Origin of the sequence: Nocardioides sp. Soil774 (assembly GCF_001428125.1) — a bacterium.
GTDB lineage: Bacteria > Actinomycetota > Actinomycetes > Propionibacteriales > Nocardioidaceae > Nocardioides.
Window position 1 is genome coordinate 109,879 of sequence record NZ_LMSM01000006.1, and the last position, 224,874, is coordinate 334,752.

The following is a 224,874-nucleotide window of genomic DNA, read 5'->3' on the forward strand; positions in this document are numbered from 1 at the left end:
TCGAGCCGCTTGAGCAGGCGCGAGAGGGTGCCGACGTCGAGCTCGAGCACCCGGCCGAGCTCGGTCACCGAGAGCGGTTCGCGGCCCCAGAGGGCGAGCATCACGAGGTATTGCGGGTGGGTGAGCCCCATCGGCTCGAGAACCGGGCGGTAGACCGAGATGACCGTGCGCGAGGCCACGGCGAGCGCGAAGCAGACCTGGCGCTCCAGTGCGAGCGGGTCGTCGGTTGGGCCCGTGCGCGGCATTCCGTTAGCCTAACAACTGTTGTCACAGCAACGAATCCCTGGAGGGACAGCATGGCAAGCAGCGTTCCGGCGCGACGGACCGAGAAGGGCCGCGGCCACCTGCTGGACCTGGACGCACCCCGTCGGGTCGTCCAGGACCCGGAGAAGGACGCCCGCGACCTCGCCCGCGTGCAGAGGTGGGTCATGTCGACACTGGCGGTGACGACGATCCTGCACCTCGTCGTCGGCCTCGTGGTCGCGGCCGTCATGCTCGACGGGCCGCCGAGCTCGCGTGCCGGCCTGGCTGTGATCGCGGGCGTCTTCGGCGCGATGGCCGTCGCCACCGGGCTGGCCATCCACGGCAAGCGGATCGTCTCGCCGTGGCTCCTGCTGGGGGTCGTCCCGACCCTCGTCGGGCTCTACCTCGCCTTCGGCTGAGGCGCTACCGCGGCGACTTGTCAGGCTCTTCCTGAGGTTGTCAGGCCGTGCACGGGCCGACAAGCTCAGTGATCCCCGGTCAGCCGGGGATCACTGAAGAGGCGCAGACTCAGGCGGGCTCGGCCACCAGGCCCAGCTCCGCGACCGAGGCGAGCGCCTCGTTGCGGGGCACCACACGCACGGTGTAGCCGAAGGGGCCCGACAGCCGCAGCGGGACGGCGGCGTCGAAGCGGTGGCGGTTGCCGTCGTAGGACTCCCCCACCAGCATCGGCGTGGCCGAGGTCGAGGTCAGCACGTCGTCGGAGCCGATCCGCCCGTGCACGACCTGCACCTCGACGTCGTCGGGCGAGAGCGACCCGAGGGCCACCCACGCGCGCACGGCGAGCGTCGCGCCGACCTCGGCCTGGTCGCCCACGCCCTCGGAGTCGACGTGCTCGACGCGTACGCCGTGCCACGCCGCGCGGACGGTCTGCTTCCACTCCGACAGCGAGCGGGCGCCGGCGTAGTCGGAGTTGAGCGAGCGCGCTGTGTGCGCGGCCGGGGCGTAGAGCTCACGGACGTAGTCGCGCACCTGACGGGTCGCCAGCACCTTGGGGCCGAGCGACTTGAGGGTGTGGCGCACCATCTCGAGCCAGCGCGGCGGCACGCCCTCGTCGTTGGTCTCGTAGAAGCGCGGCACGACCTCGCCCTCGAGGAGGTCGTAGAGCGCGTGGGCCTCGAGGTCGTCACGGCGGTCGGTGTCGTCGATGCCGTCGGCCGACGGGATCGCCCAGCCGTTGTTGCCGTCGTACCACTCGTCCCACCAGCCGTCGAGGATGGAGAGGTTGAGGCCGCCGTTGAGCGCGGCCTTCATACCCGAGGTGCCGCAGGCCTCGTAGGGACGCAGCGGGTTGTTGAGCCACACGTCGCAGCCGGGGTAGAGCGGCTGCGCCATCGCGATGTCGTAGTTGGGCAGGAAGGCGATGCGGTGCCGGATCTCGGGGTCGTCGGCGAAGCGCACCATCTCCTGGATGAGCCGCTTGCCGGTCTCGTCGGCCGGGTGCGCCTTGCCGGCGATGACCAGCTGGATCGGGCGCTCGGGGTCGAGCAGCAGCTTCTTGAGCCGCGCGGGGTCGCGCAGCATCAGCGTCAGGCGCTTGTAGGTCGGCACGCGTCGCGCGAAGCCGATGGTCAGCACGTCGGGGTCGAGCGCGGTGTCGATCCAGGTGGTCTCGGCCGGCGCGAAGCCGCGCTTGGCCGCCGAGCGGCGCATCCGGTCGCGGGCGTCGTCGATGAAGCGCGTGCGCAGCGTGCGCTTGAGGTCCCAGATCTCGCGGTCGCCGATCTGGTCCACCATCGGCCACAGGGCGTCGGTGTCGTCGCCGTCGATGTCGGCGCCGCGGCTCGCGGCGAGCTCGATGACCTCGCGGGCGATCCAGGTGGGGCCGTGGACGCCGTTGGTGATCGAGGTGATCGGCACCTCGGCCTCGTCGAAGGCCGGCCACAAGCCGTTGAACATGCCGCGCGAGACGTGGCCGTGCAGCTCGGAGACGCCGTTGGCGCGCTGCGCGAGGCGGAAGCCCATCACGGCCATGTTGAACACGCCGGCGTCGCCGCCCTCGTAGTCCTCCGCGCCGAGGGCGAGCACGCGCTCGACCGGCACGCCGGGCGTCGGCGAGCTGCCGCCGAAGTACTGCGAGACCAGCTCGCGCGGGAAGCGGTCGATGCCCGCGGGCACCGGCGTGTGGGTGGTGAAGACCGTGCCGGCGCGCGAGACCTCGAGCGCGGTGTCGAAGTCGAGGTGCGGTCCGTCCTCGGCGACGGTGAGCTCGCGGATCCGCTCGATGCCGAGGAAGCCGGCGTGGCCCTCGTTGGCGTGGAAGACCTCGGGGGCCGGGGCCCCGGTGATGCGCGACCACACCCGCAGCGCGCGTACGCCGCCGATGCCGAGGAGCAGCTCCTGGCGCAGCCGGTGCTCGGAGTTGCCGCCGTAGAGGCGGTCGGTCACGTCGCGGTAGTGGGCGCTGTTCTCCTCGATGTCGGTGTCGAGCAGGAGCAGCGGCACCCGGCCGACGTGGGCGACGAGGATGCGGGCCACCAGGTCCGGGCCGTCCGGCAGGGCCAGGGAGACGATGGCTCGTGAGCCGTCGGCCTCGCGGAGCACCGTCAGCGGCAGCTCGTCGGGGTCGAGGACCGGATAGCTCTCCTGCTGCCAGCCGTCGCGGTCGAGCGCCTGCTTGAAGTAGCCGTGGCGGTAGAACAGGCCGACGCCCACCAGCGGGATGCCGAGGTCGGACGACGCCTTGAGGTGGTCACCGGCGAGGATGCCGAGGCCGCCGGAGTACTGCGGCAGCACCGACGTGATGCCGAACTCGGAGGAGAAGTAGGCGATGGCACGGGGCGCGTCGTCGCCGGCCTTGCGGGCATACCAGCGGTCCTCGGACAGGTAGCGCTGGAGGTCGGCGTGGGCCGCGTCGAGGCGGGCGCGGAACTCCTGGTCGCCGCTCAGCTCGTCGAGCCGCTCGCGACCGACGGCGCCGAGCAGGCGCACGGGGTCGCACTTGACCTGGCGCCAGAGCGCGGGGTCGATCGAGGAGAACACGTCCTGCGTGGGTGGGTGCCACGACCAGCGCAGGTTGCCCGCGAGGACGGACAGGGCGCCGAGGGGCTCGGGCAGGACAGGACGGACGGTGAATCGTCGGAACGCTCGCACGGTCCAGCACGCTAGGGCATTTCTTGGATCGATCCAAGAACCTGAGGTCAACGTCTGCATAACTCACCAGTAGCCAGCGGCGTTGTTGCGGCATGACCTCGCCCCGCCCCCGCCTCGGCCGCACCTCGCTCGCGGCCGCGACGCTCCTCGCGATCTCCGCCCTCACCGCCGTCGCCGGCCCCGCCACCGCCGAGCGCTCCGCGTCGGCCGAGCAGGCGGTCGCCCCCGGCGCCACCCCGGCCGACGTGCGCACCCTCGGCGACCCCGTCGCCGGCCCGCGCGACGTCGACACCCGCGGCACCGCCCTCCCGACGGCGCTGCAGCGCCAGGCGGTCGACGCGCTCGGCGACGTCACCGCCCGGTGGAACCAGCTCGGCACCCCGGCGTCCCTGCTCCCCGCCGACGGGTCCCTCGGCGCCGCACCCGGCGCCCCTGTCGACGGCGCGCGCGCCTGGCTCCGTGACCACGCAGCGCTGTTCGGCACCGATGCTGCCGGCATCGACTCGCTCGAGCTGGTCTCCGCCCAGCCGCTGGCGCGCTCCGGGGCGCGTGCGGTGCTCCTCCGCCAGGACTTCGACGGCGTCGCGCCGGCGCTCGGCGGGCTGGTGACCGTCGGCGTCGCCGACGGGCAGGTCGCCTACGTCTCCTCCTCCCTTGCCCGTACGACGACGAGCGTGCTGCCCGCGGCCGTGCTGACGCCGCTGCAGGGATGGCTCGAGGCCGCGAAGGACCTCTCCGTGGGCGTGCCCGTCGACCAGGTCGCGTCGATCACGAGGACCGTCAGCGGCGGCTGGACCCGGCTCACCGTGCCGGGCTTCGCCCAGGAGCAGCAGGTGCGCCTGCGCGCCCTGCCCATGGCCGACGGCACGGTGCGTCCGGTGCTCGAGGCCAACGTGGTCGACGTCGCCGGCGCCGGCGCGCTGGCGTTCACCAGCCTGGTCGACGCGGTCACCGGCGAGGTGCTCGCCCGCCACAACCAGGTCGACAACTTCGCCTACAACGACGTGTTCACGGGCAGCGTCACCCCGACCGAGTGTGGCCCGAAGCACGCGTTCGACCTGACCGACGACCTCACCCGCTCGATCACGGCCGGCGCGACCGGCGTGCCCGCCGACGACTTCGTCGTGAAGATCTTCAAGGGCGACTCGCTGCTCGCGACGGGCGACAACGCGACCAACCCCGAGGTGGCGACGTACTCCTCGGCCTCGATGCCGGCCGGCACCTACTCCGCCCAGGTCTGCCCGTTCGACGCCGCGTCCGTGGTGGTCGGGCAGTACACCCTGGCCGTCACCACGAGCGACGCCGCCGCGCCGGGCACCGGCGACCTGACCGGCAACCCGATGTGGCGCTACTTCACCGCCAACCCGACCCTCGACTCCCCTGACGAGGTCCCGACCAACTCGGTCGTCGGCTGCTGGCGCCTGGTCGACCCCGCCTGCACCACCCCGCCCGGCGAGCTGCGCACCATCGCCTCCTTCGGCCCGTGGGACACCGTCGGCGCGCTCTCGACCTTCACCACCGTGGGCAACAACGCCAACACGCACGAGGCGTGGGCAAGCCCGCTGACCCCGGGCGGCACGGCGCAGGCGCCGGTCTCGGCGACCCGCGCCTACACCAAGGACTTCGAGGACCGCTGGAACAACAGCCGCTGCGACACCTCCGAGCTCGTCCCCGGCGGCAACGACATCGAGGCCTCGGTCGGAAACCTCTTCGTCGCCCACAACCGGATGCACGACTTCTCCTACTACCTCGGCTTCACCGAGGAGAACTACAACCTGCAGCTCGACAACGGCAGCCGCGGCGGTGCCGCGGGCGACCAGGAGGTCGGCAACGCGCAGGCCGGTGCCGTCAGCGGCGGCAGCCCGACGTTCCAGGGCCGTGACAACGCCAACCAGATCGCGCTGCAGGACGGCGTGCCCGGCATCACCAACCAGTACCTCTTCGAGCCTATCGCCGGCGCGTTCTACGCCCCCTGCACCGACGGCGGCCTCGACATGGGCATCGTCGGCCACGAGTACACCCACGCCATCAGCAACCGCATGATCGGCGGCCCCGACGAGGGCATCAGCTCCGAGCAGGGCGGCGCGATGGGCGAGTCGTGGGGCGACCTGGTCGCCGGCGAGTACCAGTTCGCCCACGGCTACAGCAACGGCGGCAACGTGTGGGCCGTCGGCGCCTACGCGACCGGCAACACCGAGACCGCCATCCGCGACTACTCCATCGACGACAACCCGCTGAACTACTCCGACTACGGCTTCGACACCACCGGCCCCGAGGTCCACGCCGACGGCGAGATCTGGAACGGCACGATGTGGGAGGTCCGCCAGGCACTCGTCGAGAAGTACGACGCCCAGTACCCCTACGCCGACAAGGCCCTGCAGCTGCAGTGTGCAGACGCGACGGCCACCCGCACGCCGCGCGCCGTCGAGACCTGCCCGGGCAACCGGCGTTGGGTGCAGCTGGTCTTCGACGCCTTCCTGCTCCAGCAGGGCGCGACGTCCATGCTGGACGCGCGTGACGCCATGATCGCCGCCGACCAGATGCGCTTCGGCGGCGCCGACACCGACGTGCTGTGGGCGGCGTTCGCCCGCCGCGGGATGGGTGCGGACGCAGCCGTCGTCGACGCCGACGACCCCGAGCCCACTCCGAGCTTCGCGACCCCGACCGGGCCGACGTCGCGGATCACCTTCGACACCACCGGTGCCGCGAAGATCTACGTCGGTGACTACGAGGCCCGGGTCACGCCGGTCGCCGACACCGACCCGGAGACCGCGCTGGGCGACAGCGCGAGCTTCACCCCCGGCACCTACGACATGGTGGCCGTCTCCCCCGACCGCGGCGCCACCCGGTGGACGATGACCGTGCTCGCGGACGGCGCAGCGCGCACCGAGACCCTCGGCGACGTGGTCAACCTCGCCAGCTCCCCAGCCGGCGCGAGCGTCATCGGCTCGACCGCGGGCTCGCTCAACCCCGAGGCCCTCATCGACGGCACCGAGGCGACCAACTGGGGCGGGGTGACCGCGACGCAGGTGGACGAGTCGCACCCGTCGGTGTCGGTCGACCTGGCCGGCGAGGTCAGCACCGTGCGGCGGGTCCAGGTGAGCGCGTACCTCACTCCGGCACCGCCGTCGGCGACCGACGTCCCGCTCGCGCAGGACGACCCCGACTCGGGCTCGCGCTTCACCGCCCTGCGCCAGTTCGCGCTGGAGGCGTGCACGGCCGCCTGCGAGACGGCGGACGCCACCTGGACGCGCTTCTACACCTCGCCCGCCGACGCGTTCCCGAGCGTCCTGCCGCGCCCGGTCGCGCCGACGCTCAACCTGCGCGAGTTCGACGTGCCCGACACCGAGGCCGCCGCCGTGCGCCTGGTGACGCTGGAGAACCAGTGCACCGGCCAGCAGGCGTACGCCAGTCAGCAGACGGCCAGCACCACCGTCCTCACCGACTGCAAGGAGGGCTCGGACCGGGGCACCATCGTGCACGCCGCCGAGCTCCAGGTCTTCGGCGACGACGCGACCCTGCCGACGCAGCCCACCGCGCCCGGCACGCCGGGCACGCCGCCCGGCACCGGCACCCCGCCCGGCACGGGCACCCCGCCCGCCACCGGCCCGGACGCGGGCACGCCCGCGCGCACCCGGACCCGCATGATCGTCAAGCGGGCCTACCAGACGTCGCGGAAGCCGGCCCCCGTGCTGTTCCTCACGGTGCGCTCGGCCGTCGAGCAGGAAGCGGGCAGGTTCGTGGTGAGCATCGACGGCCGCACCTGGAGGTCCGTCAGCACGAACGACGGCACCGCCCGGGTCAGGGTGCCGAAGAAGGCGCTCCACCGGGGCCGGAACACCGTGCGAGTGCGATTCGTGCCGCGCGACCGAGAGGCTCTCGCGCCCTCGCGGACGCGCCTGCGGGTGATCACGGTGGCCGCGGGCTCCTGACCCTGCGGCACCCGCAGCACCGGCCGCGGCCGGGCCGTCCCAAGGGGTGGCCTCGGCCGCGGTCGGCTTGCATGCGGGTGTCGGGTCCGAAAGTGTGGGGGCCATGGTTGGACGCATACCCGTGATGGATGTATCCCCCGTCGTCGACCTCGGTCGGCAGTCGGCGAAGGCGACTGTCGGCGAGCCGATGCCGGTCCGCGCGACCGTGTTCCGCGAAGGGCACGACCAGCTCGCGGCGGAGGTCGTCGCGATCGATCCGTCCGGGAGGCGTCGTGATCCCGTTCGGATGCGACCCGAGGGAGTCGAGCCCAACCGGTACCTCGCCCACGTCACCCCCGACGTCGCCGGCGAGTGGACCTTCGAGGTCCACTCCTGGTCCGACCCCGTGGCCACCTGGCAGCACGACGGCGGGATCAAGATCCCGGCCGGCGTCGACGTGGAGCTCATGTTCACCGAGGCGCGGCTGCTGCTCGAGCGCGTCGCGGGCGGCAGGGGCACCGACACGCTCGACCCGGCCGCGGCGGCGCTCGTCAGGGGCGCCATCGCCGCTGCGAGCGACCAGACGCGGCCGGTGGGCGCGCGGCTCGCCGCACTGCAGGACCCCGACCTCGACGCCGTGCTGCTCGCCCACCCGCTGCGCGAGCTCACGACCGTGACGGGGCCGTTCCGGTTCCGCGCCGACCGCGAGCGGGCGCTCTTCGGCAGCTGGTACGAGTTCTTCCCCCGCTCCGAGGGCGCCACGCGCGACGCGAAGACCGGGAAGATCACCTCCGGCACCTTCCGCACCGCAGCCAAGCGGCTCGACCGCGTCGCCGAGATGGGCTTCGACGTGGTCTACCTCCCGCCGATCCACCCGATCGGCGAGCTGAACCGCAAGGGCCCCAACAACACCCTGACCCCCGGGCCCGACGACACCGGCTCGCCGTGGGCGATCGGCAGCAAGGACGGCGGCCACGACGCCATCCACCCCGAGCTCGGCACCTTCGCCGACTTCGACGCCTTCGTGGCGCGCGCCGGCGAGCTGGGCCTGGAGGTCGCCCTCGACCTCGCCCTCCAGGCAGCGCCGGACCACCCCTGGGTCACCACGCACCCGCAGTTCTTCACCACCCGCGCCGACGGCACCATCGCGTACGCCGAGAACCCGCCGAAGAAGTACCAGGACATCTACCCGATCAACTTCGACAACGACCCCGCGGGGATCTGCCGCGAGGTGCTGCGCATCGTCAAGCTCTGGATCTCCCACGGCGTGCGGATCTTCCGGGTCGACAACCCGCACACCAAGCCCCTGGCCTTCTGGGAGTGGCTGCTGGCCGAGGTGCGACGCACCGACCCCGACGTGCTGTTCCTCTCCGAGGCGTTCACCAAGCCCGCGATGATGCACGGGCTGGGCTCCATCGGCTACCACCAGAGCTACACCTACTTCACCTGGCGCACCGGCAAGCGGGAGATCGAGGACTACCTCGTCGAGGTGTCCTCGGAGTCCGACCACCTGATGCGGCCGAACTTCTTCGTCAACACCCCGGACATCCTCCACGCCTACCTGCAGTACGGCGGCCCGGCGGCGTTCAAGGTGCGCGCCGCCCTAGCGGCGACCGGATCACCGAGCTGGGGCGTCTACGCCGGCTACGAGCTCTTCGAGCACGTCGCGGTCAAGCCCGGCTCGGAGGAGTACCTCGACTCGGAGAAGTTCCAGATCCGCATCCGCGACTGGGAGCGGCACGACGCGGAGGGCACCACGCTGGCGCCCTACCTCACCCGGCTCAACGAGATCCGGCGCGCGCACCCCGCGCTCCGGCTCCTGCGCAACGTGACGATCCACTCCAGCGACGACGACCACGTGCTCGTCTTCTCCAAGAAGCACGATCTCCCCGACGGCACCAGCGACGTCGTCATCACGGTCATCAACCTCGACCCGCACGGCACCCGGGAGACGATGGTCCACCTCGACATGCCCGCGCTGGGGATGGAGTGGCACGACTCGTTAGTCGCCCACGACGAGATCACGGGCGAGGACTGGAGCTGGGCCGCGCACAACTACGTCCGGCTCGATCCCGGCCACGAACCCGCCCACATCATCAGCGCGAGGAGGACCCGTTGACCCAGCACCCCACGTCAGCGCAGATGCCGACGGAGGCCGGAGCGGCCACCGCGGTGCTCAACGCCGAGCCCGAGTGGTTCCGCACGGCGGTCTTCTACGAGGTGCTGGTCCGCTCGTTCCGCGACTCCAACGGCGACGGCACGGGCGACTTCAAGGGCCTGATCGAGAAGCTCGACTACCTCGAGTGGCTCGGTGTCGACTGCCTGTGGATCCCGCCGTTCTTCACCTCGCCGCTGCGCGACGGCGGCTACGACGTCGCCGACTACAACAACATCCTCCCCGAGTGCGGCACCGTGGAGGACTTCCACGAGTTCCTCGACGCCTGCCACCAGCGCGGCATCCGCGTGATCATCGACTTCGTCATGAACCACACCAGCGACGCGCACCCGTGGTTCCAGGCCAGCCGCAGCGACCCCGAGGGTCCCTACGGCGACTTCTACGTCTGGTCCGACACCGATGAGCTCTACCAGGACGCGCGGGTCATCTTCGTCGACACCGAGCCGTCCAACTGGACCTGGGACCCGGTGCGCCAGCAGTACTTCTGGCACCGCTTCTTCCACCACCAGCCCGACCTGAACTTCGACAACCCCAAGGTCCACGACGCCATGCTGGAGGCGATGGCGTTCTGGCTCGACATGGGCCTCGACGGCTTCCGGCTCGACGCGGTGCCCTACCTCTACGAGCGCCCCGGCACCAACGGCGAGAACCTGCCCGAGACGCACGAGTTCCTCAAGAAGTGCCGCCGCTTCGTCGACGAGAACTACCCCGGTCGCGTGCTGCTCTGCGAGGCCAACCAGTGGCCCGCCGACGTCGTGGAGTACTTCGGTCCCGAGCAGACCGAGGACGGCAGCTGGATCGGCACCGAGTGCCACATGGCGTTCCACTTCCCGGTGATGCCGCGCATCTTCATGGCCGTGCGCCGTGAGTCGCGCTTCCCGATCTCGGAGATCCTCGAGCAGACGCCGGCGATCCCCGACGGCTGCCAATGGGGCATCTTCCTGCGCAACCACGACGAGCTCACCCTCGAGATGGTCACCGACGAGGACCGCGACTACATGTGGTCCGAGTACGCCCACGACCCGCGGATGAAGGCCAACATCGGCATCAGGCGCCGTCTCGCGCCGCTGCTCGACAACGACGTCAACCGCATGGAGCTCTTCACCGCGCTCCTGCTGTCGCTGCCCGGCTCCCCCGTCCTCTACTACGGCGACGAGATCGGGATGGGCGACAACATCTGGCTCGGCGACCGCGACGGCGTCCGTACGCCGATGCAGTGGACGCCCGACCGCAACGCGGGCTTCTCCTCGGCCACGCCCGGCAAGCTCCACCTGCCGGCGGTCCAGGACCCGATCTACGGCTACCAGTCGGTCAACGTCGAGGCGCAGCTGGAGAACACCTCCTCGCTGCTGCACTGGACGCGCCGGCTCGTGCACACGCGCCGCCGTCACCCGGCGTTCGGCCTGGGCGACTTCGTCGACCTCGGCGGTTCCAACCCGAGCGTGCTCTCCTACGTCCGCGAGCACTCCCCCGACGGAGCGGGCCCCGAGGGACGCGACGTCATCCTGTGCGTCAACAACCTCTCGCGCTTCCCGCAGCCCGTCGAGCTCGACCTGCGCCACTGGGAGGGCATGGTGCCCGTCGAGCTGCTCGGCGGCGTGCCGTTCCCCGCGATCGGCGAGCTGCCCTACCTGTTGACGCTGGGCGGCTACGGGTTCCTGTGGCTGCGCCTGACCGACCCGAACCCGGGGGTGGAGCAGTGAGCACGAACGACGGCCATGACAACAGGGACCACGCCCTGACCGCCTGGATCGGCGAGGCGCGCTGGTTCGGCGGCAAGGGACGCGAGTGGAGGCTCGCGGGCCTGCGCCGCGTCGGCGAGCTGCCCGAGGCCCCACCGGGCCTCCACGTGTCGATCGAGCTCGCCGAGGTGGCGTACGCCGCTGGCCAGGGTGACGCGAGCGAGCTGTACCAGCTGCCGCTGGCGTTCTACGCCGAGCCGCAGGAGCGGCTCGCCCACGCCCACGTCGGCGAGTGGGACGACGGGGAGTTCGGGCACGCCCACGTCTACGACGCGCTGCACGACCGCGAGTCGATGGGGCTGTGGCTGCGTGCCTTCGCGGCACCACCGTCGAGCACCGACCGTGGGCAGCTCGACTTCCACCGCCTCGGCGACCACGAGCTCGACCTCGACGCCCACTCGACGCTGTTCTCCGGCGAGCAGTCCAACTCCTCGGTCGCCTTCGGCGAGGACGCGCTGATGAAGGTGTTCCGCAAGGTCACGCCAGGCGTCAACCCCGACGTCGCGATCCACCAGGTCCTCACCGAGGCGGGCTCGACGCACGTCGCGTCGCTCTACGGCTGGCTCGACCTGGTCGACGAGCAGACCGACACCACGATCCAGCTGGCCATGCTCCAGCAGTTCCTCCGCACCGCGAGCGACGGGTGGGACCTGGCGCTGGCCAGCGTGCGCAACCTCCTCGCCGAGGCCGACCTGCACGCCGACGAGGTGGGTGGCGACTTCGCCGGCGAGGCCGCGCGGCTCGGCGTGGCGCTGGCCGAGGTCCACGCCGACCTCGCCGAGCACTTCCCGGTCGAGGAGCGCGACGCCGCTGCCCTGGCCGGCCTGGCCGGGGCCATGGAGGGCCGGCTCGCCGCGGCGCTCGAGGTGGTGCCCGACCTCGCGCCGCACGAGGCCGGCCTGCGGGCGACGTACGCCCGGCTGCGCGAGCTCGACCGTGTCGAGGTGCAGCAGGTCCACGGCGACCTCCACCTCGGGCAGACCCTGCGCACCGCGCGGGGATGGAAGATCGTGGACTTCGAGGGCGAGCCGGCCAAGCCGCTCGCCGAGCGGCTCGAGCCCGACTCGGCGTGGCGCGACGTGGCGGGCATGATCCGCTCCTTCGACTACGCCCCGCGCGTGGTCGCCCTCACCAGCGGCGACTACGACGCCAGCGAGGCCGACCAACGCACCTACCGGGCCGCCGAGTGGTCGGCGCGCAACCGTGCCGCCTTCCTCGAGGCCTACACCGCCCAGCGGGGCGACGCCCTCGAGGGGGCCGGGCAGACCCTGCTCGAGGCATACCTGGCCGACAAGACGGTCTACGAAGCGGTCTACGAGGCCCGCAACCGACCGGGATGGCTGTCCATCCCGCTGGCAGCGCTGGAGGAGACGACATGAACGAGACGACCGACACGCACGCACCCGGTGAGCTCGACCTGCACCTGATCGGTGAGGGCCGCCACGAGGAGCTCTGGACCGTCCTCGGCGCCCAGGTCACCGACACCGGCACCTCGTTCCGCGTCTGGGCCCCCAACGCCCTCGAGGTCCAGGTGGCCGGGCAGTGGGCCGGCTGGGACGGCTCGCAGCACCCGATGACGCGCCTCGACGGGTCCGGCGTGTGGCACGTCCACGTCGAGGGAGCCGGCGTCGGCTCGCAGTACAAGTACCGCCTGCGCGGCGCCGACGGACAGTGGGGCGACCGCGCCGACCCGATGGCGCAGTACGCCGAGAAGCCGCCGAGCTCGGCCTCGGTGGTCTGGAAGTCCCAGCACCAGTGGAACGACGACGCGTGGCTGGAGAAGCGACGCACCGGCCAGCCGGTCGACGAGGCCATGTCGACCTACGAGGTGCACCTCGCCTCGTGGCGCAAGCACTACTCCGGCGAGCTCTACTCGTGGGACGAGATCGCCGACGCGCTCGTGCCCTACGTCGCCGACCTCGGCTTCACGCACGTGGAGTTCATGCCGGTCATGCAGCACCCGTTCGGCGGCTCGTGGGGCTACCACGTCACCTCCTACTTCGCCGCGGACGCTCGCTTCGGCGACCCTGACGGCCTCAAGCGGCTGATCGACCGGCTGCACCAGGCCGGCGTCGGCGTGATCCTCGACTGGGTGCCCGGGCACTTCGCCACCGACGAGTGGGCCCTGGCCAGGTTCGACGGCACCCCCCTCTACGAGGACCCCAACCCGCAGCGCGGGTGGCACAAGGAGTGGGGCTCCCACATCTTCAACTTCGGGCGCAACGAGGTGCGCAACTTCCTCTACGCCAACGCGGTCTTCTGGCTCGAGGAGTTCCACGCCGACGGCCTGCGGGTCGACGGCGTCGCCTCGATGCTCTACCTCGACTACGCCCGCGAGCACGGCGAGTGGTCGCCCAACAAGCACGGTGGCCGGGAGAACCTGGAGGCCGTTCAGTTCCTCCAGGAGATGAACGCCACCGTCTACAAGCGCGTGCCCGGCATCGTCACCATCGCCGAGGAGTCCACCGCGTGGCCGGGCGTCACCGGCCCGACGAGCGACGGCGGGCTGGGCTTCGGCTTCAAGTGGAACATGGGCTGGATGCACGACTCGCTCAACTACGTCGCCAAGGACCCGCTCTACCGCAGCCACCACCACGGCCAAATGACGTTCTCCCTCGTCTACGCCTACGCGGAGAACTACGTCCTGCCGATCAGCCACGACGAGGTCGTCCACGGCAAGGGCTCGCTGCTGCGCAAGATGCCCGGCGACCGCTGGCAGCAGCTGGCCAACCTGCGCGCCTACCTCGCCTACATGTGGGCTCACCCGGGCAAGCCGCTGCTCTTCATGGGTTGCGAGTTCGGCCAGGAGTCGGAGTGGGCCGAGAGCCGCGAGCTCGACTGGTGGCTGCTCGAGCACCCCGAGCACTCCGGCGTGCACGCGATGGTGCGCGACATGAACGCCACCTACGCCGCCAGCGGCGCGCTGTGGGGCCGCGACAACGACCCGTCCGGCTTTTCGTGGATCGACGCCAACGACGCGGGCCGCAACACGTTCTCCTTCGTGCGCAGCGCCCCGGGCCACCCCGACCTCGTCTGCGTGACCAACTTCGCCGGCACCCCGCACGAGGGCTACCGGCTCGGGCTGCCGTCCGACGGGCGCTGGGACGAGGTGCTCAACACCGACGCCGAGACCTACCTCGGCTCGGGGGTGGGCAACCTCGGCGTGATCACGGCGACCAAGGGCGATCACCACGGGCAGCCGGCGTACGCCGACATCGTGGTCCCGCCGCTGGCCACGGTCTGGTTCCGCAAGGCCTGAGGAGCCTCGACCGCCGGCCCCCGGAGCGAGCGCTCCAGGGGCCGGCGGCCTGCATCGTCGTGCCCGACGCCGCGCGTCAGGTGAGGTGGATCATCTCGATCATGCCCATCAAGGCGTGCGGCATGCCGCCCATCTTCGGATCGGGCATGAAGCAGAGCACGACGTACTGACCGGGCGGCAGGTCGTAGTCCACGGTCATGGATCGACGCTGCGAGATGACGTCGGCCTGCATGGATCCAGGCATGAACCACGGGGGCGGCCCCTGCGTCTCCGGGCCCTGGAACGTGGCAAGCACCTCCTGCACCGTGGTGCCCTCCTTCACGCGCTGCAGCTCGACGAAGTGGAGGACCTTCGTGGTGGCGGCGTTCTTGAACAAGAACGTGCCCTTGGCGGGCATGGTCGAGCTTCCGCGCCAGCCCGGTCCGTCGGCAGCGACGATCCGGCCGTCGACGTGCGGGGCCCGGCTCCTCCGCCTCGCCCCGACGACGAACTCCGCCGGCTTAGACGGCCCCTTCTCGCCGAAGGTGAAGGCGAAGTACTTCCCGGGGTGGGGGAAGACGATGGTGCCGGTCCCCCCGGGAGCCAGTCCACCGATGGCGTCGGTCTTGGCATAGATCCGCTTGATGGCCGTCGCCTTGTTCTTGACGAAGCCGGCCACGAGGTCGTGGGAGAACGACGTCCAGGAGTACCCGCGGCGGAGCGTCCCGAACGACACGGTGGTGTCACCCTTGCCCGTGACCACGAGCTCGGCGCGACCCGCGTGCAGGCCGTCGACCCCGGTGAGCCTCACCCCTGTGCGTGTGATGTGGGCAGTGATGGTGGGCACGGCCGCACGCGAGTGCTGCACAGGCCGTGGGTTGGCTGTCGCGGTCACCGAGGGTGCCGCGACGAGCGCCGTCGTGCACAGCACGGCCACAGCCGCGTGCACGAGCATCTTGATCCGCATGTGGTGCCTCCGTAACTGGGTGGTGCCAGGTCGGCGACCGCCGGCCACTTCTCGACGAACGCACCCTTGCACCACTCCTCGTCAGTGGTTCTGCTGATGTCCAGACCACCCGACTTTTGGGGATGCCGGACGGGTGCGGGAGACAGATACTTCACGCGTGGGGGGCACGGTCAGGCAGCGATCGGTCATCGGGCTCGCAGTCGCGGCCTGGTGTGCCGCAGCGCTCGTCGCCTACGACGTGACCCCGCTGACGATCGTTGCCGGCACCAGTTCGCCAGCGGCACGTGCAGAGGCTGCATCAGGCGGGACGTCGGCCACGATCGTGATCAACCGCGGGGACGCGAGCAAGTCGTACTCCACACCCCTGGTGACCGTGTCCGGTGATGGCACCCTCAGCGTCACGAACCTCGACGTCTACGACCACACCGTCACGTCCATCGCGCTGGCAGGCGACGGCACTCCCTTGTTCGACGTCAAGGTCCTGCACGGCACCACGGTGGCCATCCCGGCGGTCGACGGCCTCGCCTCCGGCAGCTACGACTTCTACTGTCGCTTCCACCCCAACATGCGCGGCACCCTCGTGGTCGACCGGAGCGGTGGGGGCACTGCGCCCGAACCGGTGGCGTTCGACCAACCCCTCGTGATTCCCTCCGTGCTCAGCGGCCCGCACGTCCGGTTGCGCATGCGCGAGGCCGGCGTACGCATCCTCCCGACGGGACCGCTCACGCGCATGTGGACCTTCGGTGGCACCTGGCCCGGACCCACGATCACACGCCCGGCGGGCAGGGCCACCAGTGTCACGTTCGTCAACGCCCTGCCCAAACGAGCGGGGTCCATGACGGTGCACCTGCACGGCGACCACCACGATCCCGTGGACGACGGCCAGCCGACCCAGTTCCTCATCCCCCGCGGCGCGGCGCGGACCTACTACTACCCGCTGACCTACGGCGGGAATCCCGAGCCCAGCTCGTTCTTCTGGTACCACGACCACCGCATGGACCACACCGCGCGCAACAACTGGCGTGGCCTGCAGGGCATGTTCCTCGTCTCGGACGCCGCCGACCGCAGGCTCCACCTTCCTACCGGGGTGCGCGACGTCCCCCTGATGGTGGCCGACCGCTCCTTCGGCAACCACAACCGGCTCGCCAACCCCTTCGCCACAGCGCCCGCGATGGTGCATCACGGAGGTCAGATGTTCTTCGTCGGACCGAGCGCCCCGCCCAACGACGCCACCACCGGGACCCACGTGCTGGTGAACGGCCGTTTCCTCCCCCACCTCGACGTGACCGCCACCCGTTACCGGTTGCGACTCCTCAACGCATCGAGCGCCTCCGCCTACGCCTTCGCGCTGTCCGACGGCCGACCCCTCATCCAGATCGGCACCGGCAACGGCCTCCTCCCCCGTCCCGTCGCCCGGGAGCAGATCCTGCTCGGTCCGGCGCAGCGCGCGGACGTCCTGGTCGACTTCCACGGCGAGGAGGGCACCGCAGTGACGCTGAGGTCGGTGCCCCGCTCGGACGGATCCGCCGGGACCGGTACCCGGATCGCCCCCCTGATGGAGTTCCGGGTCAACGGCGCGGCGACCGACGACTCGGTGCTTCCGACGAAGCTGCCTGCTCCCGAGCTCGTCGAGCCCCCACGCCGGGTGAGCAAGACCTGGACCTTCGACCTGACCGGGACTCCAGCGACGGGCAGCGCGTGGACGATCAACGGCCGACCGTTCGATCCACACCGCGTCGACTACGAGGTCCCGCTGGGCGTCACGCAGAGGTGGCGACTGCGCAACACGAGCGAGGTGACCCACTACGTCCACATCCACGCCGGCCAGTGGCGCACCCTGCTCCGCGACGGCAAGGCACCTCCTCCCTGGGAGCGGGGCCTCGAGGACACCTGGCGCCTCGACCCGGGAGAAGTCGTGGAGGTGGCCACCCGCTTCACCGACTACACCGGCCCCTTCATGATCCACTGCCACATGCTCGACCACGAGGACCACGGGATGATGGCCCGCTTCGACGTCGTGCGCTGACGCGAGCCCCGCCACGCACCGCCTCGCTAGGGTGAGGACGTGCCAGACGACCAGCCGACACTGACCGACGGCGTGGTGACGCTCCGCCCGTGGCGCGACGACGACGTGGCCGAGGCGGTCGCCGGGCACGACGAGGAGATGGCCCGCTGGTTCGGCTGGGACGCCGCCGACGTGAGCGAGGAGCGGCACCGCGCGGCCATCTCGGCGTGGCGCCGGCGCTACGCCGCGGGCGAGCAGGCCTCGTTCGTCGTCGAGCACGACGGCCGGCTGGCCGGCAGCGTCGAGCTGACCCGCGAGGGCAGCGTCGGCGCGAGCCTGTCCTGGACGCTCTACGCCGGCCACCGCGGCCGCGGCCTCGCCGCCCGCGCGGTCCGCGTGCTCGTCGACTGGGCCCTCGCCGAGGTCGGCCAGGGCGGGCTGGGGCTGCAGCGCGTGGAGGCGCGCGTCGACGCCGACAACGCGCGCTCGCTGCGGGTCGCCACCCGCGCGGGGCTGCACCGCGAGGGCGTGCAGCGCGTCGTGCCCGGGATGGGCGAGCGCCCCTCAGCGACGGCGTACGTCGTCCTGTCGCGGCTCTCGACCGACCCGCCGCTCAGCGAGCCGGAGAGCTTCCGCGCCCTCCTCAACTCCTTCCTCCCCCGCAAGCGCGCCATCTCGCAGATGCTCGTGCGCGACCCCGAGGGTCGTGTGCTGCTGTGCCAGCTCACCTACAAGCGCGACTGGGACCTCCCCGGAGGGGTGGTCGAGGTCGGGGAGTCGCCGCGGCTCGCTGTCGAGCGGGAGGTCGAGGAGGAGCTCGGTCTCGCACTCGCGCCCGGCGACCTGCTGCTCACCGACTGGCTCCCCACCTGGGGCGGCTGGGACGACGCCGTCTGCCTGGTCTTCGACGGCGGCACCCACCCGTCCTCGCTGCTCGACACCGTGGTGAAGCAGGAGCGTGAGATCCGCGACGCGCGCTTCTGCACCCTCGAGGAGGTCGACGATCTCGCCGCCGACTTCACCGCGCGCCGCATCCGCGCGGCCGTCACCGGCGAAGGGACGTATACGGAGTCCGGTCGCTGAGGCAGGATGCCTCCCATGGCTTGGGTCTACGAATTCTCACAGGGCAGCAAGGACCAGAAGGACCTCCTCGGGGGCAAGGGGGCGAACCTCGCCGAGATGACCAACCTGGGCCTGCCGGTCCCACCCGGGTTCACCATCTCGACCGAGACCTGCCGCGCCTACCTCGCGCAGTCCGACGACGACGCGAGCGGTGCGGGCGGTGAGCCCGAGGGCCTGGCCGAGGAGGTGACCGAGCACCTCGCCCGCCTGGAGGAGGCGATGGGCAAGAAGCTCGGCGACGCCGACAACCCGCTCCTGGTCTCGGTGCGGTCCGGGGCGAAGTTCTCGATGCCGGGCATGATGGAGACCGTCCTCAACGTCGGCCTCAACGACACCTCCGTGGGCGGCCTCGCGGCTCGCAGCGAGTCCGAGCGCTTCGCCCTCGACTCCTACCGCCGCCTGCTGCAGATGTTCGGCGGCACGGTGCTCCACGTCGACTCCGAGCTGTTCGCCGAGGCGCTCGACGCCGCCAAGGACGCCAAGGGCACCCAGTCCGACCTCGACCTCGACGCCGACGACCTGCGCGGGCTCGTCGACAGCTTCAAGGCGATCATCAAGGAGCAGACCGGGCACGACTTCCCGCAGGACCCCCGTGAGCAGCTCGACCTCGCCATCCGGGCGGTCTTCGACTCCTGGAACACCGACCGGGCCCGGCTCTACCGCCGCCAGGAGCGGATCCCGGAGGACCTGGGCACCGCCGTCAACGTCCAGGCCATGGTCTTCGGCAACTTCGGCATGGACTCCGGCTCCGGCGTCGCCTTCACCCGCGACCCGGCCAGCGGCGAGCAGGGCGTCTACGGCGACTACCTGCAGAACGCGCAGGGCGAGGACGTCGTCGCCGGCATCCGCAACACCGTGTCGCTCGCCGACATGGCCGACATCGACCAGTCGTCCTACGACGACCTGATGCAGATCATGACGCGCCTCGAGCGGCACTACCGCGACATGTGCGACATCGAGTTCACCGTGGAGCGCGGCAAGCTCTGGATGCTCCAGACCCGCGTCGGCAAGCGCACCCCCGAGGCGGCGTTCCGCATCGCGGTCCACATGGTCGACGAGGGCCTGATCCAGATGGACGAGGCGGTGCTGCGCGTGACCGGCGACCAGCTCGCCCAGCTGATGTTCCCGCGCTTCGACGAGACGTCCGAGCGCACGCTGCTGGCCACCGGCATGAACGCCTCCCCCGGCGCCGCGGTCGGGAAGGCCGTCTTCGACTCCGACACCGCCGTCGAGTGGACCGAGCGCGGCGAGGACGTGATCCTCGTGCGCAAGGAGACCAACCCCGACGACCTGCGCGGCATGGTCGCCGCACGCGGCATCCTCACCAGTCGCGGCGGCAAGACCTCGCACGCCGCGGTCGTCGCCCGCGGCATGGGCGTCACGTGCGTGTGCGGCGCGGAGTCCCTCGACGTCGACACCCGCGGCAAGCAGTTCACCGTGCGCGGCGGGGAGACGGTGCGCGAGGGAGACGTCATCTCGATCGACGGCACGACCGGCGAGGTCTTCGCAGGCGCGGTGCCGGTCTCCGACTCCGTGGTCGTACGCCACTTCGAGGGCGAGAAGCTCGACGACGACCTGGCCCTGGCCGTGTCGCGGATCATGGCCCACGCCGACGGTGCGCGTCGCCTGCGCGTGCGCACCAACGCCGACACCCCTGAGGACGCCGCCCGCGCACGGCGCTTCGGCGCCCAGGGCATCGGGCTGTGCCGCACCGAGCACATGTTCCTCGGCGAGCGCCGCGAGCTGGTGGAGAAGCTCATCGTGGCCGAGGGCGAGGCCGGCCAGGACGAGGCGCTGGCGGCGCTCCTGCCGCTCCAGCGCCAGGACTTCACCGAGATCCTGGAGGCGATGGACGGCCTGCCGGTGACGATCCGGCTGCTCGACCCGCCGCTGCACGAGTTCCTCCCCGACCTCACCGACCTCAGCGTGCAGGTCGCGCTGGCCGAGGAGCGCGGCGAGAGCGACGAGCGCGCCACGACCCTGCTCACCCACGTGCGGCGCCTGCACGAGCAGAACCCGATGCTCGGCCTGCGCGGCGTACGCCTCGGCATCCAGATCCCGGGCCTGTTCCGCATGCAGGCACGCGCCATCGCGGAGGCCGCGGCCGACCGGATGGAGGTGCACGGCACCCCGCGCGCGGAGATCATGGTGCCGCTGGTGGCCAGCGTGCGCGAGCTGCAGATCGTGCGAGCCCAGCTCGAGCACGAGATCGCCGAGGTCCAGGAGTCGCGCGGCGTCAAGCTCGACATCTCGATCGGCACCATGATCGAGCTCCCGCGCGCGGCCTTCCTCGCCGACCGCATCGCCAAGGCCGCCGACTTCTTCTCCTTCGGCACCAACGACCTCACGCAGATGGCGTGGGGCTTCTCGCGCGACGACGTCGAGGCGTCCTTCTTCTCGCGCTACTTCGAGCACGGCATCTTCGACGTCTCGCCGTTCGAGTCGCTCGACCAGCTCGGCGTCGGCGGCATGGTGGAGATGGGCACGAAGAAGGGTCGCAAGACCCGCTCCGACCTCAAGGTCGGCGTGTGCGGCGAGCACGGCGGCGACCCGCTGTCGGTGCACTTCTTCCACCGCGTGGGGCTGGACTACGTGTCCTGCTCGCCGTTCCGCGTGCCGGTCGCCCGGCTCGAGGCCGGGCGCGCGGTGCTGGAGAAGCGCGCCTCGACCAGCTGATCGCTCAGAACAGCGCAGAGGCCAGGTTGCGACGGCCCGCCAGCACGCGCGGGTCGTCGTTGCCGACCGCCGCGAACAGCCCCAGCAGGTGGTCGCGCGCCCGCGAGCGCTCCGGGTCGGCCGTGCGGGCGACGAGGTTGACCAGGCGGGTGAACGCGTCCTCGACGTGCCCACCGAGCATGTCGAGGTCGGCGACCATCGTCTGGGCGTCCACGTCGTCGGGGGCGTCGGCCGCCGCGGCGCGCGCCTGCGCGAGGTCGACACCCTGCGTGCGCTGCATGACCTGGGCGATCGCCAGGCCGCCTGCGGCCTCGACGTCGGCAGGGTTGGCGTCGACCAGCTTCTGGTACTCCGCGACCGCGGTGTCGATGTCGCCGGCGGCGAGCGCGTCCTGCGCGGGCGCGTAGCGCGGGTCGACGACCTCCTCCTCGCCCTCGGTCGCGGGCGCTGCGCCGGAGCGGGGCTGGTGGCGCCCGGTGATGCCCTGGGCGGTGAGCTGCTGGCCGACCTGGGTCAGCGCCGTGCGCAGCTCCTCGATCGGCAGGGGGTCCTGCAGCAGCGGCATGGGGCGGCCGTCGACGACGGCGACCACCAGCGGGATCGAGGGGATCTGCATGGCCTGGGCGATCTGCGGGGCGGCGTCGATGTCGACCCGCCCGAGCAGGAAGCGGCCCTCGTGCTCCCCCACCACGGTGGCGAGGTCGTCGGCGAGCTGACCGCTCTCGGGCATCCGGGTGCGCGAGTAGAACACCAAGAGCACCGGAGCCGTCATCGACTGCTCGAGCAGTCCCTGGAAGCTCTGCTCGTCGACCTGCACGCTGTACGACGACGCCGCGCCGCCGGGCACGTCGGTCGGACGGGCGGGGGCGCCGGGCTGCGGGGCGGGCTTGCCCAGTCCGGAGAGGTCGATGGCACCGGGGCGGCTGAACGGCTGCTGCGTCATGACGACAATCCTAGGGATGCACGCCATCTCTGCGTGCACGGGTCGGTAGCCTCGCAGCATGGGATCGCGGCAAGCCGCCGTGCTGGCGCGGCACCGGCACAACGTCGCCCTGCTGGGCCGCTTCGCGCTCGTGGGAGCGAGCGGGGTGGTCGTCAACCTGCTCACGCTGGTCGTCCTGCGCCGCGTCGGCCCGCACTTCGAGGACGCCGTGGTGCCCCTCGGCTCGTCGGGGTTCAACCTGCGCTGGTACCACGTCTACTCCACCGTGGCCTTCCTGGTGGCCAACCTGACCAACTTCCAGCTGAACCGGAGCTGGACCTTCCGCAGCAGCAGGGCCCGCGGCTGGTGGCGGGAGTACTGGCCCTTCGTCGTGGTGGGCCTGGGCGCGCAGGTCGTGGGCCTGGCGCTGCTCACCCTGTTCCTGCACCCGCACTCGCCCGTGGGCCTGCCGCGCGACCTGCTCGACGACTCGTCCGGCCTGCGCAGCCGGCTCTACTGGGCCCAGCTGATCGTGATCGTGCTGGTGACCCCGCTGTCCTTCGTGCTCAACAAGCTGTGGACCTTCGCCGCCGTGCGGACCGGCCGCCCGGACCTCGCCGACCCCCTCCGCGAGGAGGAAGTGATCGGTGGGACCGATGGGGTCCCGGGCGCCTGACCTCGCCTGTCGGGCCCACCCTTTCGCATGGTACAAACTCCCGACGTCCAAGGGAGGACCACCGCGCCATGACGACATCGGGGTCGTACGACTTCACCGGCTACCAGGTCCTCGTCGTCGGCGGCACCCGCGGCGAGGGCCACACGATCGCCTCCTCGTTCGCCGCCTGCGGCGCCTCGGTGACGGTGACCGGCACGATGATGCTGCGCTCGCTCTACGACTCCGACCTCTCCGCCTTCGACTACGAGTCGGTCAACCTCGCTCGCCAGGACTCGATCGACCACCTCGCCGCGACGGTCGAGCACATCGACGTCCTCGTGCTGGCCGCCGGCTGCAACCTGCCCTACGGCCTGCCGCCGGATGAGCACGCGTTCATCGCCGAGGCGGCCAGGTCGGGTCTGCTCGGGCCCACGTTCCTCACCCGCCGCCTGCGGCTCAAGCTGGGCCAGAGCCCCGCCCTCTCCGGGGGCTGCGTGGTCAACACCGGCGCCGTACGCGCGTGGCTGGAGCTCTCGCGCACCCCCGAGGCCGCACAGGCAGAGCTGGTCGAGCTCACCGCGCGGGCCGCGGACAACTGGGCCGGGCTGGGCGTCCGGGTCAACTCGGTGGTGCCGCCCACCCCTCCGTCCCTCCCCCGCCAGTTCGCGCCGCGGGCAGCGAGCACCGGCGGGAGCCGCGTGGCCGGCGGCACCCTCGTGCGCTCCCAGCCGTCGGGTGTCGCCGAAGCGGTGGCCGACTCGGTGCTGTTCCTGGCCAGCAGCGCGGCGTCGCGCATCACCGGGCACACCCTCCGGCTCAGCTGAGCCCACCCCAGTCCAGCTCAACCCACGGTCACGAGCTCGCGCTCGCGCTCGGTCTCCTCGACACCTTCCCCGGACTGCTCCCGCGCAGCCAGCCGCTCGGCCAGCGCCGCGCCCTCGACGTCGAGGTTGGGCAGCAGCCGGTCGAGCCAGCGCGGCAGCCACCACGCCCGGTCGCCGAGCAGGGAGAGCACCGCGGGGGTGAACGTCATCCGCACCAGGAAGGCGTCGAGGAGCACCCCGACCGCGAGGCCGAAGCCGATCGAGCGGGCCATCGTCATCTCGGCGTAGATGAAGCCGGAGAACACCGAGACCATGATCAGCGCGGCCGCAGCGACCACGCGAGCGCCCGAGCTGAAGCCCTCGCGCACCGCGGTGCGGGCGTCGCGGCCGTGCACGTAGGCCTCGTGCATGCCCGAGACGAGGAACATCTGGTAGTCCATCGCCAGGCCGAACAGGATGCCGATCAGCAGGGTGGGCATGAAGCTGAAGACCGCCGACGGGTCGTGCACGTCGAACAGCGAGCCGAGCCAGCCCCACTGGTAGACCGCAACGATCGCTCCGAAGCTCGCGCCGACCGACAGCAGGAAGCCGGCCGTGGCCACCAGCGGCACCAGGATCGAGCGGAACACCACCGCCAGGAGCACGAGCGAGAGGCCGATCACCATGGCGAGGTAGAGGGGCAGTGCCCCGGCCAGTCGCTCGGAGACCTCGATGTTGGCCACCGTGGCACCGGTGAGCCCGAGCTCGACGTCGTCGCCGAGGAGGTCGCGACCGGTCGGGTTCGCGTCACCGATGAGGCCGTGGAGGTGCAGCCAGCTGGTCTCGCGCAGGCTGTCGCCCGCGGCCAGGCGGCGGAGGCCCTCGACCAGCTCGAGCGTCGACTCCGCCGACGGTCCCTCGGCCGGCACGACCTGGAAGGCGATCGTGCGACGGTCCTCGCTCGTGCCGATCGGGAGCACCGAGACCCGGTCGTCGACCGCGAGCACGGCCCGCGCGATGCGCGCCTGCTCCGCCACGAGGTCGTCCTGCGCCACCGGGGACCCGTAGTCGGCCGAGAGCAGCAGTGGGCCGTTGGCACCGGGGCCGAAGCTCGTCGCCACCCGCTCGTAGGCCCGGTAGGCGGTGGAGTCCTGGGGCTCCGACGAACCGTCGGGCAGCCCGAGCCGCATCGACAGCGCGGGGACGGCCAGCACCACCATGACGAGGGTGACCAGTGCTGCGGCGGCGCGCGGGCGCCGAGTGACCAGGCCGACCCAGCGCTGCGGCCAGGGCGCCCGCGGTGCGGTCGCCGACGACGTACGCCGACGACGCGGCGCGGCGCGGCGACCGACCAGCGAGAGCAGGGCGGGGGTCAGCGTCAGCGACACCATCACCGTCACCGCGACGGTGGACGCGGCGAGCAGGCCCATCTGCAGCAGGGTCGGGATGCCGGAGACCGCGAGCGCGGCGAGCGCGATCACGACCGTGGTGCCTGCCACCACGACCGCCGATCCGGCGGTCCCGGTGGCCAGCGCGATGCTGGCCCGGACCTGGTCGCGGTCCAGGTCGACGCCGCCGTCGACGAGGTCGCCCAGCTGGCGCCGGTGACGGTTGACGATGAACAGGGCGTAGTCGATGCCCACCGCCAGCCCCAGCATCATCCCGAGGACGGGAGCCATCTGCTGCAGCGAGATCCAGTGCGTCGTGGCCAGCCCCGTCGCGAGGCTGACGCCGACCCCGACCAGGGCGATCGCGAGGGGCAGCCCGGCCAGCACGAGCGAGCCGAGCATGACCAGCAGCACCACGCCTGCGACGGCGACGCCGACGACCTCGCCGATGCCGCCGACCTCACGGCTCATCGTCAGCTCCTGGCCGTAGTCGGCCTCGACGCCCGCATCCGACAACGACGCACCGGTCTCGGGGACCCGTTCGAGGACTGCGGGGTCGAGCTGCTGGGTGTCGGTGTCGAAGCGCACCTGCACCAGCGCGGTGGTGCGGTCGTCACTGACGAACGACACCCCCGAACCGGCAGCGCGCAGCGCGCCGGCGGTGCGCACCTCGTCCCAGCCGTCGTCCAGGCGCTGCTCGGCACGGGCCAGGCGCGCGCGACCCTCGGCGACCTGCTGCTCGACCTCGGGCGTCGCGGCGTCCGGGTTCTCGGCGAGGAAGGCCTCGAGGCCGGCGAGGCGGGCACGTCCGGCGTCGTGGTCGTCCTGCCCGTCGCGCAGGCGCCGCTCGGCGCGGGCCAGCCTGCGGTCCGAGCCGTCGAGGCGGGACTGCAGGGCGAACGGGTCGACCACCGCGGTCACGTGGGGAAGCTGCTCCCACTCCTCGATCGTGTCGCGCAGGGCCGAGCACTGCTCTGCGGTGAATCCGTCGGCGCTGTGCACGACGACCGTGCCGGTGCCGCCGGCGACCTCGGGGATCACCTCGCCGAGGTGGTCGAGCACCCGGCCGAACTCGCTGTCGGGGATCTCGAACTCGTTGCTGAGCGGGCGCGACAGCGTCGTGGCGCCACCGACGGCGGCGGCGACGACGACGAGCCAGGCGAGCAGCACGGCGATCGGGCGGCGGGCGGCGAGGGCACCGAGGCGGTGCAGGAGGGTGGCCATGTCTCAGGACTCCAAGGAGGTGTCGGCGGTGCCAGGGGTGGCAGGACTGGGCGCGGGGTGCGCGGCGGACTCGTCGAAGCCCGCGAAGAGGTGGTCGAGGCCGCGACGGATCCAGGCCCGGTGGAGCTCGGCGGCACGGGCGTCGTCGTCGGTGGCGCTCACCACGAGCCGCGTGACCGCGCAGAGCACGCCGTACGCCGCGGCGGCGAGGCTGGTGACGTAGAGCTCGTCGGCGTCCTCGCCGAGGCGTCGTCGCAGCCCCTCCTCGAGCGCCATCCGTTGCCGGTCGTCGAGCTCGAGGAGGAATCGGCGAGTCGCGGCCGAGCGTCCGGCCGCGCGCTCGAGGGCACGCGCCTGGGTGAAGACCGGGGAGTCGATGAGCTCCTCGAGCACCACGAGCGCGGACGTGCGCAGCGGCTCGTCGGCAGGGCGCGCGACGATCGCGTCGATCATGTCGGACGTGGCGGACTCCATCGTCGCGGTGAGGACGTCCTCGACGCGCGCGAAGTAGTTGAACAGCGTGCGACGCGACACCCCGGCGACCTCGGCGATCCGGTCGGCGGTCAACGCGTCGAGGCCGTGCTCGCCGACGATCGACACGGCGGCGGCACAGAGTGCCTCACGGGTCTGGTTCTTGCGGTGCGCGCGGGTTCCGGACGACATGTCTTGCACCGTAGTGCAAGTTTGCACCACGGTGCAAGTTCGCGCGCTCCACCGACCGGCCACCACTTCTTGGTCGGAAATGCCACGCGATCGCGACAGCGCCGGTTACGGTCCATCCACTCTGTTGCAACAAGAGATCCACAAGGTCTGGCTGCCGTCTCGGGCTCCGACGCCGTCCTCTCGTTCCGACCAAGGACGTGCCCCGTGACTGCTGAACTCATCTCCTCGCCCTCCTCGACCCGTCGTGCCCGGTGGTCGGGGCGTGCCTCTCAGCACCGACGTCGCCAGGTGGGTGCGGACGCCGCCTCCGAGGCGCAGGTGGAGGCGCTCTGGTCCTCCCTCGTCGAGGTGCTGCGGGCGATGGACGACCCCTCCTGCGCTGTGCTGTGCACCGCGACCGGCACGCCCGTGGCGGCCTACGGGCTCCCGAAGCCTGAGGTGCCGCGGGTCTCACGCGCGGCCGGCACCGCCTTCGCGACGCACAGCCGCCACGACGCCGGCCCCTCGGCCGAGGTCGAGACGGTCGAGCTCACCACCGGGCGCGCGCACACGGTGATCGCCTCCGTGCCCGGCGCCGGCGCCGACCACCTGCTCGCGGTGACCGCCGAGGGCGTCAGCCCGCCGCTGCTGGAGGCCTGGACCCGCCGCGCTGCGGAGGACCTCGGCGAGGCCCTCTCAGGCCCCGTCGGCGACTAGCGCGTCCGCGGCGGCGTACGGGTCCAGCTCGCCCGCCACCACGCGGGCGGCGAGGGCCTCGAGGTCCGCGCCCCCACCTGCGCTCCCCCACCGCTCGCGCAGCGCCGCGAGCGCGATGGCCTCGACCTCGCGTCGCGCCCGCTCCGTACGACGTCGCGCCAGCTCGCCCGACTCCTCGAGCCAGACGAGGTGGCGATCGACCTCCGCCAGCAGCTCGTCGATGCCCGTCCCGGTGCTGGCGACGGTCTGGAGGACGGGCGGTCGCCAGTCGCCCTCGCGACGATCGGCCATCGCGAGCATCGAGCGCAGCTCGCGCCGGGTGCGGTCGGCACCCTCGCGGTCAGCCTTGTTGACGGCATAGATGTCACCGACCTCGAGGATGCCCGCCTTGGCCGCCTGGATCCCGTCACCCATGCCGGGCGCCAGCAGCACCAGCGTGGTGTCGGCGAGCCCGGCGACCTCCACCTCGCTCTGCCCGACACCGACCGTCTCGACGACGACGACGTCGCACCCGGCTGCGTCGAGGACCCGCACCGCCTGCGGGGTGGACCACGCCAGGCCGCCGAGGTGGCCGCGCGCACCCATCGAGCGGATGTAGACGTCGCGGTCGAGGGCGTGGTCGCCCATCCGCACCCGGTCGCCGAGCAGCGCGCCGCCGGAGAACGGGGACGAGGGGTCGACGGCGAGCACCCCGACCCGCTTGCCGGCGCGCCGCATCCCGGCGACGAGGGCGTTGGTCGAGGTGGACTTGCCGACGCCCGGCGCCCCGGTGACGCCCACGACGTGGGCCCGGGTCGGGTGTGCGCTGAGTGCCGCCATGACCTCCCGCAGCACCGGGGAGGCGTCCTCGACCAGGGTGATCAGGCGCGCGACCGAGGCGGGGTCGCCCTCCCGTGCCCGCGAGACGAGCTCGGGGACCGCGGGGGCGCCCCTCCTCGAGCGGGGCAGCGTCACGCGAGCGGTCAGCTCGCCGGCACGCGGATGATCAGGGCGTCGCCCTGCCCGCCGCCGCCGCACAGGGCCGCGGCACCGGTGCCGCCGCCGCGGCGCTGGAGCTCCAGCGCGAGGTGCAGCACGATGCGGGCGCCGGACATGCCGACCGGGTGGCCCAGGGCGATCGCCCCGCCGTTGACGTTGACCTTGTCCTGGTCGACGCCGAGCTGGCGGGCCGACTCGATGCCCACCGCGGCGAAGGCCTCGTTGAGCTCGAAGAGGTCGATGTCGGAGACGGCGATGCCCTCCTTCTCGGCCGCCTTCGTGATGGCGTTGGCCGGCTGCAGCTGCAGCGAGGAGTCGGGGCCGGCGACCTGGCCGGACGCGCCGATCTCGGCGAGCCAGGTCAGGCCGAGCTCCTCCGCCTTGGCCTTGCTCATCACGACGACGGCGCACGCGCCGTCGGAGATCTGCGAGGCGGAGCCCGCGGTGATGCTGCCGTCCTTGGCGACCGGGCGCAGGCCCGAGAGCGACTCCACGGTGGTGTCCCCGCGGATGCCCTCGTCCTCGGCGACGGTGATGTCGCCCTTGCGGCTCGCGATCGTGACGGGGACGACCTCGTCGTCGAAGACGCCGTTCTTCCAGGCGAGCGCCGCACGCTGGTGCGACTGCGCTGCGAAGGCGTCCTGCTCCTCGCGGGTGAGGTTGGCGCCCGCGGCGTTGCAGCCGTCGGTGAGGTTGATCATCGCCTGGTGCGTGAACTGGTCGTAGAGGGCGTCGTAGGCCATCGAGTCGACCAGCGCGGTGTCGCCGTACTTGAAGCCCTCGCGGCTCTTCGGCAGCAGGTGCGGGGCCTGGGTCATCGACTCCATGCCGCCGGCGACGACGATCTCGTGCTCACCGGCGCGGATGAGCTGGTCGGCCATCGCGATGGCGTTGAGGCCCGAGAGGCACACCTTGTTGATGGTGATCGACGGGACGGACATCGGGATCCCGCCCTTGACCGCGGCCTGGCGGGCGGTGATCTGGCCGGCGCCGGCCTGGATGACCTGGCCCATGATCACGTAGTCGACCTGCTCGCCGGTGACCCCGGCCTTCTCCAGCGCGCCGGCGATGGCCACGCCGCCGAGGTCGGCCGCGGACTGGTCCTTGAGGCCGCCGAGCAGGCGGCCGATCGGGGTGCGAGCCCCGGCAACGATCACGGAACCGGTCATGAGTCTTCCTCCAGGCGTTGCGAGTCGGCGCGGCAGCTGCCGCTGCTTCGGACGATACCCACCGCGCCCGTGGCTCCGGGAGGGGGTGAGCGGGCATTCACCATGAGGCACACGTCACACCCCCTCGCGCACCACCGCCGCGAAGTGCACGATGTGCTCCATGAGCGCTGACCAGCCCGGAACCGGCCTGCCCGACGACGTCCAGCACCTCTTCACCGCCATCGACCACGTGGGCATCGCGGTGCCCGACCTCGACGCGGCGATGGCCTTCTACCGCGACGCCTACGGGATGCAGGTGCTCCACGAGGAGGTCAACGAGGAGCAGGGTGTGCGCGAGGCGATGGTCGGCGTCGGCGACTCCGGCTCCTGCATCCAGCTGCTCGCGCCGCTGACACCGGAGTCCACCATCGCCAAGTTCCTCGACCGCAACGGCCAGGGGATCCAGCAGCTCGCCTTCCGTGTCGACGACGTGGAGCACGTGGCCGACGTGCTGCGCGCCCGCGGCCTGCGGCTGCTCTATGACGCCCCGCGCCGCGGCACCTCGGACAGCCGCGTCAACTTCATCCATCCCAAGGACGCCGGTGGCGTGCTGGTCGAGCTCGTGGAGCCGGCCGCCCACGCCCACTGAGCGACGTATCTCACAGGACTGCCCACGCGAGGTTACTCGCCGGTATCTTCACCCTCGATCGTCACACCGATGCCTCACACACCGTGAATTCAGGAGACACCCGTGCACCACATCCTCGAAGCCATCCAGTCCGGCGAGGCCACGTCCGAGGACTTCGCCAGCCTCGAGCTCCCGGAGTCCTACCGCGCCGCCTTCGTGAAGAAGGACGAGGTCGACATGTTCGAGGGGGTGGCGTCGAAGGACAAGGACCCGCGCAAGTCCATCCACGTCGACGAGGTCCCTCTGCCCGAGCTCGGCCCCGGTGAGGCCTTCGTGGCCGTGATGGCCAGCGCCATCAACTACAACACCGTGTGGACCTCGATCTTCGAGCCGGTCTCCACCTTCGGCTTCCTCGAGCGCTACGGCCGCAACTCCGAGCTGACCAAGCGCCACGACCTGCCCTACCACGTGGTCGGCTCCGACCTCTCCGGCGTCGTGCTCGCCGTGGGCGCCGGCGTGACCAAGTGGAAGCCCGGCGACCGCGTCGTGGCCCACTGCCTCTCGGTCGAGCTCGAGGGCCCCGACGGCCACAACGACACGATGCTCGACACCGAGCAGCGCATCTGGGGCTTCGAGACCAACTTCGGCGGCCTGGCCGACGTCGCGATGGTCAAGGCCAACCAGCTCATGCCCAAGTCCGAGCACCTCACCTGGGAGGAGGCCGCCTCGCCGGGCCTGGTCAACTGCACGGCGTACCGCCAGCTGGTGAGCAAGAACGGCGGCGACATGAAGCAGGGCGACAACGTCCTGATCTGGGGCGCCTCCGGTGGCCTCGGCGGCTTCGCGACGCAGTACGCCCTCAACGGCGGCGCGACCCCCGTGTGCGTGGTCTCCAACGAGGAGAAGGCCGCCATCGCCCGGAGCATGGGCGCGGAGCTGATCATCAACCGCTCCGAGGAGGGCTACAAGTTCTGGAACGACGAGAACACCCGGCAGGACCCGAAGGAGTGGAAGCGCTTCGGCGCCCGCATCCGTGAGCTCACCGGCGGCGAGGACATCGACATCGTCTTCGAGCACCCCGGCCGCGAGACCTTCGGCGCCTCGGTGTTCGTCACCCGCAAGGGCGGCACCATCACGACGTGCGCCTCGACGTCGGGCTACATGCACGAGTACGACAACCGCTACCTGTGGATGAACCTCAAGCGCATCATCTCCAGCCACTTCGCCAACTACCGCGAGTCGTGGGAGGCCAACCGCCTCATCGCCAAGGGCAAGATCCACCCGACCCTGTCGAAGACCTACACCCTCGACGAGGTCGGCCAGGCCTCCCTCGACGTCCACAAGAACGCCCACCAGGGCAAGGTCGGCGTGCTGTGCCTCTCTCCCGAGGAGGGCCTCGGCGTCCTCGACCACGAGATGCGGGCCGAGCACGAGGACGCGATCAACCGCTTCCGCGGGGTCTGAGTCACCCCTTCGGGCACCTTCTGGCAGCAGGGCCGACATTGGTCACACCCCGGTTCGCGGATCCCCCGCGAGCCGGGGTGTGAACTTGTCCGGGCATCAGCGAGACTGGCACCCGCGACGAGGAGGACCGAGTCGCGCGCACGAGCCACAGCAACGAGAGAGGTGCCTCGACCATGAGCTCCGACAAGGGCCTGTCCATCTTCGACGAGCCGGAGTCCGCCGACGACGCGGCCGAGGAGACCCAGGTGCTCCCGGTCACGGCCAAGGACGCACCGGAGGTCGACACCAGCACCATGCCGGCCGCTCCGCCCGCAGCCGCTGCGGAGAAGGCCGACGACACGCCGGCGGAGACCACCCGTCGCTCCCCCGTGGTCCCGCCGCCGGCCGCCTCGACGCCAGCCGCTCCGGCGACACCCGCGACCCCGGCCACCCCCGCCACCCCGGCCACCCCCGCCACCCCGGCGGCACCCGCCGCGGCAGCCCCTGCCGCCCGGCCCGCGCCGGCCGCGCCCGTCCCGGCATCGACCAGCAGCGCGCCGCTGCCGCTCGTGCGCCGCGGCGGCTACGACAAGGCTGCCGTCGACCAGCGCGTGGGGCAGCTGCAGACGGAGAAGTCCGGGCTCGCCACCAGCCTGGCGAGCAGCGAGCAGCGCGTCATCGATCTCGAGTCCGAGCTCGAGCGCATGCGTGCCGAGCTGGCCGAGAACGCCAACCCGACCTACGCCGGGCTCGGCGGTCGGGCCTCGTCCATGCTCAAGATGGCCGAGGACGAGGCTGCCGACGTACGCCGTGCCGGGCACCGTGACGCGGAGGACATCCGCAAGCAGGCCGAGCGCGACGCCACGAGCATCCGCGCCGACGCCGCCCGCGAGGCCGACGACATGCGCCTGGTCCAGCTCAAGGAGCTCGACGAGATGCGCGCGCGGCTCACCGCCGACGCCGAGACCGAGCGCAGCCTGGCCAAGGCCGAGGCCGAGGACCTCCTCGCCGCCGCGCGCCGCGAGGCCGACCAGCTGCGCCTGGCCGCTCAGCAGGAGACCAACGAGATGCGGGTCACTGCGACGCGCGAGTCCGAGCAGGCACGTGCGGCTGCCGACCGCGAGGTGCAGGAGGCCCGCCGCACGCTCGCGGTCGAGAAGGAGCGGCTGGCCCGCGAGGCTGCCGAGCACCACAGCAACGCCACCGCCGAGACCCAGCGACTCGTCGCCGAGGCCGAGGCGCGCGCCACGGCTGCGGAGCAGCGGGCGCGCGAGGCGACCGCGCAGGCCAACGCCCACCGCCAGCAGGCGCAGGCCGAGGCCGAGGGCCTGCTCACCCGCGCCCGCCGCGAGGCCGAGCAGGTCGTCGCCTCCGCCCGCACCCAGGCCGACTCCATCGGTGCCACCCGGGTCGCCGAGGCCGAGCGCGAGCTCGCCAACATCCAGGCCGAGGTCGAGCGGGTGGCCAAGCGCCGCGACGCCATCACGGCCCAGCTCGGTGCCCTGCGCGACGTCGTCGCCGGCTTCGGCGAGGACGAGTCCTGAGCTGGCGCGCCCGGCTCCGGGAGGCCGTCGCCCCCCGCGATGCCGGAACCGAGACCGCCAACGGCTCCGAGGCGCCGGTCGACCTGACCGACGTCGGGGACGTGGTGGAGAAGGTCAGTGACGACGCCGACCGCGCCGAGGCGGCCGCCGAGTCCGCCGAGGACTCGGCACGCTCCGCGGCCGAGATCGCGGCGCAGATCGACGACGGGGTCGACCTGGTGGTCGACGAGGCGGCACCCGCGCCCTACGCCGGGGTGGCTCCCGCCACGACCCCGCCGCTGCTCCTGCGCCACTCCCCGTTCAAGATCGGCTTCTTCGGTGCCCTCGGCGCCCTCGTCGCGATCTTCCTGTCCCAGCAACTGCTCAGCATCTCCTCGATCCTGGTGCTGCTGGTGATGGCGATGTTCCTGGCCATCGGGCTCAACCCGGTGGTGGAGTTCTTCATGCGCCGCGGGGTCCGTCGCGGCCTGTCGGTCCTCCTCGTGCTGGTCGTGGTGCTCAGCGTCCTGGCGCTCTTCGTCGTGGCGATCGCGCCGGTGATCAGCGAGCAGATCGCCGCCATCACCAAGAACGCACCCGGATGGCTCGACGACCTCCAGGCCAACTCGCAGGTGCAGAAGCTCGACGAGCAGTACGACGTCATCGCCAAGGCGCGTGACTACATCCAGAACGGCGACTTCGGCCAGAAGGTCTTCGGCGGCGCGCTCGGCGTCGGCCTGCGGGTCCTCTCGGCGCTCACCAACAGCCTCATCGTGCTCGTGCTGATGATCTACTTCCTCGCCTCGCTGCCGAGCATCAAGCACGCGGCGTACTCCCTGGCACCCGCCTCGCGCCGCCCGCGCGTGAGCGACCTCGGTGACCGGATCATCCGCTCGACGGGTGCCTACGTCGCCGGCGCGTTCCTCGTCTCGGTCTGCGCGGGCATCAGCACGCTGGTGTTCTCGTTCATCGTCGGCCTCGGCCAGTACGCCTTCGCGCTGGGCTTCGTCGTGGGTCTGTTCTCCCTGATCCCGATCGTCGGCGCATTCGTGTCGGGGGCGCTGATGACCCTGCTGGCCCTGACGGTGTCACCGACCGTCGCGCTGGTGGCGCTGGTCTACTACATCTCCTACCAGCAGCTGGAGTCCTACCTGATCTACCCGCGGATCATGAAGAAGTCGGTCGACATCCCGGGCTCGGTCACCGTGGTGGCCGCGCTCGTCGGCGGCTCGTTGATGGGCATCGTCGGCGCGCTGCTGGCCGTCCCGGTCGCCGCGGCGCTGCTGCTGCTGCACCGCGAGGTCTTCCTCAGGCGCCAGGACGCCCACTGACGGATGCCGGCTCCCCCGCGGGGCCGGCGTCCGCGGGCAGCGGCTCCACCAGCAGCGGCGTACGCCCCTCGCCGAGCTTGACCACCACCACGCCGGCCAGCACGAGCAGGCCGCCGGCGAGCTGGACCGGCCGCGGCAGCTCGCCGAGCAGCGCCCAGGCGAAGACGACGGAGGCCAGCACCTCGCCGAGCGCGACGAACGACGCCAGCCGACTGCCGAGGCGACGCCCGGCCGCGATGCCGGTGACGTAGGCGAAGGCCGCGGTGACCAGGCCCAGGGTCAGCACGGGCACCCACCACGCCACCGCGCGGCCGTCGTAGACGGCGTCGGCGGACGAGGCGTCGAAGGGCAGCAGCCCGCTGACGCCGGCCACCAGCAGCACGGCACCCGCGACCAGGAGGCCACCGGCGGCCAGGGTGATGCCCGGGAGGCCGTTGTCCTCGTCGGCGGAGATGACGAAGTAGGTCGCGGCGCCGACCATCGCGCCGAGGGCCCACAGCACGCCGACCGTGCTGAGCTCGGCGCCCGAGACGACGTCGAGCACGAGCACGAGCCCGGCGGCCGCGATCGCCGCGCCCAGCACCGTCAGCGCCGACGGTCGGTGACCGTGGCGCAGCCACAGCCAGACGACGACGGCGACCGGCGCGGTGTACTCCAGCAGCAGCGCGACACTCACCTGCAGGTGGGAGACGGCGTAGAAGTAGCACAGCTGTGCGCCGGCCACGGCCGCGACGCCGTAGACCGCGATCAGCGCTGCGTTGTCGCGCACCAGGTGCCACCGCCCGCGCACCGCGAGCGCCCCGGGGACGACCAGCACCGCCGATGCGACGGCGATCCGCAGGGCCACCGTGGCCCCGGCGCTCCAGCCGGTGTCGAGCAGCCCGCGCGCCAGCACGCCCGACATCCCGAAGGACGCCGCGGACGCCACCGCCAGCGCGAGTCCCGTAGTGGTGCGCGAGCGCGCGGTGTCATGGGTCAAAGCCGTCACGGACATGACGCTAGGCGGGCCTCGTGTAATGTGTCAACATGCTTTTCACCGATGACACGGACGCGGCGCTGCAGGCGGCCGTCGCCCTGGTCAACTCCTCGGACGAGCCCGGTGACCCGCTCGGGTCGGTGAAGGACCTGTCCGCCTTCCTGGCCGCCTGGGCCTACACCGGCCGGCACGACGCGACCGCCGACGAGCTCGACTCCCTGCGCCACCTGCGACCGGCCCTGAAGGAGCTGCTGCTGGCCGATCGCGACGAGGCTGCGGCGATCGTCAACGGCATGCTCGCCCGCGCGCGGGCCCTCCCCCAGCTGCAGCGCCACGATCAGTGGGACTGGCACCTCCACGCCGTGGACCCCGACCGGCCGCTCGACGAGCGGGTCGTCGTCGAGACCGCGATGGCGATGGTCGACGTGATCCGTGCCGACGAGATGTCGCGGCTCGACCGGTGCGCCGCGGACGACTGCGACGACGTGGTGCTCGACCTCTCGCGCAACCGCTCGCGCCGCTACTGCTCGACCACCTGCGGCAACCGTGAGGCCGTGGCGGCCTACCGCGCGCGGCGCAAGGCCTGAGCCGAGCCTCCGCCTGCCCCGGGCACGCCCGTCAGGGCAGGAAGCGGCGCAGCACCTCGAGGAAGACCTCGGGCTGCTCGGAGTGCACCCAGTGCCCGGCGCCCTTGACCAGCACGCGGCGGTTGCGCGGGAAGCGACGATCCATCTCGGCGGCGTGCTCGTCGGAGATGTAGTCGGAGTCGGCGCCGCCGACCCACAGCACCGGGCCGTCGTACGACGCCTCCCCCAGCTGCTCGGCCGGCCAGCCGGTCAGGCCGTCCATCGACTCGCCGAGCAGCTCGAGGTTGAGCTGCCAGTGCCACCCGTCGTCGGTGCGGCGCAGGTTCTGCAGGAGGAAGCTGCGCACGACGGAGCTGGGGACCGCCTCGCGCAGCGCCTCCTCGGCCTCGGCGCGCGAGCCGAGGGCGGACAGGTCGAGCGAGCGCATGGTCTCGATGTAGCCGACGAACTCGCGACCGCTGGGGTAGGCCACCGGCGCCACGTCGACGACCGCCAGGCGCTCGACGAGCCCGGGGTGGCGCAGCGCCACGCACATGGCGATCTTGCCGCCCATCGAGTGGCCCACCAGCGCCACCGGCTCCTCGCCGAGCTCGGCGGCCACGAGGTCGGCCAGCGCGACGTAGTCGAAGGACTCCGTCCATGGCGACCGCCCGTGGTTGGGCATGTCGAGCAGGGTGACGCGGTGCTCGGTGCTGAGCGCCTTCGCGACCTGGGTCCAGTTGCGTCCCTGCCCGAAGAGTCCGTGGCAGAAGACGACGCGCGGGCCGGTCCGGCCGAGCTCGGTGCGGTGCAGGCTCACCGCACCAGTCTCCCCCATGCCGGCGCGGCGGCAGTCCTCAGGTGGCGACGAGCGAGCCGTCCCCGGTCGTGTGGACCAGGCCGTCGCTGGCGGCCAGCGCGAGGGCACGCTCGAAGCGGCCCTCCTCCCACCAGGCGCCGCCGACGACCTCGCGCAGGTTGTCGGGCGAGGTGGGCCCGTGGGCCTCGAGGGCGCGCACGATCTGCCCCATCTCGTGGAACACCTGCCGGTCACGGTGCCCCTCGGTGGTGGGCTTGGGCGGTGGCATCGGGCTCATGGCTCGACTCCTCTCGACGGTGGTCGGCTGCGGACGGGGCGTGCGGGCGTCAGGCGTGCGCCGGCTGGTCCTCGGCGGTGAGCGGCTGGGCGATGTCCTCCAGCGACTGCCCCTCGGCCTTGACGCCGAGGAAGATCTCCACGATGCCGCCGGCGACCATCAGCGCGGCGCCGAGGAAGTAGCCCGGCGCGATGCCGGTGATCGAGTCGGCGCCGTCGATGAGGCGGCCGAAGAGCAGCGGTCCGGTGATGCCGCCGACGGCGGTGCCGATGGCGTAGAAGAACGCGATGCACAGCGCGCGCGTCTCCATCGGGAAGATCTCCGAGGCGGTGAGGTAGGCAGCGCTCGCCCCGGCGGAGGCGAAGAAGAAGATGATCGCGCCGAAGAGCGTGAGGGTGACCGCCGACAGGCTGCCCAGCATCGTCCCGGCGATCGCGAGCAGGACGCCGGAGAGGATGTAGGTGCCCGCGATCATCTTGACGCGCCCCACGCTGTCGAAGAGCGGGCTCAGCACGAGCGCGCCGATGAAGTTGCTGGCGGCGAAGACCGCCAGGTACCACCCGGTCTGCTTCACGTCGAGGAACGTGGTCAGGGTGTCGCCGTAGGTGAAGAAGAACGCGTTGTAGAGGAACGCCTGGCCCACGAAGAGCGAGAAGCAGAGGATCGTGCGGCGGGGATAGAGGGTGAAGACCGTCTTGGCGATCAGCGGAAGGCTGATCGTCTTGCGCTGGCGGATGGTGATCGTCTCGTCGACGTCGTGCAGCTGCTTGCCGCTCTCCTCCGACACCGTGCGCTCGATGTCGCGCACGATGCGCTCGGCCTCCTCCTCGCGCTCGTGGATGAACAGCCAGCGCGGGCTCTCCGGCACGTGCCGACGCACCACGAGGATGCCGACGGCCAGGATCGCACCGAGCCCGAAGGCAGCACGCCAGCCCCAGCTCGGGTCGACGATGTTGGGGTCGAGCAGCGGGATCGTGAGCAGCGAGCCGAGCGCGGCGCCGACCCAGAAGGAGCCGTTGATCGCGACGTCGACGCGACCGCGGTACTTCGCCGGGATCAGCTCGTCGATCGCGGAGTTGATCGCGGCGTACTCGCCCCCGATGCCCATCCCGGTGAGGAAGCGGCACGCGAAGTACCACGCCGGGTTCATCGAGAACGCCGTGAGGACGGTGGCGACGGTGTAGACGCCGAGGGTCAGCAGGAACAGCTTCTTGCGGCCGAAGCGGTCGGTGAGCTGGCCGAAGAACAGCGCACCGATGCAGGCACCGGCGACGTACATCGCGCCGGCCATGCCGACGTCGGAGCTGGAGAGGCCCAGCCCGGTGTCGCTGGGCTTCAGCGCCGCCGACATCGAGCCGACGATCGTGACCTCGAGCCCGTCGAGGATCCACACCGTGCCCAGCCCGATGACGACCAGCCAGTGCCAGCGCGCCCACGGGAGGCGGTCCATGCGTGCAGGGATGTCAGTGGTGATCGTGCCCGTCTCGACTCCAGCCATTCCCCGGACGCTAGACCTGCGTCAGGAAGGCCTGCACACCCCTGGGGGCGAGCGGTGCGGACTGCTCACCCGATCGGGTCGGCTCAGAAGTCGAAGCCGTCGAACAGGTCGCCGATGCCGTCCCCGATGCCGCCGAACATGTCGCCGATGCCCTCGCCGATCGCACCGATGCCCTCGCCCAGGCCGTCGAAGCCCCCGCCGAACAGCATCCCCATGAACATCCAGTCCATCGGACCGAACGCGCCGAAGTAGCCCGCGGCGTAGGGCTGGTAGGCGCGACCGCCCTGCCAGTAGGGCACCCGGCGGGAGCCGACCATCACCTTGCGGATGTCGGGCTCGGCCCCGGCTCGCACGCGCTCGACGTCGAGGGCACAGGCGGGCACGTCGCGCGACGCACCGCCCGGCGGCACCCAGGGCACGTCGGCGACCGACAGCCCGTGGCGCGGGTCGAAGAAGCACGGCGGCCGTCGCTGGGGCAGCGGCTCGCCCGCCACCCGGGCACGCACGCACGCCATCGCGTAACGGCCGTCCTCGAGGATCTCGGTCACGTGGCGTACGTCGTCGGCGCGGGTGAGCGCGGCGGCGGCCGTCTTGGCGGACTCGTAGGCGTCGAGGGCCCGCTGGTAGTCGGCGTTGGCGCCCGGGTCGAGCTGCTGTCCAGCGAGGTCGATGTCGAGGTCCTGGAGCTCCACGCCGAGCGCGGTCACGTCCTCCTCGGCGAGCCGCTTGACCGGCGCGACCTCGGCCTCGGCGCGGGCGAGCTCGCGCTCCTTGCTCGACCGGCCCGCACCGACGGCGACCGCCGTCAGCACACCCAGGACGACCAGCACGAGCACGAGTTCCATGGCGCCCAGCCTACGCAGAACCTGCAAGAGCAGGCCGCCCATCGACCCCCGACGATGTGCGACCTGCTCCGACATGTGGCCTCCGGGCGGCGGGACCATCCCCTCGTGCGGTCCCGTCGCCGATCGGCGTAGGAGAACACTCTCGTGGCCCGGTGCGCCGCGGCATCCGTAGTCCTACGTAACTCTGGTGCGCGCCGGGTGCACGGAGGCGATAGATTCGGGCGTGTGCTCTCACCGTGCCTCGGACGCGACGACGTCAGGCGCGCGCTCGACGAGGCACTCGAGGGGTCGCGCTGGGTGACCGTCGTCGGTCCGCCCGGCTGCGGGAAGACGCTCCTCGTGCGCCACGCGGCGGCGGACAGCGACTGCGTCTGGGTCGACGCGCGGACCCTGCGCAGCCTCGACGAGCTCCTCCTCGCGGCGCTGGGCAGCCTCGACGCCGAGACCGCGCCGGGCGACTCGCTGCCCGGAGCGCTGACGCGCGCGATCGACGGCCGCGACCGGCTGCTGGTGCTCGACGGGCTCGACCTCGACGCCACGGCCGCCGGACCGGTGCTCCAGTCGATGCTGGAGGGCACCACGGACGCCCGCGTCGTGGTGACCGCCCACACCACGGCCGGCGAGGTCCACGAGTCCGTCGTACGCGTCGGGCCGCTGCCGGTGCCCCACGTGCGGGCGCCGCTGGAGGGCCCGGCCGTCGACCTGTTCCTGCAGCGCATCCGAGCCGCCGGCGGGCAGCAGGTCGACCTCGTCAAGCAGGCCCACGAGGTCCACCGGCTCCTCAGCGCGACCGGCGGCCTCCCCCTGCTCATCGAGCAGGTGGCCGTCCAGTCGGCGCTGGTCGGGCTCAGCAACGCGATGTCCACCGTCAGCCTCGACCAGGCCGTCGACTCCGCGCACGACATGCTCGACGAGGCGAGCGCCACGGCGCTGCGCCGCATCGGCCTCCTCGACTTCCCGGTCGGCCTGGGCGTGCTGTCGCACGTCCTCGGCTCGTCCGCCCCCGAGGCCGCCGAGCTCGCGGGCAACCTGGTGCGCCGCAGCCTGCTCGAGGTGGACCCGCGCGGCCACTTCGACATGCTCTCCCCGATCCGGGGCCGGGCCCGCACCCTCGCGCGACCCGACGACGCGACCGCCGTGGAGGCAGGACTGCTCCGCTGGGCGCAGGGACTCGCCCCCGACCACGACAACTTCGGCGCGGCCGACGCCGAGTGGCTCGACGACCTGCCGGCGATGCGCCATGCCGTGCTGAGCGCCTGCGCCAGGCCGGAGACCCGTGCGGAGGGCTACTCCGTGGCCAACCGCATCTACTCCTCCCTCTACACCTCCATGCGCGCGCGGGACGCGGTCGAGATCCTCGAGGGGGCCCTCAGCAGTGGCGACGGTCCGCCCGAGCTCGGGGCGCAGGTGGCCCGGCGCGCCGGGATCGCGGCCTCGGAGATGCGCGGCTCCTACGACGGCCTCTGGCTGCTCGACCGGGCCGACGAGCACGCCTCGTCGGCTCCCCGGCCCGCGGAGCAGCTCGCCAAGACCGCCTCCATCCGCGCCGAGATGCACCTCGACGCAGGCGAGATGCAGCTCGCCGAGGCCGAGGCCAGGCGGGCGCTGGAGCTCGACCCCGACGGATCCATCTGCCGGCAGGCCACGCGGACCCTCGCCGACGTCTACGTCTCCCAGGGCCGCTTCGCGGAGGCCACCCAGGCGGTCGGCGACGCCATGCTGGGGCGTACGTCGCGCGACGAGCGCTGGATCGACCTCTCGGCCCGCACCCTCCTGGCGCGCATCGCGCTCGAGCAGGGCCGCATCGCCGAGGCGGTCGCCGCTGCGCGCGCCGTGGTGCGGGAGGCACGTCAGCTCGCCGAGGACCGGGTCGGCCTGCTGGCCGAGACGCTGCTGCGCGGCATCGACCCGACGTGGGAGCCCACCGACGTGGCGCGCGAGACCCTGCCGTGGGCCGTACGCCTCCCGGTGCTCGCCCAGGACGGCCGCGACCTGCTGGTGCGCGGGGAGGTCCGCCAGGCGGCGGGGCTCGCCGCCGACGTCGTCGCCCTCGCCGACTCCGCCCGGCTGGGCCGTGACGGCGTCGAGGCACGCCTGCTGCTCGGGCGCGCCCTGGTGCGCCTCGGTGACCTCGACCAGGCCACCACCACCTACCTCTCGGCGCTCGACAGCTGCCACACCATGCAGCTGCCGCTGCGGGCCGCCGACGTGCTCGACGGTCTCGCGGGCGTGGCCAGCGCCCACGACCTCCCGGAGGCGCACCTGCTGGCCGCGGCGGCCTTCGCGCTGCGCACGCCCCGGCTCGCGGTCCGCTGGGGCTACTCCGCCGACTACGACGTCGTGCCCGCGCCGCGCGCGCCGGCCGAGTGGATCTCCGGCGACGACCTGTCCGCGGAGGCCGTCCCGCTCATCACCGCGGTCTTCACCCGGGGCACCCCGAGCGCACCGTCGGTGCTCGACGCGCTGACCCCCGCGGAGCGGCAGGTGGCCGACCGGGTCGCCCACGGCCTGACGAGCCGCCAGATCGCGGAGGAGCTCTTCGTCTCCCCCCGCACGGTCGACGCCCACCTGACCCACATCTACCGCAAGCTCGACATCAACACGCGCGCACGGCTGGCCGCGCTGGTGGTCGACAGCCGCTGACGCCCGGGTGGTGCGACGCCCGCTGTCGGTGGGTTGCGCGACGATGAGGGGATGAGCCGAACGATCCAGGTGACCTTCGACGCCCACGACCCCGAGGCGCTCTCACGCTTCTGGGCCGCTGCGATGGGCTACGTCAACCCGCCCCCGCCCGGGCGCGAGCTCGCACCGGGGCAGGACCCCTTCGAGGCGTGGCACGCCTTCCTCGCCGAGGTGGGGGTGCCGGAGTCGGAGTGGAACTCGGCCTCCGCCGCCCAGGACCCCGACGGAGACGGCCCGCGCCTGTTCTTCCAGCGGGTGCCCGAGGACAAGCGCGCCAAGAACCGTGTGCACCTCGACCTGCGGGCTGCGCCCGGGCTCGAGGGCGAGGAGCGGATGGCCGCGCTCGAGGCGGAGTGCGAGCGACTCGTGGCCCTCGGTGCCACCCGCGTGGAGCGGCACGAGCCGGCCCCGCCGATGACCGGTGGGCACATCGTCATGACCGACCCCGAGGGCAACGAGTTCTGCCTCGATTGACCAGTGCTACAACACGTGTCATGGACACACCCGTGAGCGAGCACTTCGACGTCGACGGCGGCCGCATCCACGCCCTTGCCTGGGGCTCGGGCCCCCGGGTGGCAGCCGCGCTGCACGGCATCACCGCCAACGCCATGTCGTGGGCCGCGGTCGCGCGCCACCTCCCGGACGACTGGAGGCTGGTCGCGCTCGACATGCGCGGTCGCGGGCACTCCCGCGACCTCCCGGGGCCCTTCGGCATCGACGACCTCGCGCGCGACGCCCGCGACGTCGTGACGGCGACGGGGGCGGAGGTGCTGGCCGGTCACTCGTTGGGCGCCTACGTCGCCGTCGGGGTCGACCACATGTTCCCCGACACCGTCGGCCGCCTCCTCCTCGTGGACGGCGGCCTCGCGCTCCCCACACCGCCCGGCGTGGACGCCGACGTGGTGCTCGACGCCGTGGTGGGCCCGATGCTCGAGCGGTTGCGGGCGACCTACGCCGACGACGACGCCTACGTCGACTTCTTCCGCGCGCACCCGGCCATGGGGCCCTACTGGTCGGACGACTTCGACGCCTACGCCCGCTACGACGCCATCTCCACCCCGGACGGCGTGCGGGCTCGCGCCCACGAGGACGCCGTACGGACCTCCGGACGCGAGCTGGTCCTGCGCTCGGACGAGATCGCTGCAGCCGTGGCGTCGCTGTCGGTCGCGACCGACCTCCTGGTGGCCCCGCGGGGCATGCTCGACCAACCCGGCGGCATGCTCCCGGAGGAGACGGTGGACGCCGCTGCGGCTGCGTCCCCGCGGCTGACGGTCACCCGGGTGGCCGACGCCAACCACTACACGGTGCTGGTCGGGGACGACGCGGCACGCCAGGTGGCTGCCGCGCTGGTCGGTCAGCGGCTGCTGTAGTCGCGGAACCCGCGGCCGGCCTTGCGACCGAGGTAGCCCGCGGTCACCAGGTGCTCGAGCAGCGGCGCGGGCGAGAAGCCCGGCTCGCGGAACTCGAGGTAGAGCTCCTTCTGGATCGCCAGCGAGACGTCGTTGCCGACCACGTCGAGGAGCTCGAACGGGCCCATCGGCAGGGCACAGCCCTGCTTCATCGCGGTGTCGATGTCGTCGGCCGTCGCGTAGTGCGCCTCGAGCATCTTCACCGCGTCGTTGAGGTAGGGGAAGAGCAGCGCGTTCACGATGAAGCCCGCGCGGTCCCCGCACTTCACCGCGACCTTGCCGACCTCGTCGCACAGCGCCAGCACGGACTCGGTGACCGCCTCGTCGGTCGCGACGGTGGAGACGACCTCGACCAGCTTCATGATCGCCGCCGGGTTGAAGAAGTGCATGCCGATGACGTCCTGCGGACGCTTGGTCACCTTGGCCATCGAGATGATCGGCAGCGAGGAGGTCGTGGTCGCCAGGATCGCGCCGGGCTTGCAGATCTCGTCGAGGTTCTCGAACAGCGTGGTCTTGATGGCCAGGTCCTCCGCGATCGCCTCCACGACGATGTCGACGTCCTTGAGGTCGTCGAGCGAGGTGGTGCCGCGGACCCGGCCGAGCACCTCGCCCTTCTGCTCCTCGGTGGCCCGTCCGCGCTGGATCTGCTTGTCGAAGTTCTTGGTGATGGTCGCGACGACGCCGTCAACCTTGTCCTGCCCGCGGCCGGTGAAGAGCACGTCGTAGCCGGCCTTGGCGAAGACCTCGACGATGCCGGACGCCATCGTGCCGGTGCCCACGACGCCGACGAGCTTGATGTCGTGGCGCAGCTGGGGCTTGTCGTCGGCGCTGGGGGTCTGCGGGTCGGCGACGACGACGGGCGAGTCGGGCGCCTCGTAGGTGTAGAAGCCGCGTCCCGACTTGCGTCCGAGGAGCCCGGCGGTGACGTACTGCTTGAGGATCGGCGCCGGTGCGTGCAGCCGGTCGCGCCCCTGCTTGTACATCGTGTCGAGGATCTCGTAGGCGGTGTCGAGGCCGATCAGGTCCAGCAGCGCCAGCGGACCCATCGGGTAGCCGCAGCCGAAGCGCATGGCGGCGTCGATGTCCTCGCGGGAGGCGTACTTGCCCTCGTACATCGAGACGGCGTGGTTGAGGTAGCCGAAGAGGAGCGTGTTGGCGATGAAGCCGGCCTTGTCGCCGCACACGACGGGGTTCTTCCCGAGGCTGCGCAGCAGCTCCTGCACGTCGGCGAGCACGTCGGGCTCGGTGACGACCGTGCGGATGATCTCGACCAGGTTCTGCACCGGGGCGGGGTTGAAGAAGTGGACGCCGACCACGCGACCGGGCTTGGAGTTGGCCGTGGAGATCTCGGTGACGCTGAGCGAGGAGGTGTTGGTGGCCAGCACAGCATCGGGGCGGACGATGTCGTCCAGGGTCCGGAAGATCGACTTCTTGACCTCCAGCGACTCCACGACCGCCTCGACGACGAGGTCGGCGACCGCGAGGTCGCTCATCTGCGTGGTGAGCGTGATCCGGCCGAGCAGCTCGTCGGCCTGTGCCTGGGTCATCTTCTCGCGCTTGACCGCGCGGCCCGTCGAGTGCTCGAGGTGCTCGCGACCGCGCTGCACACCCGCGTCGTTCTGCTCCACGCCGATCACGGTGTAGCCGTTGCGGGCGAACACCTCGGCGATGCCGGCGCCCATCGTGCCGAGGCCGATCACGCCGACGGTCGAGAACTCGCGGGTAGCGGTGTCAGTCATGCCCGCATGCTCCCACGTCGTGGCGCCCCTCCGGGTGTGGGAACCGTCACGCTCCCGCAGGGGCGGAGGGGCGTACGACGACCACCTCGTCGCCGGGTCGCACCTGGCCTGGACGCACCACCTTGGCGCACAACCCGCGCAGCCTCCGCGGCTTGCCCACGGGCCCGTTGACGAACGCCAACGCGTCCTTGCCGAAGCGCGCGATGAACTTGCCGCAGCCGTTGTGCGGCTGGTCGGTCACCACCACGACCGCGCCGTCGGGGCCGCCGATGTGGAGCTCGGTCCAGGCGGGCAGGTGGTCGTGGGACAGGTCGAGGTCGAGCAGCATCTGGTCACCGGCCAGCGGCTCACGCTCGGGATCCTGGGCGAGGAACTCGACGAGGCGGTGGCTCATGATGTTGAGCTGCATGTCGGGGTGCGCCGAGCCGTCCGGCGTACGACGACTGCCGCGCGCGGCCCACGAGTCCCCCACCAGGCCCTCGTCGAGGTCGAGGTGTCCGACCTCGAGGACCTCGCGGTGCCCCGGCGACGGCCGCCTGACGACCGCGCGCAGCGTGCCGACCTCGCGGGGCGCGGCGTCGAGCGACGGGAGGAAGGCAGCGAGGTCCTCGGTGGTGCGGTGGCGGCGCAGCACGCGTCGCTGCAGGACCCTGCCCGCGTCGTCGCGCATCGCGGCCAGCGGCCCCGGGAGCGGCTCGTCGGCCGGGATGTCGGTGAAGCCGAGCGCGGCGTGGGCCCGCGCCTCGGCGCCGGCGTAGGGGTGCGCGGTGACCTGCCCGTGGCCCTTGGCCGCGAGGCGCTCGCAGGCCGCGTCCACCAAGGCCCGGGCGATGCTGCCGTCGAGGTCCACGCCCGCGTGCAGCCGCGCGAGGTGGGCGTGCCCGTCGAGCAGGTCGATGCGGACGTGTCCGAGGGCGGGGTCGCCGGCCACCATCGTGAGGCCGGGGCCGTGGGCCTCGTCCTCGATGCCGAGGTGCACCAGGTCGCGCTGTCGCGCGGGGCGTACTGCGTGGTCGGTCACGGGGTCACTGTAGATTCGCCCGTCGTGAGGATCGTCGTCGCACGCTGCCAGGTGGACTACGCGGGACGGCTCTCGGCCCACCTGCCGCTCGCCACGCGAGTCCTGATGCTCAAGTCGGACGGGTCGGTGCTGATCCACTCCGACGGCGGGTCCTACAAGCCGCTCAACTGGATGTCGCCGCCCTGCACGGTGCGCGAGGGCACCTCGGAGGACGGGCGTCCCGAGTGGCTGGTCACGGCCACCAAGACCGATGACACCCTGCGGATCCTCATCGACGAGGTCCTCCACGACACCTCGCACGACCTCGGCGTCGACCCCGGGCTGCAGAAGGACGGAGTGGAGAAGCACCTCCAGGAGCTCCTCGCCGAGCACCCGGCCACCCTGGCCGAGGGCCTCACCCTCGTGCGTCGCGAGTTCATGACGGCCATCGGCCCGGTCGACCTGATGTGCCGCGACGCCGACGGCCTGTCGGTGGCGGTGGAGATCAAGCGGCGCGGCGAGATCGACGGCGTCGAGCAGCTCACCCGCTACCTCGAGCTGCTCAACCGCGACCCGATGCTCACCACCAGGGGTCCGGTCCGCGGCATCTACGCCGCGCAGGAGATCAAGCCGCAGGCCCGCGTGCTCGCCACCGACCGCGGCATCACCTGCGCCCTCGTCGACTACGACGCGCTGCGCGGCATGGACGACGCGGAGCACCGCCTCTTCTAGGACCCGGCGCGCTCGCGCGAGCGGCGCAGCACCTCGACGAGCAGGTTCGCGTAGCCGCGCGCGTCGTCGATGGCGCGGTGGGTGTGGGGCACGTCGCCGAACCACTCCCGCGGCAGGTCGTGCACGGAGAACGTCGCCGGGTCGCCCCCGACCAGCCCGCACGCCAGGCTCTTGAGGCACAGCCCGGCGCCGTGGAAGAGCCGGTCGTCGACGTAGAGGCCCTCGCAGAGGGCGTACGACGTGAAGCGGCGCAGGTAGTGGTCGACGTAGGTGCCGTCGAAGCCCAGCGGAGAGGCGACGAGCTCGCGCTCCTGGCCCAGGCTCTTGACCCACGCGACGAAGTCGGCCATCACCTCCGGCACCGGGCGCGGGTCGGTCGTGGCGGCCGCGAGCACCTCGGGCGGCTGGCTGGCGAACCACGCCCACACCTGCGGGTCGGGCTGCGCACCGGGCAGGCCGGCGAGCACCGCCTCGAACTCCCCCACCTGCTCGCCGGTCGCGGTCACCGCGACGGAGGCCAGGGAGAGCATCGAGTTGGCGCCGGGGACGAACCCGTCGACCTCGATGTCGGTGACGACGTAGACCCGCTCGGACCTGCTCGACCCTGTCATGGCGTTACCCTCGCACGGTGACCTCGTCGCCCTCCGAGCGCATCTTCCACATCGCCACCGAGTCCGACTGGCGGCGCACCCTGGAGACCGGCACCTACACCACCTCGACGATGGGCCGCTCGCTGGCGGACGAGGGCTTCATCCACGCCAGTCGCCGCGACCAGGTGGCGGGCGTCTTCGAGCGCTACTACCGCGGTCTCGGTGAGCGCCTGGTGCTGCTGACCGTCGACCCGGCGCGGCTCACCGACGCCGAGGTCGTCGTCGAGCCGGTCGGCGACGACACCTATCCCCACGTCTACGGCCCGATCAACCGCAGTGCGGTCGTCGACGCCGCGCCGCTGGACCGCCGCGGACGCAGCGAGACGATGATGTCGCTGTGGGTCAAGGGCATGGCCGCACGCATGGGGATCGCGCTGGCCGTGATGGCGGTGGTCGCCGTCGTGGTCGTGGTGGCCCAGCAGCTCAGCTGAGCGCGCGTCCCGCCCACGAGCGGGCGACCCAGCCGTCGGCGTCGCCCTCGAGCGCGACCACGTCGCCGTTGGCGAGCGGCAGGTCGCGGGAGTGGCTCAGCGCGAGGTTGCGCGCCAGTGCCGACAGCGCCATGCACATCACTCCCCCGTGGCTGATCACGAGCACGGACTCCCCGCGGTGGGCGTCGGCGATCTCGTCGAGGACCGCCGCGTAGCGCCCGGCGACCTCCTCCCCGCTCTCGCCGCCGGGGATGCGCGCGGACAGGTCACCGCCGAGCCAGGCGGCGAAGGTCTCCGCGAACGGATCGGGCTCGCCCGTCGTGCCGGCGGCGTGGCCGACGCCGAACTCCCGCAGCCCCTCGCGCACGACGACGTCGACGCCGAGCACGCCTGCCGCGATCTCGGCCGTCTGCACGGCGCGCGCCAGGTCGCTCGACCACACCCGGGCGACGCGCTCGGGGGCGATGCGATCGGCAAGGTGTCGCGCCTGCAGCCGCCCGGTCGGGCTCAACCATCCCCCGGCGTCGCTCAGCAGCTCGCTCTCGTAGACGGCCTCGCCGTGGCGGGCGACGAACACCCGCGCGGCGCACTGGAGGTCACTCATCGGCCAGGCCCACCACATCGGCGGCGCAGCCCCACGACAGGGTCACGCCCGCGCCACCGTGGCCGTAGCAGTGGACGACGTCGCCCGTCCGCTCCAGTCGGACGGAGGGCCGGGCAGGGCGCAGCCCCACCTTGTGGCGCAGCACGCGTGCGCCCGCGAGCTCTGGCACCAGCGCCGTCGCGCGCCGCAGCACGTCCTCGGCGGTGGCCGGGTCGGGGGTGCGGCTCCACTCGCCCTGCTCCTCGGTCCCGCCGACCACCACCTCGTGCCTGCGGGGAACGACGTACGTCGGTCCGGCCGAGTCCAGGGTCCATCGGTCCAGGCCCACCTGCTCGACCACGACGACCTGGCCGCGGACCGGCACGACCGTCAGGTCCGCGCCGAAGTGGCGCGCGCCGAGACCGGTGGCGTCGACCACGAGCGTGCCGTCGTCGGGAAGCGCCGAGAGGTTCATCCGCGTGAGGGTGCCGCCGAGCTCCGCCACCCTGCCGGCGAGCCACCGCAGGTGGACGGGCATGTCGACGACCGGGCTGACGAAGGTCCAGCCGTCGGCGTAGCCGGAGGGCAGCGCCGTCTCGCGATCGAGGGACGGCACGGCCGAGCGCCACCACGGGTCGGGCGTCGGCGCGCGCAGCACCTCGGTCCCGGTGAGCATCCGCACGCCGGTGCCCTCGGTGCGTGACAGCTCCTCGAACACGCCGTACGACGTCGCGGCCCAGGCGGTGACGCAGTCGTGCGGCAGCGCCAGGTAGGGATACCAGAGCGCCGCAGCCACCGCGGAGGTCGTCTCCAGCGGCAGGTCGCGGGCCACCACGTCGACCCGGTGCCCGGCCTCGAGCAGGCGCACCGCGCTCGTCAGGCCGACGACACCGGCCCCGACCACGATCACCCGTCGCCGGGCGGAGGGTCCAGTGGATGCCATGCAGGCGAGTGTGCCAGCCGTGGGCCCGCGCGTCAGTCCAGGCCGTTGGCCGTGCGGATCACGTCGACGATGCCGTCCATGATCTCGGTGAGCCCGTAGTCCTTCGGCGTGTAGACGGCCGCCACCCCGAGCTCGCGGAGCCTGCGCCCGTCGGAGTCGGGGATGATGCCGCCGACGATGACGGGGACGTCGTCGAGCCCGGCCTCGCGCAGGCCGTCGAGCACGTCGGGCACCAGCTCCATGTGGGAGCCCGACAGGATCGACAGGCCGATGCAGTGGACGTCCTCGGCCACGGCCGCCGCGACGATCTGCTGGGGCGTGAGCCGGATGCCCTGGTAGATCACCTCGAAGCCGGCGTCGCGCGCCCGCACGGCGACCTGCTCGGCGCCGTTGGAGTGGCCGTCGAGCCCGGGCTTGCCCACCAGGAGCCGCAGCCGGCCGCCCAGCTCCTCACCGGTGGCGGCGACCCGCTGGCGCACGGCCGCGAGCTCGGCGCCCGCCTCGGCCGTCGTCGCTCCGGTGACGCCCGTCGGGCCTCGGTACTCGCCGAAGACCTCGCGGAGGGTCGCGGCCCACTCACCGGTGGTGGCGCCGGCCCGGGCCGCAGCCAGGGTCGGGGCCATCAGGTTGGCGTCGGTCTTCGCCGCGGCAGCCAGGGCAGCAAGCGCCTCGGCGACCTCGTCCTCGTCGCGTCCGGCCTTCCACGCCTCCACGCTCGCCCGAGCCGTCTTCTCGGCCTCGGGATCGGCGGCCATGATCGCGCCGTCGAGGTCGGCGGTCAGGGGCGAGGGCTCCGTGGACTCGAACTTGTTGACGCCGACGATGACCTCCTCGCCGGACTCGATGCGCGCGCGGCGCGCGGCGTGGGAGGACACCAGCTCGGACTTCATGTAGTCGACGGCGGCGATCGCTCCGCCCATGTCCTGCACGCGGTCGATCTCGGCCCGGGCGCCCTCGACCAGCTCGGCGACCTTCGCCTCGATGACGTGCGAGCCGTCGAAGATGTCGTCGTACTCCAGCAGGTCGGACTCGAAGGCCAGCACCTGCTGCAGGCGCAGCGACCACTGCTGGTCCCACGGCCGCGGCAGGCCGAGCGCCTCGTTCCACGCCGGCAGCTGGAGCGCGCGGGCGCGAGCGTCCTTGGAGAGGGTGACGCCCAGCATCTCGAGCACGATGCGCTGCACGTTGTTCTCCGGCTGCGCCTCGGTCAGTCCGAGCGAGTTCACCTGCACGCCGTAGCGGAAGCGGCGCATCTTCGGGTCCTGCACGCCGTAGCGCTCGCGGGTGATCTCGTCCCACAGCTGCACGAACGCGCGCATCTTGCAGGTCTCCTCGACGAAGCGGACACCTGCGTTGACGAAGAACGAGATGCGCCCGACGACCGTCTCGAAGTCGTCGTCGGAGACCTGCCCGGCCTGCTTCACCTCGTCGAGCACGGCGATCGCGGTGCTCAGCGCGTAGGCGAGCTCCTGCACGGGCGTGGCGCCGGCCTCCTGCAGGTGGTAGCTGCAGATGTTGATCGGGTTCCACTTCGGGATCTGGTGGACGGTGTAGGCGATCATGTCGGCGATCAGCCGCATCGAGGCCTCGGGCGGGAAGGCGTACGTCCCGCGCGAGAGGTATTCCTTGATGATGTCGTTCTGGGTGGTGCCGGCGAGCTGGGCAGCCACCTCCTCGGGAGAGGAGTCGGGGTTCTGCTCCTCGGCCACCACCTGGTACATCGCGAGCATCCACATCGCGACGGCGTTGATGGTCATCGAGGTGTTCATCTCGGTGAGCGGGATGTCGGCGAAGAGCTTGCGCATCTCACCCAGGTGGGGCACAGGCACGCCGACCTTGCCGACCTCGCCCCGGCTCAGCGGGCTGTCGGGGTCGTAGCCGGTCTGGGTCGGCAGGTCGAACGCGACGCTCAGTCCGGTCTGCCCCTTGGCCAGGTTGGTGCGGTAGAGCGCGTTGGACGCCTCGGCGGTGGAGTGGCCGGCGTACGTGCGCATCACCCAGGGCCGGTCCTTGACCGGACGCTCCGATTCGCTCATGGCGACAGGGTAGGACCCCGGTTACTCCTCAGTCACCGCCCTCGACGTGTGACTGATGCCTCACGCAGTCGCGGCCGCGCGCTCGACCTCGATGGCGTGGGCCAACCGGGTCAGGTGCGCCATGCGCCTCACGGCGGTGCCGGGGTTGCGCACGGTGAGGTGGTGGCCCGAGAGCCAGGCGTGCCGGGTCGCCACCGCGAGCAGGCGCAGGGCGGTGGCATCGATGGTGGTGACCTCGCTCATGTCGACCACGACGTCGGTGTCGCCGTCCTCGAGGCAGGCGTAGATCGCGGCGCGGACCTCCCACGTGCTGCGCACGTCGAAGGCGCCGTGCAGCACGAGCACGGTTCCGTCCCAGGTGATGTCCATCGGGACCCCCTCCTCGACGTCCCCCGACGCCTCTGCGTGACCAGTGTCACTCCTATGACGTCGTTCTACCCCCTCGGGTTGCATCCACGCCTCACCTTTTGCGGCGAGTCTCCACAGGGAGCCCCAGTAGGCTCCGCGGCATGGTCAACCTGACGCGCATCTACACCCGCACCGGCGACGCCGGACGCACCCGGCTCGGCGACATGAGCGAGACCACGAAGACCGACACCCGCCTCGAGGCCTACGCCTGCGTCGACGAGGGCAACGCCCACATCGGGGTCGCCCTGGCCCACGGCGGGCTCGAGGACGACGTCGTCGCGGTGCTCACCCACGTGCAGAACGACCTGTTCGACGTCGGCGCCGACTTCTGCACGCCGGTCGTCGCCGACCCTGAGTACCCGCCGCTGCGGATCGAGCAGGACTACGTCGACCGGCTCGAGGCGTGGTGCGACCACTACAACGAGTCGCTGCCCGCGCTCCGCTCCTTCATCCTCAACGGCGGGAGCGTGGCCGCCGCGCACCTCCACGTCGCGCGCACCGTCGTACGCCGTGCGGAGCGGGCCGGCTGGGCCGCCTGGGCCGAGCACGAGGAGACGATGAACATCCTCGCGATCACCTACCTCAACCGGCTCTCCGACCTCCTCTTCATCCTCGCCCGCCACGCCAACCGCGAGAACGGCGACGTCCTGTGGGTGCCGGGCGGCGAGCGTACGAGCTAGCGCCGCTCGCGCGCTGACGGCACCACCAGCGCGGCGGGCATCAGCAGGACGGCAACGACGAGCAACGCCTTGAGGGTGCCGACCTCGTCGCCCACGAAGCCGAGGAACGGCGGGCCGGCCAGGAAGGCGGCGTAGCCGATCGTCGACACCACGCTGACCCGGGCGGCGGCGCGCCTCGGGTCGTCGGCCGCCGCGCTCATCCCGACCGGGAACCCCAGCGAGGCGCCGACGCCCCACAGGACGATGCCGAGGACCACGAGCGCGGCCGCGTCGGCGAAGACGATCAGCAGCACGCCCGCTGCGGCGAGCACCATCGTCCCCCACAGCACGACCACCCGGCCGAAGCGGTCGATCAGCCCGGTGCCGACGAAGCGTCCGGCGGTCATCGCGAGCACGAACACCGCGAAACCGGCCACGCCCACCGCGTGGGAGACGTCGTGGCCGTCGACGAGCGCGACCGCGAGCCAGTCGTTGGCGGTGCCCTCGGTCATCGCCAGGGCGAGGACCATGACGCCGATCAGCAGGGTGCGCGGCTCGAGCCAGGCGCGGGCCGCGGACGTCCGCTCCTCCTCGTGCGTCTCGGCGACGGGCAGGAAGGCCAGCGACGAGCGCCAGACGAGCGCCAGCGAGACCGCGACGACGACGCCGAGGTGGACGAGCGCCGGCACGTCGAACTCGATCAGCAGCACCCCGAGGAGCGCCCCCACCACCGTTCCTCCGCTGAAGCCGGCGTGGAAGCGTGGCATGATCGCCCGGCCGAGCCCGCGCTCGACCTCGGCGCCCTCGACGTTCATCGCCACGTCCCACACGCCGATGCCGAGGCCGTAGACGAAGAGCCCGGCGACGGTGACGGCGAGCTCGTGGCCCAGGCCCAGCGCGGCGGCCAGCATGCCGACGGTGGCGGCGACGGCTCCCAGGCGCACGACCCGCACGGTGCCGAAGGCGTTGATGGCAGCGCCCGTGGTCGGGAGCGCCAGCACCGATCCCACCGCGATCGACAGCAGGACCAGGCCGAGCTGGCCGTTGGAGAGCCCGAAGCTCGAGCGGGTCTCCGGGATCCTCGAGACCCAGCTGGAGAAGACGAGCCCGTTGAGGAAGAACGTCAGCGCGACGGCGTTGCGGGCGGCGGTCAGCGTGGGCACGGGCAGCTCCTGGCGACGAGCCGGGCCCGCGCGCGAATCGTTTCGATCGAATCGATTCGATGCTACCCTCTCCCCCGTGCCAGGTCCAACCCGCGCCACCACGCTCGCCGACGTCGCGGCCGCGGCGGGGGTGTCGCTCTCCACGGCCTCCCTCGCCTTCTCGGGCAACAAGCCGGTGTCCGCCTCGACGCGCGAGCGCGTGCTCGCTGCGGCTGCCGCGCTCGGCTACGCCGGCCCCAACCCCCTGGCCAGCAACCTGCGTCGCGGACGCAGCGGCGTCGTCGGGATCGCCGTGGGGCAGCTGAGCACGGCGTTCCGCGACCCGGCCGCGCTCCCCATGCTCGACGCGATCTCCCAGGTGCTGGGCGCGGCCGGCCTTGGTCTGCTGCTCATGGGCGACGACGACGAGCACGCCCGCCTGCCGATCGACGCGGCCATCTACGACATCTGCGGGCGCGACAGCTGGGCGGCCTACGACGACCTGGTCGCGCGCGACGTGCCGGTCGTGGTGGTCGAGGGACCGACGTGGCCCGGGGCGACGTACGTCGACATCGAGCACCGCCGCGGGGCGAAGGCCCTGGCCAAGCACCTCCACGACCTCGGGCACCGCCGCGTGGCGACCGTGACCCTCGCGGCCTCCCACGCCCAGCGCGAGCGCGAGGCCGGGCTCCGCGACGTCTTCCCCGACGCCCACGTCGTGGGCGCGTGCGCGAGCGACCTGGGCGCCGCGCAGGCACTCGCCGCCGACTACCTCGCCGGGGATCCGGGGGTGAGCGCCGTGGTGTGCCAGAGCGACGTCCAGGCCGCCGGCGTGGTCCTCGAGGCCCGTCGCCGGGGGCTCCGGGTGCCCGGGGACCTCAGCGTCGCCGGGTTCGACGGCGTGGCCACGCCGTGGCTGGACCTCGAGCTCACGACGGTGGTGCAGCCGCTGGCGGACAAGGGGCGCGCCACGGCCGAGGCCGTGCTCGGTCGCATCGCGGGGGCCGACGTGGCGGACGTGCTGCTCCCGGTGCGGCTGCGCGTCGGTGACTCGACCGGCCCTGCCTGAGCCTGCCTGCCGGCGCAGGACCGCCGGCACCGCTCAGCGGCGGTTCCAGTCCGTGCCGGGAGGGCCGGACTCCAGCCACGACTGGAAACCGGTGAGCGAGGCTTCGCTCATCGCGATCTCCAGCGGCTCGCCGTCGTAGTGGCACGAGGCCACCACGTGGCCGTCGTAGAGCGACATCTCCTCGGGCCCCGCGGGCGCACGGCGCCCGGAGTAGTCGAGCAGGTCACGGGCCCAGACCCGCTTGGGCCGCGGGGACAGCGAGAAGATCCGGAACCACTCCAGCGACTGCCCGGAGTAGCGCCCGATCCCGAGCAGCCAGCCGCGCCCCGGGTGCTCGGTGCGCACGCGATAGCTGAGCTCGAAGGTGCCTCCGTGACGGGCCAGGAGCCGGCGCCGGACGATGAGCGAGATGCCGTAGAGCAGGGCGAGGAGGAGGACCAGCCCGACGAGGTCGAGCACCAGCTCCCAGACCGGCATCCACACCTCCACGAAGCAGTGAGCGCACGAACCCGGCGGTTCGTGCGCTCACCCTAGCGCTCGTGCGAGGAGGCTCCGTCAGGAGGCCCGCTCCGCGGCACGGATGCGTGCCTCGGCTCGGCGTACGGCCTCCTGCGCGGCGTCGTCGTTCTCGCCCGACTCCTTGGCCCGCTCGAGGTCCTGGCGTGCCTTCTCCAGGTCGATCTCGTGCGACATCTCGGCCCGCTCGGACAGGATCGAGACCCGGTTGTCGGCGACCGAGAGGAACCCGGCGTCGACGGCGGCGATCCACGTCTCGCCCTCCACCGTCTGCACGTCGACCACTCCCTCGATGATCGAGGAGAGCAGTGGCGCGTGGTTGGGCAGGATGCCGACGTCGCCCTCGGTGGTGCGGGCGATGACCATCGTGGCCTGGCCCGACCAGACGAGCCGGTCGGCAGCGACCAGCTCGACCTGAAGGACCTTGTCCGCGGCCAGGTCGGCCATCAGAGGCTCTTCTGGATCTCGGCCCACTTCTGCTCGACGTCGTCCAGACCGCCGCACATGAAGAAGGCCTGCTCGGCCACGTGGTCGTACTCGCCGTCGGCGATCTTGTTGAACGCCTCGATGGTGTCGGCCACGGGGACCGTCGAGCCCTCGATGCCGGTGAACTGCTTGGCGACGTAGGTGTTCTGCGACAGGAAGCGCTGGATGCGGCGCGCCCGCGACACGATGATGCGGTCCTCCTCGGACAGCTCGTCGACGCCGAGGATCGCGATGATGTCCTGCAGCTCCTTGTTGCGCTGGAGGATCTGCTTGACGCGGACCGCACACCGGTAGTGGTCGTCGCCGATGTACTGCGGGTCGAGGATCCGCGAGGTCGACGTCAGCGGGTCCACGGCCGGGTAGATGCCGAGCGAGGCGATCTCGCGCGACAGCTCGGTCGTGGCGTCCAGGTGGGCGAACGTCGTGGCCGGGGCCGGGTCGGTGTAGTCGTCGGCGGGGACGTAGATCGCCTGCAGCGACGTGATCGAGTGACCACGCGTCGAGGTGATGCGCTCCTGCAGCTGACCCATCTCGTCGGCGAGGTTGGGCTGGTAGCCCACCGCGGACGGCATGCGGCCGAGCAGCGTGGAGACCTCGGAGCCGGCCTGGGTGAAGCGGAAGATGTTGTCGATGAAGAGCAGCACGTCCTGCTTCTGCACGTCGCGGAAGTACTCCGCCATCGTGAGGGCGGACAGGGCGACCCGCAGGCGCGTGCCCGGCGGCTCGTCCATCTGGCCGAAGACGAGGGCGGTCTGGCCGAGGACGCCGGCCTCCTCCATCTCGACGATGAGGTCGTTGCCCTCGCGGGTGCGCTCGCCGACACCGGCGAACACCGACACACCACCGTGGTCCTTCGCGACGCGCGCGATCATCTCCTGGATGAGCACGGTCTTGCCGACGCCGGCACCACCGAACAGGCCGATCTTGCCGCCCTGGACGTAGGGGGTGAGGAGGTCGATGACCTTGATGCCGGTCTCGAACATCTGGGTCTTGGACTCCAGCTGGTCGAAGGCCGGCGCCTTGCGGTGGATGCCCCAGCGCTCGGCGGGCTCGAAGACCTCGCCCTCGGCGAGGTTGAGGACGTCGCCGGTGGTGTTGAAGACGTGACCGAGGGTCGCGTCGCCGACGGGCACGGTGATCGACTCACCGGTGTCGTGGACCTGGCCGCCGCGGACCAGTCCGTCGGTGGGCTTCATCGAGATGGCGCGGACCATGCCGTCACCGATGTGCTGGGCGACCTCGAGGATGATCGAGTGGGTCTCCCCGCTCAGCTCGAACTCGCACGTGAGCGCGTTGTAGAGCGGCGGCATCGAGTCGGACGGGAACTCGATGTCCACGACCGGGCCGATGACGCGGGCGATGCGGCCCACGCCGCCGGCGGAGGCAGTCGCCGCGGACTCGTTGATGGTGGCAGTCATATCTCATTCACTCCCGGCTTGTGCGTCGGCGAGCGCGTTGACGCCTCCGACGATCTCGCTGATCTCTTGGGTAATGCCAGCCTGGCGGGCCTGGTTGGCGATGCGCTTGTACTTCTTGATGAGCTCGTCGGCGTTGTCGGTCGCGGCCTTCATCGCCTTCTGGCGAGCCGCCAGCTCCGAGGCCGCAGCCTGGAGCAGGGCGAAGAAGATCCGGCTCTGGACGTAGCGCGGCAGCAACGAGTCGAGCACGTCGCTCGGCGAGGGCTCGAACTCGTAGAGCGGCAGCAGGTCGTCCTTCTCCGGCGCCTCGGTGCCCTCGACGACCTCCAGCGGGAGGAGTCGTACGGCGGTGGGCTCCTGCGACAGCATCGACCGGAACCGCGTGTAGACCACGTGCACCTCGTCGACACCACCGTCGCCCTCCTCGGCGAGGAAGGTCTCGATGAGCGTGGCGCCGATCTCGGCTGCCACGTCGTAGGTCGGCTGGTCGGAGAAGCCCGTCCACGACCGCACCACGGCACGCTGGCGGAACTTGAAGTAGGCCTCGCCCTTGCGACCGGAGGTGTAGAGGTCGACGGCCTTGCCCTCGCCCTTGAGCTTCTCGACGAGCCGCTCGGCCTCCTTGAGCACGCTCGAGGAGTAGGCGCCGGCCAGACCACGGTCGGAGGTGACGATCAGGACCGCCGCCTTCTTGGGGTCCTCCGGCTCCACGGTGAGGGCGTGGTCGACGTTGGAGAACGTCGCCACGGCCGACACCGCACGGGTGAGCTCGCGGGCGTAGGGCGCGGCGGCCTGGGCCCGCTGCTGCGCCTTGATGATGCGGGACGCAGCGATGAGCTCCATGGCACGCGTGATCTTCTTCATCGACTCCGTCGACTTGATCCGCGCGCGGTACTCGCGTACCGAGAGAGCCATCGTCTCAGCCCCGCTTCTGCTTGACGATCTGCTCCTGCTCGACGTCCTCGTCCTCGAGAGCGACGTGCTCCTCCTTGCCGGCCTTGATGCTCTGGCCGTCGGAGGTCTCGAACTGGTCGAGGAAGGAGTCGTAGGCCTGGGCCAGCTGGTCCTCGGTGGAGTCCTCGAACTTCGAGGTCTCGCGGATGCCGGCGAGGATGCCCTCGTGGCTGCGGCGCAGGTAGTCGAGGAACTCGTTCTCGAAGCGCAGCACGTCGTCGGTCGGGACCTTGTCGAGGCGACCCGACGTGCCGGTCCACAGGGAGACGGTCATCTCCTCGACCGGGTACGGCGAGTACTGCGGCTGCTTGAGCAGGGCCATCAGGCGCTGGCCCCGGTCGAGCTGCTGGCGCGAGGCGGCGTCGAGGTCGGAGGCGAACATGGCGAACGCCTCCATGGCGCGGAACTGCGCCAGGTCGACCTTGAGCGAGCCGGTGACGGCCTTCATGGCCTTCGTCATCGCCGAGCCACCCACGCGCGAGACCGAGACACCCACGTCGATCGCCGGGCGCTGGTTGGCCGCGAACAGGTCGGACTGGAGGAAGATCTGGCCGTCGGTGATCGAGATGACGTTGGTCGGGATGAACGCCGAGACGTCGTTGGCCTTGGTCTCGATGATCGGCAGGCCCGTCATCGAGCCCTTGCCCATCTCGTCGGACAGCTTCGCGCAACGCTCGAGCAGCCGGCTGTGCAGGTAGAACACGTCGCCGGGGTAGGCCTCGCGACCCGGCGGGCGACGCAGCAGCAGCGACACGGCACGGTAGGCCTCGGCCTGCTTGGTCAGGTCGTCGAAGACGATCAGGACGTGCTTGCCGGCGTACATCCAGTGCTGGCCGATGGCCGAGCCGGTGTAGGGGGCGAGGTACTTGAAGCCGGCGGAGTCGGACGCCGGCGAGGCCACGATGGTCGTGTACTCCAGGGCGCCGGCCTCCTCGAGGGCACCACGCACGGAGGCGATGGTCGAGCCCTTCTGGCCGATGGCGACGTAGATGCAGCGCACCTGCTTGTCCGGGTCGCCGGACTCCCAGTTGGCCTTCTGGTTGATGATCGTGTCGATCGCGATCGTGGTCTTGCCGGTCGCGCGATCACCGATGATGAGCTGGCGCTGGCCGCGGCCGATGGGCGTCAGCGCGTCGATGGCCTTGATGCCGGTCGCGAGCGGCTCGTGCACGGACTTGCGCACCATCACGCCGGGAGCCTGGAGCTCGAGCGCACGGCGCTCGTCGGAGGCGATGTCGCCCAGGCCGTCGATCGGGTTGCCGAGCGGGTCGACGACGCGGCCGAGGTAGTTCTCGCCCACGGGCACCGAGAGGATCTCGCCCGTGCGACGCACGACCTGGCCCTCCTCGATCTTGTCGAAGTCACCCAGGACCACGACACCGACCTCGCGGGTGTCGAGGTTGAGCGCGATGCCGAGCGTGCCGTCCTCGAACTCGAGCAGCTCGTTGGCCATGACCGAGGGCAGGCCGCTCACGCGGGCGATGCCGTCGGCGGCCTCGGCCACCGTGCCGACCTCTTCCTTGGCCGTCGAGTCGGGCTTGTAGTCCGACACGAAGCGCTGAAGCGCGTCCCGGATCTCGTCCGGACGGATGGACAGCTCCGTCATTTCATCTCACCTGTTCTCTGCCTGTGCATGAATGTTGTGGTGCTCGAAAAGTGTGTGGTGCGGGACCGGCGTCAGCCGGCGAGCCTGCGCGCGGCGTCGTCGAGCCGGCTGGACACGGTGCCGTCGATGACGTCGTCACCGATCTCCACCCTGATCCCGCCGATGACGTCGGGGTCGACGATGACGTTGAGGTGCACGTCACGACCGTAGGTGCGCGCCAGCACACCCGCCAGGCGCTCGCGGTCGGGTGCGGCGAGGGGACGCGCGACGCGTACGGTCGCCACCCCCTGGCCGCGGACCTCGGCCGCGACCTTCTGGTAGGCGGCCAGTGCGACCGACACCGTGCGGTGGCTGCCCGACAGCGACTGCTGCACGAGGGCCACCGTGGCGGGGAGCACCTTGTCGCCGAGCAGGCCCGTGACGAGATCCGCCTTGTCGCCCCGGCTGCGAGCCGGGTCGGACAGGGCGTCGCGCAGCCCGGGGTTCGACTGCACGAGGCGACCCACCGCGAAGACCTCGTCCTCGAGGCGACCGGCGTCACCGCCGGCGGATCGCACCGTCGCCACGACGCCGAGCTGCTCGAGGGCGTCGCCCAGGTCGCGGCCCGCCGTCCACCGGTGCGAGACCGCAGCGGTGACGACGGCGAGTGCCTCGGGCGAGACCTTGCCGGCGAGCACTCCGCGGAGCAGCTCGGCCTTGGCCTCGCCCGGGATCGACACGTCGGTCGCGACCCGGCGCAGGCCCGGCTCGGAGCGGATCAGGTCCGCCGTCCCGAACAGGTCCTGGCCCACCCGACCCAGGTCGCCGGTGCCCGGGAGCACTGCGGCGGCCGCGGCGTAGGCGTCTGCGGACGCGCCTCGCATCATCAGTTGACACTCCCCGGGGTGGTGCCGTTGTCGGCACCGACCGTCTGGGCCTCGAGGTCGGCGAGGAAACGCTCGACGACGCGGCTCTGGCGAGCCTCGTCCTCCAGGCTCTCGCCGACGATGCGACCGGCGAGGCCGGTCGCGAGCGAGCCGACCTCGGCACGGAGCGAGGTGACCGCCTGCTGGCGCTCGGCCTCGATCTGCGCCTTGCCGTGCTCGACGATGCGGGTGGACTCGGCCTGGGCCGTCTCCCGCATCTCGGCGACGATCTGGGCGCCCTGCTCACGCGCCTCCTCGCGGATGCGCGCGGCCTCGTGCCGGGCGTCGGCGAGCTGCTTCTCGAGCTCGGCGAGCTTGGCGTCGGCCTCGGCCTGCTTGGACTCGGCCGCGGCGATGCCACCCTCGATCGCCTGGGTGCGCTCGGCGAAGGTCTGCTCGAAGCGCGGGGCCACGAACTTCCAGATGAGGAAGAGCAGCAGGCCGAAGACGACGAGCGACAGGGCGAACTCGACAGGCACGAAGCCGAGCGGGTTCTCCGGGGCGTGGCCGCCCTCGGTGGGCTCGGTTCCCTCCGCGAGGAAGATCAGATTCTGCATGGCAGTCCTAGGTCAGAGAGGGCGTGTACGTCAGCTGAGGACGAACGCGAGGGCGATACCGATGATCGCGAGGGCCTCGGCCAGGGCGAAGCCCAGGATGGCGATCGACTGCAGGCGGCCCTGGGCCTCGGGCTGACGGGCGACGCCGGAGATGTAGGCCGCGAAGATCAGGCCGATACCGATACCGGGGCCGATGGCCGCCAGACCGTAGCCGACCATGTTGAGCGAGCCGTTGAGAGTGCCGTCCACGGCAATTTCCTTTCGGTTGGTGCTACTTCAAGTGGGGTTGAGCTAGGGATGGAGCAGATCGTGGGGTGGTGCGACCCGGGGGCTCAGTGCTCGTCGGCGAGAGCGCCCGAGATGTACATGGCGTTGAGCAGGGTGAAGACGTAGGCCTGGAGGAACTGGACCAGGAGCTCGAGGAACGAGATCGCGATGGCCAGGACCCACGCCAGCGGGCCGGCGACGTAGCCGACGCCGCCGTACTCGAGCAGGAACAGGCCGCCGGTCGAGAACAGGATCAGCAGCAGGTGGCCCGCGAACATGTTGGCGAACAGACGCAGTGCCAGCGTGACCGGGCGGACCAGGATGTTGGAGAAGAACTCGAGCGGGACCAGGAGCGGGTACATGAAGGGGCTCACGCCCGAGGGCACGCTCTGCAGCTTGAGGTAGCCCAGGAGGCCGTGCTTCTTGATGCCGACCGCGTTGTAGATGACCCAGCTCAGACCCGCGAGCGCGTAGGCCATCGAGGCGCGCGAGAACGTGGGGAACTGGATCGCCGGGATCGAGGCGAAGGCGTTGTTGATGAGGATGAAGAAGAAGAGGGTCACCAGGTAGGGCACGAACTTGATGAAGTCGTGGCTGCCGATGATGTCGCGGCCGATCGAGTTGCGGACCATGCCGTAGGCGCTCTCGCCGGCGAACTGCAGGCGGCCCGGCACGAGGGTGGCGCGGCGGAACGCGGCGTAGAAGAACACGAACACGACGAGGGCACCGAGCACGAGCTGGACCATCGGCTTGGTGACCGCGAGGCCGCCGAGGTGGAACAGGGGGACCTCGGAGAAGTCGAAGCTGTTGGGTCCGGGCGAGACGAATTCGCCGCCGGACTCAGCCATGTTGATGCCGAACATCGAGTCAATCTCCTCGGTGCTTGTCTTCGTGAGCACTTGCCTTGTTGAACCGTGCGTATGTCATGTAGATCCCGAAGCCGGCACCCACGAGGATGCCGATCGCCACGAGGAAGGTCGTTCCGATCCACCGATCGAGTGCCCAGCCAGCGATTCCGTAGAACGCCACACCGGAGACGATGTAGCCGAAGGCGTGCCAGGGGTCGCCCTTGGGGGAATCGTCGGATGGGGCCGTCGGGGGAAGCTGTCGAGCCATCGCGCCCCGCACACTAGCAGCGGATTCGGTCATCGCTCACCCCCGGGGTGAGGCTCCGGCCGGTCCGCGGCGGGGACCGCGTCACGGGTCTCGAAGGCCGGGATCCGCTGGCGCGTGGCGGCGACCAGCTGGCCCACCACCCACAGGGCCGTGACGGCGATGACGCCCGCCGCGAACCATCCGCGCGACAGCGTCGCGGCGTCGAACACCGCGTCGATCGTGCCGACACAGACGGCGAGCGCGAGCAGCTGGAGCACGTAGGTCATCAGCGCCACGAGCAGCGAGGCGGACGGCAGCACCCGTGCGACCGCGCTCACCGAGGCGACGCCGAGCGCGAAGACGACCAGCGTCAGCACGCCTCCCGAGGCTGCTCCGAGGATCGCAGGGCGACCCTCGACCACAGTGGCGACGACGGTCAGCACGACCACTGCGCCTGCACCGGCCGCAAGGGCCCCCAGCAGCGGGGACGACCCTCTGCGGGTCGTGTGCGTCGACGCGGTCGTCATGGTGGCGGCCTGTCCGTGGGGGTCGGTCTGGGTGCTCGTGAAAACTATCACAAAGTCCTCCGTGCCTCCGCATCAGCGTCCCGCGACGCCCTCCCCCGACCCGTCGGCCGGCTGGCTGACCGGCTGGTCCACCGGCTGGTCCTCGGGCTCCTCCCCCGGCTCCCCCGCCTCCTCGAGGCGGCCCTCGACGAGGGCGTTCTCGGGCAGTCCGGTGTCACCGAGGCCCGTCTTCGGAGGTCGGTGGAGCTTGGGCAGCACGAACGTCATGGTGACCGTGAGCGCCAGCATGGACCCCAGGCTCCACCACACCCACGGATCGTCGAAGAGGCTCACGATCACGGCACCGGTCGCCAGGGTGAACGCCCAGAGCCACATGATGAGGACCGCACGGCGCTGGGAGTGGCCGATCTCGAGGAGCCGGTGGTGGAGGTGCTGCTTGTCGGCACTCATCGGCGAGCGACCCGCCCGCGTCCGGCGTACGACGGCGAGCACGAGGTCGACCATCGGCACCATCAGCAGCGAGATCGGCAGCAGCACGGGCAGCACGGTCACGAAGAGGCTGTTGCCCTCGGTGTTGGGCATGCCGAAGAACTGCCCCGTCAGCGTGAGGGCGCTCGCGGAGAGCACCAGCCCGATCAGCATCGACCCGGAGTCGCCCATGAACAGCCGGGCGGGGTGGAAGTTGTGGGGGAGGAAGCCGGCGCAGGCACCGGCCAGCGCAGCGCTGAGCAGGGCCCCGGTGGTGGCCAGGGTGAGGTTGTTCTGGTCGGAGAGCATGTAGCAGTAGAGGAAGAACGCGGACGCGCCGATGCCGACGATCCCGGCCGCGAGCCCGTCGAGCCCGTCGACGAAGTTGACCGCGTTCATCGTGCCGATGACCACGACGAGGGTCAGCAGCGCGCCCTGGGCGTCGTCGAGGGCGAACTGGGTGCCGTCCGCGCTCGGGAAGTAGTAGAACCGCACGCCCATGACCACGAGCAGGCCGGCCGCGAGCACCTGTCCCCCGAGCTTGGTGAGCGCGTCGAGGTCGAAGATGTCGTCGATCACCCCGACCGCGCACACCAGCGCTCCGGCCAGGAGCACGACGCCGGCGTCCTTGAAGACGAAGCCCTCGCTGCGCAGGCCCAGGAACGGCAGCTCGCGTGCGACCAGGTAGGCCGCGGAGAGGCCGCCGAGCATCGCCAGCCCCCCGAGGTAGGGGATCGGCTCGGCGTGGACGTCACGGTCGCGCACGGCGGCCACCGCACCGGTGCGCAGGGCGATCTCGCGCGCGATGACGGTGAGCAGGTAGGTCACCGACAGGGCGACCAGGAAGACGAGGAGGTACTCCCGCACGCCTCAGGCCTCGTCCGCGAGCACGACGCCGTGCTCCTCGAGCACGGCGTTGAGCGCGTCGAGCGAGAGGGCACCCAGGCGCAGGACCCGGCCCTGGGGGACCGTGACGTCGATGATCGTGGAGGCCTCGCCGCCGGGCGAGGTGCCGCCGTCGACGATGACCGCGACGGACTCGCCCAGCATCTCCTGGGCGGCCCCGGCGTCGGTGGCGGCAGGCCGGCCGGTGGTGTTGGCGGAGCTGACCGCGAGCGGCCCGGTGCGCTCCAGGACGGCGAGCGCCACCTCGTCGTCGGGCATGCGCACCGCGACGGTGCCCCGGGTCTCCCCCAGGTCCCACATGAGCGAGGCCTGCTGGCGGCACACGAGGGTCAGCGGACCGGGCCAGAACTCCTCCACGAGGGCGCGGGCCCACGGGGGCACGCCCTCGGCGAGCGCGTCCAGCGTGGTGGCCGCGGACACCAGCACGGGCGGCGGCATCTCGCGACCACGCCCCTTGGCGTCGAGCAGTGCCTGCACGGCCTCGTGCGAGAACGCGTCCGCGGCGATGCCGTAGACGGTGTCGGTGGGGATCACCACCAGCTGCCCACGTCGTACGGCGGCAGCCGCGGCGCTGACCGCGGTCTCCCGCTCCTCCTCCGTCGAGGTCTCGAACCTGTCCACGGCGCTCATCGTGCCAGCCGGGCGGTCACGTAGCGCGCCCGACCCGCGAGGTCACGGTGGTCGACCACGTCGGTCCAGCGGCCGGTGGCGGCGAAGAGCGCCGGCGCCGACTCGCCCTGGACGTCGGCGTGCTCGGCCCCCACCGCTCCCCCGGGCCGCAGCAGCAGGGCTGCGCGACGCTCGAGGACGCGCATCGCGTCGAGGCCGTCCTGGCCGGAGAAGAGGGCGAGGTGCGGGTCGTGGTCGCGCGCCTCGGCGGCGACCGACTCCCAGGCCTCGAGCGGGATGTAGGGCGGGTTGCACACCACCACGTCGACGCTGCCGCGCAGGTCGTCGCACGCGGTGGCGAGGTCGCCGTGGCGCAGGTCGACCCCGCTGCCGGCGAGGTTGCGCTCGGCCCAGGCCAGCGCACCCTCGTCGAGCTCGACCGCGTGGACCTGCGCGCCCGGCACCTCGTCGGCGACGGCCTTGGCGATGGCGCCCGATCCCGTGCAGAGGTCGACGACCACGGGCGACGGCACGAGCGCGGCCTGCTCGATCGCCCAGCCCGCGAGCAGCTCGGTCTCGGGACGGGGCACGAAGACCCCGGGACCGACGGCGAGCTCGACGTGGCGGAAGGCGGCGGTGCCGGTCAGGTGCTGCAGCGGCTCGCGGGCCGCGCGGCGCGCCACCAGGGCGTCGTACGCCGTGCGCTGGGCGTCGTCGAGGTCGTCCACCAGCGGGAGCCGGCCCAGGCCGACCCCGAGCACGTGGGCGAGCAGGAGGTCGGCGTCGCGCTCGGGCGAGGCGACCCCGGCGTCACGCAGCGCGGACGCGGCGCCCCGCCGGGCGGCGCTGGCGCGCACTCAGGACTCCAGTGCGGCGAGCCGGACCGCGAGGTCGGCCTCGACGCAAGAGTCGAGCACCGGCTGCAGGTCGCCGTCGAGCACCTGGTCGAGGTTGTAGGACTTGTATCCGGTGCGGTGGTCGGAGATGCGGTTCTCGGGGAAGTTGTAGGTGCGGATCCGCTCCGAGCGGTCCACCGTGCGCACCTGGCTCCGACGGGCCTCGCTGGCCTCCGCGTCGGCGGCCTCCTGCGCAGCGGCGAGCAGCCGGGCCCGCAGGATGCGCATCGCGGACTCCTTGTTCTGCAGCTGGCTCTTCTCGTTCTGGCAGCTCGCCACGATCCCCGTCGGGAGGTGGGTGATGCGCACCGCGGAGTCGGTGGTGTTGACGCTCTGGCCACCGGGGCCGCTGCTGCGGTAGACGTCGATGCGCAGGTCGTTGTCGTCGACGGTGACGTCGACCTGCTCGGCCTCGGGCATGACCAGCACGCCCGCGGCGGAGGTGTGCACGCGACCCTGGGACTCGGTGACCGGCACGCGCTGGACGCGGTGCACCCCGCCCTCGAACTTGAGCAGGGCGTACGGCGCCTGGCCGGGCTCGACGGTGCCGCGGGCCTTCACGGCCGCCGTCACCGACTTGTAGCCGCCGAGGTCGGACTCGGTCGCGTCGATCACCTCCACGCTCCAGCCCCGGGCCTCGGCGTAGCGGGAGTACATCCGCAGCAGGTCGCCGGCGAAGAGCGCCGACTCCTCACCACCCTCCCCGGACTTGATCTCGAGCAGGGCGTCCTTGCCGTCGGCGGCGTCACGCGGCACCAGCAGGCGCCGGAGTCGCTCCTCGGCCCGCTCGCGCCGTACGGCGAGCTCGTCGGCCTCGCGGGCGAAGGCCTCGTCGTCCCCGGACAGCTCGCGCGCCGCCTCCAGGTCCTCGCCGAGCCGGATCCACTCCTCCCACGTCGTGACGACCGCGGTCAGCTCGGCGTAGCGCTGGTTGAGCTGCTTGGCCAGGCGCTGGTCGGAATGGGTCTCGGGGAGCGCGAGCCTCTGCTCGAGATCGGCGTGCTCCGCGCGCATGCCCTCGACGGCCTCGAACACGATGCTGCTCCTCTGGTGGTGTGGACAGACGACAAGGCGCCGGCCACCCGCACGGAGCGGGCGACCGGCGCCTGACGTGGACTACTTGCTCTCGGCCTTCTCCGGCTGGGCAGCAGCCTTCTTGCCGTAGCGGGACTCGAACCGGGCGACGCGGCCGCCGGTGTCGAGGATCTTCTGCTTGCCGGTGTAGAACGGGTGGCACTGCGAGCAGACATCGGCGTGGATCGAGCCGGAGGTCGCGGTGCTACGGGTGGTGAACGACGCGCCGCAGGTGCAGGTGACGGCGGTCTCGACGTAGTCGGGGTGAGTGTCCTTCTTCATGGTTTCCTCTCGAATTGCTCCGGGTCGCCTGCGTGGATCGCATGTGACGTGAACCGGAACCGACGCACAAGTGTGCCACCGGTCTGAACAACGGCGCCAATCCGCAGATTCCCGCCCGGGCAGGTCAGCGGGAGCCGATCACCTTGGCGACGGCCTGGGCGGAGTCGGCGGCCGCGAGCTGCTTGCGCAGGTCGCCCACGACGGCCCCCTCGGCGGGTGCCAGCAGCTTCTCCTCGTGGCGGGTGCCCGAGGCCGCGACGTCGACCGCCGGCAGGATCCCGCGAGCCGCGAGCTCGGCGCTCAGCACCAGCTCGAGGTTGGCGGTGCCGGCGAGCTCCTCGAGGAAGAACTCGTCGGTCGCCGAGCCCGTGCCGACGGCGACCGTCGCGAGGATCGTCAGCGATCCGGCGTCCTCGATCTTGCGGGCGGCGCCGAAGAACTCCTTCGTCGGGTGGACCGCGGAGGCGTCCACCAGCCCGCCCAGCACCCGCCCGTTGGCGGGGGCGGCGAGGTTGTAGGCGCGCCCCAGTCGCGTGAGCGAGTCGAGGAGCACCACGACGTCGTGGCCCAGCTCGACCAGGCGCTTGGCCCGCTCGATCGCCAGCTCGGCGACGAGGGTGTGGTCGGCGGGCTGGCGGTCGAAGGTCGAGGCCACGACCTCGCCCTTGACGGCGCGCTGGAAGTCGGTGACCTCCTCCGGGCGGGTGTCGACCAGCACCACCATCACGTGGCACTCGGGGTTGTTGGTCGTCACCGACCGCGCGATCGACTGCAGCAGGGTCGTGGCGCCCGAGCGCGGCGGGGCCAGGATGAGCCCGCGCTGGCCCTTGCCGACCGGCGCCGCGATGTCGACGACCTTGCCGGCCAGGTTGGACTCGTCGGTGGCGAACCGCAGTCGCTGGTGCGGGTGCACCGGGACGGCGTCGCCGAACTCCGGACGCTCCTTGGCGCCCTCGGCCTCGGTGCCGTTGACGCTGTCGATGCGGACCATCGGGTTGAACTTCTCGCGCCGCTCGCCCTCGCGCGGCTGACGGACCTGGCCGACGACCGCGTCTCCGCGCCGGAGGTGGTACTTGCGGACCATCGAGAGCGACAGGTAGACGTCCTCCGGGCCGGGCAGGTATCCCGACGTACGCACGAACGCGCAGTTGTCGAGCACGTCGAGGATGCCGGCAGCCGGCACCAGCACGTCGTCCTCGAGGATCGTGGTGTCAGGCTCGTTGCGGGCACCGCCCGCCACGCGCGCGACGGTGCGGTCGCGACCGCGACGGCGACGGTTGCGACGGCTGCCGCCCTCGCCGTCGTCGTCGTCATCGTGCTGCTGGCCCTGGTTCAGGTTCTGCTGCTGCCGGTCCTGCTGCTGGCGGTCCTGTTGCCGGTCCTGCTGGCGCTCCTGCTGCTGGCGGTCCTGCTGGCGGTCCTGCTTCTGCTCGGCCTGCTCGACCTGCTTCTGGCCCTTGTCCTGCTTCTGCCTGTCCTGGCCCTGCTTGTCCTGGCCCTGCTTGTCCTGGCCCTGCTTGTCCTGGCCCTGCTTGTCCTGCCGGGCACCCTTCTCGGACTGCTTCGGCTCGGACTGCTTCGGCTCGGACTGCTGCTCCGGCTGCTGCTTCTGCGGCTCGGGCTGGCGCTGCTCGGCCTGCTTCTGCTCGGCCTGCTCGACCTGGCGCTGCTTGCGCGTGCGGGTGCGCACGGTCGTCTGCGGGGCCGGCTCGGACTGCACCGGGGCCTCGACGGTCTCCGCCGCCTGCGGCGCGACGGCCTCGGCCTGCGGCTGCTGGTCCTGCGGCTGCTGGTCCTGCGACTGGGCCTGGGCCTGCTTCTGGGGCTGGGCAGCAGCCGGCAACTGGGCGGCCTTGATCGCCTCGACCAGCTGCGCCTTCTTCATCGAGCCGGCGCCTGCGACGCCGAGGCCGGCGGCCATCGACTTCAGGTCGGCCAGGAGCATCGAGCCCAGGCCGGCCGACTTCGACGCCGACCTCGCGGCTGCCTTCTTCGCGGGCTTCGCCACGGCATCGGGAGCGGCATCGGGAGCGGCATCGGGAGCGGCATCGGGGGCAGCGTCGGGAGCCGCGTCCTGCTGCTCGGCAGGGGTGGCGGAGGGAGTCTCGGTCACGTGGATCCTTCGCACGTTGCGTCGCCCGCGACGACCGGCGAGCGGCCTGCGAGGCGGATGGTGGTCGCCCGTGCGCGCGGACAGGAGTGTCCGGGACGGGCAGGTGCGCCGAACGGCGCGGCGTCAGGTTAGCAGGAGCGGGCCGGACTGCTCGATCGACAGGTCGTGGCACTCCCAGCCCTCCGGGCACCGCGCGACCAGCGCCGAGGAGTCGACGGTGCCGAACGCCAGCACGGTCGGGCCGGCGCCGGACACCACGGCCGGCACGCCGGCGGCGCGCAGGCGGCGTACGAGCGCGAGGGTCTGCGGCATCGCGGGCTCACGCTGGTCCTGGTGCAGCCACTCGCGCGTCGCGGTGAGCAGGTGCTCGGGCTGGCCGTTGAGCGCAGCCACGAGCAGGGCCGCGCGACCGGAGTTGGCGGCCGCGTCCGCGTGCGGGACGGAGGCGGGCAGGAGACCCCGCGCCACGGTGGTCTCGACGCCGGTCGGCGGCACGAAGGCGACAGCAGTGATGCGCGGGTCGACGCCGGCGCGCACCGCCCACCAGTGGTCGTCCTCGCGCCCGGAGATGACGAACCCGCCGTAGAACGCCGCCGCCACGTTGTCGGGATGCCCCTCGAGGTCCGCGGCGAGCCCGAAGAGCGCCTCGTCGGAGGCGAGCAGCTGCCCGCCGGCGACGAGCCCACGGGCGAGCACGACCCCGGCGACGATCGCCGCCGACGACGAGCCGAGGCCGCGGGCGTGCGGGATCCGGTTGCGGCACGCGAGCCGCAGGCCCGGGGGCTGCTCCCCCATCAGCTCGAAGGCCGCGCGCATGGCGCGCACCACCAGGTGCGACTCGTCGCGCGGTACGCCGTCGGCGCCGGCGCCCTCCACGTCGACGACCAGGCCCTCGCGCAGCACCTGCGCCTCGAGCTCGTCGCGCAGCGAGAGGGCGAGGCCGAAGGCGTCGAACCCGGGTCCCAGGTTGGCGGAGGTCGCAGGCACGGTGACGCGCACCGGTCCCTCGACGAAGGTGGCCATGCTCAGACCAGGCCGGCGGCAGCGGCCGCAGCGTCGACGTCGGCGTCCACGACCGTGTCGACGACGTCGCCGAACGACTCGAGCGCCGTGGCGGTGTCCTTGAGGCCGTGACCGGTCACGGTGATCGCCACCGTGGCGCCGGCGTAGCTCTCACCGGCCGCGAGCTCGGCCAGCAGGCCCGCGACGCCGGCCGCGGAGGCGGGCTCCACGAAGACACCGTCGTGGCGCGCGAGCTCGACCTGGGCGGCGAGGATCTGCGCGTCGGACAGGGCGGCGAACCGTCCGCCCGACTCGTGCGCGGCGGCCTCGGCGAGCTTCCACGAGGCCGGGTTGCCGATGCGGATGGCCGTCGCCTTGGTCTCCGGGTCGGGGAACGGCTCGCCCGTCACCAGCGGCGAGGCGCCCTCGGCCTGGAAGCCCCGCATGACCGGGCGCTTGCTGGCGCGGCCGAGGTCGGCGTACTGCTCGTAGCCCATCCAGTAGGCCGAGATGTTGCCGGCGTTGCCCACGGGCAGCAGGTGGTAGTCGGGGGCGTCGCCGAGGAAGTCGCAGATCTCGAAGGCCGCGGTCTTCTGGCCCTGGAGCCGGACCGGGTTGACCGAGTTGACCAGTGCCACGGGGTAGTTCCAGGCCAGCCCCTTCGCCATCTCCAGGCAGTGGTCGAAGTTGCCGCGCACCATGATGATCTGCGCCCCGTGCACGACGGCCTGGGCCATCTTGCCGGCCGCGATCTTGCCCTCGGGCACCAGCACGAGCGGCTTGAGCCCGGCCTTCGCGGCGTAGGCCGCCATCGAGGCCGAGGTGTTGCCGGTCGAGGCGCACACCACCGCCTGCGCCCCCTCGTGCTTCGCGAGCGAGATCGCGGTGGTCATGCCGCGGTCCTTGAAGGAGCCGGTGGGGTTGTCGCCCTCCACCTTCAGCCAGACCTGGCCCCCGGTCATCGACGAGAGCCAGTCGGAGTGGACCAGCGGCGTGCCGCCCTCGCGCAGGGTGACCGCCTCGAGGTCGGCGGGCAGCAGGTCGATCAGGTCGCGGTACTCCTCGATCAGCCCGCGCCACTGGTGGTGGGCCCAGGGTGCGTCGGTGGTGCTCACTCGTCGCCCCCCTCGACGCGCATCACCGAGGTGACCTCGCGTACGATGTCCATCCCGCGCAGCTGCCGCACGGTCGCGCTGAGCGCCGCGTCGGGGGCTGCGTGCGAGACGACCACGAGCTGGGCGTCGGCCCCGCGACCCTCCTGGCGCACGGTCTGGATCGACACGTCGTGGTCGGCGAACGCGTTGGCGACGGCCGCGAGCACGCCCGCGCGGTCGTCCACGTCGATGGCCACGTGGTAGCGGGTGCGGGTCTCGCCCATGGGCTGCACCGCGCGATCGGCGTACGCCGACTCCCCCGCGCCGCGGGTGTCGGCGAGGCGGTTGCGGGCGACCGTCACCAGGTCGCCGAGCACGGCGCTGGCCGTGGGCGCGCCCCCGGCGCCGGGGCCGTAGAACATGAGCTGACCGGCGGCCTCGGACTCGACGAACACCGCGTTGTAGGCCTCGCGCACACTGGCGAGCGGGTGCGAGCGCGGGATCATCGCCGGGTGCACGCGGGCGGCGACCTGGTCGCCGCGCAGCTCGCAGATCGCGAGCAGCTTGACGACCGAGCCCATGTCGCGGGCGCTCGCGACGTCGGCGGCGGTCACCTCGGAGATGCCCTCGCGATAGACGTCGGAGGCCGTGACGCGGGAGTGGAAGGCCAGGCTGGCCAGGATCGCGGCCTTGGCGGCGGCGTCGAAGCCCTCCACGTCGGCGGTCGGGTCGGCCTCGGCGTAGCCGAGCTCCTGGGCCTCCTCCAGCGCCTCGGAGAACCCGGCGCCGGAGGTGTCCATCTTGTCGAGGATGAAGTTGGTGGTGCCGTTGACGATGCCCAGCACGCGGGTGACCTTGTCGCCGGCCAGCGACTCCCGCAGGGGGCGCAGGATCGGGATGGCGCCCGCCACGGCCGCCTCGTAGTAGAGGTCGCGCTGCGCCTTGGCCGCGGCCTCGAAGAGCGTCGGACCGTCCTCGGCGAGCAGGGCCTTGTTGGCGGTGACGACACTGGCGCCGTTGTCCAGCGCGGCGAGGATCAGCGAGCGGGCCGGCTCGATGCCGCCGATCACCTCGACCACCAGGTCGACGTCGTCGCGCGCCACCAGGGCGGCGGCGTCGGTGGTGAGCAGGCCCTCGGGCACCTCGACGTCGCGGGGCGCGTCGAGGCGTCGCACCGCCACCCCGACGAGCTCGACCGGCGCGCCCACCCGGGCGGCCAGGTCGTCGTGCTGCTCGCTGAGCAGCCGCACCACCTGGGAGCCGACGGCGCCGCAGCCGAGCACGGCCACCTTCAAGGTGCGCTTGTCAGTCATGAGGAAACACCCACATCGGTCGCCATCAGGTCGGCCTCAGTCTCTCGTCGCAGCACAGTGAAAGTCTTCCCGTCCCGAACTCCGATCACCGGAGGACGCAGCGCGTGGTTGTAGTTGGACGCCATGGACCTGCAGTAGGCGCCCGTGCCGGGCACGGCCACGAGGTCGCCGGGGCGCACGTCGGAGGGCAGGAACTCGTCCTTGACCACGACGTCGCCGGCCTCGCAGTGCTTGCCCACCACACGGGCGAGGGACGCCGGCGCCTCCGAGCGCCGCGACGCGAGGGTCGCGGAGTAGTCGGCGTCGTAGAGGGCGGTGCGGATGTTGTCGCTCATCCCGCCGTCGACCGAGACGTAGGAACGCCGCGCCCCGCCGTCGAGGGCGACCTCCTTCACCGTGCCGACCTCGTAGACGGTGCACATCGACGGGCCGACGATGGCGCGTCCCGGCTCGATCGAGAGTCGCGGGGCGGAGATGCCGAGCGCGCGGCACTCGTGCGCCACGATCTGCGACATGCCGGCCGCCAGGTCGGCGGGCTCGGCCGGGTCGTCCTGCGTGGTGTAGGCGATGCCGAAGCCGCCGCCGAGGTCCATCTCGGGCATCTCGACGCCCAGGTCCGCACCGACCCTGGCGTGGAGGGCCAGCACGCGTCGTGCGGCGACCTCGAAGCCGGAGGTGTCGAAGATCTGGCTGCCGATGTGGGAGTGCAGCCCGAGCAGGCGCAGCGCCGGCGCGGCGTGCACACGGCGTACGGCCTCGAGGGCGTCGCCGCTGGCGATCGAGAAGCCGAACTTCTGGTCCTCGTGCGCGGTGGCGATGTATTCGTGCGTGTGGGCCTCCACGCCCGCGGTGACGCGCACCATCACCCCGACGGTGCGCACCAACTCCTCGGCGAGCGACGCGAGGCGGCCGATCTCGTCGAAGGAGTCGACGATGACGCGCCCCACCCCGAGCTCGACGGCGCGGGCGAGCTCGGCCACGGTCTTGTTGTTGCCGTGGAAGCCCACCCGCTCCATCGGGAAGCCAGCACGCTCGGCGACCGTGAGCTCGCCGCCGGAGCACACGTCGAGCGACAGCCCGTCCTCGGCGAGCCAGCGCGCCACGGTGGTGCACAGGAACGCCTTGCCGGCGTAGAAGACCTCGTAGTCGTCGAAGGCGTCACGGAAGGCGCGTGCCCGGGCGCGGAAGTCGTCCTCGTCCAGGACGTACGCCGGTGAGCCGTGCTCACGCACCAGCTCGGGCAGCGGCACCCCGCCGACGCTCAGCACGCCGTCGGTCTTGGTGGCCGTGGCCGACCAGAGGTGGGCGACCAGGGCGTTGGTGTCGTCGGGCTCCCGCAGCCAGTGGGGCCCGCCCGGTCTGGTCGAGCGGAGCGCGCCGTCGGCGTGCGCCCAGCCGGAGGGGTGGGCGGTCGGCACGGCCGATCACATCCTCTCGGGAGCGGTCACGCCGAGCAGGTCGAGGCCGTTGGCCAGCACCGTCCGCGTCGCGGCCACCAGGACCAGGCGCGCCTCGTTGGCGGGGGTGACCGGCTCGTCGCCCTGCGGGAGCATCCGGCACTCCTTGGTGTCGTACCACTTGTTGAACACCGCGGCGGTGTCCTCGAGGTAGCGCGCGACGCGGTGCGGCTCGCGGAGCTCGGCGGCGCTGGCGACCACCCGCGGGTAGTCGGCCAGGGCGCGCAGCAGCCGACCGTCGAGCTCGTGGTCGAGCAGCGCCGGGTCGAACGCCTCGCCCGGCAGGGTCAGGGCGATGTCGGCGGCGTTCTCCATCATCCGGCAGGTGCGGGCGTGGGCGTACTGGACGTAGTAGACCGGGTTGTCGCTCGAGGCCTTGGTGATCTCGGCGACGTCGAGCGTGAGCGGGCTGTCGGCGGGATAGCGGGCCAGCGAGTAGCGCAGCGCGTCGACGCCGATCTCGTCCATGAGCTCGTTGAGCGTCACGATCGTGCCGGCGCGCTTGGACAGCCGCAGCTCCTGGCCGTCGCGCATGATCTTCACGAGCTGGCCGATCATCACGTCGAGGGTCAGGGCCGGGTCGTCGCCGACGCACGCGGCCATCGCGCGCAGCCGCCCGACGTAGCCGTGGTGGTCGGCGCCGAGCAGGTAGATGCAGTGGTCGAAACCGCGCGAGCGCTTGTTGAGGTAGTAGGCGGTGTCGGAGGCGAAGTAGGTGAGCTCGCCGTTGGACCGGATCAGCACCCGGTCCTTGTCGTCACCGAAGTCGGTCGTGCGCATCCACAGCGCGCCGTCGGCCTCGAACAGGTGGCCGTTGTCCTTGAGGTCGCGCAAGGTGTCGGCGACCGAGCCGTGCGACTCGTCGGCGTGCAGGTCACGCTCGGAGAACCACACGTCGAAGTGGGTGTTGAAGCCGTCGAGCTGCTCCTGCTGCTCCGTGAGCTGCAGGGCGTAGCCCGCCTCGCGGAACGCACGCAGCCGCTCCCCCTCGGGCAGCTCGACGATGCCGGGCTGCTCGGCCACGATCGCGGCGGCGAGGTCGGCGATGTAGCCGCCCTGGTAGCCGTCCTCGGGGATCGGACGCCCCAGCGCGGAGGCCTCCAGCGACGCACCGAAGAGGTCCATCTGGTTGCCACGGTCGTTGATGTAGAACTCGCGGGCCACCTGGGCGCCCGCGGCCTGCAGCACCCGCGCGATCGCGTCGCCCAGCACGGCCCAGCGGGTGTGCCCCAGGTGCAGGGGGCCGGTCGGGTTGGCCGAGATGAACTCGATGTTGACCGACTGCCCGTCCAGCGTCCGCGTCCGGCCGTACGCCGCCCCTGCCGCCACGATGTCGGCCGCCACCTGGCCCTGCGCGCCGGCCTCGACGCTCACGTTGAGGAAGCCCGGACCCGCGACCTCGACGCCGCTGATGCCCTCGGCGGCGCGCAGCCGCTCGGCGACCAGGTCGGCGAAGGCACGCGGGTTGGTCCCCTGGCCCCCGACCTGCACCCGCTTCGCGAGCTGGAGCGCGACGTTGGTGGCGTAGTCGCCGTGGCCCTGCTGGCGGGGTCGCTCCACCGTGACCTGGGTCGGCACGCCGTCGGGCAGCGTGATCGCGCCGTCGGCCACGAGGGCCCCCAGCACGTCGACGATGGTCTCGGAGAGAGCTTCTGGATTCACCGGGCAAGCCTATCGGCGCGGCACCGGCTCCCCCGAACCGGTTTCACGCCCTGACCGCCGCTCGCGGGTCCCGCACCCGGCCGCTGCCCGGGTGCTGCCCTAGGGTCTGCCTGTGACGACGCACCCGACCTACGACCAGCTGATCGCCCTCCCGGCCTACGTCGAGCAGCCCGTGCCGATGCCGTTCGAGGACATCAACGGCCACCTCAACGTCCGCCACTACATCGGGATCGCCAGCGAGGGCCTCGACGAGTCGCTCGTGGAGGTGGGCATCCCGCAGATGTGGCCGCTGACCCACGGGCACGCGTGCTTCAGCGCCGAGCACCACGTGACCTACCTCAGCGAGCTGCGCACCGGCGACACGATGTCCGCACGGGTCCGCCTGCTCGGCAGGTCCGAGCGGGCCGGGCACGCGCTGGTCTACCTGCTCGACGAGACCAAGCAGCGAGTCGCGTGCGTGGTCGAGGAGATCTTCCTCCACATCGACCTCTCGACCCGCCTCACCGCACCCTGGCCCGACGAGGTCGCCGCGGCCCTCGACGCCCGCATCAGCGAGCACGCGGCCCTCCCCTTCACCTCGGCCACGTCCGGCTCGCTCGCCCTGCGCTGACGCCGGACTGAGGCGGTTTCACGACCGCCCGCACCGACCGGTAGTGTTCGGCGCGCACCGGCCTCGGCCCGTGCAGGCCTCCGTAGCTCAGGGGATAGAGCACTGGTTTCCGGTACCAGGTGCCGCAGGTTCGAATCCTGCCGGAGGCGCGTTGTGTGAACCGGGACGTTCGAGCCGACGGACCTACGCCAGACGTAGATCCGTCGTTCGGTCTCCGGGGTCTCGTAGCCCGGCGGTGGGGACGTTGTGCCCTTATCTCGCGACGGCCGGCGCCCGAGGATGGGGTCATGGCGGCCGACGACGACGGAGCGAGGGCACCCGATCCCTCGTGGGGCCTGTTGTACAGGGCCGGTGGGGTGTCTGCCCTGGCGTTCGTCGTCCTCGTGCTGGTCCCGGTGGTGCTGGTGTTCGCAGCGCCGGTTCCGCCTGTCGACGGACGCGAGCTGCTCCTCTTCATCGCCTCGCACAAGGTCGTCTACGTGACGGAGCTCGTGTGCTTCGTGGGGCTCAGCGTGCCCGCGCTCGTCGTGTTCAGCGCGGTCGCGACGGCGTTGACGTCCGTGGACAAGAGCCTCGCAGCCGTGGGCGGACTCATCGGGGTGGTGTCCGAGGTCATCGCGCTCGCCCTGGGCAGCAGCCCCCAGTCGCTGCACGGCGGACTCGTCATCCTCAGCAGCTCCTACGCTGCGGCTCGCACCGACGCCGAGAGGGCCGGTCTGGTCAGCGCGGCGGAGGCTCTCGTCGCCGCCACCAACGCCGTGTCATGGGCCGGCGTGCTGACTGCGGCCGGGATCCTCCTCCTGTCCCTGCCCATGAGGAGGGGAGGCTTCGGCCGGGCCCTGATGGTGTTCGGGGTGCTCACCGGAGCCATCGGGATCGTCAGCGAGGCGCTCCGCCCGATGATCGGTCCGGGATACCTGCTCTACGGGCTCATGCTCCCCACCTGGTTCGCACTCGTGGCCTGGAGGCTCCTTCGGCTGGGTCGGCGCTCATGAGCTCGTACGAGACGGTCGAGGTCCACCTCGAGGAGCTGGGCGAGCACTCGTGGGTGAAGGCCCTGGCCAGCACCATCGGCGGGTCCTTCGGCAGCGCGCAGCACAGGTTCGTGGCGCGCCCGCCGGGACCTGAGCACCGGGCTGACGACCACGTCCTCACCGGCGCGACCTTCCCGGTGATGAGGTTGCAGGACCTCGACGACCTCATCGAGCCGAACGCATGGATCGAGACGGCACAGGCGCGGCTGCACGAGCTCGACGCGGAGCTGCTCGGCCGTGGCTGGCGACGGAGCAGCGACAGCGGGAAGCACTGGTGGTCACGCACCTACGTCATGGGCGCACCTGCTCGTCCTCGCCCCTGACATCGCCTGCCGCGCTCCACGTGACCAATCCGTGGAGCCGTCGTTGACCGGGCGAGGGAGTTACCGACCGGTCACAAGGGAGACCGGTCGATGCGTCGACTCCCCGGTCCTTGGGAGGAAGACATGGAGCACGTGGGAGACCGCACCAGGCGCCGCAGGGCGACCGCGATCAGCACCGCCCTCGGCCTCGGCCTGGCCCTGGCGACAGCCGCTGCGCCGGCCACTGCTGCGGACGGAGCCGTGGTCAGGGCGGCCCAGGCCGACCGGCTCAGCGACTTCGGCTACCGCGGCGACGTCTACGGAGTGAAGCTGGTGACCGACAGCGTCGAGGCGCTCAACCTCAAGGACGCCCACGCCCAGCAGCTCTGCACCCGGGCGGTCGGCAAGGTGGTCGAGGCCGAGAGCGCGGTGTCGGTGCCCGACAACCCGCTGATCAACATCTCGGCCAGCACCAGCCGCACCGAGACCTACACCGAGGGCAGGACGCACGGCGTACGCGGCACCAACACGATCGGCGACATCAGCATCGGCGGCACGGTCGGCCCCCTGACCACGCCGAAGCTGGTCATCAAGGGCCTGCAGACGACCGCCGACGCCTTCAACACCCCCCAGGGCTACGGCCACGCCGAGAGCTTCACCTTCGCGAGCATCACGCTGAGCCTGCTCGACAACACCGTGGTGCAGAGCCTCCCGCCCGAGCTGCAGCAGCTGCTCGCGCCGCTCGACCAGGTCACCGACACCGTCTTCAGCGGCACCCAGCAGACCGCCCAGCAGGTGTTCCAGGTGCTGAGCGACGTGACGAAGCCGATCCAGATCCCCGGGCTGGGCTCCATCGCGCTCGGCTACGAGAACGGCCGCGCCAACGACCACAACGCCCAGTCGCAGGCCTCCGCGCTCCGCATCGAGGTCACGGCCGGCGACCGTCGCCAGCTCGTCGAGCTCGGCACCGCACGGGTGCGCATGGGTGGCCCCGCGCCGGTCGGCGTCTTCCGCTCCGGCGGCACCGCGATGGACTACCAGGCCCTGCAGGGCGCACTGCGGTTCGGCAACGTCGAGCACAAGGCGCTCCCCTGCCAGGGCTCGCGCGGGCGGACCCAGACCTACCGGGTGCCGCACGCCAGCCAGCTCGTGCCCGTGCCGGTCGTGCTCGACGGCGTGACCTACCAGGTCAACGGCGAGCAGCTCCGGTCGAAGAAGGTGGCGAAGGGCTGGTCGCGCACCGCGATCTCGTCGGTCTCCATCCCCACCGCCCAGCTGGTGATCACAGACGTCAGCTCGCGCGCCGCGATGCGCCAGAAGTCCGGCGAGCGGGTGCGCGCCCAGGTGTCCACCGCGATCGGCTCGATCACCGTCGCAGGCCAGCCCGTCCCGGTGCCCGCCCCGGGCGGCGTCGTCGAGCTGCCCAACGGCGCCGGCGAGATCCAGCGCCAGCTGGTCGACACCGGCTACCGGGGCTCACAGGTCATCGGCCTGCGGATCAAGCTCTACTCCGAGGCCGTGGTGATCGACCTGGCCCGCACGGCCGGGCGGATCTACCCCTACTGATCAGCAGTGGCGCAGCGCGGCGTCTCCCCGGGCCTCCCGGCCGAGGCGCCGCGCCTGCGCCACGTCGGGGAACACCACGCTGGCCGCGCCGACGAAACCGACCCGGCCCTGCACCACGCAGGTGGTGATCCTCGAGGGGTCGACCTGCGCCACGGCCTGGGCCAGGCGGAAGAGCTCGGCGGGCGAGGCGTCGGTCGCGGTGTGCTCCAGCACCGTCATCACGCCGCGCTCGATGAAGCCCGGCACGTCGGCCTGGGCGCGGATGCGCGCGTGGATGCCGCGCAGGGTGCGCTGCTGGTTGGCCGAGCGGTCGAAGTCACCACCGGCCAGGCCCTTGCGGATGCGGGAGAACGCCATCGCGTTGTAGCCGTCGAGGTGGATGCGGCCCTGCCGGAAGCCCTCCTTCTTGAGGTAGGGGTCGGAGAAGCGGCGCGGGTTGCTCACCGTGATCCCGCCGATGTCGTCGACCATGTCCTCGAAGAACGGGAAGCGGGTCACCAGGACGTAGTCGGGCTCGATCCCGACGAGGTTGCGCATCGCCCCGGCCATGCCTCGCGGTCCGGCGAAGTAGAGCGCGGAGTTGATCTTCTCCCGGCCGTGGCCGGGGATCTCGACCCACGAGTCACGCGGCACGCCGATGGCGGTCGCGGAGCCGGTGCGGGTGTTGATCCCGACCAGCTGCAGCGCGTCGCCGCGTGAACGGGTCATCAGCTCGCCGGGCCGGGCGTCGGAGCCGACGGCGAGGATCCACACGACGTCGCCGCCGCCGGTCGCGACGCCCTCGGCGTGCCTGATCCGCACCAGGCTGACGTCGGTCGGCTGCACCGACGACTGGGGCACGACGAGCGCGGTGGCGGCGAGCACGCCGGCCAGCGCGAGCGCCCGGGTGGCCCGTCGGGCCAACGACCGCAGGTCCATCACTTCGATCCCTTCGCGACGTCGTAGCCGAAGATGCGCCAGGCGCCACGCTCCCGGGTCAGGAACAGCCGTCCCCGCACGGTGGTGGTCGCCGCCTTCGTCCCGGTCGAGTCGAAGCGCAGCACGAAGTGCGCGGTCACCGAACGGGCCTGCCGGCCGGTGGCGAGGACGTCGAGCCGGACCTCCTTGTGCCTCGGCGTCACCGAGTCGACGTACGGGCCACGGGTCTGGTTGGTCAGCAGCGCCTTGTCGGCGCGGGCGCGGCTCTCCGCGGCGGCGGTGAAGCCGGGGAAGGCCGAGGGGAAGCTGCTGCGCGGGTAGGTGCCGCCGAGGTAGGCCGCGTCCCACCAGCGGTCCACGACCCGCCCCACCTGCAGGCGCACGGCCTTGCGCTTCGGCACGGCCAGACGGCCGTAGACCCGGTGGATGCGGGTGTGCGTCGGCGCCGGGTGCGAGGCGAGGCTCGCGCGGGCGTCGCTGCGGCTGAGCCGCTCGGGCGCGGCGGACGGGTCCGAGGCGGACTGGCACGCCGCGAGGGGCACGGGCACGAGCAGGGCGAGCACGAGTCCGGCGCAGCGGCGGGCCCACGGGCTGCGTCCCGACAGGGGGCTTGGCATGACTTCTCCAGCGGTGGAACGGGTGTGGGCCACACCATGCCCCAAAGGACGAGCCCGGCCCTGCATTTGCGAGCGTGTACGACTAGCCTTGTGGCCGACTTGGTCAAACCCTCGCGCGATGAGATCTGGAAGAGGCGAAGCAAGCGTGTCGCAGTCCCCGAACGGGCAGTCCGGCAACCATTCCTCGGTTGCACCATCATCCGACCTGGGAGCCAACGAGTGGCTCGTGGAGGAGATGAAGGAGCAGTACGACAAGGATCCCGGGAGCGTGGGGCCGGAGTGGGCGGCGTACTTCTCCAACGGCGCTGCCGCCTCGTCCTCGTCGCCTGCCAGGACTGCCGCTCCTGCGAAGGCCGCGGCGCCCGCCGCGCAGCAGGCAGCCGCCCCCGCGAAGCCGGCCGCCGAGGCGCCCGAGAAGCCCGCGGCCAAGGTTGCTGACAAGAAGGCTGCTGAGAAGCCTGGCGACAAGCCCGCCTCCGAGGCGCCGAAGTCGTCGGCGAAGTCGACCCCCCGCCCGGCGGCCGCGGCCGAGGAGCCTGCCAAGGGCACCAGCACCCCCGTCGCCAAGGACCCGAGCCCGGCAGCGCCGACGCAGTCCAGCGACGCCCCGACCTACACCGTGCTGCGCGGCGCCCCGGCCCGCACCGCGGCCAACATGGACGCCTCGCTGTCGGTGCCGACCGCCACCTCGGTGCGCTCGGTGCCGGTGAAGCTGCTGTGGGACAACCGCACCGTCATCAACAACCACCTCGCCCGCGCCCGCGGCGGCAAGGTCTCCTTCACGCACCTCATCGGCTACGCGCTGGTCAAGGCGCTGCGCTCGATGCCGGAGATGAACGTCGGCTTCGAGGTCGTCGACGGCAAGCCCAACCTGATCACGCCGGCCCACATCAACCTCGGTCTCGCGATCGACATGAAGAAGCCCGACGGCACCCGCCAGCTGCTCGTCCCGAGCATCAAGGGCGCGGAGGCGATGGACTTCGCCGCGTTCTGGACCGCCTACGAGGACGTCGTGCGCAAGGCGCGCGACAACAAGCTCACCGTGGCGGACTTCCAGGGCACCACGATCTCGCTGACCAACCCCGGCGGCATCGGCACCGTGCACTCCGTGCCGCGCCTGATGGCCGGTCAGGGCGCGATCATCGGCGTCGGCGCCATGGAGTACCCGCCGGAGTGGCAGGGCGCCTCCGACGACGCCATCAACCGCAACGCGATCAGCAAGTCGATGACGCTGACCTCGACCTACGACCACCGCGTCATCCAGGGCGCGCAGTCGGGCGAGTTCCTCAAGCGCGTGCACAGCCTGCTGCTCGGCGAGAACGACTTCTACGACGAGATCTTCCGCTCGCTGCGCATCCCCTACGAGCCGATCCGCTGGGCGCGCGACGTGGTCGCCAGCCACGACGACGACATCGTCAAGCAGGCCCGCATCCTCGAGCTGATCCACGCCTACCGGGTCCGCGGCCACCTCATGGCCGACACCGACCCGCTGGAGTACCGCCAGCGCAGCCACCCCGACCTCGAGGTCGAGTCGCACGGGCTGACCCTGTGGGACCTCGACCGCGAGTTCGCCACCGGCTCGTTCGGCGGCGAGGGCCGGCGCTTCATGAAGCTGCGCAACATCCTCGGCATCCTGCGCGACTCCTACTGCCGCACCACGGGCATCGAGTACATGCACATCATGGATCCCGAGCAGCGCAAGTGGATCCAGGAGCGCGTCGAGCAGCCCCACGTGAAGCCGCCCCGCGAGGAGCAGCTCCGGATCCTGCTCAAGCTCAACCAGGCCGAGGCCTTCGAGACGTTCCTGCAGACCAAGTTCGTCGGGCAGAAGCGCTTCAGCCTCGAGGGTGGCGAGACCACCATCCCGCTCGTCGACGAGATCTGCGAGGCCGCCGCGGAGGCGGGCCTCGACGAGGTCACCATCGGCATGGCCCACCGCGGTCGGCTCAACATGCTCGCCAACATCGTGGGCAAGAAGTACAGCCAGATCTTCCGCGAGTTCGAGGGCAACATCGACCCGCGCACCGTGCAGGGCTCGGGCGACGTGAAGTACCACCTCGGCGCCGAGGGCGAGTTCGTGGCCGGCTCTGGCGACAAGATCAAGGTCTCGGTCGCGGCCAACCCCTCCCACCTCGAGGCGGTCAACCCGGTGCTCGAGGGCATCGCGCGCGCCAAGCAGGACATCCTCAACAAGGGTGCCGAATACCCCGTGCTGCCGCTGCTCGTCCACGGCGACGCGGCCTTCGCCGGCCAGGGCGTGGTGGCCGAGACGCTCAACCTCTCGCAGCTGCGCGGCTACCGCACCGGCGGCACCGTGCACGTGGTGATCAACAACCAGGTCGGGTTCACCACCTCGCCCGGCTCGTCGCGCTCCTCCCTGTACGCCACCGACGTGGCGCGGATGGTGCAGGCGCCGATCTTCCACGTCAACGGCGACGACCCCGAGGCCTGCATCCGCGTGGCCCGGCTCGCGTTCGACTACCGCCAGGCGTTCAACAAGGACGTCGTCATCGACCTCGTCTGCTACCGCCGCCGCGGCCACAACGAGGGCGACGACCCGTCGTACACCCAGCCGCTGATGTATGACCTGATCGAGCAGAAGCGCTCGGTGCGCAAGCTCTACACCGAGTCCCTCATCGGTCGTGGCGACATCACGATCGAGGAGGCCGAGCAGGTCCTCAAGGACTACCAGCAGCAGCTCGAGCGGGTCTTCACCGAGGTGCGCGAGGCGAGCTCGGAGGCGCCGACGGAGTGGACCACGGTCCCCGACTACCCCGACAAGCCCGCGGGCGACTTCTCGACCGCGGTCACGCCGGAGGTCCTCAAGCGGATCGCCGACAGCTATGTCACGCCGCCCGACGACTTCACCGTGCACCCCAAGGTGATGCCGCAGCTGCAGCGTCGCTCGGCCGCCATCACCGACGGTCCGATCGACTGGGGCACCGGCGAGATCCTCGCCTTCGGCTCCCTGCTGATGGACGGCCGCCCGGTGCGCCTGGCCGGGCAGGACTCGCGCCGCGGCACCTTCGTGCAGCGCTTCGCCACGATCATCGACCGCACCAACGCCGACGAGTGGACGCCGCTGACCAACCTCACCGAGGACCAGGCCAAGTTCCACGTCTACGACTCGCTGCTCTCGGAGTACGCCGCCCTCGGGTTCGAGTACGGCTACTCCGTCGCGCGCCCCGAGGCACTGGTGCTCTGGGAGGCGCAGTTCGGCGACTTCGTCAACGGCGCGCAGACCATCATCGACGAGTTCATCTCCGCCGGTGAGACCAAGTGGCGCCAGCAGTCCGGTGTCGTGCTGCTGCTCCCCCACGGTTACGAGGGCCAGGGCCCCGACCACTCCTCGGCGCGCATCGAGCGGTTCCTGACGATGAGCGCGGAGGACGCGATGGTCGTCGCGCAGCCCTCGACGCCCGCGTCGTACTTCCACCTGCTGCGCCGCCACTCCCTCGGCGAGGAGCACCGCCCCCTCATCGTCTTCACCCCGAAGTCGATGCTCAAGCGCAAGGAGGCGGCGTCCAAGCCGGAGGACTTCGTCGGCGACACGACGTTCCGTCCCTTCATCGGCGACGACGCTGCCGACCGCGACCAGGTCGAGGTGCTGATCATGTGCTCGGGTCGCGTGACCTGGGACCTCATGGTCGAGCGCTCGAAGCGCGAGGACGGCGCGAAGTTCGCCATCGGCCGGGTCGAGCGGCTCTACCCGAACCCGGTCGAGGAGATCAAGGCCGAGATCGCGAAGTACCCGAACCTCAAGGCGATCCGCTGGGTGCAGGACGAGCCGCGCAACATGGGCCCGTGGCCGCACTACCAGCTCAACGTGTGGCCGCAGCTCGACCTCACCGTCGAGCCGATCACCCGCCCGTCCTCGGCCTCGCCGTCGGTGGGCACGGTGAAGCGGCACACCGAGGAGCAGAAGACGCTGCTCGACGCGGCCTTCGAGGCGGCGCGCAGCGCCGGCAACGACTACTGAGGCAGAGCCCGAGGAGGAGCCGGGGTGTACTTCACCGACCGGGGGATCGAGGAGCTCGAGCGGCGCCGGGGTGACGAGGAGGTCACCCTGGCCTGGCTCGCCGAGCAGCTCCAGGCGTTCGTCGACGCGCACCCCGACTTCGAGGTGCCCGTCGAGCGCCTGGCCACGTGGCTGGCCAGGCTCGACGACCCCGAGGACTAGGCGGCTCCGCCTCCTCGCGCGGGTCCCCGGATATCCGGGGGGTCTCCTGGTTGTCACCCCAGATGTGGGGTGACAACCAGGAGACTCGGGTGCGAAGTCAGGCAGCCAGCGGGCGTACGGCGTCGCGCTCGCCCGGCTGCGGCGACGTACGGTCCGGCAGGGCGAGGCGGCAGATCTTGCGCGCCACGCTGCCCAGCTGCCGTCGCAGCGGTCCGGTCGTGTAGGCGATGCCGTAGCGCTCGCAGATCTCGCGCACCTCGCCCGCGATCTGCGGGTAGCGCCGGGCCGGCAGATCCGGGAACAGGTGGTGCTCGATCTGGTGGCTGAGGTTGCCCGACAGCACGTGGAACAGCCGACCACCGGAGATGTTGGCCGAGCCCAGGACCTGGCGGTAGTACCAGTGCCCGCGGGTCTCCTTCCCGTCCGATCCGTCGGCGCACTCGGCCTCGCTGAACGTCTCGGCGCCTGCCGGGAAGTGCCCGCAGAAGATGATGTTGAACGCCCAGACGTTGCGCACCAGGTTGGCCGTCGCGTTGCCGGCGAGGGTGAGCGGGAACAGCGGGCCGGTCAGCGCGGGGAACAGGACGTAGTCCTTGAGCGCCTGGCGGCGCACCTTGCGCATGATGCCGGCGTGCAGCGCCTTGTTGTCCTCCATCTTCCGCGTGCCCCGCACGATGTTCTCGACCTCGAGGTCGTGCATGGCCACGCCCCACTCGAAGAAGACCATCAGCAGGAAGGCGTAGACGGGGTTGCCGAGGTAGTAGGGGTGCCACTCCTGGTCCTCATCCATGCGCAGGATGCCGTAGCCGATGTCGCGGTCCTTGCCGAGGATGTTCGTGAACGTGTGGTGGATGTAGTTGTGGGAGTACTTCCACTGCTCGCTCGGGCACACGTTGTCCCACTCGTAGACGCGCGAGCTCAGGTGCGGGTCGCCCATCCAGTCGTACTGGCCGTGCATCACGTTGTGGCCGATCTCCATGTTCTCGAGGATCTTCGACAGCGAGAGCGCGGCCACGGCGAGCGGCCAGGCGGGCGGGAGGTAGAACAGGGCGCGGCCGAGCACCTCGAGCTGCTGCTGGCGCTTGACGACGGTGCGGATGTAGTCGGCGTCCGCGTCGCCGAGGTCGGCCAGCACGCGCTGGCGGAGCGCATCCATCTCGGCGCCGAAGGCCTCGAGCTGGTCGGGGGTGAGCTTCTGGTCCTGGGTGGTCGTCGGAGTGGTCATCGGAGTGGTCCTTCCATCACAGGTCGACGACGCAGTCGCCGACGGGGGCAGAGACACAGATCTGGATGTCCTCGTCGGGCAACGAGGACTCCGCGCCGGAGAGCACGTTGCGCACGGTGCCCTCGGACTTGCGGGTGGTGCAGGAGAAGCAGATGCCCATCCGGCAGCCGAAGACGGGGCTGAGGCCCGCCTCCTCGGCCTGCTCGAGGATCGAGGCACCGGTGTTGGCGACCTGCCGATCGGTCGCGGCGAAGGTGAGGTCACCCTCGGCCGCGCCGCTGGAGGTGGTCGGGGGCTTGAACAGCTCGAGCCGCAACCGCGGGCTGTCGGCGTACGCCGCCCGCACCAGCTCGATCATGCCGGCCGGGCCACAGGCCCAGGTGTCGGTGTCTCGGAAGCCGGGGACGAGGCGGCGGAGCTCGAGCTCGTTGAAGACGGCGTCCCCGTGGCGCAGGTGCACGGCGACGTCGTTGTCCGCCGCCGCGATGTCGGCCAGCTCCTCGGCGAAGATCTGGTCCTCGGCGGAGCGGGCGTGGTGGAGGAACGTCACGGGACGTCCGGCCCGGCCCTCGTAGCCGTCGCGGAGCAGCGTCCGCACCATCGACATGGCGGGCGTGATGCCAGAGCCGCCGGTGATGAAGAGCAACGGGTCGATGCCCGGGGTGGCGGGGCTGACCGGCAAGGTGAAGTCGCCCTGGGCCTGGGAGAGGTGGAGCAGCTGCCCCGGCTCGGCGTCGACGAGGTACTTGCTGACCTGGCCCTCGGCGTGCGCGCGGACGGTGAGGGTGAACTCCTCCCCCGCGCCCGAGGCCGCGGACGAGATCGAGAAGCAGCGGGTCATCCGGCGCGCCGAGCCCGGGAGGTCGAGCCCGACCTGGACGTACTGCCCGGCGAGGTGGCCCCGCCAGGTCGCCGTGGGCTGCACGGTGAGGGTGGCGACCGGCGCGCCGGGCGTGTCGGTCTCGCGGTGCACCGCGACCACGCGGCCGCGCACCTCGTGCGCCGCCCACATGGGATTCACCCGCGACAGGTAGTGGTCGACACCGTGCGGCGAGGTCAGCGCCGCCACGGCACGGGAGCGGGCGAGCTGGGACACGAGGGTCATGCTTGCTCCATTCGGTGAACGTCTGTGCACTCAACTATCGCGGCCCGCGACCAGACGGTCAATCGCCACGGAGGTGATGCGGCCCACTTCGGTGAACATCTGTCCACTGTGTCTCGGTCCGTGGGTGCCCTACGATCACGCCATGGGCGCGACGGGAGTGGGCGAGGCCGTCGACGGCGAGACGCGCGCGGACCGCAAGGAGCGCACCCGCCGTGCGATCCTCGACGCCGCGCTGGCGCTGGCCGCCGACTCCAACCTGGCGGCGATCTCGCTGCGCCAGGTCGCCAAGCAGGTCGGCGTCGTCCCGACCGCGTTCTACCGCCACTTCGGCTCGCTCGAGCTGCTGGGCCTCGCCCTGGTCGACGAGAGCTTCCGGTCGCTGCGGCTGATGCTGCTCGACGTGTGGCGCCACGCCCCGGAGTACCGCGACTTCATCGACGGCTCGCTGCCGATCGTGGCCCAGCACGTGCGGGACAACCGGTCCCACTACGCCTTCATCGCCCGCGAGCGGACCGCCGGCCCGCCGCGCGTGCGCGAGGCGATCCGCCACGAGATCGAGCTCATCACCCGCGAGCTCGCCACCGACATCGCCCGCAGCGGTGCCGCCGAGCACTACTCCAGCACCGACATCGGCCTGCTCGCCGACCTCATCGTGTCGTTCGTCGTCACCATGGCCGAGCGGCTCGTCGAGGACCCCGACTCCGAGGCGCGCACCCTCGCCGAGGCCCGCACCCAGCTGCGGATGCTGCTCGTGGGCGCGCTCAGCTGGCGCTCGCGCGAGGCATGATGCGTGCCATGCCTCCCTCCCCGGGCCTCGCGGACGACCTCGGCTACTCGCACGCCTCAGCCAACCCCCTGCACCGCGTGGTGCGCTGGGGCGCCGGCACCCGAGCGGGCGGCTGGCTGTTCGCGCACTCGCTGCGACACCTCGACGACGCCGTCGCGAGGCTGACCCGCGGGCGCCACAGCGCGCCGAGCCTGCTGGCGGGCCTGGCCGTGCTCGACGTGACGACGACGGGACGCAGGTCCGGACGACCGCGCACCAGCCACCTCATCGCGACGCCGTACGCCGGCACCCTGGCGCTGCTCGGCACCAACTTCGGCCAGCCCTCGACGCCGGCGTGGGTCCTCAACCTGGAGGCCGACCCCGCAGCGCGCGTCGCCTACCGCGGTATCTCGCGCGAGGTCCGCGCTCGTGCCGCCACTCCAGCCGAGAGCGACGAGATCTTCGCGCTGGCGGCACGCTTCTACCCCGGATACCTCAGCTATCGCACCCGCGTGGGGTCGAGCCGGCGGATCCGGGCCTTCGTGCTCGAGCCGGCCGCCGACTGACGACCGGCTCAGGTGGTGCGGGGCACCACCGGACGCACGGTGACATCGGGAATCGTCGCGTCCGCCGGGAGGTCGATGACGTGGAGGATCGTGTCGACGACGGTCTCGGCGCTGATCCAGCGCGACGCGTCGTAGGTGCGGCCCTCCTGCTCGTGGACCTTCTCCTGCATCGGGGTCGCGGTGCGGCTCGGGTAGACCGTGCTCACCCGCACCCCGTGCTCCACCTCCTCGGCCCGCAGGGAGTCGGCGAGGGCGCGCAGGCCGAACTTCGAGGCGGCGTACGCCGACCACTCGGCGCCCGCGCTGAGCCCGGCCGAGGAGTTCACGAAGACGACGGTCCCGCGGGCCTCGCGCACGTGCGGCAGGAGCTCGCGCGTCAGCACCGCGGGTGCCGTCAGGTTGACCGCGAGCTGCTCCTCCCAGTCGACAAGCCGCAGCTGGGCGACCGGCGCGAGCTCGACGACGCCGGCCACGTGCACGACCGTGTCGACGGCACCGTCGACCTCGCGGCCGAGCCCGTTGAGCGTGCCCGGGTCGGCGAGGTCGGCGACCAGCAGCTGCGCCTGCGGGAAGACGCCGGCGAGCTCGGCGGCGCGCGCCTCGGTGCGCGCCAGCAGCACCAGCTCGTCGCCCCGGTCAACGAGGCGGTGGGCCAGCGCGAGCCCGATGCCCGAGCCCGCACCGGTGACGACGTGCTTCACCGGGTGAAGACGATCTTGCCGAAGACGTCGCCCTGCGCCATCGCGGCGAACCCGTCGGCCGCCTGCTCCATCGGCAGCGTGCGGTCGACCAGCGGCCGGGCACCGGTCGCGTCGAGGAAGCGGACCAGGCGGTCGAGCTCCTGACGCGTGCCCATCGTCGAGCCGATGACGGAGAGCTGCAGGAAGAAGATGCGGGTCAGCTGGGCGTCGTCGACGTTCGGTCCCGAGGTGGTGCCGCTGATGACGATGCGGCCGCCGGGGCGCAGGGACTTGACCGAGTGGTCCCAGGTGGCGCGCCCGACGGTCTCCATCACGGCGTCGACCTTGACCGGCAGGCGGGCGCCGGACTCGAAGACCTCGTGGGCGCCGAGCTCGAGGGCGCGGGTGCGCTTGGCCTCGTCACGGCTGGTGGCCAGCACGGTCAGCCCGGCAGCGCGGCCGAGGGTGATGAGCGCGGTGGCGACCCCTCCACCGGCTCCCTGCACCAGCACGGTCTCCCCCGGCTTGCAGTCGCCCTGCACGAAGAGCATGCGATAGGCGGTGAGCCACGCGGTGGGCAGGCAGGCGGCCTCCTCGAAGGACAGCGAGGCGGGCTTGGGCACGAGGTTGCGCCGCGGCACCACGACCTGGTCGGCGAAGGTGCCCTGGTGGCGCTCGGAGAGCAGCGAGCGGCCCGGGTCGTCGGCCTCGTCGCCGGTCCAGCGCGGGTCGCCGATGACGCCGTGCACGACGACCTCGTTGCCGTCCTCGTCGAGCCCCGCGGCGTCGCAGCCGAGGATCATGGGCAGCGCCTCCTGGCGCAGCCCGACCCCGCGCAGCGACCAGAGGTCGTGGTGGTTGAGGCTGGCGGCCTTGACGGTCACGGTCGCCCAGCCCTCGGGGGCCTCGGGAGCGGGTCGCTCCCCCACCACCAGGCCGCTCAGCGGGTCGTCGGAGGAGAAGGACTCGGCATAGACGGCGAACATGTCCCGACCCTAGCGAGTGGGCTTGCTTAACCGGTTGCAGGTCCGGAGCCCAGACGTTTGGGTTGCCGGGTGAGCATCGACGTACGCCCCTCGACCGACGCGGGGAAGTACCTCGCCACCGACCATCTCGTGTGGTTCGGGGAGGTGAGCGACAACGACGCCGAGGCCATGCGGCTCGGCCTCCCCGAGGACCAGCGCTTCGTGGCCGACCTGCCCGACGGTCCCGAGCACCTGCACGCCGGCATCTACGGCGTGCGGCCCATGGAGCTCGCGCTCCCCGGCGGGGCGCTCGTGCCGGTCGCCGGCCTGACGTGGGTCGGCGTGCACCCCGACAGTCGCCGCCAGGGCGTCCTGTCGGCGATGATGCGCGACCACCTGGCCCGCACGCGCGACGCCGGGACCGCCCTGTCCGCGCTGCACGCGAGCGAGCCGGGCATCTACGGCCGCTTCGGCTACGGGATGGCCGCGCTCCACCTCCAGGTCTCGCTCGGGCGCGGGACCACCTTCACCGCGCCCCACCTCGAGGAGGAGGCCCGCGCGCTCACCACCCAGCTCGTCGACATGGCCGCACCGGGCGTGACCGAGCGGATGCGCGCCTGCCAGCTCGCGTGCGCCTCCGAGCGCCCCGGGACGATCGTCGGCTCGCCCGGCTTCTTCTCCCTCATGGCCTTCGAGCCCGCCGAGGCGCTGCGCGACAAGGAGCCGCGGCGCGTGCTCTTCGCGCGGCGCGGCGGGGTCGACGTGGGCTACGTCGGCCTGCGCCGCGAGCACAAGTGGGAGCAGGCGCGCCCCTCGGGCACCGTCACGGCGGGGATGGTCACCGGATCGCCGGCTGCGCGGCTCGCGCTCGCCCGTCGGCTCGTCGACGTCGACCTCATGGGGTCCACCAAGCTCGAGAGCATCGCGGTCGACGACCCGCTGGTCGACTGGGTCGGTGGCCCCCGCGGCACGGGCGAGCTCCACACGTGGGACAGCACCTGGGTGCGCCTGGTCGACCTCGGGGCGGCCTGGTCGCAGCGCGGCTACGAGCACGACTGCGACGTGGTGGTGGAGGTCGAGGACCGCCACGCACCGTGGAACGCGGGTCGCTGGCGGCTCACCGCGTCGGCCGGCTCCGGGGCCGCAGTGCGGACCGACGACGCCGCGGACGTCGGCCTCGACGTCGCCGTGCTGGGCTCCGGCTTCCTCGGGCACTCGATAGGCGGACGCCTGCGCGCGGGACTCGTCCGGGAGTATCGTCGAGGGGCGTACGCCGAGCTCGCAGGGGCGATGCGCACGCTGGTCGAGCCGGAGCCGTCGATCGGGTTCTGAGGGTGAGGGGTCGCCATGAGGGTCCTCTTCTCGTCCACCTTCGGCTACGGCCACGTCCTCCCGATGCTGCCGCTGGCCAAGGCGTTCGGCACGAGCGGCCACAGCGTGCTCTGGGCGACGAGCGCGCAGGCGATCCCGCAGCTCGCGGCCGCCGGCATCGCCACCGCGCCCGCGGGCCTGACCGGCGAGGAGCTGCACCGTGGACTCGAGCTCCTGCATGCGCGGGCGGCGCAGGTCGCTCCCTCGCAGCGGGCGGCGTTCATGTTCCCTCGCCTGTTCGGAGCCCTCCTCACCCCGCCGATGGCGCACGACCTCCTGGCGCTGGCACGACGGTGGCATCCCGACCTGCTGATCCACGAGCACGGCGAGCTCGCCTCCCCGTTGGTCGGTGCCGTGCTCGGCAGACCGAGCGTCACGCACGCATTCGGGGGTGCCATACCGGCCGAGATCGTGCGCAGCGCCGCCGAGGCCGTCGAGCCCGTGTGGGCAGCCCACGGGCACGAGCCGCCGCCCTACCTCGGGTGCTTCACCAGCCTCTACCTCGACATCTGTCCGAGGTCGGTGCAGTCGGTGCCCATGGGACACGTTCCACGGACACAACCGTTGCGGCCCGCGTCGCCCCGGACGATGCAGCCGCCCCGCGACGACACTCCCTTGGTGTACCTGACTCTCGGCACGGTCCAGAACCAGTCGCCGGTCCTTCCGCTCGTGGCCTCCGCCCTCGCCACCATGCCGATCCGGTTGCTGGTGGCCGTCGGGCCGGACGGCGATGCCCACCAACTGTCCGGGCTGCCCGACAACGTCCGCATCGAGAAGTGGGTCGACCAGGCGGAGATCATCGACCAGTGCGCGTTGGTGGTCTCGCATGCCGGCTCCGGCACCTTCCTGGGCGCCCTCGCGGCCGGGAGGCCGCAGCTGTGCCTGCCGATGGCGGCTGACCAGTTCCGCAACGCCGCAGGCGGGAAGCGCGTCGGGGCCGTGCTCGTGCTGGAGCCCGACGACGTGTCTCCGGAGTCGGTCGTCCAGGCGGCCACGCGCTTGCTCACCGAGGAGTCGTTCCTCCTGCAGGCGCGGGCGGTGTCGACGGAGATCGCGGAGATGCCGTCGCCGAGCGAGGTGGTCGAGGTCCTCGCGGCCTTGCCTGGCTGATCAGCGGCGCGCGACCCCGTCGCGACGCGCGGCCTCCGCGACGGCCTCCCGCACCGCGCCGGGCACCCGCGGGTCGAAGGGCGACGGGATGACCAGGTCCTCGCTCAGGTCGTCGCCGACGAGCTCGGCGAGGGCGTGCGCGGCGGCGACCTTCATCCCCTCGGTGATGGCGGTGGCGTGCACGTCGAAGGCGCCACGGAAGATGCCGGGGAAGGCCAGGACGTTGTTGATCTGGTTGGGGAAGTCGGAGCGGCCGGTGGCCACCACGCGGGCGTACTTGTGCGCGAGGTCGGGGTGCACCTCCGGCGTCGGGTTGGCCAGGCCGAAGATGATCGCGTCGGGTGCCATCGAGGCGACGATCTCCTCGGGCACCTGACCGCCGGAGACGCCGATGTAGACGTCGGCCCCGGCCATCACGTCGGCCAGGCTGCCGCGGCGCCCGAAGACGTCGGCCGTGTCGCGGGCCAGCGCGGCCTTGACCTCGGTGAGGTCGTGGCGCTCGGAGTTGAGCACCCCCTGGCGGTCGAGCACCGCCACGTCGCGCACCCCAGCCTCGAGCAGGATGCGGGCCACGGCCACGCCGGCGGCACCGGCACCCTGCACCACGACGCGCGCGGTCGCGGCGTCGCGGCCGGTGAGCCGGAGCGCGTTGGTCAGCGCGGCGAGCGCGACCACCGCGGTGCCGTGCTGGTCGTCGTGGAAGACGGGGATGTCGAGGCGCTCCTTGAGCCGCGCCTCGATCTCGAAGCACCGCGGCGCGGAGATGTCCTCGAGGTTGATGCCGCCGAAGCTCGGGGCCAGGCGCACCACGGTCTCGATGATCTCCTCGACCTCGGTCGTGTCGAGGCAGATCGGCACGGCGTCGACGCCGCCGAACTGCTTGAACAGCACCGCCTTGCCCTCCATCACCGGCATCGCGGCGGCGGGGCCGATGTCACCGAGGCCCAGCACGGCGGTGCCGTCGGTGACCACGGCGACGGTGTTGGGCACCCACGTGTAGTGCTGGGTCATCGAGGGGTCGGCCGCGATCGCCTCGCACACGCGTGCCACGCCGGGGGTGTAGGCGAGGGCGAGCTCCTCGGGGCCGGTCAGCGCGGCCGTCGAGACGATCTCCATCTTGCCGCCGAGGTGCAGGTCGAACACCGGGTCGCCAGCGTGCGGATGCGTTGCCATGCCGGCGATACTGGCACAGCTCAGCGGGCCCGCAGGGCGCGTCCCACGCGTGGGGAAGGCCACACCCGCAGGCGTACGACGCCCAGCACCCGTTCGTCCGGCACCGGGCCCCGGTGGCGGGAGTCGACGCCCTCGCCGGGGTTGTCGCTCAGCAACCACCAGCCGTCGGCTCCCGTGGCCGTCGGGCGCCGCTCGACGGCGCGCTTGACGGCCAGCGTCCCGTCGGCGAAGCGCGCCACGACGAGCGCCCCGGGCCGCACCTCGGCACCGTGGCGGACGAGCAGCAGGTCGCCCTCGCGCAGCGTCGGGAGCATCGAACGACCGCGCACCACGGCGGTCCCGAAGGGCGGTCCGGAGCGGGCACCCCTCCGGGCGAGACCCCGCTGCCGACCCCTCTGCACGCGGAGTAGTGTCGCAGGAAGTAGCAGACTCCCGACCGAGAGGATCCAGATGCTTCGCCACCTGCTTGCCCCCACCGTCGAGGTCTCCGCCCACTGCGACCTGCCCTGCGGCGTCTACGACCCCGCCCAGGCACGCATCGAGGCCGAGTCCATCAAGGCGATCATCGCCAAGGTCGCCGACAACGACGACCCCGACTTCCGCACCCGCGCGATCCTCATCAAGGAGCAGCGCTCGGAGCTCGTCAAGCACCACCTGTGGGTGCTGTGGACCGACTACTTCAAGCCCCCGCACTTCGAGAAGTACCCCCAGCTGCACACGCTGGTCAACGAGGCCACCAAGCTGGCCGGCGCCTCGGGCACCAAGGGCGAGCTCGACGCGGCCAAGGCCGACGAGCTGCTCGCCAAGATCGACGAGATCGCCGAGATCTTCTGGGAGACGAAGAAGGCCTGAGCAGAGGCCGCGGAGCGGACGCTGCTCAGGCCTTCTTCCGAGCAGCTTGTTGCTCCGCACTCCTCAGAGGCCGCGGGGCGGGGCCTGCACAGGCCTTCTTCTGAGCGGCTTGCCGCTCCGCTAGGTTTCCTGCCGACGGCCGGGCCCGGACCACGTGTCCGCGCCCGGCCGTCGTGCATCCCTCGGCGACCGGAGGCCCCCTTGATCGAGGAAGTCCGCCTGCGTGACGGCACCGACGCCTTCGTGCTGCCCCTGCAGCGCACGGACCGCGCCACGCTGGCCGCCGAGTTCGAGACGTTGTCGCCGGAGTCGCGACGGCGCCGGTTCCTCGCGCCCGTGATGCACCTCAGCGACGACATGCTGCAGCACCTCGTCGACGACGTGGACGGCGTCGACCACGTGGCGCTCGTGCTGTGCGTGGAGACCTCCCCCGGGACCTACGACCCCGTCGCGCTGGCCCGCATGGTGCGCTACGACGACGCCCCGGACGCCGCCGACCTCGCCGTCACCGTCAAGGACGAGTGGCAGGGCCGCGGCGTCGCCACGGTGCTGCTCGAGGTGCTGGTGCGCTCGCGACCCGAGGGTGTGCGACGCATCGTCACCGACGTGCTCAAGTCCAACCCGGCCTCGCTGGGGATGCTGCACCGGCTCGGCCCGACCACTGTCGAGGACCTCGGCCAGGGCGTGTGCGGCGTCGTGGTCGAGCTGGAGCCGCTCGCGGACGGCCACGCGGACGGCGTACGTCGTCCCGGCTCGGTGCCGGTGCGCACCGTCGGCACCCCGACCCTGCTGCGCGACCCCGCCCACCGCCACGCGTTGCGCACCCGTGACCAGGTCTGCCCGTGGTTCGGCTGACACCCGGCTAGGGTGTGGCGAGCACATCCGCCTCGACGACGGGACATTGACCCAGATGGCAGATCACACCGGGGGCCCTCGCGCCGACGTCGAGCTCCGACTGCCCGCCGTGGGCGCCTACGCCTCGGTCGTGCGCACCACCGCCGCAGGTCTCGCTGCACGCCTGGACTTCACCATCGACGACATCGAGGACCTGCGCATCGCCATCGGCGAGGCGACCGCGCTGGTGATCCCGGCCGCCGACCCCGGCACCGACCTGGTCGCGTGCTTCTTCTTCGGCCGGGCCGCCACGCCCGCCTCCACGCCGGCCTCCATGACCGTCACCCTCGAGACCGAGGCGTCGGACGAGCCCCCGCTCGACACCGAGAGCTTCGCCTGGCAGGTGCTCGACACGATGGCGCAGGACGCCGCGGCCGGCCCCGAGGACGGTCGCTTCCGCGTCCGCTTCACGGTCACCTCGACGGTCGCGGCAGGAATGACGGGTGCCGAGCTCTGACATGAGCGCAGACACGGGGGACACGGGGGATCACACGGCGGTGGGGACCGTCGAGCACCGCGAGCACGACGACGACGTGCCGTCCGGGCTCGACCACGTGCGCGCACGCAGCGCCGAGCTCTTCGCGCTCATGCGCGATGCCGACGGCAGCACCGCGCAGCGGGCGGGCGCGCGCGACGACCTGGTGCACCTGCACCTCTCACTGGTCGAGCACTGCGCGCGGCGCTTCCGCAACCGCGGTGAGCCGTTCGAGGACCTGGTGCAGGTGGGCACCATCGGCCTGATCAAGGCGGTGGACCGCTTCGAGACCGACCGCGGCGTCGAGTTCTCGACCTACGCCACGCCGACGGTCATCGGTGAGATCAAGCGCCACTTCCGCGACAAGGGGTGGGCGATCCGCGTGCCGCGGCGCCTGCAGGAGCTGCGGATGCAGATCGGCGGGGCGACCGGCGAGCTCACCCAGAAGCTCGGCCGCTCCCCCACCCCCCGCGAGCTCGCCGAGGTCATCGGCTGCTCGGTGGAGGAGATCATGGAGGGCATCGAGTCCTCCCACGCCTACGCCACCTTGTCGCTCGACGCCTCCGACGACAGCGAGGACGGTCCGCCGGCGATGCTCGCCAGCCTCGGTGTGGAGGACTCCAACATCGCGCACGTCGAGATCCGTGAGTCGATCAAGCCCCTGCTCGAGGGGCTCGGGGAGCGCGAGAAGCGGATCCTGCTGCTGCGCTTCTTCAAGAACATGACGCAGTCACAGATCGCCGAGGAGATCGGCGTCTCGCAGATGCACGTCTCGCGGCTGCTGACCCGCACGCTGGCCCAGCTGCGCACCTCGCTCGAGGCCGACTGACTCGAGGCCGGTCCGCACCGGCGGGGCCGGGCGTCACCCGCCGAGGCGGGCGTCCTCCTCGAGCACGTGCGTGCTCGCGGGGTGCAGCAGCCCCGCGATGGTCACCAGGGCGACGACGGCGAGCCCGGCCGAGAGCGGCCGGGTCGCGCCGTCCCACAGGTTCCACGCGAGCCCCAGCACGATCAGCTGCGCCATCACCACGGGCCCGCGCGCCCATCGCTGCACCCTCCACAGCGACCAGGCGCACCAGCCCAGCCCGGCGGCGGCGGCGAGGAAGAACCCGGCGGTGGTCACGCCCATGGTGAGGCGGACGGTGCGCAGGTTGGCCAGCTCGAGGACACCGAGCGCGGCCAGCACGAACGCCTCGAGAGCGGCGAGCGACGCGGCCACCACGAGGGGCGCAGGCACGCTATGGTCTGCACCAGGGGGATTGTCAGGACGCGTAACAGGCACGACGACAGCGTAGTTGTGACGGACACGACCACCGTTTGGGGTTGTGTGAACGTTCAAATGTTGCGAGTCTTGTCGCTGCGCTTTCGAGCGCCCGGGCCCAGCTGAATGTCCGAAAACAGCAACTGCCTGTGACTCAGAAAGAGGGATTCCCCCACTCATGGATTGGCGCAGCCGCTCCGCATGTCTCGACGAGGACCCTGAGCTGTTCTTCCCGATCGGCAACACCGGACCCGCGATCCTCCAGATCGAGGAGGCCAAGCAGGTGTGCCGGCGCTGTGAGGTGCGCGAGCAGTGCCTGGCCTGGGCCCTCGAGGCCGGCCAGGACCACGGGGTCTGGGGCGGCCTGAGCGAGGACGAGCGACGCGCGCTGAAGCGCCGCAACGCTCGCGCCCGCATCCGCACCGCCTGAGGTCGCGCCCGCGCCAGGACTGCTCGACGGCGCCGCTCAGTCGATCGGGAGGTCGACCTGCACGCGCGTGCCGCGGGTGCCCGGCCCCATCTCCAGCACACCGCCGAGCTCGGACTCGACCAGCGTGCGCACGATCGAGAGGCCGAGCTGCGTCGAGGTGTCGAGGTCGAACCCCTCGGGCAGACCGCGACCGTCGTCCTCGACGACCACGTGCAGGCGGCCCACGATCCTGCGCGCGGTGACCACGACTCGGCCCTCGCTCTGCGACGACCCCCCGGCGTAGCCGTGCTCGACGGCGTTCTGCAGCACCTCGGTGAGCACCATCGCGAGCGGGGTCGCCGCCTCGGAGGGCAGCTTGCCGAAGGAGCCCTCGCGCACGACCCGGACCGGCACCTCCACGCCGCTGACGTCGACCACCATCGAGCCCAGCCGGTCGGCGATCTCGTCGAAGTCGACGGTCTCCTCGACCGCGTGGCTCAGGGTCTCGTGGACGATCGCGATCGACCCGACCCGGCGCACCGCCTCCTCGAGCGCGGCCTTGGCGTCCTCGGCGTCCGTACGCCGCGCCTGCAGGCGCAGCAGCGCGGCGACGGTCTGCAGGTTGTTCTTCACCCGGTGGTGGATCTCGCGGATCGTGACGTCCTTGGTGACCAGCTCGCGGTCACGGCTGCGCAGCTCGGTGACGTCGCGCATGAGCAGCAGCGCCCCGCTGCGCTCCCCCTGCGGCCGCAGGGGGATGCTGCGCACGATCAGGGTGACGTCGTCGGTGCCCACCTCGGTCGCCCGCCCGTCCCGGCCACCGAGGACGGCGCTGAGGGTCTCCTCGTCGAGCCGCTTGCGGGCGGGCACGAGGTCACGCGTGAGGTCGGCGAGCACCAGCCCGGTGAGGTCTCCCTGGAGACCGAGACGGCGGTAGGCCGAGAGCCCGTTGGGGCTGGCGTAGACGACGCGGCCGGCCGCGTCGAGCCGCACGAAGCCGTCCCCGACGCGGGGTGAGTCGGCGTGGTCGCTGCGCTGGCCCGGGAGCGGGAACCAGCCGGCGGCGATCATCTGGGTGAGGTCGGCCGCGGTCTGGAGATAGCTGAGCTCGAGGCGGCTCGGGGTGCGTACGCCGAGCAGGTTGGTGTTGCGCGCGATCGTGGCGATCACGCGACCGTCGCGGCGCACGGGGATGACCTCGACGCGCACCGGCACGTCGTCGCGCCACTCCGGGTCGCCCTCGCGGACCAGGCGCCCGGACCCGAAGGCCTCGTCGAGCATGCGCCGACGCCCGGTGGGGATGAAGGTGCCGAGCACGTCGTCCACCAGGGCCGTCGGACCTGTCGTGGGGCGCATCTGCCCCCCGGCCCAGTAGCCCCTGCCCTCGCGGTCGGGCAGCCAGAGCACGAGGTCGGCGAAGGACAGGTCGGCCAGGATCTGCCAGTCGGCCATGAGCAGCTGGAGCCACGCCACGTCGTCCTCGACGAGGTCGGTGTGGGCTCGCACGAGCTCGTGGAGGGATGGCACCGGCCCAGCCTAGGGCGTGCCGTGGACCGGGCTAGGAAGGTGTCGGGGGCGGCTGGCAGGATGGGGCGCATGTCGATCGGGTACTGGAGCCAGGTGCAGGCGACCGGGTTCGAGGTCCCCTCGGACCGGCCCCTCGACGAGCTGACGACCGAGCTCACCACGATGCTCGGCTCCACCGAGCCCGAGGTGCGCGACGGCACCGCCTTCCCCGCCTTCGCCACCTGGATCGAGCGCGGGATCTACGACGACCTCCTCGCGGGTCTCGGCGACGGCATGGTCGCGGGCCTGTCCGTGGGCCTCGGCGAGACCGGCACCGACACCGTGTTCCGGCGCAGCTTCAGCGTGCTGATCCTCGCGGTCTGCCTCGAGCGCGACAACGAGCAGCACCTGCTGCCGAGCCAGAAGGTCATGGAGTGGGGTGACCGGCTCGCGACCTGGTTCCTCACCGAGCGCGACACCCGCGGCTTCGTGCCCGACAAGGGCTGGGCGCACGCGGTGGCCCACGGCGCGGACGCCATCGGCGCGCTCGGCGAGTCGCCGCACCTCGCCGGGCCCGAGCACGCCCTGCTCCTCGACATCCTCGCCGAGCGCCTGCTGCAGCCCGCCGAGGAGCCCCTGCTCGCCGGCGAGCCCGACCGCATCGCCGCCGCGGTCATGAACATCCTGCGCCGCAACACCCTCGGCACCGACGTCCTCGAGCCGTGGATCCACCGGATCGGTGCCGCCGGCAACCCCTTCGTCGGACCGGTCGACCATGACCCCTATCCCCCGACGGCCGCACCGCAGGCGTTCCTGCGTGCGCTGTTCGTGCAGCTCTCGCTCGCCCCGGAGCCGCCGCAGGTCCGATCCGACCTGCTGCTGGTGCTCATCGAGGCGCTCCGGATGACGAACGCTCCCTACCTGCGGGTAGCGGGCGGCTAACCTGCGGGGCATGAGCGAGATTTCGGGCCACAGCGGCGAGCTGGCCGTCCACGTCGCCCGCGCCCACGGCGTGGAGACGATGTTCACCCTGTCCGGCGCCCACGTCTTCCCGATGTACGACGGCGCGGTGAAGACGCAGCAGGAGGGCCAGGGCCCGCCGGTGCGGCTGCTCGACGTACGCCACGAGCAGACCGCCGCGTTCGCCGCGGAGGCGACCGGCAAGCTCACCCGTGTGCCCGGGCTGGCCGTGCTCACCGCCGGGCCCGGCGTCACCAACGGCATCAGCGCGATCGCGCAGGCGCAGTTCGCGGGCTCCCCCATGGTCGTCGTCGGGGGCCGCGCCCCGCAGAACCGCTGGGGCACCGGCTCGCTCCAGGAGCTCGACCAGCCGCCGATCATCGCCCCGATCGCCAAGGCCGCCCGCACGCTGATGACGGCGGGCGAGGTGGCCGCCGGCATGGACGAGGCCTTCACCCTCGCGCGCTCCAGCCACCGCGGCCCCGTGTTCGTCGACGTGCCGATGGACGAGTTCTTCGCCCCCGCCACCGGCACGGTGCCCGCGGGCGAGGGCACGCGCGTCGAGCCCGACCCCGACGCCATCGCGGCCGTCGCCCGGCTGCTCGCGGCGGCGCGGCGCCCCGTGCTCGTCCTGGGCACCGACGTGTGGGCCGACCACGCCGAGGAGGCGGCCCTGCGCCTGGTCGAGGACCTCGGCATCCCCACCCTGACCAACGGCATGGGCCGCGGCGTGGTGCCCGGCGGCCACCGCTCGCTGGTGACGAAGGCCCGCGGCGCGGCGCTGGCGGGCGCCGACCTCGTGGTCGTCGTCGGCACCCCGCTGGACTTCCGACTGGGCTACGGCGCCTTCGGCGGGCCGGACAAGAACCCCGACGGCGCCTTCGCCAAGGTCGTCCACATCGCCGACTCCCCCGGCCAGGTCTCCGGCCACGCAGACCTCGCGGCGTCGGTCTCCGGCGACCTGACCACGGTCCTCGACGGGCTGCAGGCCGCGATCGAGCGCGGCGACAAGCCCGACTGGACCGACTGGGCCGACCAGCTCGCCGACCAGGTCAAGGTCGCCGCCGCCCGTGACGCCGACCTGCTGGGCGCCGAGGCCGACCCGATCCACCCCGCGCGCATCTACGGCGAGCTGGTGCCGCGCCTCGAGGACGACTCGGTCGTCATCGGCGACGGCGGCGACTTCGTCTCCTTCGCCGGCAAGTACGTCGAGCCCAGGCGCCCCGGTGGCTGGCTCGACCCCGGCCCCTACGGCTGCCTCGGCGCCGGCCTCGGTGCCGCGATCGCGGCCCGCATCGCGCGCCCGGACGCGCAGGTGACGCTGCTCCTCGGCGACGGCGCCGCCGGCTTCTCGCTGATGGACGTCGACACCCTCGTGCGCCACGACCTCCCCGTCGTGATGGTGATGGGCAACAACTCCGCCTGGGGCTTGGAGAAGGGCCCGATGCAGATGCTCTACGGCTACGACGTGGTGGCCGACCTCGCGCCGCGCACGGCGTACGACGAGGTGGTCCGGGCGCTCGGCGGGGCCGGGGAGACGGTGAGCGACCCGAAGCAGATCGGTCCGGCGCTCGACCGTGCCTACGCCTCCGGCGTCCCCTACCTGGTCAACGTGATCACCGACGTCGAGGCGGCCTACCCCCGCAACACGTTCGGCATCTGACACTCGATGGCGGGACTGGAGCTGCGCCGCATCCGGGCGGACGAGCACGAGGCGGCGGGCGACGTGTGCGTCGCGGCCTACGAGCCCTTCCTCACCGGGGCCGAGGACGACTACCGAGCCCGGCTGCACGACGTCGCGACCCGCGACGCCCAGGCCGAGGTCTGGGTCGCGGTCGGTGACGACCGGGTGGCCGGGGTCGTGACCTACTGCCCGCCCGGCTCGCGGTGGCGCGAGATCGCCCGCGCCGACGAGGGCGAGTTCCGGATGCTGGCGGTCGACCCCGCCGCGCAGGGCGCCGGGGCCGGCACCGCGCTGGCGCGGCTGTGCGAGGACCGCGCTCGCGAGGACGGGGCCGTCGGGATGGCACTGTCGTCGCTGGCGACGATGGCGACCGCGCACCGGGTCTACACCCGTCTCGGCTACGACCGCGACCCCGGGCGCGACTGGTCGCCGCTGCCCGGGGTCGAGCTGCTCGCCTTCAGCAAGGTGTTCTGAGCACGCGGGAGGACCAGCAGGTCGTCAGCACCGGCGGGCCGTGGTGGGGTCGTCGACGTCGTCGAAGCACACCGTGACGCCCGGGAGCGCGAACACGCGGTCGCCCGAGGTCATCTGCCACGACCACAGCTGCCAGGAGCCGTCGTCCACGGCGGTGACGGACACGACCGAGCCGCCCTCGGTCAGCCACGTGCGGTTGTCGTCGGTGTTCTCCAGCGGCACCTCCCCCACGGGGTCGAGCGCCACGATCCTCTCGCCGCGCTGCACGAGGAGCTGCACGAGCGTGGGATCGGAGGCGGAGGTCACGACGAGGGACTCGCCGTCGGAGAAGATGCTCTCGGGCTGCACCGTCGCCACGCGCGGGTCCGCGCCGTCGAGCTCGTGCCGCAGGGTGACGCCGTCCTGGCCCTCGCCCACCAGCACCGGCGGGTCGCCGGCCTCGACGCGGATCGAGAACGGGAAGCCGGTGGTGATGTCGGCGCTCTCCCCGACCCCCACCGTCTCCGTCGCCGGGGTCAGGTCCGGGACCTGGGCCCCTGAGTCGGCGTCGCATTCCTGCACGTCGAAGACCAGCTCCTTGCAGCCGGCAGCCTCCCGACGCAGCACGCCGTCGTCGCCGAGGCGCCACTCCCAGGTCTCCAGCACGATCCCGGGGAGCTGCGCGGTGGTCATGCCGGTGCGGGCGAAGGAGTCCTCCGAGCGTCCGGAGAAGAGCCTGCCGTCCTCGATCCAGTACTGGAGGACGCGCACCCGGTCGTAGAGCCCGGTCTGGCTGCCGGGGACCTGCACGTCGCCGCGCTGCAGCAGCGACGGGTCCTCGGGCACGACCTGCACCAGGAGGCCCTCGCGGAGGTCGAACACGAGCGGCGCTCCGCCGGAGGTGTCGAGGTCGGGGTCGAAGACGACCAGCTCCTGGTCACCGTCGCCGTCGGCGTCGACGACCCCCTCCGCTCCCGCGCCGACGGTCGACGCCACGTCGGCGACGCCGTAGGCCTCCTCACCGGTGCTGCTGAGCGTGGTCTGCAGCCGGATCCGGCCGTCGAAGTCCTTGGTCTCCTCGCCCAGGAACTCGACCTTCTCCTTGGCCCCGTCGCCGTCGAGGTCGACCCGGGCCGGCGTCGACTCGGGGCTGGCCTTCCAGTCGCGGCCCACGTCGGCGGGCAGCTCGAGCTCGATCTTCGGGTCGTCCGGCCTCGGGGCGACGTCGTCGGAGCGCTGGCGGCCACCGACTCCCTGGAGGACGACCCCCAGGACGAGCAGCACGGCCGCGGCGGTGGCGAGCAGCACCCACGGCGACTGCCAGCGGGGCCGCAGCGTGGCGACGGTGGCCAGTGGGGCCAGGTCCTCGGGCTGCACCAGCTCGGCGCGTGCGGCGAGGGCGGCGACCAGACGGTCCTCGAGGGCCGAGGTGTCGTGTGTCGTGCTCATCGCTGCTCCTTCCCCGAGCTCGTGGGTGATGCCGGGCCGCTGTCCCGGCTCGTCTGCATGGCCTTCTCCAGTGCCACGAGCGCGCGGCTCGCGGTCGACTTGACGGTGCCCTGGCTGATGTCGAGCGTCCGGGCGATCTCGGCCTCGGACAGGTTGCTCCAGTAGCGCAGCACCAGCACCTCGCGCTGGCGGGGCGCCAGCTGCTGCAACGCCGCGATGACCTCCCGGTGCTCCTCCGCCAGCACCGCGCTGTCCTCGGGCGTGGGCGGCGAGAGGTCGTGCGGGGGTGAGTACGCCCGCGCCGTACGACGCCGGCGCAGCGCCGAGCGCGCGGTGTTGACCACCGAGACCCGCAGGTAGGCCAGCGCCTTGGACGGGTCCTTCACGGCGTCGGGACGGCGGGCCAGCGCCGCGAAGGCGTCCTGGACGACGTCCTCGGCCGAGGCGAAGTCGTCGACCAGCAGCACCGCGAGGCGGACCAGCGAGAGCCGGTGCGCAGCGTAGAGCTCAGTGATGTCCACTGCTCGCTCCATGCCCGTCCCCGCCCCTGCGGTCCTCGTGCCCATGTCTGGTAGACGTGTGGGTGGCACACAGGTTGCCCCACCACCCGATGAATTCCTGCGAGAGGCACGCCCATGACCACCCTCGAGCCCGCCACGCTCACCTACGTGGTCGGCGACTCCGACACCGCAGCCGCCGTCGGGAGCGGGTCGCTGCCGGTGCTCGGCACGCCACGGCTGCTGGCCTGGCTCGAGGCGGCCACCTGCGCCTGCCTCGACCCCGTCCTGCCGACGGGCTCGACCAGCGTGGGCACCCGGGTGCAGGTCGAGCACCTCGCCGCCAGCGCGGTCGGCGCGGAGGTGGAGGTCAGTGCCTCGAGTGCCTACGAGGACGGGCGGCTGCACCGCTTCACCGTGAGCGCCCGCGACACCGCCTCGGGCAAGGTGCTGGCCGCCGGTGAGATCACCCGGGTCGTGGTGGATGCGCAACGCTTCATGTCCCGGGTCTGACACCGACGCGGCACCTCGCGTCAGGGTCACCCTGACTAGACCGGTGGGGCCGACCCGGGCGATCTGATCGCACGGCTCGCCCTCCTCTGGCACCCTCGTCCTCGGTGTCCTCATGGGGCGGGCGCCGGGAGGGGCACGACATGGACGACCGCCTGCGCGAGGCACTGGCCACGCTCGGCCAGCGCATCGAGGTCGCGGAGTACGAGCGCCGCATCGCCGTCGACGAGGTGCGCGCCCTGGTCGCGGAGCACCGCGGCGACCTGCCTCTCGCCCACGTCGCCGAGCTGACGCTGCTGCCGCAGCCCACGCTCGCCGCGATGTTCGAGGGCGCCTGAACCAGGCCCGGACGTGCAAAAGTCCCCGCGCTGGGCGGGGACTTCTACGAGATGACGTGCAGGTGCGCGTCAGGCGTTGGGGCGCTTGCCGTGGTTCGCGCCCTTCTTCTTGCGCGCGCGGCGCTTGCGTCCGGTCTTGCCCATGGTGGTCCTCCTGGATTCGGTGCTCGGAGCAGTGTGTCAAATGACGACGTGCTGGGCGAATCGGGTCGCGCCGACCTCAGGCGCCGCCCTCGGTGATCTGGATGCTCACCTCGCGCAGCTGGAGGCGTACGCGGTCGCGCAACGACTCCGGCGCGGCCTCCGAGCAGGACCGCGCGACGAGCTGCTTGACCGCCTTCTGCAGGTCGTGCCGCTCGAGGCAGGGGCCGCACTCGCGCAGGTGCATCTCCACCACGGCGCAGTCGGCCTGGTCGAGCTCGTTGTCGATGAAGTAGACGATGCGCTCGATGTAGTCGACGCAGTCGTCGTTGCCGTGCTCGTGCGTGCTCACGACGCGCCCCCCTCGGTGTCGGGAACGGTGGATGCGGGAAGGAGGTCGTTGGCCCGGACGTAGTCGGCCAGCATGTCGCGCAGCTGGCGACGACCGCGGTGCAGGCGCGACATCACTGTGCCGATCGGCGTGTCCATGATCTCGGCGATCTCCTTGTAGGGGAACCCCTCGACGTCGGCGAGGTAGACCGCGAGGCGGAACTCCTCGGGCAGCCGCTGGAGTGCGTCCTTGACCTCGGAGTCGGGCAGGTGCTCGAGCGCCTCCATCTCCGCGGACCGCAGGCCCGTCGAGGAGTGCGACTCCGCGCGCGCGAGCTGCCAGTCCTCCACGTCCTCCGACATCGACTGCTGCGGCTGGCGCTGCTTCTTGCGGTAGGAGTTGATGTAGGTGTTCGTCAGGATCCGGTAGAGCCACGCCTTCAGGTTCGTGCCGGGCTTGAACTGGTGGAACGCGCTGTAGGCCTTGGCGAAGGTCTCCTGCACCAGGTCCTCGGCGTCGGCGGGGTTGCGGGTCATCCGCATGGCCGCGCCGTAGAGCTGGTCGAGGAAGGGCAGGGCGTCGCGCTCGAAGCGGGCCGAGCGCTCGTCGGAGGACTCGTCCTCGAGGACGATCTCGGCGGCACTCTCGAGGCTGGCGTCGGGAGCGGTCGTGCCAGGGCCGGACGTGTCGTCCGTGAGTGATTCAGTCATCACGGTCCACGATAGCGCTGTGGGTCTCTCCAGGGTCATTGACTGCACACCGGGCTCAACACCTCACCCCACGCGAGGATTCCCGACGACCTCGCGGACCAGCCATTCCAGCGTGGACTCCACCACGATCCCCATCGCCTCCTCCTGCGTCACCTCGCCGCGCGCAGGAACCTTCAGCCCGTGGTCGCCGCCCGGGACGACCACCATGTCGACGGCGCGCAGGTCGGCCGGGAACTCCTCGGGACGACCCATCGGGTCGCGCTCGCCCTGGATCACCAGGGTCGGCAGCCCGGTCGCACGCAGCTCGGGCAGGCGCGTCGGCTCGGTCCGGCCGGGCTGGTGCAGCGGGAACGACAGCGCCAGGCAGCCGGTCGCGCCCAGCCTGCGCGCCGTACGGGTCGCGGAGCGGGCACCCGCCGAGCGGCCGCCGACCACGAGCGGCGTACGCACGCGCATCACGTCGGCGGCGCACGTCAGGGCCGCGTCGAGGGTCGCCGGCGCGGTGGCCACCTTGCGTCCGGCCACCCGCCACGGCTGCTCGAAGAGCACCACCGAGAAGCCCTGCGCCGGCAGGGCCTCGGCCAGCGCCCACAGGTCGCGCGACTCCACGCCCCCGCCCGCACCGTGGCTGAGCAGCAGGGTCGCCATGGGGTGGGTGGAGCGGCGGGTGTGCATCCGGCCCTCGCCGTAGGGGGTGTCCACCGAGCGGACCGTCGCCTTCATCACCGGAGCTCCTCCTCGGGGGGCAGCGGCTCGACGAGCTCGGGCCCGTTGTTGCGCACGTTGCTGACCAGGGTGGAGACGGGATATGCCTCCAGCCGCCCAGGTGCGGCCGGCACCAGCAGCGAGGTGTCGCCGGGCGTCGTGGGGTCGAGCCACTCGTGCCAGCGCTCGCGCTCCACCATCAGCGGCATGCGGTCGTGGATGTGGCCGAGGGCGTCCTCGGCCTCGGTGGTGAGCACCGTGCAGGTCCAGCGGAAGCGGTCGGGGTCGTCGTCGGCGCGGGTCGGGTCGCGCCAGATCTCGTAGAGGCCCGCCATCGCCAGCACGCCGCCGTCCTTGGGACGGATGAAGAACGGCTGCTTCACCGGCCTGCCCTTGGCGTTGGTCTGCGACGTGGGGTACCACTCGAAGTAGCCGTCGGCCGGCAGCAGCGCGCGACGCGAGGCGAACGCCTTGCGGTAGGCAGGCTTCTCGGCGACCGTCTCCATCCGCGCGTTGATCATCCGGTTGCCGATGGAGGGGTCCTTGGCCCATGACGGCACCAGTCCCCAGGTGAGCACGCGCAGCTGGCGCTGCGGCGCCTGGGCCGGCTCGTCGGCGGAACCGCGCGACGGCGGGCGCTCGACGACGGCGTAGACCTCCTTCGTCGGCGCGACGTTGTAGTCGGGCGCCAGCGGCGCAGCAGAGCGGTCCTCGACGACCTCGAACTCCTCGATGAGGTCGTCGGGTTGCCGGGAGGAGGCATAGCGGCCGCACATGGGGCGACCCTAGCCGGGCGCGAGGTCACCCGGGAGCACTCAGCCGCGGGCCAGCTCGTCGAGGAGCATCCCGGCACCCGGGTCGGTCGGCGGCAGGCCCTCGATCCACACCCGGACCGACGGCCCGGACCCTGCCTCGACCCCGTCGAGCAGGGTGCGCAGCACGCGCACGCGCCGCCCGAGCCGGTCGTCGCGGCGCGTCAGCACCGCGACGCGGTGCATGCCCAGTCGCGCGACCGTCTCGTCGCGCACGAACGCGGTGCGTGCCAGCTCGCCGGTGCGCGCCAGTCGCATCGCGCGGGTGAAGTGGTCGCCCGCCTCCTCCGACGGGTCGTCGCCCAGCGGCATCGCCACGACCACGAGCGCGTGGTGGCCGGCGCCGCCCTCAGCGCTGCCGAGGCGGTAGAGCTCGGACAGCCGGCTGCGCAGGTGCGCCTGGCTCGACAACCCCGTCAGCGGGTCCTCGCACGAGAGCTGGTGGAGGTAGCCCAGGGTGGTCTCGCTCCACGCGGTCAGCACCGCCGCCACCACGTCGTACGACGGGTCGCTGTCGCCCAGCGTGCGCCACGTGGTGCGCAGGCCCTCGAGCGTCTCCTCCACCGAGGCACCGTCGCGGGCCAGGTCCTGGCCCGCGACGCCACATGCCTGGAGGACGTCCGTCCCCGAGGTGAGCGCCTCCCCCACTGCCTCGAACCGGTGCGGCAACCCCGACCGCACGGCAGGCTGTGGCCCGCTCACCTCGGGAACGGCAACCGCAGCTCGTCGCCCACGCGTGGCGAAGATCTTCACGGCCACCCCCTCCGGATCCAGTCATGCTCAGTGGTGTGACGTGACGCACCGGCGTCCATGACGCGGACCAGAGGCGAAAAATCACGATTCACCTCGACAGGTCCCCCATCCGGCCCGCGAGGTCTACAGTCTCAAGGGTCCTGGCGGCCACGCCGGGAACTGCGCCCGGGAAGCGTCGATCCACATGAGCATTGCCACCAGCGTCGAAGCGCCGAGCGACGCCGAGCTGATCTCGGCGGTCCGCGGCGGGGACATCGACGCCTACGGCACGCTCTTCGAGCGCCACGTCGACGCAGCCCGACGCCTCGCGCGCCAGCTCGTGCAGCCCGGCGACGCCGAGGACCTGGTCTCCGAGGCGTTCGTCAAGGTGCTCGGCGTGCTGCAGCGCGGCGGTGGGCCCGACGTGGCGTTCCGCGCCTACCTGCTCACCTCCGTGCGCCGCCTCCAGGTCGACCGGTTCCGTGCCGGCGCCAGGCTGCACACGACCGACGACATGGAGGCCTTCGACCCCGGGGTGCCATTCCGCGACACGGCCGTGGAGGGCTTCGAGAGCGCTGCGGCGGCCCGGGCCTTCGCCTCGCTGCCCGAGCGCTGGCAGCTCGTCCTGTGGCACACCGAGGTCGAGGGCGACAGGCCCGCCGACATCGCCCCGCTGCTCGGGATGAGCGCCAACTCGGTCTCGGCGCTGGCCTACCGCGCCCGCGAGGGGCTGCGCCAGGCCTTCCTCACCCAGCACGTCGCCGAGCTCGAGGAGGACGCCTGTCGCTGGACGCACGGGCAGCTCGGCGCCTATGTCCGCGGTGGCATCTCGAGGCGGGACGCCACCAAGGTCGAGGACCACCTCGGCGAGTGCCGCTCCTGCATGGCGGTCTACCTCGAGCTCACCGAGGTCAACAGCAACCTCGGCGCCCTGCTCGCACCGCTGCTGCTCGGCGGCCTTGCCACCGCCTACGTCGGCGGGGCGGCCGCCACCGGCGCTGCTCACGTCGGTCTGGGCGTGCTCGCCGGGCGCATCCGCGACCTCGTGGCCGGCAACGCCGGCACGGCCGCGGTGGCCGGGGTCGCCGCGAGCACGATGGTCGTCGCCGGCGGGCTCGCGCTCGGGCTGCACGGCCCCGACCGCACCACCTCCGATCCCGCCGCGCAGCGCCCGGCCACGTCCGCCACCACCTCCGCCACCACGTCCGCGGCACCGTCCTCCGCACCCGGGTCGCCGCAGGGCCGCACCCGGCGCTCCGGCGGCTCCGTCGTCCTCACGCCCGGCGAGGAGGTCGAGCTGACCCCGGGGACGACCACCACCGACGCCACCACCGACCCCACCACCGACCCCACCACCAACCCCACGACGACCGATCCCACGACCGACCCGACCTCCGACCCGACGTCGACGCCCACCTCCACCCCCACATCCAGCCCGTCGCCCACGCCGGGCACCCAGCCCACGGGCACCGCCACCGCGACGCCCACGCAGACGCCCACTCAGACCCCGACCCAGACGCCGACCCAGAGCCCGACCCAGACCCCCACGCCCACCCCGCCGCCGCCGGCCGCGCCCGGGGCGTCGGTCGGCGGGTCGGTCTCCGGCACGCGACCGACGTACGACGTCGTGGTGCGCGTGGCCGGACTCGGCCCCGGGGCCACCGCGGTGCTGACCGTGGAGTCGCCCGACGCCCACGTCGTGCGCACCGACGACGGTCGCTGCACCTTCGCCCGGGCTCGCGCGACCTGCCAGGTCTCGGGTGCCGACCTGACGCCGTTCGCGCTCGAGGTCGTCGCCCCGCAGGGCGCCCAGGTCGTCGCCTCGCTCAGCTCGGCGCAGCCAGACCCCGACCCCTCCGACAACACCTGGCGCGCGGTCCTGGGATGAGCCACGGCCGCGGCCGCCTCCCTGCGGGCGGGGCGCGGCGCAGGCGCATCGTGTAGACAGGGGACATGACGATCACTCGGCTGCTCGCCCGTCCCATGCTGGCCTCGATCTTCGTCGCCGGGGGCATCAACGCGCTGAAGAACACCGAGGCGCACGCCGCCAAGGCCAAGAAGGTCACCGACCGCGTCGTGCCCCTCGCCCAGCAGGCCGTGCCCGGTGCGCCGATCCCGACGGACCCGCAGACCCTCGTGCGGATCAACGCCGGCGCGCAGATCCTCGCCGCCGCGGCGCTCGCCACGGGCCGCGCGCCCCGCCTGAGCTCCGCCGTGCTCGCCGCCTCCCTCGTGCCGACCACCCTCGCCGGGCACGCCTTCTGGGAGGAGAGCGACGCGCAGGCCAAGGCCGCCCAGCGCCTGCAGTTCTTCAAGAACACCTCCGTCCTCGGCGGCCTGCTGCTGGCGGCGGTCGACACCGAGGGCAAGCCCGGCCTGGCCTGGCGCGCGCGTCGCGCCGCCGCCGACGTGCGCCGGGAGGCACGTCAGGTCGCCAAGGACGCCAGGCGCGAGGCCAAACTGGCCAAGGCCCAGCTGACCTGACCTCGATAGGGTGCGCGGGTGAGTGAGCTCTGGCCGGCGCCCCGTCCCCTCGAGCGCGTCGACCGGGTGGTCTCGCTGCCCGGCAGCAAGTCGCTGACCAACCGCGCGCTGGTGCTCGCGGGCATCGCGGAGGGCCCCAGCGTCGTACGCCGTCCACTGCGCTCGCGCGACACGCTGCTCATGGCCGCCGCGCTGACCTCCCTCGGCACGCGTGTCGAGGACACCGCGGACGGCGACTGGGAGGTGACGCCCGGCGCCTTCGACCGGGACGCCGCCATCGACTGCGGCCTCGCCGGCACGGTGATGCGCTTCGTCCCGCCGATCGCCGGGCTCGGCACCGCGCTGGTCTCCTTCGACGGCGACCCGCACATGCGCCTGCGCCCGATCGGCCAGGTGCTCTCGGCCCTCCGCGACCTCGGCGTCTCGATCCAGGGTGACTCCCTGCCCTTCTCGATCCACGGCCTCGGCTCGGTGCCGGGAGGCGTGGTGACCATCGATGCGAGCGCGTCGTCGCAGTTCGTGTCCGCGCTGCTGCTCGCCGGCGCGCGCTACGACGTCGGCGTCGACGTGCGCCACGTCGGCAAGCCGGTGCCCTCGCTGCCGCACATCGAGATGACCGTGCAGATGCTGCGCCAGCACGGCGTCGAGGTCGACGACACCGACGCCAACCGGTGGGCCGTCGCGCCGGGCCCGGTCCGCGCGGTCGACCACGACATCGAGCCCGACCTGTCCAACGCCGCGCCCTTCCTCGCGCTCGGCGCGGCGACGGGCGGCCGGGTGACGGTGCGGGGCTGGCCGACGACCACCACCCAGCCGGGCGCCGAGCTGCGCGACATCCTCACCCTGATGGGGTGCGAGGTGAGCCTGGCGGACGGCGACCTGACCGTGGTCGGGCCCGCCCGGTTGACCGGCGTGGACCTCGACCTGCACGACGTCGGCGAGCTCACCCCCGCGATCGCCGCACTCTGCGCGCTGGCCGACACCCCCTCCCACCTGCGCGGCGTGGCCCACATCCGTGGGCACGAGACCGACCGGATCGCCGCGCTGGCCACCGAGCTCGGCCGCCTCGGCGCCGACGTCACCGAGCGCGAGGACGGGCTCTCGATCCGCCCCGCCACCCTGCACGGCGGCACCTTCCACACCTACGCCGACCACCGGATGGCCCACGCCGGCGTCATCCTGGGCCTCGCCGTGGACGACGTGCTGGTCGAGGACATCGCGACCACGTCGAAGACGTTCCCCGACTTCGCGACGGCCTGGACCGACGCCGTCCACGGGGCGCGCACGTGACCGGGCGCTACTCCGAGCACGACCAGGAGCACTACGAGCGCCCCCGTCGCCGCACCCGGCCCCGCACCAAGGACCGCCCCTCCTACGACGACGCCGTCGATGCCCGCGTGGTCACCGTCGACCGCGGTCGCTTCACGCTCCTGCTCGACGGCCGGCGGGTGATGGCGATGAAGTCGCGCCCGCTGGGCCGCAAGGGCGTCGTGGTCGGCGACCACGTGCGCGTGGTCGGCGACACCACCGGCGTCGACGGGTCGCTGGCCAGGATCGTGGAGGTCGTCCCCCGCAGCACCACCCTGCGGCGCACCGCCGACGACGACGACCCCGTCGAGCGGGTGATCGTCTCCAACGCCGACCAGCTCGTCGTGGTGGCCGCGCTCGCCGACCCCGAGCCGCGCCCCCGGCTGATCGACCGCGCGCTCGTGGCGGCGTACGACGCCGGGATGGCGCCGCTGCTGTGCCTGACCAAGGCCGACCTGGCCGACCCCGAGACGCTCCTGTCGACCTACCGCTCCCTCGGCGTGCCGTGGGTCGTGACGCAGCTCAAGGGCGAGGGCGCCGGCGACCTGACCGAGCTGCGCGAGCGCCTGCGCGGGCGCACCAGCGTGATGGTGGGCCACAGCGGCGTGGGAAAGTCCACCCTCGTCAACGCGCTGGTGCCCGACGCCCACCGCGAGGTCGGGATCGTCAACGCCGTGACCGGCCGCGGTCGCCACACCTCCACCAGCGCCTACCTCCTCGAGCTGCCCGAGGCCGAGGGCTGGATCATCGACACCCCCGGCATCCGCTCCTTCGGGCTCGCGCACGTGCAGCCGGAGAACCTCATCGAGGCCTTCCCCGACCTCGACGAGATGACCGAGGGGTGTCCGCGCGGCTGCTCCCACGGCACCGGCGAACCGGAGTGCGGCCTGGACGAGGCCGTCGAGGCCGGCGAGGCCGACCCGGACCGCGTCGAGTCGTTCCGCCGCCTGCTCGCAGCCCGGGAGGGCGCCACCGACTGGTGAGTGCCCCTAGCCTGTGGCCATGCCCATCACCGGCTCCAACGACCACACCGACGACCTGCGCCTCGCGCACGTCCTCGCCGACGACGCGGACTCGCTGACCCAGTCGCGCTTCAAGGCCCTCGACCTGCACGTCATGAGCAAGCCCGACCTCACCCCGGTCACCGACGCCGACCGGGCCGTCGAGGAGTCCATCCGCCGCACGCTCTCGCGGGTGCGCTCGCGCGACGCCGTGGTCGGCGAGGAGCAGGGCAGCACCGGGCACAGCCAGCGCCGCTGGATCATCGACCCGATCGACGGCACGAAGAACTTCGTGCGCGGGGTGCCGGTGTGGGCCACGCTCATCGCGCTCGCCATCGACGACGAGGTGGTGCTCGGCGTCGTCTCGGCCCCGCAGCTGCAGCGCCGGTGGTGGGCCTCGGCGGGCAGCGGCGCCTGGACCGGGCGCTCGCTGCTCAAGGCCACGCGGTGCGAGGTGTCCGACGTACGCCGCCTCGAGGACGCCTCCCTCAGCTATTCGTCGCTGTCGGGGTGGGACGAGCGCGACCGCCTCGACGACTTCGTGTCGCTGTCGCGGCGCTGCTGGCGCACCCGCGCCTACGGCGACTTCTGGTCCTACATGCTCCTCGCCGAGGGCGCGGTCGACCTCGCGGCCGAGCCCGAGCTCGAGCTCTACGATATGGCGGCGCTCGACGTGATCGTGCGCGAGGCGGGTGGGCGCTTCACCTCCCTCGACGGCACCGACGGCCCGTGGGGCGGCAACGCGCTGGCCTCCAACGGCCACCTCCACGACGCCGCGCTGTCCTTCCTCGGAGCGCTCGACGACGACGGCTCGGACCCCGACGTGCCGCGCCGCGGACCCGGCTCGGTCAGCAACCTGCGCGAGCGGCAGGCCCCGCCCGTCCTGGACTGACGCGCGGGCGCGGGCCGTTCGGCACTGTCCCTCACGGCCGGGCTTGGCTACGGTGACGCATCAGCAGTGTCGCCCGACGAGAGGTGCCCACGATGAAGATCAACGACGTCATCCACGCCAAGGCGCAGCAGGCCGTGGTGACCATCAGCCCTGACGCCACCGTGCGCGAGCTGGTCGCCCTGCTCGCCGAGCACAACGTCGGCGCGCTCGTCGTGAGCGAGGACGGCGAGCGGGTCTCGGGCATCGTCAGCGAGCGCGACGTCGTACGCCGCCTGCACGCCGAGGAGGCCGTGCTGGACACCCCCGTCAGCCAGATCATGACCGCCGAGGTGCGCACCTGCACGGGCGGCGACGGCGTCACCGACCTCATGCAGACCATGACCGAGCACCGCATCCGGCACGTCCCGGTGGTGGCCGACGGCCGGTTGACCGGCATCATCTCCATCGGTGACGTGGTCAAGAGCCGCATCGGCGAGCTCGAGTTCGAGCGCGACCAGCTCGACCACTACGTCCACCAGACCTGACACCCCACCGAACGGAGAAGCACCGTGACCCAGAAGCCTGACGTCGACCCGCACATGGGCGACGCGCCCGCCGACCTCGAGGTCACCGACCTCGTCGAGGGTGACGGAGCCGAGGCCACCTCCGGCTCGACCGTCTCGGTCCACTACGTCGGCGTGGCGCACTCCACCGGCGAGGAGTTCGACGCCTCCTACAACCGCGGCACCCCGCTGCAGTTCCGCCTCGGCATCGGCCAGGTCATCTCCGGCTGGGACACCGGCGTGCAGGGCATGAAGGTCGGCGGCCGCCGTCGCCTCGTCATCCCGCCGCACCTGGGCTACGGCGACCGCGGCGCGGGTGGCGCGATCAAGCCGGGCGAGACGCTGATCTTCGTGGTGGACCTGCTCGAGGTCCGCTGACCACTCCGCAGCGAAACCGTCACCAGGGGACGTCGATCTCGACCTCCCGGGTGGCGACCCGGGCCGCCAGCGGTCCCAGGGTGACCACGTCACCCGGGACCAGCTGGCGGCCCCGTCGCGTCTCCACCTCGTCGTTGACCGTCACTGCCCCGTCGGCGATCACCGGCTTGGCCTCGGCGCCGCTCTCGACGAGGTTGGCGAGCTTGAGGAACTGCCCCAGCCGGATGGACTCGTCACGGATCGGGACGTCGATGGGCTCGCTGCGCGGTGACATGTCTCTAGGGTAGGTGTCCGTGCGCATCCGAAGCCTCGTCCTGGCCGCTGCGTCGCTGTGCCTTGCGGCACCCCTGGCGGCCGTCCCGGCGACGGCGTACGACGCCCCGGCCGCCGCGCGCGCCGGGAAGTCCGGGTGCGCCGCCCGCGGCGTCATCGAGGTCTGCTTCTCCTCCCCGCCGACCCGCACCGGCGACCCCACGGTGCTCGACCGACCGGCCCGCCTCTTCGACACCGCCGGCCCGGGCGACACGATCCGCATCGCGATGTTCCGCTGGGACATCAAGGCGCCCACCGACGCCATCCTGGCCGCGCAGCGCCGGGGCGCGGTCGTGCTGCTCGTCGGCGACGACGACCTGCGCCTCAACCGTCAGGGCCGCCGGCTCATCGAGACGCTCGAGACGCAGGACCCCGACCGCACCAACGTCACGATCTGCAGCGGTGCCTGCCTGCCGTGGCGCGCCCCCGGCCCCTACCCCGACAGCCAGGACGTGCAGCACCTCAAGTTCTACGTCACCGACATCGGCGGCGTGCAGTCGTTCATCACCTCCTCGGCCAACCTCGAGGACCGGCAGTTCCGCCAGTACAACTCGCTGCTCAAGATCGACGACCCCGGCCTGCACCGGTTCGGCCTCGACTACTTCGCGCGCCTGCAGGCCCAGAGCCTGCGGGTCGACGGTGACGCGTGGGACGACCGCAGCAAGACCTGGAGCTCCGGCACGATCGCGGCCGCGGTCTACCCGAGCCGGCGCGACCTGCTGCTGTCCACGCTGCGCGACCTGTCGTGCAGCCGCGGGGCCCGCGAGATCTCGGCGATGTTCGCGGTGATCCAGCGCGCCGACGTACGCGCCGAGCTCGCGCGTCTCTCGCGCAGCGGGTGCCGGGTACGGGTGCTGACCTCGCGCGACACGGTCGAGAACTGGATGCAGGCCCCGCTTCCCACCGGGACGATCCCCGACAAGGCGGTGCGCACGGTGCTCACGCACGACAAGATGCTGGCGGTGCACGCCCGGCTGCGGGGGCGGCCGACCCACCTCGTGGTCACGGGAACGTCCAACACGACGTGCGGCGGGCTGCTCTACAACGACGAGGTGATGCTCCGCGTCACCGACGACCGGTGGCTCTACGAGCAGTACCTCGCGCACTTCGACGACGCCTTCGCCCACTCCTTCGAGGGCCGCAGCCGCATCATGCCGGTCATGAAGCCCTGCCGGCGGTGAGCCTCAGCCCACCACCAGGCTCAGGGCGTGGATCAGCACGCCCACGAGGCCGCCGACGATCGTGCCGTTGATCCGGATGAACTGCAGGTCGCGCCCGACGTGCAGCTCGATGCGCCGCGCCGCCTCCTTGCCGTCCCACCGCTCGATCGTGTGGGTGATCACGGTGGTCACCTCCGCGCCGTAGCGCTCGATCACGAACACGGTGAGGTCGGCCGCCGCGCGATCGAGGCGATCGCGCAGGACGGCGTCGTCGCGCAGTCGCTGCGAGAACAGGTTGAGCTCGAGCAGCAGGCGCTGGCGCACCGCGCCATCGCGCTCCTGGATCGAGCCGAGCAGGGCCGAGCGCATCGCCTTCCACAGCGACACCGCGGTCGTGACGACCTGCGGGTGCTCGAGCAGGCGGTCCTTGAACGCCTCCGCGCGGGCCTGGGTGACCGGGTCGTTGAGCAGGTCGTGGGCGAGCTGCCCGAGCATCGAGTCGAGGGCCTCGCGCGCGCGGTGGTGCGGGTCGTCACGGATGTCCTCGAGCCACGCGAGGGCCTGCACGTGCAGGCGGGACGTCACCGCGTCGTTGAGCCGGGGCGGGGCCCACCACGGGGCGCGCTCCTCCAGGACCCGCGAGAACGTCTCGGGGTTGTCGAGCAGCCAGCGGTGCATCTCGTCGACCGCGAGGTCCACCACGCCGTGGTGGAGGTCGTCGCGCAGCACCTCCATCAGCGTCGATCCCAGCAGCGGGGAGATCGGCTCCTCGTGGAAGCGCGGCACGAGCGCTTGGGTCACCAGGTCCGCGACGTGGTCGTCGCGCACCTTGCCCAGGGCGATGGCCGCCACGTCGGAGGCCTCGTCGACCACGCGCCGCGCGTTGGCGGGGTCGGAGAGCCAGTCGCCCACCCGCGCCGAGATCGTCGCCGCCGCCACCCGCTCGCGGATGATGTCCTCCTGCAGGAAGTTCTCCCCCACGAACTCCTCGAGCCCCTTGCCCAGCTCGTCCTTGCGGCGCGGGATCAGGGCGGTGTGCGGGATCGGCAGCCCCAGCGGGTGCTTGAACAGCGCCGTCACCGCGAACCAGTCGGCGATGGCGCCGACCATCGACGCCTCGGCGCCCGCGTTGACGAAGCCCCAGAAGCCGTCACGGCCCAGCGTGACGACGTACACGACGGCGGCGAGGGCGAGCAGGCCGACCGCGACGGAGCGCATCCGGCGCAGGCCACGACGCCGCGCCTCGTCGGCCCCCGGGTCAGGGGTGATGAGGGAGATGCGGGGCGTGCTCGGTGCGGCCGTGGCGGGCATGCCGTCCATCCTCCCTGACCGTGCCAGAATGCCGCGCATGCCTCGCACCGTGATCACCTTCGGCACGTTCGACGTGTTCCATGTCGGGCACCTGCGCGTGCTGGAGCGGGCCGCGGCGCTCGGCGACCGGCTGGTCGTCGGGGTGTCTGCCGACGCCCTCAACGAGCGCAAGAAGGGCCGGGCGCCGATCTTCAGCCAGCGCGAGCGGCTCGCCATCGTCGGCGCGCTCAAGGTCGTCGACGAGGTCTTCGTCGAGGAGAGCCTGGAGCAGAAGCGCGACTACATCGTCGAGCACGGCGCCGACGTGCTGGTCATGGGCGACGACTGGGCGGGCAAGTTCGACGAGCTCGCCGACGCGTGCGAGGTCGTCTACCTCGAGCGCACGCCGGCCATCTCGACCACCGCGATCATCGAGCACATCGCCGACCTCTAGCCAACGCCTCGCGGGAGGCCTCGCGGGAGGCCTCCGGCGACCCACCGGGCGGGTTAGGCTCGCTCCGATCTGACAACCACGAGGGGAATCATGCGCAGAATCGTCACGACCGCTGTGGCCATGGCACTGGTGGGCGGCGCGGCTCTGTCCGCCCCCGCCGTCGCTGCCGACCACGGTCGCCCGACCCGCACGCCCGCTGCCGAGCAGCAGGTGCGCGCCCTGGAGCAGGCCCCCGACAAGGTGCTCGAGGCAGGCCTGGGCCTGCCCGCCGCCGCGACCGAGGTGGCGCAGGTGTCCGCGCCCGAGGCGCTCGCCACGGCCCGCCGCGTGCTCTCGGGCCAGGCGCTGCCGCGCGACCCGTCCGCGACGCTCGCGCTGCGCGACCTGTTCATGAAGCGCTCCGAGCTGCGCGGGCGCGACCTGCGCAACGCCGACGCACTGCTGGCCCGCCCCAGCGACGGCGCGGGTGACAACCAGGGCTTCGGCTACACCGCGCCCGAGGCGCCGCCGGTGTGCAACACCCGCCTGTGCGTGCACTACGTCGCCACGGGCGCCGACGCCCCGCCCACCCCGGACTGGCCGGCCCACAACCTCGCGGTGATGGACTCGGTGTGGTCGACGATCGTGGACAGCCTCGGCTACCGCGCGCCGCTGAGCGACCGCGCCGAGGGCGGCAACGCGCTCTTCGACGTCTACCTCAAGGACCTCGGCCAGGGCCTCTACGGCTTCTGCGCCCCCGAGCGCCGCGTCAAGAACCGCACCGCGTCGGGCTACTGCGTGCTCGACAACGACTACGCCGCGGCCCAGTTCCCCGTCGGCACGCCCGACGACAACCTGGTCGTCACCGCCGGACACGAGTTCTTCCACGCCGTGCAGTTCGCCTACGACTACGGCGAGGACCTCTGGATGATGGAGTCCACCGCGACGTGGATGGAGGAGCGGGTCGCGACCCAGGTCAACGACAACCGCCAGTACTTCCCCACCAGCCAGATCTACGCCCCCTACGTGCCCCTCGACATGTTCAGCCGCACCGCGACCTTCCAGTACGGCAACTGGGTCTTCTGGGAGTACCTCACGACCCGTTACGGCATCGGCCTGGTCAACAAGGCGTGGAAGCAGGCCGGCTCGCTGCGCAAGGACGGCGGGAAGTACAGCATCCAGGCGCTGCAGAAGGTGCTCAAGCACAAGGGCGGGCTCACCAAGGTCTACTCCGGCTTCGCCGCCGGCAACCTGATCCCCGCGCTCAACTACCCCGAGGGCGCGGAGTACCCCTCCCCCAAGGTCCGCGGCGCCAAGCAGCTGAGCCGCCACAAGCGCACCAAGCGCTACGCCACCCGCATCAACCACCTCGCCTCGGCCTCCTACGTCTACGTGCCCGGCAAGGGCCTGGGCGGCAAGAAGTGGAAGCTGTCGGTGAAGGTCGCCGGACCGGCCAAGCGCACCTCGCCGGCCGCGGTCGTGGTGGTCTACCTCCGCAACGGCAAGCGCCAGGTCAAGACGGTCAGGCTCAACCGTGGCGGCGACGGGCACAAGACGGTGTCGTTCGACAACCGGGCCGTCGGCGCGGTGTCGGTGACCCTGGTCAACGCCTCCACCCGCTACCGCTGCGGCAGCAAGACCCTGCTGGCCTGCGGCGGTCGCCCGCTCGACGACAAGGCGCGCTTCGCAGTCACGGGCCGCGTGACGAAGGGCTGAGGCCTCACTCGTCCACAGCGACGTCGATCGCGAGCAGGGCGTGGAGCGCCGCGACGCACTCCGCCACCAGCCGTGACACAGGGACCGGGCGTTCACGGGTCGGCACCGCCGACCAGGTGAGTGCCCGGTCCTCGGTGTAGGCCCACCACGCGCGTACGACGTCGCGCCGGCGCGCCGGCACGTCGAGGGCCCGCACGACCCGGTCGGTGCTGCCGTCGCGCACCGAGTCCATCACCTCGCTGACGCGCGGGTCCGCGACTCCGTGGCCGTGCACGAGCGCGAGGTAGAACGCGCGTCGGCGCTCGATCTGCTCGACCATCAGCCGGGTCACCATCTCGACCTGCTGCTCCCCCGGGAGTGCCTCGTCGGGGGCGGTGTTGCGCAGGATGCGGCGCCCGGCCGCGGCGATGCACGCGAGGTAGTAGTCGGTCTTGGTCGGGAAGTAGTGGAACAGCAGCCCGCGCGAGATCCCGGCCTCGGCCGCGATGTCGTCCATCGAGAGGTCCTGGATCGGCTTCTCGACGATCTTGGCCAGCCCGATGCCGACGAGCTGGCGGCGGCGCTCGGGCGCGCTCAGCCGACGGCGTACGGCGGGGGCAGCGGGGTCGGACACGCTATTGAGCATTGCTCAACAGTGTGCGAAGGTCAATGACATGGACTTCTCCCTCTCCCCGCGCGCCGCCGACCTCACCCAGCGGGTGCGCACGTTCGTCACCGACGAGATCGAGCCGATCGAGGCCGAGACCCACGCCCGGATCACCCGCCTGCGCGAGTCCGGCGGCGACTCCTGGACGCCCGACCCGGTCATCGCCGAGCTCCAGGCCAAGGCGCGCGCCCAGGGCCTGTGGAACCTGTTCCTCCCGGCCGCGCACGCCGGGCGCTACGCCGCCGACTTCGGCACCGACGGCGGCGAGGGACTCTCCAACGTCGACTACGCCCCGGTGGCCGAGGCGATGGGGCGCTCGTTCCTGGCGCCGCTGGTCTTCAACTCCAACGCGCCCGACACCGGCAACATGGAGGTGCTGCTGAAGTACGGCACCGACGAGCAGAAGGCGCAGTGGCTCGAGCCGCTGCTGCGCGCGGAGATCCGCAGCGCGTTCTGCATGACCGAGCCCGACGTGGCCTCCTCCGACGCCACCAACATGGCCGCCACCGCGCGGGTCGAGGGCGACGAGGTGGTGATCAACGGTCGCAAGTGGTGGTCGACCGGCATCGGCAACCCCGAGTGCAAGATCCTGGTCTTCATGGGGCTCTCCGACCCCGACGCCGACCGCCACTCCCGGCACACGATGGTGCTCGTGCCGCGCGACACCCCCGGGGTGAAGGTCGAGCGGATGCTCACCACGATGGGCTACTACGACGAGCCGCTCGGCCACGGCGAGGTGTCCTTCGACGACGTGCGCGTGCCGGCGTCCCACATCCTGCTCGGCCCGGGCCGCGCCTTCGAGATCGCCCAGGGCCGCCTCGGCCCGGGCCGCGTGCACCACTGCATGCGCGCCATCGGCCTGGCCGAGCGCGCCCTCGAGCTCGGCTGCGCCCGCGCGCTGCAGCGCACCGCCTTCGGCAAGCCCATCGCCAACCTCGGCGGCAACCGCGAGCGCATCGCCGACGCCCGCATCGCCATCAACCGCTCCCGCCTGCTGGTGATGCACGCCGCCTGGCTGCTCGACCAGGGCATGAGCCGCGAGGCCTACTCCGCGGTCAGCGAGATCAAGGTCGAGGTGCCCAACATGGCACTCGACGTCATCGACATGGCGATCCAGCTGCACGGCGGCGCCGGGGTGTCCGACGACTTCCCGCTGGCCGCCGCCTGGGTGGGCGCACGCACGCTGCGGCTGGCCGACGGCCCCGACGAGGTGCACCGCAACGTCGTGGCGAAGATCGAGCTCGGGAAGCACGCCTCGTGAGGCGCGTCCTCGTGACCGGAGCCGCCTCCGGCCTCGGCGCCGCGCTCACTGCCGCGTTCCGCGAGCGTGGCGACGAGGTGCTCGCCACCGACCGCGTCGCCGGCTCATCCGTCGAAGGTGGCATCGACCTCGTCCTCGACATCACCTCCGACGACGACTGGGCCGCGGCGGTCGACGCGGTGCGCGAGCGCTGGGGCGGCCTCGACGTGCTGGTCAACAACGCCGGCGTCGCCGGCGGCGGGCGCGTGGACCGCTGCACCATCGAGGAGTGGCAGTGGATCACCGAGGTCAACCTCTTCGGCCTGGTCCGCGGCACCAGGGCGTTCACGCCGATGCTCAAGCAGCAGCGCAGCGGCCACCTCGTCAACGTCGCCTCGCTCGCCGGCCTCGTGCACCCGGGCGGGATGGGCTCCTACAACGCCACGAAGGCCGCGGTGGTGGCGTTCACCGAGACGTGCGGCCACGAGCTGGCGTCGTACGGCATCCGCGCGAGCGTGGTGTGCCCGTCCTACTTCCGCACCAACCTGATGGACTCGATGCAGGGCAGCGACGAGCTCGTCGGCCAGGTCGTCGGCGGGCTGGTCGAGCGCTCGCGGACCACCGCCGAGGAGATCGCGGCAGCCGTGCTGGCCGGCATCGACGCCGGTGACGACGTGATCGTGCCCGACGAGGCGGCCCGCCAGGCCTACTTCCTCAAGTGGGCCGACCGGCCCGCCTACGACGCGGTCATGCGCGCCCAGGCGGCGAAGCTCGAGGCCCTCTCGGAGGGGACGTCGTGACGGCCGTGCCGGGCGCGCGCGAGGTGCGTGCGGAGGACGCCTTCGACGTCACGCGGGTGGCGGCGTGGCTGCGCAAGCACGCCGCGACCCCCGACGGCCTCGAGGGCGAGCCGGAGGTGCGGCAGTTCACGGGTGGCGCCTCCAACCTGACCTACCTCCTCCGCTACCCCTGCGGCCGCGACCTGATCGTGCGCCGCGCCCCGCAGGGCACCAAGGCGCGCGGTGCGCACGACATGCACCGCGAGTACGTCATCCAGTCCGCGCTGGCCCCAGTCTTCGACTACGTCGCCCCGATGGTCGCCTTCTGCGACGACGCCGACGTGGTCGGTGGCGACTTCTACGCCATGGACCGCATCGCCGGCGTCATCCCGCGCAGCGAGTGGCCGGCCGACGTGCCCCTGTCGCCCGCGCAGGCCCGCGCGCTGTGCCTCGACGCCGTCGACGTGCTCGCCGAGCTGCACGGGATCGACCCGCAGGCCGCGGGCCTGGCCGACCTCGGCAAGGGCGCGGGCTACGTCCGCCGCCAGGTGGAGGGCTGGTCCACGCGCTACCGCAACGCCCGCACCGACGACGTGCCCGACCTGGAGTCCGTGATGGCGTGGCTCGACGCCCACCAGCCCGACGACGTGGCGACCTGCGTGATCCACAACGACTTCAAGCTCGACAACCTCGTGCTCTCCTCCGACGACGTCACGCGCGTGGTGGGTGTCCTCGACTGGGAGATGGCCACCCTCGGCGACCCGCTGATGGACCTCGCCGGGTCGATGGCCTACTGGGTGCAGGCAGACGACACCGAGGAGTTCCAGATGATGCGGCGGGTGCCGACGCACCTGCCCGGGATGCTGACGCGCGAGGAGTTCGTGGCGGCGTACGCCGAGCGGACCGGCCGCTCCGTGACGCCGGAGCAATGGCGGTTCTACGAGGTCTTCGGGCTGTTCCGGATGGCCGTGATCGCCCAGCAGATCTACTACCGCTGGTTCCACGGGCAGACCACCAACGAGATGTACGCCCTCTTCGGGCCGGCGGTCCAGATCATCGGGCGCCGCGTCGACGGGCTGATCGCTTCGTGAGCAGGATCTTGCTGGTCCGGCACGGCCAGGCGTCGTTCGGCGCTGCCGACTACGACAACCTCTCCCCCACCGGCCACGAGCAGTCGCGCGTGCTCGGTGCGGCGCTGGCGGTGCGCGGGCTCGCGCCCGACGTCGTCGTCGCCGGCGAGATGCGGCGGCACGCGCAGACCGCGAGCGGCGTGCTCGAGGGCGGCGGCTGGTCGTGCGAGGTGTCCCTCGACGCGGGCTGGAACGAGTTCGACCACCTCCAGGTGCTCGCGGTCCACGACCAGCCCACGACCGAGGAGGGCGAGTCGGAGAAGGCCGCCTTCCAGCGCTGGTTCGAGGAGGCGACGCTGCGCTGGACCTCCGGTGACCACGACGAGGCCTACGACGAGTCGTTCGGTGCCTTCACCGCACGTGTGCGGTCGGCCTTCGACCGGCTCGTGGCGTCGCTGCCCGCGCGCGGCACTGCCGTCGTGCTGACGAGCGGCGGCCCGATCGCCTGGGCGGTCGCCTCGCTGCTCGCCGACGGCGAGGACGCTCGCACCGACCTGTGGCTGCGGCTCAACCCGGTGTCGATCAACACCGGCACCTCCACCGTCGTGTGCGGCGCTCGCGGCACGACGCTCGTGTCGTTCAACGCGCACGACCACCTCTCCCCCGACCTGCTCACCTACCGCTAGGACCCTCTGATGCCCTCGATCCTCATCACCGGTGCCAGCAGCGGCCTCGGTGCCGAGATGGCCCGCCAGTACGCCGCTCTCGGCTACGACCTCGCCCTCTGCGCACGACGTACGGACCGGCTCGACGCACTCGCCGCGGAGATCACCACCGCGCACCCCGGGCGCCGGGTCGTGGTCAAGGCGCTCGACGTCAACGACCACGACGCCGTCTTCCGCGTCTTCGAGGAGTTCCGGGCCGAGCTCGGCGGCCTCGACAAGGTGGTCGTCAACGCCGGCCTCGGCAAGGGCCAGCCCCTCGGCACCGGCCGGTTCGACGCCAACAAGGAGACCGCGCAGACCAACTTCATCGGCGCGCTCGCGCAGACCGAGGCCGCCGCCGCCATCTTCCGCGCCCAGGGCGCCGGGCAGCTCGTGATGGTCTCGTCGTTCTCCGCGCTGCGCGGGATGCCGAGGAACATCACGACGTACGCCGCCACCAAGGCCGCGGTCGCGCACCTCGCCGAGGGCTTCCGCGCCGACGTGCACGGCACCCCGATCAAGGTGACCGTGCTCTACCCCGGCTACATCGTCTCCGAGATGTCGGGGACCTCGGCGAAGACGCCGCTGATGGCCTCGACCGAGAAGGGCGTGCGCGCCATGGTGGAGGCGATCGAGAAGCAGAAGAAGTCGGCAGTCGTGCCCGCCTGGCCGTGGGTGCCGCTGGGGTTCGTGATCAAGCGGGTGCCGGTGGGCGTGCTGCGGCGGATGGGCTGACGCGGGCCATTGCGGTGCGCTGCGGGCGGCGGGATGCTGCTGGGCATGACCGCTGCCTTCGTGGTTCCGCCCGGTGAAGGACGCCGTCTGGACCTGGGCAACTTCGAGGCCCTGGTCCTGGCCACGTCCGCGCAGACGGCCGGTGAGTTCGCGCTCGTGCAGACCCAGGGCGAGCCACCCGGCTTCGGTCCGCCGCTGCACCTGCATCGCGACGCCGCCGAGGTGCTGGAGCAGATCGCGGCCGAGAGCCACATGGACGTGCTTGGGCCTGTCCCGGACACGTATCTCTGAGCGCTGAGGCGGGTGACTCCATGACCGTGAACGGCCAGCCTCCTGACCGGAGGTCCATCCACGACGAGCTGGAACGCGTCCGCACCGACCTGCATCACCTGGTCGCGACCGCCACGACCGCCGATCTGCGTCGTCGCACCGACGGCACCCGCTGGACCAACCAGCAGATGCTCTGGCACATGGCGTTCGGCTACCTCGTCGTGAGCCGCCTGCTGCGACTGGTCTGTCTCTTCGGGCGGCTCCCCGATCCGTTGGGCCGGGCCTTCGCAGCGGTGCTGGACGCTGGCACGCGGCCGTTCCACCACATCAACTACCTCGGCTCTGTCGGCGGGGCGCTGGTGTTCCACGAGGCACGGCTGACCGGGCAGCTCGACCGCACGATCGATCGACTCCACCGCCGCCTCGATGCCGAGTCCGACGCGGCTCTTGCCCGGCGGATGCACTTCCCGGTCGACTGGGACCCGTTCTTCCGCGACACGATGACGCTGGAGGAGGTCTACCACTACGGCACGCAGCACTACGACTTCCACCGAGCCCAGCTCACCATCGAGGGGCAGGCCCCCCGGGGCGGTCGCCGGATTGCCCGGCTGGTTGCTGATGCGCGTGGTCGCCCACCGGCGACGCGACCTCCCCATTGAGTCCACCCAACGACGCGATGCTCGCCCGCACAGCCGGGAGCGCTGGAGCACCTGGCTGCGGGACTGGAGCACCCGGGTCAGCCCCCCACGGAGACGAGGACCGCAGTCGCGACGACGCACGCCGCGACCGCCAGCGCGACTGCGACCGTCCCGAGCCCGCGATCCTCGGGGACGCTGCGAGCGAGAAGGCCCAGCGGCACCGCCACCACGGCGCCCAGGTAGGCGAAGACGCTGAAGAAGTAGGTGGGAGCGCACACGACGCTCAGGAGCGCGACGACCAGTGCGATCACGCCGAGAGCGGGCGAGCCCAGCGCGTGATCGTCGCTCTGGTCCCAGCCTGTCGGCGTCGTCATCTCGTCCCGCACGCCGAGGATCCTAGGCCCGCAAGCCGGGTTGTGGCGGCCACGACGTGAGCCCGCTGCTGCAAGCAATCTTGCTTTCATTCCCAAGCACCGCGGGCGAGAAGAAGTACGCCACCACGCCGTCGCCGTGCAGCCTGCACCCGCGCCAGGGCCAGCCGCTCCGCACCGGCCGCTTCGACGCCAACAACGCGAACGCGAGGACCAACTTCATCGGCGCGGCTCGCTGAGCACGAGCTCGAGGTCCACGCCGTCGTCGAGCGTCGGTCCGCAGCCGCGGCTCGTGCCGTAGCCGACAGGCCCTCGCCAGGTGCCGTGCGCACCGCTTGCGGCGACACGCAGCTCGGCGTCGGTGTCAGCGAAGGATCCGAACGCACACGGCACCTCGCAGAGGAGCCGGCCACCGGACACCTGAAGGTTCGAGTGCAGGTCAGCATCGTTCGTCACCAGACCGGGGATCCATTCCCGGCCGAACCGCAGTCCCTTCGCCACCTCGGTGAGCGCCGGGCGCCCGTCACGACGCAGCCGCGTCACCTCGACCGTCCCGACCGGCACTCCACCGGGGCCTGTGACGTGACGGATCGTCAGGACGGGTTCGGCGTAGGACACCACGGTGGCGCAGCTGCTGCCGTCACTCGCACAGCTCGACGACACGACAGTGATACCCAGCGTGAGGCACGTGCCGAGCAGGACCCTGGCTCTCATGTGCGTGGGACGTCATCCTCCGCGGCGCAGTTCCGTGGCACGGCGTCGGTCCAGGCATCCCGGAGCAGGACTGCACCATCAAAACTGGAGCCTCACCCCCGAAGCTTCGGGGGTGAGGCTCCAGTTTCCCGGATATCCGGGGATCGCGACCAAAGAGAGGGGGAGGCTCAGCCCTCGAAGGACTCCGGCTCCGGCTCGCGGGTGATGTGCATCGCGGCCTCCTCGGCAGACGCACCGGCGCCGTCGATGCCCACGTCGAGGGCGAGCTCCTGCTTGTCGGTGTCCTCACCGAAGCCCTCGTCTGGCTGCACGAGCCGGCCCGAGCGCGGGTCGGCCTCGTCGAGGCCGAGCTGCTCGTCGAGGGCGTTCTCGTCCTCGCGGTCGCTGTCGTCGTCGACCTCCGCGTAGGGGTCGATGTCAGGCTCCTCCTCGGCGAGCTTCTCGTCGAGGGACTCCCCCTGCAGGCGCTCGGCCTCGGTCGGGTAGTCGTCGTAGCCCTTGGGTGCGCGGTCGGGCGGGGAGTAGCCGCGGTCGAGGACGTCGTCGAGGTCGGTGTCGTCCAGGGTGTCCTCGGGCTGCAGCTGGTCCTCGTCGTCGACCGACATGTCGCCGTAGGTCTCGCGCTCTTCGCTCATGCCTCCTGCCTACCGGTCACGGACCGGTGGGACAAGGGGCAGTGGTCCCCAGCAGGTCCCGAGGGGTGGGTCTCAGGCGAGCTCGCGCTCCAGGGCGTCGGTGAGCAGCGCGACCAGCGCCTCGGTCTGGATGTTGGCCGACGACGTGACCTCCTCGTCCGAGCCGTCGAGCGCCCGCGCGGCGAGGCCGGCCTTGGAGTCGATGAGCTCGGCGATGCGGGTGTCGATGGTCTGGGCGGCGATGATGCGCCACGCCGTCACCGGGTCGCTCTGGCCGATGCGGTGCACGCGGTCGATCGCCTGGGTCTGCTCGGCGTCGGTCCACGAGAGCTCGGAGAGCACCACGTTGGAGGCGACCTGCAGGTTGACGCCGACACCGGCGGCAGCCAGCGAGCAGACGATGACCTTGACGTCGGGGTCGTTGACGAAGGACTCGATGGCCTTCTCGCGCGCCCGCGCGGTCTGGTCGCCGCGGATCGAGGTGTGCTTGAGCCCGCGACGGGTGAAGGTGTCCTCCGCGATGTCCATGACGTCGACGTGGCGGGCGAAGAAAACCACCTTGCCGACGTTGCGGGCCAGCTGCGCGGCGTAGTCGGCGGCCAGGCCGGCCTTGGCGCGCCCGATGCGGCGGAACATCGAGAAGACGTTCTCGCCCCCGGTGCCGGAGTCCATCTCCTCGCGCTCCCACGTCGCGACGCGGCGTACGAGCTCGTGGTCGATGCCGTCGACGACGGAGCCCGTACGACGGGTCTCCAGCGCGGCCTTGTAGCGCTGGACGAGCCGCCGGGCGAGCTCCTCCTCGGCGCCGCGGATCGAGCGGGTGTCCTCGTCGTCGAGCTCGACGGGGATGTCAGCGATCCGGCGCGCCGGGATGTCCTCGGCGACGTCGACCTTGCGGCGACGCACGATGCCCATGTCGATCACGGCCTTGCGCGCCGCGGGGTAGAACGGGTGGTCGGCCGGCGTCAGGTCTGTCTCCTCCAGCGCCTCCATCAGCCGGGCCGTCGGCATGGTGTCGTCGATCCAGCCGAGGAACTGCCAGATCGCGCGGAAGTCCTCGATGTCGTTGATCAGCGGGGTGCCGGTCAGCGCCATCAGCAGCGGACGGGCGGTGCGGGTGCGCAGCCGCTCGGAGAGCTCGAGCACGTGGCGCGAGCGCTGCGAGGTCTTGTTCTTGATGAAGTGGGCCTCGTCGACGACCATGCCGCGGAAGCCGAAGTCACCGAGCCAGCCGACGTGGCGGTCGAGGATCTCGTAGTTGACGATGATGACGTCGGCGAAGGCGTCGACCTCGGTGCCGTCGCCGTGGATCACGGTGGCGCGGCGGCGCGGCGTCCAGCGCTCGGTCTCACGCGCCCAGTTGGTCTTGACCACGTTGGGGCAGACCACGAGCAGCGGGAAGGCGTTGGCGGCCTGGGCGGCGAGCAGCGCCTGCGCGGTCTTGCCGAGGCCCGGCTCGTCGGCGAGCAGGAAGGTGCGGTGGCCCTCGGCGGCCGACGCGATGAGCCGCGCCTGGTGCGGCATGAGCTCGAGCTTGCCGGGGGCGTTGAGCGAGGTCGCCTCGGGCAGGTCCATGCAGGAGGAGGCGCCGCCGAGCTCGAAGGAGCGGAAGAGCGGACCGAGCAGCTCCCAGGTGGAGAGCCGTCCGTGGACGCGGCGGCGCTCGCGACCGATGCCGAAGTCGGGCGCCAGGAACGGGTTGGCGAGCTGGTGCTGGACGACCGACTGCGGCACCACGCGGCGCTCGCCGAGTCCGGGGCCCGCCTCGTCGTCGGGCTTGGGCTCCTCGACCACCGGCTCGACGCCGGCCTTGCGCAGCATCTCCAGGCGCAGGTCGCGAGCGGTGTCGGTGACGACGGCCTCCTCGGACAGCAGGCCGAAGAGCGAGGGGTCGCGCGTCGCGGTCTTGGCCAGGATCGTCGCGATCCCGTCGAGGCGCTTGAGCTCGTCGCCCTTCTGGGCGTCGGACAGCTCGGTCGAGGCGCGTACGTCGCTGCGGTGCTCGCGCACGAGCAGCGCCACCACCTGGAAGCGGACCCGTTGCCCCGGGGCCAGCGGCCCCCGCTGGACGGCGGACTCGAGCTCGCGCACGGCGCGGGCGAGCACGGGGACGATGCCCTCGTTGTCCTTGTGGCGGGCGTGCGCAGGGGTGCGTCGTCCGCCGCGTGAGCGCTGGCGCTGGGCCAAGGTGTCCTCCCGGACTGGATACGCGTCGCGGGGCAGGCGAGCCCGGGTGCGGCTCTGGCCCGCCACGCACAGGCGTGAAGGTGTGGAGCGGGCGTCAGGTGCGCGGTGGCCGGTGGACCTGGGGTGGTCAGTGCGGCACGGCGTCTGGACGCTGCGACCACTCTAGCGCCCCGCGTCGCCCGGGCGGCAAATGTCCGCGACTCAGCGCGGCGGCCGGTGGTCGACGATGCGCCGCATCTTGCCGACCGAGCGCTCGATGGACGCCACGTCTACGACGTCGACCGCGACGCTCACCCCGATCGAGGCCTTGATCGCGTGGACCAGCGAGGCCTGCGCCGCGGCGGCCTCGGCGTCCGTGGTGTGCTCGCGCCGCTCGACGCGGACGGTGAGGGTGTCGAGGTTGCCCGAGCGGTCGAGGTGGCACTGGAAGTGCGGCGACAGGGCCGGGATGCCGAGCACGATCTCCTCGATCTGGGTCGGGAAGAGGTTGACCCCGCGCAGGATGATCATGTCGTCGGTGCGCCCGGTGATCTTCTCCATCCGTCGCATGGTGCGCGCGGTCCCGGGCAGCAGGCGGGTGAGGTCGCGGGTGCGGTAGCGGATCACCGGCATCGCCTGCTTGGTCAGCGTCGTGAACACCAGCTCGCCCTCCTCCCCGTCGGGCAGCACCTCGCCGGTGACCGGGTCGATGACCTCGGGGTAGAAGTGGTCCTCCCAGACGTGCAGGCCGTCCTTGGTCTCGACGCACTCGCTCGCGACGCCGGGTCCGATCACCTCGGAGAGGCCGTAGATGTCGACGGCGTGCATGTCGGTGCGCTCCTCCATCTCGCGCCGCATGTCGTTGGTCCACGGCTCGGCTCCGAAGATGCCGACCTTGAGCGAGGTCGAGCGCGGGTCGACGCCCTGCGCCTCGAGCTCGTCGATGATCGAGAGCATGTAGGACGGCGTCACCATGATCACGTCGGGCTCGAAGTCGCGGATCAGCTGCACCTGGCGCTGCGTCATGCCGCCGGAGACCGGGACGACGGTGCAGCCCAGGCGCTCGGCGCCGGCGTGCGCGCCGAGACCACCGGTGAACAGCCCGTAGCCGTAGGCGTTGTGCAGCACCATCCCGCGCCGCCCGCCGGCCGCGCGGATGGAGCGCGCCACCACGTCGGCCCACATGTCGAGGTCGTCGCGGGTGTAGCCGACCACGGTGGGCTTGCCCGTCGTGCCGCTCGATGCGTGGAGGCGTACGACGTCCTCGCGAGGCACCGCGAACATGCCGAACGGGTAGTTGTCGCGCAGGGTCGCCTTGGTGGTGAACGGCAGCCGGGCCAGGTCCTCCAGCGACCGGACGTCGTCGGGGCCCACGCCCGCCTCGTCGAACGCACGCCGGTAGTGCGCGACGTTGTCGTAGGCGTGGCGCACCGACCACCGCAGCCGCTCGAGCTGCAGCGCCCGCAGCTCCTCGACGGGGAGGGTCTCGACCGGGTCGAGGTCGCCGGGGCGGGGAGTCAGGTCGAGCACGGGGTCCTCCGGGTGGGCCGTCGGTCGTGAGAACGTTCATCCATGTCAGAGCGCGTACGCCGCGGCCGGCCGGGCCACGACCAGGCCACGGTGCTGCGCGTGGCCATCGAGCTCTTCAACAGGCAAGGCTACGACGCGACGAGCATGGGAGACCTCGCCCGCGAGCTCGGGCTCACCAAGTCGGCGATCTACCACCACGTCCCCGGCAAGGAGCACCTGCTCGAGCGCGCCCTCGACGAGGCGCTCGGCGAGCTGACCGCCGCCCTCGACGCGGTGCAGGCCGACACCACCGCGACCCCGGCCCAGCGCCTGCGCGCGGCCGTGCGCTCCAGCGTCGTCGTGCTCGCCGAGCACCTGCCCGCCGTGACGCTGCTCCTGCGGGTGCGGGGCAACACGCCCGCGGAGAAGAACGCCCTCGCCCGTCGGCGCGACATCGACCACCGCCTCGCCGAGATGGTGCGCGAGGCCGCCGCCGCCGGCGAGATCCGCACCGACGTCGATCCGCTGCTCGCCAGCCGGCTGCTCTTCGGCACCGTCAACTCGATGACCGAGTGGCTGCGCGGCGACGTCGACGTGGACCACCTCGCCGACACGGTCGCGACGCTCGCTTTCGACGGGCTGCTGCGGCGGGGTGAGTAGCCGGGGGCGCCGCCGCGGCGAAGTCCCCGGATATCCGGGGACTTCGTCACGACGGTGGAGTCCGTGAGCCACTGAGCGGCACGTGAGCTCCACGATCCTCCGGGCGCACCGACGTACGTCAGGGCTCGAGGCACGCCGGGGTCGAGTCGCCCGGGCCCGTGGGGTCGAGGGTGTGGCCCGCCGGGTCGCGCAGGACGACGCGGTCGACTGTGGGCAGCTGCCTGAGCGTTCGCAGGATCTCCCCAGCGATCGTGACCGTCGACCCGCCACTGCGGCACCCGCCGGTGAGTCGGAGGTCCGCGGTGCCGTTGCTGATGGTCAGGTCGTCGTAGCCGCTGGCGCCGGACCGGAGCAACCGCTGCCCGCGCGCCCGCTCATAGGGGTCTGGTCCAGCGAAGAGCCGGTCCATCAGGGCGGTGGCGGGGGCACCTGGAGCGACCCACCGTAGGTTCCGCACGAAGAAGGGCTCCCGGTTCTCCACGAACCGCCGGCGGTTGAAGAACCACACATGGCGCATGACGACCGGGAAGTCGGCGCCCACCCTGACCACCACCCGCGGGGGGTCCTGCAGCGTGGTCATCCGCACAGGAGTCCGGCGGGCGAGCCCGAGACCGTACGTCGTGACGCCCTCGAAGTCACCGGCACGCACGGCGGTCAGGACGTTGGGGACGCCGAACGCGACGCGACGCGGTGCCTCGGTCGGCTGCCCGTCGTCGGTGTGGGCCTGCGCGGGTTCGAAGCGCACCCGCAGGAGCGCTTGGCCCGCAATGCGCACGGGACGACCGGAGCCGTCGGCGAAGACCCGCTCGACGTAGGCGACGTCGCGCTTCGAAGGCAGGCCGCCACGGAACTCGAACACGACCCGATCGACTGTGCCGCCGTCGTGCGTCGCGCGCACGGCGACCAGCACCGGGGTCGGCGGCGCGGAGGTCGCGCGCACCCCGGCGGCAGGACCCGTGACGGCCAGCGCGGGGGCGGCGAGGGCGAGAAGACCGACGAGCAGGGACCACAGCTTCCACGGAGCCTTCATGGCCCGACGTTAGGAGCATCGCGCGTCTGGGCACAGGGTCCTTCGACGTGCGCCGGCCGGGCCGTTGTTCCCGGCGCCGTCGCTTCAGCGCAGCGTGCGGCTCCGGCCGCGGAACTGCGCGACGACCGTCTCCCCCGCTGACACCGTGACGTCGTAGAGCCCCGAGCGACCTCGGCGCCACACCTCACGGGCCTCGGCGCGCAGCGTCTGGCCGAGGCGGCCGGGCTCGAGGAAGTCGACGGAGAAGCCGGCCGCGACCGTCACCGGGCCGTGGGAGTTGCACGCGAGCGCGAAGGCCGAGTCGGCCAGGCTGGCGATGAGGCCGCCGTGGCACAGGTCGTGGCCGTTGACCATGTCGGGCCGCACCACCATCGTGACCGTCGCGCTGCCCTCCGCGAGGTGCTCGAGCTGCATCCCGAGCATCGCGCTGGCGCCGTCGGCGGCCCACATGTCGCGCGCGGGCTGGAGCGCGTCAGGCATCGAAGTCGACGGTGACCGCGTCGCTGACGGGGAACGACTGGCAGGTCAGCACGAACTGCTGCTCGACCTCCGCGGGCTCGAGGGCGTAGTTGCGCACCATCTCGACCTCGCCGTCGACGACCTTGGCGCGGCACGTGCCGCACACGCCGCCCTTGCACGCGAAGGGCAGGTCGCTGCGCACGGCCTGGGCCGAGTCGAGGATCGTCGCGCCGCGCGACATCGGCGTGGTCGTCGTACGTCCGTCGAGCACGACGGTGACCTCGCTGGTGACACCCTCGACGACCCGGTCGGCGTGGCGCAGCTGCGGCGGCGGCTCGTCGACGAAGAACAGCTCGAAGTGCACCTTCTCCTTCGGCACGCCGAGCTCGTCGAGCACGGCGCGCGCGTCCTGCACGAGGCCGAGCGGACCGCAGAGCCACACGTGATCGACCGACGCGAGCGGCACCTTGACCGCGAGCAGGCGACGCAGCCGGTCGGCGTCGAGCCGGCCGGAGAACAGCTCGACGTCGCGGGGCTCGCGCGAGAGCACGTGCACCAGGTCGAAGCGCGGGCCGTGGAGGTTCTTGAGGTCGCCGAGCTCCTCGGCGAACATCACCGACGTCGTCTCGCGGTTGCCGTAGAGCAGCGTCACCGAGCTCGCCGGGTTGGCCAGCACCGATGCCGCGATCGAGAGCATCGGGGTGATGCCGGAGCCGGCTGCGATGCACAGGTGCCGGCCGGGGGTGGCCGGGTCGGCACGGAAGCCGCCCGACGGCGGGGCGACCTCGACGCGGGCGCCGGGGGCGAGGTCGCGGATGAGCCACGACGAGAACATGCCGCCGGGGATGGCGCGTACGCCGATGCGCGGGGCGTCGCCGGCCGGCGCGCAGATGGAGTAGGTGCGGCGGTGCTCGACCCCGTCGACGACCCGGCGCAGGGTGAGCGACTCCCCCGGCTCGAAGGCGTAGAGCTCGCGCAGGTCGTCGGGCACGTCGAAGGTGACTGCGGCGGAGTCGTCGGTCAGTGGCGCGACGTCTCGCACGGTGAGCTCGTGGAAGGTCGTGCCGGCCGGCCTCGAGGACATGGCTCAGATCTCCTTGACGTGGTCGAAGGGCTCGCGGCAGGCGGTGCAGCGGTACTGCGCCTTGCAGGCCGTCGAGCCGAACTCCGAGACCAGCTCGGTCGCGGGCGAGTCGCACTGCGGGCAGCGGACCTGACGGGCGGTGGGCAGCAGGGTCAGCGGGATCGGCCCGTCGGTCGACGGCGCCGGGCCGGGCGGTGAGATCCCGGCGGCCGCCAGCGCGGCGCGACCCTCGGGGGTGATCCAGTCGGTCGTCCACGCTGGGTCGAGGCTGACGCGCACCTCCACCCGGTCGAAGCCGGCACCCGACAGCTCGCGCACGAGGTCGTCGCGCATCGCGGCCATCGCGGGGCAGCCGGAGTAGGTGGGCGTGATGTCGACGACGACGTGCGAGTCGCCGACCAGGTCGACCTCGCGCAGCACGCCGAGGTCGACCAGCGTGAGCATCGGCAGCTCGGGGTCGGTCACCCTCCCGGCGACCGCCCGGGCGCGCTCGAGCGAGCGGCTCGGTGATCGAGTGGCACGTGAGGAACGAGCGGGCGTGTCGAGGTTCACCACAGGCCCCGGGGGTGCGCGCGCGCCACCGACTGCATCTCGGCGAGCATCCGGCCCAGCGGCTCGCCGTGCATGCCGTCGCGACCGGTGCGCCCGAGCACGCCGGCCCGACGGGCGACCTCGGGCCGCGGCACGTCGGCGGCGGCGAGGACCTGGTCGAGCACTGCCTCAGCGGCGTCCCGCACCCCGGCGGGGTCGACGCCGACGCCGGACTCCGCGGCTGCTGCCTCGACCGGGTGGGTGTCGAAGAGCTCGGGCCACAGCGGCCACAGCGCGTCGAGCGCCGCGAGGAGCCGGCGGCGCGACTCGTCGGTGCCCCGGGCCAGCGTCACGAACCAGCGGGCGGAGTAGTCGCGGTGGTAGGCGACCTCCTTGACGCCCTTGGCGGCGACGGCCGCGAGCACGTGGTCGCGGCTGGCGCGCAGCTGCTCGAGCAGCGCGAGGCGCCACACCGAGAAGAGCAGCACCCGCACGGTCGCCTCGGCGAAGTCGCCGTTGACGAGCTCGGCGAGCCGCACGTTGCGGAAGTCGTGGGCCTCGCGGAAGAACGCCAGTGCGTCCTCGGGGGGCGCCGGCGATCCCTCGGGCAGCACGGGCACGACCGACTCGTCGGCCTTCGCGGCCCGGGCCAGCAGCAGCCGCGCCTGGCCGAGGAGGTCGAGCGCGATGTTGGACAGCGCGATGTCGTCCTCGAGGTCGGGCGCGTTGCTGGTCCACTCCGAGACCCGGTGCGACATGACCAGTGCGTCGTCGCCCAGCATCAGTGCGTACGCCGCCAGGGTGGGCGCGTCGACGCCCTCGGGGATCGTCGTGTCGACACCCGCGAGGGGGTCCTCGAAGTCGGTGCCGAAGGCCCAGTGGGCGTCGTTTACGAGCAGGCCGGCGTAGGCGTTGTCGTGCTCGTCCTCGGGTGTGGTGTGCACGTGATCGGTCATCAGCTCTGTCCGTCGATCGTCGGAGGGAACGGGGTCCCCGCGGCGTTGTTCTGGAGGAGCGCAGCGGGGGAAGAAGAACGTCGTGGGGTGTTCACATGTGGGGGACGTTGTCGGGGATGTCGTAGAAGGTCGGGTGCCGGTAGACCTTGTCGCCGCTCGGGGCGAACATCGGGTCCTTCTCGTCCGGGCTCGACGCGGTCACCGCGTCGGCGCGCACCACCCAGATGCTCACGCCCTCGTTGCGACGGGTGTAGACGTCGCGGGCGTGGAGCAGCGCCATCCGGTCGTCGGCGGCGTGCAGCGAGCCGACGTGCACGTGGTTGAGCCCGCGCTTGCCGCGCACGAAGACCTCGTAGAGGGGCCACTCGGGCTCGGGCGGCGTGACGCCCTCGCCCGTCGGGACGTCCTTCAGCGGCACGGCCCCGTGGCCGCCCTCGGCGGAGAGCTCGGTCATCGCGTCACCCCGTCCTGGTCTCGTGACGGTCGCTGCGCGACTTCCTCGACCGACGATCGGGCGGCGTACGCCGTCGCGGCCTCGCGCACCCACGCGCCGTCCTCGTGGGCACGGCGGCGGTGGGCCATGCGCTGGGCGTTGCAGGGGCCGTTGCCCTTGACGCCCTGCATGAACTCCTCCCAGTCGGGCTCGCCGAAGTCGTGGTGGCCGCGGTCGGCGTTCCACCGCAGCTCGGGGTCGGGGAAGGTCACACCAAGCGCCTCGGCCTGCGGCACCGACATGTCGACGAACTTCTGGCGCAGCTCGTCATTGGTGTTGCGCTTGATCCCCCACGCCATCGACTGCGCGGTGTTGGGCGAGTCGGCGTCGGGCGGGCCAAACATCATCAGCGCCGGCCACCAGAACCTGTTCACCGACTCCTGCACCATCGCGCGCTGCTCGTCGGTGCCGCGCATCATCGTGCTGAGCAGCTCGTAGCCCTGGCGCTGGTGGAAGGACTCCTCCTTGCACACGCGGATCATCGCGCGGCCGTAGGGGCCGTAGGAGGTGCGGCACAGCGGCACCTGGTTGCAGATCGCTGCGCCGTCGACCAGCCAGCCGATCGTGCCGACGTCGGCGTAGGACAGCGTCGGGTAGTTGAAGATGGAGGAGTACTTCTGCTTGCCGGCGATCAGGAGCTCGGTCAGCTCGAGGCGGGAGACGCCGAGCGTCTCGGCGGCGGAGTAGAGGTAGAGCCCGTGCCCGGCCTCGTCCTGCACCTTGGCCAGCAGGATCGCCTTGCGGCGCAGGCTCGGGGCACGGGTGATCCAGTTGCCCTCGGGCTGCATGCCGATGATCTCGCTGTGCGCGTGCTGCGCGATCTGGCGCACCAGGGTCTTGCGATAGCCCTCAGGCATCCAGTCGCGCGGCTCGATGCGCTCGTTGCGGGCGATCGTGTCGTCGAAGTGGCGCTCGAGCGCGTCGGGCGAGGGCGCCTGGGGTGCGGTCTGGGTGGTCGTCATCCGTCCTCCGGTGGCATGCGTCGGGACCGGCGGCGCAGCAGCATTTACTGACCGATCGGTCTGCTATTAGTGTGGCACCCGTCACCCCGGTGCGCAAACATCGTCGCGCGCGCCGTCGAACCGTGAGCCCAACCGTGAGGGAGCCCCCGTGACCCGTCTGCTCGAGAGCTACGCCGCCGGCCGCTGGTGGTCCGCCTCCGCCGAGGGCGACCCGCTCCTCGACGCCGCGTCCGGCGAGGAGGTCGCGCGGATCTCCAGCTCGGGCCTCGACATCGGCGCCATGGCCCACCACGCGCGCACCGTCGGCGGCCCCGCGATCCGCGAGCTGACCTTTCACGAGCGCGCGCTGCTGCTCAAGGACCTGGCCACGCACCTGACCGGCCTCAAGGAGGAGTTCTACGAGCTCTCGCTGGCCACCGGCGCCACTCGTCGCGACTCGATGATCGACATCGACGGCGGCTTCGGCACGGTCTTCAGCTATTCCTCGAAGAGCCGGCGCGAGCTGCCCAACGACGTGGTGGTCTGCGACGGCGACCTCGAGCAGCTCGGCCGCACCGGCGTCTTCCTCGGCCAGCACGTCTACACCTCGCGCCCCGGCGTCGCGGTGCAGGTCAACGCCTTCAACTTCCCCGTCTGGGGCATGCTCGAGAAGCTCGCCCCGGCCTTCGTCGCCGGGCTCCCCTCGATCGTGAAGCCCGCCAGCCAGACGGCCTACCTCACCGAGCTCGTCGTACGCCGCATCATCGAGTCGGGCATCCTGCCCGAGGGCTCGCTGCAGCTGCTGTCCGGCTCGGCCGGCGACCTGCTCGACCACCTCGGCGTGCAGGACTCGGTGGCCTTCACCGGCTCCGCGCACACCGCCGGGATCCTGCGCCAGCACCCGTCGGTGCTGCACGGCGGCGTCACGCTGCAGGTCGAGGCAGACTCGCTCAACTGCTCCGTGCTCGGCCCCGACGTCTCCGCCGGTGACCCCGAGTGGGACCTCTTCGTCAAGGGCGTCGTCACCGAGATGACCGCCAAGGCGGGCCAGAAGTGCACCGCGATCCGCCGCGTGATCGTGCCGGCTGCCGTGGCCGACGAGATGACCGAGGCGATCAGCGCGAAGCTGGCGACCATCACCGTCGGCGACCCCGGTGACGAGTCGGTGCGCATGGGCCCGCTCGCCTCCCTGGGCCAGCGCGAGGAGGTACGCAAGGCCGTCGAGGCGCTGCGCTCCTCGTGCGACGTGGTGCTCGGCGACCCGGCCTCCACCACGGGCTTCGCCGGTGACGGCGAGCGTGGCGCGTTCATGGCGCCGGTGCTGCTGCGCGCCCGCGCGGGCGCCGTCGAGCCGCACGACGTGGAGCCCTTCGGGCCCGTCGCGACGGTCATGTCCTACGGCGGGCTCGACGAGGCCGTCACCCTGGCCGCGCGGGGCAAGGGCTCGCTGGTCGGCTCGGTCGTCACCCACGACCCGGCCGTGGCGCGCACCGTCGTGCTCGGCCTCGCGCCGTGGCACGGCCGCATCCTCGTGCTCGACCGCGACGACGCCCCCGAGTCGACCGGCCACGGCTCCCCCCTGCCGATGCTCGTCCACGGCGGCCCCGGCCGCGCCGGCGGCGGCGAGGAGCTCGGCGGCGTACGCGGCGTGCTGCACCACATGCAGCGCTCGGCGATCCAGGCCTCCCCCGACATGCTCACCGCCATCACCGGTCGCTGGACGCGCGGCTCGCAGCGCACGACCACCCCCGAGCACCCGTTCCGCCACTCGCTCGCCACGCTCGCGATCGGCGACACCATCGCCACCGAGCCGCGGATGATCTCGCTCGACGACATCGACCACTTCGCCGACTTCACCGGCGACACGTTCTACGCCCACACCGACCCCGAGGCCGCCGCGCAGAACCCCCTCTTCGGCGGCATCGTGGCGCACGGCTACCTGATCGTCTCGATGGCCGCCGGCCTCTTCGTCGACCCCGCTCCGGGTCCGGTGCTGGCCAACTTCGGCGTCGACCACCTGCGGTTCCTGACCCCGGTCAAGGCCGGCGACTCCATCCGCGTGACGCTGACGGTCAAGCAGATCACCCCGCGCGCCTCCGCCGACTACGGCGAGGTGCGCTGGGACGCGCTGGTGGAGAACCAGGACGGCGAGCCGGTCGCGACGTACGACGTGCTGACGCTGGTGGCCAAGGAGGACAGCCCGGCCGGCTGATCGGCGCTAGCGTGGGACCCGTGAGCCGATCAGCGCAGCGCCTCGTCGGGATCGTCGCCCTGCTGCTGCTGGGCATGCTGAGCCTGCCGGCGGCGGCGTACGTCCTCGACGGACCCGGCACGGAGAACTGGATCGTCCCGGTGCAGCTGGTCGCCATGGCGACGGCGGGCGCCGCGACCACGATCGCCCTCCCGGGCATGGCGCGCGCGGACGCGACACCCGCGCGGCGCGCACTGACCGGCGCGTGGTGGGGGCTGCTCGCGGCCCTCGCCGGGGTTGCCATCTCCTGGTTCGCCCTCAACGGGATCCGCGGCGCCTGAGCCGCGCGGGCGGAGTAGGTTCGGAGCATGGCGAAGAAGAAGAGCTGGTCGGATATGACGCCGACCCAGCAGAAGGTGATCGTCGCCGCGGGCATCGTCGAGGTCGCCCTCACGACGTGGTGCCTGCGCGACCTCAAGCAGCGCCCGGCGGAGCTGGTGCGCGGCCCGAAGCTCCTGTGGGTGCCGGCCATGTCGGTGCAGCCGGTGGGGCCGATCGCCTACCTGGCGTGGGGCCGCAGGCGCTGAGCGCTCACCCGGCGGCAGCGACCAGGTCGTCGTAGCCGCCGCCGTTGACGACGTCGAAGCCGAGCTCGCGCATCTTCTCGACAGCTCCGGTGGCCCGGTTGCCCGACGCGCAGTAGACGACGTAGGAGATCCGTCGCGGCAGCTGGTCGACGCGGTCGGTGAAGTCGTAGGACTGGAAGTCGATGTTCAGCGCGCCGTCGAGGTGGCCGGCGTCGAACTCCTCGGGCGTGCGTACGTCGATCACGTCGGCGCCGTCCGCGACCAGTGCGAGCGCGTCCTCGGCCGGGACCGGCTCCGCGCTGCCGGGAGGCGTGCTCGAGGTGGTGGTCGGACCAGCGGGTCCGACGTCGCCGCAGGCCGCCGCACCTGCGAGCAGCACCGCCACCGAGGCGAGGGCGACGAGAGGGCGGCTGACGCGGCGGGGCTGCACGGCACGAACCTAGCCGGAGTAGGCAACCTCGCTGCGCCACTCGGACTCGTCGGTGGTGATCGCCTGCCACAACGCCTCGGCGACCCGGTCGGGCGTGAAGGCGCCCTCGCGCGCGAGCGCGCCCCGCACGGTGACCGACACCGCGCGGATGCCGTCGGGGGCGAGGGTCTTGTCGATGCTGTGCACGAGGTTGCGCACGCCCGCCTTCTGCACGCCCAGTGACGCCGCACCCTCCCAGGGCTCGTCGGCGGCCATGCTGCCGGTGACACTGATCCGGCCGCCGGCGGACATGAAGGGACGGGCGGCCTGGACGACGGTGAGCAGCGCGCCGACGCCGAGCGCGACGTCCTCGAGGAGCTCCGCGACACCCAAGGAGAGCGGGTCCGTCTCGCGGAAGGCGCTCGGGTTGAAGTGCACCACGTCGATGCGGCCGGTGTGCTCGCCGAAGCGGCGTACGGCCTCGCGCGTGGCCTCCTCGTCGGTCACGTCGACGCACGCGTGGCCCACGGAGACCCCACGCGCCTCGAGGTCGGTGGCGAGGTCGTCGAGCACCTGCTGGTCGTGGCCCAGCAGGGCGACGTCGTGGTCCTCGTCGGCGAAGCGACGCGCCAGCGACCCGCTCACGCCCGGCCCGGCACCCACGACGAGGACGACTGGTCTGCTCATGGCGACCGTTCTACCGCACCGTCACGTGGTGTGGGGGTGCTCGCCGGTCTCGTCCTCGGGGATCGCGTTGGGGCCCTGGGCGCCCTCCTGCACCTCGCCGGACTGCTGGTCGGGCTGCCCGGCGACCGAGTCCCCGGAGCTGATCGGGTCCGGCGTGTCGCCCTGGGGGGCGAGCTCGGAGACCTGCCCGTCCTGCTGCGAGTCGTCGGTGTGCTCGGACGTGTCGTCGGTGTGCGTCATGGCTCCCACACAAGCAGCCGCGCACAAGCCGACCTCACCTGAGCGGGTGGTGGGCGAGGTCCGGGCGCTGGCTACCGTCGAGGAATGACTCGCTTCGGCTACACCCTGATGACCGAGCAGAGCGGCCCGCGCGAGCTGGTGTCGTACGCCGTCGCCGCAGAGCAGGCCGGCTTCGACTTCGAGGTGATGAGCGACCACTTCTCGCCGTGGCTCACCGAGCAGGGGCACGCCCCGCACGCGTGGACGACGCTGGGCGCGGTCGCGCACGCCACCGACCGGGTCGGGCTGATGACCTACGTGACGTGCCCGACCCTGCGCTACCACCCCGCGGTCGTGGCCCAGAAGGCCGCGACCCTGCAGATCCTCGCCGAGGGTCGCTTCACCCTCGGCCTGGGCAGCGGGGAGAACCTCAACGAGCACGTCGTCGGCCACGGCTGGCCGGCGATCGCCGAGCGCCAGGACATGCTCGCCGAGGCGATCGAGGTGATCCGCGGCCTGCACACCGGCAAGCTGTTCGACCACCGCGGCGAGTTCTTCCAGGTCGACTCCGCACGCATCTGGGACGTCCCCGAGGAGGGCGTGGAGATCGGCGTGGCCGTGGCCGGCGACCGGGCCATCGAGCGGTTCGCCCCGCTGGCCGACCACCTCGTCGCGGTCGAGCCCAAGGCCGAGATCGTCGAGTCGTGGAACGCCGTCGACGGCGCGCCGCGCATCGGCGACGGGGCCCGCGCCGTCGGGCACATCCCGATCTGCTGGGACCCCGACCGCGACGCCGCGGTCGCGCGGGCGCACGAGCAGTTCCGCTGGTTCGGCGGGGGCTGGTCGGTCAACGCCGACCTCCCGACGCCCGCCGGCTTCTCCGGCGCCACCACGTTCGTGCGTCCCGGCGACGTCGCCGAGTCGATCCCCTGCGGGCCCGACCTCGACGCGATCGTCGAGGCCGTGTCGGCCTACTGGGAGGCCGGCTTCACCGACGTCGCCCTGGTGCAGGTCGGCGACGAGGGCCAGGACCGCTTCCTCGCCGAGGCGGCAGGCCCGCTGCTGGAGAAGCTGCGGGCCGCCGCGCCCTCGTGAGGGGGAGGCGTCAGCGCCAGCCGAGGTCGGGCGCCACGTCGGTGAGCACCGTCTCCAGGACGTGGGCGTTGTAGTCGACGCCGAGCTGGTTGGGCACCGTGAGCAGCAGGGTGTCGGCCGCGGCGATCGCCTCGTCGTCGGCGAGCTCCTTGACCAACACGTCGGGCTCCGCGGCGTACGTCTTGCCGAAGACCGCGCGCAGGTTGGCCTCGATCTGGCCGAACTGGTCGGTGCTGGCGCCCTCGCGCCCGAAGTACATCCGGTCGAGGTCGGTCGTGATGGGCATGATCGACCGGCTCACCGAGACGCGGGGCTCGCCCTCGTGGCCGGCCTCCTTCCACGCCTCACGGAAGACCTCGATCTGCTTGCGCTGCTGGACGTGGAACGGCTCGCCGGTCTCGTCGGCCTTCAGCGTCGAGCTCATCAGGTGCATGCCCATCTGCGCGGTCCAGCGGGCGGTGGCGTCGGACGCCGCGCCCCACCAGATGCGCTGACGCAGCCCCGGCGAGTGCGGCTCGACCCGCAGCAGCCCGGGCGGATTGGGGAACATCGGGCGAGGGTTGGGCTGCGCGAACCCCTCCCCCTCGAGCACCTTCAGGAAGACCTCGGTGTGTCGGCGGGCCATGTCGGCCTGGTCCTCGCCCTCGGCGGGGGCGTAGCCGAAGTAGCGCCAGCCCTCGATGACCTGTTCCGGTGATCCCCGGCTGATGCCGAGCTGCAGCCGGCCGCCGGAGATGAGGTCGGCGGAGCCGGCGTCCTCGGCCATGTAGAGCGGGTTCTCGTAGCGCATGTCGATCACGCCGGTGCCGATCTCGATCCGGCTGGTGCGCGCACCGACGGCGGCGAGCAGCGGGAACGGCGAGGCGAGCTGGCGGGCGAAGTGGTGCACGCGGAAGTAGGCACCGTCCGCGCCGAGCTCCTCGGCGGCCACCGCGAGGTCGATCGACTGGAGCAGGGTGTCGGACGCGCTGCGGACCGCGGACTGCGGCGAGTCGGTCCAGTGGCCGAAGTTGAGGAAACCGATCTTCTTCATGGTTGGTTCAACGCTCAACCACCTTGGTTGTTCCCCGGCTCACTGGAACCCGTCGGCCGTCGTCGGCGTGCGGCCGGGCGCGGCCAGCGAGAGCACGGCGCGAGCGATCTCGGGACGCTCCTCGAGGTGGTCCTCGAGGCGCTGCAGCTCGGCGGCGACCTCGCTCTCCGGGTCGTCGCCGACGAGGTCGACCGAGCCGACGAGGAAGATCCGGCCCGGACCGACGTACTCCAGGTGGAGCGTGCTGACGCTCTCGACCTCGGGGCGCTCGCTCAGCCACCCGAGCACGGTCTCGCGGATGCGCGGGTCGGCGACCTGGCCGACCAGGAAGTCCATGTTGCGGCGCAGCAGGTAGATCGCGACGAAGCCGAGCAGCAGCCCGACCAGGATCGAGCCGATCGCGTCCCACACCGGCTGGTGCGTGGCCTGGTGGAGCGCGAGGCCGCTCACCGCGATCGCGATGCCGACCAGCGCGGCGGCGTCCTCGAAGAAGACCGCGCGCAGCGTCGGGTTGGACGTCTTGTCGAGGAACGTCACCCGGCTGACGTCGGCCTTGCGGGCACCGCGACGCACCTCGCGGCGCGCCTGGAAGAAGGAGATGCTCTCCAGCACGAACGCCGCACCGAGCACGACGTAGGCCCACAGATAGCTCGCCTCCGCCTCCTCCGCCGTGAGCGAGGTGATGCCGTGCCACAACGAGACCGCCGCGCCCACGCCGAAGAGGCCGAAGGCGGCGATCATCGACCAGACGTAGGCCTCGCGGCCGAAACCGAGCGGGTGGGTCTCGTCGGCAGGCTTCTCGGCCCGCCGCTCGGCGATGACGAGGAACACCTCGTTGCCCGCGTCGGCCCATGAGTGGGCGGCCTCCGCGACCATCGAGGCGGAGCCGGTGAGCACCGCGACGATGCTCTTGAGGACCGCGAGGGTCGTGTTGGCGGCGAGCGCGATGATCACGGTGAGCACCGCCCCAGCCTGCCGCACGCGAACCACCCGGGTCAGCCCCCGATGGGCGGTTGCCCCGGCGGCCGACCGCCTCGCGTGCCCCGCCCCTCGCACGTGCGGCGGTCCTGGCCCTCGATCCGGCCCGACGACGGCCACGACCGCAGCACGTGCGGCGTACGCCGCCGCTAGCCTCGTGGCTCGTGGAGGACACCGGCCCCGACATCGATGCCACCCTCGCCTGGGCTGGCGCACCGACCGGGCACGTCGCCGCGATGGCCGGCAGCTCGCGCGTCTCGACGACTGGCTGCACCTGGTGATCCGGCCGGATCAGCTGAGCGCGAAGTCGACCGCTGCCCGCGCGTGCAGCGCGGTGGTCGCGAAGACCGGGACCTCGACGTCGTCAGCGCCGATGAGCAGCTCGATCTCGGTGCACCCGAGCACCACGCCCTGGGCGCCCGCCTCGACCAAGCGCCCCACCACGTCGACGTACGCCGCCCGCGACGGGTCGCGGACCACGCCGCGCACGAGCTCGTCGTAGATGACGTCGTGCACGAGCGACCGGTCCGGCTCGTCGGGCACCAGGACGTCGATCCCGTGCGAGCGCAGCCGGTCGGCGTAGAACACCTGCTCCATGGTGAAGCGGGTGCCGAGCAGCGCCACCCGGTCGAGCCCGGCAGCGCGCACGGCGTCGGCGGTCACGTCGGCCAGGTGGAGCAACGGGATGTCCACCGCGGCCTCGATCGCGCCGGCCACCTTGTGCATCGTGTTGGTGCACAGCACCAGGCACTCGGCTCCGGCCGCCTCGAGGGCGCGCGCCTCGTCGGCAAGCATCGCGCCGGCGGCGTCCCAGTCGCCCGCGACCTGCATCGCCTCCACCTCGGCGAAGTCGACCGAGGCCAGCACGAGGCGCGCCGAGTGGAAGCCGCCGAGCCGCTCGCGCACGTCCTCGTTGACGAGGCGGTAGTAGAGCGCGGTGCTCTCCCAGCTCATCCCGCCCAGCAGGCCGACCTTGCGCACGGCGCCCATTGAAGCAGCCCGAGCGGGCGGGCCGGGCGCGCCGACTCGCGGACCGCCCGACGCCTTGCTACTTTTGTCCAGTAAGTCAGTGTAGTTAAACGGACGGAGTGGGGCATGGGGACCAACGAGGGTGACTGTCGCGTCGTGGTGGTCGGAGCGGGTGCCGGCGGCACGCTGGTCGCGACCCACCTGGTCACCGCGCTGTCCTCACGGTTCCGCGTCGAGCTCGTCGACCCCGCCCCCACGACCGGTTGCGGCCAGGCCTACTCCACCACCGACGAGCGCCACCTGCTCAACGTCCCTGCGTCCGGCATGAGCGCGTTCCCGCGCGACCCGGAGCACTTCCTGCGGTGGCTGCGCACCCACTACGACCCTGCTTTCCAGCCGCACGAGTTCGCCCCGCGCGCGGTCTTCGGCCGCTACGTCGAGAGCCTGCTGAGGTCCGCCACGGAGTTCCCCGGAAACGCCCGGCTCGTACGCCGCCACGCGGAGGTGGTCGACGTCGCCGGGTCCGGCACCGGCTTCGTCGTCCAGCTCTCCGACGGCGAGCGGCTCGAGGCGCGCGCCGTCGTGCTGGCCACCAGCAGCCGCCCGGGCACCGGCTGGGCGCCGCCCGAGCTGGCGGCCGACCCCCGACTCGTCGCCGACCCGTGGACACAGGGGATCCCCGAGGTCGGCGACGTGCTCATGCTCGGCTCCGGCCTCACGATGGTCGACCTCGCCATCAGCGCCGACCGACCCGGTCGCACCGTCCACGTCGTCTCGCGCACCGACGCGGTGCCGCAGGCGCACGTGCTGCCGACCACTCCCCCGGTGCCGCCGCCGCCCGGGGTCACCCGCAGCGAGGGCCTCGACGCGCTGCGCGCGACCCTCACGGAGCACGTCGCGCACACGGTCGCGACGACCGGCGACTGGCGCGCCGCGATCGACGGGCTGCGTCCGGTCACCGCCCAGCTCTGGCGTGGCCTCGGCGAGCCCGACAAGCGCCGCTTCATCGCCGAGGACGCCCGCTCGTGGGACGTGCACCGGCACCGGATGGCCCCGGCCACCGCTCGTCGCTTCGAGGCCGTCGCGGCAGCGGGGCGGCTCCAGCGGCACCGCGGCACCATCGCCGGCGTACGAGCCGACGAGGACGCCCTGCACGTCACCCTCGACGACGGCACCGAGCTCAGCGTCGGCGCGGTCGTCAACTGCACCGGCCCCGTCGGCACCATCGCCGCCGACCCGCTGCTGGCCCGCCTCGCGCACACCGGCCTCGTCCGCCCCGGCCCGGCCGGCCTGGGCATCGACACCACCGACGACGGCCGCATCGTCGGCACGCTGCCCGCCACCCGCCCCTTCCTCGCGGTCGGCTCGCTGCGGCGCGGCAACCTCTGGGAGTCGACGGCGATGCCGGAGATCCGCGAGCAGGCCTACGACGTCGCGCGGGCGGTGACCCGGTCGCTGCACGGCGAGTCGCGACGCCGCCCCGTCGACCCCTACGGCCTCACCCTGTCGACCGACCGTCGCGCGGCCAAGCGCTACAACGCCGCACTCGGGCGGCTCCTGCGTCTCCAGGACGGCGTCGAGGAGGGGCTCACCCAGGCCGTCGAGGCCGACGCCGGCTTCGTCCAGGCCCACGCAGCGCTGGCGCTGCTCGGCCACGAGTGGGGCGCCACCACCCACTGGCGGGCCTCCCTGCGCGCCGCGCACCGCGCCGCCGCCGAGCGCCACCTCGACGACCGCGAGTGCTCCTTCCTCGACGCCGTCACGACCCGGCTCCGCTCCGACGAGGCCACCGGCGCCTCCGCCCTGCTGCGCCACGTGCGCCTGTTCCCGCGCGACGCCCTCGCCGTCAGCGTCGCGGTGCCGACCGTCGCCTTCGGCGGGCTCACCAGCGGCACCCAGACCGCCGAGCTGGTCGAGTCGCTGGGGCGCTCCTACGGCGACGACTGGTGGTACGCCGGCCAGCTCGCCTTCGTGCGCCAGGACCAGGAACGCTGGGGCGAGGCCGAGGACCTGTCGTCCTACGCGCTCTCGGTCGAGCCGTCCTCGGGCCACGCGGTGCACGCGCGCGCCCACGTGTTCTACGAGACCGGCGAGCACGCCGCCGGCCTGGCGTGGCTCGACGAGTGGATCCGCACCCGTGGCCCGGAGGCCAACCACCGCTCGCACTTCTCGTGGCACGCGGCGCTGCACGAGCTGATGCAGGACGACGTGGAGGCCGTACGCCGCCGCTACGAGCGCGAGCTCTCGCCCTCGGTCGTGACCGGCAGCCGGGTCGTGGTCGACAGCGGCGCCCTGCTCTGGCGCGGGCGTGTCACCGGCGCGTGGACCGACGGGCAGCCCGTCGCCGCGGTGCGCGCCGCCGCGCCCGACGACTGGCTCAGCGCTCCGCCGACGGCCTTCGCCGCGATGCACGCAGCCGTGCTCCTCGCCGCCGACGGGGACGGGGCGGGGCTGGCCGGGCTCGCAGCCCGGTCGTCGGCGAGCGACGACCGGGTGTTCCGCGACGTGGTGGCACCGCTCTGCGAGGGACTGGCCTCCGTCGTGGACGAGCGGTGGAACGCCGCCTCCGCCACCCTGGGCAGGGTCGTCACGACGATGGAGCCCCTCGGCGGCAGCCGGGCACAGCGCGAGGTCGTCGAGGACACCCTGGTGCACGCGCTCGCTATGGCCGGGCGCACGACCGAGGCGGCCGCGGTGCTCGACGCCCGCCTGTCGCGGCGCTCGTCCGCCCTCGACGCACGGCGACGCGCCGCAGTGCTGGGCGCGGAGGCGGGCTCGCGCGCCTGAGGTCAGCCGGTCGGCGTCGCCGCGCGGGTCCGCGGCGGCACCGAGAGGCGCAGGACCTTGTGCCAGGCGCTCGCGACCTGCCGCAGCAGCGGCCGGCTGTGGTAGGTCAGGCCGTGCCGCTCGAAGAGCTCGCGCACCGGACCGGCGACCTCGCGGTAGCGGTTGCTCGGCAGGTCGGGGAACACGTGGTGCTCGATCTGGTGTGACAGGTTGCCGCACAGCACGTGCAGCAGCCACGGCCCGGAGATGTCGGCCGAGCCCAGCATCTGCCGCACGTACCACCACCCGCGGGTCTCGTGCTCGTCGAGCTCGTCGACCTCGAACGTCTCCACGCCCTCTGGGAAGTGGCCGCACATGATGACGGAGTGGCTCCACACGTTGCGGGCCACGTTGGCTGCGACGTTCGCCGCGAGGGTGGGGCGCCACGAGCCGGTCGGCGCCGACAGGAGCGGGTGCAGGACGTAGTCGCGCAGCGCGGCGCGGGCCACCCGCTTCCCGGTCGCGCGCATCTCGGCCTTCTGCTGCGGCGCGAACCCCGTGCGCTCGCGCAGCGTCTGCCCGAGGTCGAGGTCGTACATCGCGATGCCGTACTCGAAGAAGCACGCGTTGAGCAGGTTGAGCAGGGGCTGCGCGAGGTGGCGGGGCTGCCACTCCTGCGCCTCGTCGACGCGCAGGATCCCGTAGCCGAGGTCGTTGTCCTCGCCCAGGACGTTGGTGTTGACGTGGTGCCGGTCGTTGTGGGCGCGCCGCCACTGCTCGGGCGCGGAGGCGTGGTCCCACTCCCATGTCGAGGAGTGGATGCGCGGATCGCGCATCCAGTCCCACTGCCCGTGCAGCACGTTGTGCCCGATCTCCATGTTGTCGAGCACCTTCGACAGGGTGAGCGACGCCGTGCCGAGCCACCAGGCCGTGCGGCTGCGGCTGCCCAGCAGCACCACCCGACCCGCGACCTCCAGGCACCTCTGCACCGCGATCATCCGGCGGATGTACGCCGCGTCGGCCGAGCCCCGGCTGTCGAGGACCTCCTGGCGCAGGGCGTCCAGCGTCCGGCCGATCTCCTCGACCTCGGCCGGCGCGAGGTCGGCGTACGAGCGGTGGTGCGAGGCAGTGCCCGAGACGGGTCCGGAGTCGTGCAACAGGGTGGGCATGTCCTCAGGTGCCCCCCGGAGCGAGGGCGCATGCGCAGCGGCGCACGGGGCACCGAAGGGCACGGGCACCTACCCCACCTAGGGGTGGAGTCATCCCGCGAACGGTGGGTACGGAAAGCCATGAGCGAGAACCAGACGCACGACCAGGACGCGGATCCGCCCACGCCGGACGGCGAGGAACCGGACGTCCAGCAGCTGCGGCCGGACTCCGAGCCGGCCAGCGACCCGGACCCTGCGCCGGGCGCAGGGACCACCGAGGAACGACACGAGGAGGACGCATGACGACATACGGAACCGACCCCGTAGGCACGGGCACGACCGGGACCACCCCCGGGTTCGACAGCACCATGAACGGCACGGACAGCGACACGTCAGACACGGGCACGTCGGGCACCGCCAAGCAGGCTGCCTCGACCGCTGCCGACCAGGGCAGGCACCTGGCCGGGACGACCAAGGACGAGGCGCTCAACGTCGCCGGCACGGCTGCGGAGCAGGCGCGCAACGTCATCGGCGACGCCCGCCAGCAGGTCACCACGCAGGTCACCGACCAGGCGGTGACAGGGCGCGACAAGCTGTCGCAGACCCTGCGCTCCTTCGGCGACGACCTGCAGCAGATGGCCGAGCAGGGTCCCGACCAGGGCATGGCCGTCGACCTGGCCCGTGAGGTCTCCGACCGCGTCCGAGCGCTCGGGAGCCACCTCGAGGGTCGCGAGCCCGGCGACCTGCTGACCGACGCCCGCGACTTCGCCCGCCGTCGTCCCGGCACGTTCCTGCTGGGCGCCCTGGCTGCGGGTGTGGTCGCCGGACGCATGTTCCGTGCGACCGCCGACGGGGCCGCTGCAGCGTCGCTGCAGGACTCGGGTGCAGCGGGCCACGACGCCGCTGGGCTCGGCGCCGGCGCCACCTATGGCAGCACCGGCGTCGGCACGGGCCCGATGGCGCCGACCGACGGCACGCTGTCGATCGACGACAGCCCGCACCCGGCCGGCTTCGACGCCGCGGCGCCGACGCTCGCCACCCCGTCCAGCCTCGACCCCACCCAGTCGGGCCTGCCGGGCCAGCGCACGCAGGACACGCCGTGACGGGCCCCTCGGGAACCGACCCGATGACCGACCTGCACGCGCCGGCCGCGACCTCGACCTCAGGGTCGTACGCCGCCGAGTCGAGCGACTCGCGCAGCCTCGGCGAGATCGTGGGTGACCTGAGCAACGACCTCACCACGCTGGTGAAGCAGGAGCTCGAGCTCGCCCGCACCGAGCTCAAGGCCGAGGCGAGCAAGGCCGGCAAGGGCGCCGGGATGCTCGGTGGCGCCGGGGTGGCAGGCCTGCTGGCGCTGATCCTGGCGTCGTTCGCCCTGAGCTACCTGCTCGACAACTGGATGCCGGTCGAGCTGGCGTTCCTGATCACCACCCTGCTCTGGGCGATCGTGGGTGCCGTCCTCGCGGCACGCGGACGCGCCGAGCTGAAGAAGACCAACCCGCAGCTGCCGAAGACGCAGCAGACACTCAAGGAGGACGCGGCATGGGCCAGAGCACAGAAGAGCTGAGCAGCGACATCGAGCAGACCCGTCAGTCGATGACGGCCAACGTGGACGCCCTGCAGGACCGGGTGAGCCCCTCGGCCATCGTCGAGCGGCGCAAGGAGGCCGCCCGCGGCCGGATGCGCTCGGTTCGTGACAAGGTCATGGGCAGCGCGGACAGCATGCGGTCGTCGGCGTCGAGCGGCGCCGGGACGACGATGGGCACGGCGAGCGGTGCGATGGGTTCGGTCAAGGACACCGCGCACGGCACCGTGAGCGGCGCGCAGGACAAGGTGCAGGGCTCGCCCCTCGCCGCCGGCCTGGTCGCCTTCGGCGCCGGGATGATCGTCTCCGCCCTGATCCCCGCCTCCGAGAAGGAGGCCGTGGCCGCCGGTCACGTCGTGGACGCCGCGAAGGAGCACGGCCAGCCGGTCGTGGACCAGGCGAAGTCCGTCGCCCAGGACGTCGCCCAGAGCGTCAAGGAGACCGCGACCGAGGCGGTACAGGAGGTCAAGGACACCGCCGCGGACAGCGCGCAGACAGTGAAGTCCGAGGGGCAGTCGGGAGTGGACGAGGTCCGCTCGCAGACGCAGTCCTGATCGATCGTCACCGGCCCGCCCCCGACCTCGGGGGCGGGCCGGTGGTGCGTCCGGGGGGCGTCGCGCCGACCGCCCGCCCGTGCGTGGCTCCCCGTGGCATCGTGGAGGGATGGACGCGTTCGGTCTCCTCGCCACCGTGCTCGTCATGGCCGGCGTGGTCGTGGCGATCCTGCTCTTCGAGAAGAGCCGGGCCGAGGGCATCCGGCGCGACACCCGGCGGATGTCCGAGGGGTCGGAGGGCAGGAAGCCCGAGGACGACGAGCACTGACGTGGGGACGTACGACGACGGGCCCCGCCACCAGGTGACGGAGCCCGACGTGCCAGGTGCTGCAGCGGTCAGCGGGTGACGGTGCCCCGGGCGCGCTTGCCCAGCACGACGCCGAGCGCGATCATGCCGAGGCCGAGGACGAGGTGCAGCCAGTCGTCGGCGGAGTTCAGCGGCACGAAGTTGGCCTGCGAGGTCTTGTCCACGACCAGGCCGTAGAGCCACAGGACGAGGTAGACGACGCCGCCGCCGATGAGGAAGCTGCGCGCCGTCGAGGCCGTGCGCGCGAGCGCGATGCCGGCGACGCCGAACAGCAGGTGGACGACGTTGTGCAGGATCGAGACCTGGAAGATGCCCAGGAGCTCGGCGTGCGACTGGTGGCCGGCGGCCTTCAGCCCGTCGTAGCCGGTGGTGACGCCGGGGATGAAGCCCAGCACCCCCACCAGGAGGAAGACCGCGCCGACGAGCGCGGAGGCCGCCTGGACGGGCGAGCCGTTGGTGCGGTCGGATCGCAGGTGCGTGTTCTGGGTCATCGGATCGCCTTTCTGGTCGCCGCGGGCTGCGGCGTACGTCCCCTTCCGTACCCCGCACGTCCCTCCCGCACGCGGCGCCCCACCCCGAGAGCGGGGCGCGGCGGACGTGGCGCACGCCACGGTCTGCGACCCGCGCCGCTGGGTACGGGGTCGGGACACCCGACGAAACGGAGCCCTCGTGAAGACTCTCAAGACCGTCACCGACGTGGCGACCCTGCCCGCCCGCGCCACCGCGCACGTTGCTGCCGCCGCCCTCGGCTCGACCGTCGGCGCCGCCACGGTCGGCCTCCGCGCCAGCGGCCAGGTCGTGGGCTGGGCACTCGACCGGGCCGTCCGCGCCCACCCCCGCCCGGCGGCGTCGCCGTGGCCGACCGACGCCACCACCGCGCCCACCTCGGTGCCCACCGCAGTCCCGACGACGCAGCCCGCCCCGGTCGCCGAGGAGCCGCCGGCGCACGCACCCGCATCGAAGGCACCCGCATCGAAGGCACCCGCATCGAAGGCACCCGCACGCAAGCCGGCTCGGAAGAAGGCACCGTCGAAGAAGGCGGCCGTGATGGCGCCCGCGCTGGGGCTGAGCGAGGCCGAGGTCGAGGACCAGCTCCGTACGCCGTCCGGCATCCCGGCCGCCGGCGACGGGCTCAACCCCGACACCGACCGCGCCGACCTGCACCAGCCCGGCACCGAGCCGCTCATGGACCCGGGCACCGTCAAGGCCGCGGCCGCCGAGCTGCGGACCATGCAGCGCGCGGCCGATCCCGACAAGGGCTGAGCGTCGGCGCCTCGACCTATCCTCGGAGCATGCACCGCATCTTCACCACGAGCGTCGCCTCGGTCTACCCGCACTACGTCGCCAAGGTGGAGAAGAAGGGGCGCACGCAGGCCGAGCTGGACGAGGTCATCGCCTGGCTGACCGGCTTCGACGAGCCTGCCCTGCGCGCCCATCTCGAGCGCGGCACCACCTTCGAGGACTTCTTCGCCGAGGCCAGCCTCAACCCGCACGTCGACCAGATCACCGGGTCGGTGTGCGGGGTGAAGGTGCAGGAGGTCGAGGACCCGCTGATGCGGCAGGTGCGCTACCTCGACAAGCTCGTCGACGAGCTGGCCAAGGGACGCCCGATGGAGAAGGTGCTGCGCTCCTGAGCCGACGGCTCGTCACGGCACCGCGAAGGTGACGCTGCGCACCGGGTCGACGAGCTTGCTCATCGCCTGCACGGCAGGAGCTACGGCGGACTCGGGCTCGGGGCTCCGGTCGACGAGGAAGCCGGTCACCAGGAGCACCGCCACCAGCACCCCGGCCTCCACCCGGACCGTCCGGACCACCGTCGCCGCGTGGTCGCGCCGCTCCAGGCTGCGCTCGGCCCCGAGCAGGCGTGGGAGCAGGACGAACCTGTTCCACGACGCGAGGGCGACCGCGACGAGCACCAGCAGCACCTTCACGAGCAGGAGCGCGCCGTAGCCGGTGTCGAGCAGGGCGGCCCACGAGCCGGCGATGCGCCAGGCGAGGAGGCTGCCCGCCACCACCAGGACGGCCAGGATGCCTGCGGCCCAGGTCGAGAAGCGGGCCACGACGCCGGCCCCGTGCCGGTCGTCGGCCGCGAGGTCGCCGAGCACCAGCGCGATCGCGAGGAGACCGCCCAGCCAGAGGGCGGCGGCGACGAGGTGGAGCACGTCCACGCCGATCACGAGTGCGTTGGGATCCGCGGCACGGGTGTGGCCGGTGAGTGCCGGGGCGGCCAGCGCCACGCCGCACCCCGCGAGCACCGTGACCACGCGCAAGCGTGCGGGCGGGGTCACCGGCATCACGGTGACGGCCACGACCAGCCCGGCGACCACGGCGGCAGGTACGGCGTACTGCGCGGGCGCGAGCGCGGACCAGGTCTCACCGTCGCGGAGCGCCGAGGCGCCGAGGCCGAGCTGGTAGAGCGCGACGAGCGGGACCGCGAAGCACCACCCCACGGCCGCCACCCCTGCGGCGAGGCGGGCCGCACCACGCAACCGGTCGCGGGCGGCGTCGGCGCGGGCGTCACCGGGCAGGAACAGCACCGAGAAGGCCGCCACGCCGGCCGCGGCGAGCAGGCCGAGGTAGCCCAGCCAGCGCAGCACGCCGAGCCGCCAGGGGGCGTCGGTGTCGACGTGGACCTCCTCGCCCGGCACGTCGACGACCTCGCTGGGCGCACCGACGGAGAAGCGCAGCGAGCCGCCGAGGGGGTGGCCGTCATCCGAGACCAAGCGCCACACGACGACGAGCGTGCCGTCCCCCACCTCCTCGTCGAGGTCCACCACGAGCCGGGGCCCACGGACCGCGGCCGACGAGGCGACCTCGTGGCCGGCGGCGTCGAAGACGGTGGTGCCGCCCGGGTCGCCGATGACGGACTCGTCGAAGGTGAGGACGACCTGCTCCGGCGCAGCGGTGAGCACCGCGCCCTCGGGCGGGTCGGTGCTGATCAAGGTGGCGTGCGCGGCGGCAGGCGACGCGGTGAGCACGCCGACGCCGGAGAGGAGGCCCACCAGCAGGCCGAGCAGAGCTGCCGCGGCCCCGCACCGGCGGGCGTCGCTGCGTCCCATGAGCGGCTCCCGCGGCATCGGTGGAGGGTGACCCCGCTGACATCACCAATGCGCAGACGTGTTGTCAAGGAGGTGCGCTCTCACCCTTCGAGGGAGATGACCACCTTCACGTCCGCGCCCGAGCCCTCGAGGGCCGCGCCGAAGTCGTCGAGCGGCACGGTCGTGGTGATCAGCCTGCGCAACCAGTCGACGTCGGCGTCGGCGAGGTGGCGCGCGGCCGCGGCGTAGTGGCGCAGGTTGGCGTTGACCGACCCCAGGACGACGTCGTTCTCCAGCACGAGCTCGCGGTTGAGGCCACCGGCGTCGATCTCGAGCGCGCGTCCCTTCGCTGAGACGCCGGTGAGGCAGACGATGCCGTACGCAGCGGTCTCGGCGATCGCGTCGAACACCACCGATCCCGCGCCCGTCGCCTCGATGACCACGTCGGGGCGTGCCACCGCTGCCACCTCGGCGACAGTCCCGTGGTGGTACGTGGCGCCCAGGTCGCGGACCAGGGCCGGCTTGACCCCGTCGGTGACCCGGTCGAGGACGTGGACGTCGAGCCCCCGCTGCACGCCGATCATCGCGGCGAGCAGCCCGACGGGACCAGCGCCGGTCACCAGCACCGTGCGCGGCGAGAACCACGAACGCTCCCCCACCCTGTCGACCTGCTCCCAGGCCTTGGCCACGACGCTCGTGGGCTCGGTGAGCACGCCGGCCAGCCCCAGTCCTGCGGCGACCGGCACGGCGTGGCCCGCGGGGATCGTCCACAGCTCGCTCGCGAACCCGTCGAGCGCCTTGATGCCGCGCTCGGTGTAGCGGCCGTTGCGGCACATGTCCCACTCCCCGTGCGCGCAGGCACCGCACGGCACCGGGTCCGGCGAGCGGACGACGCCTACCACCATGTCACCAGGCGCGAAGTCGCTGCCCGGCGGCGCCTGCTCCACCCGCCCGAGGGACTCGTGCCCCAGGACGAGACGCTCGCGCCCCGGTGGCGCCCACCCGTAGTCGCCGCGCGCGATCTCGCGGTCCGTGCCGCACACGCCGACGGCCACACCCCGGACGAGGAGCTCGCCGGGGCCCGGCACGGGATCGGCGACCTCGACCACTCGCGCGGATCCGCCCGTCCCGGGCTCCGACGTCAGGGCACGCACACGGCCTCCTCGACCTCCATCGCCGCGGCGGCCTCCGCGAGGAACGCCAGCACCTCGCGACGGGCACGCGTCGGCATGACTGCGACCACGTCCAGCACGGCCGCCAGCCTGCGCTCGTGGACCGCCGCTAGCGCCTTCTCCCCGCGAGCGCTCAGCGCCACGAGGGACGCGCGGCCGTCAGCGGGGTCGGCCATCCTCTGCACCAGGCCCTGCGCGACCAGGCGGTCGACCAGGCGGCTCGCGCTGGACTGGTTGACCCCGAGGTCCGCCGCCAGGATGCCGACCCGTCGGGGGCCGTCGGTCGAGATGAGCAGGAGCACGCGGTGCTGCGGCACCGTCATCGGCACGGGCGCCGCGGCCACCGAGCGCAACGTGATGCCCATCAGCGCGCGTCCGACGCCGAGGAGCGCGTCGGCCACCTCCTGATCGGTCGTCTCCATGTGCTCCTCCTCCTCGGGCCCGCCCGCGGTCACCCCTCCGGGTCTGACTCACCAGTGCTCGGCGTGCTGAACTGAAACTACATGCTCTAGAGCATGCAGTTCTACCACCGCACGGAAGGCGCCCTCATGACCGACCGGATCGCCGACATCTTCGGCACCCGCACGCCCCACGCCAAGGGCACCGTGTGGCCCGCACGCGTCGACCAGCACCTCGACCCGGGCGTGGAGGAGGAGGCGGTCGACTCCTGGGTGCAGTCGGCCTGCCTGCTGTGCAGCAACGGCTGCGGCCTGGACATCGCGGTCAAGGACGGCCGCATGGTCGGCGTACGAGGTCGCGCCACCGACGTGGTCAACCACGGCCGCCTCGGCCCCAAGGGGCTCTACGGCTCCACCCGGTGGGCCAGCGCCGACGACCGGCTGACCCGGCCCCTCGTGCGCGAGGGCGACCGGCTGGTCGAGACCGACTGGGACACCGCGATGGGACGCATCGTCGAGCGGTCGAAGGCGCTCCTGGAGGAGAAGGGGCCCCTCAGCCACGGCTTCTACACCTCCGGGCAGCTGTTCCTCGAGGAGTACTACACGCTCGCGGTGATCGGGAAGGCCGGCCTCGGCACGCCGCACATGGACGGCAACACCCGGCTGTGCACCGCCACGAGCGCCGCGGCGTTCAAGGAGTCGTTCGGCGCCGACGGCCAGCCCGGGTCCTACACCGACATCGAGCACTGCGACGCACTCTTCCTCTTCGGGCACAACATGCCCGAGACCCAGTCGGTGCTGTGGGCACGCATACTCGACCGCACCCGAGGTGACGACCCGCCCCGGGTCGTCTGCGTGGACCCACGCCGCACCCTCGTCGCGCTCGAGGCCGAGCGCACGGGCGGCGTGCACCTCGCCCCGCGGGTCGGCACCAACCTCGCGCTCATGAACGGCCTGACCCGCGAGCTCTTCGTCAACGGCTGGGTCGACCAGGACTGGGTGGACGCCCACACGATCGGGGTGGACGACCTCCGCTCGACGGTCGAGCCCTGCACGCCCGAGCACGTGGCGGAGATCTGCGGCGTCGACGCCGACGACGTACGTCGCGCGGCGCGGATCTTCGGCGAGAGCGACGGCGTGCTGTCCACGGTGCTGCAGGGCTTCTACCAGTCGCACCAGGCCACGGCGGCCTCCGTCGCGGTGCACAACCTCCACCTGCTGCGCGGCATGATCGGCCGTCCCGGCGCGGGTGTGCTGCAGATGAACGGGCAGCCCACCGCGCAGAACAACCGCGAGTGCGGCGCCGACGGCGACCTCCCCGGCTTCCGCAACTGGGACAACGAGTCGCACGTCAAGGAACTCGCCGACGCGTGGGACGTCGACGTGATGACCGTCCCCCACTGGGCTCCGCCGACCCACGCGATGCAGATCTTCTCCTACGCCGAGACCGGGTCGATCGGCCTGCTGTGGATCTCGGCCACCAACCCCGCGGTGTCGATGCCCGAGTCCGCGCGCATCCGCAAGATCCTCGGCGGCGACCAGTGCTTCGTGGTCGTGCAGGACCTGTTCCTCACCGAGACCGCCGAGCTCGCCGACGTCGTGCTGCCTGCGGCCGGGTGGGGCGAGAAGGCCGGCTGCTACACCAACGTCAACCGCACCGTGCACCTGTCGGAGAAGGCGGTCGAGCCACCGGGTGAGGCGCGCAGCGACCTCGACATCTTCCTGGCCTACGCCGACGCCATGGGCTTCACCAACCGCTCCGGCGAGCCGCTCATCGGCTGGCGCAGCCCGGAGGAGGCCTTCGACGCGTGGGCGGCGGTCACCGCCGGCCGACCGGTCGACTACACCGGCCTCTCCTACGCCAAGCTGCGCGGTCCGACCGGCATCCCGTGGCCGGTCAACGACGAGCACCCCGACGGGACCGACCGGCTCTACGCCGACGCCGTGTTCCCCACCGACACCGACTACTGCGAGACCTACGGCCACGACCTCGCGACCGGCGGCACGGTCACGGAGACCGAGCACCGCGCGATGGCACCCGCGGGTCGCGCCTTCCTGAAGGGGGCGGCGTACACCCCGCCCCACGAGGAGCCGTCGGCGGAGTTCCCGCTGCGCTACACGACCGGGCGCACGGTCTACCACTTCCACACCCGCACCAAGACCGGGCGCTCGCGCGACCTCGACCAGGCCGCCCCCGACGCGTGGGTCGAGCTCTCCCCCGCCGATGCGCACGAGCGCGGGATCGAGGAGGGCGACTGGGTGCGCGTCACCTCCCCCCGCGGCGCCATCGAGGTGCGCGCCCGCGTGGGCAACGTGATGGACGGCGCGGTCTTCGCCCCGTTCCACTACGGCCACTGGGAGCCGGGGTCGGCACCTGGCGGCAGCCATGCCGATGCCGATCGGCGACTGGCCAACGAGCTGACCATGACCGTGTGGGACCCGGTCTCGAAGCAGCCCGCCTTCAAGACCGCGGCGTGCCAGGTCACCCGCGTCCGCGCCGGTGACGGACCCTCGCCGGCACCGACGACGGCCGCGTCCGCGCCGTCGCCCGACCACGACTTCCCGCTGTCGCGCCGGCCGCGGGCGACCGCGGGCGGAGGGCCGACCAGCAGCACCGAGCCGGCCGCGACACCGCACTACCCGCTCGACCCGGCCCTCGACTCGAGCGAAGGAGGCCGGTGATGCCGCACCTGACGACCTACCTCGGGCTCGCCGACCACAGCGAGAAGACGCTGGCCGAGTCGCTGCGCGCCGTCGCCGACGGGCATGCCCGCGTCGCGGACGTCTTCCACACCTGCCGGATGCTGGCCGACTGGTCGCAGGCAAACCGCGAGGCCCTGGCGCCCGTCGTCGAGCGCTACGGCGAGGCCGACGTCGAGGAGCCCGAGCGCCTCCACGCCGCCGGGCTGGCGGGCGCTCGCGAGGGCGAGGTCGGCCTGCTGCGCGACCTGCAGGACCTGCACGTCCTGGCCACGCTCGTCCAGACCACGTGGACCGTCATCGCGCAGGGCGCGCAGGGCCTGCGCGACCCCGAGCTCCTCGAGATCTCGCAGCACGCCGGCGCCCAGACGTCGCGCCAGCTGACCTGGCTGACCACCCGGATCAAGGTCGCTGCACCCCAGGCCCTCATAGTTGCTCCATGACGAGTCTGTCTGTCGGCGAGGTGATGGTGCGGACGCCGCTGGTGCGCGGCCGCTCCACGACGGTGGACGAGGCCCGGGCGTTCTTCGACAGCGACCACGTCCACATGCTGCTGATCACCGCCACCGGTCGCGTCGGGGAGCCGCTGCTGGGCACCGTCCTGCGCGGCGACCTCCCGGCGGTGGGCGCCGACGTCCTGCCGCACGCGCGCCTGACCGGGCGGACCGTCCGGCACGACGCGACGGCGGAGGAAGCACGCCAGGTGCTGGCGGCGGCGGGTCGGCGACGGCTCGCCGTGGTCGACGACGAGGGGCGGCTCACCGGACTGCTCTGCCTCAAGCGCGACGGCACCGGGTTCTGCTCCGACAGCGACGTCGCCTCGCGGCGCGCCGACCGGACCGACCCCGAGCCCCGTCGTGAGCACGACGAGGGGCACGGTCGCCCCGAGTCCGGGCCGCCCGGTGGACTGGTCGAGGTGCTGACCCGCTGGGAGCGATCCGGAGGACGGTGGACCGTGCTCGGCTCGAGCGACGAGTGGATCGACGTCGGCCTGCTCAGCCCCGACGGCGCCGAGCAGGTCTCCCGCGTGAGCAGCGCACGTACGTCGGTGCTGCACCACTTCCTCGCCGGCCGCACCAGCAGCACGGACCCGTACGCCGACCCCGCGGGCGCCGGCCCGGGCCAGCCCCGCCCCTGAGCGCTGCCGCGTCCGGACATGCGAGAGGCCCTCACAGTCAGACTGTGAGGGCCTCTCGAACTTTGTAGCGGGGGCAGGATTTGAACCTGCGACCTCTGGGTTATGAGCCCAGCGAGCTACCGAGCTGCTCCACCCCGCGTCGGTGAACAGAACATTACAGGGGCGGCTGCGAGAGCCCAAATCGGGGGTGCCCGGCCTCAGCCGGCGAGGCGTACGGCCTGCTCGATGAGGGCCCGTCCCTCCTCCATCAGCCGCGCCCACTTCACCGTGTTGCCCGCCGCCTGGGCCGCGTCGGCCTGGGCGAACTTGGCCTCGGCCTGTCGCAGCAGGTCACGGATCTGCGCCTGCGTGCCGGCAGGTGCCGGCGTGCTCGGCGAGGCCGACGGCGACTCGCTCGGCGAGGTCGACGGGGTCTCGGTGGGGCTGGGCGTCGGCGTGCCCGTCGGCGTCTGCGGCGTGGACACCGCGCCGTTGCGCGAGTCCGCGATGGCCTCCTCCAGGGTCTCGCCGATGCCGACGCGGCCCTGGTAGGACACCAGCACGAAGCTCAGCACCGGGAAGGCCGACTCGCTGTCGCGCCGCGTGTAGAGCGGCTGGACGTACATGAACGAGTTGTCGATCGGCAGCGTGAGCAGGTTGCCGAAGATCGGCTCGGCGTCACCGTTGGTGAAGCTGAGCAGCTGCTGGCGCACCGTCTCGTCGGTGCTGAGCGCGGCGGCGATCTGGACGGGGCCGTCGGTGCGCCCGTTGGGCAGCTCGCGCACCGAGATCTTGCCGTAGTTGTCCTCGTCGGTGGCGTCGCTGTTGACGCTCATGTAGGCCACCAAGGTCTCGCGCTCGCGCGGGACGTAGACCGAGGTCAGCGACCAGGTCTGCTTGCCGTCCTCGTCGATGAAGAAGCGGTAGGGCGGCTGCAGCCGGGTTGAGTCCTTGACGGTCGGATCCTTCGGCACGACCCAGCGGGTGGAGCCCTCGAACCAGTCCTTGGCCGAGGTCTCGTGGTAGCGCTGGAACTGGTAGCGCTGGGCCTTGAACAGGTCCTCGGGGTAGCGCAGGTGCGACATGAGCGCGTCGGGGATCTGGTCGCGGCTCTGGATCAGGTCGGGGAACACCTCGCTCCAGGCCTTCAGGATCGGGTCCTCTTCGTCCCAGGCGTAGAGCGTCACCGTGCCGTCGTAGGCGTCGACCGTGGCCTTCACCGAGTTGCGCAGGTAGTTCACCTCGTCGGTCGGCAGCGTCTGGAAGCCGTCGTTCTGCTGCAGCGAGTCGAGCGTCATCGTGTCGAACGACTCACGCTGCGAGAGCGGGTACTTGTCGGTGACGGTGTAGCCGTCGAGCACCCACTGGATGCGGCCGTCGACCACCACGGGATAGGGGTCGGAGTCGACGGTGAGCCACGGTGCGACCTTCTCGACCATCGAGCGCGGGTTGCGGTCGTAGAGCACCTTGGAGTTCTTGTTGACGCGACCGGCGAGCAGGAAGTTGGGCTCGCTGAACTTCACCGCGTAGAGCAGCTTGTGGAACAGGCTCCCGACCGGCACACCGCCCTTGCCGCCGTACGTCGTCTCCGGGGTCTCCGCGTCCTCGTCCGAGGGCAGCACCAGCTCGACGTCGCGGCCGTCGGCGGGCTTGCCGACGACGCTGTAGTCGGGGCTGGTCTCGCCGAAGTAGACGCGGGTCTCGACACCGTCGGCCGACAGGGCGGTGAGGTCGTCCTGGCCGGCCTCCTGACCCTCGGCCCACTGGATGTTGGACGACTGGCTGGAGTCGTCCTGGGGCCGCTGGTTGGCGTAGGCGGCGATGACGCCGTCACCGTGGGTGTAGACGGTGTGCAGGTTGTTCCAGTTGCGGTCGCCGGCGTCGATGCCCTGCTGGTCGAGCTCGCGCACGCCCAGCACGACCGCGCGGTCGGTGCCGTCGATCTCGTAGCGGTCGACGTCGAGCACGTCGCTGACCGAGTAGTAGGCGCGCACCTGCTGCTGCTGCTCGAAGACCTCGCTGACGATCTTCGGGTCGACGAGCGGGACGCTGGAGGTCACCTCGTCGAGCTCGGCGAGCTTGCCGCCGCCACTGACCGGCGTGTCGTCGACCGAGGTCGTCTCGACCTGGTCGAGGCCGTACGCCTTGCGCGTGGCGTCGATGTTGGCCTGGATGTAGGGGCCCTCACGGTCGGGGACGTTGGGGTTGACCCGGATCGCCTGGACGACGGTGGGCACGATCAGGCCGAGGATGATCGCGGAGAGCGCGAAGAGCGCCACGCCCACCGAGGGCAGGAGCCACGTGCGCCGCCAGATGTTGGCGAGGAAGAGGATCGCGCAGACCACCGCGATGCCGGCCAGGATCTCCTTGGCGGGCAGCACGGCCTTGTCGTCGGTGTAGCCCATGCCGGTGAAGATCGACCCCGAGTGGGTGACCAGGTCGAAGCGGTCGAGCCAGTAGTCGACGGCCTTGGCGAGCACGAACATCGCCAGGAGTGCCGAGACCTGGATCTGCGCGGCGCTGGTGAGCCGCTCCCCCGGGCGGGCCGAGAAGCGGATGCCGCCGAAGAGGTAGTTGACCAGGATCGAGGCCATCAGCCCGACCACGGCCAGCGCCATGACGTAGTCGACGACGTAGTGCCAGAAGGGCAGCTCGAAGACGTAGAAGCCGACGTCCTTCTTGAAGTAGGGGTCGGTGGTGCCGAAGGGCTGGCTGTGGCGCCACAGCGAGTAGCTGCGCCACTGCCCTGTCGCGGAGGCGCCCGCGAACAGGCCCATCACGGTCGCCGCCCCGCCGATCACCCAGCCCATGCGCGGCGACAGCAAGTCGCGGTAGCGGTCCATCCCGTCGTCGGGCGTCCCGGGCATCCCCGGCCACAGCACCGGGCGGAAGCGGTAGGCCATCGCCATGGACAGGCCGACGGTGGCGGCCATCAGTCCCGCGAAGACGAAGAACAGCCCGACCCGGGTCAGGAGCAGGGTGGTGAAGACGTCGCCCTGCTTGAGCGAGCGGAACCACAGGCGCTCGGTCCAGAACGACGCGAAGCCGCTGAGCAGCATGAAGGCGACGATCAGCACGATGACCGTGATGACCAGGGCGCCGGGCCGGCGCGAGGCGGGCCGGGGTCGCGTCGCACCGGGTCCGCCCGGACGCTGGGGTCCGCCGGGACCGCTCGGGCCGCTGGGTCGGTCGAAGGGATTGCTCATGCCTGCCCCTGCTCGGGTGAGTCGTGGAGGGTCGCGTGGAGGAGGTCGAGCAGGCCCGGCACGAGCCCGGTGCCGTCGACGACCGACTGCTCGTCGTCGTGGGCGCGCAGCCGCAGGGCACAGTACGACGCGCCGGCGCGGGTCACGCCGGCCACCATCCGCACCTCCTGGCGATCGGGGTGCTCGCGGGCGAACAGCTCGGCGGCGGTGGGGTCGTCGGGGATGTCGTCGTCGACGCCGGGCGGCAGCACCAGCCGCTCGATGACGGCCGCACAGCCGTCGACGCTCGGCGGCCACGCGATGGTCTGCAGGGCCTCCTCGAGCGACTGGCCCGCCGGCAGGCCGTCCTGCTCGATCGGGGTGAGGGAGCCGTCGTCGGCCGGCCCGTCGATCTCCATCGCGGCCGCGAGCGCGGGCTCCTGGGCGACGAGCTCGGCGGTGTCGACCAGCGCGTAGAGCCGCGCCGGCTGGTCCCAGCCCGACTGGGCCACGTGCGCCTCGATCTCCAGCACGGCCGTCGCGAGCGCCGGGTCCTCCGGGAGCGCCGGCGCCTGCGCGGCACCGCCGTCCGGCACGTCGGAGGGAAGGTCTGACGGGGTGGTCATGAGGCGGTGTCCTCGCAGCTCGGGAGCGGGGCGTTGGGGTCGTCGACCCACGTCGACAGGGTCTCGACGGCGCTGTGCATCGTGGTGGCCTTCGCCAGCCGCATGTCACCGGGGTCGACTCCCCCGATGCCGTCGCAGTTGTCGGCCGGGACGAGGAACAGGTCGGCGCCTGCGTCGCGGGCCGCGGCGATCTTCTGCTGGATGCCGCCGATGGGACCGACCTTGCCGTCCGGGGTGATCGTCCCGGTGCCGGCGATGTCGAAGCCGTCCGTGACCGACCCCGGGGTCAGGGTGTCGTAGATCGCCAGCGACATCATCAGCCCGGCGCTGGGTCCACCGATGTTGTCGGCGATGTCGACGCTGACGCGGTAGGGGAAGTCGAAGCCCACGCCAGGGGTGATGCCGACCCGCAGGTCCTCGCCCACCTTCTTCGGCGTGATGTCGGTGGTGACCTGCTCGTCGCCACGGCGTACGACGAAGCGGATCGGCTGGCCGGCACGGGCCCGGTCGACCGCGTCGACGACGTCCTGCGCCTGGGTGACCTTGGTGCCGTCGACCTCGAGCAGCACGTCGCGCACCTTGAGCTTGCCCTCGGCCGGCAGGCCGGGAGTGACGTCGAGGACCTCCACGATCGGGTCGACCTTCTCGCCGAGCTCGGTAAGCGCGGCGGCGACCGCGGTGTCCTGCGACGACACCATCGCGACCGCGGACTCGCGGTCGTTGGACGCGTCGGTCTCGTCGGGGGCGTAGACCGACGACCGCGGCCACACCGCGGCGTCGGGGTCGAAGTAGGCGCGCAGCAGGTCGGGGAGGGTGACGTGCTCCTGTGGGGTGCTGACGTAGACGGTCGTCATCCGCAGCTCGCCGTCGTCGTAGTAGGCCTTGTGCCCGCTGACCTGCACGGTCTCCTCACCGTCGTTGGTGGCGAGGATGTCGACGGTCGGGCCGGGGTAGTAGGTGATGTAGGGCAGCGGCACGAAGATCGCGGTCCCCCACAGCACCGCCAGCAGGCACAGCGCGAGCAGCCCCGCCCTGGTCCGCTGAGTCATGGCGCAACTCTCTCAAACGGCCGCAACTGGCCGGGCACCAGTCGACGACTACGACGCGCGGCGACCGGAGCCGCCCGCCGGGCCGGACCCGTGGCTGGGTCGTACGGCGATGCCGGTGCTGCGGTCGCGTGCCGGCGTCGCCGTACGCCGGGTGCCGGCAGGCAGGTCCTTGGCCAGGGCCTTGCCGAGCCGCTCGACGGCGACGTCGCGGTCGACCTCGCCGCGCCCGTCGCGGCTGGACCACGACACCCACAGCATCGCCGCGAGCGTCACCAGGACGGACGGCACGAGCCACAGCAGGATCTCCACGCCTGGAGCCTAGGCGTCGGCGAGGGGGCGGGCGGGCAGGCGCTACGGCGTGCCGACCCACTCCTCGCTCTGGTCGTCGAAGACCTGGTGCTTCCAGATCGGCACCTCGGCCTTGAGGGTGTCGATGAGGTCGCGCGAGGCCGCGAACGCGTCGCCGCGGTGGGCCGCGGTGGTGGCCACCACGACAGCAAGGTCCCCGATGCGCAGCTGGCCGACGCGGTGCACCGCTGCCACGCCGCGCACGTCGTGCGCCCCCGCCACCCGACGGCACACGTCCTCCAGCCGGGCCAGCGCGGTGGGGTGGGCGGAGTAGTCGAGGGCAGTGACGCCCTTGCCGCCGTCGTGGTCGCGCACCTGGCCGACGAACAGGGTGAGGCCACCGGCTCCGTCGTCGCCGAGGGCGTCGAGGACCTCCCCCACGTCGAGCGGGGTGTCGCGGATGTCGACGAGGCGCACGGGGTCGGTCACGCCTCGGAGTCTAGGCGAGCGGCGGTCCTGCCGGCGGGTGTCGGCGGGGGCGCGCGGGCTGGGGAGGATGGGTAACGTGGGTGTCATGAGTGACACCCCCGGCGGCCCCGGTTCCGGTCAGGGCCCCGACGACGCCAACCCGTTCAAGGGCACGCCCTTCGAGCAGATCTTCTCCCAGATGGGCGGCTTCGGCGCCGGCGGCGCGATGCCCGACCTCAACGCGCTGATGGCGCAGATGCAGTCGCTGTTCGCCCCGCACGACGGCCCGGTCAACTGGGACAGCGTCCTCGACCTGGCCCGCCGTGCCGCCGCGCAGGAGCCCGACCCCAGCGTGACCCCGGCGCAGGCCGCGGCCGTCGCCGACGCCGTACGCCTCGCCGACCACTGGCTCGACACCACCACCGAGTTCCCGTCCGGCGTCACCACCACCGCTGCGTGGTCGCGCGCGGAGTGGATCGTGGAGACCCTCGACGTGTGGAAGGTGCTCGTGGAGCCGATCGCCGGCTCCGCCACCGCCGCGCTCGGCCAGGCGATGCCCGAGGAGATGAAGCAGCTCGCCGGTCCGCTCATGGCCATGCTCGGCAAGGCGAGCGGCGCGATGGTCGCCTCCCAGGTCGGCAGCGGCCTCGGCGCGCTCGCCGGCGACGTGCTGAGCGCCTCCGACATCGGCCTGCCGCTGGGCCCCATCGGCAAGGCGGCCTTGCTGCCCACCAACGTCTCGGCCTTCGCCGCCGAGCTCCCCGACGTCACCGACGACGACGTCCTGCTCTACCTCGCGCTGCGCGAGGCCGCCCACCAGCGGCTCTTCGCCGGCGTCCCGTGGCTGCGCGACCACCTGATCGGCGCGGTCGCTGAATACGGCGCGGGCATGGACTTCGACACCTCCGGCATGGAGGAGAAGCTGCGCGAGGTCGACCTGGCCAACCCTGCTGCGATGCAGGACGCGATGGCCGGGGGCCTGTTCGACCCCGAGCCGTCGCCGGCGCAGAAGGCCGCGCTGCAGAAGCTCGAGGTCACCCTCGCGCTCGTGGAGGGCTGGGTCGACGAGGTCGTCGGGCAGGCCACCGCCGAGCGGATGCCGGCCGCGGCCAAGCTGCAGGAGACCGTACGCCGTCGCCGCGCCGCGGGCGGGCCTGCCGAGCAGACCTTCGCCACGCTCGTCGGCCTCGAGCTGCGCCCGCGCCGGCTGCGTGACGCCTCCACGCTGTGGGGCTCGCTGCGCACGCGGCAGGGCGCGGAGGCGCGCGACGGGGTGTGGATGTCGCCGCACCTGCTGCCCACCGCCGATGACCTCGACGACCCGCTGGGCTTCCGCGAGGACTCCGTCGCGCCCGAGGAGCTGACCGAGGACGAGTGGGACGCCGGCCTGCGCGACCTGCTCGACGGCGGCGACGAGTGACCCCTGACCTCCACGCCAGCGCCACGTCGGTGCTGGCGGGCTGGACGCCGCGGTCGCCGGAGCAGGCGGCGCTGCGCGACCGCTTCCTCACCCACCTCGCTGCCCACCCCGACGGCCTCGCCAAGGCGTGCTTCCCCGACCACCTGACCGCAGGCGCGATCGTCGTCTCGCCGCGAGCCGACGCCGTCCTGCTCAACCACCACCGCAAGGCCGACGCGTGGCTGGCGTTCGGTGGTCACCTGGAGCCGGGCGACGCCTCGCTTGTCGACGGCGCGCGGCGCGAGCTGGTCGAGGAGTCCGGGCTGTCCGCCTTCGAGCTCGACCCCGAGCCGCTGTCGCTCGACGCCCACGCGGTCGAGTTCTGCTCCGACCGCGGCACCGTCCACCACCTCGACGTACGGTTCGTCGCCGTCGCCGAGCCCGACGGCTCGCACGCCACGAGCGAGGAGTCGCTCGACGTGCGCTGGTGGCGCGTCGACGACCTGCCGGACACCTTCGACGACATGTACGTCCTCGTCGACGCCGCCGTCGCCCGCGTGCGGGGCTGAGGCACCGCGGACCTCAGGCCTCGTCCACCCCGGGCGGGGGTTCGAGGCGGGCAGCCGCGGAGTAGCCCTCGAGGTAGCCCTTGGCCTTCTCGGCGCGCGGGTAGCGGTCGACCCACGCCCAGAACTGCGGCGTGTGACCGGCCTCCAGCAGGTGGGCGAGCTCGTGCACCAGGACGTAGTCGACGACCCAGCCGGGCATGTGCTGGAGCCGGTCGCTGAGGCGGATCGTGCGGTCGCTGGGGGTGCACGAGCCCCAGCGCGCGTTCTGGTTGGTCACCCAGCGCACCGACGCCGGCACCGCGAGCCCACCGAAGTAGTGGTCGCTGAGCTTGGTCGCCCGTGCGACCAGGTCGTCGTCGGAGCGCAGCTTGCGCCGCTCCTGGCGCTGGATCCGGGCGACCATGTCGGCCACCCAGGTGTCCTCGTCGCGCTTGCTCATCGTGGCCGGGATCAGCACCACGATGCGCTCGCCGTCGCGGTAGGCCGAGACCGTACGTCGTCGCCGGCGCGAGCGACGCACCTCCACCTCGGGGGTGCTGGGCGACGTGCTCATGGGTCGAACCTAGCCGCCGGCACCCACACAGGAGCAGTGCCACGCGCAGCTCACAGGCGCGCGGCGGCCCACTCCAGGAGCCGGTCGCGCTCCCAGGTGTTGACGATCCGGTCGGGGTCGATGCCGGCCTCCGCCGCCCTGGCGGCGCCGAAGTCGAGCATGTCGAGCTGGCCGGGCGCGTGCGCGTCGGAGTCGATGGAGAACAGGCAGCCGAGGTCCCGGGCGAGCTCGAGCAGGCGCGTGGGCGGGTCGCGGCGCTCGGGCCGTGAGTTGATCTCGACCGCCACGCCTTCCTCGACGCACGCGGTGAAGACGGCCTCGGCGTCGAACTGGCTCTGCGCGCGGGTGCCGCGACCACCCGTGACCAGCCGGCCGGTGCAGTGGCCGAGCACGTTGGTGTGCGGGTCGCGCACCGCGCCGACCATGCGCCGCGTCATCGCCGGGGCCTCCATCTTCAGCTTGGAGTGCACCGACGCCACCCGCACGTCGAGGCGCCGGAGCATCTCCGGGGTCTGGTCGAGCGAGCCGTCGTCGAGGATGTCGACCTCGATGCCCTTGAGCAGGGTGAAGGAGCCGCCGAGGTGCTCGTTGACGGCGTCGACCACGCCCAGCTGGCGCGCCAGCCGCTCGGCGCTCAGCCCGTTGGCGACCCGCAGCCGCGGGCTGTGGTCGGTCAGCACGAGGTAGTCGTGGCCCAGCTCGATGGCCGTCATCGCCATCTCCTCCAGCGGTGAGCCGCCGTCGGACCAGTCGGAGTGCGAGTGCAGGTCGCCGCGCAGGAGGGCGCGGACCTCCTCGCCGCCCCGGGCGAGCGGCCCCGCCGTGCGCTCCAGCGCCACCAGCCGCTCGGGCACCACCCCGTTGCAGGCGTCGGTGATCACCGCGGCCGTGCTCGGCCCGATGCCCGGCAGCTCGGTGAGCGTGCCCGCGGAGGCGCGACGGCGTACGTCGTCCTCGCCCAGCGGGAGGATCGTGCGCGCGGCGTTGCGGAACGCCTCGATGCGGCGGGTCTCCTCACGCTGGCGCTCCATGAGGAACGCGATCCGGCGCAGCGTGGCCACCGGTCCGCGTACGTCGTCCCCCTGCAGGCTCACCGCGGTCTCCTCAGCGCCCCTGGAACCGGGCCGGGCGCTTGTCGCGGGCCGCGGCGATGCCCTCCTGCAGGTCGGCCGTCGCCAGCGTGACCGGCTGGGCGAGCGCCTCCCACTGCAGGGCGGACTCGAAGTCGGCGTGCCCGCCGTCGGCGAGGGCGATCTTGGTGAGCCGGGCCGCGATGGGGGCGGTCGCCGCGATGCCGGCGGCGGTGGCCATCACCTCGTCGAGGAAGGCGTCGGGCTCGATCACGCGCGACACCATGCCGAGTCGCAGCGCCTCGTCGGCGTCCACGACGCGGCCGGTGAGGAGCAGGTCGCGGGCGTGGGCGAGGCCGACCACCTCGGGCAGCAGCCACGTGCCGGCCATCCCGGCGTGCATGCCGAGCTTGTTGAACGGCATGCCGAGCCGGGCGCCGGAGGCGGCGTAGCGGATGTCGCAGGCCAGGGCCAAGCACAGGCCCGCGCCGATGGCGGGGCCGTTGACGGCGGCGATGGTCGGCACCTCGAGGCGGCGCACCGAGAGCCACGCGCGGTAGAACGGCATCATCCGCGAGCGGAGGTGGTCGACGCTCGCGTCGGGCTCGCTCGCGATCCACGACGTGTTGCCGCCCGAGCAGAAGGCGCTGCCCTCGCCCGTCACGACCACTGCGCGCACCGAGGAGTCGGCGGCGATCCGGTCGATCGCCTCGACCCACGACGAGGTCATCTCGTCGCTCATCGCGTTGCGCATCGCCGGGTTGTCGAGCGTGAGCAGCACGACCCCCTCCGACGGGCGCTCGAGACGCAGGTGGGGCAGCTCGGACGGGTCGTGTGAGGGGTGCTCAGGCATGGCTCGACCCTACCGATCGCGACCGACGTCCGGATCGGCGGTTTCACGCTCAGCGCGTGTGGTGCGTGAGCGTGGGCCACGCGTGGCGTAGGGTCGCCTGCGGAGCCCTGGCGACCGCCGGGCTCCCCGGCGGGCTTCCCCACAGCAACCCCGTCGCGACGACCACGAAGTAACGAGCAAGGAGGCCGTCATGGCGGAGACCTGGAGTGGTGAGTTCTACTGCGTCAAGTGCAAGGAGAAGCGCGAGGCGGAGGGCGAGATCAAGGTCAACGACAAGGGCACCAAGATGGCCAAGGGCGTCTGCCCGGTCTGCGGCACCAACCTGAACCGCATCCTCGGCAAGGCGTGATCCTCACCCCTTGAGCTGACAGCGGCGGCGACACCTCCGGGTGTCGCCGCCGCTGCGCATTTCATCCGCACCCGGCGACGAGGCTGTGGACGACGGCCCGACGACGGCCACGGAGTGCCAGCGTGGGCACGTGCATCCGTCCCCGCGTCCCGGCGCCGGCTCCCTCCGCGTCCAGCTCTCCTGCCCCTCGCAGTGGCGCGACCCTGCCACCGCCGCCCTCGCCGCCGCCGGCGTGGTCGTGACCGGCGATGCCGCGGTGGGAGTCAGCATCGCGCCGGGCCGCACGGTGTCGGCCACGGTCGACGACTGGACCGTGGCCTCGCTCCCGCACCTGCTCGTCGCCGTCACGTCGTACGCCGTCGAGGTGGGGCCGTGGGCCGCGCCGGGCCTCGGCCCGTGCGCGCGCTGCGTCGCCGCCGAGGTGCTCGACGAGGGCGACCCGTCCCGCCTGCCCGAGGTGCCCCGGGCGCTGCTGTCGCTGGCCTCGGGCGCCGCGGCGCGCGACCTCGGCAGGTGGGCGCGCGGTGAGCTGCCGCACACCTGGCTCACCTCGTGGCGCTTCGACCACGAGCCGGTGCCGAGCGCGCGGCGCTGGCAGCGCCACCCCTATTGCGGGTGCGACTGGTTCGACACGGCCTGAGCCGCGTCCCTCACCACCACTCGCTGTCGAGCTTGCCCTCCATGGCCCGCAGGTGCGTGCGCGAGCAGGAGTCGCAGTAGGACACCCTCCGTCCCCGCTCGACCGCGGTCGTCCAGGTCAGCGTCTCGGCCTGCGGCGCCTGCGTGCCGCAGAAGGCGCAGGTCACGGTCTCGCTCACGCCACGAGGCTACTCCGCCGCGCTGCGGGCACCGGAGGGGAAATGGCCACGAGCCGGTACGTCGTCACCGTGACGACGTACCGGCTCGTGGGTGTCGGCTCACCCGCGATCAGGGCGAGGGCTGAGGTGTCCCCCAGGGGGCTCGGATCAGATCGCGCGGGCGAGGGCGAGACGTGCCTGCAGCGCGGCCTGCTCGGCCTTGCGGCTCATACGACGAGCCATGGCGAGGTGGTGGCCCCGCCGCAGTGCGTGCGCCTCTCCCAGGCGCGCGGACATTTGTGCGCGCGCGAGTTCTTCATGCATGAGATTCATGTCGTTGCGTCCATTTCGGTAGGTCTTCATGGTGTGTGTAATTCCTGTACTTCCTCGATCGGAGATGGGAGCTGCGGTGACGCCTACGCGGCGGCCCCGTCCTTGTGCGTCGCGGCTGCGACCTGCTCGGACTTGCGGGGCCGGCCTCGCGGCCGCTTGCGCGGGATCACCACGCCCTGGAGGAAGAGCTCTCCCCCCCAGACACCCCACGGCTCGCGTCGCTCGAGCGCTCCGTCGAGACAGAGCGCCTGGACGGGACAGTCCGTGCACAGCGCCTTGGCGTGCTCGACGTCCGCGGGGGACTCGGCAAACCACAGCTCTGCGTCGTTGATGCGGCAGGGCAGCAGCTCTTCATCCACCTCGGCGGCTGCGTCGTGCAGGGCTCCGAGCGGAGCCTGGGGCTCCAGCTGGATCGTGACGTCGGCAGCGCGGTCGCGGACGAGTTCGCTGATGGTCATGTGTTCACCTCCTTCTCGTTGACCTGATCGCGGGTTGATGACTCGGTGCTGGACAAACAGAAAGGCCGCGGATCCCGGTGTCGGGTTCCGCGGCCTGGAGGCTGCCGATGCGAGGTGTGACCTAGCTCGACGGACTCCAGGCAGGAGAACCCGGGAAATCGCCCTTGATGCGAACGATGGCGGCGGCGTCCTGGACAGCCACCACACCGGCGCCGAAGGCGCGCGTGTGCGCGCAGGGGCGGCCGAGGGTGGACATGCCGAAGGACGGCGTCCAAGCCGTCATCGTCTTCGTGTAGTTCTCCATGGGGGCCACCTCCTTCGGGGCATCGGGCGCGGATCCGTGTCAGGGATCCCATGCGCGGGGTTGTTGTGAGGGGAACGCTAGACCCTGATCTCCGTCAGGGGCAAACCATTTTGTGGGTATTACAGAGAATTCTTTTCCGCACGCGTGCCGGAGACCAGCGCGAGGACCTCGTCGCCGTACTTGGTGAGCTTGCCGGGACCCACCCCGCTGATGGCCCGCAGGCCCTTCTCGTCGGCCGGCGCGTGCTCGGCGATGAGCTGCAGGGTGGCGTCGGTGAAGACCACGAACGCCGGGACGCTGTCGGCCGACGCGCGCGCCAGGCGCCACTCGCGCAAGCGCTCGAACAGGGCCTCGTCGTAGGACGCCGGGCAGTCGGCGCACCGGCCGACCTTCTTCTCCGAGGCAGTGGACAGCGCCCGGCCGCACTCGCGGCAGTGCAGCGCGGCCCGGTTGCGCTTCGAGCGCTCGCGTCGCGGCGCGGAGACCCCGGCGACACCGTCGAGGAGAGGGGCCAGGAAGGGTGAGGGACCGCGGTTGCCCCGGCCTCCCGGCTCGCGCGCGCTCGCCCACGAGACCGTGAGCTCGTCGCGCGCACGCGTCATCGCGACGTAGAGGAGGCGTCGCTCCTCCTCGATCTCCGCCGGCGTCTGGGCCTGGTTGATCGGCATCATCTTCTCGTGCATGCCGGCCACGAAGACGGCGTCCCACTCGAGGCCCTTGGCGGAGTGGATGGTGGCGATCGTGACCGCGTCGGCCACGGGTGCGTGCTGCTCGCCGGCCCGGCGGTCGAGGTCGTCGACGAAGTCTCCGAGCGTCGCGTCCGGACGCTCGCGGCCGAAGTCGCCCGCGAGGTCGACCAGCGCCTGCAGCGACTCCCAGCGGTTGCGGACCTCTCCCCTGCCCTCCGGGGGCTCGGTCGAGTGGCCCATCTGCGAGAGCACCGCGACGACCGCGTCGGGGACCGGGCCGGACGCCTCGCCGCTGCGTGCGGCGCCGCGGACCAGCGTGATCGCCTGCCGCACCTCGCCGCGGTCGAAGAACCGTGCCGCACCGCGTACGACGTAGGGGATGCCGCGCGCGGCCAGCGCCTCCTCGAAGCGCTCGGACTGGGCGTTGATGCGCAGCAGGACCGCCATCCGGCTCGCCCGCGTGCCCTGGGCGCGCAACGCCGCCGCGCGCTCGGCGACCGCGTCGGCCTCGGCCACCTCGTCGGTGGCCTCGCGGTAGGTGATCGTGGCGCCGGAGGGCCGCTGCGCCACCAGGTCGACGCCCTTGCTGGGCGTGCCGGCGAGCAGGGTGTTGGCAGCGGCGACGACCTCGGGGGTCGAGCGGTAGTTGCGGACCAGCTCGACGCTCGTGGCGCCCGGGAAGGCGTTGGTGAACTCGCGCAGGTAGCGCGCGTCGGCACCGGCGAAGGAGTAGATGGTCTGCGCCGGGTCGCCGACGACGCACAGCTCGTCGCGCCCGCCCAGCCACAGGTCGAGCAGGGCGTGCTGGAGGGGCGAGACGTCCTGGAACTCGTCGACGACGAACCACTTGTACTGCCGGCGCACCTGGGCGGCGACCGCCTCGTTGTCGGCCAGCAGACCTGCGCCGAAGAGCAGCACGTCCTCCATGTCCATCCGCCCCTGGCCGCGCTTGACCTCCTCGTAGGCGTCGAAGGCGCGGGCCACGACCTCGGGCTCGAGGCCGGAGACCGTCCGGCCGCGCGCGCGGGCGAGCGCGGCGTAGGTGTCGGGACCGACGTTGGAGACCTTGGCCCACTCGATCTCGCTCGCCAGGTCGCGCAGGGTCGCCTGGTCGACCCCGAGCCGCTGCCGGCGGGCAGCCAGCGCGAGCATGCTGAGCTTGGACTCGGTGAGCTCGGGCAGGTCGCGGTTGTGCACACGCGGCCAGAAGAACCGCAGCTGGCGCAGGGCCGCGGAGTGGAACGTGCGCGCCTGCACGCCGGGGGCGCCGAGCGCGCGCAGCCGCTCGCGCATCTCGCCGGCCGCGCGGGTCGTGAACGACAGCGCCAGCACCTCGGTGGGCGCGTAGACCCCCTGCGCGACCCCGTGGGCGATGCGGTGGGTGACGGCTCGCGTCTTGCCCGTCCCGGCGCCCGCCAGCACTCGTACGGGCCCGCGCAGCGCCTCGGCGACCTGGCGCTGCTCGGGGTCGAGCGCTTCGAGCACGGTCAGCTCCTGGGACGGGTCGGGCGGACGGACGGGTGGTGCGGTCGGACGGCGACGCCACCCTATGCGCCTCCGCCGACACCGCCACGACCCGGGAACGGGGAGGGAATGCCCGCCCGACCCGCGTGGTTGTGGCCTGCATGTCCGAGAGCCAGTTCACGATGTTCACCACGCCCTGGTGCGGCTACTGCCACCGCCTGAAGAGCCAGCTCGACCGCGAGGGGATCCCCTTCTCGATCGTCGACATCGAGCAGGAGCCCGACGCCGCCTTCACCGTCGAGCAGGCCAACGGCGGCAACCAGACCGTGCCGACCCTGCTGTTCTCCGACGGCAGCACGCTGACCAACCCGTCGGTGGCGCAGGTCAAGGAGAAGCTCTCCCTCCTCGCGGGTTAGCCTTGACCACGTGTCCTTGCTGAACTCGATCGACCGTGACCACGTCCTCACCGCGATGGACACCTGGGACGCAGCAGGCGGGGCCAACTACATGCTCGTGCGCGGCGGGGTCTCGACCCACGTGCTGATGCACCACGGCAAGGAGTACGACGCCGCGGCCATCGCGGGCATCGCCCACGGCCTCGCGACCGGGCGCACCCTCACCCCGGCCGACATCCCCGGCGGCTCCGCCGGGGCGAGCAAGGCGCTGACGCGACTCGGCTTCCAGGTGCGCGACGACTCACCACCCAGCGAGCGCGTGCCGGGCACGCGGTCACGGACCAGCGCCCCCCGCACCGGCACCACGCGCGCCGCCTCCACGCGCAGCGCCACCACGCCGCGTCCACGCGTCGCGGCGACGGACCGTCCCGACAAGCTGTGCCCGCGCTGCTGGATCGCGCTGCCCGCGACGGGCATCTGCGACCAGTGTGACTGAGCGGCTCAGCCCCAGCCGGGCCCGTCGAGCGGGCGTCCGAACCAGCTCTCGATGAGCGACGACGAGATCGAGACGCCGCGGGGCACCGCGATGTCACCGGTGCGCACGGCGGCCTCGAAGTCCGCGCGCGTCCACCACCGGGCCTCCTCGATCTCGGCACCGTCGACGTCGATCTCGGTGCTGGTGGCGCGACCGGTGAAGCCCAGCATGAGGCTCGCCGGCAGCGGCCACGGCTGGCTGCCGAAGTAGCTCACCTCGCCGACCCGCACGCCGACCTCCTCGGCCACCTCCCGGCGTACGGCGTCCTCGAGGGTCTCCCCCGGCTCGCAGAAGCCGGCGAGCGTCGACCAGCGGCCCGCGGGCCAGGCCCGGTTGCGGCCCAGCAGGATCGCCTCGTCGTCGCCCTCGCCGTGGGTGATGGCCATGATCACCGCGGGGTCGGTGCGCGGGAACTGCGCCCGACCGCACTGCGTGCATCGCAGCTCGTGACCAGCCGCGCGGCTGGCCAGCGTGCCGCCGCAGCGCGGGCAGAACCGGGTCGCGTGGTGCCACTCCGCCAACCCGACCGCGTGCATCAGCAGCGGCGCCTGTCCCGGCTCCTGCTCGGCCAGCACGCCCAGCACGTCGCGCAGCGGCACCCAGTCGTCACGCTCCCCCGGCGCGTCGTCGGGAGACACGATGACCGCGAGGTGCACCGCTCCCGCGCCGTCCTCGCCCAGCAGCACCAGCGTGCCGTCGGGCGCGTCGCCCGGCGTGGTCCACTCGATCCCGCCGTCGACGGGCCGCAGCCGGTTGCCCGACACCACCAGCACCCGCGTCGTCGGGTCGGCCATCGTCTCGGCCAGCCACTCCTCGTCCGTGCGCCGCAGGCCCATCCGGTTGTGCGCGTGGAGGGACAGGGCGACGTGCGGGAGGAGGCGTTCGGGGCTCACCGCCTCAGGCTAGCGGGGGCTCGGCACCCCTAGGCTGTGCGCCGTGAGCACCCACATCGGCGCCCAGCCCGGCGACATCGCACCCACCGTCCTGCTGCCCGGCGACCCGCTGCGCGCGAAGTGGATCGCGCAGAACTTCCTCGACGACGCGCGCTGCTACAGCGAGGTCCGCGGGATGTACGGCTTCACCGGCACGTGGCAGGGCCACCGGGTCTCCGTGCAGGGCTCGGGCATGGGCCAGCCGTCGATGGCGATCTACGTCAACGAGCTCTTCGCCGACTACGACGTCGCCTCGGTGGTGCGCGTCGGCTCCTGCGGCGCCGTCACCGAGGACGTCGCCGTGCGCGACGTCATCATCGCCTCCGGCGCGTGCACCGACTCCTCGATGAACCGCATCGCCTTCCACGGCATCGACTACGCCCCGGTCGCCGACTTCGGCCTGCTGCGGTCCGCGGTCGAGGCCGCCGAGGCCCGCGAGGGCGGCTCGCCGTTCCACGTCGGGCTGATCTTCTCCAGCGACTCCTTCTACCCCGCCCGCCCCGAGCTGCTCGGCGAGATGGTCAAGTACGGCGTGCTGGCCGTCGAGATGGAGGCCAGCGCCCTCTACACCCTCGCCGCCAAGCACGCCCGTCGCGCGCTCGCGATCTGCACCGTCTCCGACCACATCGTCACCGGCGAGGAGACCACCTCGCAGGAACGCGAGCAGACCTTCGGCGAGATGGTCGAGATCGCGCTGACCGCCGCGCTCGCCTGAGGTCTCCTGGCCTCGGGGCGGTGGTCCAGCCACATTCCTGACGCTCGGAATGTGGGGGGATCACCGCTCGAGCGGTGCGTGAGGCGGGTTCGACGGCCTCGGAACCTGCCCCACGCACCGCTCAGAGGGACAGCAGCTGCTCGAGCCCTTCGCGGCCGGGGAGGTCGGCGGGCTCGACGGTGCGTCCGGAGCGCACGTAGTGGAAGGCGGCGCGGACGCGCTCCAGCGGCGTGCCGGTGAGCTCGGCCCAGGCCAGCCGGTAGAGGGCGAGCTGGAGGGGGTCGGCGTTCTCGTGACGGCTGGTCTTCCAGTCGACGATGAGGAAGTCGGCACCGGAGTCCGACGGCTCGGCGTAGACCGCGTCGATGCGTCCGCGGACGACCTGGGTGCCGAGCACGAGGGCGAAGGGCGCCTCGACGGCGTGCGGGGCGCGATCGCCGAACGGCCCGTCCTCGAACCGCTTCACCACCTCCCCGAGGTCGGCCTCGTCGTCGATGCCTGCGTCGGCGCGGCCCGGCAGCTCGTCGGGCTCGATGAGCGCCTGCTGCCCGAAGCGCTCCTCGACCCAGGCGTGGAACGCCGTGCCGAACCGCGCGGCCGGGGCCGGCGGACGCGGCATGGGTCGGGCCAGCTCGCGGGCGAACGCGTCGGGGTCGTCGCGCAGCCGCGCCACGGACGTGGCCGAGAGGCTGCTGGGCAACGGCAGCTCGACGGTCGTGGCCCGCTCGGCGCGCGCCTCGTCGAGGAGCTGGGCGAGGTCGTCGTCCCACTCCGCGACCTGCGCCGCCTCGACCATGTCGAGCCCCTCGTCGGCAGCGGTGGGGTCGATCGAGCGGACCAGGTCGGCCGCCGCGAGCCGGCGTCGGGCCTCCTCTCCCACACCCGGCACGGGCCATGGCCGTGAGGGGTCGATGTCGTCGTTGGGGTTGGGCGACTTCGGCGGGGGCTTCTCCAGCCACCGCTCGACCGGCTGTGCCCAGTCGTCGAGCTGCTCGCGGACCACGCGCTGGTAGTCGGACGGGCCGAACGCGGTGGCGCGCTGGCCCCAGACGTACGACGTCACCGCGAGGTGGTGGGCGGCGCGGGTGAAGGCGACGTAGCCCAGCCGGAGCTCCTCCTCCGCGTCGTGGGCCTTGGTGGCCGCGCGGTAGGCCTCGAGTGCCGCCTTGTCGTGGCCGGCGAGCTGCGGCTGGTCGGCCCGGTCGCCCCGCAACGACGCGGGCAGCACGGCGGGCGAGGAGGTCCACAGGGTGCGTGAGCGGTTGCTGGGGAAGCGGGTCTCCCCCACGCCGACGCAGAAGACCGACGACCACTCCAGGCCCTTGGCGCGGTGCACGGTCAGGAGCTTGACCGAGTCGGCAGCCGTGGGCGTGGCGACGTCGAGGCCGTTGCCCTGGTCGTCCTCGGCGGTGAGGTAGGCCAGGAGCGCCGGCAGCGTGACGTCGCCGTCGACCGACTGGAACTCCGCGACCGCCTTGACGAAGAGGTCGAGGTTGTCGCGCCGGGCGGCCGCGGCCGGCGACGTGGCGGAGGCGAGCTCGACGTCGACCCCCGTGGTGTCGATGATGCGGCGTACGACGTCGAGCAGCGGGTCGCCCACGTGCGCGCGCAGCCGGCGCAGCTCACCTGCGAGCATGCCGAGCCGGTCGAGCGCCTCTGGGCTGTAGGGCGCCTCGCCCGGCGACTCGACGGCGTCACTCAGGGCGGGCAGCTCGGAGGCGTCGATGCCGTCGGCGATCTGGAGCAGCTGGTCGGCGATGGACGCCGCCTCACGCCGGCCGTGCACGCCGGCGATCTCGGCGGCGCGCACCGCCAGCAGGCGCAGGTCGCGCGGGCCGATGGCCCAGCGCGGACCGGTGAGCAGCGTGAGCATCGAGGAATTGGCGGTGACGTCGTGGAGCAGCGTGAGCGTCGCGACGACCTCCGCCACCTCGGGCAGCCGCACCAGGCCGGACAACCCGACGATCTCGACCGGGATCCCCGCACCCGTGAGCGCGTCGTAGACCTCCTCGGCCTGCGCGTTGTCACGGCTGAGGACGCCGATCTCTGCCCAGGCGGTGCCGGACTCGTGCACACGGCTGACCTCGGTGGTGAGCCAGGCGAGCTCGTCGATCGCACGCTCGAAGACGTGCGCCTCGACGTGCCCGTCACCCGCGATCTCCGCAGCCCGCAGCCGGGCCACCTTGTCGCCGTAGGCCGCGAGCAACGGCTCTGCCAGCCGGTTGGCCACCTCGAGAATGCGGCGGTCCGAGCGGCGGTTGACCGTCAGCGGCAGCCGCCCCGGCTCGCCGTCGGCGGCAGGGAACGTGTCGGCGAAGTTGAGGATGTTGGAGACCGAGGCGCCTCGCCAGCCGTAGATCGCCTGGTTGGGGTCGCCCACGGCCATCACCGGGTGGCCCAGGCCGTGCTCGGGATCGGGTCCGGAGAAGAGCCGTGCCAGCATCGTGGCCTGCGCGACGGAGGTGTCCTGGTATTCGTCGAGGAGCACGACCTTGAAGCGCGCGCGCTCGAGCTCCCCCACCTCGGGCTGGTCGTCGACCAGCCGGGCCGCCAGGGCGATCTGGTCGCCGAAGTCCATCAGTCCGAGGTCGGCCTTGAGCCGGCGGTAGCCCTCGACGAGCTGCAGCAGCTCGGCGCGCCGGTCGATGGCGTTGACCGCCTTGGCCGGCGGGTCGAGGTAGGTCTTGCGCGCCTTGCCGGCCTGTTCCTCCTCGACCGCGAGGCAGAACCCGCGCCGCGCCTCGGCGTCGGCACGACGTACGTCGTCAGGGCTGACGAGGTGCTCGCTCATCGCGCCGTCGAGGGCGAGGAGGTTCTGGATGGCGGTCGCGGGGTGGTCGGTCAGCAGCTCGATGTGGCCGGTGAACCGCTCGATGACGCGGGCGCCGAGCTGGTAGCGCGAGGCGTCGGAGACCACGCGGGTGTCGGGCTCGTGGCCGATGCGCAGGCCGTGGTCGGTCAGGAGGGTGGCGGCGTAGGCGTGGTAGGTCGCGACGGTCGGCTCCAGGACGTCCTCCCCCTCGGCGACGACGGAGCGGTCGAGCAGCCCGGCCGCCCCGAGTGCAGCGGTGACGCGCTGGCGCAGCTCGGCGGCGGCCTTGGTGGTGAAGGTGAGGCCGAGCACCTCCTCGGGCCGCACCTTGCCGGTCGCCACCAGCCACACGACGCGCTGCGCCATGAGGGTGGTCTTGCCGCTGCCCGCGCCCGCGACGACCACCGTCGGACGCAGCGGGGCGGTGATGGCGGCCCACTGCTCGTCGCTGGCGGCGTGCGTGGCGCCCATGAGCGCCTGGAGGTCCTGCGGGGTGTCGAGCCGCACCGGCTCGCGCTCGGCTTGCTGGTCGATCTGCTGGTCGGTCACTGGACGGTCACGCTCCCTGCGCCCTTGGCCGGGCAGATGGCGGTGAACGGGCAGTCCCGGCAGTGCGCCCCGGCGGTGGCGGGGAACGTCTCGGCCCGGACCAGGTCGGCGGCCCGCGCCAGGCCGGCACGGAGCTGGGCGCGCTCCTGCCCGTCGTCGAGGTGGGCGGGCTGGGCCTGCACCTTGGCCGTCGCCGAGTCGTCGTCGATGCCGAGCTGCACCAGCTCAGCACCACCGGACGCCACGGAGCGCCCGGCGAGCTCGTCGAGGGCGCCGGCGTCGACGGCGTACTGGTAGAGGGCGAGCTGGAGGTTGCCGGCGACCGCCGGGCCGGTGGGGGCCGCGCGGGCGCTCTTGAAGTCGACCACGACGACACGCCCCGCGTCGTCGACCTCGAGCCGGTCGGCGAAGCCGGTGAGCAGCACCTCGCGCCCCTCGACCTCGATCGCCGTGCGGAAGCGCTCCTCCGCGCCGAGGACCTGGCGCGGGTTGGCGAGGTGCCACTGGACGAAGCGGCCCACTGCCTTGCGGATGCGCGCGAGCTCGCGCTGGCGCGACCAGGGGGTGCGGAAGGCGAGCCGGTCCCAGATGGCCTCGACCTCGCTCATCAGGGGCTCCACCTCGCAGGGCAGCTCGCCGTGGGCGACGCGCTCGGCGAGCGCGTGCAGCACCTGGCCGAGGTTGGCCGACTGGTGCACCGCCGACACGCCGCCGGCCTCGCGCTCGAAGAACCACTGCGCGGGACAGAGCAGGATCGACTCCAGCATGCTGGCCGAGATCGGCACCGGCTGTGCGGGGTCACGGATCGGCGTGACCGAGCGGGTCGAGCTGCGGGTGCCCCACCAGGTCGAGGGGTCGGCGGACGGCACCAGCGGGCGCCCGTCGACCTCCTCGGCGGCCAGCGCCGCGAGGCGGCGCGCCGCCGCCTCGCGCAGCGGCAGCGACGTCTCCGGGTCGGCCGCAGTGCGCCGCAGCTCGGCGACCAGGCCGGCGAGGGACAGCGGCCGGGGCGGGCGACCGTCCTGGTGATCGATCGTGACCCCGAGCTCCTCGAGGAAGCGCGAGGGCTGCTCGCCGTCGTCGTCGGGCGAGCGCACCGCGCTCACGACCAGCCGACGGCGCGCGCGGGTGCAGGCGACGTAGAACAGTCGGCGCTCCTCCATCAGCAGCGCGCGGGTGGTCACCGGGGGGACGAGGTCGGGGTGGCCGGCGTCGTCGACGCCGATCCGGTCGGCGCCGAGCAGGGTGGCGCGGCGGCGCAGGTCGGGCCAGCCCTCCTGCTGCACGTGGGCCACGACGACGAGGTCCCACTCGAGGCCCTTGGAGCGGTGGGCGGTGAGCAACCGGACCGAGGCACCGCGCACCCCGCGCTCGGCCAGGGTGTCGGCCGGCAGCTGCTGGGCGACGAGGCTGGCGAAGAACGCCCCGACACCGACGTGGTCGCGCTGGTCGACGGCCCGGGAGGCGAGCTCGAAGAGCGCCACGACCGCGTCGAGGTCGCGGTGCGCACGCCGCGCCGACGCTCCCCCGAGGTCGACCTGGCGGCGCAGCCGCTGCGGCCACGGCGTCGCGGACCACAGGTGCCAGAGCACGTCCTCGACACCGACGCGCTCGGCGAGCATGCGCGAGCCGTCGCGCAGCAGCCCGGCCAGCGCGGCGGCGCGCTCGACATCGGGTCCGTCGAGCCCGTCGAGGAAGCCCGGCGTCACGACCGCCTGCCGGAGCAGCTCGCGTGACGTGCGGCGGGCGTCGGGGTCGGCCAGGTCCTTCTCACGGGTGCGCAGTCGACGGGTGAGGGCGCGCAGGTCGGAGGCGTCGAGACCGCCGAGCGGCGACAGCAGCAGCGACTCGATGCGTCCGGGGTCGAGGAAGTCGGGCGAGTCGGGGTCGTCGTTGTCGAGGTTGACCACCGCGCGCAGCGCGTCGAGCAGCGGCAGCACCGCCGGGTCGTGCACGAGCGGCAGGTCGTCGGAGGCGACCTCGACGGGGACCCCCGCCGCGGCGAGCGCGCGGCGCAGGGGCGGGATGCTGGAGCGGCCGGAGCGCACGAGCACCGCCATCCGCTCCCAGGCGATGCCGTCCTCGAGGTGGGCGCGGCGCAGCAGGTCGGCGAGGCGCTCGGCCTCGGCGCGCTCGGTGTCGTAGGTGAGGACCTCGACGCGTCCCTGGCCGTGCGGGCCCGGCTCGCACTCGGGGGTCAGGAAGGCCTCGCGCGCCTCCGCGCCGATGCTGCCGCTCAGGGTCAGCCGTCCGGCCACCCGGCCCGCGGCCAGCAGCAGGCGCGGGCCGAAGCGGCGGGTGCGGCGCAGCACGACGACGGGCGCGTGCTCGCCCGAGCGGGTCGGGAAGCTCGCCGGGAAGTCGAGGATGCCGCGCACGTCGGCGCCGCGGAAGCCGTAGATGGACTGGTCCGGGTCGCCGACCACGGTGAGGTTGCGGCCGTCGCCGCAGATCTGGCGCAGGAGCTCGACCTGGCTGGGGTCGGTGTCCTGGTATTCGTCGACGAAGACGTGGGCGAACTCCGCGCGCAGCTCGTCGCGGTGGCGGGTCGCCTCGATCACCGCCCGCGCGATGAGGTCGGGGTAGTCGATGGCGCTCTGCGCTGCCATCACGTCGAGGAACTGCTCCATGAACAGGCCGGCGGCCTCGAAGACCGGGAGGCCCGCGGAGCGCCCGAGCTCTGCGAGGTCCTCGGGGTCGAGACCTCGCTCGCGGGCCCGGGCGAGGACGTCCTGGACCTCGCGCGCGAAGCCGCGGGTGCCGACGGCGGCGCGCAGGCCGTCGGGCCACACGACCGACTCCGGCGCGGTGGTGAGCAGCTCGCTCAGCACGACGTCCTGCTCGGGGGCTGACAGCAGCCGCAGCGGGGCGGCGTAGAGCTCGGTGGGTGCGTAGCGGCGGACCAGGGAGTAGGCGAAGGAGTGGAACGTGCTGCAGGTGATCGCCGTCGTGGTGGCCCCCATCCGTGCGGTCACCCGGTCACGCATCTGCTCGGCGGCCTTGCGCGAGAACGTGAGCGCGAGGACCCCGCGACCCTCTTGGGCACGATCGACGATCGCCTCGACCAGGGTCGTGGTCTTGCCCGTCCCCGGCCCGGCCAGCACGAGCAGCGGGCCGCCCTCGTGGTCGACCACGCGCTGCTGGTGCTCGTCGAGCTGCGGCACCAGGACCTGGCGGTCGGGTGCCACCAGCCGGTAGCGCGTCGTCGTCGCGCTCTTGGGGTCCCCGCGGAGTTGTTCGGGGGAGCGAAGCGGAGGAGCAGAACTCCGTGGGGTGTTCACGCAGGACACCCCATCACGCGGGACCGACAGTGCGCTGCCGGCCCCGCGGACGGGGTGTGGAAATCCTGCGGTGCGGTGCAGGGAGGGTCAGGACATGTCGACGATCGCGGCGACGGGGCCGCCGCCCTCGGGGCCCTGGTGGGCCGCGGAGACGGACACGAAGACCGCCGGGTCGCCCGTGACGGCCGCGGTGACGCCGCCGACGCACGCCTTGATCTGACGGTGCCAGTGCACGTCGGAGTCGTCGAGCATCGCGTTGCGGCGCCCGCGGACCATGCCGTCCTGGCTGGCCTCGCACTTGAGGAAGACGTTGACGAGCTTGCCGTCGAGGTCACTGGTGCGCGGGCGCTCGGGCAGGTCGAGGCCGGCCGAGCGGATCGCTTCCCAGATGCCGTCGGCGTCGAGCGCGTCCTTCATCACCGAGTGGCCGATGCGGTAGCGGCCGCCGACGCCCTTGGCGTTGCCCACGACGACGATCTGCGCGACGTCGAGCTCGACGCCCGAGGAGCACGAGGCCACCGAGGAGTAGAGGTCGCGGTTGTGCATGACGTCGGCATCGGTGGGCATCTCGATCTCACCGAGCGCGACGGCGATGCCGAGGCCGGTGGCGCCGTTGGAGAGGTCCATCGACTCGTGGGTGTGCTCGGTCCACACGGTCTTGCCGCGCGACTTGGCGTCGCGGATGGTGTGGATGGTGAGCAGCGGGGTCTTGGTCTGCACGTAGTGCACGTCGGCGGGGTCGGTGATCCCGGCGCGCTCCATCGCGACCTTCACGCCGGCGGCGACCTTCTCGATCATCGCGGTGTAGCCGATCTCCTCGGGCAGCAGCGGCTCGCTCATCGCGAAGCCGGCGGTGAGCCGCAGCTCCTCGCGCGACGGGTCGTCCTCGGGGACGTCAGTGGTGGCGAAGATCGTGGCGTGGGGGCTGATCACGCCGTCCGTGCCGCCCGACCACACGATCGGGACACCCTTGACCTGCTCGGGGTCGGCGCCCTTGGCGACCAGCGCCTCGCGGAAGGCGCGGTCGGCGATGATGCGGGTGTAGTCGTTGACCCCGCCGTTGCCCTCGGTCTTGCCGATGATCGCGAAGACGCGGTCGGCGGCGATGACGCCGTCGTCGATGAGCTTGGTCAGCTCCGAGGCGTCGGCCACGGAGTGGATCGGGACCTTGCGGACCTCGATGGCAGAGGGCATGGCAGTGCTTCCTTTCGTTGCGGTCAGCTGGGTACGACGACGGTGCCGGCGTCGCCGGCGACCGCTGCGGTGATCTGGTCGAGGCTGGTGATGACGCCCCGCTTGCCGGTGGCCTCCACGAAGCGGCACACGGCGTCGACCTTCGGGCCCATGGAGCCGGAGGCGAACTGTCCGTCGGCGGCGTGCTCGCGCAGCTCCGCGACTGTGACGGTGCCCAGCGGGCGAGCGTCGGGGGTGCCCCAGCCGATGACGGCGTGGGGCACGTCGGTGGCGATGACCAGCACGTCGGCCGCGGTCGTCCGGGCGAGCAGGGCGGCGCCGAGGTCCTTGTCGATGACGGCCTCGACGCCGGCGAGGGAGCCGTCGGGACGGCGTACGTGCGGGATGCCCCCGCCGCCGTTGGCGACCACGACGAAGCCGGCCTCGATCAGCGCCTGCACGGCGGGCGCGTCGAGGATCTCGAGCGGCTCGGGCGAGGCGACGACGCGGCGCCAGCCCTTCTCGCCGCGGTCCTCCCAGGTCTCCCCGTGGTCGATGAGCACCCGGGCCTCGGCCTCGGGCAGGTGGCGCCCGATGGGCTTGGTGGGGGTGGTGAAGCCCTCGTCGTCGGCGTCGACGAGCGTGCGGGTGACGAGCGCCGCGCTGCGGCGGGCGATCGAGCGGCGCGCGAGCTCGCCGTCGAGGGCGTCCATCAGCACGAAGCCGAGGGTGGCCTGGGTCTGCGCGCCGCACCAGTCGAGCGGGACGGGGGGCACGACAGCCGCGGCGAGCTCGTTCTTCACCAGGAGGTTGCCGACCTGGGGGCCGTTGCCGTGGGTGATGACGACCTCGTGGTCGTGCTCGAGCAGGCCGGCGACGGCGGCCATGGCCGTCTGGGCCGCGGCGATCTGGTCCTCGGGGCGGGCGCGGCCGTCGGCGTTGGTCATGGCGTTTCCGCCGAGTGCGAGCAGGACCCTCATGGGCTCGACCCTAGTGGCGCGCCTCACACGCTCCCCACGGCAGTTTCGGCCAACGACCTGCGGTTTCGGTGGCAACAGTTGCCACCTTGGTGGGATCTACGGCACCGCCGGGCTCAGGCCAGTCGCCGTGCGCCGAGGACCGCGATGTCGTCGTCGCGCGAGGGATCGCCCACCTGCTGGACCAGGGACGCGACGGCGTCGGCCAGGGGCTTGCCGCGGTGTGCCTGGGCGGCGCAGGCCACCCGCGCCTGCCCCTCGGTGATGTCCTCGCCGCGTCGTTCGACGAGGCCGTCGGTGAAGGCGATCAGGGTGTCCTCCACCGTGAACGCCACCACGGTCTCGCTGCGCTCCTGGATGCCCACCCCCAGCGGCGGTCCATCGGCCGACGGGAGCTCCACCAGCGTTCCGTCCCCCCTGACCAGCACGGGCGGTGGGTGCCCGGCGTTGCCGATCACGGCCTCGTCGCGGGCGGGGTCGACGAGCAGGTAGAGCAGGGTCACGAGCTGCTCGGAGCCGTAGTGGTCGAACATCTCGTCGAGGTGGCCCAGCACGGCCCGCGGTCGCGGGTCGAGAGCGGCGTACGCCCGCACCGCCGCGCGCACCTGCGCCATGGCCGCGGCAGCCTCGACGCCTCGGCCCATCACGTCACCGATGAAGAGGACGAGGCCGCCGTCGTCGCGCTCGATGACGTCGTAGAAGTCGCCGCCGACCTCGGTGCGACCGGCGGGGCTGTAGTGGTGGGCCAGCTCCCACCCGTGAGCAGCCGGCAGCGCGTCGGGGAGCACCGCGCGCTGCAGCTGCACCGCTGCGGCCAGGGTCTGGCTGTGGAGGTCGGCGTTGTCGAGGGACACAGCGGCCCGCTGCGCCAGCTCCTCGGCGAGCGCCAGGTCGTCGGGCGTGTAGTGCCGCTCGGACTCGGCCGCGACCCAGGTCATGACCCCGAGGATCCTCCCGCGGGCGACGAGCGGCACGGTCACGGCGCTGCGCAGGTGCAGTGCGCGCGCGATCTCGGCGTGCTCGGCGTCGACGGCGCCCGCGGTGAGCATGTCGTCGGTGATCTCGGCGATGAGCTCGCTGCGACCGGTGCGCATCACCTGCCAGGCACCGTGGGCCGCCTCGCGATCGGCGGGGTAGCGCTCTGCGAGGTCGTGCGCGAGCTGGACCTTGGCGGGGTCGACGTGGGCGACCGAGAGGCGGCGCAGGCGGCCGTCGTCCACCAGGTCGATCGCACACCAGTCGGCGAACGTGGGCACCGCGAGACGGGCGACCCGGGCAAGGGTCGCCTGGTAGTCGAGGCTGCTGGCGAGCTCGGTCGCCGCCTGTGCGAGGAACTCGAGCTTCGCGCGCTGGCGGGCTGCTTCGTGCTGTGCGGCGATGCGGCCGATGCTCTGCGCGCAGGCGTTGCCGAGGATGTCGAGGAACTCGATCTCCGCGTCCTCGAGGCGGCGCGGCTCGGTGAACGACAGGGTGATCGACCCGATGACGTCGTCGCCGCTCCCCAGCGGAAGGGTGACAAGGGTCTCCAGGCCCCGCGCAGGCACGTCGCTGAAGCGCGCGAGGATGGCGTCGCGACCAGTGACCACCAGGCGGCGGCCGGTGCGGATGACCTCCGCCGCGGGCAGGTCGGCGCTGACGGGGAAGGTGCTCCACCGCTCCTCGTCCCCGGCGAGCCCGCCGCTGAGGGCCACCAGGCGGGCCGTACGACGGTCGTCGCACACCAGCGTCATGGACGCGAGCGCCGCGCCCACAGCCTCGGCCCCGTGCATGACGACGGCCCGGGAGACCTCCTCGACGGTGCGCGCGTCCACGAGCTCGCTGGTGACCCGTGCCAACCGGGTCAACCGGTCGGGAAGGGGCAGGGGGCCAGTCACCGACCCATCATCGTGGCCGTCGGCGGCGGATGACGGGTTTTCGCACGGTTCCCACCCCTGCGGGGTGGTGTCGGCCATGGCGTGGACCTTCCCGGCGCACGTAGGCTCCCTCCGTGGACGGGGAGGGGTGGTGAGCGCCGTGGACCACACCGACGCCTGGGCCAGGGACTCCCTGGACCGGCTCACCGCCCTGCCCGGCGTACGTCGCGCGGGCGTCGCCCTGATGGAGGGCGGTGGCCGCAGGCTGAACTTCACCTCGGCGCACCACCCCGGCGAGGAGCCGGCGACGTGGTGCCACCTGGACGCCTACGACGACGTGCCGCTCAACACGGCCGTCCGCAGCGGGCGGCCGGTGGTGGGCAGCATGGGTCGCGTCAGCCGCACCCACCCGGCCTTCGTGGAGCGCCAGCAGGGCACTGAGACCCAGGCACTGGCCGCCGTGCCCCTGGTCTACGGCAACAGGACCCTGGGCGCCTACGTCGTGTTCTACAGCACCGTGCCGACCTTCCGCGACGACGAGGTCGCCGCCCTGTGCGAGCTCGGTGCCAGCCTGGGCGCGAGGCTCGGCGAGGCACAGGCCGACCACGTCAGGACACCGGGTGCGGCCGTCCGCACCGCCGAGCCCGGGTCCCTCGTGGTGGAGTTCTGGGTGCCGGGCGACCCGGCCGCGGTCGGGCCGGCACGACGACGGCTGCGCGACACCTTGCTGCTGTGGGACGTGGACGCCGACTCGACCGAGACCGCTGCGCTCTGCATGTCGGAGCTCGTCACCAACGCGGTGGTCCACTCCGGTTCGGGGTGCTGGGTCGAGGTGCTCAACGAGTCGGCCGCCATCACCGTCGCCGTACGCAGCGCCTGGTCGCCCCAGACGGTCACCGAGGCAGCAGCCAGCGACCTGATGCAGGTGCACGGGAGGGGCCTGCAGCTGGTGGCCGAGCTCACCGCGCGCTGGGGGTCCGAACCGGACGACGACGGCCTGACGGCCTGGTTCGTCCTGGAGGCCTGAGGCACCCGGGGCTCAAGCCCGCACGTTCCACCAGGTGTCGAGACGCGCCACCACCGGCGTCGTACGCCCCTCGCGCAGGACCCGCGCGAGCCGCATCAGGTGAGCCGCGATGCCGGCGGCGCCCTGCATCCAGCCGACGCCCGGCGGGAGCAGCGGCTCGTCGGCGCGATGCTCGGTGAAGCGCCACCAGGCGCGGTCGCCCTCGAGGAGCGCGCGCTCGACGAGCGCCTCGCCCAGCACCTGCGCGAAGACGAGGTCGTCGTCGACCCCGTCACGCTGCCAGGCGTCGAGGAAGACCTCCCCCACCCCGGCGGTGCCGCAGCAGCGGCCGTCGTTGTCCCAGAAACCCGGCCGCAGCCGCTCCGGGACGCCTGAGGTGCGGATGCTGCGCAGGCAGCGGCGGTGCCACTGGGCCGGGGTCTCCCCCGCCACGTCGGCGACGCCCGCGTGCTCGAGCGCGGTGAAGAGCAACGAGGTGCCGGCCGGGCCGTGGCACCAGGTGAACGTCACCTCGTCCGTGTCCGGCTCGCCCGGGATGACGTGCGGCACCACGAAGCCGCCCGCCGTCGTGTCGCCGAGCGTGACAAGGTGCTCGGCCCCGCTGCGCGCGGCCTCGACGAGGTCGGGACGGTCGAGCTCGCGGCCCGCGACGGCCAGCGCTGCGGCGATCCCCGCCAGGCCGTGCGACCAGTTGGGCATCTGCATGTCGCCCCGCTCGGCGCGCACCTGCTCGGTGAAGCGTGGCGGGAGGAAGGACCAGTTCGTGCCCGCGTCGGCGGGCTCGCGCTCGGCGAGCAGGATGTCGGCGGCCTTTCCGGCAAGCGCCGCGGCACCGGGCGTGCCGTGCCGCAGCGCCCACACGGCGCCGAGGAGGTTCGCGGCCGTGCCGAGCGTCGCGTCGTTGACCCGCGCGTGCGGGGCGAACCGCGGCGGCGTCATCCACGGCTGCTCCCAGCCGTCGTCGGTGGCGAGCTCGGCGAGGCGGGCCACGGCCCTGCCCGCGCCGTCCGCGCCGAGCGCGCCCAGCACGCCGAGGTCGCTCACCAGCCCGTCGAAGTAGGAGTACGCCGTCGTGGTGGCCAGGCCGCCCTGGATCCGCGCGGCGATGCCGTCCGCGAGTCGCTGCTCCTCGTCGGTCCACGGCCGTGTCTCGCGCACCTCGGCGAGCACGTGGGCCAGCCCGCCGATGCCGCTGTGCATGCCGTCGCGGTCCTCCGGCGCCTCGCCCTCGTGGGGCACCGACACCGGGATCCACGGCCCGGCGTCGTCCCACCGCACCTGGTCGAGGACCCAGCGCCAGGCGGCCCCACCGAGGTCGGCGTACGTGTCGGGGTCGGTCATGGCGCGATCATGGCAGGACCGCGGGCCGGAGCTCCTGCCCTTTTACGCACGTCCGAGCAGCGCCTGCAGCACCCGCGTGCCCACCGGCAGCCCGTGCGCGTCGTAGTAGGCGAACATCGCGCTCAGCCAGGGATGGGTGCCCGGGTCGTCGACCCGTCGCACCGGCACGCCGGCCTCGGCCGCGAGCTCGCGCACGGTCGCCACGCGCGTGGCGAGCTCATACGTCGCGCCGGCGTGGCCGGGCTCGGTGAGCACCACGGCGGCGGCGCGCCCGAGGTCGGCGAGGTCGAGGAACCCGAACGGCGCGTCGGGCGAGTAGGGCAGGTCGATCGGTCCGGTGAGGTCGAGGTTCTGCAGGTAGGCACCCGGCTGGAGGATCGTCCACGCCAGGCCGCTGCGCCGCACGAGGTCCTCGCTGACCGCCTTGCCGAGGTGGTGCGGCATCGCGGGCACGTAGGGCGAGGCCACCGAGTGGTGGACCACCCGCCCGACGCCGGACGCGGTCAGCGCCGTGATCACCGCCGAGACGTAGGCCGGCTCGTCGGGGTGCAGGTTGGGTGCGATGACGTACGCCGCCTCGCACCCGGCGACCGCGGCAGCGAGGTCCGTCCAGTCGGCGCGACCCAGCGGCGCCGCCTCGACCTCGCGCGCGGCGAGCGCGGCGCAGACGGCACGGCCGGTCTTGCCGTGCCCTCCGATCACCGCGACGCGCCGCACCGTCGTCCTCAGATCCGGTCGACCTCGGCGGACGCCGCGCCGTCGGCGAGCGCGGCGTAGCCCGGACCGCGGTCGAAGAACGCGTCGTCCTCCCGGCTCCACGCCTCGCGGCCCGCACGCTCGGCCTCCGTGGCCGCGGCGTCGAAGCCGAGGTCGTCGGCGTCCACGGAACCGGTCAGCACGACGCCGTAGTCGCGCAGCGCCGCCTCGGGCGAGACCTTGCGCCACACCACGTCGCGCACGACGAGCTCGGGGTCGCGGGCCAGGGGGTCGCCCCAGCCGCCACCACCGGTCGTACGGATCCGCACGAGCTGGCCGGCCTTGATCTCCTCGGCGTCGGCGAGGGCGTCGACCTCGCGCTCGTCGGGGCCGCCCGGGTCGATGACGACCTGGAACGGCGAGCCGGCCTTGCCGCCGCGCACACCCCAGCAGGCCAGGATCGAGCGGTCGGCGATGGACATGAAGTGGGCGTCCTTGAGCATCCGGATGTGCTTCTCGTAGCCCAGGCCGCCGCGGAACTGGCCGGCGCCGCCGGAGTCCTGGGCGAGGCCGAGGCGCTCGACGATGAACGGGAAGCGCGACTCGGTGAACTCGGTCGGCAGGTTGCGCGAGTCGGGCACCACGTGGATGGTGTCCTCGCCGTCGGCGTAGTAGCGCCCGCCCGAGCCGCCACCGAGGACCTCGCGCATGAGGTAGTCGTTGCCCTCGAGGTCCTTGCCGTAGACGCCCGTGTAGCGGATCGTCTCCTGGTCGGCCGGCATCTTGCCGTCGACGGCCTTGGCCACCACGCCCGCGAGCACGCCGAGCAGGCGCAGGATGACGAAGGTGCGGGCGTTGGTCGGCCCGGGGTGGATGGGTGTGAGGAGCGTGCCCTTCTCCGGGAAGCGCATCTCGATGAGCGGCACGATGCCCTCGTTGACGTCGAGCTCGGCCATCCGCTCGGGGGTGTCGGCGAGGTTGCGCAGGATCGGGGCGAGCCACTTCTTGAGGAAGTTGCCGCCGACGTAGTCGCCGCAGTGGTTGATCGGGCCCTTGGCCTGCGCGCTGGTGCCGGTGAAGTCGATGATCAGCCGGGGGCCCGCGGGGCGACCCTGCTCCGGGTCGGCCGGGGCGTCGCTGACCTTGGTCAGGGTGATCCGCTGCGTGTGCAGCTGCGGCTCATCCACGCCGTCGTGCTCGGCGTAGTCCTCCCAGACGTAGGTGCCGTCGGGGATCTTGGACAGGATCTCGCGGCGGTAGGTCTCGGTGGTCGCGTCGAGGATCGCGTCGAACGACGTCTCGATCGCCTCGCGGCCGTAGCGCTCGAACAGCTCGCTCAGCCGGCGCGCGCCCATCAGGCACGCCGAGCACTCGGCGTCGAGGTCGGCGGCGAGGCTGTCGGGCATGCGCGAGTTGCGGGTCATGATCCGCAGTGCGGCCTTGTTGGGCACGCCCGCGTCCCACAGCTTGATCGGCGGGACCGCGAGGCCCTCCTCGTAGACGCTGGTCGCGCCGCTCGGCATCGAGCCGGGGCAGGCGCCGCCGATGTCGTCGTGGTGGCCGAAGGCCTGGACGAACGCGACGACGCTCTTCACACCATTGTCCTCGTGGAAGACCGGCACCGTGACGCAGAGGTCGGGCAGGTGGCCGATGCCACCCTCGGACTCGTAGACGTCGTTGTGGAAGAAGACATCGCCCTCGCGCATCTCCTCCAGCGGGAAGTCGCGCACGATCGGGTGCACGAGCGCGCTGTAGGAGCGGCCGGTGAGCTTGCGCAGCTGGCGGTCGTGGATGCCGGCGCGGAAGTCGTGGGCGTCGCGGATCATCGGCGAGCGCGAGGTGCGACCGATGGCGGTCTCGACCTCCATCTCCACGCTGGCCAGGGTGCCCTGGACGATCTCGACGAGGATCGGGTCGACGCTCGCCCCCTCGGCGGTGAGGCGGTTGCCGTGCTCGTACGCCGTCGGCAGCCCGGCCGGGTTGACCGGCCTGGCGGTGACGTAGGCCGGGTCCACTGCAGTGGTGCTCATCGCACGGTCTCCTTGTCGCCGCTCTTGCGGATCACGAGGTTGGCCCAGTCGTCGACCGCGACCTCGAAGCCGGGGTGGACGGGGATGGTGGAGCCGAACTCCTCCACGATGGCGGGGCCGGTGAAGGTGTCGCCGGCGCCGAGGTCGCCGCGCCAGATGACGGGGGTGTCGACGTAGCCCTGGTCGGCGTCGAAGCAGACAGGGCGGGTGCCGCGGACCGCACGGTCCTCGACGGACCCGGCGGCGGGGGCGAGCGTCGGGATCTCCGGCCGCGTGATCGGCCCGACCCCGGTGACGCGGAGGTTGACCCACTCGACCTGCTGGTCGCGGTCGCCCCGGAAGTCGTAGCCGTAGAGCTGGCGGTGCTCGGCGTGGAAGGCCTCGGCCACCTGCGCGACGTACGCCGCGTCGACCTCCTGCTCCGGGCCGCCCTCGGGCGCGGCCACCCGGACCTCGTAGGCCTGCCCGACGTAGCGGACGTCGATCGTGCGGTGGAACTCATGCTCCGCGGCGGCGAAGCCCTCCTTGGCGAGCGCCTCGCGCGCCCGGTCGGTCAGGGTGTCGAGCACCGCCTGCACGGCCGCGTGGTCGATCGCGGACTCCTTGGCGACGTGGGTCTGCACGTAGTCGTTCTTCACGTCGACGGTCAGCAGGCCGAAGGCGCTGACGTTGCCCGGGTTGGGCGGCACGACGACGCCGGCCAGGTCGAGGATGTCGACGAGGCGGCACGCGAGCAGCGAGCCGGAGCCGCCGAAGGTGGTGAGCATGAAGTCGCGCACGTCGAGGCCGCGCTTGACGCTGACCTGGCGCAGGGCGTTGGCCTGGTTCCAGGCCGAGATCTCCAGGATGCCGGTGGCGCACCTCTCGAAGTCGACGCCCAGCTTTCCGGCCAGGTCGGCGATGCCGGCGCGGGCCGCCTCGACGTCGAGGGGGATCTCGCCGCCGAGGAGGTGGGGAGGGATCCGGCCGAGGGTGACGTGGGCGTCGGTGATCGTGGGGGCGGTGCCGCCCTTGCCGTAGCAGAGCGGGCCCGGGTCGGCGCCGGCCGAGTGGGGGCCGACCTTGAGGGTGCCCTCGGGCGAGAGCCAGGCGATCGAGCCGCCGCCGGCACCGACGGTGACGACGTCGATCATCGGGATCTTGCTGGGGTAGGCACCGACCGTGCCCTCGGTGGTGAGGGTCGGCTCGCCGTCGAGGACGACGGAGACGTCGGTGGACGTGCCGCCGCCGTCGCAGGTGAGGATCCTCGGGAAGCCGGCGACCTTGGCGATGAGGGCGGCGCCGAGCGCGCCCGCGGCCGGGCCGGACAGCACGGTGGTGATCGGCTGGTGCACGACCTCGTCGGCCGACAGCACGCCGCCGTTGGACTTCATGACGTAGAACGGGATCTCGTTGCCGGTGAAGTTGAGGAGGCGCTCGGAGATGTTGGTGACGTAGCGGCTCACGTTGGGCTTGACCGCGGCGTCGACCAGCGTGGTCATCGCCCGCTCGTACTCGCGGTACTCGCGGAGCACCTCGCTCGAGATCGACACGACAGCCTCGGGGTGCTCGCGGCGCAGGATCTCGCGCATCCGCAGCTCGTGGTCGTCGTTGGCGTAGGCGTGCAGGAAGCAGACCGCGATCGTGGCGATGCCCCGGTCGCGGAACCAGCGGGCGGTGGCGACGGCGGCGTCCTCGTCGAAGGGCCGGACCTCCGCGCCGGTGAAGTCGAGGCGACCGCCGACCGTGCGGACCCGGTCGGCGGGCACGATGCGGTCGGGCTTGACCCAGAAGTAGGAGTTGCCGTAGCCGTCGGGCACCGACTGGCGGGCGATCTCGAGCATGAACTCGTAGCCCTCGGTCGTGATGAAGCCGAGCGCCTCGACCTTGCCCTCGAGCAGCTTGTTGGTGGCGACCGTGGTGCCGTGGGAGACGGCCGTGATGTCGCTGCCGTCGGCGTCGATCGTGGCCAGGATCTTCTCGATGCCGGCGATGAAGCCGTCGGCCGGGTTGCCCGGGGTGCTGGGGGTCTTGGTCGTGACCAGCTCCCCGGAGTCCTCGTCGAAGGCGACCACGTCGGTGAACGTGCCACCGGTGTCGATGCCGATCCTGATCCGCCGATTGCTCATGGGGTCGATCCAACCGCTCGTACGCCGTCGCGAACCACGGCAATTCCTGCCGACGGACAGGGCATTCGCTGGCAGATGCTGGGCAACCCTGCACCACGAGGCGTAGAACCGGCGTGGACGGGACACACTCACCCCTGACCCAGGACGACCCCGAGATCGCTCGCGCCACCTGTCGCGACCTGGCGCCTCGTGGTGATGCTGCTCGGCATCGTCGTCGCGTTCGTCGGCGCAGCCGGACCCTTCTGGATCATGAACGCGACCTGACCCCGGTCACAGGTCGCGCAGGACCCGCCAGCGGAGGACGGCCGGCGTGGTCTCGCGCACCCCGCTCGCGCTCGTGGCGCGGACCCGCAGCACGTGGCGCCCGAGCGCGAGCCGGCGCACCCTGAGTGGGGACGAGCACGCACGCCACCGCTCGCGGTCCAGCCGGCACTCGAAGCTCGCCACCGGGTCGTCGGCCCGGAAGCGCAAGCGTGCGCTGCGCGACGTCGTACGAGCACGGGGGTGCCGGGTGATGCGGGTCGACGGCTCGGCGGCCGGGGTCGGGGTGGTGCCCGGCGTCGGGGTCGGCGTCGGGGTCGGCGTCGGTGTGGGGGTGGTGCTCGGGGTCGGCGTGGGGCCCGTCGTCGGGCTGGGGCTCGGGCTGGGACTCGGGCTGGGACTCGGGCTCGGGCTCGGGGCTCGGGCTCGGGGTCGGACTCGGGCTGGGACTCGGTGTCGGGGCGGTCGGCGTGGGCACGTCCGCGACCGCGACGGTCCACAGCTCGCGACCGGTGGCCGCGTCGTCGAGGACGAGGACGACCCGCCCGCCGACCACGACGGCCTCCCCGGCGTGGCTGCCGCGCGCACCGGCGGCGACGTCTGCCAGCCGCGAGGCGCCGGAGCCGGAGAGCACCCACGGCTCGTCGCCGCGGTCGGGCGTGCTCGCGCGCACCAGCAGCCGGTCGCCGAGGTCGGCCAGCGGCACCGGGTTGCTGTCCGCCGGGGCCGGGCGCGAGGTCGGCGACCTGCTTCGTGCCCGCGGCCGTCCCGTCGCTGGTCCAGGGCTCGCGTCCGGACGGACCCGTGCGGGCGCTGAACCACCACCCGCTGCCCCACGCGCGCAGGTCGGCGGGCGCGCTCTCGCCGCGGCTCGACCCGACGGGCGTCTGGTAGAGCCCGTCGTCCAGGTCGGCGACCATCGTCGCGTTCTCGCGGTAGAGCTCGACGCCGTAGCCGTCGGCGCTGGCGGCGAGCAGCGCTTGCGCGCCGCGCGGTGCCGGCGCGCCCAGCACCTGGTCGTCGTTCTCGTCCCACTCGTAGGTCAGGGTGCCGGTCGTCGTGCCGTCGGTGCGCACCAGCCGCTGGTCGACGCGGTACCACGCACGCCCGTCGGGCGCCTCGGTCACGCCGCCGTGCACCAGCAGGTCGCCGGAGCCGTAGGACAGGTCGCGGTTCGGGATCAGCTTCTGGGTGCCGGCCCGGGTGCCGTCGGAGCCGAAGAGCGCGACGTAGCGGTAGCCGTCCTCGTTCTCGGTCTCCCGGGCCAGCCAGGTGACCCGGTCGCCCGCGGCGGCGATCCAGCGCACGTGCGAGTCGTCGAACGGCAGCCCGTAGCCGAACGTGGTGGTGTCCACGACGAGACGCGTGCCGGCGGCGTCGCTGGTCCACAGCTCACGACCTGCCGCGGTCCGTGCCGAGAAGAACAGCCTGTCCCCCACAGCCGTGAGCTCGAGCGGACGCGCGCTGGCGGTGCCGGCGACGACGTCGGCCTCGAGCCGGGTTCCCGTCGGGGTGCCGTCGCTCGACCACAGCTCGCGTCCGTGCACCCCGTCGTCGGCGGTGAACCAGACCCGGTCGCCGACGACCTCGAGGTCCATCGGCGTCGAGGACGCCTGTCCGGGTCGTACGTCGCTGAGCAGGCGCGTGCCGGCGGGGGTCCCGTCGCTGACCCACAGCTCGCGGCCGGCCTGCGCGGTGCGTGCGGTGTAGACGACCGCGTCGCCCAGCACGACGAGGTCGCGGGGACTGCTGCCGGCCGCGCCCGGCCAGGCGTCGGCGAGGCGGGTGAACGGGCCCGGGTCGCCGGCGGCGCCGGGCTGGGCGGCCGCGGCCAACGCCTGGCGAGGCACGCCCTGCCGCCTCGGGCCGCCGGCGTACTGCCCCCAGTCCGCCGGCGCCGCGGTGCCGGTCGGGTACTCGAAGGCGTAGAGGCCGGGCCAGTAGCCGCCGAAGTTCTCGGGGTGGTAGCCGGCGACGACGAGCTCGGAGCGCCCGTTGCCGTCGAGGTCGGCGATCGCCGGGGTCCACCCGGTCGAGGTGTTCATGCGCAGCGGGAACCCCGGCAGCGCGACGCCGGTGCGGTCCCAGGCCCAGACGAAGTGGTAGCGCTTGCCGTCGGCGTCGTAGGCGAGCCCGGACGCGACGACGTCCTGGAGGCCGTCGTTGTCGAGGTCGCCGATGACGGGCGACGTGTCGAGGACGACGCCGGGCTCGAGCAAGGGGATCGGCCGCGGCCACCCCGGCAGCTCCGTCCCGTCGCCCTGGTAGGCGTGCACCAGCTGCGGCGAGCCGACGACCACCTCGACGTCACCGTCGCCGTCGAGGTCGCCCAGCGCGGGGTGCTGCGTCGTCGTCGCCTGACCGGCGTCGCCGCCGACCATCCACCGCGCGACCCGGCCGCCGTCGGGACGGAGCACCTCGATCGAGCCGCCGGCCTCGACCACGACCTCCGGGCCGGCGGCGCCCACCACGTCGCCCACCGCGATCCGGTCCATGTGGTCGAAGCCCTCCACGTGCACCGGCCAGCCCGCGACCGCGGTGCCGTCGCCGTGCCAGGCGCCCACGTTGGACTCGCCGCTGTAGGAGGCCCCGCCACCCACGACCTCGGGGCGGCCGTCGGCATCGAGGTCGGCGACCGCCGGCTCGGCCTGCTGCTGGAACGCGCCGGGACCCGGCAGGGGCCACCCGCCGTCGCGGACGTCGTCGCCCTGGGCGTCGAGCATCGAGTAGTAGTGGTCGTCGGGGTTGTAGACGAGGTCGTCGGTGCCGTCCGCGTCGCGGTCGATCGCGGCCGCCGGGTGCAGCCCTCCGATGAAGTTCGTCCGCGGCCAGCCGGGCAGTGCGCGGCCCGCGCCGTCCAGCGCGGTGATGCGGTCGAGGAAGTTGTTGCTCACGACCTCGAGGCCGGGCCGTGCCGGATCGAGCTCGGCCAGCGAGAGGTACTCGTGCGAGCGGGTGCCCACCGGCCAGCCCGGGAGGATCGACCCGTCGGGGTCGACCGCGGTCGTCGTGCCACGGGCGATGCCGCTGACGAGCACCTCGAGGTCGGGATCGCCGTCGACGTCCCCGACGAGGACACCGCTGCCGCAGCACTGGTAGGTCCCTGCGGTGAAGAGCATGTCGACCGGGAAGCCGGGCTTGAGCAGCGGCGCGCCCGTCTGCGCCTGGACGAGCGCCGGCTCGCGAGGTGCGTCGGTCGGTGCCTGGGTGGCACGGAGCGTGCGCTCCCCCGCGCCACCGCCCGGAGCGGCGGGCGCGGGSGAGCCGAGCCCGGCGGTGGCGACTCCGGGCGCGGCGAGACCGGACGTGGCCAGTCCCGACGTGGCGATGAGTGCGAGTGCTGCGGTTGCGACGGCTCTGCGCACGTCTGACCTCCCCCGATGGTCCGTGCAGCGTAGGACGCGCTCGACCCGCCCGCCACACCCCTGTGAGCCGCCCGGGGAAAGGAGAAGGGCCCTCGACGGTATGAGCGTCGAGGGCCCTTCGATGACGAACGGGTCGCCGTGGCGTCCGGTTCGTCGGGGTGACCGGTCGTGGTGATGATCCCGGTCGACCGCTCCGTCGCTCGGACCCCAGTCACCGCATCACCCGGTGGCTGCGACGGGCCCCGGCAAGCCGGCGTACGTCGTGTGGATCCTCCTTGCGGAGCCGTCCCGCCTCCCCTTGCGGGGCTGCGTAGGGAGAGTTCTACGCCCCTGCGCGAGCGGTCCACAAGGGGTGAGGGCAAAGTCTTCGGACATACCTCGGGTTCCGGCGTGTCGTCCCCAGCCGGACCGGGGTCCGTCCCCAGCCCGGGTCGGTTTCTCCACACCCCATCCACAGCCCGCTCGGATAGTCCGCATCAAATGGCTTGCCTGGACGGGGCTTCGGCAAGCCATTTGATGCGGACTATCTCTGGGGGTCCGGTCAGGAGAAGAGCTCCTCGACCGCCGCGGCCACCTCGAGCAGCCGCCGGTCGGCGCCGTGGCGCGCAACCAGCTGGACGCCCACGGGGAGGCCGTCGGGGGTGGTGCCGGCCGGCACCGAGATCGCGGGGCAGCCGGTGACGGTGATGGCCCAGGCCGAGCGCATCCACGCGAGGTAGTCGGGCATCTCCTGGCCGTTGATCGTCTCGGGGAACTCCTGCTCCACCGGGAACGGGGGCACCTGGGAGGTGGGGAGCAGCAGGACGTCGTGGTCGCCGAAGAAGAGCCGCATCGTCTCCGACAGCGCGGTGCGCTGGGTGTAGGCGCGGGCCACGTCGGCGCCGGTGAGCGACTCGCCCGCACGGATGTTGGTCTCCAACGAGGGCTTGAAGGAGGTCGGGTGCTCGGCGAGCAGGGCACCGAGCTTGGCCTGGAAGTGCCAGGCCCGCAGCGTGCGGAAGGTGTCGTCGGCGAGCGACAGGTCGGGGACGGCGTCTGTGACGACCGCACCCGCGTCGGACAACCGCGCCTCGCTGGCTCGTACGACGTCCGCGACCGCGTGGTCGACCACCAGCGAGCCGCCGAGGTCGACCGTGGCGGCGACCCGCAGCCCGGCGAGAGGAGCGGGCCGCAGCGGCGGGGCGAACGACCGGCCCGGGTCGCCCAGCGCCTGGGGCGCGCGCGGGTCGGGGCCGGCGATCACCGAGAGCAGGAGGGCCAGGTCGCCGACGTTGCGCGCCATGGGACCGCCGACCGACAGGGTCTCCCACTGGTTGTAGAGCGGCCACTCCGGCACCCGGCCCAGCGACGGCCGCATGCCGACCACACCACAGAACGACGCCGGGTTGCGCAGGGAGCCGCCCATGTCGGAGCCGTCGGCCAGCGGCACCATGGCCGACGCCAGCGCACACGCCGCTCCCCCGCTGGACCCGCCCGCGGAGCGGCTGGGGTCGACGGGGTTGCGGGTGACGCCGAAGACGGCGTTGAAGGTGTGCGAGCCGGCAGCGAACTCCGGCACGTTGGTCTTGCCGACGAAGACCGCGCCCGCGCCGCGGATGCGCTCGACCAGCAGGTCGTCGTGGTCGGCCACCGACTCGGCGTGGATGGGTGAGCCGTAGGTCGTGCGCCAGCCCTTGAGGGCGTGGGTGTCCTTCACCGCGAAGGGCAGTCCGTGCAGGGCGCCGAGCTCCTCGCCCGAGGCCTGCGCCTGGTCGGCGACCGCGGCCCACGCGCGCGCCCGCTCCACGTCGAGGGAGACGATCGCGTTGAGCTCGGGGTTGCGCTCGTCGATCCGGTCGAGGTGCAGCTCGAGCAGCTCGGCTGCCGAGATCTCCCCGGAACGTACGGCGGCTGCCTGGGCGCGCGCGGTGGAGTCGACCGTCAGGTCGCTCATCGCCGACGACCGAAGATCCCGCCCACCACGACGCCCAGGACGACGAGCCCGGCACCGACGGCGACGCCGGTGAGGAACTCCTGGCGCGACGCGGCAGCCGGCGCCGGGGCCGGGGCGGTGAAGACCTGACCGGCGGCGACGGGCGCCGCACCACCGGTGGTCGAGGAGGGCGCGCTCGCGCCCGTCACGAGACCCGGCTCGGCGACCGGGCCGCCCGCGAGCGCGGCGTCGACGTTGCCGAAGAACTCCCCCGCCATCCGCCGCGAGACCGACGTCAGCATCCGCTGGCCCACTCCCCCGATCATCCCGCCGACGACCGCGTCGGCGTCGTAGGAGACGCGGGTCGAGGAGCCCTCGGGGGTGAAGCGGACGTTGACGGTGGCGCCGATCGTGCCGGGGGCTCCGGCGCCGTCGAGCTTCATCACGAGCGACTCGTGCTCGACGAGGTCACCGAGCTGGCACGAGCCGGCGTAGGTCCCCTTGATCGAGGCGACGCCCGCGGTCACGGTCATGGCGTACGCGTTCTCGCCGGTCGCCTCGAGGCGCTCGCAGCCCGGGATCGTGCGCACGAGCACGGCCGGGTCGAGCAGCGCGTCCCACGCCTGCTCGACGGGTGCGGCCAGGACGTTCTCGCCGGTGAACTTCATGTGTCTGCTCCTTGGAATGGGTTTCGAGACGGGCGCAGGGCGCCCTCCTCAACCAGCGAATGAGTTGTCGGCGTGCTCGAGGCGCAGCGCGTAGAGCTCGGACGGCGAGATGGGCATGGCCGTGATCGGGAAGCCCTCGGCGTCCTCGATGGCGGCCGCGAAGACGGCGGCCGACGGGATGACGCCGGCCTCGCCCGCACCCTTGATGCCGAGCGGGTTGAGCGGGGAGGGGGTCTCGAGGTGGTCGATCTCGATCGAGGTCGGCACCTCGGTGACGTAGGGCATGAGGAAGTCCATGAACGAGGCGTTGAGCAGCTGTCCGGACTCGTCGTAGGCCATCCGCTCGTAGAGCGCACCGCCCACGCCCTGCGCGACGCCGCCGTGGATCTGGCCCTCGACGATCATCGGGTTGATGAGGTGGCCGCAGTCGTGGACGACGGCGTACTTCAGGATCGTGATCTCGGCGGTGTCGGGGTCGGTCTCCACGATCACGGCGTGCATGCCGCTGGCGAAGGTGGAGCGCGGCGGGGAGTAGAAGTCCTTGCCCTCCAGGCCCGGCTCGTCGTCCTCGTCGACCGGCGGCTTGCCGGGGTCGCCGACGCTGAACTGGGTGGCCGCCTTGGACGCCTCGTCGAAGGCGTAGCGCAGCGGGTTGGACAGCACCGCGACGGTGCCGAGGTCGATCTTCGCGTCGGTGCCCTTGACCGACACGACGCCGTCGACGATCTCGAGGTCGTCCTCGGACGCCTCCAGCGCCTCGGCCGCGATCCGCAGCGCCTTCTCCTTCGCGCGCAGGGAGGCCAGGTGGATCGCCGAGCCGCTCATCACCGCGGCGCGCGAGGCGAAGGTGCCCACGGCGTAGGGCATCTTGCGGGTGTCGCCGGTGGTGATCTCGACGTCCTCGAAGCGCACGCCGAGGGTGTCGGCGACGATCTGGGCGAACGCCGTCTGGTGGCCCTGGCCCTGCGTGGTCAGGCCGGTGGCGACCTTGACCTTGCCGGAGGTCTCGATGTGCACGTGCGCACCCTCGTAGGGGCCGACGCCGGTGCCCTCGACGTAGCAGGCGAGGCCGATGCCGACCTTGCGCCCCTGCGCCGCCATCTCGGCGCGGAAGTCCTCGAACTCGTCCCAGCCGACCAGCTCCTTGAGCTTGGCGAGCGAGGCCGGGTAGTCGCCGGAGTCGTAGGTCAGCTCGCGACCGTCCTGGAAGACCAGGCCGTGCTCGTAGGGGAACTCGTCGGGTTGGATGAAGTTGGCGCTGCGCACCTCGGTGCGGTCCTTGCCGAGGTAGGCCGCGATCGCGTCCATCGTGCGCTCCATGACGAAGCAGCCCTGCGGGCGACCGGCGCCGCGGTAGGGGGTGACGATCACGGTGTTGGTGTAGAGCGAGGAGAACACCACGCGGTAGTTCTGCGGCTTGTAGGGGCCGAGCAGCTGCGTGGAGGTGATGATCGGGACGATCAGGCCGTAGGGCGTGTAGGCGCCGTGGTCGTGCCAGAACTCGACGTCGAGCCCGAGCAGGCGGCCCTCGTCGTCGAAGCCGACCTCGACGTGGTGCTGCTGGGCGCGCTCGTGGGCGGAGGAGATGAAGTGCTCGCGCCGGTCCTCGGTGAACTTCACCGGACGGCCCAGCGTCATCGCCGCCAGCGGCACGAGGAGCTCCTCGGGCCACGGGTGCACGACCTTGACGCCGAAACCGCCCCCGACGTCGGGGGTGATGACGTCGACCTTCGCCAGGTCGAGGCCGAGCTTGGCCGCCACGCACCCGCGTACGCCCGTCGAGGTCTGCGTCGACGACCACACCGTGAGCCGGCTGGTGTCGGGGTCCCAGCGCGCGACGGTGCCGCGGCCCTCCATGGGCGTGCAGGCCGAGCGCTCGATGTCGAGGTCGAGGACCAGCGCGTGCGGGGCGGCGGCGATCGCGGCGCGCGCGTCGCCGTTCTCCTGCTCGAGACGGGCACCGACGTTGTCCGGTACGTCGTCGTGAACGGTGCGCTGCGCCGCGCGGGCGGCGGCGATGCCGACCACCGGCTTCAGCTGCTCGTAGTCCACGCGGATGCGGGCGACAGCGTCCTCGGCGACGTAGCGGTCGACCGCGACGACGAAGGCGATCGCCTCGCCGACGTAGTTGACCTCGTCCTTCGCCAGGGCGTACTGGGTGCGGCCGTGGGTCAGGGCCGGGTGCGGGATGAGCAGCGGCAGCGGCTCGGCCATGGGGCCGGTGAGGTCGTCGTAGGTCCAGACAGCGAGCACGCCGTCGACGTCGAGCACGTCGGCCACGTCGATGTCGACGATGCGGGCATGTGCGTGCGGCGAGCGCAGCACCGCGGCGTGCAGCAGCCGCGGGTCGTCGTGGAGCAGGTCGTCGACGTAGCGGCCCTGGCCGCGCAGGAAGCGCTGGTCCTCCACGCGCGGCACCTTGGTGCCGAAGAGCTTGGTGGTCATCCGCGCTCCCGCTCGATCTCGCCCTGGATCTCGCCCTGGATCTCGCCTTGGATCTCGGCGGCGCGGAGCACGGACTTCACGATGTTCTGGTAGCCCGTGCAGCGACACAGGTTGCCCGCGATCATCTCGCGCGCCTCCTCCTCGCTCGGGTCGGGGTTGTCGCGCAGCCCGGCGGTGATCGTGGTGAGGAAGCCCGGCGTGCAGAAGCCGCACTGCAGGCCGTGGCAGTCGCTGAACGCCTGCTGCACCGGGCTGAGCCGGCCCTGTGGGGTGCCGTCGTCCTCGGTGAGGCCCTCGACGGTGGTGATCTCGGAGTCGACCGCCGAGACCGCGAGCATCAGGCACGAGCGCACCGGGGCGCCGTCGACCAGGATCGTGCACGCGCCGCACACGCCGTGCTCGCAGCCGACGTGGGTGCCGGTGAGGCCGCAGTCGTGGCGCAGTGCGTCGGAGAGCAGGCGCCGCGCGGGCACCTGCACCTCGTGGACGGAGCCGTTGACGTGCAGCCGGACGTCGTGGAGCTGTTCGGTGGTCACGAGGGGATCGCCTCTCCTGCCCGCGAGCGGGCGTGGTCGGTCGCCGCGGCGAGCACACGCGGGGTCAGCACGCGCACGAGGTGTGCGCGGTAGTCGGCGGTGGCGTGGATGTCGTCGACCGGCTCGAGCTCGGCGAGCGCCGCCGACGCGGGGTCGTCGAGGGCGGCGGTGACGTCGACGACGACGGGGACGTCGCTCACCGACAGGTAGCCCAGGCGGGCCCGGGTGACGGTGTCGCCGTCGGTCTCGACGTGCGCGGCGACGCCGACGAGCGCGTAGTCGCCGTGGCGGCGGGCGATCTCCTCAAACGCCACGCCCGCGCCGGGTGCCAGCGCGGGGAAGAAGGCCTCCACCGCGATCTCGTCGTGGGCCAGCGTGGACTCGAGCGGGCCGGCGAAGAGCTCGGCGGCCGGGATCGTACGACGACCGCGCACCGACGCGACGTCGACCGATCCCTCCAGGAGCCGCAGCACCATCGGCATCTCGGCCGCGGCGTCGGCGTGCACCAGGGAGCCGACCGTGGTGCCCCGGTTGCGGATCGTCGGGTGGGCCACGTGGGAGAGCGCCATCCGCACGAGCGGCTGCACCTCGGCCGCCTCGTCAGAGGCGAGCACGTGGGCGTGGCGGGCGAGGGCCCCGACCCGGACCCCGGTCGCGTCCCCCTCGTGGGAGGTGGTGACGTGACCGAGGTCCGGCAGGGCGTTGATGTCGATGAGCATCGACGGAGCGGCCAGCCGCATGGACAGCAGCGGGACCAGGGACTGACCGCCGGCCAGCACCTTCGCCCCCTGCTCCCCCGCGAGCGCCGCGAGGGCTTCCTCGAGGGTTGCTGGGCGCAGGTAGGCGAAGGGTGCGGGCTTCATCGGTGGGTGGTGCCTCCGGAGGCTGCGTCGTCGACGCCGCCGTCGTAGTCGGGGTGGCTGAGGTTGCGGGTGACCGTGCCGGCGCCGTGGGTGCCGCGACCCTTGACCATGTGGAAGAACACGATCACCAGGATCGTGCCCAGGGCGATGCCGCCGAGCTCGAAGTCGTTGCCGAAGGTGAGCTTCACGCCACCGATGCCGGCGATCAGGCCGGCCGCGAGGCCGACCATGTTGACCGGGTTGCCGAAGTCGATGTTGTTCTCGACCCAGATCTTCGCGCCCACGAGTCCGATCATCCCGTAGAGCACCACGGTGATGCCGCCCAGGACGCCGCCCGGGGTCGCGTTGACGATCGCGCCGAACTTCGGGCAGAGGCCCAGCAGGATCGCGACGGCAGCGGCGACGTAGTAGGCCGCGGTGGAGTAGACCCGCGTGGCGCCCATGACGCCGATGTTCTCGGCGTACGTCGTGGTCGGCGAGCCACCGAAGGCGCTGGCGAACGCGGTCGCGATGCCGTCGGCGCCGATCGCGCGGCCCATGTAGGGGTCGAGGTTCTCGCCGGTCATCTCCGCGACCGCCTTGACGTGGCCGGTGTTCTCCGCGACGAGCGCGATGACGCCGGGCAGGACGAGCAGGATGGCGGTCAGGGAGAACGACGGGCCGTGCACGACGGACACGCCGTCGGCCAGGGTGCCGCTCGGCAGGCCGAGCCAGTCGGCGGCCTGGACACCGGCCCACGACACGCGGTCGTGCTCGGTGGCCTCGGTGGCGCCGCCCAGCACGGACGTGATCGGGCCGAGCACGAGGTCGGCCACCCACGACAGGACGTAGCCGAAGATCAGCGCGAGGAACACCGCGATGCGCGACCAGAAGCCGGGCAGCGCAACGGCCGCGAACACCATGAAGGCCGCGGTCAGCAGCGCGATCCACTGGTCCTGGGGCCAGTAGATGCCGGCCACGACCGGGGCGAGGTTGAAGCCGATCAGCATCACGACGGCGCCGGTGACGGCCGGCGGCAGGATGCGGTGGATCAGCTCGGCGCCGGCGAAGTGCACGAGCACGCCGACGGCAGCAAGCACGAGCCCGCCGACGAGGATGGCGCCGGTGACGTACGACGAGTCGTTGCCGCTGTCGAGCGCGCGGATCGCCGCCACGGAGGCGACGAAGGACGCGCTGGTGCCGAGGTAGCTCGGCACGCGGTTCTGCACGATGAGCAGGAACAGGATCGTGCAGAGACCCGAGAACATGATGGCGAGGTTGGGGTCGAGCCCCATCACCAACGGGAAGACGAAGGTGGCGCCGAACATGGCCACCACGTGCTGGGCACCCAGACCGACCGTCTTGCCCCACGGCAGGCGTTGGTGCGGGAGCACCGCCTGGCCGGGCGCAGGATCGACCACGTCCCACTTGAACATCGACATGTGCAGGCCTCCAGATTTCACAGGGGTGGGTACCCGAGAAACCACAAACTAGTGCGCCACATCACACACCCTCACTGGCGAGATATGCCGAAGGAACGCCGGTGTCGATGACAAGTTCTTCCGCGCGGCTACGCTCCCCTGCCATGGCGCTCCCGCTGCTCGTCGACGACTGGCCGCCGGAGCCGATCCGCACCGCACGGCTGCTCCTGCGCGCCCCCGAGGCGCGCGACCGCGAGCACTTCCTCGACCTCGGCTCCGACGACGTCGTCAACCACCACCTCGGCGGCGGCCGCGACCGCGCCGAGCTGGACGCCGAGCTGCCGCGCGTGCCGGCGGACCGGCCGGGCCAGTTCGTGATGGAGCACGACGACCGGTTCGTCGGCTGGATGGGGATCGGGCGGCGCGACACCGCTCGCCCGGGCCGGGCCGGCACCCCGGGCGGCGACCTCGAGCTCAGCTATGTCCTGCCGGAATCCGCCTGGGGCCACGGCTACGCCACCGAGGCCGGGTCCGCCGTCCTGGCGTGGGCAGCCGAGCGCTTCGACGAGCCGGTGGTGGTGTGCACCCAGTCGGCCAACACCCGCTCCCGCGCGCTCGCCGTGCGGCTGGGGTTCGCCGAGCTCGAGCGCTTCGAGGAGCTCGGCGCCGAGCAGTGGTACGGCGTGCGCCGGCCCTGACGCGTACGCCGTCTCGCGCAGCAGGGCCTCACCCGACGCTGACGCCGAAGCCCGCTCCCACGACGACCCGGTCCCCGTCGCAGACGTCGAGCCGCTCGCGCGACACCTCGGTGTCCGGGACGCCGCGCAGCTCGACCACGACCTCCGTCGCGGCACAACCGCTCCAGCTCGTGCCCGCGATCGAGTCGACCGGCATGGGGTGCCGCGTGCCGGCCGTGGCACCGACCTGGGTCAGGGTGACCACGACGGCCTCCCCGGAGCGGTTGTCGAGCAAGACCTCGAAGGGGCCCTCGGCAAGGAGGCCGGCCACGCGGACGAAGACCCACGATGCGCCGAGCGTCCACACCACCGCCCCGACCACGAAGGCCGTCAGCAGTGCGAGCCACGTGCGCAGGCGCACGCCCGTCCCCCGCTCGCGCGCCACCCTCAGCCCGCGATCTCCAGCGCCCGCAGCGCCACCGCCACGTCGAGTCGCAGGTGGGGGTCGGTGGCGACCGGGCCGAGGATCCGCTGCAGCTTGCCGACGCGGTAGCGCATCGTGTTGTAGTGGAAGAACTGCGCCCGCGCGGCCTCGGCGACGTTGAAGTTGGTGTCGAGCAGCACCTGCAGGGTCTCGCGCAGGTCGGCGGCCTCAGGGGTGCGCTCGGCGAGCGGACCGAGCACGTCGGCGGCGAACGCCGTCAGCTCGGCGCCGTCGGGCACGAGCGCGAGCAGCCGGTGCAGGCCGAGCTGGTCGAAGCGGGTCACCGTGCCCCCGCCGTGCACCCGGCGACCGATCTCCACCGCCCGCTGGGCCTGGCGGAACGCCTCGGGCAGCTCGCCCAGGTCGTGCGCGACACGGCTGACCCCGGCCGAGAAGGAGATGCGCCCGCCCCCGCGGTCGCCTCGCACGGCCTCGACGATCCGGTCGACGGCGGCGTGCGTGCTCGCCGGGTCGGCGTCGGTGTCCACCGGCACGAGCGTGACCACCTCGCGGCTGAAGGCCACCGAGGCGATGCTGCCGTCGACGCCTGCGCTCACCTGGCGCCACGCGTTGGCGAACCGGTCCTGCCAGGCGCGCCGGTCCTCGGGCGAGGACACGAGCGCGGCCACCGCGTCGGGGTCGAGCACCGCGACCACGACCATCACCGGCCGGTCGAGGTGCCAGCCGAAGGCCTGCGCGTGCTCGGCGACGTAGTCCTCCTCGCCCGCGCGGCCGAGGAACACGTCGCGCAGGAAGTCGCCCCGGTACTTGTTCTCCACCGCCGTCACGGCCTCGACGCGGGTGACCAGCAGCGCGGCCACGATCGCGGCCCGCTCCAGCGCGTGCGCGTCGGAGGAGTGGATCTTGCCGTCGGGGTTGAGGGCCACGAGCCGCGCGAGGTCGACGCCCGCCGCCACCACGCGGCGCACCAGGGCCTCGCCCTCGCCGACCGCGGTGCCGCCGGGGTCGATCCGCTCGACCCGCACGCGTCCGGTGGGGTCGACCAGGTCGGCGCCCGCGAGCGCCTCGCGCTGCGCCTCGTCGAGGTGGGCCGCGCGCTCGCGGCCGTCGGTCGAGGTGAAGACGACCCCACAGCCGAGCGCGGCGCCCACCGCCTCGGCGATCGCGACCAGGTCGCCGCCCTCCAGCACGATGTGCGAGAGCGCGGTGTGGAGCGCGTCAGCGCGGTGCAGCGCGGCGACAGCCTCAGGATCGCTTATCAACTCTTGGCCCACTTCTGCCCCTTGCTTGTCAGGAACTCACATTCGCGAGTCTGCCATGTGCCGCTAGCGTCTGTGCGGTGATGTCCAGTCCGGCCCGCCCCGTGATCCCGGTCGCGGCGCCGGTCCGGGTGCAGGAGCGACTCGCCGCGGCCGACGACGGCGTACGCCCGGTGCTGCACGCGAGCAGCACCGCGATCTACGTCGACCTCGACGGCTGGTGCCTGGGCCTGGTCTCCTCGACCGCCACCCGGGTGCCCTGCGCGCTGTGGTCGACCGTCGACGACCTCACCCCCCTCGCCGGACGGCCCGTCGTGGTCGCGGGCGGCACGCTCACGATCGGCGGCGAGGAGGTGCGCATCGGCCGCGTCGTCGACCCCCGCGTCACCCGCGTCGGACGTCATGGGACCTGCAGGTCCGCACCCGCGATCCCCATGACGCCGGGCCTCGACCTGCCCGCCGACGGGCGCCTGACCCCGGCCCACCTCGACCGCCTCCTGGGTCGGGGGCCCGGCCTCACGCCGCTCGGCGACGACGTCCTCGCCGGCTGGCTGGTGACCCGCGCCGCCCACGGACGACCCGACGCCGTCCTGTCCGCCGCCGTACGCCGTCGCCTCGGCGTCACCACCCTGCTCTCCGCCACGCTGCTCGAGTGCGCCGTGCAGGGCGAGGCGCTGCCGCAGCTCGCCGCGTGGCTGGCCGCCCCGGACGACACCACCACCGCCGACCTGCTCGCCGTGGGCGCCACCTCCGGTGCGGGCCTGCTCGCGGGCGCCCGCCTGGCGCTCGCCTCGATCTCCACCGACCACCCCACCGACCGCCCCGGGAGGGCAGCATGAGCACACCGACCAAGGACCACGTCGAGCTCCGCAGCGGCGCGTACGCCGACTCGGTGACCCTGCTCCAGGTCAGCCGGGCGGTGCAGGCCGCGCCCGGCGTCGTTGCCGCGCAGGTGGCGATGGCCACCGGGCTCAACCTCGAGGTGCTCGCCGGCATGGGCTTCGACGTGCCCGACTCCTCGCCCAACGACATGGTCGTCGCGCTGCGCCTCGACGCCGGTGCCGACGTCACCGCCGCGCTGGCCGCGGTCGACGCCGCGCTCGTCCCGACCCGGCCGGGCCAGGGCGACGCGCAGGTCGCCCCGCCGCGCACGACCGCGTCCGCGCTGCGTCGTACGGGCGCGGGATCGGTGGTGCTCGTCTCGGTGCCCGGCGCGAGCGCGACCGTCGAGGCGATGGACGCCCTCGAGGCCGGCCACGACGTGATGGTCTTCAGCGACAACGTGCCCGTCGCCGAGGAGGTCGCCCTCAAGACCTACGCCGCCACCCGCGGTGCGCTCGTCATGGGTCCGGACTGCGGCACGGCCGTCATCGACGGGATCGGCCTGGGCTTCGCCAACACCGTGCGCCCGGGCCGCATCGGGCTCGTCGCCGCCTCGGGCACCGGCTGCCAGCAGCTGCTCGCCCTCCTGCACCACGCCGGCGCCGGCCTCGAGGAGGTCGGCGTACGCCATGCGCTCGGCGTGGGCGGGCGCGACCTGTCGTCCGTCGTGGGCGGCCTCGCCACCCGTGAGGCGCTGCGCCGCCTCGACGCCGACCCGGACGTGGACCTCGTCGTCGTCGTCTCCAAGCCGCCCGCACCGGAGGTCGCCGAGACCCTGGCCCGCGAGGCCGAGGCCCTCTCCACGCCGGTCGAGCTCGGCCTGCTCGGCCGCGGCCAGCGCGACCTGACGACCGTCGCCGAGGCCGTGCTGGCCCGGCTCGGCCACCAGGCGCCGCAGTGGCCGGTGCACGGAGCCGACAACACCGGGCCTGCCACCGGCCCGCTGCTGCGGGGGCTCTTCGTCGGCGGCACCCTGTGCGACGAGTCGATGCTCATCGCCGCCGAGCGGCTGGGCCCGATCCGCAGCAACATCCCGCTCTCGCCCGAGCTCGCGCTGGGCGAGGAGCTGCTCGTGGACGACCACGTCATGGTCGACTTCGGCGACGACGCCCTCACCCAGGGCCGCGCCCACCCGATGATCGACCCGACCCTGCGCAACGAGCAGGTCGCCCGGGCCGCGGCCGACCCCGCGACCGGCGCCATCCTGCTCGACCTCGTGCTCGGCCACGGGGCGGAGCCCGACCCGGCCGCGCACCTCGCGCCCGCCATCGCCGCGGCCCGCAGCGAGCGCCGCATCCCGGTCGTGGTGAGCCTCGTCGGCACCGACCTGGACCCGCAGGACCTCTCGGCGCAGCGCGACGCGCTCGTCGCCGCCGGTGCCGAGGTCCACCTCTCCAACGCCGCGGCCACCCGCCGCGTCGTCCAGCTGATCGAAGGAGCCCAGCGATGAGCGAGACCACCGTCGTGACCGTGGGCGCCGACATGTTCGCCGACGCCGTCGCCGGACAGGCCGTGGGCGTCGAGCGCGTCGACTGGCGCCCGCCGATGCCCGGCACGGAGGCCGACCTCGCCGCCGTCGCCACCGACCCGCGTCGTCCGGAGGCCAACCGGAAGGCCGTCGAGGCGATGCTCGGCGTCACCGCCCACCTCGTCGACGTCGCGCCCGCCTCGGAGGTCCTCGGCCTCGAGCGCGGCCAGTTCCTCCACGCCGGCCCGCCGATCACGTGGGACCGCACCTCCGGACCCCTGCGCGGCGCTCTGATGGGCGGGGCCGCGCTCGAGGGCCTGGTCGACGACCCCGAGGACGCCGTCGCGCTCTTCGAGTCGGGCAGCAACGTCAGCCTCGAGCCGTGCCACCACCGCAGCGCCGTCGGCCCGATGGCCGGCGTGGTCACGCCGTCGATGTGGATGTGGGTGCTCGAGGACCGCGCCACCGGCAAGCGCACCTACTGCTCCCTCAACGAGGGCCTGGGCAAGGTGCTGCGCTACGGCGCCTACGGTCCCGACGTGCTGACCCGCCTGCGCTGGATGGGCGACGTGCTCGGTCCGCTGCTCCAGGCCGCGGTGCGCGGGACCGAGGAGGCCACCGACGTCACCGGCATCCTCACCCAGATGCTCCAGATGGGCGACGAGGCCCACAACCGCAACCGCGCCGGCACGCTGATGCTGCTGCGCGACCTCTCCCCCGCGATGGTCCTCAGCCAGGAGACGGGCGGCTTCGGCAGCTCCGACGTCGCCGACGCGCTCCGCTTCGTCGGCGGCAACGACCACTTCTTCCTCAACCTCGCCATGCCGGCCTGCAAGCTCGCGCTCGACGCCGCTCGCGACGTCCCGGGCTCCACGATGGTCGTGGCGATGGCGCGCAACGGCACCGACTTCGGCATCCAGGTCTCCGGCACCGGCGACGAGTGGTTCACCGGGCCCGCCCAGGTGGCGGAGGGACTCTTCCTCGGCGACTACGGGCCCGACGACGCCAACCCCGACATCGGCGACTCCGCCATCACCGAGACCGCCGGCATCGGCGGCTTCGCGATGGCCACCGCCCCCGCGATCGTGCGCCTGGTCGGCGGCTCGGTGCCCGACGCGCTCGCCACGACCCGGCGCATGCACGAGATCACGCTCGCGGAGAACCCGCGCTGGTCCGTGCCCGTGCTGGAGTTCCAGGGCGTGCCCACCGGCATCGACGTGAGCAAGGTGTGCCGCACCGGCATCCTTCCGCAGATCAACACCGGCATGGCCGGCGCGGTCGCCGGCGTCGGCCAGGTCGGCGCCGGCCTCGTCACGCCTCCGGCCGAGATCTTCCCGCAGGCGCTGGCTGCCCTGGCTTCGAGGGTCGCCGGCTGAGCGGTGAGTGAGGAGGATTTCGGGGACCCGCTTTCCGCCTGACGCACCGCCCGCCGGCGCGCCGTACGGCGACACGCGTGAGGCCGGTGACCGAGGAGGATTCCCGGCCCAGCGAATCCCCCTCACACACCGCTCGAGAGTCGAGGACGGGCGGGCCGGCAGCAGTACGCCGTCAGGCGGAGGCGGGCCGCTCGTTGTAGACCCCGGCCGTCTCCTGGCCCGACAAGCCGCCGATCGCCGCCATGATCCGGTCGGTGAGCTCGCGGCGCGCGCGCCCGCTGGGCACGCCGTCGTACTCCCCCGCCACCTGGATCGGCTCACCGAAGCGCACCGTCACGTCGACGCCGCGCAGCCGGGGCCGGTTGGAGCCGACGGGCTGGATGTCCTCGGTCCCCAGCAGGCCGACCGGGAGGACCGGGCAGCCGGCTGTGAGGGCCAGGTGCGCGACACCGGTCCGGCCACGGTAGAGCCGGCCGTCGCGCGAGCGGGTGCCCTCGGGGTAGATGCCGAACGCCTCGCCGCGGCGCAGCACCTCGAGCGCGGTGTCGAGGCTGGCGATCGCGGCTTTGGTGTCGTCGCGGTCGACCGGCAGCATGCCGAGCCCCTCGAACCACGCGCGCGACAGCGCGCCCTTCACCCCGGTGCCGGTGAAGTAGTCGGACTTGGCGAGGAAGACGACCTTGCGGGGCACCACGACCGGGATGACGACGCTGTCGAAGAACGACAGGTGGTTGCTCGCCACGATGACGGGGCCGGTGGACGGCACGTGGTGCAGCCCCTCCACGCGAGGCCGCCACACGGCGCGCGCCAGCGGGGGGATGACTCCGTGCGCGACCGTGTAGAGCATGGCGCTCATTGTGCCCGCAGGCTCGGGCGGACGAACGCACGTCCCACGTCGACCGCGCCGCCGCGTCGCAGCGGCGTGCCCTCCTCGAGGTAGGCCTGGCGCGCCTCGTCGTCGTGCGAGGGCGGCAGCGAGCCGTCGGCGCGGACCACCCGCCACCAGGGCACGCCGCCGCCGTGGCGGGCCATCACGTTGCCGACCAGCCGGGGGCCGCCCCGCCCCAGCCGTTCGCCCACCACGTCGGCGATCGCTCCGTACGTCGTCACGTGGCCGCGCGGCACCGACTCCGCGCACTGCAGCACCAGCTCGGCGTAGAGCTCGCGCTCCTCCTCCGTCGCGCTCACTCCTCCTCCGCCCGGGTCAGCCGCGCGGTTGCCACCAGCAGGGCGACGACCAGCAGGCCGGCGACGGTCCAGGTCCACGCCGGGGCGAGGTCGGGGTCGAGCCCCCGCGCGGCGGCGTACGTCACCGGGAGCGGCACGAGCGCCAGCAGGCCGCGGCCCAGCCAGAGCCTCGCGAGGTGCGGGTCGAGCGCCAGCGTCGCGGGACCGTAGGACAGCACCGTGGCGACGACGTGCGCGGCGAGCAGCAGCACCGTGACCACGGGCACCCGCCAGTCGAGCACGTCGTGCACGGCCCACCAGCCGGCGACGCTCACCAGCACCACGGCACCGGCGGGGTGGTCGGGCCAGGACGCCCACGTCACCGACCCGGCGACCACGAGGCCGACCACCAGCCAGTGGGGCACCTCCGGGAGCGCGAGCGCCAGTGCCGCGCACGGCAGCACCAGCAGGAGTGCGCGCAGCAGCAGCACGGGGCGCTCGACCCCGGGCGCGACGATCCTCAGGCCGGCCACGTCATGCCCTCCGCACCCGGGGTGCACGCGCGCGTCGCGCGAGCTGGTGCAGCACCGTGTCGAGCGTGCCCGGGCCGCGCCAGGGCACCACGGGGCACCCGAGGTCGGCCAGCCGCTCGAGTCGGGCGTCGCGCTCGATCTTCTGCATCCGCGCGGCCAGGCTGGCCAGCGCGAGCCGGTCGGCCCCGCCGTCACGCTCGCCGAGGGTGTCGATCACGACGACGGAGGCACCGCTGCGCTGCAGCCCCGCGGTCGCGTCGACGAGCGGGGTGAAGAGCATCGGGGAGAGGACGTAGACCACGCTGCCGGTGCTCGCGCCTAGGTCGAGCCGCTCCGGCGGCACGCTGCGGGCCTCGGTGCGCACCCGGGCGAGCGTGCCCTGCAGCCGGTGCAGGTGGCGCGGGCCGGACCCGAGGCGCACGCGCGCCCCGTCGGCGGCGACCACCAGCAGCCCGACCCGGTCGCCGGTGCGCACGTGGTGCTCGGCCAGCGCCGCCGCGGCGCGCACCGTGAGGTCGAGGGTGCTCGCAGCGCCGTCGATGCCACCCGAGACGCCGATGTCGCGCAGCCCGTCGACGACCAGCCACACGCCGGCGTCCTGCTCGGCGCGGGTGGTGATGACGTGCAGCTCGCCGGTGCGCAGCGAGACGGGCCAGGTGATCCGCTTGAGCCGGTCGCCGGCGGCGAAGTGACGGATCCCCTCGAACTCGGTGCCGCTGCCGATCCGCCGCGAGCGGTGCCGCCCGACCAGGCCGTCGGGCTGGGGCACCTCCGCGCGGCTGTCGTACGGCGCGGTCTGGGGCAGCACGCTGAGCCCGTGCTCGGGCATGTCCACCGGGCCCCACCGCCAGCCGGCCCAGGCGCTGGTGAGCCCGATGCGCTCGGCGCCGACCGCGCGACGCCCCCACCGCCGCGGGCTGAAGCCCAGCGTCGGGAGCCCGTCGGCGACGAGGGAGCCACTGGCGCCGTGGGTCGGGCGCGTCGCGACGTGCGGCATCGCCGCGGCGACGCGCGTGACGTGCTCGACGCCGGTGGCGTCGTCGAGGTCGAGGCGCGAGGCGGTGCCCTGCCCCTCGTGCAGCCGGTGGTGGTCGATGCGGGTGCGCAGGACCGGGTCGTGGCGCGGACGCGAGACGAGCCCCATCACGGCCACGACCACGAACGGGGCGGCGAGCACCGCGAGCGTCGTCAGGCCGAGCACCACCGCGCCGGCGAGGCCGCCGAGCGCGAGCAGGCTGGCCCGGACGAGCGCCGGCGTCGGCCGCCAGGAGGTCACCGGTGCGACTCCAGCGGCCGCGGGGTGGCGACCGACCCGAGCACCGCGTCGACCACGCGGGCGCCCGAGGCCTGCGTCATCCAGAGGTCGGGCTTGACCGTCACCCGGTGCGACAGCACCGCACGGGCCACCACCTTGACGTCCTCGGGCACCACGAAGTCGCGCCCGCGGATGCCGGCCCACGCGCGGGCGGTCAGCACCAGGCCGAGGCTGCCGCGCGGCGAGGCGCCGGTGAGCACGTCGGGGTGCGTGCGGGTCGCGGCCACCAGGTCCACGCAGTAGCGCACGACCGACTCGTCGACCGCCACCCGCTCGACCGCGGCCTGGACGCCGGCGAGCCCCGCCGCGTCGGTGACCTGGCGTACGTCGACCTCCTCGCGCTGCCGGTCGAGGCGGCGCCGCAGCACGTCGTGCTCCTCCCCCGCGCTGGGGTAGCCGAAGCCCACCCGGAGCAGGAAGCGGTCGAGCTGGGCCTCGGGCAGCGGGTAGGTGCCCTCGTACTCCACCGGATTGGCGGTCGCGAGGACGTGGAACGGGCTCGGCAGCCGGTGGGTCTGGCCCTCCACGGTGACCTGGCCCTCCTGCATGGCCTCGAGCAGCGCGGCCTGGGTCTTGGGCGGGGTGCGGTTGATCTCGTCGGCGAGCAGCAGCCCGGCGAAGACCGGCCCGGGACGGAAGTCGAACTCCGCGCGGCGCTGGTCGTAGACGTAGGAGCCGGTCAGGTCGGCCGGCAGCAGGTCGGGGGTGAACTGCGCGCGGGCGAACTCCAGGCCGAGGGCACCGGCGAACGACCGGGCGGCCAGCGTCTTGCCCAGGCCGGGGTAGTCCTCGAGCAGCACGTGACCCTTGGCCAGGATGCCGGCGAGCACGAGCGTGAGCGCCTCGCGCTTGCCGACCACGGCGCGGCCCACCTCCTCCAGCACGCCCTCGGCGAAGGCGGCGACGCCGGCGGCGTCCACGCGGGCATCGGGACGGGGCTCAGCTTCGGTCACGGACTTCCTCGATTCGGGTCAGGATGCGGTCGATCGCGGCGGGCGAGAGGCGGTGGTGGGGCTCGATCTCGTCGTGCAGGGCGTCGGCGAGCGCGGGGTCGCGCGAGCGGGCGAGGGCGACGAGCCGGTCGCGCACGGCCTCGCTGGGCTCGCTCGCCTGCTGGTGGCTGGACAGGATGCGCAGGTCGGAGGTGGCCTCGTCGACGCGGTCCCCCGGTGGCGGCATCGCGGTGCGCCAGCTCGCGGGAGCGAGGTCGACGGTGTCGAGCAGCAGCCACGCGAGCGTGCACACGACGGCGGTCATCACCGCGAGCGGCACCGGCCTCGGCGCGAAGTCGAGCCACCCCGAGACGACGTACGCCACGACGCCGATGACGACGCCGCCGACCAGGCGCGAGCGCCAGCGACCGGTGGGCAGCCGGCCCCTCATGCGCGCATCCCCGCGCCGCGACGGATCGCCGCGAGCGCCTCCAGCGCCGTGGCGCGGTGGTCCTCGGTGATCTGGTGCTCGGAGAAGCGGGCCTCGCGGTAGAGCACCGCGAGGCGGTGCACGGCCCCGGAGTCGGCGTCGACGAGGTCGAGGATGCGCACGGCGTACTCCGAGGTGGTCTCGGCGGGGCGCCGACCCACGCCGGCTCGCTCGCCCTGCACCTCGAAGCGGTGCCAGGCCGCGACGATGGCGTTGCGCGGCTCGCCCTCGCGCAGCAGCGCGTCCTGCTCGGCGGCGTCGGCGGCCATCTGCTCGGCCACCCGCTCGGGCTCACCGAGCTCGACGAAGTCCGCGACCCGGCGCTCCTCGCGCCCTCCGACGCGACGGCGTACGGCACGGGCGAGCGCGCGCACGCCGAGACCCGCCAGCACCAGCACCGCGACCAGCAGCACTGCCTCGAGGGTCCACACGACCACCCTGAGCCACAGGGGCGGGTCGGCCCGCTGCACCATGTCGGTGGCGTCACGGCGCGAGGTGTCGGGCGGCTGGCAGTAGGGCAGCCCGCGGGGGTTGTCCGGCGCCTCCGTGGTGGCGTCGGGCCCGGTGGTGGGCGGCAGCGGGATGCAGGTCTCGGTCGGCGTGGTCAGCGTCGCCGGCGTCGGCCCGGGGCCGGTGAAGACCTCGTCGGGGCCGATCAGCGACGCCCAGGCCACCAGCACCATGAGCAGGCTCGTGGCGGCCACCACCACCACGGCACGCAGCCCCGGCGACAGCCTCCCCCACGCACGCATGGCGCGACCCTAGGTGACCGGGGTCGCGCCGTGCGAGCGGCGGGCGGGATCGTCACCCGGTTGTTGCGGTGCCTCAGGGCAGAGGGCTGAACGGCTCCGTGCCACGCACGAGGCGCAGGCGCCCGATGCCGCTGCGGGCCTTCGCGTAGGCGAGCTCGTGGGCGATGTCCCCGACGCCGTTCGAGCCGGCGAGCGGGGCGATCGCGAGCGTCGACAGCGTGCCGAGCGCGTTGCCCTCGGCGTCGAGGAACGCGCTACCGGAGTCACCGGGGACGCCGGGCGTCACGGTGTAGACCGGGTGCGACCAGCCGCCGGCCTCAGTGCCGAGGCTGGTGCCCTGCTTGGGCGAGAGCGCCTCGACGCCCGCACGCAGGCTCGAGCTGCCATAGCTGTGGACGGTGTCGCCGGCGGCGGTGCCGGAGGTGTTGATGCCCACCGGCCCACCCCAGAACGGGATCGACGGATTGACCTTGCCGGCGTCGGCAGCGTTGACCTTGACCAGCGCGAGGTCGTTGTAGGCGCAGGTGTCGGCGTCGGTCTCGCCGCGCTGCTGCATGGTGAGCCACGAGGAGTAGACCAGCGTCCCGCCGCCGACCCGGGTGCCGTCGGTGACCGGGGAGCCACCCTGGACGAAGTCGACCTTGGTGCCGAGCGGCAGGGACGCGGCCTGGCAGCCGTCGGTGTCGGTCGCCTCGCCGGTGCCCGCACAGTGGGCGGCGTAGCCGACGTACGTCCTGCCGGAGCCGTCGGTGTAGACGAAGTTGGCGGTGCACTGGGCGCCCTCGGTGTACATCTGCACGCCCGGGTGGATCGTCGCGGTCGCGGCGGGTGCCCAGGTCGTGCGCGCGTGCTTCCTCGGCGACGCGGACGCCGGGGCGCTGGTGGCCGCCGCAGCGAGGAGACCGGCTGCGGCGGCGAGGGTCAGGAGCTTCGTCGGAGTGCGCATGCAGCGTCCAACGAAGCCCCTGAGGCCCGGTTACGCGATCAGTACGCCGGCTGGCTGGGGTCGATCTGGCTGACCCAGGCGACCACGCCGCCGCCCACGTGGACGGCGTCGGCGTAGCCCGCACCCTTGACGATCGCGAGCACCTCGGCCGAGCGCACGCCCGACTTGCAGTGCAGCACGATCGGCTTGTCGGCGGGCAGGTCGCCCAGGGCGTTGCCGTTGAGGAACTCGCCCTTGGGCACCAGCACCGCGCCCGGGATGCGGTTGATCTCGAACTCGTTGGGCTCGCGGACGTCGATGAGGGTGAAGTCGCGCTCGCCAGCCTCGCGCTCCTTGAGCATCTGCTCGAGCTGGGTGACCGAGATCGTCGACCCGGCGGCTGCCTCGGCGGCCTCGTCGGAGACCGCGCCGCAGAAGGCGTCGTAGTCGATGAGGCCGGTGACGGTCGCGTTCTCGCCGCACAGCGCGCAGTTGGGGTCCTTGCGCACCTTGAGCTTGCGCCACTCCAGCTCGAGGGCGTCGTAGATCACGAGCTTGCCGATGGCGGGGTCGCCGATGCCGGTCAGCAGCTTGATCGCCTCGTTGACCTGGATCGAGCCGATGCTGGCGCAGAGCACGCCGAGCACGCCGCCCTCGGCGCAGCTCGGCACCATGCCCGGCGGCGGGGGCTCGGGGTAGAGGCAGCGGTAGCACGGCGCGTCGTCGGCCATCGACGGCGCGAAGACCGAGGCCTGGCCGTCGAAGCGGTAGATCGAGCCCCAGACGTAGGGGATCTTCAGGAAGTAGGCCGCGTCGTTGACCATGTAGCGGGTGGCGAAGTTGTCGGTGCCGTCGACGATCAGGTCGTAGCCCTCGAAGATGCCCATGACGTTGTCGTTGTCGAGGCGCTCGTTGTGCACCACCACGTCGACGAGCGGGTTGACCTCGGCGATGGACTCCTGGGCCGAGACCGCCTTGGGCCGGCCGATGTCCGACATGCCGTGGATGACCTGGCGCTGCAGGTTGGACTCGTCGACCTCGTCGAACTCGGCGATGCCGATCGTGCCGACGCCGGCCGCGGCGAGGTAGAGCAGGGCGGGCGAGCCGAGGCCGCCGGCGCCGATCACGAGCACCTTGGCGTTCTTCAGGCGCTTCTGCCCGCTCATCCCCACGTCGGGGATGATCAGGTGGCGGCTGTAGCGGCGCACCTCGTCGGTGGTGAGCTCGGCTGCCGGCTCGACGAGCGCGGGGTACGACACAGTGACTCCTTCGGGTGACGGCCTGGTCCCGGGACAACCATCGGGACCGCGTCCATGTTCCCTGCCGCGCCGTGAGGCGGCGTACGACGTCCCGGCATCCGGACTCGGCGACCCCGGGGCTCTGCCGGCCGGCGGACGATCTCGCGAAATCCCACGATTTCACCGCAGATCCTTGCCAGGACCACCTCCGGTGAAGTGAAGTAACGCGTGGGCAGCACCCGGAGGGCCAGGCGACCTGGTCAATCCCTGGGGGGCGCAGGTGCCGCCACGACTCTCGGAAGCTGGAGAACAACACCCGTGAAGAAGCTGGTACCCGGCGTCCTCGCCGGAACCGCCACGCTGGCGCTGGGGCTCACCGCCCTGTCCCCCGCCGTGGCCTCACCCACGAACGACTCCCCCCGCGACTCCGCGGGCTCCACGCACCGCCCCGACAACCGGCCCGGCCCGCTGACCGGGCGGCAGGAGCAGCGCCGCGACAAGGCGCTCGCCCTGCTCGACCGCAACCCCGACCGCCTGGTCACGCGCGAGCGCGGCGGCGCGACCGTCAACCTCAAGCCGGGGTCCGACACCCCGACGTTCTACGAGTTCCCGGTCGGCAAGCAGGACAAGATCTGGACGGTGCTCTCGGACTTCTCCGACGTCCAGCACGGCCAGATCTCCGAGCCGGACCGCGCGGTGGACAACTCGACCTACTGGGAGCCCGACTTCGAGGTCCCCCACTACGAGGAGCTGTTCAACGGCTCCGGCGAGTCGATGAAGACCTACTACGAGAAGCTGTCCTCGGGCCGCTACTCGGTCACCAACACCGTCGAGGACTGGGTCTCGGTGCCCGGCACCCAGGCGACCTACGGCGCCAACGCCGTCGAGGACGCCGGCGGCTCGTGGGCCTTCATCGCCGACACCGTCAACGCGTGGTACGACGCCCAGATCGCCGCGGGCAAGAGCCCGGCCGAGGTCAACACCTACCTCGCGTCCCTCGACACCTGGGACCGCTACGACTGGGACAACGACGGCAACTTCACCGAGGCCGACGGCTACATCGACCACTTCCAGGCCGTGCACGCCGGCGAGGGCGAGGAGGCCGGCGCGTCCCCCGACGCCATCTGGTCGCACCGGTGGTACGTCAACGGCGACGACTACGGCACGACCGGGCCCACCGTCGGCGGCACCCAGAACAAGCTGGGCGGCACGCGGATCGGCTCCTCGAACCTGTGGATCGGCGACTACACCGTCGAGCCGGAGAACGGCGGGCTCGGCGTCTTCGCCCACGAGTTCGGCCACGACCTCGGCCTGCCCGACTACTACGACACCGCCGGCGGCGACAACGGCACCGCGTTCTGGACCCTCATGTCCTCGGGATCGTGGCTCGGCCACGGCCCGGCCGACAACGCCATCGGCACCACCCCGGGCCTGATGGGCCCGGAGGAGAAGCTCGAGCTCGGCTGGCTCGACTACTCGGTGGTCAACCCCGGCCAGAGCGCCACGACCACCCTCGGCCCGTCGCAGAACACCTACGACGACCCGAAGACCAAGACCAACGAGGGTGACCAGGCCATCAAGGTCAACCTGCCCGACAAGCAGGTCAGCACGGCGTACACCACTCCGCCGGAGGGCACGAAGGCCTGGTGGTCCGGACGCGGTGACGGCCTCAACAACACCCTGACCCGCTCGGTGCCCGCGGCCGCGAAGGTCGACGTCACCACCAGCGCCTGGTACGCCATCGAGGCCGGCTACGACTACCTCTACGCCGAGTACTCCACCGACGGCGGCCAGAGCTGGACCAAGGTGGGCTCGCCCGTCGACGGCAGCTCGGGCGGTCGCTGGAAGACGCTGCGGTACAGCTACAGCCCCGCCGGCGGCGCGGCCAGCCTGTTCCGCTTCCGCTACCAGACCGACGGCGGCGTCAACGAGGCCGGCGCGTTCCTCGACAAGATCACCGTCGGCGGCTTCACCGACGGCGCCGAGAACGGCGCCAACGGCTGGACCGCCTCGGGCTGGAAGATCTCCACCGGCACCGAGTCCGACATCACCCAGCGCTACTACCTCATCGAGAACCGCCAGTACGTCGGCTTCGACCAGACCCTGGCCGAGGGCCCGTACAACTTCACCAGCGCCTACACCGCGCCCAACAAGGTGGAGTTCTTCCCCTACCGCGCGGGCATGCTCGTGTGGCTGGTGGACGACGCCTACGCCGACAACAACACCTCCGCGCACCCCGGCGGCGGTGCGGCCCTCCCGGTCGACTCCTTCGCGACCCCGTTCGCCTACCCGGACGGCACGCGTCCCTCCAACCGGCGCCAGGGGTTCGACGCCACGTTCGGGCTCGGCTCCAACCCGGAGCTGTGCCTGCACAAGGAGGTCCTGGTGGGCAACGGCAAGAACCAGGCCGTGCAGTCCGTGGCGGCCTGCGCCCCGGCCCGTGCCCAGCAGCCGACGTTCGACGACTCCGACCCGCTGCGCTACTGGTCCTCGGCCAACCCGCAGAACTCGGTCAAGGTCGCCGGGCGCGGCGTCACCGCGACGGTGACGGCGGACAACGGCGGCTTCCTCGGCGTGCGGGTGGTCAACCCGTGACCTGAGGTCGCACCAGCACGACACGCGACACCGACACGCAGGGAGGGACCCCGGACGACCGGGGTCCCTCTCCGCGTCGCGGGGGGCCGATAGGCTCGCCCCGGACTACTCAGGAGTATCCGTCCCGCAGCACCATCCCGTAGCACCATCCCGGAGCACCACCTCGCAGCACCAGGAGCACGACGTGACCGTAGGCGGCACCGACACCGACACCGACGCACCGCGACCGCGCGGCGGACGGATGCCGCGTCGCGAACGTCGGGTGCAGCTGCTCGAGTCGGCCCTCGAGGTCTTCGTCGCCCAGGGCTACCACGCGGCCGCGATGGACGACATCGCCGATCGCGCGGGCGTCTCCAAGCCGGTGCTCTACCAGCACTTCCCCGGCAAGCTCGACCTCTACCTCGCGCTGCTCGACACCTCCTGCGACACGATCATCGACGGCTGCCGCGAGGCGCTGGCCTCGACGACGGACAACAAGGACCGGGTCGCGGCGACGATGAAGGTCTTCTACAGCTACGTCGCCTCGGAGGAGGGTGCGTTCCGCCTCGTCTTCGAGTCCGACCTCACCAGCGAGCCCGACGTGCGCGAGCGGGTGGACCGGGTCACCGTCGAGTGCGCCTCGATGATCGCCGACGTGATCCGCACCGACACCGGCCTGCCCGACGAGGCCTCCGAGCTGCTCGCGGTGTCGCTGGTGGGAATGGCGCAGGTCTCGGCGCGGTTCTGGCTCGCGGGCGGCGGCAGCATCTCCCAGGACGACGCGGCCGCCCTGATCGCCGGCCTGGCCTGGCGCGGGATCCGCGGCTACCCGATGACCGACGACCACTGAGTCGACGACCACCGACCCGGCACACTCGGGTCGACACCCCCAGACACGACTGAAGGAGCATCACGTGGAGGTCAAGATCGGCGTGCAGCACGCCCAGCGCGAGCTGGTGCTCGACACCGACAGCACGCCCGAGGACATCGAGGCCCGCCTGGCCGAGGCGCTCTCCGGCGACGGCGTCCTGCGCCTCAGCGACGTCAAGGGCCGCACCGTCGTCGTGCCGGCCGCCAAGATCGCCTACGTCGAGCTCGGCTCGCCCACGTCCGGCGCCGTCGGCTTCCGCTGAGGGCCGGTTGCGCGATGGCCCGAACGGGTCATTGACACGCTCACCCTTCCGGGCGCGCGGTGTTTGCTCGCAGGTCGTGCGAGCGACATCATGAGCCTGTCGGCACCA

The 224,874-nt window shown here is 72.4% G+C and carries 220 protein-coding genes, 2 tRNA genes and 1 pseudogene (1 of these 223 only partly in view); 94 read left to right on the forward strand and 129 right to left on the reverse strand.

Going from position 1 to position 224,874, the window contains the following annotated elements:
* On the reverse strand, window positions 1–245 hold the 5' portion of the coding sequence (locus ASG76_RS06120) for a MarR family winged helix-turn-helix transcriptional regulator (protein WP_056601310.1). 229 nt of this gene lie to the left of the window's left edge; only the first 245 of its 474 coding nucleotides appear in the window; the start codon lies at window positions 243–245; the stop codon falls past the left edge of the window.
* A gap of 51 nt (window positions 246–296) precedes the next feature.
* Between ASG76_RS06120 and ASG76_RS06125 the strand changes: the two genes are divergently transcribed.
* On the forward strand, window positions 297–662 hold the full coding sequence (locus tag ASG76_RS06125; protein ID WP_056601313.1) for a hypothetical protein: 366 nt from the start codon (window positions 297–299) through the stop codon (window positions 660–662).
* Between the two features lie 109 nt (window positions 663–771).
* Here the strand turns inward: ASG76_RS06125 and glgP are convergent, their stop codons facing one another.
* The gene (glgP, locus tag ASG76_RS06130) at window positions 772–3,354 is read right to left on the reverse strand and encodes an alpha-glucan family phosphorylase (protein ID WP_056601316.1); all 2,583 of its coding nucleotides are present in this window, start codon (window positions 3,352–3,354) and stop codon (window positions 772–774) included.
* 92 nt (window positions 3,355–3,446) lie between these two features.
* Between glgP and ASG76_RS06135 the strand changes: the two genes are divergently transcribed.
* The 5 genes from ASG76_RS06135 (at window position 3,447) to glgB (ending at window position 14,442) form a co-directional block, all read left to right on the forward strand.
* Window positions 3,447–7,286 carry a M36 family metallopeptidase gene (locus ASG76_RS06135; protein ID WP_082587312.1) on the forward strand — a complete coding sequence of 1,280 codons (3,840 nt, stop codon included), beginning with the start codon at window positions 3,447–3,449 and terminating at the stop codon, window positions 7,284–7,286.
* 103 nt (window positions 7,287–7,389) lie between these two features.
* The gene (locus tag ASG76_RS06140) at window positions 7,390–9,384 is read left to right on the forward strand and encodes an alpha-1,4-glucan--maltose-1-phosphate maltosyltransferase (protein ID WP_056601319.1); all 1,995 of its coding nucleotides are present in this window, start codon (window positions 7,390–7,392) and stop codon (window positions 9,382–9,384) included.
* 23 nt (window positions 9,385–9,407) lie between these two features.
* Entirely contained in the window at window positions 9,408–11,144 is a 1,737-nt protein-coding gene (treS, locus tag ASG76_RS06145; RefSeq protein ID WP_056601323.1) for a maltose alpha-D-glucosyltransferase, read from the forward strand.
* Entirely contained in the window at window positions 11,141–12,562 is a 1,422-nt protein-coding gene (locus tag ASG76_RS19260; protein WP_056601326.1) for a maltokinase N-terminal cap-like domain-containing protein, read from the forward strand. The genes treS and ASG76_RS19260 overlap by 4 nt, the downstream gene beginning before the upstream one ends.
* A complete protein-coding gene (glgB, locus tag ASG76_RS06155; RefSeq protein ID WP_235529432.1) occupies window positions 12,559–14,442 on the forward strand; it encodes a 1,4-alpha-glucan branching protein GlgB in 1,884 nt (627 codons plus the stop codon). Before ASG76_RS19260 ends, glgB begins: the two co-directional genes overlap by 4 nt.
* A gap of 76 nt (window positions 14,443–14,518) precedes the next feature.
* Here the strand turns inward: glgB and ASG76_RS06160 are convergent, their stop codons facing one another.
* A complete protein-coding gene (locus ASG76_RS06160; RefSeq protein ID WP_157558983.1) occupies window positions 14,519–15,232 on the reverse strand; it encodes a hypothetical protein in 714 nt (237 codons plus the stop codon).
* A gap of 313 nt (window positions 15,233–15,545) precedes the next feature.
* On the opposite strand from ASG76_RS06160, the gene ASG76_RS06165 reads away from it, so the two are divergent.
* The 3 genes from ASG76_RS06165 to ppdK are packed head-to-tail and all read left to right on the forward strand — an operon-like array spanning window position 15,546 to window position 21,191.
* The gene (locus tag ASG76_RS06165; protein ID WP_162254090.1) at window positions 15,546–17,414 is read left to right on the forward strand and encodes a multicopper oxidase domain-containing protein; all 1,869 of its coding nucleotides are present in this window, start codon (window positions 15,546–15,548) and stop codon (window positions 17,412–17,414) included.
* A gap of 39 nt (window positions 17,415–17,453) precedes the next feature.
* A complete protein-coding gene (locus ASG76_RS06170) occupies window positions 17,454–18,476 on the forward strand; it encodes an NUDIX hydrolase (protein WP_056601335.1) in 1,023 nt (340 codons plus the stop codon).
* Window positions 18,477–18,491: 15 nt separating this feature from the next.
* Entirely contained in the window at window positions 18,492–21,191 is a 2,700-nt protein-coding gene (ppdK, locus tag ASG76_RS06175; protein ID WP_157558984.1) for a pyruvate, phosphate dikinase, read from the forward strand.
* 4 nt (window positions 21,192–21,195) lie between these two features.
* On the opposite strand, the gene ASG76_RS06180 is transcribed toward ppdK, so the two are convergent.
* Window positions 21,196–22,134 (reverse strand): co-chaperone YbbN, encoded by a 939-nt coding sequence (locus tag ASG76_RS06180; protein WP_056601341.1) that lies wholly within the window; start codon window positions 22,132–22,134, stop codon window positions 21,196–21,198.
* Window positions 22,135–22,192: 58 nt separating this feature from the next.
* Here ASG76_RS06180 and ASG76_RS06185 point away from each other — a divergent pair, with 58 nt between their 5' ends.
* Together ASG76_RS06185 and ASG76_RS06190 are read left to right on the forward strand one after the other, a co-directional pair.
* Window positions 22,193–22,789, forward strand: a complete 597-nt coding sequence (locus ASG76_RS06185; RefSeq protein WP_082587315.1) for a GtrA family protein — start codon at window positions 22,193–22,195, stop codon at window positions 22,787–22,789.
* A 68-nt stretch (window positions 22,790–22,857) separates the two neighbouring features.
* Entirely contained in the window at window positions 22,858–23,592 is a 735-nt protein-coding gene (locus ASG76_RS06190) for an SDR family oxidoreductase (RefSeq protein WP_056601344.1), read from the forward strand.
* Between the two features lie 17 nt (window positions 23,593–23,609).
* Here the strand turns inward: ASG76_RS06190 and ASG76_RS06195 are convergent, their stop codons facing one another.
* Both ASG76_RS06195 and ASG76_RS06200 read right to left on the reverse strand, forming a co-directional pair.
* Complete coding sequence (locus ASG76_RS06195) at window positions 23,610–26,183, reverse strand: MMPL family transporter (protein WP_082587316.1); 2,574 nt, start codon at window positions 26,181–26,183, stop codon at window positions 23,610–23,612.
* Between the two features lie 3 nt (window positions 26,184–26,186).
* Window positions 26,187–26,846 (reverse strand): TetR/AcrR family transcriptional regulator, encoded by a 660-nt coding sequence (locus tag ASG76_RS06200; RefSeq protein WP_056601347.1) that lies wholly within the window; start codon window positions 26,844–26,846, stop codon window positions 26,187–26,189.
* A 204-nt stretch (window positions 26,847–27,050) separates the two neighbouring features.
* On the opposite strand from ASG76_RS06200, the gene ASG76_RS06205 reads away from it, so the two are divergent.
* Window positions 27,051–27,542, forward strand: coding sequence for a hypothetical protein (locus ASG76_RS06205; RefSeq protein WP_157558985.1), 492 nt, complete (start codon window positions 27,051–27,053; stop codon window positions 27,540–27,542).
* On the opposite strand, the gene meaB is transcribed toward ASG76_RS06205, so the two are convergent.
* Complete coding sequence (meaB, locus tag ASG76_RS06210; protein WP_414858316.1) at window positions 27,522–28,496, reverse strand: methylmalonyl Co-A mutase-associated GTPase MeaB; 975 nt, start codon at window positions 28,494–28,496, stop codon at window positions 27,522–27,524. The genes ASG76_RS06205 and meaB overlap by 21 nt on opposite strands.
* A gap of 8 nt (window positions 28,497–28,504) precedes the next feature.
* Window positions 28,505–29,689: an acetyl-CoA C-acetyltransferase gene (locus ASG76_RS06215; protein ID WP_056601353.1), complete on the reverse strand. Its 1,185-nt coding sequence runs from the start codon at window positions 29,687–29,689 to the stop codon at window positions 28,505–28,507.
* A gap of 160 nt (window positions 29,690–29,849) precedes the next feature.
* Here ASG76_RS06215 and mce point away from each other — a divergent pair, with 160 nt between their 5' ends.
* The 4 genes from mce (at window position 29,850) to ASG76_RS06235 (ending at window position 34,593) form a co-directional block, all read left to right on the forward strand.
* Window positions 29,850–30,317 (forward strand): methylmalonyl-CoA epimerase, encoded by a 468-nt coding sequence (gene mce / locus ASG76_RS06220; protein WP_157558986.1) that lies wholly within the window; start codon window positions 29,850–29,852, stop codon window positions 30,315–30,317.
* A 102-nt stretch (window positions 30,318–30,419) separates the two neighbouring features.
* Window positions 30,420–31,760, forward strand: coding sequence for a crotonyl-CoA carboxylase/reductase (gene ccrA, locus ASG76_RS06225; RefSeq protein ID WP_056601358.1), 1,341 nt, complete (start codon window positions 30,420–30,422; stop codon window positions 31,758–31,760).
* A gap of 173 nt (window positions 31,761–31,933) precedes the next feature.
* Window positions 31,934–33,283, forward strand: coding sequence for a hypothetical protein (locus tag ASG76_RS06230; protein ID WP_056601361.1), 1,350 nt, complete (start codon window positions 31,934–31,936; stop codon window positions 33,281–33,283).
* A gap of 101 nt (window positions 33,284–33,384) precedes the next feature.
* Window positions 33,385–34,593, forward strand: a complete 1,209-nt coding sequence (locus ASG76_RS06235) for an AI-2E family transporter (protein ID WP_056601364.1) — start codon at window positions 33,385–33,387, stop codon at window positions 34,591–34,593.
* Here the strand turns inward: ASG76_RS06235 and ASG76_RS06240 are convergent.
* Entirely contained in the window at window positions 34,571–35,581 is a 1,011-nt protein-coding gene (locus ASG76_RS06240; RefSeq protein ID WP_235529433.1) for an EamA family transporter, read from the reverse strand. The two genes, ASG76_RS06235 and ASG76_RS06240, sit on opposite strands and share 23 nt — an antisense overlap.
* A 38-nt stretch (window positions 35,582–35,619) precedes the next feature.
* Between ASG76_RS06240 and ASG76_RS06245 the strand changes: the two genes are divergently transcribed.
* Entirely contained in the window at window positions 35,620–36,156 is a 537-nt protein-coding gene (locus tag ASG76_RS06245) for a CGNR zinc finger domain-containing protein (protein ID WP_056601371.1), read from the forward strand.
* Window positions 36,157–36,187: 31 nt separating this feature from the next.
* On the opposite strand, the gene ASG76_RS06250 is transcribed toward ASG76_RS06245, so the two are convergent.
* The 4 genes from ASG76_RS06250 to ASG76_RS06265 all read right to left on the reverse strand — a co-directional run bounded on the left by ASG76_RS06250 (window position 36,188) and on the right by ASG76_RS06265 (window position 39,575).
* Window positions 36,188–36,955 (reverse strand): alpha/beta fold hydrolase, encoded by a 768-nt coding sequence (locus ASG76_RS06250; RefSeq protein WP_235529434.1) that lies wholly within the window; start codon window positions 36,953–36,955, stop codon window positions 36,188–36,190.
* A gap of 37 nt (window positions 36,956–36,992) precedes the next feature.
* Window positions 36,993–37,232, reverse strand: a complete 240-nt coding sequence (locus tag ASG76_RS06255) for a hypothetical protein (RefSeq protein ID WP_056601377.1) — start codon at window positions 37,230–37,232, stop codon at window positions 36,993–36,995.
* A 49-nt stretch (window positions 37,233–37,281) separates the two neighbouring features.
* Window positions 37,282–38,730 (reverse strand): MFS transporter, encoded by a 1,449-nt coding sequence (locus ASG76_RS06260; RefSeq protein WP_056601381.1) that lies wholly within the window; start codon window positions 38,728–38,730, stop codon window positions 37,282–37,284.
* An 83-nt stretch (window positions 38,731–38,813) separates the two neighbouring features.
* Complete coding sequence (locus ASG76_RS06265) at window positions 38,814–39,575, reverse strand: hypothetical protein (protein ID WP_056601384.1); 762 nt, start codon at window positions 39,573–39,575, stop codon at window positions 38,814–38,816.
* Window positions 39,576–39,800: 225 nt separating this feature from the next.
* On the opposite strand from ASG76_RS06265, the gene ASG76_RS06270 reads away from it, so the two are divergent.
* From ASG76_RS06270 to ASG76_RS06280, 3 genes are read left to right on the forward strand one after another with little or no spacing between them, the layout of a single operon-like run.
* Window positions 39,801–42,218, forward strand: a complete 2,418-nt coding sequence (locus ASG76_RS06270) for a LuxR C-terminal-related transcriptional regulator (RefSeq protein ID WP_056601387.1) — start codon at window positions 39,801–39,803, stop codon at window positions 42,216–42,218.
* A gap of 51 nt (window positions 42,219–42,269) precedes the next feature.
* Window positions 42,270–42,731: a VOC family protein gene (locus ASG76_RS06275; RefSeq protein ID WP_056601390.1), complete on the forward strand. Its 462-nt coding sequence runs from the start codon at window positions 42,270–42,272 to the stop codon at window positions 42,729–42,731.
* Between the two features lie 20 nt (window positions 42,732–42,751).
* Complete coding sequence (locus ASG76_RS06280) at window positions 42,752–43,627, forward strand: alpha/beta fold hydrolase (protein ID WP_157558988.1); 876 nt, start codon at window positions 42,752–42,754, stop codon at window positions 43,625–43,627.
* Here ASG76_RS06280 and ASG76_RS06285 read toward each other — a convergent pair.
* Together ASG76_RS06285 and ASG76_RS19375 are read right to left on the reverse strand one after the other, a co-directional pair.
* Window positions 43,612–45,405 carry a 3-hydroxyacyl-CoA dehydrogenase family protein gene (locus ASG76_RS06285; protein WP_056601395.1) on the reverse strand — a complete coding sequence of 598 codons (1,794 nt, stop codon included), beginning with the start codon at window positions 45,403–45,405 and terminating at the stop codon, window positions 43,612–43,614. The genes ASG76_RS06280 and ASG76_RS06285 overlap by 16 nt on opposite strands.
* Window positions 45,406–45,451: 46 nt before the next feature.
* The gene (locus tag ASG76_RS19375) at window positions 45,452–46,426 is read right to left on the reverse strand and encodes a hypothetical protein (RefSeq protein ID WP_200948084.1); all 975 of its coding nucleotides are present in this window, start codon (window positions 46,424–46,426) and stop codon (window positions 45,452–45,454) included.
* Window positions 46,427–46,450: 24 nt separating this feature from the next.
* Here ASG76_RS19375 and nucS point away from each other — a divergent pair, with 24 nt between their 5' ends.
* The gene (gene nucS, locus ASG76_RS06295; RefSeq protein ID WP_056602256.1) at window positions 46,451–47,137 is read left to right on the forward strand and encodes an endonuclease NucS; all 687 of its coding nucleotides are present in this window, start codon (window positions 46,451–46,453) and stop codon (window positions 47,135–47,137) included.
* On the opposite strand, the gene ASG76_RS06300 is transcribed toward nucS, so the two are convergent.
* Window positions 47,134–47,748: a hypothetical protein gene (locus ASG76_RS06300; protein WP_056601398.1), complete on the reverse strand. Its 615-nt coding sequence runs from the start codon at window positions 47,746–47,748 to the stop codon at window positions 47,134–47,136. The two genes, nucS and ASG76_RS06300, sit on opposite strands and share 4 nt — an antisense overlap.
* Window positions 47,749–47,765: 17 nt before the next feature.
* On the opposite strand from ASG76_RS06300, the gene ASG76_RS06305 reads away from it, so the two are divergent.
* Window positions 47,766–48,218 carry a DUF952 domain-containing protein gene (locus ASG76_RS06305; protein ID WP_200948085.1) on the forward strand — a complete coding sequence of 151 codons (453 nt, stop codon included), beginning with the start codon at window positions 47,766–47,768 and terminating at the stop codon, window positions 48,216–48,218.
* Here ASG76_RS06305 and ASG76_RS06310 read toward each other — a convergent pair.
* The 4 genes and pseudogenes from ASG76_RS06310 to ASG76_RS06325 all read right to left on the reverse strand — a co-directional run bounded on the left by ASG76_RS06310 (window position 48,211) and on the right by ASG76_RS06325 (window position 52,149).
* Window positions 48,211–48,822 carry a histidine phosphatase family protein gene (locus ASG76_RS06310; protein WP_162254091.1) on the reverse strand — a complete coding sequence of 204 codons (612 nt, stop codon included), beginning with the start codon at window positions 48,820–48,822 and terminating at the stop codon, window positions 48,211–48,213. The genes ASG76_RS06305 and ASG76_RS06310 overlap by 8 nt on opposite strands.
* Window positions 48,815–49,744 carry an FAD-dependent oxidoreductase gene (locus ASG76_RS06315; RefSeq protein WP_056601404.1) on the reverse strand — a complete coding sequence of 310 codons (930 nt, stop codon included), beginning with the start codon at window positions 49,742–49,744 and terminating at the stop codon, window positions 48,815–48,817. The genes ASG76_RS06310 and ASG76_RS06315 overlap by 8 nt, the downstream gene beginning before the upstream one ends.
* A 32-nt stretch (window positions 49,745–49,776) precedes the next feature.
* Window positions 49,777–51,789, reverse strand: a pseudogene (locus ASG76_RS06320) (protein meaA); the annotation flags it as partial.
* Window positions 51,790–51,840: 51 nt separating this feature from the next.
* Window positions 51,841–52,149 carry an STAS domain-containing protein gene (locus ASG76_RS06325; RefSeq protein WP_056601410.1) on the reverse strand — a complete coding sequence of 103 codons (309 nt, stop codon included), beginning with the start codon at window positions 52,147–52,149 and terminating at the stop codon, window positions 51,841–51,843.
* 140 nt (window positions 52,150–52,289) lie between these two features.
* Between ASG76_RS06325 and ASG76_RS06330 the strand changes: the two genes are divergently transcribed.
* A complete protein-coding gene (locus ASG76_RS06330) occupies window positions 52,290–52,868 on the forward strand; it encodes a cob(I)yrinic acid a,c-diamide adenosyltransferase (RefSeq protein ID WP_056601412.1) in 579 nt (192 codons plus the stop codon).
* Here ASG76_RS06330 and ASG76_RS06335 read toward each other — a convergent pair.
* Window positions 52,865–54,010 (reverse strand): MFS transporter, encoded by a 1,146-nt coding sequence (locus ASG76_RS06335; protein WP_157558989.1) that lies wholly within the window; start codon window positions 54,008–54,010, stop codon window positions 52,865–52,867. The genes ASG76_RS06330 and ASG76_RS06335 overlap by 4 nt on opposite strands.
* A gap of 76 nt (window positions 54,011–54,086) precedes the next feature.
* On the opposite strand from ASG76_RS06335, the gene ASG76_RS06340 reads away from it, so the two are divergent.
* Window positions 54,087–55,058, forward strand: a complete 972-nt coding sequence (locus tag ASG76_RS06340; protein ID WP_056602258.1) for a LacI family DNA-binding transcriptional regulator — start codon at window positions 54,087–54,089, stop codon at window positions 55,056–55,058.
* Window positions 55,059–55,091: 33 nt separating this feature from the next.
* On the opposite strand, the gene ASG76_RS06345 is transcribed toward ASG76_RS06340, so the two are convergent.
* The 22 genes from ASG76_RS06345 to argS form a co-directional block, all read right to left on the reverse strand.
* The gene (locus ASG76_RS06345; protein WP_056602259.1) at window positions 55,092–55,535 is read right to left on the reverse strand and encodes a DUF2550 domain-containing protein; all 444 of its coding nucleotides are present in this window, start codon (window positions 55,533–55,535) and stop codon (window positions 55,092–55,094) included.
* 78 nt (window positions 55,536–55,613) lie between these two features.
* Window positions 55,614–56,021, reverse strand: a complete 408-nt coding sequence (locus tag ASG76_RS06350; RefSeq protein ID WP_200948086.1) for a F0F1 ATP synthase subunit epsilon — start codon at window positions 56,019–56,021, stop codon at window positions 55,614–55,616.
* A complete protein-coding gene (atpD, locus tag ASG76_RS06355) occupies window positions 56,021–57,478 on the reverse strand; it encodes a F0F1 ATP synthase subunit beta (protein WP_056601416.1) in 1,458 nt (485 codons plus the stop codon). Before atpD ends, ASG76_RS06350 begins: the two co-directional genes overlap by 1 nt.
* Window positions 57,479–57,481: 3 nt before the next feature.
* Window positions 57,482–58,393: a F0F1 ATP synthase subunit gamma gene (locus ASG76_RS06360; RefSeq protein WP_056601419.1), complete on the reverse strand. Its 912-nt coding sequence runs from the start codon at window positions 58,391–58,393 to the stop codon at window positions 57,482–57,484.
* Window positions 58,394–58,397: 4 nt separating this feature from the next.
* Complete coding sequence (atpA, locus tag ASG76_RS06365) at window positions 58,398–60,038, reverse strand: F0F1 ATP synthase subunit alpha (RefSeq protein ID WP_056601421.1); 1,641 nt, start codon at window positions 60,036–60,038, stop codon at window positions 58,398–58,400.
* A 71-nt stretch (window positions 60,039–60,109) separates the two neighbouring features.
* A complete protein-coding gene (locus tag ASG76_RS06370; RefSeq protein ID WP_056601425.1) occupies window positions 60,110–60,904 on the reverse strand; it encodes a F0F1 ATP synthase subunit delta in 795 nt (264 codons plus the stop codon).
* Window positions 60,904–61,500 (reverse strand): F0F1 ATP synthase subunit B, encoded by a 597-nt coding sequence (locus tag ASG76_RS06375; RefSeq protein WP_056601429.1) that lies wholly within the window; start codon window positions 61,498–61,500, stop codon window positions 60,904–60,906. The genes ASG76_RS06370 and ASG76_RS06375 overlap by 1 nt, the downstream gene beginning before the upstream one ends.
* Window positions 61,501–61,530: 30 nt before the next feature.
* Entirely contained in the window at window positions 61,531–61,719 is a 189-nt protein-coding gene (gene atpE, locus ASG76_RS06380) for an ATP synthase F0 subunit C (protein ID WP_200948116.1), read from the reverse strand.
* Between the two features lie 113 nt (window positions 61,720–61,832).
* Window positions 61,833–62,630 (reverse strand): F0F1 ATP synthase subunit A, encoded by a 798-nt coding sequence (gene atpB, locus ASG76_RS06385; protein ID WP_082587317.1) that lies wholly within the window; start codon window positions 62,628–62,630, stop codon window positions 61,833–61,835.
* A 4-nt stretch (window positions 62,631–62,634) separates the two neighbouring features.
* A complete protein-coding gene (locus ASG76_RS06390; protein WP_157558990.1) occupies window positions 62,635–62,916 on the reverse strand; it encodes an AtpZ/AtpI family protein in 282 nt (93 codons plus the stop codon).
* A complete protein-coding gene (locus ASG76_RS06395) occupies window positions 62,913–63,305 on the reverse strand; it encodes a hypothetical protein (protein ID WP_157558991.1) in 393 nt (130 codons plus the stop codon). The genes ASG76_RS06390 and ASG76_RS06395 overlap by 4 nt, the downstream gene beginning before the upstream one ends.
* Before the next feature lie 156 nt (window positions 63,306–63,461).
* Complete coding sequence (locus tag ASG76_RS06400) at window positions 63,462–64,724, reverse strand: MraY family glycosyltransferase (protein WP_082587318.1); 1,263 nt, start codon at window positions 64,722–64,724, stop codon at window positions 63,462–63,464.
* Window positions 64,725–64,727: 3 nt separating this feature from the next.
* Window positions 64,728–65,384 (reverse strand): L-threonylcarbamoyladenylate synthase, encoded by a 657-nt coding sequence (locus tag ASG76_RS06405; RefSeq protein WP_414858317.1) that lies wholly within the window; start codon window positions 65,382–65,384, stop codon window positions 64,728–64,730.
* Window positions 65,385–65,389: 5 nt separating this feature from the next.
* Entirely contained in the window at window positions 65,390–66,229 is an 840-nt protein-coding gene (gene prmC, locus ASG76_RS06410; RefSeq protein ID WP_056601443.1) for a peptide chain release factor N(5)-glutamine methyltransferase, read from the reverse strand.
* A complete protein-coding gene (gene prfA / locus ASG76_RS06415; RefSeq protein ID WP_056601445.1) occupies window positions 66,230–67,303 on the reverse strand; it encodes a peptide chain release factor 1 in 1,074 nt (357 codons plus the stop codon).
* Window positions 67,304–67,384: 81 nt separating this feature from the next.
* Window positions 67,385–67,624, reverse strand: coding sequence for a 50S ribosomal protein L31 (gene rpmE / locus ASG76_RS06420; protein ID WP_056601448.1), 240 nt, complete (start codon window positions 67,622–67,624; stop codon window positions 67,385–67,387).
* Between the two features lie 124 nt (window positions 67,625–67,748).
* Window positions 67,749–69,737 (reverse strand): transcription termination factor Rho, encoded by a 1,989-nt coding sequence (gene rho / locus ASG76_RS06425; RefSeq protein ID WP_162254092.1) that lies wholly within the window; start codon window positions 69,735–69,737, stop codon window positions 67,749–67,751.
* Window positions 69,738–69,860: 123 nt separating this feature from the next.
* Complete coding sequence (thrB, locus tag ASG76_RS06430) at window positions 69,861–70,760, reverse strand: homoserine kinase (protein WP_056601455.1); 900 nt, start codon at window positions 70,758–70,760, stop codon at window positions 69,861–69,863.
* A gap of 2 nt (window positions 70,761–70,762) precedes the next feature.
* Window positions 70,763–71,854 carry a threonine synthase gene (gene thrC, locus ASG76_RS06435; RefSeq protein ID WP_056601457.1) on the reverse strand — a complete coding sequence of 364 codons (1,092 nt, stop codon included), beginning with the start codon at window positions 71,852–71,854 and terminating at the stop codon, window positions 70,763–70,765.
* The gene (locus ASG76_RS06440; RefSeq protein WP_056601460.1) at window positions 71,851–73,146 is read right to left on the reverse strand and encodes a homoserine dehydrogenase; all 1,296 of its coding nucleotides are present in this window, start codon (window positions 73,144–73,146) and stop codon (window positions 71,851–71,853) included. The genes thrC and ASG76_RS06440 overlap by 4 nt, the downstream gene beginning before the upstream one ends.
* Window positions 73,143–74,564 carry a diaminopimelate decarboxylase gene (lysA, locus tag ASG76_RS06445; RefSeq protein ID WP_082587320.1) on the reverse strand — a complete coding sequence of 474 codons (1,422 nt, stop codon included), beginning with the start codon at window positions 74,562–74,564 and terminating at the stop codon, window positions 73,143–73,145. Before lysA ends, ASG76_RS06440 begins: the two co-directional genes overlap by 4 nt.
* A 6-nt stretch (window positions 74,565–74,570) precedes the next feature.
* Entirely contained in the window at window positions 74,571–76,265 is a 1,695-nt protein-coding gene (gene argS / locus ASG76_RS06450; RefSeq protein WP_056601462.1) for an arginine--tRNA ligase, read from the reverse strand.
* Between the two features lie 112 nt (window positions 76,266–76,377).
* On the opposite strand from argS, the gene ASG76_RS06455 reads away from it, so the two are divergent.
* From ASG76_RS06455 to ASG76_RS06475, 5 genes are all read left to right on the forward strand, one after another.
* Window positions 76,378–76,875, forward strand: a complete 498-nt coding sequence (locus ASG76_RS06455) for a thioesterase family protein (RefSeq protein ID WP_056601466.1) — start codon at window positions 76,378–76,380, stop codon at window positions 76,873–76,875.
* A gap of 76 nt (window positions 76,876–76,951) precedes the next feature.
* A tRNA-Arg gene (locus ASG76_RS06460) sits at window positions 76,952–77,024 on the forward strand.
* 138 nt (window positions 77,025–77,162) lie between these two features.
* Window positions 77,163–77,870, forward strand: coding sequence for a hypothetical protein (locus tag ASG76_RS06465; RefSeq protein ID WP_056601469.1), 708 nt, complete (start codon window positions 77,163–77,165; stop codon window positions 77,868–77,870).
* Window positions 77,867–78,232 (forward strand): hypothetical protein, encoded by a 366-nt coding sequence (locus tag ASG76_RS06470; RefSeq protein WP_056601473.1) that lies wholly within the window; start codon window positions 77,867–77,869, stop codon window positions 78,230–78,232. The genes ASG76_RS06465 and ASG76_RS06470 overlap by 4 nt, the downstream gene beginning before the upstream one ends.
* A 123-nt stretch (window positions 78,233–78,355) precedes the next feature.
* Window positions 78,356–79,777: a choice-of-anchor P family protein gene (locus tag ASG76_RS06475; protein WP_056601476.1), complete on the forward strand. Its 1,422-nt coding sequence runs from the start codon at window positions 78,356–78,358 to the stop codon at window positions 79,775–79,777.
* Here ASG76_RS06475 and ASG76_RS06480 read toward each other — a convergent pair whose 3' ends face one another.
* Together ASG76_RS06480 and ASG76_RS06485 are read right to left on the reverse strand one after the other, a co-directional pair.
* A complete protein-coding gene (locus ASG76_RS06480) occupies window positions 79,778–80,695 on the reverse strand; it encodes an LCP family protein (RefSeq protein ID WP_056601479.1) in 918 nt (305 codons plus the stop codon). It lies immediately after the preceding gene.
* A complete protein-coding gene (locus tag ASG76_RS06485; protein ID WP_157558992.1) occupies window positions 80,695–81,312 on the reverse strand; it encodes a hypothetical protein in 618 nt (205 codons plus the stop codon). The genes ASG76_RS06480 and ASG76_RS06485 overlap by 1 nt, the downstream gene beginning before the upstream one ends.
* Before the next feature lie 118 nt (window positions 81,313–81,430).
* Between ASG76_RS06485 and ASG76_RS06490 the strand changes: the two genes are divergently transcribed.
* Both ASG76_RS06490 and ASG76_RS19380 read left to right on the forward strand, forming a co-directional pair.
* Window positions 81,431–85,291 (forward strand): multifunctional oxoglutarate decarboxylase/oxoglutarate dehydrogenase thiamine pyrophosphate-binding subunit/dihydrolipoyllysine-residue succinyltransferase subunit, encoded by a 3,861-nt coding sequence (locus ASG76_RS06490; RefSeq protein ID WP_056601485.1) that lies wholly within the window; start codon window positions 81,431–81,433, stop codon window positions 85,289–85,291.
* A 24-nt stretch (window positions 85,292–85,315) separates the two neighbouring features.
* Window positions 85,316–85,492: a DUF6104 family protein gene (locus ASG76_RS19380; protein WP_191195116.1), complete on the forward strand. Its 177-nt coding sequence runs from the start codon at window positions 85,316–85,318 to the stop codon at window positions 85,490–85,492.
* Between the two features lie 97 nt (window positions 85,493–85,589).
* On the opposite strand, the gene ASG76_RS06495 is transcribed toward ASG76_RS19380, so the two are convergent.
* Window positions 85,590–86,717: a fatty acid desaturase family protein gene (locus tag ASG76_RS06495; RefSeq protein WP_056601486.1), complete on the reverse strand. Its 1,128-nt coding sequence runs from the start codon at window positions 86,715–86,717 to the stop codon at window positions 85,590–85,592.
* A 16-nt stretch (window positions 86,718–86,733) separates the two neighbouring features.
* Entirely contained in the window at window positions 86,734–87,822 is a 1,089-nt protein-coding gene (locus ASG76_RS06500; protein WP_056601489.1) for a ferredoxin reductase, read from the reverse strand.
* A 142-nt stretch (window positions 87,823–87,964) separates the two neighbouring features.
* Here ASG76_RS06500 and ASG76_RS06505 point away from each other — a divergent pair, with 142 nt between their 5' ends.
* Window positions 87,965–88,609 carry a TetR family transcriptional regulator gene (locus ASG76_RS06505; RefSeq protein WP_056601491.1) on the forward strand — a complete coding sequence of 215 codons (645 nt, stop codon included), beginning with the start codon at window positions 87,965–87,967 and terminating at the stop codon, window positions 88,607–88,609.
* A gap of 8 nt (window positions 88,610–88,617) precedes the next feature.
* On the forward strand, window positions 88,618–89,154 hold the full coding sequence (locus ASG76_RS06510; RefSeq protein ID WP_056602263.1) for a nitroreductase family deazaflavin-dependent oxidoreductase: 537 nt from the start codon (window positions 88,618–88,620) through the stop codon (window positions 89,152–89,154).
* A gap of 8 nt (window positions 89,155–89,162) precedes the next feature.
* On the opposite strand, the gene ASG76_RS06515 is transcribed toward ASG76_RS06510, so the two are convergent.
* Entirely contained in the window at window positions 89,163–89,855 is a 693-nt protein-coding gene (locus ASG76_RS06515) for an SDR family oxidoreductase (RefSeq protein WP_056601494.1), read from the reverse strand.
* Entirely contained in the window at window positions 89,852–90,820 is a 969-nt protein-coding gene (locus ASG76_RS06520) for a zinc-binding dehydrogenase (protein WP_056601497.1), read from the reverse strand. Before ASG76_RS06520 ends, ASG76_RS06515 begins: the two co-directional genes overlap by 4 nt.
* Window positions 90,821–90,889: 69 nt before the next feature.
* Between ASG76_RS06520 and ASG76_RS06525 the strand changes: the two genes are divergently transcribed.
* Together ASG76_RS06525 and ASG76_RS06530 are read left to right on the forward strand one after the other, a co-directional pair.
* Window positions 90,890–92,131: a GNAT family N-acetyltransferase gene (locus ASG76_RS06525; protein WP_056601500.1), complete on the forward strand. Its 1,242-nt coding sequence runs from the start codon at window positions 90,890–90,892 to the stop codon at window positions 92,129–92,131.
* A 15-nt stretch (window positions 92,132–92,146) separates the two neighbouring features.
* On the forward strand, window positions 92,147–93,280 hold the full coding sequence (locus ASG76_RS06530; RefSeq protein ID WP_056601504.1) for a glycosyltransferase: 1,134 nt from the start codon (window positions 92,147–92,149) through the stop codon (window positions 93,278–93,280).
* On the opposite strand, the gene ASG76_RS06535 is transcribed toward ASG76_RS06530, so the two are convergent.
* Together ASG76_RS06535 and ASG76_RS06540 are read right to left on the reverse strand one after the other, a co-directional pair.
* The gene (locus tag ASG76_RS06535) at window positions 93,281–94,453 is read right to left on the reverse strand and encodes an NADP-dependent malic enzyme (protein WP_056601507.1); all 1,173 of its coding nucleotides are present in this window, start codon (window positions 94,451–94,453) and stop codon (window positions 93,281–93,283) included.
* Window positions 94,454–94,473: 20 nt separating this feature from the next.
* A complete protein-coding gene (locus tag ASG76_RS06540; RefSeq protein ID WP_235529435.1) occupies window positions 94,474–94,854 on the reverse strand; it encodes a S24/S26 family peptidase in 381 nt (126 codons plus the stop codon).
* 49 nt (window positions 94,855–94,903) lie between these two features.
* On the opposite strand from ASG76_RS06540, the gene sodN reads away from it, so the two are divergent.
* The 4 genes from sodN (at window position 94,904) to ASG76_RS06560 (ending at window position 97,503) form a co-directional block, all read left to right on the forward strand.
* Complete coding sequence (sodN, locus tag ASG76_RS06545; protein WP_056601510.1) at window positions 94,904–95,305, forward strand: superoxide dismutase, Ni; 402 nt, start codon at window positions 94,904–94,906, stop codon at window positions 95,303–95,305.
* A 201-nt stretch (window positions 95,306–95,506) separates the two neighbouring features.
* Window positions 95,507–96,160 carry a GNAT family N-acetyltransferase gene (locus ASG76_RS06550; protein WP_056601513.1) on the forward strand — a complete coding sequence of 218 codons (654 nt, stop codon included), beginning with the start codon at window positions 95,507–95,509 and terminating at the stop codon, window positions 96,158–96,160.
* Window positions 96,161–96,215: 55 nt separating this feature from the next.
* Window positions 96,216–96,656: a hypothetical protein gene (locus tag ASG76_RS06555; RefSeq protein WP_056601516.1), complete on the forward strand. Its 441-nt coding sequence runs from the start codon at window positions 96,216–96,218 to the stop codon at window positions 96,654–96,656.
* A gap of 40 nt (window positions 96,657–96,696) precedes the next feature.
* Window positions 96,697–97,503, forward strand: coding sequence for an RNA polymerase sigma factor SigF (locus ASG76_RS06560; RefSeq protein WP_056601520.1), 807 nt, complete (start codon window positions 96,697–96,699; stop codon window positions 97,501–97,503).
* 33 nt (window positions 97,504–97,536) lie between these two features.
* On the opposite strand, the gene ASG76_RS06565 is transcribed toward ASG76_RS06560, so the two are convergent.
* Window positions 97,537–97,911 carry a hypothetical protein gene (locus ASG76_RS06565; RefSeq protein ID WP_157558994.1) on the reverse strand — a complete coding sequence of 125 codons (375 nt, stop codon included), beginning with the start codon at window positions 97,909–97,911 and terminating at the stop codon, window positions 97,537–97,539.
* Between the two features lie 202 nt (window positions 97,912–98,113).
* Between ASG76_RS06565 and ASG76_RS06570 the strand changes: the two genes are divergently transcribed.
* The gene (locus tag ASG76_RS06570) at window positions 98,114–98,365 is read left to right on the forward strand and encodes a WhiB family transcriptional regulator (protein WP_056601527.1); all 252 of its coding nucleotides are present in this window, start codon (window positions 98,114–98,116) and stop codon (window positions 98,363–98,365) included.
* A 36-nt stretch (window positions 98,366–98,401) separates the two neighbouring features.
* Here the strand turns inward: ASG76_RS06570 and ASG76_RS06575 are convergent, their stop codons facing one another.
* The gene (locus tag ASG76_RS06575; protein ID WP_056601530.1) at window positions 98,402–99,871 is read right to left on the reverse strand and encodes a sensor histidine kinase; all 1,470 of its coding nucleotides are present in this window, start codon (window positions 99,869–99,871) and stop codon (window positions 98,402–98,404) included.
* A 69-nt stretch (window positions 99,872–99,940) separates the two neighbouring features.
* Between ASG76_RS06575 and ASG76_RS06580 the strand changes: the two genes are divergently transcribed.
* Genes ASG76_RS06580 through ASG76_RS06590 form a run of 3 tightly spaced genes read left to right on the forward strand, consistent with a single transcriptional unit; the run spans window position 99,941 to window position 102,968 of the window.
* Window positions 99,941–100,792, forward strand: a complete 852-nt coding sequence (locus tag ASG76_RS06580; RefSeq protein ID WP_056601533.1) for a DUF2785 domain-containing protein — start codon at window positions 99,941–99,943, stop codon at window positions 100,790–100,792.
* A 10-nt stretch (window positions 100,793–100,802) separates the two neighbouring features.
* Window positions 100,803–102,473, forward strand: coding sequence for an acetolactate synthase (locus ASG76_RS06585; RefSeq protein ID WP_056601536.1), 1,671 nt, complete (start codon window positions 100,803–100,805; stop codon window positions 102,471–102,473).
* Between the two features lie 6 nt (window positions 102,474–102,479).
* Window positions 102,480–102,968, forward strand: a complete 489-nt coding sequence (locus tag ASG76_RS06590; protein ID WP_056601539.1) for a GNAT family N-acetyltransferase — start codon at window positions 102,480–102,482, stop codon at window positions 102,966–102,968.
* Between the two features lie 24 nt (window positions 102,969–102,992).
* Here ASG76_RS06590 and ASG76_RS06595 read toward each other — a convergent pair whose 3' ends face one another.
* Both ASG76_RS06595 and ASG76_RS06600 read right to left on the reverse strand, forming a co-directional pair.
* Window positions 102,993–104,396, reverse strand: coding sequence for a hypothetical protein (locus tag ASG76_RS06595; RefSeq protein ID WP_056601542.1), 1,404 nt, complete (start codon window positions 104,394–104,396; stop codon window positions 102,993–102,995).
* Window positions 104,393–104,917, reverse strand: coding sequence for an RNA polymerase sigma factor (locus tag ASG76_RS06600; RefSeq protein WP_056601545.1), 525 nt, complete (start codon window positions 104,915–104,917; stop codon window positions 104,393–104,395). The genes ASG76_RS06595 and ASG76_RS06600 overlap by 4 nt, the downstream gene beginning before the upstream one ends.
* A 114-nt stretch (window positions 104,918–105,031) precedes the next feature.
* Between ASG76_RS06600 and ASG76_RS06605 the strand changes: the two genes are divergently transcribed.
* Together ASG76_RS06605 and ASG76_RS06610 are read left to right on the forward strand one after the other, a co-directional pair.
* Complete coding sequence (locus ASG76_RS06605) at window positions 105,032–105,406, forward strand: thioesterase family protein (protein ID WP_056601548.1); 375 nt, start codon at window positions 105,032–105,034, stop codon at window positions 105,404–105,406.
* A gap of 140 nt (window positions 105,407–105,546) precedes the next feature.
* On the forward strand, window positions 105,547–105,741 hold the full coding sequence (locus ASG76_RS06610) for a hypothetical protein (protein ID WP_056601551.1): 195 nt from the start codon (window positions 105,547–105,549) through the stop codon (window positions 105,739–105,741).
* 69 nt (window positions 105,742–105,810) lie between these two features.
* Here ASG76_RS06610 and ASG76_RS19855 read toward each other — a convergent pair whose 3' ends face one another.
* The 6 genes from ASG76_RS19855 to ASG76_RS06635 form a co-directional block, all read right to left on the reverse strand.
* Window positions 105,811–105,885, reverse strand: a complete 75-nt coding sequence (locus ASG76_RS19855) for a 50S ribosomal protein bL37 (RefSeq protein WP_369759046.1) — start codon at window positions 105,883–105,885, stop codon at window positions 105,811–105,813.
* A gap of 76 nt (window positions 105,886–105,961) precedes the next feature.
* Window positions 105,962–106,234, reverse strand: coding sequence for a mycothiol system anti-sigma-R factor (rsrA, locus tag ASG76_RS06615; RefSeq protein WP_056601554.1), 273 nt, complete (start codon window positions 106,232–106,234; stop codon window positions 105,962–105,964).
* Complete coding sequence (locus ASG76_RS06620) at window positions 106,231–106,923, reverse strand: sigma-70 family RNA polymerase sigma factor (RefSeq protein WP_235529436.1); 693 nt, start codon at window positions 106,921–106,923, stop codon at window positions 106,231–106,233. The genes rsrA and ASG76_RS06620 overlap by 4 nt, the downstream gene beginning before the upstream one ends.
* A 63-nt stretch (window positions 106,924–106,986) precedes the next feature.
* The gene (locus ASG76_RS06625; protein WP_056601557.1) at window positions 106,987–107,646 is read right to left on the reverse strand and encodes an alpha/beta family hydrolase; all 660 of its coding nucleotides are present in this window, start codon (window positions 107,644–107,646) and stop codon (window positions 106,987–106,989) included.
* The gene (locus ASG76_RS06630) at window positions 107,646–108,404 is read right to left on the reverse strand and encodes an SOS response-associated peptidase (protein ID WP_056601560.1); all 759 of its coding nucleotides are present in this window, start codon (window positions 108,402–108,404) and stop codon (window positions 107,646–107,648) included. Before ASG76_RS06630 ends, ASG76_RS06625 begins: the two co-directional genes overlap by 1 nt.
* 39 nt (window positions 108,405–108,443) lie before the next feature.
* Complete coding sequence (locus tag ASG76_RS06635; protein WP_157558995.1) at window positions 108,444–109,142, reverse strand: hypothetical protein; 699 nt, start codon at window positions 109,140–109,142, stop codon at window positions 108,444–108,446.
* Window positions 109,143–109,377: 235 nt separating this feature from the next.
* Here ASG76_RS06635 and ASG76_RS06640 point away from each other — a divergent pair, with 235 nt between their 5' ends.
* The 7 genes from ASG76_RS06640 to ASG76_RS06670 all read left to right on the forward strand — a co-directional run bounded on the left by ASG76_RS06640 (window position 109,378) and on the right by ASG76_RS06670 (window position 115,777).
* Window positions 109,378–111,060: a sigma-70 family RNA polymerase sigma factor gene (locus ASG76_RS06640; RefSeq protein ID WP_056601566.1), complete on the forward strand. Its 1,683-nt coding sequence runs from the start codon at window positions 109,378–109,380 to the stop codon at window positions 111,058–111,060.
* 65 nt (window positions 111,061–111,125) lie between these two features.
* Window positions 111,126–111,656 (forward strand): DoxX family membrane protein, encoded by a 531-nt coding sequence (locus ASG76_RS06645; protein ID WP_056601570.1) that lies wholly within the window; start codon window positions 111,126–111,128, stop codon window positions 111,654–111,656.
* A gap of 18 nt (window positions 111,657–111,674) precedes the next feature.
* On the forward strand, window positions 111,675–112,946 hold the full coding sequence (aroA, locus tag ASG76_RS06650; protein WP_056601573.1) for a 3-phosphoshikimate 1-carboxyvinyltransferase: 1,272 nt from the start codon (window positions 111,675–111,677) through the stop codon (window positions 112,944–112,946).
* Window positions 112,943–113,947 (forward strand): ribosome small subunit-dependent GTPase A, encoded by a 1,005-nt coding sequence (rsgA, locus tag ASG76_RS06655; protein WP_056601576.1) that lies wholly within the window; start codon window positions 112,943–112,945, stop codon window positions 113,945–113,947. Before aroA ends, rsgA begins: the two co-directional genes overlap by 4 nt.
* A 19-nt stretch (window positions 113,948–113,966) precedes the next feature.
* Window positions 113,967–114,857: a histidinol-phosphatase gene (gene hisN / locus ASG76_RS06660; protein WP_056602266.1), complete on the forward strand. Its 891-nt coding sequence runs from the start codon at window positions 113,967–113,969 to the stop codon at window positions 114,855–114,857.
* Window positions 114,858–114,949: 92 nt separating this feature from the next.
* A complete protein-coding gene (locus tag ASG76_RS06665; protein WP_056601579.1) occupies window positions 114,950–115,381 on the forward strand; it encodes a CBS domain-containing protein in 432 nt (143 codons plus the stop codon).
* Between the two features lie 54 nt (window positions 115,382–115,435).
* Window positions 115,436–115,777, forward strand: a complete 342-nt coding sequence (locus tag ASG76_RS06670) for an FKBP-type peptidyl-prolyl cis-trans isomerase (protein WP_056602267.1) — start codon at window positions 115,436–115,438, stop codon at window positions 115,775–115,777.
* Between the two features lie 19 nt (window positions 115,778–115,796).
* On the opposite strand, the gene ASG76_RS06675 is transcribed toward ASG76_RS06670, so the two are convergent.
* Window positions 115,797–116,051 carry an RNA-binding S4 domain-containing protein gene (locus tag ASG76_RS06675; RefSeq protein WP_056601583.1) on the reverse strand — a complete coding sequence of 85 codons (255 nt, stop codon included), beginning with the start codon at window positions 116,049–116,051 and terminating at the stop codon, window positions 115,797–115,799.
* 19 nt (window positions 116,052–116,070) lie between these two features.
* On the opposite strand from ASG76_RS06675, the gene ASG76_RS06680 reads away from it, so the two are divergent.
* Window positions 116,071–117,270, forward strand: coding sequence for a phospholipase D-like domain-containing protein (locus tag ASG76_RS06680; protein WP_157558996.1), 1,200 nt, complete (start codon window positions 116,071–116,073; stop codon window positions 117,268–117,270).
* 3 nt (window positions 117,271–117,273) lie between these two features.
* On the opposite strand, the gene ASG76_RS06685 is transcribed toward ASG76_RS06680, so the two are convergent.
* Complete coding sequence (locus ASG76_RS06685; protein ID WP_056602268.1) at window positions 117,274–118,560, reverse strand: DUF445 domain-containing protein; 1,287 nt, start codon at window positions 118,558–118,560, stop codon at window positions 117,274–117,276.
* 37 nt (window positions 118,561–118,597) lie between these two features.
* Between ASG76_RS06685 and ASG76_RS06690 the strand changes: the two genes are divergently transcribed.
* The gene (locus ASG76_RS06690) at window positions 118,598–118,993 is read left to right on the forward strand and encodes an adenylyltransferase/cytidyltransferase family protein (RefSeq protein WP_157558997.1); all 396 of its coding nucleotides are present in this window, start codon (window positions 118,598–118,600) and stop codon (window positions 118,991–118,993) included.
* A 90-nt stretch (window positions 118,994–119,083) separates the two neighbouring features.
* A complete protein-coding gene (locus tag ASG76_RS06695; protein WP_157558998.1) occupies window positions 119,084–120,688 on the forward strand; it encodes an MXAN_6640 family putative metalloprotease in 1,605 nt (534 codons plus the stop codon).
* Between the two features lie 4 nt (window positions 120,689–120,692).
* Here ASG76_RS06695 and ASG76_RS06700 read toward each other — a convergent pair whose 3' ends face one another.
* Window positions 120,693–121,301, reverse strand: coding sequence for a TetR/AcrR family transcriptional regulator (locus ASG76_RS06700; protein WP_200948088.1), 609 nt, complete (start codon window positions 121,299–121,301; stop codon window positions 120,693–120,695).
* A 40-nt stretch (window positions 121,302–121,341) separates the two neighbouring features.
* On the opposite strand from ASG76_RS06700, the gene ASG76_RS06705 reads away from it, so the two are divergent.
* Genes ASG76_RS06705 through ASG76_RS06735 form a run of 7 tightly spaced genes read left to right on the forward strand, consistent with a single transcriptional unit; the run spans window position 121,342 to window position 126,791 of the window.
* A complete protein-coding gene (locus ASG76_RS06705) occupies window positions 121,342–122,595 on the forward strand; it encodes an acyl-CoA dehydrogenase family protein (protein ID WP_056601594.1) in 1,254 nt (417 codons plus the stop codon).
* Between the two features lie 11 nt (window positions 122,596–122,606).
* Complete coding sequence (locus ASG76_RS06710; protein WP_200948089.1) at window positions 122,607–123,374, forward strand: SDR family NAD(P)-dependent oxidoreductase; 768 nt, start codon at window positions 122,607–122,609, stop codon at window positions 123,372–123,374.
* Window positions 123,371–124,444, forward strand: a complete 1,074-nt coding sequence (locus ASG76_RS06715) for a phosphotransferase family protein (RefSeq protein WP_056601601.1) — start codon at window positions 123,371–123,373, stop codon at window positions 124,442–124,444. The genes ASG76_RS06710 and ASG76_RS06715 overlap by 4 nt, the downstream gene beginning before the upstream one ends.
* Window positions 124,441–125,109 carry a histidine phosphatase family protein gene (locus ASG76_RS06720; protein WP_056601604.1) on the forward strand — a complete coding sequence of 223 codons (669 nt, stop codon included), beginning with the start codon at window positions 124,441–124,443 and terminating at the stop codon, window positions 125,107–125,109. The genes ASG76_RS06715 and ASG76_RS06720 overlap by 4 nt, the downstream gene beginning before the upstream one ends.
* A 9-nt stretch (window positions 125,110–125,118) precedes the next feature.
* The gene (locus ASG76_RS06725; RefSeq protein ID WP_056601607.1) at window positions 125,119–125,862 is read left to right on the forward strand and encodes an SDR family oxidoreductase; all 744 of its coding nucleotides are present in this window, start codon (window positions 125,119–125,121) and stop codon (window positions 125,860–125,862) included.
* Between the two features lie 45 nt (window positions 125,863–125,907).
* Window positions 125,908–126,153 (forward strand): hypothetical protein, encoded by a 246-nt coding sequence (locus ASG76_RS06730; RefSeq protein WP_157558999.1) that lies wholly within the window; start codon window positions 125,908–125,910, stop codon window positions 126,151–126,153.
* A 20-nt stretch (window positions 126,154–126,173) separates the two neighbouring features.
* On the forward strand, window positions 126,174–126,791 hold the full coding sequence (locus tag ASG76_RS06735) for a DinB family protein (protein WP_082587324.1): 618 nt from the start codon (window positions 126,174–126,176) through the stop codon (window positions 126,789–126,791).
* 77 nt (window positions 126,792–126,868) lie between these two features.
* Here the strand turns inward: ASG76_RS06735 and ASG76_RS06740 are convergent, their stop codons facing one another.
* Window positions 126,869–127,156, reverse strand: a complete 288-nt coding sequence (locus tag ASG76_RS06740; RefSeq protein ID WP_056601612.1) for a hypothetical protein — start codon at window positions 127,154–127,156, stop codon at window positions 126,869–126,871.
* A gap of 68 nt (window positions 127,157–127,224) precedes the next feature.
* Here ASG76_RS06740 and ASG76_RS06745 point away from each other — a divergent pair, with 68 nt between their 5' ends.
* Complete coding sequence (locus ASG76_RS06745; protein ID WP_157559000.1) at window positions 127,225–127,380, forward strand: hypothetical protein; 156 nt, start codon at window positions 127,225–127,227, stop codon at window positions 127,378–127,380.
* Here ASG76_RS06745 and ASG76_RS06750 read toward each other — a convergent pair.
* The 4 genes from ASG76_RS06750 to paaK all read right to left on the reverse strand — a co-directional run bounded on the left by ASG76_RS06750 (window position 127,361) and on the right by paaK (window position 132,186).
* Window positions 127,361–127,762, reverse strand: a complete 402-nt coding sequence (locus ASG76_RS06750; protein WP_162254093.1) for a hypothetical protein — start codon at window positions 127,760–127,762, stop codon at window positions 127,361–127,363. The two genes, ASG76_RS06745 and ASG76_RS06750, sit on opposite strands and share 20 nt — an antisense overlap.
* Before the next feature lie 260 nt (window positions 127,763–128,022).
* On the reverse strand, window positions 128,023–128,490 hold the full coding sequence (locus ASG76_RS06755) for a DUF5709 domain-containing protein (RefSeq protein ID WP_056601620.1): 468 nt from the start codon (window positions 128,488–128,490) through the stop codon (window positions 128,023–128,025).
* A 72-nt stretch (window positions 128,491–128,562) separates the two neighbouring features.
* Complete coding sequence (locus ASG76_RS06760) at window positions 128,563–130,677, reverse strand: DEAD/DEAH box helicase (protein WP_056601623.1); 2,115 nt, start codon at window positions 130,675–130,677, stop codon at window positions 128,563–128,565.
* Window positions 130,678–130,878: 201 nt separating this feature from the next.
* A complete protein-coding gene (gene paaK, locus ASG76_RS06765; protein WP_056601627.1) occupies window positions 130,879–132,186 on the reverse strand; it encodes a phenylacetate--CoA ligase PaaK in 1,308 nt (435 codons plus the stop codon).
* A 42-nt stretch (window positions 132,187–132,228) separates the two neighbouring features.
* Between paaK and ASG76_RS06770 the strand changes: the two genes are divergently transcribed.
* A complete protein-coding gene (locus tag ASG76_RS06770; protein WP_056601631.1) occupies window positions 132,229–132,825 on the forward strand; it encodes a TetR/AcrR family transcriptional regulator in 597 nt (198 codons plus the stop codon).
* Window positions 132,826–132,943: 118 nt separating this feature from the next.
* Here ASG76_RS06770 and ASG76_RS06775 read toward each other — a convergent pair whose 3' ends face one another.
* The 7 genes from ASG76_RS06775 to paaA form a co-directional block, all read right to left on the reverse strand.
* A complete protein-coding gene (locus tag ASG76_RS06775; RefSeq protein WP_056601634.1) occupies window positions 132,944–133,855 on the reverse strand; it encodes a GerMN domain-containing protein in 912 nt (303 codons plus the stop codon).
* A gap of 84 nt (window positions 133,856–133,939) precedes the next feature.
* Window positions 133,940–134,335 (reverse strand): hydroxyphenylacetyl-CoA thioesterase PaaI, encoded by a 396-nt coding sequence (gene paaI, locus ASG76_RS06780; protein WP_056601638.1) that lies wholly within the window; start codon window positions 134,333–134,335, stop codon window positions 133,940–133,942.
* Entirely contained in the window at window positions 134,328–135,398 is a 1,071-nt protein-coding gene (gene paaE / locus ASG76_RS06785; RefSeq protein WP_056601642.1) for a 1,2-phenylacetyl-CoA epoxidase subunit PaaE, read from the reverse strand. The genes paaI and paaE overlap by 8 nt, the downstream gene beginning before the upstream one ends.
* Before the next feature lie 3 nt (window positions 135,399–135,401).
* Entirely contained in the window at window positions 135,402–135,863 is a 462-nt protein-coding gene (gene paaD, locus ASG76_RS06790; RefSeq protein ID WP_235529437.1) for a 1,2-phenylacetyl-CoA epoxidase subunit PaaD, read from the reverse strand.
* An 83-nt stretch (window positions 135,864–135,946) separates the two neighbouring features.
* Entirely contained in the window at window positions 135,947–136,885 is a 939-nt protein-coding gene (gene paaC, locus ASG76_RS06795) for a 1,2-phenylacetyl-CoA epoxidase subunit PaaC (RefSeq protein WP_056601645.1), read from the reverse strand.
* Between the two features lie 91 nt (window positions 136,886–136,976).
* On the reverse strand, window positions 136,977–137,297 hold the full coding sequence (paaB, locus tag ASG76_RS06800; protein ID WP_200948120.1) for a 1,2-phenylacetyl-CoA epoxidase subunit PaaB: 321 nt from the start codon (window positions 137,295–137,297) through the stop codon (window positions 136,977–136,979).
* A 38-nt stretch (window positions 137,298–137,335) separates the two neighbouring features.
* Window positions 137,336–138,340 (reverse strand): 1,2-phenylacetyl-CoA epoxidase subunit PaaA, encoded by a 1,005-nt coding sequence (gene paaA / locus ASG76_RS06805; protein ID WP_056601651.1) that lies wholly within the window; start codon window positions 138,338–138,340, stop codon window positions 137,336–137,338.
* 148 nt (window positions 138,341–138,488) lie between these two features.
* On the opposite strand from paaA, the gene paaZ reads away from it, so the two are divergent.
* Genes paaZ through ASG76_RS06820 form a run of 3 tightly spaced genes read left to right on the forward strand, consistent with a single transcriptional unit; the run spans window position 138,489 to window position 141,097 of the window.
* On the forward strand, window positions 138,489–140,531 hold the full coding sequence (paaZ, locus tag ASG76_RS06810) for a phenylacetic acid degradation bifunctional protein PaaZ (protein ID WP_056601654.1): 2,043 nt from the start codon (window positions 138,489–138,491) through the stop codon (window positions 140,529–140,531).
* Window positions 140,532–140,551: 20 nt separating this feature from the next.
* Window positions 140,552–140,851: a hypothetical protein gene (locus tag ASG76_RS06815; protein WP_157559002.1), complete on the forward strand. Its 300-nt coding sequence runs from the start codon at window positions 140,552–140,554 to the stop codon at window positions 140,849–140,851.
* A 27-nt stretch (window positions 140,852–140,878) separates the two neighbouring features.
* Window positions 140,879–141,097: a PLD nuclease N-terminal domain-containing protein gene (locus tag ASG76_RS06820; protein WP_056601660.1), complete on the forward strand. Its 219-nt coding sequence runs from the start codon at window positions 140,879–140,881 to the stop codon at window positions 141,095–141,097.
* Window positions 141,098–141,101: 4 nt separating this feature from the next.
* Here the strand turns inward: ASG76_RS06820 and ASG76_RS06825 are convergent, their stop codons facing one another.
* The 3 genes from ASG76_RS06825 to ASG76_RS06835 are packed head-to-tail and all read right to left on the reverse strand — an operon-like array spanning window position 141,102 to window position 142,433.
* Window positions 141,102–141,527, reverse strand: a complete 426-nt coding sequence (locus ASG76_RS06825) for a rhodanese-like domain-containing protein (protein ID WP_056601662.1) — start codon at window positions 141,525–141,527, stop codon at window positions 141,102–141,104.
* 9 nt (window positions 141,528–141,536) lie between these two features.
* Window positions 141,537–142,193 (reverse strand): SDR family oxidoreductase, encoded by a 657-nt coding sequence (locus ASG76_RS06830; protein ID WP_056601665.1) that lies wholly within the window; start codon window positions 142,191–142,193, stop codon window positions 141,537–141,539.
* 21 nt (window positions 142,194–142,214) lie between these two features.
* Window positions 142,215–142,433 carry a hypothetical protein gene (locus ASG76_RS06835; RefSeq protein WP_056601668.1) on the reverse strand — a complete coding sequence of 73 codons (219 nt, stop codon included), beginning with the start codon at window positions 142,431–142,433 and terminating at the stop codon, window positions 142,215–142,217.
* An 84-nt stretch (window positions 142,434–142,517) separates the two neighbouring features.
* Here ASG76_RS06835 and ASG76_RS06840 point away from each other — a divergent pair, with 84 nt between their 5' ends.
* Entirely contained in the window at window positions 142,518–143,507 is a 990-nt protein-coding gene (locus tag ASG76_RS06840; RefSeq protein ID WP_056601671.1) for a TIGR03557 family F420-dependent LLM class oxidoreductase, read from the forward strand.
* Between the two features lie 10 nt (window positions 143,508–143,517).
* On the opposite strand, the gene ASG76_RS06845 is transcribed toward ASG76_RS06840, so the two are convergent.
* From ASG76_RS06845 to ASG76_RS06855, 3 genes are all read right to left on the reverse strand, one after another.
* Window positions 143,518–144,540, reverse strand: coding sequence for an LLM class flavin-dependent oxidoreductase (locus ASG76_RS06845; RefSeq protein ID WP_056601674.1), 1,023 nt, complete (start codon window positions 144,538–144,540; stop codon window positions 143,518–143,520).
* Between the two features lie 39 nt (window positions 144,541–144,579).
* Window positions 144,580–145,503: a cation diffusion facilitator family transporter gene (locus ASG76_RS06850; RefSeq protein ID WP_235529438.1), complete on the reverse strand. Its 924-nt coding sequence runs from the start codon at window positions 145,501–145,503 to the stop codon at window positions 144,580–144,582.
* Between the two features lie 306 nt (window positions 145,504–145,809).
* Complete coding sequence (locus ASG76_RS06855) at window positions 145,810–146,508, reverse strand: aspartate/glutamate racemase family protein (RefSeq protein WP_321164077.1); 699 nt, start codon at window positions 146,506–146,508, stop codon at window positions 145,810–145,812.
* 105 nt (window positions 146,509–146,613) lie between these two features.
* Here ASG76_RS06855 and ASG76_RS19725 point away from each other — a divergent pair, with 105 nt between their 5' ends.
* Entirely contained in the window at window positions 146,614–149,274 is a 2,661-nt protein-coding gene (locus ASG76_RS19725; protein WP_056601681.1) for an FAD/NAD(P)-binding protein, read from the forward strand.
* 2 nt (window positions 149,275–149,276) lie between these two features.
* On the opposite strand, the gene ASG76_RS06865 is transcribed toward ASG76_RS19725, so the two are convergent.
* Window positions 149,277–150,422 (reverse strand): fatty acid desaturase family protein, encoded by a 1,146-nt coding sequence (locus ASG76_RS06865; protein WP_082587326.1) that lies wholly within the window; start codon window positions 150,420–150,422, stop codon window positions 149,277–149,279.
* A 120-nt stretch (window positions 150,423–150,542) separates the two neighbouring features.
* Between ASG76_RS06865 and ASG76_RS19050 the strand changes: the two genes are divergently transcribed.
* The 5 genes from ASG76_RS19050 to ASG76_RS19055 all read left to right on the forward strand — a co-directional run bounded on the left by ASG76_RS19050 (window position 150,543) and on the right by ASG76_RS19055 (window position 152,808).
* Window positions 150,543–150,704 carry a hypothetical protein gene (locus ASG76_RS19050; RefSeq protein ID WP_157559003.1) on the forward strand — a complete coding sequence of 54 codons (162 nt, stop codon included), beginning with the start codon at window positions 150,543–150,545 and terminating at the stop codon, window positions 150,702–150,704.
* Window positions 150,701–151,504, forward strand: a complete 804-nt coding sequence (locus ASG76_RS06870; protein WP_056601684.1) for a hypothetical protein — start codon at window positions 150,701–150,703, stop codon at window positions 151,502–151,504. Before ASG76_RS19050 ends, ASG76_RS06870 begins: the two co-directional genes overlap by 4 nt.
* Window positions 151,505–151,527: 23 nt before the next feature.
* Window positions 151,528–151,968, forward strand: coding sequence for a phage holin family protein (locus ASG76_RS06875; RefSeq protein WP_056601687.1), 441 nt, complete (start codon window positions 151,528–151,530; stop codon window positions 151,966–151,968).
* Window positions 151,944–152,540, forward strand: coding sequence for a DUF3618 domain-containing protein (locus ASG76_RS06880; protein WP_056601692.1), 597 nt, complete (start codon window positions 151,944–151,946; stop codon window positions 152,538–152,540). Before ASG76_RS06875 ends, ASG76_RS06880 begins: the two co-directional genes overlap by 25 nt.
* 109 nt (window positions 152,541–152,649) lie before the next feature.
* Window positions 152,650–152,808 carry a hypothetical protein gene (locus tag ASG76_RS19055; protein WP_157559004.1) on the forward strand — a complete coding sequence of 53 codons (159 nt, stop codon included), beginning with the start codon at window positions 152,650–152,652 and terminating at the stop codon, window positions 152,806–152,808.
* A gap of 68 nt (window positions 152,809–152,876) precedes the next feature.
* Here ASG76_RS19055 and ASG76_RS06885 read toward each other — a convergent pair whose 3' ends face one another.
* Complete coding sequence (locus tag ASG76_RS06885; RefSeq protein WP_056601695.1) at window positions 152,877–153,338, reverse strand: DUF4383 domain-containing protein; 462 nt, start codon at window positions 153,336–153,338, stop codon at window positions 152,877–152,879.
* Between the two features lie 178 nt (window positions 153,339–153,516).
* Between ASG76_RS06885 and ASG76_RS19730 the strand changes: the two genes are divergently transcribed.
* Window positions 153,517–154,110: a hypothetical protein gene (locus ASG76_RS19730; protein WP_056601700.1), complete on the forward strand. Its 594-nt coding sequence runs from the start codon at window positions 153,517–153,519 to the stop codon at window positions 154,108–154,110.
* A 29-nt stretch (window positions 154,111–154,139) separates the two neighbouring features.
* Complete coding sequence (locus tag ASG76_RS06895) at window positions 154,140–154,481, forward strand: DUF2200 domain-containing protein (RefSeq protein ID WP_056601703.1); 342 nt, start codon at window positions 154,140–154,142, stop codon at window positions 154,479–154,481.
* Between the two features lie 12 nt (window positions 154,482–154,493).
* Here the strand turns inward: ASG76_RS06895 and ASG76_RS06900 are convergent, their stop codons facing one another.
* The 3 genes from ASG76_RS06900 to ASG76_RS06910 all read right to left on the reverse strand — a co-directional run bounded on the left by ASG76_RS06900 (window position 154,494) and on the right by ASG76_RS06910 (window position 157,479).
* Complete coding sequence (locus tag ASG76_RS06900; protein ID WP_082587327.1) at window positions 154,494–155,924, reverse strand: copper resistance CopC/CopD family protein; 1,431 nt, start codon at window positions 155,922–155,924, stop codon at window positions 154,494–154,496.
* Window positions 155,925–155,986: 62 nt separating this feature from the next.
* Window positions 155,987–157,039, reverse strand: coding sequence for a glucose 1-dehydrogenase (locus tag ASG76_RS06905; protein ID WP_056601708.1), 1,053 nt, complete (start codon window positions 157,037–157,039; stop codon window positions 155,987–155,989).
* Window positions 157,027–157,479, reverse strand: a complete 453-nt coding sequence (locus ASG76_RS06910; RefSeq protein ID WP_056601710.1) for a MarR family winged helix-turn-helix transcriptional regulator — start codon at window positions 157,477–157,479, stop codon at window positions 157,027–157,029. The genes ASG76_RS06905 and ASG76_RS06910 overlap by 13 nt, the downstream gene beginning before the upstream one ends.
* A gap of 93 nt (window positions 157,480–157,572) precedes the next feature.
* Here ASG76_RS06910 and ASG76_RS06915 point away from each other — a divergent pair, with 93 nt between their 5' ends.
* Genes ASG76_RS06915 through ASG76_RS06925 form a run of 3 tightly spaced genes read left to right on the forward strand, consistent with a single transcriptional unit; the run spans window position 157,573 to window position 161,293 of the window.
* On the forward strand, window positions 157,573–160,137 hold the full coding sequence (locus tag ASG76_RS06915) for a molybdopterin oxidoreductase family protein (protein WP_200948090.1): 2,565 nt from the start codon (window positions 157,573–157,575) through the stop codon (window positions 160,135–160,137).
* Window positions 160,137–160,598, forward strand: a complete 462-nt coding sequence (locus ASG76_RS06920; protein ID WP_056601712.1) for a hypothetical protein — start codon at window positions 160,137–160,139, stop codon at window positions 160,596–160,598. The genes ASG76_RS06915 and ASG76_RS06920 overlap by 1 nt, the downstream gene beginning before the upstream one ends.
* Window positions 160,595–161,293 (forward strand): CBS domain-containing protein, encoded by a 699-nt coding sequence (locus ASG76_RS06925; RefSeq protein ID WP_082587328.1) that lies wholly within the window; start codon window positions 160,595–160,597, stop codon window positions 161,291–161,293. The genes ASG76_RS06920 and ASG76_RS06925 overlap by 4 nt, the downstream gene beginning before the upstream one ends.
* A gap of 65 nt (window positions 161,294–161,358) precedes the next feature.
* Here ASG76_RS06925 and ASG76_RS06930 read toward each other — a convergent pair.
* From ASG76_RS06930 to ASG76_RS06955, 6 genes are all read right to left on the reverse strand, one after another.
* A tRNA-Met gene (locus ASG76_RS06930) sits at window positions 161,359–161,432 on the reverse strand.
* A gap of 58 nt (window positions 161,433–161,490) precedes the next feature.
* Window positions 161,491–164,478 carry a UPF0182 family protein gene (locus tag ASG76_RS06935; protein ID WP_082587329.1) on the reverse strand — a complete coding sequence of 996 codons (2,988 nt, stop codon included), beginning with the start codon at window positions 164,476–164,478 and terminating at the stop codon, window positions 161,491–161,493.
* Entirely contained in the window at window positions 164,475–165,083 is a 609-nt protein-coding gene (locus tag ASG76_RS06940) for a PPA1309 family protein (protein WP_056601719.1), read from the reverse strand. The genes ASG76_RS06935 and ASG76_RS06940 overlap by 4 nt, the downstream gene beginning before the upstream one ends.
* The gene (locus ASG76_RS06945; protein ID WP_056601722.1) at window positions 165,080–166,132 is read right to left on the reverse strand and encodes a PDZ domain-containing protein; all 1,053 of its coding nucleotides are present in this window, start codon (window positions 166,130–166,132) and stop codon (window positions 165,080–165,082) included. Before ASG76_RS06945 ends, ASG76_RS06940 begins: the two co-directional genes overlap by 4 nt.
* Window positions 166,133–166,180: 48 nt before the next feature.
* The gene (locus ASG76_RS06950) at window positions 166,181–166,441 is read right to left on the reverse strand and encodes a hypothetical protein (RefSeq protein ID WP_235529439.1); all 261 of its coding nucleotides are present in this window, start codon (window positions 166,439–166,441) and stop codon (window positions 166,181–166,183) included.
* Between the two features lie 42 nt (window positions 166,442–166,483).
* On the reverse strand, window positions 166,484–166,909 hold the full coding sequence (locus ASG76_RS06955) for a molybdenum cofactor biosynthesis protein MoaE (protein WP_056601724.1): 426 nt from the start codon (window positions 166,907–166,909) through the stop codon (window positions 166,484–166,486).
* Between the two features lie 85 nt (window positions 166,910–166,994).
* On the opposite strand from ASG76_RS06955, the gene ASG76_RS06960 reads away from it, so the two are divergent.
* A complete protein-coding gene (locus ASG76_RS06960; protein WP_056601727.1) occupies window positions 166,995–168,308 on the forward strand; it encodes a zinc-dependent metalloprotease in 1,314 nt (437 codons plus the stop codon).
* Complete coding sequence (locus tag ASG76_RS06965; protein WP_056601730.1) at window positions 168,305–168,856, forward strand: NUDIX hydrolase; 552 nt, start codon at window positions 168,305–168,307, stop codon at window positions 168,854–168,856. The genes ASG76_RS06960 and ASG76_RS06965 overlap by 4 nt, the downstream gene beginning before the upstream one ends.
* Window positions 168,857–168,869: 13 nt before the next feature.
* Here ASG76_RS06965 and ASG76_RS06970 read toward each other — a convergent pair whose 3' ends face one another.
* The 3 genes from ASG76_RS06970 to ASG76_RS06980 are packed head-to-tail and all read right to left on the reverse strand — an operon-like array spanning window position 168,870 to window position 171,332.
* Window positions 168,870–169,409, reverse strand: coding sequence for a M48 family metallopeptidase (locus ASG76_RS06970; RefSeq protein WP_056601737.1), 540 nt, complete (start codon window positions 169,407–169,409; stop codon window positions 168,870–168,872).
* A gap of 50 nt (window positions 169,410–169,459) precedes the next feature.
* Complete coding sequence (locus ASG76_RS06975) at window positions 169,460–170,503, reverse strand: PHP domain-containing protein (protein ID WP_056601738.1); 1,044 nt, start codon at window positions 170,501–170,503, stop codon at window positions 169,460–169,462.
* 10 nt (window positions 170,504–170,513) lie between these two features.
* Window positions 170,514–171,332, reverse strand: a complete 819-nt coding sequence (locus ASG76_RS06980; RefSeq protein WP_056601740.1) for an enoyl-CoA hydratase/isomerase family protein — start codon at window positions 171,330–171,332, stop codon at window positions 170,514–170,516.
* A gap of 190 nt (window positions 171,333–171,522) precedes the next feature.
* Here ASG76_RS06980 and ASG76_RS19385 point away from each other — a divergent pair, with 190 nt between their 5' ends.
* Complete coding sequence (locus tag ASG76_RS19385) at window positions 171,523–171,681, forward strand: DUF5679 domain-containing protein (protein WP_090969683.1); 159 nt, start codon at window positions 171,523–171,525, stop codon at window positions 171,679–171,681.
* Between the two features lie 130 nt (window positions 171,682–171,811).
* Window positions 171,812–172,321, forward strand: a complete 510-nt coding sequence (locus ASG76_RS06985; protein ID WP_157559005.1) for a hypothetical protein — start codon at window positions 171,812–171,814, stop codon at window positions 172,319–172,321.
* A 10-nt stretch (window positions 172,322–172,331) separates the two neighbouring features.
* Here ASG76_RS06985 and ASG76_RS19060 read toward each other — a convergent pair whose 3' ends face one another.
* From ASG76_RS19060 to ASG76_RS07005, 5 genes are all read right to left on the reverse strand, one after another.
* Window positions 172,332–172,499, reverse strand: coding sequence for a hypothetical protein (locus ASG76_RS19060; protein WP_157559006.1), 168 nt, complete (start codon window positions 172,497–172,499; stop codon window positions 172,332–172,334).
* Window positions 172,500–172,646: 147 nt separating this feature from the next.
* Complete coding sequence (locus tag ASG76_RS06990) at window positions 172,647–172,841, reverse strand: hypothetical protein (protein WP_056601744.1); 195 nt, start codon at window positions 172,839–172,841, stop codon at window positions 172,647–172,649.
* Between the two features lie 53 nt (window positions 172,842–172,894).
* Window positions 172,895–173,269 (reverse strand): WhiB family transcriptional regulator, encoded by a 375-nt coding sequence (locus ASG76_RS06995; protein WP_056601746.1) that lies wholly within the window; start codon window positions 173,267–173,269, stop codon window positions 172,895–172,897.
* Window positions 173,270–173,390: 121 nt separating this feature from the next.
* Window positions 173,391–173,573 (reverse strand): hypothetical protein, encoded by a 183-nt coding sequence (locus ASG76_RS07000; RefSeq protein ID WP_056601747.1) that lies wholly within the window; start codon window positions 173,571–173,573, stop codon window positions 173,391–173,393.
* Between the two features lie 119 nt (window positions 173,574–173,692).
* Window positions 173,693–175,747: an ATP-dependent DNA helicase UvrD2 gene (locus ASG76_RS07005; protein ID WP_321164078.1), complete on the reverse strand. Its 2,055-nt coding sequence runs from the start codon at window positions 175,745–175,747 to the stop codon at window positions 173,693–173,695.
* Between the two features lie 140 nt (window positions 175,748–175,887).
* On the opposite strand from ASG76_RS07005, the gene ASG76_RS07010 reads away from it, so the two are divergent.
* The gene (locus tag ASG76_RS07010; RefSeq protein ID WP_056601752.1) at window positions 175,888–176,142 is read left to right on the forward strand and encodes a mycoredoxin; all 255 of its coding nucleotides are present in this window, start codon (window positions 175,888–175,890) and stop codon (window positions 176,140–176,142) included.
* 10 nt (window positions 176,143–176,152) lie between these two features.
* Window positions 176,153–176,617: a hypothetical protein gene (locus ASG76_RS07015; protein WP_056601754.1), complete on the forward strand. Its 465-nt coding sequence runs from the start codon at window positions 176,153–176,155 to the stop codon at window positions 176,615–176,617.
* A 5-nt stretch (window positions 176,618–176,622) separates the two neighbouring features.
* Here the strand turns inward: ASG76_RS07015 and nudC are convergent, their stop codons facing one another.
* The gene (nudC, locus tag ASG76_RS07020) at window positions 176,623–177,549 is read right to left on the reverse strand and encodes an NAD(+) diphosphatase (protein ID WP_235529440.1); all 927 of its coding nucleotides are present in this window, start codon (window positions 177,547–177,549) and stop codon (window positions 176,623–176,625) included.
* Window positions 177,550–177,592: 43 nt separating this feature from the next.
* On the opposite strand from nudC, the gene deoD reads away from it, so the two are divergent.
* Window positions 177,593–178,303 carry a purine-nucleoside phosphorylase gene (gene deoD, locus ASG76_RS07025; protein ID WP_056601757.1) on the forward strand — a complete coding sequence of 237 codons (711 nt, stop codon included), beginning with the start codon at window positions 177,593–177,595 and terminating at the stop codon, window positions 178,301–178,303.
* Between the two features lie 121 nt (window positions 178,304–178,424).
* On the opposite strand, the gene ASG76_RS07030 is transcribed toward deoD, so the two are convergent.
* The 5 genes from ASG76_RS07030 to ASG76_RS07050 form a co-directional block, all read right to left on the reverse strand.
* Entirely contained in the window at window positions 178,425–181,664 is a 3,240-nt protein-coding gene (locus tag ASG76_RS07030) for a UvrD-helicase domain-containing protein (RefSeq protein WP_235529441.1), read from the reverse strand.
* A complete protein-coding gene (locus ASG76_RS07035; protein WP_056601759.1) occupies window positions 181,661–184,852 on the reverse strand; it encodes an ATP-dependent helicase in 3,192 nt (1,063 codons plus the stop codon). Before ASG76_RS07035 ends, ASG76_RS07030 begins: the two co-directional genes overlap by 4 nt.
* Before the next feature lie 180 nt (window positions 184,853–185,032).
* Window positions 185,033–186,139: a ring-opening amidohydrolase gene (locus tag ASG76_RS07040; RefSeq protein ID WP_056601761.1), complete on the reverse strand. Its 1,107-nt coding sequence runs from the start codon at window positions 186,137–186,139 to the stop codon at window positions 185,033–185,035.
* Between the two features lie 23 nt (window positions 186,140–186,162).
* Window positions 186,163–187,098, reverse strand: a complete 936-nt coding sequence (locus ASG76_RS07045; protein ID WP_056601763.1) for a carbamate kinase — start codon at window positions 187,096–187,098, stop codon at window positions 186,163–186,165.
* A gap of 113 nt (window positions 187,099–187,211) precedes the next feature.
* Window positions 187,212–188,969, reverse strand: coding sequence for a GAF domain-containing SpoIIE family protein phosphatase (locus tag ASG76_RS07050; protein ID WP_162254094.1), 1,758 nt, complete (start codon window positions 188,967–188,969; stop codon window positions 187,212–187,214).
* A 130-nt stretch (window positions 188,970–189,099) separates the two neighbouring features.
* Here ASG76_RS07050 and ASG76_RS07055 point away from each other — a divergent pair, with 130 nt between their 5' ends.
* Complete coding sequence (locus ASG76_RS07055) at window positions 189,100–189,975, forward strand: GAF domain-containing protein (protein ID WP_162254095.1); 876 nt, start codon at window positions 189,100–189,102, stop codon at window positions 189,973–189,975.
* A 12-nt stretch (window positions 189,976–189,987) separates the two neighbouring features.
* Here ASG76_RS07055 and ASG76_RS07060 read toward each other — a convergent pair whose 3' ends face one another.
* The 11 genes from ASG76_RS07060 to ASG76_RS07110 all read right to left on the reverse strand — a co-directional run bounded on the left by ASG76_RS07060 (window position 189,988) and on the right by ASG76_RS07110 (window position 207,621).
* Window positions 189,988–191,316 (reverse strand): lanthionine synthetase LanC family protein, encoded by a 1,329-nt coding sequence (locus ASG76_RS07060; protein ID WP_056601772.1) that lies wholly within the window; start codon window positions 191,314–191,316, stop codon window positions 189,988–189,990.
* Between the two features lie 42 nt (window positions 191,317–191,358).
* Complete coding sequence (locus tag ASG76_RS07065; protein WP_200948091.1) at window positions 191,359–192,018, reverse strand: NAD(P)H-binding protein; 660 nt, start codon at window positions 192,016–192,018, stop codon at window positions 191,359–191,361.
* Between the two features lie 23 nt (window positions 192,019–192,041).
* Complete coding sequence (locus ASG76_RS07070; protein ID WP_082587333.1) at window positions 192,042–194,042, reverse strand: hydantoinase B/oxoprolinase family protein; 2,001 nt, start codon at window positions 194,040–194,042, stop codon at window positions 192,042–192,044.
* Entirely contained in the window at window positions 194,039–196,150 is a 2,112-nt protein-coding gene (locus ASG76_RS07075; RefSeq protein WP_056601776.1) for a hydantoinase/oxoprolinase family protein, read from the reverse strand. The genes ASG76_RS07070 and ASG76_RS07075 overlap by 4 nt, the downstream gene beginning before the upstream one ends.
* 128 nt (window positions 196,151–196,278) lie before the next feature.
* Window positions 196,279–199,776: an FG-GAP-like repeat-containing protein gene (locus ASG76_RS19065; RefSeq protein WP_056601778.1), complete on the reverse strand. Its 3,498-nt coding sequence runs from the start codon at window positions 199,774–199,776 to the stop codon at window positions 196,279–196,281.
* 541 nt (window positions 199,777–200,317) lie between these two features.
* A complete protein-coding gene (locus ASG76_RS07085; RefSeq protein ID WP_056601780.1) occupies window positions 200,318–201,709 on the reverse strand; it encodes an amidase in 1,392 nt (463 codons plus the stop codon).
* The gene (locus ASG76_RS07090) at window positions 201,706–202,356 is read right to left on the reverse strand and encodes an SRPBCC family protein (protein WP_056601782.1); all 651 of its coding nucleotides are present in this window, start codon (window positions 202,354–202,356) and stop codon (window positions 201,706–201,708) included. The genes ASG76_RS07085 and ASG76_RS07090 overlap by 4 nt, the downstream gene beginning before the upstream one ends.
* 48 nt (window positions 202,357–202,404) lie before the next feature.
* The gene (gene cutA, locus ASG76_RS07095; protein WP_056601784.1) at window positions 202,405–204,801 is read right to left on the reverse strand and encodes an aerobic carbon-monoxide dehydrogenase large subunit; all 2,397 of its coding nucleotides are present in this window, start codon (window positions 204,799–204,801) and stop codon (window positions 202,405–202,407) included.
* Complete coding sequence (locus tag ASG76_RS07100; RefSeq protein WP_056601785.1) at window positions 204,798–205,337, reverse strand: (2Fe-2S)-binding protein; 540 nt, start codon at window positions 205,335–205,337, stop codon at window positions 204,798–204,800. The genes cutA and ASG76_RS07100 overlap by 4 nt, the downstream gene beginning before the upstream one ends.
* On the reverse strand, window positions 205,334–206,200 hold the full coding sequence (locus ASG76_RS07105) for an FAD binding domain-containing protein (RefSeq protein WP_056601786.1): 867 nt from the start codon (window positions 206,198–206,200) through the stop codon (window positions 205,334–205,336). Before ASG76_RS07105 ends, ASG76_RS07100 begins: the two co-directional genes overlap by 4 nt.
* Window positions 206,197–207,621: a uracil-xanthine permease family protein gene (locus tag ASG76_RS07110; RefSeq protein WP_200948092.1), complete on the reverse strand. Its 1,425-nt coding sequence runs from the start codon at window positions 207,619–207,621 to the stop codon at window positions 206,197–206,199. The genes ASG76_RS07105 and ASG76_RS07110 overlap by 4 nt, the downstream gene beginning before the upstream one ends.
* Before the next feature lie 143 nt (window positions 207,622–207,764).
* Between ASG76_RS07110 and ASG76_RS07115 the strand changes: the two genes are divergently transcribed.
* On the forward strand, window positions 207,765–208,298 hold the full coding sequence (locus tag ASG76_RS07115; RefSeq protein WP_056601787.1) for a GNAT family N-acetyltransferase: 534 nt from the start codon (window positions 207,765–207,767) through the stop codon (window positions 208,296–208,298).
* Between the two features lie 28 nt (window positions 208,299–208,326).
* Here ASG76_RS07115 and ASG76_RS07120 read toward each other — a convergent pair whose 3' ends face one another.
* Window positions 208,327–208,698, reverse strand: a complete 372-nt coding sequence (locus tag ASG76_RS07120; RefSeq protein WP_157559007.1) for a hypothetical protein — start codon at window positions 208,696–208,698, stop codon at window positions 208,327–208,329.
* Between the two features lie 26 nt (window positions 208,699–208,724).
* Window positions 208,725–209,984: a PucR family transcriptional regulator gene (locus ASG76_RS07125; protein WP_157559008.1), complete on the reverse strand. Its 1,260-nt coding sequence runs from the start codon at window positions 209,982–209,984 to the stop codon at window positions 208,725–208,727.
* A gap of 80 nt (window positions 209,985–210,064) precedes the next feature.
* On the opposite strand from ASG76_RS07125, the gene ASG76_RS07130 reads away from it, so the two are divergent.
* The 3 genes from ASG76_RS07130 to ASG76_RS07140 are packed head-to-tail and all read left to right on the forward strand — an operon-like array spanning window position 210,065 to window position 213,707.
* Complete coding sequence (locus ASG76_RS07130) at window positions 210,065–210,820, forward strand: DUF2877 domain-containing protein (RefSeq protein ID WP_082587334.1); 756 nt, start codon at window positions 210,065–210,067, stop codon at window positions 210,818–210,820.
* The gene (locus tag ASG76_RS07135) at window positions 210,817–212,313 is read left to right on the forward strand and encodes an FdrA family protein (protein WP_056601791.1); all 1,497 of its coding nucleotides are present in this window, start codon (window positions 210,817–210,819) and stop codon (window positions 212,311–212,313) included. Before ASG76_RS07130 ends, ASG76_RS07135 begins: the two co-directional genes overlap by 4 nt.
* Window positions 212,310–213,707: a DUF1116 domain-containing protein gene (locus tag ASG76_RS07140; RefSeq protein ID WP_056601792.1), complete on the forward strand. Its 1,398-nt coding sequence runs from the start codon at window positions 212,310–212,312 to the stop codon at window positions 213,705–213,707. The genes ASG76_RS07135 and ASG76_RS07140 overlap by 4 nt, the downstream gene beginning before the upstream one ends.
* Window positions 213,708–213,879: 172 nt before the next feature.
* On the opposite strand, the gene ASG76_RS07145 is transcribed toward ASG76_RS07140, so the two are convergent.
* From ASG76_RS07145 to moeZ, 9 genes are all read right to left on the reverse strand, one after another.
* Complete coding sequence (locus ASG76_RS07145) at window positions 213,880–214,554, reverse strand: lysophospholipid acyltransferase family protein (RefSeq protein WP_056601793.1); 675 nt, start codon at window positions 214,552–214,554, stop codon at window positions 213,880–213,882.
* A 5-nt stretch (window positions 214,555–214,559) separates the two neighbouring features.
* The gene (locus tag ASG76_RS07150) at window positions 214,560–214,895 is read right to left on the reverse strand and encodes an MGMT family protein (protein ID WP_056601794.1); all 336 of its coding nucleotides are present in this window, start codon (window positions 214,893–214,895) and stop codon (window positions 214,560–214,562) included.
* The gene (locus tag ASG76_RS07155) at window positions 214,892–215,407 is read right to left on the reverse strand and encodes a hypothetical protein (RefSeq protein ID WP_056601795.1); all 516 of its coding nucleotides are present in this window, start codon (window positions 215,405–215,407) and stop codon (window positions 214,892–214,894) included. Before ASG76_RS07155 ends, ASG76_RS07150 begins: the two co-directional genes overlap by 4 nt.
* Window position 215,408: 1 nt before the next feature.
* Complete coding sequence (locus ASG76_RS07160; protein ID WP_056601796.1) at window positions 215,409–216,683, reverse strand: DUF58 domain-containing protein; 1,275 nt, start codon at window positions 216,681–216,683, stop codon at window positions 215,409–215,411.
* Window positions 216,680–217,675, reverse strand: coding sequence for an AAA family ATPase (locus ASG76_RS07165; protein WP_082587335.1), 996 nt, complete (start codon window positions 217,673–217,675; stop codon window positions 216,680–216,682). Before ASG76_RS07165 ends, ASG76_RS07160 begins: the two co-directional genes overlap by 4 nt.
* Window positions 217,662–218,105: a hypothetical protein gene (locus ASG76_RS07170; protein ID WP_056601798.1), complete on the reverse strand. Its 444-nt coding sequence runs from the start codon at window positions 218,103–218,105 to the stop codon at window positions 217,662–217,664. The genes ASG76_RS07165 and ASG76_RS07170 overlap by 14 nt, the downstream gene beginning before the upstream one ends.
* Window positions 218,102–218,896, reverse strand: a complete 795-nt coding sequence (locus ASG76_RS07175; RefSeq protein ID WP_056601799.1) for a DUF4129 domain-containing protein — start codon at window positions 218,894–218,896, stop codon at window positions 218,102–218,104. The genes ASG76_RS07170 and ASG76_RS07175 overlap by 4 nt, the downstream gene beginning before the upstream one ends.
* 73 nt (window positions 218,897–218,969) lie before the next feature.
* Window positions 218,970–219,842: a hypothetical protein gene (locus ASG76_RS07180; protein WP_056601800.1), complete on the reverse strand. Its 873-nt coding sequence runs from the start codon at window positions 219,840–219,842 to the stop codon at window positions 218,970–218,972.
* 38 nt (window positions 219,843–219,880) lie between these two features.
* Complete coding sequence (gene moeZ, locus ASG76_RS07185) at window positions 219,881–221,080, reverse strand: adenylyltransferase/sulfurtransferase MoeZ (RefSeq protein WP_056601801.1); 1,200 nt, start codon at window positions 221,078–221,080, stop codon at window positions 219,881–219,883.
* A 297-nt stretch (window positions 221,081–221,377) separates the two neighbouring features.
* On the opposite strand from moeZ, the gene ASG76_RS07190 reads away from it, so the two are divergent.
* From ASG76_RS07190 to ASG76_RS07200, 3 genes are all read left to right on the forward strand, one after another.
* Window positions 221,378–223,654 carry an immune inhibitor A domain-containing protein gene (locus ASG76_RS07190; RefSeq protein ID WP_056601802.1) on the forward strand — a complete coding sequence of 759 codons (2,277 nt, stop codon included), beginning with the start codon at window positions 221,378–221,380 and terminating at the stop codon, window positions 223,652–223,654.
* 241 nt (window positions 223,655–223,895) lie between these two features.
* On the forward strand, window positions 223,896–224,483 hold the full coding sequence (locus ASG76_RS07195) for a TetR/AcrR family transcriptional regulator (RefSeq protein ID WP_056602278.1): 588 nt from the start codon (window positions 223,896–223,898) through the stop codon (window positions 224,481–224,483).
* Between the two features lie 64 nt (window positions 224,484–224,547).
* Window positions 224,548–224,766, forward strand: a complete 219-nt coding sequence (locus ASG76_RS07200) for a DUF3107 domain-containing protein (RefSeq protein ID WP_056601803.1) — start codon at window positions 224,548–224,550, stop codon at window positions 224,764–224,766.
* Window positions 224,767–224,874 lie beyond the last annotated feature (108 nt).

Bases quoted from the DNA above. Each gene is read 5' to 3' on its own strand.
- ASG76_RS06140 (WP_056601319.1), top strand. From the start codon at position 7,390: ATGGTTGGACGCATACCCGTGATGGATGTATCCCCCGTCGTCGACCTC.
- ASG76_RS06315 (WP_056601404.1), bottom strand. From the start codon at position 49,744: ATGGCATCCACTGGACCCTCCGCCCGGCGACGGGTGATCGTGGTCGGG.
- ASG76_RS07010 (WP_056601752.1), top strand. From the start codon at position 175,888: ATGTCCGAGAGCCAGTTCACGATGTTCACCACGCCCTGGTGCGGCTAC.
- ASG76_RS06755 (WP_056601620.1), bottom strand. From the start codon at position 128,490: ATGAGCGAAGAGCGCGAGACCTACGGCGACATGTCGGTCGACGACGAG.
- ASG76_RS06135 (WP_082587312.1), top strand. From the start codon at position 3,447: ATGACCTCGCCCCGCCCCCGCCTCGGCCGCACCTCGCTCGCGGCCGCG.
- ASG76_RS06230 (WP_056601361.1), top strand. From the start codon at position 31,934: ATGAGCTCCGACAAGGGCCTGTCCATCTTCGACGAGCCGGAGTCCGCC.
- ASG76_RS06980 (WP_056601740.1), bottom strand. From the start codon at position 171,332: ATGCCTGAGCACCCCTCACACGACCCGTCCGAGCTGCCCCACCTGCGT.
- paaC (WP_056601645.1), bottom strand. From the start codon at position 136,885: ATGACCGATCACGTGCACACCACACCCGAGGACGAGCACGACAACGCC.
- hisN (WP_056602266.1), top strand. From the start codon at position 113,967: ATGCCCATCACCGGCTCCAACGACCACACCGACGACCTGCGCCTCGCG.
- ASG76_RS06685 (WP_056602268.1), bottom strand. From the start codon at position 118,560: ATGCCCGCCACGGCCGCACCGAGCACGCCCCGCATCTCCCTCATCACC.
- ASG76_RS07170 (WP_056601798.1), bottom strand. From the start codon at position 218,105: ATGAGGGGCCGGCTGCCCACCGGTCGCTGGCGCTCGCGCCTGGTCGGC.
- rpmE (WP_056601448.1), bottom strand. From the start codon at position 67,624: ATGAAGAAGGACACTCACCCCGACTACGTCGAGACCGCCGTCACCTGC.
- ASG76_RS06625 (WP_056601557.1), bottom strand. From the start codon at position 107,646: ATGAAGGCGACGGTCCGCTCGGTGGACACCCCCTACGGCGAGGGCCGG.
- ASG76_RS07085 (WP_056601780.1), bottom strand. From the start codon at position 201,709: ATGAGCGACCTGACGGTCGACTCCACCGCGCGCGCCCAGGCAGCCGCC.
- ASG76_RS06730 (WP_157558999.1), top strand. From the start codon at position 125,908: ATGACCGCTGCCTTCGTGGTTCCGCCCGGTGAAGGACGCCGTCTGGAC.
- ASG76_RS06855 (WP_321164077.1), bottom strand. From the start codon at position 146,508: ATGGGCGCCGTGCGCAAGGTCGGCCTGCTGGGCGGGATGAGCTGGGAG.
- paaI (WP_056601638.1), bottom strand. From the start codon at position 134,335: ATGCCTGACGCGCTCCAGCCCGCGCGCGACATGTGGGCCGCCGACGGC.
- ASG76_RS07130 (WP_082587334.1), top strand. From the start codon at position 210,065: ATGTCCAGTCCGGCCCGCCCCGTGATCCCGGTCGCGGCGCCGGTCCGG.
- atpE (WP_200948116.1), bottom strand. From the start codon at position 61,719: ATGGTCGGCTACGGTCTGGCGGCCATCGGCCCCGGTATCGGTATCGGC.
- ASG76_RS06530 (WP_056601504.1), top strand. From the start codon at position 92,147: ATGAGGGTCCTCTTCTCGTCCACCTTCGGCTACGGCCACGTCCTCCCG.
- ASG76_RS06245 (WP_056601371.1), top strand. From the start codon at position 35,620: ATGCTTTTCACCGATGACACGGACGCGGCGCTGCAGGCGGCCGTCGCC.
- ASG76_RS06940 (WP_056601719.1), bottom strand. From the start codon at position 165,083: ATGACCACCCCGTCAGACCTTCCCTCCGACGTGCCGGACGGCGGTGCC.
- ASG76_RS06345 (WP_056602259.1), bottom strand. From the start codon at position 55,535: ATGCCGGTCTGGGAGCTGGTGCTCGACCTCGTCGGGCTGGTCCTCCTC.
- ASG76_RS06830 (WP_056601665.1), bottom strand. From the start codon at position 142,193: ATGAGCAGACCAGTCGTCCTCGTCGTGGGTGCCGGGCCGGGCGTGAGC.
- ASG76_RS06725 (WP_056601607.1), top strand. From the start codon at position 125,119: ATGCCCTCGATCCTCATCACCGGTGCCAGCAGCGGCCTCGGTGCCGAG.
- ASG76_RS06910 (WP_056601710.1), bottom strand. From the start codon at position 157,479: ATGGAGACGACCGATCAGGAGGTGGCCGACGCGCTCCTCGGCGTCGGA.
- cutA (WP_056601784.1), bottom strand. From the start codon at position 204,801: ATGACCACCAAGCTCTTCGGCACCAAGGTGCCGCGCGTGGAGGACCAG.
- ASG76_RS07105 (WP_056601786.1), bottom strand. From the start codon at position 206,200: ATGAAGCCCGCACCCTTCGCCTACCTGCGCCCAGCAACCCTCGAGGAA.
- ASG76_RS06310 (WP_162254091.1), bottom strand. From the start codon at position 48,822: ATGAGTGACCTCCAGTGCGCCGCGCGGGTGTTCGTCGCCCGCCACGGC.
- ASG76_RS07060 (WP_056601772.1), bottom strand. From the start codon at position 191,316: ATGACCGACCCCGACACGTACGCCGACCTCGGTGGGGCCGCCTGGCGC.
- ASG76_RS06990 (WP_056601744.1), bottom strand. From the start codon at position 172,841: ATGAAGACCTACCGAAATGGACGCAACGACATGAATCTCATGCATGAA.
- ASG76_RS06350 (WP_200948086.1), bottom strand. From the start codon at position 56,021: ATGGCCGACCTGGCCGCGGACAAGGTCCTTCAGGTCGAGCTGGTCGCT.
- ASG76_RS06595 (WP_056601542.1), bottom strand. From the start codon at position 104,396: ATGAGCACGACACACGACACCTCGGCCCTCGAGGACCGTCTGGTCGCC.
- ASG76_RS06915 (WP_200948090.1), top strand. From the start codon at position 157,573: ATGCAGTTCTACCACCGCACGGAAGGCGCCCTCATGACCGACCGGATC.
- ASG76_RS06535 (WP_056601507.1), bottom strand. From the start codon at position 94,453: ATGGCAACGCATCCGCACGCTGGCGACCCGGTGTTCGACCTGCACCTC.
- ASG76_RS06510 (WP_056602263.1), top strand. From the start codon at position 88,618: ATGCCTCCCTCCCCGGGCCTCGCGGACGACCTCGGCTACTCGCACGCC.
- ASG76_RS06870 (WP_056601684.1), top strand. From the start codon at position 150,701: ATGACGACATACGGAACCGACCCCGTAGGCACGGGCACGACCGGGACC.
- ASG76_RS06300 (WP_056601398.1), bottom strand. From the start codon at position 47,748: ATGACAGGGTCGAGCAGGTCCGAGCGGGTCTACGTCGTCACCGACATC.
- ASG76_RS07135 (WP_056601791.1), top strand. From the start codon at position 210,817: ATGAGCACACCGACCAAGGACCACGTCGAGCTCCGCAGCGGCGCGTAC.
- ASG76_RS06880 (WP_056601692.1), top strand. From the start codon at position 151,944: ATGGGCCAGAGCACAGAAGAGCTGAGCAGCGACATCGAGCAGACCCGT.
- ASG76_RS06195 (WP_082587316.1), bottom strand. From the start codon at position 26,183: ATGGCCACCCTCCTGCACCGCCTCGGTGCCCTCGCCGCCCGCCGCCCG.
- ASG76_RS06200 (WP_056601347.1), bottom strand. From the start codon at position 26,846: ATGTCGTCCGGAACCCGCGCGCACCGCAAGAACCAGACCCGTGAGGCA.
- ASG76_RS06900 (WP_082587327.1), bottom strand. From the start codon at position 155,924: ATGCCGCGGGAGCCGCTCATGGGACGCAGCGACGCCCGCCGGTGCGGG.
- ASG76_RS06495 (WP_056601486.1), bottom strand. From the start codon at position 86,717: ATGACCACTCCGACGACCACCCAGGACCAGAAGCTCACCCCCGACCAG.
- ASG76_RS07000 (WP_056601747.1), bottom strand. From the start codon at position 173,573: ATGGAGAACTACACGAAGACGATGACGGCTTGGACGCCGTCCTTCGGC.
- ASG76_RS06620 (WP_235529436.1), bottom strand. From the start codon at position 106,923: ATGACTGAATCACTCACGGACGACACGTCCGGCCCTGGCACGACCGCT.
- ASG76_RS06865 (WP_082587326.1), bottom strand. From the start codon at position 150,422: ATGCCCACCCTGTTGCACGACTCCGGACCCGTCTCGGGCACTGCCTCG.
- ASG76_RS06190 (WP_056601344.1), top strand. From the start codon at position 22,858: ATGACGACATCGGGGTCGTACGACTTCACCGGCTACCAGGTCCTCGTC.
- ASG76_RS19050 (WP_157559003.1), top strand. From the start codon at position 150,543: ATGAGCGAGAACCAGACGCACGACCAGGACGCGGATCCGCCCACGCCG.
- ASG76_RS06970 (WP_056601737.1), bottom strand. From the start codon at position 169,409: ATGAGCACGTCGCCCAGCACCCCCGAGGTGGAGGTGCGTCGCTCGCGC.
- ASG76_RS06835 (WP_056601668.1), bottom strand. From the start codon at position 142,433: ATGACGCACACCGACGACACGTCCGAGCACACCGACGACTCGCAGCAG.
- ASG76_RS06520 (WP_056601497.1), bottom strand. From the start codon at position 90,820: ATGTTCGCCGTCTATGCCGAGTCCTTCTCCTCCGACGACCCGCTGAGC.
- ASG76_RS06935 (WP_082587329.1), bottom strand. From the start codon at position 164,478: ATGAGCAATCCCTTCGACCGACCCAGCGGCCCGAGCGGTCCCGGCGGA.
- ASG76_RS06280 (WP_157558988.1), top strand. From the start codon at position 42,752: ATGGACACACCCGTGAGCGAGCACTTCGACGTCGACGGCGGCCGCATC.
- ASG76_RS06585 (WP_056601536.1), top strand. From the start codon at position 100,803: ATGAGCGAGATTTCGGGCCACAGCGGCGAGCTGGCCGTCCACGTCGCC.
- ASG76_RS06370 (WP_056601425.1), bottom strand. From the start codon at position 60,904: ATGATGCGAGGCGCGTCCGCAGACGCCTACGCCGCGGCCGCCGCAGTG.
- ASG76_RS19055 (WP_157559004.1), top strand. From the start codon at position 152,650: ATGGACGCGTTCGGTCTCCTCGCCACCGTGCTCGTCATGGCCGGCGTG.
- ASG76_RS07075 (WP_056601776.1), bottom strand. From the start codon at position 196,150: ATGAGCAATCGGCGGATCAGGATCGGCATCGACACCGGTGGCACGTTC.
- ASG76_RS07115 (WP_056601787.1), top strand. From the start codon at position 207,765: ATGGCGCTCCCGCTGCTCGTCGACGACTGGCCGCCGGAGCCGATCCGC.
- ASG76_RS06885 (WP_056601695.1), bottom strand. From the start codon at position 153,338: ATGACCCAGAACACGCACCTGCGATCCGACCGCACCAACGGCTCGCCC.
- ASG76_RS06375 (WP_056601429.1), bottom strand. From the start codon at position 61,500: ATGCAGAATCTGATCTTCCTCGCGGAGGGAACCGAGCCCACCGAGGGC.
- ASG76_RS07070 (WP_082587333.1), bottom strand. From the start codon at position 194,042: ATGAGCACCACTGCAGTGGACCCGGCCTACGTCACCGCCAGGCCGGTC.
- ASG76_RS07040 (WP_056601761.1), bottom strand. From the start codon at position 186,139: ATGCCCTCTGCCATCGAGGTCCGCAAGGTCCCGATCCACTCCGTGGCC.
- glgB (WP_235529432.1), top strand. From the start codon at position 12,559: ATGAACGAGACGACCGACACGCACGCACCCGGTGAGCTCGACCTGCAC.
- ASG76_RS06180 (WP_056601341.1), bottom strand. From the start codon at position 22,134: ATGACGCAGCAGCCGTTCAGCCGCCCCGGTGCCATCGACCTCTCCGGA.
- ASG76_RS06490 (WP_056601485.1), top strand. From the start codon at position 81,431: ATGAGATCTGGAAGAGGCGAAGCAAGCGTGTCGCAGTCCCCGAACGGG.
- ASG76_RS06440 (WP_056601460.1), bottom strand. From the start codon at position 73,146: ATGACTGACAAGCGCACCTTGAAGGTGGCCGTGCTCGGCTGCGGCGCC.
- ASG76_RS06960 (WP_056601727.1), top strand. From the start codon at position 166,995: ATGAGTGACACCCCCGGCGGCCCCGGTTCCGGTCAGGGCCCCGACGAC.
- ASG76_RS06845 (WP_056601674.1), bottom strand. From the start codon at position 144,540: ATGAAGAAGATCGGTTTCCTCAACTTCGGCCACTGGACCGACTCGCCG.
- ASG76_RS06630 (WP_056601560.1), bottom strand. From the start codon at position 108,404: ATGTGCGGCCGCTATGCCTCCTCCCGGCAACCCGACGACCTCATCGAG.
- ASG76_RS06840 (WP_056601671.1), top strand. From the start codon at position 142,518: ATGACTCGCTTCGGCTACACCCTGATGACCGAGCAGAGCGGCCCGCGC.
- ASG76_RS06665 (WP_056601579.1), top strand. From the start codon at position 114,950: ATGAAGATCAACGACGTCATCCACGCCAAGGCGCAGCAGGCCGTGGTG.
- ASG76_RS06580 (WP_056601533.1), top strand. From the start codon at position 99,941: ATGTCGATCGGGTACTGGAGCCAGGTGCAGGCGACCGGGTTCGAGGTC.
- ASG76_RS06325 (WP_056601410.1), bottom strand. From the start codon at position 52,149: ATGGACATCACCTGGGACGGAACCGTGCTCGTGCTGCACGGCGCCTTC.
- ASG76_RS06330 (WP_056601412.1), top strand. From the start codon at position 52,290: ATGGTCAACCTGACGCGCATCTACACCCGCACCGGCGACGCCGGACGC.
- sodN (WP_056601510.1), top strand. From the start codon at position 94,904: ATGCTTCGCCACCTGCTTGCCCCCACCGTCGAGGTCTCCGCCCACTGC.
- ASG76_RS06480 (WP_056601479.1), bottom strand. From the start codon at position 80,695: ATGGACCTGCGGTCGTTGGCCCGACGGGCCACCCGGGCGCTCGCGCTG.
- ASG76_RS06125 (WP_056601313.1), top strand. From the start codon at position 297: ATGGCAAGCAGCGTTCCGGCGCGACGGACCGAGAAGGGCCGCGGCCAC.
- ASG76_RS07195 (WP_056602278.1), top strand. From the start codon at position 223,896: ATGCCGCGTCGCGAACGTCGGGTGCAGCTGCTCGAGTCGGCCCTCGAG.
- ASG76_RS06475 (WP_056601476.1), top strand. From the start codon at position 78,356: ATGGAGCACGTGGGAGACCGCACCAGGCGCCGCAGGGCGACCGCGATC.
- ASG76_RS06895 (WP_056601703.1), top strand. From the start codon at position 154,140: ATGCACCGCATCTTCACCACGAGCGTCGCCTCGGTCTACCCGCACTAC.
- ASG76_RS06610 (WP_056601551.1), top strand. From the start codon at position 105,547: ATGGACGACCGCCTGCGCGAGGCACTGGCCACGCTCGGCCAGCGCATC.
- ASG76_RS19725 (WP_056601681.1), top strand. From the start codon at position 146,614: ATGGGGACCAACGAGGGTGACTGTCGCGTCGTGGTGGTCGGAGCGGGT.
- ASG76_RS06605 (WP_056601548.1), top strand. From the start codon at position 105,032: ATGACCACCCTCGAGCCCGCCACGCTCACCTACGTGGTCGGCGACTCC.
- ASG76_RS06705 (WP_056601594.1), top strand. From the start codon at position 121,342: ATGGACTTCTCCCTCTCCCCGCGCGCCGCCGACCTCACCCAGCGGGTG.
- ASG76_RS06695 (WP_157558998.1), top strand. From the start codon at position 119,084: ATGCGCAGAATCGTCACGACCGCTGTGGCCATGGCACTGGTGGGCGGC.
- ASG76_RS06645 (WP_056601570.1), top strand. From the start codon at position 111,126: ATGACGATCACTCGGCTGCTCGCCCGTCCCATGCTGGCCTCGATCTTC.
- ASG76_RS07175 (WP_056601799.1), bottom strand. From the start codon at position 218,896: ATGCGTGCGTGGGGGAGGCTGTCGCCGGGGCTGCGTGCCGTGGTGGTG.
- treS (WP_056601323.1), top strand. From the start codon at position 9,408: ATGCCGACGGAGGCCGGAGCGGCCACCGCGGTGCTCAACGCCGAGCCC.
- ASG76_RS06505 (WP_056601491.1), top strand. From the start codon at position 87,965: ATGGGCGCGACGGGAGTGGGCGAGGCCGTCGACGGCGAGACGCGCGCG.
- ASG76_RS06360 (WP_056601419.1), bottom strand. From the start codon at position 58,393: ATGGCTCTCTCGGTACGCGAGTACCGCGCGCGGATCAAGTCGACGGAG.
- ASG76_RS06485 (WP_157558992.1), bottom strand. From the start codon at position 81,312: ATGCCAAGCCCCCTGTCGGGACGCAGCCCGTGGGCCCGCCGCTGCGCC.
- ASG76_RS06390 (WP_157558990.1), bottom strand. From the start codon at position 62,916: ATGACCGAATCCGCTGCTAGTGTGCGGGGCGCGATGGCTCGACAGCTT.
- ppdK (WP_157558984.1), top strand. From the start codon at position 18,492: ATGGCTTGGGTCTACGAATTCTCACAGGGCAGCAAGGACCAGAAGGAC.
- ASG76_RS06500 (WP_056601489.1), bottom strand. From the start codon at position 87,822: ATGACCCTCGTGTCCCAGCTCGCCCGCTCCCGTGCCGTGGCGGCGCTG.
- ASG76_RS06470 (WP_056601473.1), top strand. From the start codon at position 77,867: ATGAGCTCGTACGAGACGGTCGAGGTCCACCTCGAGGAGCTGGGCGAG.
- ASG76_RS06265 (WP_056601384.1), bottom strand. From the start codon at position 39,575: ATGGAACTCGTGCTCGTGCTGGTCGTCCTGGGTGTGCTGACGGCGGTC.
- ASG76_RS06185 (WP_082587315.1), top strand. From the start codon at position 22,193: ATGGGATCGCGGCAAGCCGCCGTGCTGGCGCGGCACCGGCACAACGTC.
- ASG76_RS06735 (WP_082587324.1), top strand. From the start codon at position 126,174: ATGACCGTGAACGGCCAGCCTCCTGACCGGAGGTCCATCCACGACGAG.
- ASG76_RS06925 (WP_082587328.1), top strand. From the start codon at position 160,595: ATGACGAGTCTGTCTGTCGGCGAGGTGATGGTGCGGACGCCGCTGGTG.
- ASG76_RS19385 (WP_090969683.1), top strand. From the start codon at position 171,523: ATGGCGGAGACCTGGAGTGGTGAGTTCTACTGCGTCAAGTGCAAGGAG.
- ASG76_RS07045 (WP_056601763.1), bottom strand. From the start codon at position 187,098: ATGAGGGTCCTGCTCGCACTCGGCGGAAACGCCATGACCAACGCCGAC.
- ASG76_RS06555 (WP_056601516.1), top strand. From the start codon at position 96,216: ATGGCAGATCACACCGGGGGCCCTCGCGCCGACGTCGAGCTCCGACTG.
- ASG76_RS06945 (WP_056601722.1), bottom strand. From the start codon at position 166,132: ATGACTCAGCGGACCAGGGCGGGGCTGCTCGCGCTGTGCCTGCTGGCG.
- ASG76_RS07145 (WP_056601793.1), bottom strand. From the start codon at position 214,554: ATGCTCTACACGGTCGCGCACGGAGTCATCCCCCCGCTGGCGCGCGCC.
- ASG76_RS06670 (WP_056602267.1), top strand. From the start codon at position 115,436: ATGGGCGACGCGCCCGCCGACCTCGAGGTCACCGACCTCGTCGAGGGT.
- ASG76_RS06275 (WP_056601390.1), top strand. From the start codon at position 42,270: ATGAGCCGAACGATCCAGGTGACCTTCGACGCCCACGACCCCGAGGCG.
- ASG76_RS06920 (WP_056601712.1), top strand. From the start codon at position 160,137: ATGCCGCACCTGACGACCTACCTCGGGCTCGCCGACCACAGCGAGAAG.
- ASG76_RS06215 (WP_056601353.1), bottom strand. From the start codon at position 29,689: ATGACCGGTTCCGTGATCGTTGCCGGGGCTCGCACCCCGATCGGCCGC.
- ASG76_RS07180 (WP_056601800.1), bottom strand. From the start codon at position 219,842: ATGCGCACTCCGACGAAGCTCCTGACCCTCGCCGCCGCAGCCGGTCTC.
- ASG76_RS06675 (WP_056601583.1), bottom strand. From the start codon at position 116,051: ATGTCACCGCGCAGCGAGCCCATCGACGTCCCGATCCGTGACGAGTCC.
- ASG76_RS06255 (WP_056601377.1), bottom strand. From the start codon at position 37,232: ATGAGCCCGATGCCACCGCCCAAGCCCACCACCGAGGGGCACCGTGAC.
- ASG76_RS06775 (WP_056601634.1), bottom strand. From the start codon at position 133,855: ATGAAGGCTCCGTGGAAGCTGTGGTCCCTGCTCGTCGGTCTTCTCGCC.
- ASG76_RS06260 (WP_056601381.1), bottom strand. From the start codon at position 38,730: ATGGCTGGAGTCGAGACGGGCACGATCACCACTGACATCCCTGCACGC.
- paaE (WP_056601642.1), bottom strand. From the start codon at position 135,398: ATGTCCTCGAGGCCGGCCGGCACGACCTTCCACGAGCTCACCGTGCGA.
- ASG76_RS06285 (WP_056601395.1), bottom strand. From the start codon at position 45,405: ATGACTGACACCGCTACCCGCGAGTTCTCGACCGTCGGCGTGATCGGC.
- atpB (WP_082587317.1), bottom strand. From the start codon at position 62,630: ATGTTCGGCATCAACATGGCTGAGTCCGGCGGCGAATTCGTCTCGCCC.
- ASG76_RS06690 (WP_157558997.1), top strand. From the start codon at position 118,598: ATGCCTCGCACCGTGATCACCTTCGGCACGTTCGACGTGTTCCATGTC.
- atpA (WP_056601421.1), bottom strand. From the start codon at position 60,038: ATGACGGAGCTGTCCATCCGTCCGGACGAGATCCGGGACGCGCTTCAG.
- ASG76_RS06820 (WP_056601660.1), top strand. From the start codon at position 140,879: ATGGCGAAGAAGAAGAGCTGGTCGGATATGACGCCGACCCAGCAGAAG.
- ASG76_RS06640 (WP_056601566.1), top strand. From the start codon at position 109,378: ATGAGCATTGCCACCAGCGTCGAAGCGCCGAGCGACGCCGAGCTGATC.
- ASG76_RS06770 (WP_056601631.1), top strand. From the start codon at position 132,229: ATGTCAGAGCGCGTACGCCGCGGCCGGCCGGGCCACGACCAGGCCACG.
- ASG76_RS06465 (WP_056601469.1), top strand. From the start codon at position 77,163: ATGGCGGCCGACGACGACGGAGCGAGGGCACCCGATCCCTCGTGGGGC.
- ASG76_RS07090 (WP_056601782.1), bottom strand. From the start codon at position 202,356: ATGAAGTTCACCGGCGAGAACGTCCTGGCCGCACCCGTCGAGCAGGCG.
- atpD (WP_056601416.1), bottom strand. From the start codon at position 57,478: ATGACTGCCACCATCAACGAGTCCGCGGCGACTGCCTCCGCCGGCGGC.
- paaA (WP_056601651.1), bottom strand. From the start codon at position 138,340: ATGACGACCACCCAGACCGCACCCCAGGCGCCCTCGCCCGACGCGCTC.
- ASG76_RS07110 (WP_200948092.1), bottom strand. From the start codon at position 207,621: ATGTCGATGTTCAAGTGGGACGTGGTCGATCCTGCGCCCGGCCAGGCG.
- ASG76_RS06875 (WP_056601687.1), top strand. From the start codon at position 151,528: ATGACCGACCTGCACGCGCCGGCCGCGACCTCGACCTCAGGGTCGTAC.
- thrB (WP_056601455.1), bottom strand. From the start codon at position 70,760: ATGGCCACCTTCGTCGAGGGACCGGTGCGCGTCACCGTGCCTGCGACC.
- ASG76_RS06590 (WP_056601539.1), top strand. From the start codon at position 102,480: ATGGCGGGACTGGAGCTGCGCCGCATCCGGGCGGACGAGCACGAGGCG.
- ASG76_RS07140 (WP_056601792.1), top strand. From the start codon at position 212,310: ATGAGCGAGACCACCGTCGTGACCGTGGGCGCCGACATGTTCGCCGAC.
- ASG76_RS06995 (WP_056601746.1), bottom strand. From the start codon at position 173,269: ATGACCATCAGCGAACTCGTCCGCGACCGCGCTGCCGACGTCACGATC.
- mce (WP_157558986.1), top strand. From the start codon at position 29,850: ATGAGCGCTGACCAGCCCGGAACCGGCCTGCCCGACGACGTCCAGCAC.
- ASG76_RS06570 (WP_056601527.1), top strand. From the start codon at position 98,114: ATGGATTGGCGCAGCCGCTCCGCATGTCTCGACGAGGACCCTGAGCTG.